This window comes from Sulfurivermis sp., from assembly GCF_059410345.1.
In genome coordinates this window covers 172,353-365,874 of sequence record NZ_JBLJDO010000001.1, presented here as the reverse complement: position 1 = coordinate 365,874, position 193,522 = coordinate 172,353, and the positions used below count along the sequence as shown (strand labels likewise).

General features: G+C 63.4%; 188 protein-coding genes and 3 tRNA genes (1 of these 191 running past the window's edge). 69 read left to right on the top strand and 122 right to left on the bottom strand.

The genetic code is table 11. The annotated features are described in order from the left end of the window. Positions 1–83 precede the first annotated feature (83 nt). Both ACMV8A_RS01730 and ACMV8A_RS01725 read right to left on the bottom strand, forming a co-directional pair. Positions 84–1,169 (bottom strand): ShlB/FhaC/HecB family hemolysin secretion/activation protein, encoded by a 1,086-nt coding sequence (locus ACMV8A_RS01730; RefSeq protein WP_495323989.1) that lies wholly within the window; start codon positions 1,167–1,169, stop codon positions 84–86. Positions 1,170–1,265: 96 nt separating this feature from the next. Continuing rightward, entirely contained in the window at positions 1,266–1,895 is a 630-nt protein-coding gene (locus tag ACMV8A_RS01725) for a hypothetical protein (RefSeq protein WP_495323988.1), read from the bottom strand. A gap of 192 nt (positions 1,896–2,087) precedes the next feature. Between ACMV8A_RS01725 and ACMV8A_RS01720 the strand changes: the two genes are divergently transcribed. The 3 genes from ACMV8A_RS01720 (at position 2,088) to infA (ending at position 3,535) form a co-directional block, all read left to right on the top strand. Then, positions 2,088–2,843, top strand: a complete 756-nt coding sequence (locus ACMV8A_RS01720; RefSeq protein WP_495323987.1) for an arginyltransferase — start codon at positions 2,088–2,090, stop codon at positions 2,841–2,843. 53 nt (positions 2,844–2,896) lie between these two features. Beyond that, on the top strand, positions 2,897–3,130 hold the full coding sequence (locus ACMV8A_RS01715) for a hypothetical protein (RefSeq protein ID WP_495323986.1): 234 nt from the start codon (positions 2,897–2,899) through the stop codon (positions 3,128–3,130). Positions 3,131–3,316: 186 nt separating this feature from the next. Beyond that, positions 3,317–3,535: a translation initiation factor IF-1 gene (gene infA / locus ACMV8A_RS01710; protein WP_495323985.1), complete on the top strand. Its 219-nt coding sequence runs from the start codon at positions 3,317–3,319 to the stop codon at positions 3,533–3,535. A gap of 231 nt (positions 3,536–3,766) precedes the next feature. Here infA and clpA read toward each other — a convergent pair whose 3' ends face one another. The 4 genes from clpA to ACMV8A_RS01690 form a co-directional block, all read right to left on the bottom strand. Then, complete coding sequence (gene clpA, locus ACMV8A_RS01705) at positions 3,767–6,031, bottom strand: ATP-dependent Clp protease ATP-binding subunit ClpA (protein WP_495323984.1); 2,265 nt, start codon at positions 6,029–6,031, stop codon at positions 3,767–3,769. A gap of 20 nt (positions 6,032–6,051) precedes the next feature. After that, positions 6,052–6,375, bottom strand: a complete 324-nt coding sequence (clpS, locus tag ACMV8A_RS01700) for an ATP-dependent Clp protease adapter ClpS (protein WP_495323983.1) — start codon at positions 6,373–6,375, stop codon at positions 6,052–6,054. 238 nt (positions 6,376–6,613) lie between these two features. After that, positions 6,614–7,870, bottom strand: a complete 1,257-nt coding sequence (gene icd / locus ACMV8A_RS01695; RefSeq protein WP_495323982.1) for an NADP-dependent isocitrate dehydrogenase — start codon at positions 7,868–7,870, stop codon at positions 6,614–6,616. Between the two features lie 75 nt (positions 7,871–7,945). After that, positions 7,946–10,810, bottom strand: coding sequence for a putative bifunctional diguanylate cyclase/phosphodiesterase (locus ACMV8A_RS01690; protein ID WP_495323981.1), 2,865 nt, complete (start codon positions 10,808–10,810; stop codon positions 7,946–7,948). A gap of 103 nt (positions 10,811–10,913) precedes the next feature. Here ACMV8A_RS01690 and ACMV8A_RS01685 point away from each other — a divergent pair, with 103 nt between their 5' ends. The 6 genes from ACMV8A_RS01685 (at position 10,914) to ACMV8A_RS01660 (ending at position 15,619) form a co-directional block, all read left to right on the top strand. Beyond that, on the top strand, positions 10,914–11,585 hold the full coding sequence (locus ACMV8A_RS01685; protein WP_495323980.1) for a pseudouridine synthase: 672 nt from the start codon (positions 10,914–10,916) through the stop codon (positions 11,583–11,585). Beyond that, positions 11,485–11,934: an NUDIX hydrolase gene (locus ACMV8A_RS01680; RefSeq protein ID WP_495323979.1), complete on the top strand. Its 450-nt coding sequence runs from the start codon at positions 11,485–11,487 to the stop codon at positions 11,932–11,934. Before ACMV8A_RS01685 ends, ACMV8A_RS01680 begins: the two co-directional genes overlap by 101 nt. Before the next feature lie 26 nt (positions 11,935–11,960). Continuing rightward, entirely contained in the window at positions 11,961–13,034 is a 1,074-nt protein-coding gene (gene mnmA / locus ACMV8A_RS01675; RefSeq protein ID WP_495324004.1) for a tRNA 2-thiouridine(34) synthase MnmA, read from the top strand. A gap of 4 nt (positions 13,035–13,038) precedes the next feature. Beyond that, the gene (gene hflD, locus ACMV8A_RS01670) at positions 13,039–13,668 is read left to right on the top strand and encodes a high frequency lysogenization protein HflD (RefSeq protein WP_495323978.1); all 630 of its coding nucleotides are present in this window, start codon (positions 13,039–13,041) and stop codon (positions 13,666–13,668) included. Between the two features lie 75 nt (positions 13,669–13,743). Continuing rightward, positions 13,744–15,012 carry an RsmB/NOP family class I SAM-dependent RNA methyltransferase gene (locus ACMV8A_RS01665; protein WP_495323977.1) on the top strand — a complete coding sequence of 423 codons (1,269 nt, stop codon included), beginning with the start codon at positions 13,744–13,746 and terminating at the stop codon, positions 15,010–15,012. A 160-nt stretch (positions 15,013–15,172) separates the two neighbouring features. After that, complete coding sequence (locus tag ACMV8A_RS01660; RefSeq protein ID WP_495323976.1) at positions 15,173–15,619, top strand: CZB domain-containing protein; 447 nt, start codon at positions 15,173–15,175, stop codon at positions 15,617–15,619. A 56-nt stretch (positions 15,620–15,675) separates the two neighbouring features. On the opposite strand, the gene ACMV8A_RS01655 is transcribed toward ACMV8A_RS01660, so the two are convergent. From ACMV8A_RS01655 to ACMV8A_RS01645, 3 genes are all read right to left on the bottom strand, one after another. Continuing rightward, entirely contained in the window at positions 15,676–16,047 is a 372-nt protein-coding gene (locus tag ACMV8A_RS01655) for a TusE/DsrC/DsvC family sulfur relay protein (RefSeq protein ID WP_495323975.1), read from the bottom strand. Positions 16,048–16,123: 76 nt separating this feature from the next. Next, positions 16,124–17,401 (bottom strand): nucleoside recognition domain-containing protein, encoded by a 1,278-nt coding sequence (locus ACMV8A_RS01650; protein WP_495323974.1) that lies wholly within the window; start codon positions 17,399–17,401, stop codon positions 16,124–16,126. Between the two features lie 133 nt (positions 17,402–17,534). Beyond that, positions 17,535–20,213 (bottom strand): bifunctional acetate--CoA ligase family protein/GNAT family N-acetyltransferase, encoded by a 2,679-nt coding sequence (locus ACMV8A_RS01645; RefSeq protein WP_495323973.1) that lies wholly within the window; start codon positions 20,211–20,213, stop codon positions 17,535–17,537. A gap of 149 nt (positions 20,214–20,362) precedes the next feature. Between ACMV8A_RS01645 and ACMV8A_RS01640 the strand changes: the two genes are divergently transcribed. The 3 genes from ACMV8A_RS01640 (at position 20,363) to ACMV8A_RS01630 (ending at position 25,990) form a co-directional block, all read left to right on the top strand. Beyond that, positions 20,363–21,295, top strand: coding sequence for a histone deacetylase family protein (locus ACMV8A_RS01640; RefSeq protein WP_495324003.1), 933 nt, complete (start codon positions 20,363–20,365; stop codon positions 21,293–21,295). Positions 21,296–21,383: 88 nt separating this feature from the next. Further along, positions 21,384–24,983 carry a pyruvate:ferredoxin (flavodoxin) oxidoreductase gene (gene nifJ, locus ACMV8A_RS01635; protein WP_495323972.1) on the top strand — a complete coding sequence of 1,200 codons (3,600 nt, stop codon included), beginning with the start codon at positions 21,384–21,386 and terminating at the stop codon, positions 24,981–24,983. A gap of 2 nt (positions 24,984–24,985) precedes the next feature. Beyond that, positions 24,986–25,990 (top strand): dihydroorotate dehydrogenase-like protein, encoded by a 1,005-nt coding sequence (locus ACMV8A_RS01630; RefSeq protein ID WP_495323971.1) that lies wholly within the window; start codon positions 24,986–24,988, stop codon positions 25,988–25,990. Between the two features lie 98 nt (positions 25,991–26,088). Here the strand turns inward: ACMV8A_RS01630 and ACMV8A_RS01625 are convergent, their stop codons facing one another. The 3 genes from ACMV8A_RS01625 to ACMV8A_RS01615 are packed head-to-tail and all read right to left on the bottom strand — an operon-like array spanning position 26,089 to position 28,354. Continuing rightward, positions 26,089–26,742, bottom strand: coding sequence for a hypothetical protein (locus ACMV8A_RS01625; RefSeq protein WP_495323970.1), 654 nt, complete (start codon positions 26,740–26,742; stop codon positions 26,089–26,091). Between the two features lie 41 nt (positions 26,743–26,783). Then, positions 26,784–27,536 carry a ceramidase domain-containing protein gene (locus ACMV8A_RS01620; RefSeq protein WP_495323969.1) on the bottom strand — a complete coding sequence of 251 codons (753 nt, stop codon included), beginning with the start codon at positions 27,534–27,536 and terminating at the stop codon, positions 26,784–26,786. Next, positions 27,533–28,354, bottom strand: coding sequence for an alpha/beta hydrolase (locus ACMV8A_RS01615; RefSeq protein WP_495323968.1), 822 nt, complete (start codon positions 28,352–28,354; stop codon positions 27,533–27,535). The genes ACMV8A_RS01620 and ACMV8A_RS01615 overlap by 4 nt, the downstream gene beginning before the upstream one ends. Positions 28,355–29,228: 874 nt before the next feature. Between ACMV8A_RS01615 and ACMV8A_RS01610 the strand changes: the two genes are divergently transcribed. Then, a complete protein-coding gene (locus tag ACMV8A_RS01610; RefSeq protein ID WP_495323967.1) occupies positions 29,229–30,920 on the top strand; it encodes an FG-GAP repeat protein in 1,692 nt (563 codons plus the stop codon). Between the two features lie 147 nt (positions 30,921–31,067). Here the strand turns inward: ACMV8A_RS01610 and ACMV8A_RS01605 are convergent, their stop codons facing one another. Then, complete coding sequence (locus ACMV8A_RS01605) at positions 31,068–31,628, bottom strand: DNA-primase RepB domain-containing protein (protein WP_495323966.1); 561 nt, start codon at positions 31,626–31,628, stop codon at positions 31,068–31,070. Between the two features lie 145 nt (positions 31,629–31,773). Then, on the bottom strand, positions 31,774–33,114 hold the full coding sequence (gene pabB, locus ACMV8A_RS01600; RefSeq protein WP_495323965.1) for an aminodeoxychorismate synthase component I: 1,341 nt from the start codon (positions 33,112–33,114) through the stop codon (positions 31,774–31,776). 264 nt (positions 33,115–33,378) lie between these two features. Between pabB and ACMV8A_RS01595 the strand changes: the two genes are divergently transcribed. The 21 genes from ACMV8A_RS01595 (at position 33,379) to ACMV8A_RS01495 (ending at position 52,742) form a co-directional block, all read left to right on the top strand. Next, positions 33,379–33,813, top strand: coding sequence for a c-type cytochrome (locus ACMV8A_RS01595; RefSeq protein ID WP_495323964.1), 435 nt, complete (start codon positions 33,379–33,381; stop codon positions 33,811–33,813). 15 nt (positions 33,814–33,828) lie between these two features. Then, positions 33,829–35,211, top strand: coding sequence for a cbb3-type cytochrome c oxidase subunit I (locus tag ACMV8A_RS01590; protein WP_495323963.1), 1,383 nt, complete (start codon positions 33,829–33,831; stop codon positions 35,209–35,211). Positions 35,212–35,313: 102 nt separating this feature from the next. Continuing rightward, entirely contained in the window at positions 35,314–35,892 is a 579-nt protein-coding gene (locus tag ACMV8A_RS01585; RefSeq protein WP_495323962.1) for a cytochrome c oxidase subunit 3 family protein, read from the top strand. Between the two features lie 4 nt (positions 35,893–35,896). After that, positions 35,897–36,169 (top strand): cytochrome C oxidase subunit IV family protein, encoded by a 273-nt coding sequence (locus ACMV8A_RS01580; protein ID WP_495323961.1) that lies wholly within the window; start codon positions 35,897–35,899, stop codon positions 36,167–36,169. Positions 36,170–36,190: 21 nt separating this feature from the next. Further along, positions 36,191–37,003: a CbbQ/NirQ/NorQ/GpvN family protein gene (locus ACMV8A_RS01575; protein WP_495323960.1), complete on the top strand. Its 813-nt coding sequence runs from the start codon at positions 36,191–36,193 to the stop codon at positions 37,001–37,003. A 5-nt stretch (positions 37,004–37,008) separates the two neighbouring features. Continuing rightward, a complete protein-coding gene (locus ACMV8A_RS01570) occupies positions 37,009–37,410 on the top strand; it encodes a hypothetical protein (RefSeq protein WP_495323959.1) in 402 nt (133 codons plus the stop codon). Beyond that, positions 37,403–38,374, top strand: a complete 972-nt coding sequence (locus ACMV8A_RS01565; protein WP_495323958.1) for a 4Fe-4S binding protein — start codon at positions 37,403–37,405, stop codon at positions 38,372–38,374. The genes ACMV8A_RS01570 and ACMV8A_RS01565 overlap by 8 nt, the downstream gene beginning before the upstream one ends. 16 nt (positions 38,375–38,390) lie before the next feature. Then, positions 38,391–40,220 carry a nitric oxide reductase activation protein NorD gene (locus ACMV8A_RS01560; RefSeq protein ID WP_495323957.1) on the top strand — a complete coding sequence of 610 codons (1,830 nt, stop codon included), beginning with the start codon at positions 38,391–38,393 and terminating at the stop codon, positions 40,218–40,220. A gap of 168 nt (positions 40,221–40,388) precedes the next feature. Beyond that, a complete protein-coding gene (locus ACMV8A_RS01555) occupies positions 40,389–41,600 on the top strand; it encodes an NnrS family protein (RefSeq protein WP_495323956.1) in 1,212 nt (403 codons plus the stop codon). 203 nt (positions 41,601–41,803) lie between these two features. Further along, positions 41,804–42,448: a helix-turn-helix domain-containing protein gene (locus ACMV8A_RS01550; RefSeq protein ID WP_495323955.1), complete on the top strand. Its 645-nt coding sequence runs from the start codon at positions 41,804–41,806 to the stop codon at positions 42,446–42,448. A gap of 213 nt (positions 42,449–42,661) precedes the next feature. Then, positions 42,662–44,311: a cytochrome D1 domain-containing protein gene (locus tag ACMV8A_RS01545; protein WP_495323954.1), complete on the top strand. Its 1,650-nt coding sequence runs from the start codon at positions 42,662–42,664 to the stop codon at positions 44,309–44,311. An 87-nt stretch (positions 44,312–44,398) separates the two neighbouring features. After that, complete coding sequence (locus tag ACMV8A_RS01540) at positions 44,399–46,111, top strand: NapC/NirT family cytochrome c (protein WP_495323953.1); 1,713 nt, start codon at positions 44,399–44,401, stop codon at positions 46,109–46,111. A 115-nt stretch (positions 46,112–46,226) separates the two neighbouring features. After that, on the top strand, positions 46,227–46,559 hold the full coding sequence (locus tag ACMV8A_RS01535) for a cupredoxin domain-containing protein (RefSeq protein WP_495323952.1): 333 nt from the start codon (positions 46,227–46,229) through the stop codon (positions 46,557–46,559). Then, positions 46,556–46,900: a c-type cytochrome gene (locus ACMV8A_RS01530; RefSeq protein ID WP_495323951.1), complete on the top strand. Its 345-nt coding sequence runs from the start codon at positions 46,556–46,558 to the stop codon at positions 46,898–46,900. Before ACMV8A_RS01535 ends, ACMV8A_RS01530 begins: the two co-directional genes overlap by 4 nt. After that, positions 46,890–48,062 carry a cytochrome D1 domain-containing protein gene (locus ACMV8A_RS01525; protein ID WP_495323950.1) on the top strand — a complete coding sequence of 391 codons (1,173 nt, stop codon included), beginning with the start codon at positions 46,890–46,892 and terminating at the stop codon, positions 48,060–48,062. Before ACMV8A_RS01530 ends, ACMV8A_RS01525 begins: the two co-directional genes overlap by 11 nt. Positions 48,063–48,071: 9 nt before the next feature. After that, the gene (locus tag ACMV8A_RS01520) at positions 48,072–48,554 is read left to right on the top strand and encodes an Lrp/AsnC family transcriptional regulator (protein ID WP_495323949.1); all 483 of its coding nucleotides are present in this window, start codon (positions 48,072–48,074) and stop codon (positions 48,552–48,554) included. Then, on the top strand, positions 48,551–49,078 hold the full coding sequence (gene ahbB / locus ACMV8A_RS01515) for a siroheme decarboxylase subunit beta (protein WP_495323948.1): 528 nt from the start codon (positions 48,551–48,553) through the stop codon (positions 49,076–49,078). Before ACMV8A_RS01520 ends, ahbB (ACMV8A_RS01515) begins: the two co-directional genes overlap by 4 nt. After that, a complete protein-coding gene (locus ACMV8A_RS01510) occupies positions 49,078–49,521 on the top strand; it encodes an Lrp/AsnC family transcriptional regulator (RefSeq protein WP_495323947.1) in 444 nt (147 codons plus the stop codon). Before ahbB (ACMV8A_RS01515) ends, ACMV8A_RS01510 begins: the two co-directional genes overlap by 1 nt. Next, positions 49,518–50,027, top strand: a complete 510-nt coding sequence (gene ahbB / locus ACMV8A_RS01505) for a siroheme decarboxylase subunit beta (RefSeq protein WP_495323946.1) — start codon at positions 49,518–49,520, stop codon at positions 50,025–50,027. The genes ACMV8A_RS01510 and ahbB (ACMV8A_RS01505) overlap by 4 nt, the downstream gene beginning before the upstream one ends. Before the next feature lie 4 nt (positions 50,028–50,031). Then, a complete protein-coding gene (gene nirJ, locus ACMV8A_RS01500) occupies positions 50,032–51,204 on the top strand; it encodes a heme d1 biosynthesis radical SAM protein NirJ (protein ID WP_495323945.1) in 1,173 nt (390 codons plus the stop codon). Continuing rightward, positions 51,201–52,742 carry a cytochrome D1 domain-containing protein gene (locus ACMV8A_RS01495; RefSeq protein ID WP_495323944.1) on the top strand — a complete coding sequence of 514 codons (1,542 nt, stop codon included), beginning with the start codon at positions 51,201–51,203 and terminating at the stop codon, positions 52,740–52,742. The genes nirJ and ACMV8A_RS01495 overlap by 4 nt, the downstream gene beginning before the upstream one ends. Positions 52,743–52,792: 50 nt before the next feature. Here ACMV8A_RS01495 and ACMV8A_RS01490 read toward each other — a convergent pair whose 3' ends face one another. After that, a complete protein-coding gene (locus ACMV8A_RS01490) occupies positions 52,793–53,479 on the bottom strand; it encodes a Crp/Fnr family transcriptional regulator (protein WP_495323943.1) in 687 nt (228 codons plus the stop codon). Between the two features lie 117 nt (positions 53,480–53,596). Between ACMV8A_RS01490 and ACMV8A_RS01485 the strand changes: the two genes are divergently transcribed. Continuing rightward, a complete protein-coding gene (locus tag ACMV8A_RS01485) occupies positions 53,597–53,839 on the top strand; it encodes a ubiquitin family protein (protein ID WP_495323942.1) in 243 nt (80 codons plus the stop codon). 312 nt (positions 53,840–54,151) lie between these two features. On the opposite strand, the gene ACMV8A_RS01480 is transcribed toward ACMV8A_RS01485, so the two are convergent. From ACMV8A_RS01480 to ACMV8A_RS01435, 10 genes are all read right to left on the bottom strand, one after another. Beyond that, positions 54,152–54,228 (bottom strand) — tRNA-Pro (locus tag ACMV8A_RS01480). Between the two features lie 82 nt (positions 54,229–54,310). Next, complete coding sequence (locus tag ACMV8A_RS01475) at positions 54,311–54,670, bottom strand: MerR family transcriptional regulator (RefSeq protein ID WP_495323941.1); 360 nt, start codon at positions 54,668–54,670, stop codon at positions 54,311–54,313. Beyond that, a complete protein-coding gene (gene ihfA / locus ACMV8A_RS01470; protein WP_495323940.1) occupies positions 54,648–54,950 on the bottom strand; it encodes an integration host factor subunit alpha in 303 nt (100 codons plus the stop codon). Before ihfA ends, ACMV8A_RS01475 begins: the two co-directional genes overlap by 23 nt. A gap of 12 nt (positions 54,951–54,962) precedes the next feature. After that, on the bottom strand, positions 54,963–57,341 hold the full coding sequence (pheT, locus tag ACMV8A_RS01465; protein ID WP_495323939.1) for a phenylalanine--tRNA ligase subunit beta: 2,379 nt from the start codon (positions 57,339–57,341) through the stop codon (positions 54,963–54,965). Then, complete coding sequence (gene pheS, locus ACMV8A_RS01460) at positions 57,338–58,330, bottom strand: phenylalanine--tRNA ligase subunit alpha (RefSeq protein WP_495324002.1); 993 nt, start codon at positions 58,328–58,330, stop codon at positions 57,338–57,340. The genes pheT and pheS overlap by 4 nt, the downstream gene beginning before the upstream one ends. A gap of 338 nt (positions 58,331–58,668) precedes the next feature. Further along, positions 58,669–59,028, bottom strand: a complete 360-nt coding sequence (gene rplT / locus ACMV8A_RS01455; protein ID WP_495323938.1) for a 50S ribosomal protein L20 — start codon at positions 59,026–59,028, stop codon at positions 58,669–58,671. 17 nt (positions 59,029–59,045) lie between these two features. After that, complete coding sequence (rpmI, locus tag ACMV8A_RS01450) at positions 59,046–59,240, bottom strand: 50S ribosomal protein L35 (RefSeq protein WP_127477109.1); 195 nt, start codon at positions 59,238–59,240, stop codon at positions 59,046–59,048. A gap of 99 nt (positions 59,241–59,339) precedes the next feature. Next, positions 59,340–59,885: a translation initiation factor IF-3 gene (gene infC / locus ACMV8A_RS01445; RefSeq protein ID WP_495324001.1), complete on the bottom strand. Its 546-nt coding sequence runs from the start codon at positions 59,883–59,885 to the stop codon at positions 59,340–59,342. A 3-nt stretch (positions 59,886–59,888) separates the two neighbouring features. Beyond that, positions 59,889–61,814: a threonine--tRNA ligase gene (gene thrS / locus ACMV8A_RS01440; protein WP_495323937.1), complete on the bottom strand. Its 1,926-nt coding sequence runs from the start codon at positions 61,812–61,814 to the stop codon at positions 59,889–59,891. A gap of 135 nt (positions 61,815–61,949) precedes the next feature. After that, the gene (locus ACMV8A_RS01435) at positions 61,950–63,308 is read right to left on the bottom strand and encodes an alpha/beta fold hydrolase (RefSeq protein WP_495323936.1); all 1,359 of its coding nucleotides are present in this window, start codon (positions 63,306–63,308) and stop codon (positions 61,950–61,952) included. Positions 63,309–63,438: 130 nt separating this feature from the next. On the opposite strand from ACMV8A_RS01435, the gene ACMV8A_RS01430 reads away from it, so the two are divergent. Then, positions 63,439–63,837, top strand: a complete 399-nt coding sequence (locus tag ACMV8A_RS01430; protein ID WP_495323935.1) for a hypothetical protein — start codon at positions 63,439–63,441, stop codon at positions 63,835–63,837. A 39-nt stretch (positions 63,838–63,876) separates the two neighbouring features. Here the strand turns inward: ACMV8A_RS01430 and ACMV8A_RS01425 are convergent, their stop codons facing one another. From ACMV8A_RS01425 to ACMV8A_RS01370, 12 genes are read right to left on the bottom strand one after another with little or no spacing between them, the layout of a single operon-like run. Beyond that, positions 63,877–64,617 carry a glycosyltransferase family 2 protein gene (locus tag ACMV8A_RS01425; protein ID WP_495323934.1) on the bottom strand — a complete coding sequence of 247 codons (741 nt, stop codon included), beginning with the start codon at positions 64,615–64,617 and terminating at the stop codon, positions 63,877–63,879. Beyond that, the gene (gene fabG, locus ACMV8A_RS01420) at positions 64,614–65,333 is read right to left on the bottom strand and encodes a 3-oxoacyl-ACP reductase FabG (protein WP_495323933.1); all 720 of its coding nucleotides are present in this window, start codon (positions 65,331–65,333) and stop codon (positions 64,614–64,616) included. The genes ACMV8A_RS01425 and fabG overlap by 4 nt, the downstream gene beginning before the upstream one ends. Continuing rightward, positions 65,330–65,773 (bottom strand): hotdog family protein, encoded by a 444-nt coding sequence (locus ACMV8A_RS01415; RefSeq protein ID WP_495323932.1) that lies wholly within the window; start codon positions 65,771–65,773, stop codon positions 65,330–65,332. Before ACMV8A_RS01415 ends, fabG begins: the two co-directional genes overlap by 4 nt. Next, positions 65,770–66,558 (bottom strand): beta-ketoacyl synthase chain length factor, encoded by a 789-nt coding sequence (locus ACMV8A_RS01410; RefSeq protein ID WP_495323931.1) that lies wholly within the window; start codon positions 66,556–66,558, stop codon positions 65,770–65,772. Before ACMV8A_RS01410 ends, ACMV8A_RS01415 begins: the two co-directional genes overlap by 4 nt. Further along, positions 66,555–67,739 (bottom strand): beta-ketoacyl-[acyl-carrier-protein] synthase family protein, encoded by a 1,185-nt coding sequence (locus ACMV8A_RS01405; RefSeq protein ID WP_495323930.1) that lies wholly within the window; start codon positions 67,737–67,739, stop codon positions 66,555–66,557. Before ACMV8A_RS01405 ends, ACMV8A_RS01410 begins: the two co-directional genes overlap by 4 nt. A 7-nt stretch (positions 67,740–67,746) precedes the next feature. Next, the gene (locus ACMV8A_RS01400; protein ID WP_495323929.1) at positions 67,747–70,011 is read right to left on the bottom strand and encodes an MMPL family transporter; all 2,265 of its coding nucleotides are present in this window, start codon (positions 70,009–70,011) and stop codon (positions 67,747–67,749) included. Then, positions 70,008–70,577: a LolA-related protein gene (locus ACMV8A_RS01395; protein ID WP_495323928.1), complete on the bottom strand. Its 570-nt coding sequence runs from the start codon at positions 70,575–70,577 to the stop codon at positions 70,008–70,010. The genes ACMV8A_RS01400 and ACMV8A_RS01395 overlap by 4 nt, the downstream gene beginning before the upstream one ends. Then, the gene (locus ACMV8A_RS01390; protein ID WP_495323927.1) at positions 70,555–71,451 is read right to left on the bottom strand and encodes a lysophospholipid acyltransferase family protein; all 897 of its coding nucleotides are present in this window, start codon (positions 71,449–71,451) and stop codon (positions 70,555–70,557) included. Before ACMV8A_RS01390 ends, ACMV8A_RS01395 begins: the two co-directional genes overlap by 23 nt. Continuing rightward, a complete protein-coding gene (locus tag ACMV8A_RS01385) occupies positions 71,448–71,747 on the bottom strand; it encodes an ApeI family dehydratase (RefSeq protein ID WP_495323926.1) in 300 nt (99 codons plus the stop codon). The genes ACMV8A_RS01390 and ACMV8A_RS01385 overlap by 4 nt, the downstream gene beginning before the upstream one ends. Further along, positions 71,734–73,065 carry an AMP-binding protein gene (locus tag ACMV8A_RS01380; RefSeq protein ID WP_495324000.1) on the bottom strand — a complete coding sequence of 444 codons (1,332 nt, stop codon included), beginning with the start codon at positions 73,063–73,065 and terminating at the stop codon, positions 71,734–71,736. Before ACMV8A_RS01380 ends, ACMV8A_RS01385 begins: the two co-directional genes overlap by 14 nt. An 8-nt stretch (positions 73,066–73,073) precedes the next feature. Continuing rightward, the gene (locus tag ACMV8A_RS01375; RefSeq protein ID WP_495323925.1) at positions 73,074–73,682 is read right to left on the bottom strand and encodes a COG4648 family protein; all 609 of its coding nucleotides are present in this window, start codon (positions 73,680–73,682) and stop codon (positions 73,074–73,076) included. Positions 73,683–73,684: 2 nt separating this feature from the next. Continuing rightward, the gene (locus tag ACMV8A_RS01370) at positions 73,685–73,954 is read right to left on the bottom strand and encodes a phosphopantetheine-binding protein (RefSeq protein WP_495323924.1); all 270 of its coding nucleotides are present in this window, start codon (positions 73,952–73,954) and stop codon (positions 73,685–73,687) included. 148 nt (positions 73,955–74,102) lie between these two features. Here ACMV8A_RS01370 and ACMV8A_RS01365 point away from each other — a divergent pair, with 148 nt between their 5' ends. Beyond that, complete coding sequence (locus ACMV8A_RS01365) at positions 74,103–75,065, top strand: chorismate transformation FkbO/Hyg5 family protein (RefSeq protein ID WP_495323923.1); 963 nt, start codon at positions 74,103–74,105, stop codon at positions 75,063–75,065. Here ACMV8A_RS01365 and ACMV8A_RS01360 read toward each other — a convergent pair. The 3 genes from ACMV8A_RS01360 to uvrB all read right to left on the bottom strand — a co-directional run bounded on the left by ACMV8A_RS01360 (position 75,058) and on the right by uvrB (position 77,956). Further along, entirely contained in the window at positions 75,058–75,711 is a 654-nt protein-coding gene (locus tag ACMV8A_RS01360) for a YdcF family protein (RefSeq protein ID WP_495323999.1), read from the bottom strand. The two genes, ACMV8A_RS01365 and ACMV8A_RS01360, sit on opposite strands and share 8 nt — an antisense overlap. Positions 75,712–75,769: 58 nt before the next feature. After that, positions 75,770–75,846, bottom strand: a tRNA-Val gene (locus ACMV8A_RS01355). An 82-nt stretch (positions 75,847–75,928) separates the two neighbouring features. Further along, positions 75,929–77,956 carry an excinuclease ABC subunit UvrB gene (gene uvrB / locus ACMV8A_RS01350; RefSeq protein WP_495323922.1) on the bottom strand — a complete coding sequence of 676 codons (2,028 nt, stop codon included), beginning with the start codon at positions 77,954–77,956 and terminating at the stop codon, positions 75,929–75,931. A gap of 83 nt (positions 77,957–78,039) precedes the next feature. Here uvrB and ACMV8A_RS01345 point away from each other — a divergent pair, with 83 nt between their 5' ends. The 3 genes from ACMV8A_RS01345 to ACMV8A_RS01335 all read left to right on the top strand — a co-directional run bounded on the left by ACMV8A_RS01345 (position 78,040) and on the right by ACMV8A_RS01335 (position 80,028). Beyond that, positions 78,040–79,230 carry a pyridoxal phosphate-dependent aminotransferase gene (locus ACMV8A_RS01345; protein WP_495323998.1) on the top strand — a complete coding sequence of 397 codons (1,191 nt, stop codon included), beginning with the start codon at positions 78,040–78,042 and terminating at the stop codon, positions 79,228–79,230. Positions 79,231–79,330: 100 nt separating this feature from the next. Continuing rightward, complete coding sequence (locus tag ACMV8A_RS01340) at positions 79,331–79,903, top strand: GspH/FimT family pseudopilin (protein ID WP_495323921.1); 573 nt, start codon at positions 79,331–79,333, stop codon at positions 79,901–79,903. A gap of 49 nt (positions 79,904–79,952) precedes the next feature. Continuing rightward, a tRNA-Asn gene (locus ACMV8A_RS01335) sits at positions 79,953–80,028 on the top strand. 61 nt (positions 80,029–80,089) lie between these two features. Here ACMV8A_RS01335 and galU read toward each other — a convergent pair. From galU to mtnA, 17 genes are all read right to left on the bottom strand, one after another. Then, complete coding sequence (galU, locus tag ACMV8A_RS01330; RefSeq protein WP_495323920.1) at positions 80,090–80,959, bottom strand: UTP--glucose-1-phosphate uridylyltransferase GalU; 870 nt, start codon at positions 80,957–80,959, stop codon at positions 80,090–80,092. A 111-nt stretch (positions 80,960–81,070) separates the two neighbouring features. Beyond that, positions 81,071–81,340 (bottom strand): ComEA family DNA-binding protein, encoded by a 270-nt coding sequence (locus tag ACMV8A_RS01325; RefSeq protein WP_495323919.1) that lies wholly within the window; start codon positions 81,338–81,340, stop codon positions 81,071–81,073. Positions 81,341–81,482: 142 nt separating this feature from the next. Further along, positions 81,483–82,187: an orotidine-5'-phosphate decarboxylase gene (pyrF, locus tag ACMV8A_RS01320; RefSeq protein ID WP_495323918.1), complete on the bottom strand. Its 705-nt coding sequence runs from the start codon at positions 82,185–82,187 to the stop codon at positions 81,483–81,485. Between the two features lie 16 nt (positions 82,188–82,203). Next, positions 82,204–83,373 (bottom strand): lipopolysaccharide assembly protein LapB, encoded by a 1,170-nt coding sequence (gene lapB, locus ACMV8A_RS01315; protein WP_495323917.1) that lies wholly within the window; start codon positions 83,371–83,373, stop codon positions 82,204–82,206. Positions 83,374–83,380: 7 nt separating this feature from the next. Further along, positions 83,381–83,674 carry a LapA family protein gene (locus tag ACMV8A_RS01310; RefSeq protein WP_495323916.1) on the bottom strand — a complete coding sequence of 98 codons (294 nt, stop codon included), beginning with the start codon at positions 83,672–83,674 and terminating at the stop codon, positions 83,381–83,383. A 159-nt stretch (positions 83,675–83,833) separates the two neighbouring features. Further along, complete coding sequence (locus tag ACMV8A_RS01305; protein ID WP_495323915.1) at positions 83,834–84,130, bottom strand: integration host factor subunit beta; 297 nt, start codon at positions 84,128–84,130, stop codon at positions 83,834–83,836. Positions 84,131–84,185: 55 nt separating this feature from the next. Continuing rightward, a complete protein-coding gene (gene rpsA, locus ACMV8A_RS01300; protein ID WP_495323914.1) occupies positions 84,186–85,862 on the bottom strand; it encodes a 30S ribosomal protein S1 in 1,677 nt (558 codons plus the stop codon). Positions 85,863–85,969: 107 nt separating this feature from the next. Next, positions 85,970–86,659, bottom strand: a complete 690-nt coding sequence (gene cmk / locus ACMV8A_RS01295; protein WP_495323913.1) for a (d)CMP kinase — start codon at positions 86,657–86,659, stop codon at positions 85,970–85,972. Further along, on the bottom strand, positions 86,656–87,984 hold the full coding sequence (gene aroA / locus ACMV8A_RS01290; RefSeq protein ID WP_495323912.1) for a 3-phosphoshikimate 1-carboxyvinyltransferase: 1,329 nt from the start codon (positions 87,982–87,984) through the stop codon (positions 86,656–86,658). The genes cmk and aroA overlap by 4 nt, the downstream gene beginning before the upstream one ends. Positions 87,985–87,999: 15 nt before the next feature. Then, complete coding sequence (locus tag ACMV8A_RS01285; protein WP_495323911.1) at positions 88,000–88,857, bottom strand: prephenate dehydrogenase/arogenate dehydrogenase family protein; 858 nt, start codon at positions 88,855–88,857, stop codon at positions 88,000–88,002. Position 88,858: 1 nt separating this feature from the next. Beyond that, on the bottom strand, positions 88,859–89,875 hold the full coding sequence (gene aroF / locus ACMV8A_RS01280) for a 3-deoxy-7-phosphoheptulonate synthase (protein ID WP_495323910.1): 1,017 nt from the start codon (positions 89,873–89,875) through the stop codon (positions 88,859–88,861). A 32-nt stretch (positions 89,876–89,907) separates the two neighbouring features. Further along, positions 89,908–91,023 (bottom strand): histidinol-phosphate transaminase, encoded by a 1,116-nt coding sequence (gene hisC, locus ACMV8A_RS01275; RefSeq protein ID WP_495323909.1) that lies wholly within the window; start codon positions 91,021–91,023, stop codon positions 89,908–89,910. Between the two features lie 3 nt (positions 91,024–91,026). Further along, the gene (gene pheA, locus ACMV8A_RS01270) at positions 91,027–92,112 is read right to left on the bottom strand and encodes a prephenate dehydratase (RefSeq protein WP_495323908.1); all 1,086 of its coding nucleotides are present in this window, start codon (positions 92,110–92,112) and stop codon (positions 91,027–91,029) included. Between the two features lie 4 nt (positions 92,113–92,116). Next, positions 92,117–93,286, bottom strand: coding sequence for a phosphoglycerate dehydrogenase (locus ACMV8A_RS01265; protein ID WP_495323907.1), 1,170 nt, complete (start codon positions 93,284–93,286; stop codon positions 92,117–92,119). Between the two features lie 96 nt (positions 93,287–93,382). Next, positions 93,383–94,468, bottom strand: coding sequence for a 3-phosphoserine/phosphohydroxythreonine transaminase (gene serC / locus ACMV8A_RS01260; RefSeq protein WP_495323906.1), 1,086 nt, complete (start codon positions 94,466–94,468; stop codon positions 93,383–93,385). 62 nt (positions 94,469–94,530) lie between these two features. Next, positions 94,531–97,104: a DNA gyrase subunit A gene (gyrA, locus tag ACMV8A_RS01255; RefSeq protein WP_495323905.1), complete on the bottom strand. Its 2,574-nt coding sequence runs from the start codon at positions 97,102–97,104 to the stop codon at positions 94,531–94,533. A gap of 236 nt (positions 97,105–97,340) precedes the next feature. Continuing rightward, on the bottom strand, positions 97,341–98,393 hold the full coding sequence (mtnA, locus tag ACMV8A_RS01250) for an S-methyl-5-thioribose-1-phosphate isomerase (protein WP_495323904.1): 1,053 nt from the start codon (positions 98,391–98,393) through the stop codon (positions 97,341–97,343). Positions 98,394–98,566: 173 nt separating this feature from the next. Between mtnA and ACMV8A_RS01245 the strand changes: the two genes are divergently transcribed. Then, a complete protein-coding gene (locus tag ACMV8A_RS01245; protein WP_495323903.1) occupies positions 98,567–99,562 on the top strand; it encodes a porin in 996 nt (331 codons plus the stop codon). Between the two features lie 86 nt (positions 99,563–99,648). On the opposite strand, the gene ACMV8A_RS01240 is transcribed toward ACMV8A_RS01245, so the two are convergent. Next, positions 99,649–102,099 carry a DUF1631 domain-containing protein gene (locus ACMV8A_RS01240; RefSeq protein ID WP_495323902.1) on the bottom strand — a complete coding sequence of 817 codons (2,451 nt, stop codon included), beginning with the start codon at positions 102,097–102,099 and terminating at the stop codon, positions 99,649–99,651. 175 nt (positions 102,100–102,274) lie between these two features. Here ACMV8A_RS01240 and ACMV8A_RS01235 point away from each other — a divergent pair, with 175 nt between their 5' ends. Genes ACMV8A_RS01235 through ACMV8A_RS01220 form a run of 4 tightly spaced genes read left to right on the top strand, consistent with a single transcriptional unit; the run spans position 102,275 to position 106,373 of the window. After that, positions 102,275–103,615 carry a TRZ/ATZ family hydrolase gene (locus tag ACMV8A_RS01235; protein ID WP_495323901.1) on the top strand — a complete coding sequence of 447 codons (1,341 nt, stop codon included), beginning with the start codon at positions 102,275–102,277 and terminating at the stop codon, positions 103,613–103,615. Further along, positions 103,612–104,319, top strand: coding sequence for a bifunctional 2-polyprenyl-6-hydroxyphenol methylase/3-demethylubiquinol 3-O-methyltransferase UbiG (gene ubiG / locus ACMV8A_RS01230; protein WP_495323900.1), 708 nt, complete (start codon positions 103,612–103,614; stop codon positions 104,317–104,319). The genes ACMV8A_RS01235 and ubiG overlap by 4 nt, the downstream gene beginning before the upstream one ends. A 60-nt stretch (positions 104,320–104,379) precedes the next feature. Next, positions 104,380–105,042: a phosphoglycolate phosphatase gene (gene gph, locus ACMV8A_RS01225; RefSeq protein ID WP_495323899.1), complete on the top strand. Its 663-nt coding sequence runs from the start codon at positions 104,380–104,382 to the stop codon at positions 105,040–105,042. A gap of 56 nt (positions 105,043–105,098) precedes the next feature. Beyond that, entirely contained in the window at positions 105,099–106,373 is a 1,275-nt protein-coding gene (locus tag ACMV8A_RS01220; protein WP_495323898.1) for a DNA recombination protein RmuC, read from the top strand. Here the strand turns inward: ACMV8A_RS01220 and ACMV8A_RS01215 are convergent. Continuing rightward, positions 106,370–106,558 (bottom strand): hypothetical protein, encoded by a 189-nt coding sequence (locus tag ACMV8A_RS01215; RefSeq protein ID WP_495323897.1) that lies wholly within the window; start codon positions 106,556–106,558, stop codon positions 106,370–106,372. The two genes, ACMV8A_RS01220 and ACMV8A_RS01215, sit on opposite strands and share 4 nt — an antisense overlap. Positions 106,559–106,584: 26 nt before the next feature. Here ACMV8A_RS01215 and hpnC point away from each other — a divergent pair, with 26 nt between their 5' ends. The 4 genes from hpnC to ACMV8A_RS01195 are packed head-to-tail and all read left to right on the top strand — an operon-like array spanning position 106,585 to position 110,440. Further along, positions 106,585–107,472, top strand: coding sequence for a squalene synthase HpnC (gene hpnC, locus ACMV8A_RS01210; protein WP_495323896.1), 888 nt, complete (start codon positions 106,585–106,587; stop codon positions 107,470–107,472). 35 nt (positions 107,473–107,507) lie between these two features. Then, positions 107,508–108,362, top strand: a complete 855-nt coding sequence (hpnD, locus tag ACMV8A_RS01205) for a presqualene diphosphate synthase HpnD (RefSeq protein ID WP_495323895.1) — start codon at positions 107,508–107,510, stop codon at positions 108,360–108,362. Next, positions 108,362–109,666: a hydroxysqualene dehydroxylase HpnE gene (gene hpnE / locus ACMV8A_RS01200; protein WP_495323894.1), complete on the top strand. Its 1,305-nt coding sequence runs from the start codon at positions 108,362–108,364 to the stop codon at positions 109,664–109,666. The genes hpnD and hpnE overlap by 1 nt, the downstream gene beginning before the upstream one ends. A gap of 33 nt (positions 109,667–109,699) precedes the next feature. Then, complete coding sequence (locus ACMV8A_RS01195) at positions 109,700–110,440, top strand: YciK family oxidoreductase (RefSeq protein ID WP_495323893.1); 741 nt, start codon at positions 109,700–109,702, stop codon at positions 110,438–110,440. A 79-nt stretch (positions 110,441–110,519) separates the two neighbouring features. Here the strand turns inward: ACMV8A_RS01195 and ACMV8A_RS01190 are convergent, their stop codons facing one another. Next, positions 110,520–111,566 (bottom strand): thioredoxin family protein, encoded by a 1,047-nt coding sequence (locus ACMV8A_RS01190; protein WP_495323892.1) that lies wholly within the window; start codon positions 111,564–111,566, stop codon positions 110,520–110,522. A gap of 241 nt (positions 111,567–111,807) precedes the next feature. Between ACMV8A_RS01190 and ACMV8A_RS01185 the strand changes: the two genes are divergently transcribed. Continuing rightward, positions 111,808–112,704 (top strand): GGDEF domain-containing protein, encoded by an 897-nt coding sequence (locus ACMV8A_RS01185; protein ID WP_495323891.1) that lies wholly within the window; start codon positions 111,808–111,810, stop codon positions 112,702–112,704. Here ACMV8A_RS01185 and ACMV8A_RS01180 read toward each other — a convergent pair whose 3' ends face one another. The 9 genes from ACMV8A_RS01180 to ACMV8A_RS01140 form a co-directional block, all read right to left on the bottom strand. Further along, positions 112,705–113,184, bottom strand: coding sequence for a nucleoside deaminase (locus ACMV8A_RS01180; RefSeq protein ID WP_495323890.1), 480 nt, complete (start codon positions 113,182–113,184; stop codon positions 112,705–112,707). Positions 113,185–113,193: 9 nt separating this feature from the next. Continuing rightward, positions 113,194–113,844 carry an endonuclease III domain-containing protein gene (locus tag ACMV8A_RS01175; RefSeq protein WP_495323889.1) on the bottom strand — a complete coding sequence of 217 codons (651 nt, stop codon included), beginning with the start codon at positions 113,842–113,844 and terminating at the stop codon, positions 113,194–113,196. Beyond that, complete coding sequence (gene rluB, locus ACMV8A_RS01170; RefSeq protein WP_495323888.1) at positions 113,841–114,968, bottom strand: 23S rRNA pseudouridine(2605) synthase RluB; 1,128 nt, start codon at positions 114,966–114,968, stop codon at positions 113,841–113,843. The genes ACMV8A_RS01175 and rluB overlap by 4 nt, the downstream gene beginning before the upstream one ends. Before the next feature lie 8 nt (positions 114,969–114,976). Then, positions 114,977–115,621 (bottom strand): SMC-Scp complex subunit ScpB, encoded by a 645-nt coding sequence (gene scpB, locus ACMV8A_RS01165; protein WP_495323887.1) that lies wholly within the window; start codon positions 115,619–115,621, stop codon positions 114,977–114,979. 174 nt (positions 115,622–115,795) lie between these two features. After that, the gene (locus ACMV8A_RS01160; protein ID WP_495323997.1) at positions 115,796–116,575 is read right to left on the bottom strand and encodes a segregation and condensation protein A; all 780 of its coding nucleotides are present in this window, start codon (positions 116,573–116,575) and stop codon (positions 115,796–115,798) included. Between the two features lie 67 nt (positions 116,576–116,642). Next, positions 116,643–117,860, bottom strand: a complete 1,218-nt coding sequence (locus ACMV8A_RS01155) for a tryptophan--tRNA ligase (protein ID WP_495323886.1) — start codon at positions 117,858–117,860, stop codon at positions 116,643–116,645. A 10-nt stretch (positions 117,861–117,870) separates the two neighbouring features. Beyond that, positions 117,871–118,560, bottom strand: coding sequence for a site-2 protease family protein (locus ACMV8A_RS01150; RefSeq protein ID WP_495323885.1), 690 nt, complete (start codon positions 118,558–118,560; stop codon positions 117,871–117,873). Between the two features lie 32 nt (positions 118,561–118,592). Next, complete coding sequence (locus ACMV8A_RS01145; protein WP_495323884.1) at positions 118,593–119,216, bottom strand: L-threonylcarbamoyladenylate synthase; 624 nt, start codon at positions 119,214–119,216, stop codon at positions 118,593–118,595. Positions 119,217–119,234: 18 nt separating this feature from the next. Further along, on the bottom strand, positions 119,235–120,083 hold the full coding sequence (locus ACMV8A_RS01140; protein WP_495323883.1) for a PHP domain-containing protein: 849 nt from the start codon (positions 120,081–120,083) through the stop codon (positions 119,235–119,237). Between the two features lie 112 nt (positions 120,084–120,195). On the opposite strand from ACMV8A_RS01140, the gene ACMV8A_RS01135 reads away from it, so the two are divergent. The 5 genes from ACMV8A_RS01135 (at position 120,196) to ACMV8A_RS01115 (ending at position 124,298) form a co-directional block, all read left to right on the top strand. Beyond that, positions 120,196–120,747, top strand: coding sequence for a septation protein A (locus ACMV8A_RS01135; RefSeq protein WP_495323882.1), 552 nt, complete (start codon positions 120,196–120,198; stop codon positions 120,745–120,747). Then, positions 120,747–121,046 (top strand): YciI family protein, encoded by a 300-nt coding sequence (locus ACMV8A_RS01130; protein ID WP_495323881.1) that lies wholly within the window; start codon positions 120,747–120,749, stop codon positions 121,044–121,046. Before ACMV8A_RS01135 ends, ACMV8A_RS01130 begins: the two co-directional genes overlap by 1 nt. Then, on the top strand, positions 121,043–121,309 hold the full coding sequence (locus ACMV8A_RS01125) for a BolA family protein (protein ID WP_495323880.1): 267 nt from the start codon (positions 121,043–121,045) through the stop codon (positions 121,307–121,309). The genes ACMV8A_RS01130 and ACMV8A_RS01125 overlap by 4 nt, the downstream gene beginning before the upstream one ends. 14 nt (positions 121,310–121,323) lie before the next feature. Then, the gene (locus ACMV8A_RS01120) at positions 121,324–122,118 is read left to right on the top strand and encodes a peptidylprolyl isomerase (RefSeq protein WP_495323879.1); all 795 of its coding nucleotides are present in this window, start codon (positions 121,324–121,326) and stop codon (positions 122,116–122,118) included. A gap of 263 nt (positions 122,119–122,381) precedes the next feature. After that, positions 122,382–124,298, top strand: coding sequence for a methyl-accepting chemotaxis protein (locus tag ACMV8A_RS01115; protein WP_495323878.1), 1,917 nt, complete (start codon positions 122,382–122,384; stop codon positions 124,296–124,298). Positions 124,299–124,342: 44 nt separating this feature from the next. Here ACMV8A_RS01115 and rfbB read toward each other — a convergent pair whose 3' ends face one another. From rfbB to smc, 7 genes are read right to left on the bottom strand one after another with little or no spacing between them, the layout of a single operon-like run. Further along, entirely contained in the window at positions 124,343–125,428 is a 1,086-nt protein-coding gene (rfbB, locus tag ACMV8A_RS01110) for a dTDP-glucose 4,6-dehydratase (RefSeq protein WP_495323877.1), read from the bottom strand. Beyond that, on the bottom strand, positions 125,421–126,287 hold the full coding sequence (gene rfbD, locus ACMV8A_RS01105; protein WP_495323876.1) for a dTDP-4-dehydrorhamnose reductase: 867 nt from the start codon (positions 126,285–126,287) through the stop codon (positions 125,421–125,423). Before rfbD ends, rfbB begins: the two co-directional genes overlap by 8 nt. Further along, a complete protein-coding gene (rfbC, locus tag ACMV8A_RS01100; RefSeq protein WP_495323875.1) occupies positions 126,284–126,832 on the bottom strand; it encodes a dTDP-4-dehydrorhamnose 3,5-epimerase in 549 nt (182 codons plus the stop codon). The genes rfbD and rfbC overlap by 4 nt, the downstream gene beginning before the upstream one ends. Continuing rightward, positions 126,832–127,713 carry a glucose-1-phosphate thymidylyltransferase RfbA gene (gene rfbA / locus ACMV8A_RS01095; RefSeq protein ID WP_495323874.1) on the bottom strand — a complete coding sequence of 294 codons (882 nt, stop codon included), beginning with the start codon at positions 127,711–127,713 and terminating at the stop codon, positions 126,832–126,834. Before rfbA ends, rfbC begins: the two co-directional genes overlap by 1 nt. Beyond that, a complete protein-coding gene (ligA, locus tag ACMV8A_RS01090) occupies positions 127,710–129,728 on the bottom strand; it encodes an NAD-dependent DNA ligase LigA (RefSeq protein WP_495323873.1) in 2,019 nt (672 codons plus the stop codon). The genes rfbA and ligA overlap by 4 nt, the downstream gene beginning before the upstream one ends. 2 nt (positions 129,729–129,730) lie before the next feature. Then, positions 129,731–130,471 (bottom strand): cell division protein ZipA, encoded by a 741-nt coding sequence (gene zipA, locus ACMV8A_RS01085; RefSeq protein ID WP_495323872.1) that lies wholly within the window; start codon positions 130,469–130,471, stop codon positions 129,731–129,733. A gap of 6 nt (positions 130,472–130,477) precedes the next feature. Continuing rightward, positions 130,478–133,975: a chromosome segregation protein SMC gene (gene smc, locus ACMV8A_RS01080; protein WP_495323871.1), complete on the bottom strand. Its 3,498-nt coding sequence runs from the start codon at positions 133,973–133,975 to the stop codon at positions 130,478–130,480. Positions 133,976–134,325: 350 nt separating this feature from the next. Here smc and queF point away from each other — a divergent pair, with 350 nt between their 5' ends. Continuing rightward, entirely contained in the window at positions 134,326–134,715 is a 390-nt protein-coding gene (queF, locus tag ACMV8A_RS01075; protein ID WP_495323870.1) for a preQ(1) synthase, read from the top strand. Here queF and ACMV8A_RS01070 read toward each other — a convergent pair. After that, positions 134,712–135,251 (bottom strand): hypothetical protein, encoded by a 540-nt coding sequence (locus ACMV8A_RS01070; protein ID WP_495323869.1) that lies wholly within the window; start codon positions 135,249–135,251, stop codon positions 134,712–134,714. The genes queF and ACMV8A_RS01070 overlap by 4 nt on opposite strands. A gap of 47 nt (positions 135,252–135,298) precedes the next feature. Here ACMV8A_RS01070 and ACMV8A_RS01065 point away from each other — a divergent pair, with 47 nt between their 5' ends. The 4 genes from ACMV8A_RS01065 (at position 135,299) to ACMV8A_RS01050 (ending at position 138,388) form a co-directional block, all read left to right on the top strand. Further along, positions 135,299–136,606: an FGGY-family carbohydrate kinase gene (locus ACMV8A_RS01065; protein WP_495323868.1), complete on the top strand. Its 1,308-nt coding sequence runs from the start codon at positions 135,299–135,301 to the stop codon at positions 136,604–136,606. Continuing rightward, positions 136,606–137,355 (top strand): sulfate transporter CysZ, encoded by a 750-nt coding sequence (gene cysZ, locus ACMV8A_RS01060; RefSeq protein WP_495323867.1) that lies wholly within the window; start codon positions 136,606–136,608, stop codon positions 137,353–137,355. Before ACMV8A_RS01065 ends, cysZ begins: the two co-directional genes overlap by 1 nt. A 190-nt stretch (positions 137,356–137,545) precedes the next feature. Then, entirely contained in the window at positions 137,546–138,070 is a 525-nt protein-coding gene (locus tag ACMV8A_RS01055) for a hypothetical protein (RefSeq protein WP_495323866.1), read from the top strand. A gap of 153 nt (positions 138,071–138,223) precedes the next feature. Next, the gene (locus tag ACMV8A_RS01050; RefSeq protein ID WP_495323865.1) at positions 138,224–138,388 is read left to right on the top strand and encodes a hypothetical protein; all 165 of its coding nucleotides are present in this window, start codon (positions 138,224–138,226) and stop codon (positions 138,386–138,388) included. Here ACMV8A_RS01050 and ACMV8A_RS01045 read toward each other — a convergent pair. Both ACMV8A_RS01045 and cysS read right to left on the bottom strand, forming a co-directional pair. After that, positions 138,382–140,415, bottom strand: coding sequence for a hybrid sensor histidine kinase/response regulator (locus ACMV8A_RS01045; protein ID WP_495323864.1), 2,034 nt, complete (start codon positions 140,413–140,415; stop codon positions 138,382–138,384). The genes ACMV8A_RS01050 and ACMV8A_RS01045 overlap by 7 nt on opposite strands. A 94-nt stretch (positions 140,416–140,509) precedes the next feature. Then, a complete protein-coding gene (gene cysS, locus ACMV8A_RS01040) occupies positions 140,510–141,913 on the bottom strand; it encodes a cysteine--tRNA ligase (protein WP_495323863.1) in 1,404 nt (467 codons plus the stop codon). A gap of 163 nt (positions 141,914–142,076) precedes the next feature. Between cysS and ACMV8A_RS01035 the strand changes: the two genes are divergently transcribed. The 3 genes from ACMV8A_RS01035 to ACMV8A_RS01025 are packed head-to-tail and all read left to right on the top strand — an operon-like array spanning position 142,077 to position 143,901. After that, positions 142,077–142,667, top strand: a complete 591-nt coding sequence (locus ACMV8A_RS01035; protein WP_495323862.1) for a peptidylprolyl isomerase — start codon at positions 142,077–142,079, stop codon at positions 142,665–142,667. Positions 142,668–142,679: 12 nt separating this feature from the next. After that, positions 142,680–143,174 (top strand): peptidylprolyl isomerase, encoded by a 495-nt coding sequence (locus tag ACMV8A_RS01030; protein ID WP_495323861.1) that lies wholly within the window; start codon positions 142,680–142,682, stop codon positions 143,172–143,174. A gap of 4 nt (positions 143,175–143,178) precedes the next feature. Continuing rightward, positions 143,179–143,901, top strand: coding sequence for a UDP-2,3-diacylglucosamine diphosphatase (locus ACMV8A_RS01025; RefSeq protein WP_495323860.1), 723 nt, complete (start codon positions 143,179–143,181; stop codon positions 143,899–143,901). Positions 143,902–143,957: 56 nt separating this feature from the next. Here the strand turns inward: ACMV8A_RS01025 and ACMV8A_RS01020 are convergent, their stop codons facing one another. The 20 genes from ACMV8A_RS01020 to leuC form a co-directional block, all read right to left on the bottom strand. Next, positions 143,958–144,653 carry a hypothetical protein gene (locus ACMV8A_RS01020; protein ID WP_495323859.1) on the bottom strand — a complete coding sequence of 232 codons (696 nt, stop codon included), beginning with the start codon at positions 144,651–144,653 and terminating at the stop codon, positions 143,958–143,960. 8 nt (positions 144,654–144,661) lie between these two features. Beyond that, positions 144,662–145,465: a ferritin-like domain-containing protein gene (locus ACMV8A_RS01015; RefSeq protein WP_495323858.1), complete on the bottom strand. Its 804-nt coding sequence runs from the start codon at positions 145,463–145,465 to the stop codon at positions 144,662–144,664. A gap of 34 nt (positions 145,466–145,499) precedes the next feature. Beyond that, positions 145,500–146,729: a glycerate kinase type-2 family protein gene (locus ACMV8A_RS01010; protein WP_495323857.1), complete on the bottom strand. Its 1,230-nt coding sequence runs from the start codon at positions 146,727–146,729 to the stop codon at positions 145,500–145,502. A gap of 61 nt (positions 146,730–146,790) precedes the next feature. After that, positions 146,791–147,084, bottom strand: a complete 294-nt coding sequence (locus tag ACMV8A_RS01005; RefSeq protein ID WP_495323856.1) for an RNA recognition motif domain-containing protein — start codon at positions 147,082–147,084, stop codon at positions 146,791–146,793. Positions 147,085–147,257: 173 nt separating this feature from the next. Then, complete coding sequence (locus ACMV8A_RS01000; RefSeq protein ID WP_495323855.1) at positions 147,258–148,448, bottom strand: O-succinylhomoserine sulfhydrylase; 1,191 nt, start codon at positions 148,446–148,448, stop codon at positions 147,258–147,260. Between the two features lie 171 nt (positions 148,449–148,619). Next, a complete protein-coding gene (purF, locus tag ACMV8A_RS00995; RefSeq protein WP_495323854.1) occupies positions 148,620–150,134 on the bottom strand; it encodes an amidophosphoribosyltransferase in 1,515 nt (504 codons plus the stop codon). 39 nt (positions 150,135–150,173) lie between these two features. After that, positions 150,174–150,662, bottom strand: coding sequence for a CvpA family protein (locus ACMV8A_RS00990; RefSeq protein ID WP_495323853.1), 489 nt, complete (start codon positions 150,660–150,662; stop codon positions 150,174–150,176). Positions 150,663–150,738: 76 nt separating this feature from the next. Further along, a complete protein-coding gene (locus ACMV8A_RS00985; protein ID WP_495323852.1) occupies positions 150,739–151,338 on the bottom strand; it encodes an SPOR domain-containing protein in 600 nt (199 codons plus the stop codon). A 45-nt stretch (positions 151,339–151,383) separates the two neighbouring features. Continuing rightward, entirely contained in the window at positions 151,384–152,649 is a 1,266-nt protein-coding gene (gene folC, locus ACMV8A_RS00980) for a bifunctional tetrahydrofolate synthase/dihydrofolate synthase (protein ID WP_495323851.1), read from the bottom strand. A 60-nt stretch (positions 152,650–152,709) separates the two neighbouring features. After that, positions 152,710–153,576, bottom strand: a complete 867-nt coding sequence (gene accD / locus ACMV8A_RS00975; protein ID WP_495323850.1) for an acetyl-CoA carboxylase, carboxyltransferase subunit beta — start codon at positions 153,574–153,576, stop codon at positions 152,710–152,712. 30 nt (positions 153,577–153,606) lie between these two features. Further along, positions 153,607–154,416, bottom strand: a complete 810-nt coding sequence (gene trpA / locus ACMV8A_RS00970) for a tryptophan synthase subunit alpha (protein ID WP_495323849.1) — start codon at positions 154,414–154,416, stop codon at positions 153,607–153,609. Beyond that, entirely contained in the window at positions 154,413–155,621 is a 1,209-nt protein-coding gene (gene trpB / locus ACMV8A_RS00965; protein ID WP_495323996.1) for a tryptophan synthase subunit beta, read from the bottom strand. Before trpB ends, trpA begins: the two co-directional genes overlap by 4 nt. Before the next feature lie 4 nt (positions 155,622–155,625). After that, positions 155,626–156,252, bottom strand: coding sequence for a phosphoribosylanthranilate isomerase (locus tag ACMV8A_RS00960; protein WP_495323848.1), 627 nt, complete (start codon positions 156,250–156,252; stop codon positions 155,626–155,628). Positions 156,253–156,265: 13 nt separating this feature from the next. Further along, complete coding sequence (truA, locus tag ACMV8A_RS00955; protein WP_495323847.1) at positions 156,266–157,048, bottom strand: tRNA pseudouridine(38-40) synthase TruA; 783 nt, start codon at positions 157,046–157,048, stop codon at positions 156,266–156,268. A gap of 102 nt (positions 157,049–157,150) precedes the next feature. Further along, positions 157,151–159,766: a motility hub landmark protein FimV gene (locus ACMV8A_RS00950; protein WP_495323846.1), complete on the bottom strand. Its 2,616-nt coding sequence runs from the start codon at positions 159,764–159,766 to the stop codon at positions 157,151–157,153. 119 nt (positions 159,767–159,885) lie between these two features. Further along, a complete protein-coding gene (locus ACMV8A_RS00945; RefSeq protein WP_495323845.1) occupies positions 159,886–160,893 on the bottom strand; it encodes an aspartate-semialdehyde dehydrogenase in 1,008 nt (335 codons plus the stop codon). Positions 160,894–160,966: 73 nt separating this feature from the next. Continuing rightward, on the bottom strand, positions 160,967–162,079 hold the full coding sequence (asd, locus tag ACMV8A_RS00940; RefSeq protein WP_495323844.1) for an aspartate-semialdehyde dehydrogenase: 1,113 nt from the start codon (positions 162,077–162,079) through the stop codon (positions 160,967–160,969). Between the two features lie 60 nt (positions 162,080–162,139). Next, the gene (gene leuB / locus ACMV8A_RS00935) at positions 162,140–163,207 is read right to left on the bottom strand and encodes a 3-isopropylmalate dehydrogenase (protein ID WP_495323843.1); all 1,068 of its coding nucleotides are present in this window, start codon (positions 163,205–163,207) and stop codon (positions 162,140–162,142) included. Positions 163,208–163,240: 33 nt separating this feature from the next. After that, the gene (gene leuD, locus ACMV8A_RS00930) at positions 163,241–163,879 is read right to left on the bottom strand and encodes a 3-isopropylmalate dehydratase small subunit (RefSeq protein WP_495323995.1); all 639 of its coding nucleotides are present in this window, start codon (positions 163,877–163,879) and stop codon (positions 163,241–163,243) included. 2 nt (positions 163,880–163,881) lie between these two features. Then, on the bottom strand, positions 163,882–165,285 hold the full coding sequence (gene leuC, locus ACMV8A_RS00925; protein ID WP_495323842.1) for a 3-isopropylmalate dehydratase large subunit: 1,404 nt from the start codon (positions 165,283–165,285) through the stop codon (positions 163,882–163,884). A gap of 89 nt (positions 165,286–165,374) precedes the next feature. Here leuC and ACMV8A_RS00920 point away from each other — a divergent pair, with 89 nt between their 5' ends. Both ACMV8A_RS00920 and ACMV8A_RS00915 read left to right on the top strand, forming a co-directional pair. Next, positions 165,375–166,250 (top strand): LysR family transcriptional regulator, encoded by an 876-nt coding sequence (locus tag ACMV8A_RS00920; RefSeq protein WP_495323841.1) that lies wholly within the window; start codon positions 165,375–165,377, stop codon positions 166,248–166,250. Continuing rightward, the gene (locus ACMV8A_RS00915; RefSeq protein WP_495323840.1) at positions 166,247–166,753 is read left to right on the top strand and encodes a hypothetical protein; all 507 of its coding nucleotides are present in this window, start codon (positions 166,247–166,249) and stop codon (positions 166,751–166,753) included. The genes ACMV8A_RS00920 and ACMV8A_RS00915 overlap by 4 nt, the downstream gene beginning before the upstream one ends. Before the next feature lie 7 nt (positions 166,754–166,760). On the opposite strand, the gene ACMV8A_RS00910 is transcribed toward ACMV8A_RS00915, so the two are convergent. The 10 genes from ACMV8A_RS00910 to amrS all read right to left on the bottom strand — a co-directional run bounded on the left by ACMV8A_RS00910 (position 166,761) and on the right by amrS (position 176,243). Then, positions 166,761–167,885, bottom strand: a complete 1,125-nt coding sequence (locus ACMV8A_RS00910; protein ID WP_495323839.1) for an MFS transporter — start codon at positions 167,883–167,885, stop codon at positions 166,761–166,763. Between the two features lie 84 nt (positions 167,886–167,969). Beyond that, the gene (locus ACMV8A_RS00905) at positions 167,970–168,641 is read right to left on the bottom strand and encodes a Fe2+-dependent dioxygenase (RefSeq protein ID WP_495323838.1); all 672 of its coding nucleotides are present in this window, start codon (positions 168,639–168,641) and stop codon (positions 167,970–167,972) included. Between the two features lie 33 nt (positions 168,642–168,674). Further along, a complete protein-coding gene (gene aroC / locus ACMV8A_RS00900; protein WP_495323837.1) occupies positions 168,675–169,772 on the bottom strand; it encodes a chorismate synthase in 1,098 nt (365 codons plus the stop codon). Positions 169,773–169,817: 45 nt separating this feature from the next. After that, entirely contained in the window at positions 169,818–170,915 is a 1,098-nt protein-coding gene (locus ACMV8A_RS00895; RefSeq protein WP_495323836.1) for a DUF1207 domain-containing protein, read from the bottom strand. Between the two features lies 1 nt (position 170,916). Further along, entirely contained in the window at positions 170,917–172,320 is a 1,404-nt protein-coding gene (gene hemN / locus ACMV8A_RS00890; RefSeq protein ID WP_495323835.1) for an oxygen-independent coproporphyrinogen III oxidase, read from the bottom strand. 28 nt (positions 172,321–172,348) lie between these two features. Then, positions 172,349–172,669: a hypothetical protein gene (locus tag ACMV8A_RS00885; RefSeq protein WP_495323834.1), complete on the bottom strand. Its 321-nt coding sequence runs from the start codon at positions 172,667–172,669 to the stop codon at positions 172,349–172,351. A gap of 94 nt (positions 172,670–172,763) precedes the next feature. Beyond that, positions 172,764–173,687, bottom strand: a complete 924-nt coding sequence (prmB, locus tag ACMV8A_RS00880; RefSeq protein WP_495323833.1) for a 50S ribosomal protein L3 N(5)-glutamine methyltransferase — start codon at positions 173,685–173,687, stop codon at positions 172,764–172,766. 3 nt (positions 173,688–173,690) lie between these two features. Then, positions 173,691–174,239: a molybdopterin adenylyltransferase gene (gene mog / locus ACMV8A_RS00875; protein ID WP_495323832.1), complete on the bottom strand. Its 549-nt coding sequence runs from the start codon at positions 174,237–174,239 to the stop codon at positions 173,691–173,693. A gap of 95 nt (positions 174,240–174,334) precedes the next feature. Beyond that, entirely contained in the window at positions 174,335–175,057 is a 723-nt protein-coding gene (locus ACMV8A_RS00870) for a DUF481 domain-containing protein (protein ID WP_495323831.1), read from the bottom strand. Between the two features lie 70 nt (positions 175,058–175,127). Then, complete coding sequence (gene amrS, locus ACMV8A_RS00865; RefSeq protein ID WP_495323830.1) at positions 175,128–176,243, bottom strand: AmmeMemoRadiSam system radical SAM enzyme; 1,116 nt, start codon at positions 176,241–176,243, stop codon at positions 175,128–175,130. 79 nt (positions 176,244–176,322) lie between these two features. Here amrS and amrB point away from each other — a divergent pair, with 79 nt between their 5' ends. Then, positions 176,323–177,120, top strand: a complete 798-nt coding sequence (gene amrB, locus ACMV8A_RS00860) for an AmmeMemoRadiSam system protein B (RefSeq protein ID WP_495323829.1) — start codon at positions 176,323–176,325, stop codon at positions 177,118–177,120. After that, complete coding sequence (gene amrA / locus ACMV8A_RS00855; protein ID WP_495323828.1) at positions 177,117–177,692, top strand: AmmeMemoRadiSam system protein A; 576 nt, start codon at positions 177,117–177,119, stop codon at positions 177,690–177,692. Before amrB ends, amrA begins: the two co-directional genes overlap by 4 nt. Before the next feature lie 263 nt (positions 177,693–177,955). On the opposite strand, the gene ACMV8A_RS00850 is transcribed toward amrA, so the two are convergent. From ACMV8A_RS00850 to ACMV8A_RS00840, 3 genes are all read right to left on the bottom strand, one after another. Next, positions 177,956–179,797, bottom strand: a complete 1,842-nt coding sequence (locus ACMV8A_RS00850) for an FG-GAP repeat protein (protein WP_495323827.1) — start codon at positions 179,795–179,797, stop codon at positions 177,956–177,958. A 212-nt stretch (positions 179,798–180,009) separates the two neighbouring features. Beyond that, positions 180,010–183,207, bottom strand: a complete 3,198-nt coding sequence (locus ACMV8A_RS00845) for an AfsR/SARP family transcriptional regulator (protein WP_495323826.1) — start codon at positions 183,205–183,207, stop codon at positions 180,010–180,012. Further along, the gene (locus tag ACMV8A_RS00840) at positions 183,183–184,055 is read right to left on the bottom strand and encodes a pentapeptide repeat-containing protein (RefSeq protein WP_495323825.1); all 873 of its coding nucleotides are present in this window, start codon (positions 184,053–184,055) and stop codon (positions 183,183–183,185) included. Before ACMV8A_RS00840 ends, ACMV8A_RS00845 begins: the two co-directional genes overlap by 25 nt. A 95-nt stretch (positions 184,056–184,150) precedes the next feature. Between ACMV8A_RS00840 and fliK the strand changes: the two genes are divergently transcribed. Further along, complete coding sequence (fliK, locus tag ACMV8A_RS00835) at positions 184,151–185,431, top strand: flagellar hook-length control protein FliK (protein ID WP_495323824.1); 1,281 nt, start codon at positions 184,151–184,153, stop codon at positions 185,429–185,431. Continuing rightward, the gene (locus ACMV8A_RS00830; RefSeq protein ID WP_495323823.1) at positions 185,428–185,724 is read left to right on the top strand and encodes an EscU/YscU/HrcU family type III secretion system export apparatus switch protein; all 297 of its coding nucleotides are present in this window, start codon (positions 185,428–185,430) and stop codon (positions 185,722–185,724) included. Before fliK ends, ACMV8A_RS00830 begins: the two co-directional genes overlap by 4 nt. Before the next feature lie 39 nt (positions 185,725–185,763). Here the strand turns inward: ACMV8A_RS00830 and ACMV8A_RS00825 are convergent, their stop codons facing one another. The 10 genes from ACMV8A_RS00825 to ACMV8A_RS00780 form a co-directional block, all read right to left on the bottom strand. Further along, positions 185,764–186,153, bottom strand: coding sequence for a DUF2802 domain-containing protein (locus ACMV8A_RS00825; protein WP_495323822.1), 390 nt, complete (start codon positions 186,151–186,153; stop codon positions 185,764–185,766). A gap of 197 nt (positions 186,154–186,350) precedes the next feature. Continuing rightward, positions 186,351–186,563: a hypothetical protein gene (locus tag ACMV8A_RS00820; RefSeq protein WP_495323821.1), complete on the bottom strand. Its 213-nt coding sequence runs from the start codon at positions 186,561–186,563 to the stop codon at positions 186,351–186,353. A gap of 8 nt (positions 186,564–186,571) precedes the next feature. Then, on the bottom strand, positions 186,572–187,033 hold the full coding sequence (locus ACMV8A_RS00815) for a chemotaxis protein CheW (protein ID WP_495323820.1): 462 nt from the start codon (positions 187,031–187,033) through the stop codon (positions 186,572–186,574). Further along, entirely contained in the window at positions 187,026–187,685 is a 660-nt protein-coding gene (locus ACMV8A_RS00810) for a chemotaxis protein CheW (protein ID WP_495323819.1), read from the bottom strand. Before ACMV8A_RS00810 ends, ACMV8A_RS00815 begins: the two co-directional genes overlap by 8 nt. 2 nt (positions 187,686–187,687) lie before the next feature. Then, entirely contained in the window at positions 187,688–188,470 is a 783-nt protein-coding gene (locus ACMV8A_RS00805) for a ParA family protein (RefSeq protein WP_495323818.1), read from the bottom strand. Then, the gene (motD, locus tag ACMV8A_RS00800) at positions 188,467–189,276 is read right to left on the bottom strand and encodes a flagellar motor protein MotD (protein WP_495323817.1); all 810 of its coding nucleotides are present in this window, start codon (positions 189,274–189,276) and stop codon (positions 188,467–188,469) included. The genes ACMV8A_RS00805 and motD overlap by 4 nt, the downstream gene beginning before the upstream one ends. 8 nt (positions 189,277–189,284) lie before the next feature. Then, on the bottom strand, positions 189,285–190,025 hold the full coding sequence (locus tag ACMV8A_RS00795) for a flagellar motor protein (RefSeq protein ID WP_495323816.1): 741 nt from the start codon (positions 190,023–190,025) through the stop codon (positions 189,285–189,287). Position 190,026: 1 nt separating this feature from the next. Beyond that, positions 190,027–191,115 (bottom strand): protein-glutamate methylesterase/protein-glutamine glutaminase, encoded by a 1,089-nt coding sequence (locus ACMV8A_RS00790; RefSeq protein WP_495323815.1) that lies wholly within the window; start codon positions 191,113–191,115, stop codon positions 190,027–190,029. 32 nt (positions 191,116–191,147) lie between these two features. Then, entirely contained in the window at positions 191,148–193,304 is a 2,157-nt protein-coding gene (locus tag ACMV8A_RS00785) for a chemotaxis protein CheA (RefSeq protein WP_495323814.1), read from the bottom strand. Positions 193,305–193,316: 12 nt separating this feature from the next. Next, positions 193,317–193,522 carry the end of a protein phosphatase CheZ gene (locus ACMV8A_RS00780; RefSeq protein ID WP_495323994.1) on the bottom strand. The gene runs 538 nt beyond the window's last position, so the window shows 206 of its 744 coding nt (coding positions 539–744); the start codon falls outside the window, past its right edge; its stop codon occupies positions 193,317–193,319.

Sequence of the window (193,522 nt, the reverse complement as noted above, 5' to 3'; positions counted from 1 at the left end):
CCTGATCACGGACCAGCCGAACCGCCCCCAATTTGAATTCCCGACTAAATTGCCTTCTTGCCATTTCTTACCTCCAGGTTTCATCATGCCACCTTAACTAGGTGTACGTGAAACCTGGGGCAGGCCAATGCAGAAATTTCGGCAGACGTCACTTCGCGCCGCTGTACCGCCACCTCCGTATCGTCGATATAGCTCCGGTTGCGGCGCTTGACAACGCGAAATTGCAGTGTTGTCTTGCTCACTTGATCGCGTTCAACCATGCGACCGACCTTGAGTTCCGCGCTCTGAATGGTGCCGCTCGATACAAACGACTGCGTGAGCCCCTGAATGGTCTGGTGGTAATAGTTGGCGCTGCTCGAACCAGCTACCGTCCAGTACCCCCAAGGGACGGAGTACAAGATACTGTCGCCGCGGGTACCGCGCTCCTCTCCTTTCTGCTCCAGATCGCCATTGATACTGACGCTGAACGTATCGTTCAGCCCCAGGGGATTATCCAGGTACGCCGCCATCGAGCTTTGCAGCTTGCCGGTAGACTTGGCACCGGCATCATCAACAGACAGCATGACGCGCCATGGCGTCGCTCGCGTAATGTCAATGACGATATCCGACTCGCCCTGTCGAGCGCCCGGGACAACCTTGAAACTCACATCCTGCGACGGAACCCGCTTAAGTTGTTCCAGGCCCTGTTCGATATCGCGCAAGTTCAGCAGGTCTCCCGGGCGCACGGGAAATGCCGCCTTCCACGTCCGTCCGGGAACCTCTGAGGAGAACCGAATCTCGCGCACAACGCCTGGAACCAGCAAGAACTCCACTCTGCCTGCGGAAATATCCTGTTCCGGCAGCAGAACCCTGGTGGTGATATAACCCTTCTCGATAAACTTCCCCGCCAGCCCTTTGAGTATCAGGTTCAGCCCTTCGACGCCGACGCATTGGCCGGCGAACTGGTCGAAATATCCTTGTGCCCAAGGAAACGCATCAAGCCTTGCGCCGGCAAGACGGATATCCTGCACGGTAAAGCATGGCGTCTCTTCCGGCAGAACGAAGGCTGCGCGTGGCTCCACGTCAGCGCGCAGCCGGACATCCGGTGCCTGTTGACGCCGCACTCGCTCTTCAGCCTCTTCCCGGGAGCGCAGCCGCAGTTCCTCGGCTTCCAGCGTCGTCTGAGCCATCGCAATACCTGCGGGCAAAAACATCGCAACCAATATCAATAGCGCTCCCCACGACCCGGAGCTCGCCCCCCGTGTAAACCTCATCCGGCTGGACATTTATTTCGTCGTGTCTTTTCTTTCAAACAAATCCGCGACCAGCTGCCGGGCGGTTTTCCTGCCGGCCTCCTCCATACCGCTCAAATACCCGCTTTTGCTGTTCTCATAACGCGTTTTCTGCAAAAAGACATTGTCCTGGTTGCGATAGACGTAGGCCCGCACCCCAAACGATCCAGTCGTCGCCCGTCCACCGGTCCGCGACTGCTCGAAGTATGTCCAATGGGCAACCACAATCCGGTATTCATCCGCTGGCTCGGCAGGCAACGCGCTCGGAGCAAGATCACTGCGTTGTTGTTCTCCCCGTACAAATTGGCCTTTGGCAACTGTCACGACCTTCAAGCCAAGACGTTGCGCGGCCCGATGCATTTCCCTGTTAAAGCCATCGCACATGACGTCTGATGCACGGTCGAAATCGGAATGAAGAATGACGGCACTGCTCGAACACTGCGCCGTATCGACATAGATGGTCGACAGTGGTTTGCCGTCGTCCAGTAACTGGAAGTGACTCTCGTCAGATAGATCCGGATCGGGAGTTGTGGCACACGCGCTTAAAAATATGCCGATCAGCACTGAGGCAATGATCGCCGCCAAAGGACCACAATAATGGCCGTCGCGGCCAACAAGTTTCATTGTCATCCTGTCCCTGTTGAAGTCCCGGTCCTTGCCTACACCCAAACCTTAGTCCTATGGTATGGTTTATTGGCCCATTGGTGTCGGTGACTGCTTATTATGCTGCCCGACAAAACCTTTCTTTTACTGTGGCAATATACACTTCGGAACACTCGTGCGACAACTGGCCGTCCATTACCGAGCAATGCCGAAATGACCAGTCCCCACGCCTTTTCCGTGCTGCCCGCCGACCTGGTGTTCTACGCCAGCCCGCCGCACCAGTGCAGCTACCTGGCCGAGCGCGAGGCGATCACGCTGTTTGCCGATCCGCACGCGCCGATGACGCCGGCGCTGTACAGCGTGCTGGCGGAACTGGGGTTCCGCCGCAGCGGCAACTACGTCTACCGGCCGCGCTGCCCGACCTGCGATGCCTGCCGCCCGGCACGCATCCCGGTCGGCGCCTTTACCCCGGATCGCAGCCAGCGCCGCGCCTGGCAGCGCAACCGCGACCTCGCCGTATCGGTGCTGCCGGCCGAATACCACGAGGAGCATTACCAGCTCTATCGTAAATACATTCACAGCCGCCACGCCGACGGCGGCATGGACGTGGACGACCCGGCCCGCTATCTGGAATTCCTCGGCAGTCGCTGGATGGACACCCGCTTCGTGGAGTTCCGCCATCAGGGGCGCCTGCTGATGGTGGCGGTCATCGACCTGATGAGCGATGGCCTGTCTGCCGTCTACACCTTTTTCGACCCCGACGAGGCCAGCCGCGGCCTCGGCACCTATGCCGTGATGTGGCAGGTGGAAGAAACCCGCTGGCGCAATCTGCCCTATGTCTACCTGGGCTATTGGATCGAAGAATCCCCCCGCATGGCCTACAAGAAACGATTTCGTCCCCTGGAGGTCTACAAGGGTGGCGGCTGGCATGAATTGGTAACGAACCTGTCATCGCAGGAGAACAAATAGCCGCTATACTCACAAATAGCACGGTCATTCCCCGACCTTGCAGAGGAGGCAGCATGCTGAGCTTCGTCTATCAGCTGGCCCACACCTTCGAGCGGGAACACGGCTATCGGCCCAACCTGCTCTACCTGAATCACCGTCACTACCACGCCCTGGAAGCCGATCTCCCCGCCGACGCCGCACAAGGCACCCTGCGCGAGCGCCTGGGGATGGAGATCGTGCTGACCAACGAGGTGATTCACCCGCACGTCGCCTGGACCCGGCTGGCCTGGCAACGGGCCGCGAGCTGAGCGCAGGCCGCCACTCCTCCCCGGCGCGGGGGCCGGCAGGGGCATATTCTTCCCCAACCGACCATAAAGCTTTGCCTTGCAACGCAAAATAAGGCAAACTTGCGGGCTTATCACAGGCCTGTGGTCTCTCTATTCTGTTAACCACACGCCAGGCATCCCTTTCGAGCGAGGCGCAAGCAACACCGTATGGCGAAGGAAGAAGGCATTGAAATGGAAGGCACGGTCATCGAGACCCTGCCCAACACCATGTTCCGCGTAGAGCTGGAGAACGGCCACATCGTTACCGCCCATATCTCCGGCAAGATGCGCAAGCACTACATCCGCATCCTCACCGGCGACAAGGTCACCGTCCAGGTCACCCCCTACGACCTGAGCAAGGGCCGCATCACCTTCCGCGCCCGTTAAGCGCTGCCGTCCAAACACAAACGCCCGGTCTCTTGCGAGGCCGGGCGTTTTTTATTGCCGCAACGGGGGCCGACTTAGGGAAGGTCTGAATAAGTCCATCCTGGACTTCTCAGCCCACGCGAATCGAAAAATGTGATTTTCGATTCGCTCCATGTTCCAACGATTTATCATCGTTGGAACATGGCAGCACCTCCCTGTGCCGCGGAAGCTCTGAACTTATTCAGAGCTTCCTTAGTCGATCAGCGCCGCCTCCTTCTTGCTTTCGAACTCGAAGGTCAACTCGTCGCCCTGCTCGCTCACTAGGACGTGACCACCGCCTTCCAGCTTGCCGAACAGCAACTCTTCCGCCATCGGCTTCTTCAGCTTTTCCTTGATGACGCGGGCCATGGGGCGGGCGCCCATCTGCGGGTCGTAGCCGTTCTTGGCCAGCCAGCGACGGGCGGCGGCATCCACTTCCAGCGTCACCCCCTTCTGCTCCAGCTGGGTCTCCAGTTCCATGATGAACTTGTCGACCACGTGCTTGATGTTCTCCTCGTCCAGCGGCTTGAACTGGATCACCGCATCGAGACGGTTGCGGAATTCGGGGGTGAACATCTTCTTGATCACCTCCATGCCGTCGCTGCTGTGGTCCTGCTCGGCAAAGCCGATGGAACGGCGGCTGGTCTGCTCCGCACCGGCATTGGTGGTCATCACCAGGATGACGTTGCGGAAGTCGGCCTTGCGCCCGTTGTTGTCGGTCAGCGTGCCGTGGTCCATCACCTGCAGCAGCAGGTTGAACACGTCCGGATGGGCCTTTTCGATCTCGTCCAGCAGCAGCACCGCGTGCGGGTGTTTGGTGATAGCCTCGGTGAGCAGACCGCCCTGGTCGAAGCCGACATAGCCCGGCGGCGCACCGATGAGGCGCGAAACCGTGTGGCGCTCCATGTACTCGGACATGTCGAAGCGGATCAACTCGATGCCGAGGATACTGGCCAGCTGGCGCGTCACCTCGGTCTTGCCCACGCCGGTGGGACCGGCGAACAGGAAGGAGCCGATGGGCTTCTGCTCGGCACCGAGACCGGAGCGGGCCATCTTGATGGCCGAGGACAGGGTGGTGATCGCCTCGTCCTGGCCGTAGATCATCAGCTTGAGGTCGCGTTCCAGATTCTTCAGGCCCTCGCGGTCCGAGGCCGACACGCTCTTGGGCGGAATGCGGGCAATCTTCGCCACCACCGCCTCGATATCCTTCACGCCCAGGGTCTTCTTGCGCTTGGACACCGGCTGCATGCGCTGGTTGGCACCGGCCTCGTCGATGACGTCGATGGCCTTGTCGGGCAGGTGGCGATCATTGATATAGCGTGCCGCCAGTTCAGCCGCGGCGCGTAGTCCCGCCTTGGTGTACTTGACGTCGTGATGCTCCTCGAAGCGGCTCTTCAGCCCTTCCAGGATCTGCACCGTCTCCTCCACCGTCGGCTCGGGCACGTCGATCTTCTGGAAGCGGCGCGCCAGGGCGCGGTCCTTTTCGAAGATGCCGCGGTATTCCTGATAGGTGGTGGAGCCGATGCACTTGAGATCGCCGTTGGCCAGCACCGGCTTGATCAGGTTGGAGGCATCCATGGCGCCACCCGATGCCGCGCCGGCACCGATGATGGTGTGGATCTCGTCGATGAACAGAATGGCACCGTGTTCCTTCTTGAGCTGCGCCAACACCGCCTTGAGGCGCTTCTCGAAGTCGCCGCGGTACTTGGTACCGGCCAGCAATGCACCCAAGTCGAGGGAATACACCGTGCTGTGTGCCAGCACCTCGGGCACCTCACCGTCGACGATTTTCTTCGCCAGCCCTTCAGCCAGCGCGGTCTTGCCCACACCGGCCTCGCCGACGAACAGCGGGTTGTTCTTGCGGCGGCGGCACAGCACCTGAATGGTGCGTTCGATTTCCGCGGCACGGCCAATGAGCGGATCAATCTTGCCCTGGCGCGCCAGCGCATTGAGGTTGGAGGCGTAGGCCTCCAGCGGCTTCTGCGCCGTGTCGGCGCCCCCCTCTTCCTCACTGGAACGGGCCGGCTCCTCATCCCCCTCGCCGCTCAACTTGGAGATGCCGTGGGAGATGTAGTTGACGATGTCGAGGCGGGTGATGTTCTGCTGATTGAGGAAATACACCGCCTGCGATTCCTGTTCGCTGAACATGGCCACCAGCACGTTGGCGCCATTGGCCTCCTTGCGCTCCGATGCCTGCACATGGAACACCGCGCGCTGCAACACGCGCTGAAAGCCGAGGGTGGGCTGAATCTCGCGCTCACTGTCCGGCGCGAGCAGAGGCACGGTGTCGTCGATGAAGCCGACCAGGTCGTTATGGAGCTGCTGCATATTGGCCCCGCAGGCCTTGAGCGCCGCCGACGAGGTGGGTTCGTCGAGCAGGGCCAGCAGCAGGTGCTCCACCGTCATGAATTCATGACGCTGCTCACGGGCCGCCTTAAAGGCCTGATTGAGGGTGTACTCCAGTTCTTTCGTCAGCATGGTCAGCCTCTCTTTAAGACCTACTCGGCCTCCATGGCGCACATCAACGGGTGCTGATGCTTACGGGAATAGCTGTTGACCTGCTGCACCTTGGTCTCGGCGACATCCCGGCTGTACACACCAGCCACCCCCTTGCCTTCAGTATGGACCGCCAACATGATTCGTGTGGCCGCCGGGCGGTCCTTGTTGAAAAAAATTTCCAGTATGTGCACGACGAACTCCATCGGTGTGTAGTCGTCGTTCAGCAGCACCACCTTGTACATGGGTGGGCGCTTGAGCTGCGGGCGATCCTCTTCTACCGCCAAATCGCGGTGGTCACCGTGTTGATGATCGCTTTCTGCCATGGTTCCTTACCTGTTACCTACGGTTACTAACATAAAGTCTTGGGGGTGCTTTTCCAAGCGTTGCCATTGTAACAAGTTGGGTGCATGCTGCTGTTAGAGTTGGCCGGGCAGGGAAAATTCCACGCGGGCAGTGTGGGGAAAGCCTGGAATCCTGTGCGCTGCGCGGCGACCCACCGCGCCACAAAAGAAAACGGGGCAGGCACTTTGCGGCGCCTGCCCCGTTTTTTGTGACCGCCACTTACATCTGATCGATCATCGCATCGCCAAACGCCGAGCAGGACAGTTCCCTGGCGCCGTCCATCAGACGGGCGAAATCGTAGGTCACGGTCCGGGCGCTGATGGCGCCGGCCAGTCCCTTGACGATGAGATCGGCGGCCTCCAGCCAGCCCAGGTGGCGCAGCATCATTTCGGCGGAGAGGATGATGGAACCGGGGTTCACCTTATCCTGACCGGCATACTTGGGTGCCGTGCCGTGGGTGGCCTCGAACATGGCCACCGAGTCGGACAGATTGGCGCCCGGGGCGATACCGATGCCGCCCACCTGCGCCGCTAGGGCGTCGGAGATGTAGTCGCCGTTGAGGTTCAGGGTGGCAATCACGCTGTACTCGGCCGGGCGCAGCAGGATCTGCTGCAGGAAGGCGTCGGCGATGACGTCCTTGATGACAATGTCCTTGCCGGTCTTGGGGTTCTTCATCACCATCCAGGGGCCACCGTCCAGCAGCTGGGCGCCGAACTCCTGCTGGGCCAGCTCGTAGCCCCAGCTCTTGAAGGCGCCTTCGGTGAATTTCATGATGTTGCCCTTGTGCACCAGGGTCACCGAGTCGCGCCCGTTGTCGATGGCGTACTGGATGGCCTTGCGCACCAGGCGCTTGGTGCCTTCGCTGGACACCGGCTTGATGCCGATACCGGAGGTGGCCGGGAAGCGGATCTTCTTCACGCCCATCTCCTTCTGCAGAAAATCGATGACCTTCTGCGCCTCGGGCGTGCCGGCGGCCCATTCGATGCCGGCATAGATGTCCTCGGAGTTCTCGCGGAAGATGACCATGTCGGTCTTTTCCGGCTCCTTCACCGGGCTGGGGCAGCCGGCGTAGTAGCGTACCGGACGCAGGCAGACATACAGATCCAGTTCCTGACGCAGGGTCACATTGAGGGAGCGGATGCCGCCACCTACCGGGGTGGTCAGCGGGCCCTTGATGGACACCACGAAGTCCCGCACCGCCTCCATGGTTTCCGCCGGCAGCCACACGTCGGAGCCATACACCTTGTTGGCCTTCTCGCCGGCATAGACCTCCATCCAGGCGATGGAGCGCTGGCCGCCATAGGCCTTGGCCACCGCCGCATCCACCACCTTGCGCATCACCGGGGTGATGTCGACGCCGGTGCCATCGCCCTCGATGAAGGGGATGATCGGACGGGCCGGCACATTGAGGGAAAAATCGGGGTTGACGGTGATTTTCGTGCCGTCGGCGGGCACCTGGATCTTGTCGTAGGCCATGACTGCTCCGTGGGATAGCGGGAAAAATTGAGGCCGGATTCTACCACCCGCGACAGGGGAGTGTCAGTTGGCAGTTCAGACGTCCGCCGGGGCATCGACCAGGCGCGGCTTGCCGGTGAGGTAGCCCTGGGCAAAATCGACGCCGATCTCGCCCAGCAGGCGCAATACCTCGTCGTTATCCACGTACTCGGCCACGGTACGCTTGCCCATGGCGTGGGCGATTTCGTTCATGGACTTCACCATCGCCAGCTGTACGCTGTCCTTGGCGATATCGCGCACGAAGGAACCGTCGATCTTGACGTAGTCCACCGGCAGATCCTTCAGGTAGGCAAAGGAACTGTAGCCGACGCCAAAATCATCCAGCGCCGTGGCACAGCCCAGGCCGCGCAGACTGGCAAGAAAATCCACCGCCGCCGTGAGGTCGGCCATGGCGATGGTTTCCGTGATTTCGAAGGTCAGGCGCTGGGCATCCACCCCATGCTGAGCCAGCCCCTCGGTAATCAGGTGCAATACCTCGGCATCACCGATGGCCATGGCCGACAGGTTGACCGACAGGCGTGCGGCAGGCTCGACCACACCGTCCGCCAGCAGGCGGATGGCATTGCGCACCACCCAACGATCGATATCCAGGATCAGGCCGAAGCGCTCGGCCGAGGGCATAAAGCCCGACGGCATAATGATCTCATCGCCCTCGCCGCGCATGCGCAACAACAATTCGTAACTGACGATGGAACGGTGCGGAATGGTGACGATGGGTTGCAGGGCGAATACGAAGCCATCCTGCTCGATGGCCTGCTTGATGCTGCGCGCCCAGCCCATGTCGGCAAACATGGTGTCCATATTGGCCCGATCGTCGGCCTGATAGACATGCACACAATTGCGCCCGGCCCGCTTGGCCATGTGACAGGCAATGTCGGCGCGCGCCATCAGATCCTCGCGCGAGGTGACATCATGCTCAAACATGGACAATCCGATGGAACAACCGATATCCACCACCCGTCCTTCATGACGGAAGGTGTAGTCGGCCATCAGCTGCCGGTAGCTCTCTGCGGTGAATTTCGCCTGCTCCAGATCAACGTCGTAGAGCAATACGGCAAACTCATCGCCGCCGAGACGAGCGATCATGTCGCTCTTGCGGCTGCGCTTGGTGATCAGTCCAGCCACTTCGATCAGCACCCGGTCACCGGCCAGATGCCCCAGGGTATCGTTGACGAATTTGAAGTTATCCAGGTCGATATACAACAGGGCACAATTCAACCCGGACTGGCGCATGGAACGCTGCATCACCCGTTCCAGCTCATCGGTGAAATATTGACGGTTGTACAGGCCGGTCAGCGAATCATGCTCAGCCAGATGACGCAGGTGATCCAACATGGCCTTGCGTTCGCTGATATCCGACACGATGGCGGTAAAGTAACGGCGCCCATCCAGCATCATCTCGCCCACCTTGATGGACATGGGGAAGATGGTACCGTCCTTGCGCTGGGCGTTGACATTCATTTCATTGCCGATGATACGCTGCTCACCGGTCTCGATGTATCGGCGGATGTAGTTGTCGTGCTCCTCGCGCATGGGGTGCGGCATCAGCAGGTTGACCTTCTGCCCAATCACCTCCTCCGCCTGATAGCGGAACAGTGATTCGGCGGCGGCGTTGAAGGTTTCGATGATGCCGTCTTCGTTGATGGTGACGATGCCGTCGCTGGCATTGTCGAGGATCGACGCCAGGCGCATCTCGCGCCCATGGACCTGATTCTGCATATCACGGAAGGCGTGCAGCAGTGACTCGGTTTCGTAGGCGGAGGTCTTCAGCAGCGGCGTATAGGCCTCGCCCTTGCCCAGGGCCCGCAAGGCGAGGATGACCTGATCGATGGGGCGACGGATGGTGAACTCATAGGCGAGATAGGCCATACCCAGCAACACCACGACCACGCCGGCGATACGCCACAGGAAAGCGGTTAGCTCTTCGGCCAGTCGCAGCGACCCCATGACGCCCTGCGAGCCCATTTCTCCCAGCCGAGCCTCGACAGCACTGAAACCCCGCCGCACTTCGGCCAGCAACGGTTGGATGCTGTTGCGCAGCTCTGCAATATCACCGCGCCACCCGCCCGACTGATAGATCTCCACTACCGCGCCAAACTGCTGCTCATAGGCGTCGATGATTCCGCTCATGGTGTGCAACGAGTCCTGCAATATGGGCATCTGCGCGGCTTGCGCCTGCCGCCGCAGCACAGCCAGTTGACGCCGGATTTCGTTCACGTATTCGGCACGGGCGCTGAGTTGCTGCAACATGCCCGCCTCTGCCGAGCCGAACACACCGGAACGGTTGGCGATGTACATGCGCACCGCGCTGATCTGCTGTGACCACAGGTAACGCACATCCTGCAGGCGGCGCTGCATGTCCCGCGCAAAGGCGCCACCGGCCTCCATCTCCAGCCCGAGCACAGCCTCTTCCAGGGAGGCGATGAACTCGATGTTCAGCGGATACAGCTTGTCGGTGATGATCGGCGAGGCGGGGAAACGTTTATTGAGCGTGCCGATGATATCGAGCAGGTCCTGTACCTCGCGGTCCAGCAGGCCGAGCGTGGTGACCAGGGTCTCAAAGCTGTGGCGTACGTCGCGATCGTCCGCCAGCACACTGGACTCTTGCAGCAGGGCGCTGCGCTGACTTATCTCATGCAGCAGAAGTTCCACGCCGGCACGCGCCGTATCGTCCTGCAACACGGCATAACGATACAGCCCGCCCTCCATGGAATAGACGGTATTCTTCAACTCGGCAAACCCGGCGGTAAACGCCTGCTGGCGCACCACCCCCTCCTGGGAGCGGGCAACGGCGTCGCGCACGCGGCCCTCGGTGTGCAGCACGGCACCGAGCAGCAATGTGGTCAACACCAGCGACAGGGCAATGATTCGCCGGCGTATACTCCGCAAGCCGTACGACATTATGTTTTTCTTATGTTTTGTGGGGATGATGTGGTATTGAAAACCCGTCAACGGTACCATAGCCACCGCCGCACACGCCACGCACCCGACTTCAGCCCGCTACGTGACCACCGTCGTCCTGTTCAACAAGCCCTACGGCGTCCTGCCCCAGTTCACGGATACGGAAGGCCGCCCCACCCTGGCCGCCTACCTGACGCAGCCCGGCATACGCCCGGCAGGGCGGCTGGACATGGACAGCGAAGGGCTGTTGCTGCTCACCGATGACGGCAGGCTGCAGCACCGTATCAGCCATCCCCGCCATAAATTGCCAAAAATCTATTGGGTGCAGGTGGAAGGGGGGCCGGACGAGGCGGCGCTGGAGCGGCTGCGCCGCGGTGTGCAGCTCAACGACGGCCCCACCGCACCGGCTGAAGCACGGTTGCTGGCGGAACCGCAACTGTGGCCGCGCGACCCACCCATCCGCTATCGTGCCGCCATCCCGACACGCTGGATCGAGCTGGTGATCAGCGAGGGGCGCAACCGCCAGGTGCGGCGCATGACCGCCGCCGTGGGTTACCCCACCCTGCGCCTGGTGCGCTGGGCCATCGGCCCGTGGACCCTGCAGGGCCTGGCACCGGGGCAGTGGCGCGAACTGGCCCCCGACGAATACGCAAATCTGTTGAAGGAAGAAAACCATGGACATCTGGAAACCCCACGTCACCGTGGCCAGCGTGCTGGAGCAGGACGGAAAGTTCCTCCTGGTGGAGGAAGAGGCCGACGGCCGCGTGGTGTATAACCAGCCCGCCGGCCATCTGGAGGAGGATGAAAGTCCGATCACCGGCGCGGCGCGCGAAACACGGGAAGAAACCGGCTACGACTTCGTGCCCGAGGCGGTGCTGGGAGTGTACCGCTGGCGCAAGCCCGACAGCGACATCACCTATCTGCGCTTCGCCTTCACCGGCCGCATCACCGGCCACGACCCCGCGCGCCCGCTCGACACCGGCATCCTGCGTGCGGTGTGGTTCAGCCGCGACCAAGTGGCGGCGCTGGGCAGCGCCCTGCGCAGTCCGCTGGTGCTGCGCTGCATCGACGACTACCTCGCCGGCAAGCGCTACCCGCTGGCACTGCTGACGGAGATGGCGTGAGCCGCCAGCCCTACGTCATCGTCGGCATGTCCGGCGGCGTCGACTCTTCCGTCGCCGCCCTGCTGCTGCAACAGCAGGGCTATCGCGTCGAAGGCCTGTTCATGAAGAACTGGGAGGAGGACGACGATGCCGAATACTGCGCCGCTGCGGTCGATCTGGCCGATGCGCGGGCGGTGTGCGCGCGGCTCGGTATCCCTCTGCACACCATCAACTTCTCCGCCGAATACTGGGAGCGCGTATTCAGCCACTTCCTGGCCGAATACAGCGCCGGGCGCACACCCAATCCGGACATCCTGTGCAACAAGGAGATCAAGTTCCGCGCCTTTCTCGACCATGCGCTGCACTTGGGCGCGGACGCCATCGCCACCGGCCACTATGCCCGCGTCGATGCAGAAAACGGCATCTACCGCCTGCGCAAGGGACTCGACCCGGACAAGGACCAGAGCTATTTCCTCTACACCCTGCAACAGGAACAGCTGTCGCGCGCCCTGTTTCCGGTGGGCGAGCTGCACAAGAGCGCGGTACGTCGGCTGGCGCAGGACCATGGCCTCGTCACCCACGACAAGAAGGACAGCACCGGCATCTGTTTCATCGGTGAGCGCCGCTTCAAAGATTTCCTGGCCCGCTACCTGCCGGCCCGTCCCGGCGAGATGCGCACCCCGGCCGGTGAGCCGGTCGGCCGCCACGACGGCCTGATGTACTACACCCTGGGACAGCGCCAGGGGCTCGGCATTGGGGGCCGCAAGGAACATACCGAGGCACCCTGGTACGTGGTGGGCAAGGATGTGGAGCACAACGTGCTGCTGGTGGACCAGGGCCACGACCATCCGCGGCTGTTCAGCCGCGCCCTGGAGGCGGGCCAGCTGCATTGGGTCGCCGGGTCGCCGCCGCCCCTGCCCCACGCCTGCCTCGCCAAGGTGCGCTACCGCCAGGGCGATCAACCCTGTACCATCACGGCCCTGAGCGCCGAACGTTGCCAGGTGGGCTTCGAGCAGGCCCAACGCGCCGTCACCCCGGGGCAGTCCGTGGTGTTTTACGATGGCGACATCTGCCTCGGCGGCGGCATCATTGAACAGACTACGCCTGCATTTCCGGATTGAGCCCATGAGCAAGACCATCACCGACCGTACCCTGGCCCTGGCCGGCCTATTCCAGGCCGTTTCCCTGGTGGCGCAGACCGCGCGCCGCGGCATGGTGGAGCAGGCGCCGTTCGAGGCGTCGATCCGCAGCCTGTTCGTGCTCGATGCCGATACCACCATCGACATCTACGGCGATTTGTCCGCCCTGCGCCACGGCCTGCAGGTATTGCAACGCCAGCTCGGCGGCAAAGCCGAAGCCCGTGATCTGGAACTGACCCGCTACGCCGTGGCCCTGCTCGCCCTGGAGCGCAAGCTGTCCGCGCGCAAGGACCTGCTCGCCACCATCACCGAGGGGTTGCAGAAGGCCGAGCGGCAACGCGATCACTTTCACACCACCCACGACAGCGTCATCGCTGCCCTGGCCGATATCTACGCCAACACCATCAGCACCCTGCAACCGCGCATCATGGTCACCGGCGAACACGGTCACCTGCAGAATCCGGATACCGCCAACCGCGTGCGCGCCCTGTTGCTGGCGGGCATGCGCGCCGCCGTGCTGTGGACCCAGAGTGGTGGCGGCCGCCTGCAATTGCTCTTCAAGCGCAAGGCCTTTCTCGCCGAGGCCCAGCGTCTGCTGGCGCAGACGACCCATTGATTATCCCTGTAGGAGGCTCTGCCGCGATTGACGTAATCGCGGCAAAGCAGCTCCTACGTGTATTCGGTACCCATCATGAACCACGACAGCCTGCTCAAACATTCTTCCGCCCTGCTCGCCTCCATCATCAATGGCAACTCGGCGGCAGACAAGGCGATGGAGCGCTACTTCCGCGAACACCGCGAGCTGGGCGTGCGCGACCGCGGCGCGGTGGCGGAGACCGTGTATGCCTGCCTGCGCCGCCTGGCCCTGCTGCGCCATGCCGCCGGCAGCGAAGCCCCGGCCTCCGCCCTGGTCGCCACCTATCTGCTGACCCAGGGCTGGAGCGCCCGCGCGCTGGAGCAGGCCAAGTACCCGGAGCGCCCCGGATTTGAAGCGCGTGCCCTGACGGAGCGCGTCCGCGCCCTGGCCAGCGCCGATCTGCCGCTGGAGGTACGCGCCAACCTGCCCCTCTGGCTGACCGAACGGCTGGTGGCCCAACTGGGCGAAGACGAAATGCTGCGTCTGGCCGAGGCCCTGAATCAGCCGGCACCGCTGGACCTGCGCGTCAATACCCTGAAGGCCGATCGGGCCGAGGTGCAGGCCAAACTGGCCGCGGAAGGCCACGCCCTGGAACCGACGCCCTATTCCCCGCTGGGCCTGCGCCGCGCCGACCGCGCCCCGTTGTTCAAGAGCCCCACCTTTCAGGACGGACTGTTCGAGGTGCAGGATGAGGGGAGCCAACTGCTCGGCCTGGTGCTGGAACCGAAGCGGCGCGAGATGGTGGTGGACTACTGCGCCGGCGCCGGCGGCAAGACACTGGAGCTGGGCGCCCTGATGGCCAATACCGGCACCCTCTACGCCTTCGACATCATGGCCAAGCGTCTGGAAAAGCTGAAGCCGCGCCTGGCCCGCGCCGGCCTCGACAATGTACGCACCGTGGTGATCTCCGCGGAACGGGACGACCGCGTGCGCCGTCTCGCCGGCAAGGCCGATCGCGTCCTGGTGGATGCGCCGTGCAGCGGCAGCGGCACCGTGCGCCGCAACCCGGACATCAAGTGGCGCCCACTCGATCTGGATGCCATCACCGCCACCCAGCGCCGCATCCTCGACACCGCCGCCACCCTGGTCAAACCGGCCGGCCGCCTGGTCTACGCCACCTGCAGCCTGCTGCGCGAGGAAAACGAGGATGTGGTGGCAGCCTTTCTTGCCGCCCACAGCGACTTTGCCTTGGTGCCAGTCGCTGAAATATTGGCCCGCCGCAACATCCCGCTGCACGACATGGGCGACATGCTGCGCCTGTGGCCCCATCGGCATAACACCGACGGCTTCTTTGCCGCCGTACTCGAACGCAAGACAGCCTGAGACTGGGCCGCGGCAGGGACGTCGCCGGCGTCATATCTTCGTCACACTTCGACGTTATTCTCCGCGCTCGCCTATCCGCCATCGCCGCCGTTTTGTCTGCGATCTTCCGCTGCGATACCACGGCCGATGCGGGATCAACCAACGGAGTCGTTCAAGGACGATGGACAAGAAACAAGTCATCTCCCATCTGCGCGCCGCGAAGTCGGCCCACATCAAATGGCGCTCCTACGCCCAGGCTCTCGTCGCCGGACTGCCCGTCAACGAAGACCAGGTTCCGGTGATCCACACCGACTGCGCCTTCGGCAAGTGGTATTACGGCTCCGGTCAGAAGCTGTCCTCACTGACCAGCTACCCTGCCATCGAGGCGCCGCATGAAGCCCTGCATGGGATCTACATGCAAATCTTCAAGCTGCTGTTTGAAACCGAGGAGGTGGGTTTCTTCCAGAAGCTGATCGGCACCGGCAGGCGGCGCGACGATCGCCGCGAACAACTCAATGCGCTGCTCGCCAGCCTGATCGAAATGTCCAAAACCCTCCTCGCCGCTATCGAACTGCTGGAGCAGGAAGTGATGCAGATGGATGAACAGGACGTGGCGGAACTGATCTGACAGCGCAAGCCCGCCTCCGCCGGCATGGGGCATGTATTGCGGCAGAGCCGCCTATGTCACTCGACGTAACCGAACGACGCATCAGCACTGTACGGCGGCAACGGCAAGCCGGCAATGCGCGACCCCTGCACCACCGGGCCACGGGGAAACAGCGTATACAGCCAGCGTCGTCCGCCGTGATCCCTGAAGGCGTGATCCAGCGCGGCCGTCAGCACCCGCCCGCTCTCGGCGCGGCCGTTGCGGCGGTAGTGCTCGCGTAGAAACCGCACCACGTTCCAATGTTCCTCGGTGAGCGTGATGCCCTCCGCCCGCGCCAACTGCTCCGCCTCTTCCTCGTTCCAGGGCGGCAGATCCAGCATGTGCCCCGCAGGGTCCAGGCCGGCTTCGCCACTACTGTGGATGTACTTGTTGATGTCGACGTTGCTCATGGCACACCTCCCGCAGGATCGGTAATAGCCTAGCGATTCAGTCAGTCACCACAAGTATAGTCCAGGCCCCAGGGACCTAGAGCAGGAAATAGGTGCAGGCAAACACGGCGGCGAACACCGCCACCACGTCGGCGGTCAGCGCCGCCAGCAGGGCGTGACGGATGCGGCGGACCTGTACCGCGCCGAAGTACACCGCCAGCACATAGAAGGTGGTTTCCGTGGAGCCCTGTAGCGTACTCACCAGGTAGCCGGTATAGCTGTCGGGTCCGATGGCCGGGTCGTTGATGATCGAGGCCAGCACGCCGTAGGCGCCAGAGCCGGACAGTGGCCGCAACAGGGCCATGGGCAGGGCCTCCGCCGGCAGGCCGACGGCGCCGGTCCAGGGCGCCAGCAGGCCGATGGCCGCCTCCAGCGCACCGCTGGCACGCAGCATCGCCACCGCCACCAGGATCGCCACCAGATAGGGGATGATGCGCAGCGCCACCTGGAAACCGTCCTTCGCTCCCTCCACGAACACCTCGTAGATACGTACCCGCCGCAACAGACCGAAGGTGAGGAAGCCCACCATCAGGCCGGGCAGGATCCACGGCGCAATGGCGCGGCCATACAGCACGCTGAGCGGTATCAGCGCCAGCAAGGCACCCATGGCCAGCAGGGATACCCACAGCGGATAGGCCTGCCCGGCCTCCGCCGGCAGCGCCTCCTCCACGGGCAGCTCGACCGCTTCCGGTGTCGTCACGGCGACAGGCTCCAGGGGAAAAAAACGCCGGTAGGCAAAGGCAGCGGTGATGGCAGCGGCCGTGGCGCAGAAGGTGGCGAACAAGGTGGTGGGCAGGATGCCGGCCGGGTCGGCCGAACCGGCTGCGGCGCGCAGGGCGATGACGCCGGTGGGCAACAGGGTCACGCTGGAGGTGTTGATGGCGAGAAACAGCACCATCGCATCGGTGGCCGTGCCGGGACGCCGGTTGAGCCGTTCCAGCTCCTGCATGGCGCGAATGCCGAAGGGCGTGGCGGCATTGCCCAGCCCCAGGGCATTGGCGGACAGATTCAGGATCATCGCCCCCATGGCCGGATGCTCCGCCGGCACCGAGGGAAACAGCCGCACCATCAGCGGACGGATCAGCCGCGCGATGATCACCAGCAGCCCGCCCGCCTCGGCCACCTTCATCAGGCCGAGGAACAGCGTCATCACACCGACCAGGCCCAGGGCCAGTTCCACCGAACCGGCGGCCGACTCCACCATCGCCTTGGACAGCGTATCCATCGGCGCCGTGCCGTCGCCGCCCCAGAGCAACTGATGCCAGGCGGCGGTGGCGAACGCGGTCGCGACGAGGAAGAAGAAGACGAAGTTCATCGGAGAGTGGTGGCTAGTGGCTGCTTATCGTTCCCACGCAGAGCGCGGGAACGATAACACACGTGCGCGTCGCACAACTCCTGCCCCAGCCCCTAGATCCCAGCCCCTAGATCCCAGCCCCTGGCGCCTGCCTTCAAAGCTCCTTGCACACATACTTGATGGCCGGGTCTTCCACGCTGGTGCTGACCGAGAAGCCCAGGGCGCGCACGAAGGACAGCATGTCATGGTTGCTGGCCAACACCTCACCCTCCATCAGGCGCAGGCCGCGCAGGCGTGCAGTTTCGATCAGCGCATCCATCAGGCGATGGGCGATCCCCTTGCGCTGCCAGGCATCCGCGACCACCACGGCGAACTCACAGGTGGTGCGATCCGGATTGGTGACATAGCGACAGACACCGATCTCTTCCTCGCCGCCGTCCTTCTCCACCACCGCGATGAAGGCCATCTCGCGGTCGTAGTCGATTTGGGTAAAGCGGGCCAGCATGGCCGGCGTCAGCTCATCGATGGACTGCATGAAGCGGAAGTACTTGGTCTGCTCGGACAGCTTGCGCACGAACTCCTGCTCGATCTCCGCGTCCTCCGGCCGGATCGGCCGGATCACCAGGTCGGTGCCATCGGGCAACTGCCAGCGGCTGACCAACTGATTCGGGTACGGGTAGATCGCCATGTGGTCGTAGCGCTCATGGGTGGCGGAGTGGTAATCCACCACCACGCGCGCGTCCACGGCAATGGCGCCGGTCTCGTCGACGATGAGCGGATTGATGTCCAGTTCCTTCACCCAGGGCAGTTCGCAGGCGATCTCGGAGACGCGCAGCAGCACGTTCTCCAGCGCCAGCATGTCCGCCGCCGGCATGTGGCGGAAGGCCGCCAGCATCTTCGCCACCTTGGTGCGTTGGATCAGGTCCTTGGCCAGGAAACGGTTGAGCGGCGGCAGCATCACCGCACGGTCGCCCATCACCTCCACGGTGATGCCGCCGGCGCCGAAGGTGATCACCGGACCGAACACCGCATCGGTGGAGATGCCCACCAGCAGTTCACGGCCGTGGGGCCGCTGCAGCATCGGCTCGATGGTGACGCCATCGAGGCGCGCCTCGGGCCGGTTGCGGCGTACGGCGGTGACGATGTCGTTATAGGCACTGCGCACCCCCTGCGCCGTATTGATACCCAGGCGCACGCCGCCGGAATCGGACTTGTGGGTGATGTCCGGCGAATTGATCTTCATGGCCACCGGCAGGCCCATGGAGGCCGCCTGTACCAGGGCCTCGTTGGGCGAACGCACCACCACTGCCCGCGCCGACGGGATGTGGAAGCAGCCAAGAATGGCCTTGGACTCGCTCTCCGACAGCACCTTGCGTCCTTCGGACAAGGCGCCTTCGATGATCAGACGCGCGCCCTCCACGTCCGGCGGCACGCTCTGCCAGATCGGTCCCGGCGCCTGCAGCAGCAGTTGCTGGTTGCGGTAGTAGGCGGTGAGCGAGGCGAAGGCCTCCACCGCCGCCTCCGGGGTATGGAAGATGGGCAGGCCGGCCTGCACCAGGGTCTGGCGCCCCTCGGCCACCTGGGTCTGGCCCATCCAGGAACACAGCACCGGCTTGTTGTGTTTGCGCGCAACCTCACCGACCGCCGTGGCCACCTCGTTGGGAGCGGTCATGGCCTGCGGCGTCAGGATCACCAGCAGACCGTCCACACCGGGGTCGGCCAGGCAGGCATCCACCGCGGCGGAATAGCGCTCGGCGGTGGCATCACCGATGACATCCACCGGATTGCCGTGGGACCAGGTGGGCGGCAATGCCGCGTTGAGCCGCGCCAGGGTGGTCTCCGTCAGTTCGGCCAGGGGGATACCGAGGTCGGCGGCGCGGTCCGAGGCCATCACACCGGGGCCACCGCCATTGGTGAGGATGCACAGGCGCTCGCCCTTGGCGCGGAACCCCGCGTCCAGGGTGCTGGCGTTGGAGAACAGATGGCCGATGCGCATGCCGCGCACCGCGCCGGCGCGACGCAGCGCCGCATCGAACACATCGTCGGCGCCGGCCAGGGCGCCGGTATGGGACATGGCCGCCTTGGAACCAATGGCGTGGCGTCCCACCTTGAGCGCCAGCACCGGCTTGACGCGCGAGGCGGCGCGCACCGCGCTCATGAAGGTGCGTGAATTGTGGATGCCCTCGATGTAGAGCAGGATGCTGTCGGTCTTGGGGTCGTTGACCAGATAGTCGAGCACATCGCCGAAATCGAGGTCGGCGGAGATGCCGGTGGACACCACCGCGGAGAAGCCGATGCCGTTGGGCGCCGCCCAGTCGAGGATGGCGGTGCAGATGGCGCCGGACTGCGACACCAGGGCCACATTGCCGGGCTTGGCGCCCCCCTTGTTGAAGGTGACGTCGAGGCCGATGTCTGGCCGCATGATGCCGAGACAGTTGGGGCCGATGAAGCGAATGCCATAGCGGCGCGCATTCTCCAGCACCGCCTTCTCCAGCTTCATGCCCTGCGGACCCACCTCGCGGAAACCGGCGGAGATGATCACCGCGGCCTTGACGCCATGCTGGCCACAATCCTCGATGATGGCGGGAATGGTGTGTGCCGGGGTGGTGATCACGGCCAGGTCTATGGTCTTGCCCAACGCCTCCAGCGAGGGGTAGGCCTTCTGCCCCTGCACCACATCGCGCTTGGGGTTGATGGGATAGACCTCACCCTTGAAACCGCTCTCCAGCATGTTCTTGAACACCAGCGCCCCCACGGCATCGGGGCGATCGCTGGCGCCGAAAATAACCACGGATTTGGGTTCAAACAGCCGTTTCAGAAAATGTTGTCCCATGACAATCCCCGCTATCTCTCCATCGAACGAGTCAGCCGTCATTTAACCACAGTTGATCGCCACAAATCTGCCTCGACGGCATCGAATTCCAGTGTAGCCAGACACCGAAACCGGTGATACCTTGAACCGCATACCCACATCCGGCCAGCCTGATGCGCACTGCCTACATTTCCCACCGCGACTGTCTGTTACACAACATGGGCGACTTTCATCCGGAGAGCCCGGAGCGCCTGCATGCCATCGAGGATCGGCTGGTGGCGGCGCAGTTGATGCCGCTGCTGCGCCACTACGACGCGCCGCGCGCCGAACGCGCGCAATTGTTGCGCGTGCATGACGCCGCCTACGTGGACGATTTGTATGCTCGCGCCCCACGACCAGGCCAGGCGCCGGTGATGCTGGACCCGGACACCTGGCTCGCCCCGCACACCCTGGAGGCCGCCCTGCATGCCGCCGGCGCCGCCGTCCTCGGCGTCGACCTGGTGATGCGCGGCGAAATGGAAACCGCCTTCTGCGCCATCCGACCGCCCGGCCACCACGCCGAACGCCACCGCGCCATGGGCTTCTGCTTCTTCAACAACGCCGCCGTCGGCGCCGCCCACGCCCTGGAGCAGCATGGCCTGGAGCGCGTCGCCATCCTCGACTTCGATGCCCACCATGGTAACGGCATCGAAGACATCTTCAAGGATGAGCCGCGCGTGCTGTACTGCTCCAGTTTCCAGCACCCCTTCTATCCCGCCACACCGCTGGCCGAACGCCCCAACCTGATCCACAGCAAGCTGCGCGATGGCGCCTACAGCGAGGAGTTCCAACAGGCCGTCACCGAACAGTGGCTGCCCGCGCTGGAACGCTTCAAACCGCAGCTGATCCTGGTCTCCGCCGGCTTCGACGCCCACTTCGAGGACGACATGTCCGGACTCAATTTCCTCGACACCGACTACGCCTGGGTCACCGAACGCATCATGGAGGTGGCCGCCGTTCACTGTGCCAACCGCGTCGTCTCCATGTTGGAAGGCGGCTATGTGATGAACGCACTCGGTCGCAGCGCTGCGGCGCATATCAAGGTGTTGATGGGAGTGCATTGAACGATTGCGGCACGCCGATGCCGCCAGACTAGGCTATGCTTGGACGCAGGGCCGGACACAACGGCCTGCACGACAACGGGAGGATACGATGCAGCGCAGGGTCACCATCGACGGCAACGAAGCGGCCGCCACCATTGCCCACCTCACCAACGAAGTCATCGCCATCTATCCCATCACCCCCGCCTCGCCCATGGGCGAGCATGCCGACGAGTGGTCGGCGCAGGGGCGCAAGAATCTGTGGGGCACGGTCCCCACCGTCATCGAGATGCAGAGCGAGGGCGGCGCCGCCGGCGCACTGCACGGCGCATTGCAGGCCGGTGCCCTGTGCACCACCTTCACCGCCTCGCAGGGCCTGCTGTTGATGATCCCCAATATGTACAAGATCGCCGGCGAGCTGACGCCGATGGTGCTGCATGTGGCGGCGCGTTCGCTGGCGGCACAGGCGCTGTCCATCTTCTGCGATCACTCCGATGTGATGGCCACGCGCGGCACCGGCTTCGCCATGCTGTGTTCCAACTCCGTGCAGGAGGCCCTGGACATGGCCCTGATTGCCCAGGCGGCGACGCTGGAGGCGCGCGTGCCGATCCTGCACTTCTTCGACGGCTTCCGCACCTCGCACGAGGTGGCCAAGGTCGAGGCCATCGACCGCAGCGTGGTACGCGCCATGATCAGCGATGAGCTGGTGCAGGCCCACCGCGCCCGCGCCCTCAACCCAGAGCATCCGGTGCTGCGCGGCAGTTCGCAGAACCCGGATGTCTATTTCCAGGGCCGCGAGAGCGTCAATGGCTGGTATCAGCAGATGCCGGTGATCGTGCAGGCGGTGATGAATCGATTCGCCGAGCTTACTGGTCGACGTTATCACCTGTTCGACTACGTCGGTGCCGCCGATGCCGAACGGGTGATCGTGCTGATGGGTTCTGGCGCCGAGGCGGCGCACGAAACCGTCGACCACCTGCTGGCCCGCGGCGAGAAGGTCGGCCTGCTCAAGGTGCGCCTGTACCGTCCCTTCGATCCCACGGCCCTGCTCGCCGCCCTGCCTGCCAGCGTACGGCGCATCGCCGTGCTCGATCGCACCAAGGAACCCGGCGCCGATGGCGAACCGTTGTATAAGGACGTGCTCACTGCCGTGGCGCAATCCTACGCCGCCGGACAGTCACGTTTCGCCACCCTGCCGCGCATCGTCGGCGGTCGCTACGGTCTGTCCTCCAAGGAGTTCACACCCGGCATGATCAAGGCGGTGTTCGACGAATTGCAGAAGGATCAGCCGCGCAACGGCTTCACCGTCGGCATCCGCGACGACCTCACCCACACCAGTCTGGACTGGGATGCGAATTTCCGCACCGATGCCGCGCGCGCGGTGAACTGCGCCCTGTTCTACGGCCTCGGCTCCGACGGCACGGTGAGCGCCAACAAGAACACCATCAAGATCATCGGCGAGGCCACCGAACTGCACGCCCAGGGCTACTTCGTCTACGACTCCAAGAAGTCCGGCGCCATCACCGTCTCGCACCTGCGCTTCGGCAGGCAGCCGATCCGCTCCAGCTATTTGATCGGCGACGACGAAGCGCAGTTCATCGGCTGCCACCAGACCGTGTTCCTGGAACGCTACGACATGCTGGACAAGGCCGCGCCCAATGCCGTGTTCCTGCTCAACACCAGCGCCGCGCCGGGCGCGGCCTGGAATACCCTGCCACGGCGGATGCAGCAACAGATCATCGACAAGAACATCCGCTTCTATGTCATCGACGCCTACAAGGTGGCGCAGGAATCGGGCATGCAGCGCCGCATCAACACCATCATGCAGACCTGCCACTTCGCCATCTCCGGCCTGCTGCCGCGCGAGGAGGCCATCAAGGCCATCAAGCAGGCGGTGGACAAGACTTATGGCAAGAAGGGGCAGAAGATCGTCGAACTCAATTACCGCGCCATCGACGCCGCCCTGGCCAACCTGCACGAAGTGACCGTGCCGAGCAAGGTCACTTCTCTATTCGAACGCCCGCCGGTGGTGGCGGCCAACGCGCCGGAATTCGTGCAGAAAGTCACCGCCATGATGATGGCCGGGCGCGGCGACGAGCTGCCGGTCTCCGCCATCTCCGCCGATGGCACCTGGCCCACCGCCACCACGCGCTGGGAAAAGCGGAACATCGCGCTGGAGATCCCGGTGTGGGACGAGAAGCTGTGCATCGCCTGCGGCAAGTGTCCCTTCGTCTGCCCGCACAGTGCCATCCGCAGCAAGCTGTTCGACCCTGCCCACGCCAAGGACGCGCCACCCTCCTTCAAGCATCAACCTCTCAAGGGCAAGGAGTTCCCGGAGGGTGCGCACATCGTCTATCAGGTGGCGCCGGAGGACTGCACCGGCTGCGGCCTGTGCGTGGACATCTGTCCGGTGAAGGACAAGGAAAATCCCGGTCGCCGCGCCCTCAACATGGCACCGCAACCGCCTCTGCGCGAGCAGGAGCGCGTCAATTTCGAATATTTCCTCCAGCTGCCCGAATTTGATCGGCGTGAGGTGCGCAACACGGTGATGAAGAGCGCCATGCTGCTGCAACCGCTGTTCGAGTTCTCCGGCGCCTGCTCGGGCTGCGGCGAGACACCCTACCTGCGCCTTGCCTCACAGCTGTTTGGTGATCGCATGCTGGTGGCCAACGCCACCGGCTGTTCCTCCATCTATGGCGGCAACCTGCCCACCACGCCCTGGGCGCAGGACGCCAACGGCCGCGGCCCGGCCTGGAGCAACTCGCTGTTCGAGGACAATGCCGAGTTCGGCCTCGGCATGCGCGTGGCCATCGACAAGCAGCGCGACTACGCACAGGAATTGCTCAAGGCTCTGGCCGCCCACATCGGCGAGGAACTGGTGACAGGTCTACTCAATGCACAGCAGAACGACGAGGCCGGCATCCACGCGCAGCGCCAACGCGTCGCGGCCCTGCGCGAACGCCTGTCGAAGATCGATCGTCCCGACGCGCGCCAGCTGGACGCCCTGGCCGACAGCCTGGTGAAGAAGAGCGTGTGGATCGTCGGCGGTGACGGCTGGGCCTACGACATCGGCTTCGGCGGCCTCGACCATGTGCTCGCCTCCGGCCGCGACGTCAACATCCTGGTGCTGGACACGGAGGTGTATTCCAACACCGGCGGGCAGACCTCCAAGGCCACGCCGCGCGGCGCGGTGGCGAAATTCTCCGCCGGTGGCAAACCGACGGCGAAGAAGGATCTGGCGATGATCGCCATGGCCTACGGCGATGTGTACGTGGCGCAGGTGGCCTATGGCGCCAAGGACGTGCAGACGCTGAAGGCCTTCCTCGAAGCGGAATCCTGGCCCGGCGTGTCCATCATCATCGCCTACAGCCCCTGCACTGCCTGGGGTACCGACATGATCCACAACCACGCCATGCAGGATCGCGCCGTGCGCAGCGGCCATTGGCCGCTGTTCCGCTACGACCCGCGCCGCATCCCGCAGCAGGAGAACCCGCTGCAACTGGACTCCAAGGAACCGTCCATCGCCTACCGTGAATTCGTCAGCCAGGAGACGCGCTTCAGCATGCTGTGGCGCAGCCACCCAGAGGCGGCGGAACAGTTCCTCGGCCAGGCGCAGAAGCACGCCCTCAGCAACTTCCAGCACTACCGCCAACTGGCGGAACTGAGCTACGCCAAACCGGGTGAAATCCAGCCCGACAAGGCGAAGGAGTGATCATGGACCTGCGCACCACCTATCTCGGCCTGGAACTGAAGAACCCGCTGGTGCCCTCCGCCTCGCCCCTGTCGCGCAGTCTCGATGCGGCGAAGCGGCTGGAGGATGCCGGTGCCGCGGCGCTGGTGATGTATTCGCTGTTCGAGGAGGAACTGCTACATGACCAGACGGTGATGGATGACTACCTGCACAACCAGAGCCTGGGTCACGCCGAGGCCAGCAGCTTCCTGCCGCTGCACGGCGACATGCCGTCCAAGCGCGAACGCTATCTGGAACAGTTGCAACATCTGAAACGCAGCCTCGACATACCCGTCATCGCCAGCCTGAACGGCGTCACCCCCGGCGGCTGGATCGACTATGGCACTGCATTGCAACAGGCCGGCGCCGACGCGCTGGAGCTGAATGTGTATTACGTCGCCGGCGACCTCGACATCAGCGGCGCCGAGGTGGAACAACGCTACATCGATCTGCTCGGCGAGCTGCGCCGCCACGTCACCATCCCCATCGCCATGAAGCTGTCGCCGCAATTCAGCTCGGTCGCCAACATGGTGCGCCGGCTGGAACAGGCGGGCGCTGCCGGCGTCAGCCTGTTCAACCGCTTCTATCAACCGGATATCGACATCGACAGTCTGCGCGTCGCGCCGCAACTGCACCTGTCCACCTCCGCCGAGGCCCTGCTCGCCATGCGCTGGATAGCGATCCTGCACGGCCGCGTCAAACTCACCCTCGCCGCCACCGGCGGTGTGCACGACCACAGTGACGCGCTGAAGATGCTGCTCGCCGGCGCCGACGTGGTGCACCTGTGCAGCACCCTATTGCTGCACGGCCCGCGCCGCCTCGCCCATATCCTGCGCGGCATGGAGCAATGGCTGGAGGAGAGTCCGTACGAATCGCTGGAACAGATGAAGGGGGTCTTGAGCCAGCGCCACGCCGGCGACGCCTCGGCCTACGCCCGCGCCAACTATCTACAACTACTGGACAGCTATCTGCCTGGCGTAAGCATTTGACCTGAAAACACCCTCCCCACGCCGTGGGGAGGTTTGGGGAGGTCCGCAGCGGCGTTACCGATGTTTTCGCACGCCCCGGCAGCACCGCCCGGCATGATTCAGAACCTGCGCGCGAACCGCACCGACACACCGCTGCGCCCGCCGCTCTCCCACACCACGCCGATGGTGCCGCCCGGGTCCACATGCAGGTCCACGCCGACCCAGCTGGTGGTCTTGTTCTTCACCTCGATGCTGCGCGTATAGGTCAGAGTGCCGCTGGCGATCTCGTCGCCGCTCAGGCTGCCATGACGCGCACCGCCATGCAGATCGACCCGGCCCAGGTGTGCCACCAGACCCGCCGCCACCCCGCCGTCATACCAGGTGATCTCCGTGCGCTGCCCGCCGCCGCTGCCGGAAACAGACTGCACGCCATAATCGCCCTGCACCCAGGCATCGAGCGGACCACTGCGCAGGGGCCAGAACCGCACCGCCACCGCGCCGTAGTGTCCCGCCAGACTCATACCCTGGGTGGCCGGATTACCGGTCTGCGTCAGACTGGCATGCCCCAGGTCCAGGCTGGCATCCAGTTGTGGGCCGTAGATGCCCGTGATGGTCAACCCGAGACGGCTGACGCTGGTATCGATATCCACCCCGGCGCTGCGCAGCGTCATGTCGCTGCGTTGGCCATACAGCGCCAAATGCAACGGCTCCGCATGGAGCGGCAGGCTCACCACCAGAACAGATAGCGCGACTGAGAGAAAGAGGATACGCATGACGATTTCGCCACCTGGCGCAGTCAAACCTGACACCGAGTTTACACCCTGCGGCGCAGACGCAGCATGCGCACCACCAGATACACCGCCAGCGCCGCCAGCACATGCTTCACCGTATGCCCGCTCACCCCGAGTCCCCAGGCATAGATGACACGGTCGAACAGCTCCGCACCCAACGCGAGGGCATACAGAAAAACCCCGGCCAGCAGATAGGCGCCGTGACTGTAGCGGGCCGGCAGCAGCAACAGGATCAACACCGCCAGCAAGGCGCCGCCCTGAAAGGCGACATAAGGCAAGATGTTCTCCCGGCCGAGAACCGCGCTGTACCGCCACCACAGCACGGTTCCCATCCCCGCCACAACCAGCAGCGCCAGCGACCACAGGCCGACGCGGGCGCTCCAGCGCTCGGCAATCAGCGCCGCGATCAGGGCGGCGAAGGCCACGCTCATCGGCAGGCGGTCCCAGAACAGGCGGTGGTTGTCCGGCGCCAGGTGATAATAGGCCGAGCCGATGCCCGTCGCCGCCAGGGCGAGAAACAACACGCCATAGGGCAGACGCTCCGCCCGAACGCCCGCTGTTCGCGCCACGGCACGCCAGCCAAGGACAGCCACCAGCAGAAACGCCGCGTTGGAAATCACGTTGAGAACATTCGGCAGCCCAAGCCAGGCGCGGCCGTCGGCGAAGCGGTGATACTCCTGCGGCTGGGCCAACGGCGGCAACCACAACAGAAGTACCGTCAGCACCGCGACCAGCACCAACGACAATACGCCGACATGGAACCGCGACAGGCTCATGGCGCCACCAGGTGCGCGGAGAGAAAGGCATCCAAGCCCTGCACATAGGCCCCGCCACTCAGCAGAAACCCAGTGTTGTGATCGCCGCGCAGTTCCAGCAACGTCTTGGGTGGGTGCGCCGCGTGATACAGCGCCAGGCCGTGGTGATAGGGAATGATTTCGTCCTGCGGGCTGTGCACCACCAGCACCGGACAGTGCACCGCGGCAAGAGAGGCCCGGGTGTTGTACTGCAATCGGGCAAGCCGGCGGGCCGGCAACCACCAATACAATTCCGCCGCCAGCTCCGGCACCGAAATGAAGGCCGACTCCAGGATCAGCGCCCCCGGCCGCTCCCGTGCGGCCAGCCAGGCAGCCAGCGCCGCGCCGAGCGAGCGGCCGAACAGCACGATGCGCTCCGGCGCCTCGCCGCGCACGCTGACCAGATGGTCCCAGGCGGCCAGCGCATCCTGCTGCGTCCCCTCCTCGCTCGGCCTGCCCTCGCTTTGGCCATAACCGCGGTAATCGAAGATCAGGACATTGAGCCCCAGGCGGTGAAAGATATGCAGCGAGTCCAGCCGGTGCGAGATATTGCCGGCGTTGCCGTGAAAGAACAGCAGCGTCCCGCGCGCCTCACGCGCCGGCAAATACCAGCCGTGCAAAGCCACCCCATCGGCTGTCTGCAACCAAACCTCTTCATGGGGAAGGCCGATATCCGCCGGACTGGCCACCAGTTCGCGGCCCGGTATGCCCGGCAGGTATAAAAGACTCTCCTGGCCGAGATAAAGCACCAGCAGCAAGGCCGCATATACACCGGCGACGGTTATTAAAGCATTGCCCATGGGCCTGTATTTACGTGACATACCGGCAGCATAGCCGACGGCTGCGCGGATGCATCTATAAGACGGGGGGAATCATCAGATTACGCATTGAATCGCCAGCACCGTTCGAAACCACATGGTCATGGTATAAATGGCGGTTACCCCTCCGGACATATCCGTACGTGCAGAATTGCCGCATACGGCTCCTGCCTCGGGTCATGACGCGAAACGCTCCGACGGGTAAGAATGCACCGGTCACGGATAGAGCAAATACCTTTTTGTCAGACAGCTAAGGAAGGTCTGAATAAGTCCATCCTGGTCTTCTCAGCCCACGAGAATTAAAAGTGTGATTTTCGGTTCGCTTCATGTTCCAACGACATATGGTCGTTGGAACATGGTGGCACATCCCTGTACCGCGGAAGCTCTGAACTTATTCAGAGCTTCCCTAAAACGCTTACCCGTCATCCCCTTCTTTTGGCTTCGGCGGTTCAGACTGGCAAACCATGCCTGGCACACTGCCCAGGCATCGTAAGCCCGATACAACGCAACACTGCCGTGCAGGGCATGCCGGACACCGCTACCGCTCTATCCGACCTAGGGAACCGGAGAAAGCCCCTGTTGACCCAAGAAATATCTTGACAAAAAACACTAAATCAGGCTTATACCGATGCCGACCCGCACGTTGAGCCCGCGACGTGAGCCCATCTCCTGAAACCAGAAAAAGCCATAAGGAAGGACGCAAATGGCACTACCTGCACGACACTCCAACAATCAACAAATGCCTTTCGGCCCATGGATAAAATCTTACCGCATCGCTTGGTTGGCGCTATTTGTATCAAGTCTGGTGGCTTGTAGTGGCGGTGGCGGCGCAACAGTCGCCGCGCCAGCTGCGCCGGTGCTGAACCTAACACCAACGGCGATCAAGACCTTCCGTTTCAGCTGGACGGATATCTCCGCCGAGACCGAATACCGCCTACTGGAGAACCCAGACGGGTCCTCCGGCTACACCCCGGTGGCCACGATGGCGGCGGATACCACCGGCCATGACCTTGAGGTATTCCTGCCCGGACGCATCAACGCCAGCTACGTCCTGCAGGACTGTAACAGCGGGGGGTGCAGCGATTCCAGCCCTGTATTCGTCAGCGACACCCTGGCCGCGGCGGCGGGTTACGTCAAGGCCTCCAACACCGGAGCTGACGACCGGTTCGGCTCGAGCGTCGCACTGGCGGCCGACGGCAATACCCTGGCGGTGGGGGCCCCTTATGAGGACAGCAACGCCACCGGCATCGATGGCGAGCAGGACAACAACAGTGCCTCGGGCAGCGGCGCGGTCTACGTTTTTACCCGCAGCGGCGCTGTCTGGTCGCAGCAGGCCTACGTCAAGGCCTCCAACACCGGGGCGAACGATCTGTTCGGCTGGAGTGTCGCACTGGCGGCCGATGGTAATACCCTGGCAGTCAGCGCGTATGGTGAGAGCAGCAACGCCACCGGCATCGATGGCGAGCAGGACAACAACAGTGCCTCGAACAGCGGCGCGGTCTACGTTTTTACCCGCAGCGGCGCTGTCTGGTCGCAGCAGGCCTACGTCAAGGCCTCCAACGCCGAAGCGGGCGACCTGTTCGGCTGGAGTGTCGCACTGGCGGCCGACGGCAATACCCTGGCGGTGGGCGCACGTAGTGAGGACAGCAACGCCACCGGCATCGATGGCGAGCAGGACAACAACAGTGCCTCGGGCAGCGGCGCGGTCTACGTTTTCACCCGCAGCGGCGCTGTCTGGTCGCAGCAGGCCTACGTCAAGGCCTCCAACACCGGGGCGAACGACCTGTTCGGCTGGAGTGTCGCACTGGCGGCCGACGGCAATACCCTGGCGGTGGGCGCACGTAGTGAGGACAGCAACGCCACCGGCATCGATGGCGAGCAGGGCGACAACAGTGCCACGGACAGCGGCGCGGTCTACGTTTTCACCCGCAGCGGCGCTGTCTGGTCGCAGCAGGCCTACGTCAAGGCCTCCAACACCGGGGCAAACGACCTGTTCGGCTCGAGTATCGCACTGGCGGCCGACGGCAATACCCTCGCGGTGAGCGCGCCTAGTGAGGACAGCAACGCCACCGGCATCGATGGCGAGCAGGGCGACAACAGTGCCTCGGGCAGCGGCGCAGTCTACGTTTTCACCCGCAGCGGCGCTGTCTGGTCGCAGCAGGCCTACGTCAAGGCATCCAACACCGAAGCATACGACGAGTTCGGCTGGAGTGTCGCACTGGCGGCCGATGGTAATACCCTGGCAGTCAGCGCGTATGGTGAGAGCAGCAACGCCACCGGCATCGATGGCGAGCAGGGCGACAACAGTGCCTCGGGCAGCGGCGCAGTCTACGTTTTCACCCGCAGCGGCGCTGTCTGGTCGCAGCAGGCCTACGTCAAGGCATCCAACACCGAAGCATACGACGAGTTCGGCTGGAGTGTCGCACTGGCGGCCGACGGTAACACCCTGGCAGTCAGCGCGTATGGCGAGGACAGTAATGCCACCGGCATCGACGGCGAGCAGGACAACAACAGTGCCTCGGGCAGCGGCGCGGTCTACCTCTATTGACCTGCTCCGGAATCACCGGGGTCAAGCAATCAATGGAGTCCGTTGACTATCAATCCCTAGATTCAGAGGAGATATGGCATCGTAGACCCGATATGGCGCAGCAGTATCGGTGCATGTAAGTTCGGGGGCCCCATTAGCAACCCCCGGTCAGCAGGAAACGACGCAGTATTTCGACAACAACTCCGGCGCCGCGCTGTAGACCTTGCCGCTGTCTTCCACCAGATAGGCCTCCTGTTCCTCGCCCTGGAGCCAGGCGGGGATGAGGAAATTGGCCAGGTAGCCGTAGCTGTCCCAGTGGGTGTTGGAGGCGTCGGCGCCGGCGCGCTCGGCCAGGCATTTGGCGACTTTTTCGCTGGTGGCCTGATCCAGTTTGCGGTCGTGCTTGAGCCAGGCCTGGAACAGGTCCTTGCCATATTGCACGACGACGGCCGGTTCGAAGCCTTCCACTTTCAGTTTGTTGAGGCGGGCGGTATTGAGTCCGCTGAGGAGGGTCATGCCGTGTTCGCCGTGGGGGCGGATCAGTACGGACTGGCCGGCGCGGTTTTGTTCGCGCAACAGGTCGACGAGGCCCCAGAGCTGGGTGAGATAGAGACCGTCGTGGGTCAGGGTGGAGCCGCCCTTCTTGCGGGTGGCGATGTCGAAGCGGGCGATGTCCATGGCGATGATCTGCCGTTCGATGACGTCCTGCTGGTGAATGATTCCGCTCATGGTTGTCCCCGACACACAGATTGTTGTTATGGCGTGCTGAGTTTAGCCTCGATGGATGATTTGATCCGCACCCCTGCTCCCGGCTGAATGGCATTAACGCGAAAATCCACCGCCGGATCAAGCCCCCTTTGACCTGCCTGAATACTCAAGCTTTGCGCCGATGCCGCTCCAGCACGCGCAGCAACGCGGCGGCCTTGTCCAGACTTTCCTGATATTCCTCGGCAGCAGTGGAGTCGGCGACGATGCCGCCGCCGGCGGCAAAGCAGACTTGACCGGCGCTGTGCACCAGGGTGCGGATGGCGATATTGGTGTCCATATTGCCGTCGAAACCGATGTAGCCGATGGCGCCGCAGTAGACGCCGCGGCGATGAGGCTCCAGTTCTTCGATGATCTCCATGGCGCGCTGCTTGGGGGCGCCGGTGATGGAGCCGCCGGGGAAGCAGCCGCGCAACAGGTCGAAGGCGTCATGTCCGGCCGCCAGTTCGCCGCTGACGGTGCTCACCAGATGATGCACGGTGGCGAAGCTTTGCACCTCGAACAGGTGCGGCACCTGCACGCTGCCGGGGACGCAGGTCTTGCCCAGGTCATTGCGCAGCAGGTCGACGATCATCAGGTTCTCGGCGCGATCCTTGGCGCTGTGACGCAACGCCTCGACCTGGGCGTGATCCTCCACCGGATCGGCCTTGCGCGGCCGCGTGCCCTTGATGGGCTTGGTCTCCACCCGACGGCCGTGCAGTTGCAGGAAACGCTCGGGGGAGGCGCTCATCACCTGGCCGAAGGGAAAATGGAGCCAGGCCGCAAAGGGGGCGGGATTTTCCCGCCGCAGGGTGGCATAGAGGGCGAAGGCATCGCCCTGCGCCGCGGCGCAGAAGCGCTGCGCCAGATTGACCTGATAACAGTCGCCCTCGCGCAGATAGTGCTGCACACGGGCAAAGGCCTCACCATATTCTGCCTCGCTCATGTCACTGGCCGGTGCCGTAGCCAATTCAAACACGCCCGGCGCGGCCGGCGACGCCGTCAGGGCCTGCCACTGTCGCAATGCAGCCTCGTCGCCCGTCAGCCAGCAGCGCCGCTCCTGGTGGTCCACCACCACCGCCCAGGTGTAGATGCCCACCGCCATCTCGGGCAAGGCCACATCGTCCTGCGCGCGTTGCGGCAACTCAGCGATGCGCCGCGCCAGGTCATAGCCGAAATAGCCCACCGCGCCGCCGCCGAAGGGCGGCATCGCATCCTGCACCCCATGACGAGCCATTTCACGGCGCAGCAGCCGCAGCGGGTCATCGTCGTTTACCTCACAGACGCCCTGCCTACACAACGTGGTCTGCGCGCCCCGCGTGACCAGCGTGGCCACCGGCGCTGCCACGATGATGTCGTAGCGATCGCGCCCGGCGCTGTCCAGCCACTGCGCCCAGGGATGGGCGGCAAGGGGGCGAAACAGTTGCTGGGTGTCGGCGTGATAGGGCAGCGGATGACAGGTGGGTGTCACGGTGGCGGGCGTCTTCGCATCGATTACGGATGAGTATCTTAGTGGATTCTGATTGGCCTTTGAAAAAGGCCGGAAATACAGTCGCCTATAGCATTACTGTCATGCCACCTCAGAGGTATATGCCCCCTTCCGGCAAGCTTCTATAACCCATCTTGATGTAAATCAAGGTAGGGAAGTCAGTTATTTAACTATAACGTCAACCGGCCATAGCAGTCTCGTGGCGTCAAGCGGTAACAACAAACCGGCGGCCAAGGAGGAATCAGAATGAGTGAAACCTTTACAAAAAGCATGGCCAGAAACATCTACCTGGGGGGTAGCGTATTTTTCATCCTCCTGTTTCTGGCCTTGTCGTTCGACACACTAGGGGCGCTGCCCAAGCGTGATAATCGCCAGAACATCACGCCGCAGGTGGCATTGGGCAAGAAGGTATGGGAGGAAAACAATTGTCTGGGGTGCCATACCCTGCTGGGTGAAGGTGCGTATTTCGCGCCGGAACTGGCCAATGTCTACACCCGTTTCGGCGGTAGCAAGGAAGCCATCATCGGCTTCATCAAGAGCCGCCCGGTGGAAGGCATTCCGGGCCGTCGCAGCATGCCGCAGTTCAATCTCTCCGACGAAGAGTTGGAGGCCGTGGCTGAATTCCTGAAATACACATCAGAAATCAACAGCGCCAACTGGCCGCCAAACATCCAGGGTTAAGGGGGAGACGACGTCATGCAATATTCATCTCAAGCTGTTGCCAAGCCCTATTTCATCGCCGCCATCGGCCTGTTCATAGGGCAGATACTGTTCGGCCTGATCCTGGGCACGCAGTATGTCATCGGCGATTTCCTGTTCCCGGAAATCCCCTTCAACGTCGCCCGCATGGTCCACACCAACCTGCTGATCGTCTGGTTGCTGTTCGGTTTCATGGGTGCGGCCTACTACCTGGTGCCTGAAGAGGCAGAACGGGAGTTGTTCAGCCCCAAGCTGGCCATCGCCATGTTCTGGATCTTCCTGGTGGCGGGTGCGTTGACCATCGTCGGTTACCTGATGGTGCCGTATGCCACCTTGGCCGCGATGACCGGCAATGATCTGCTGCCGACCATGGGACGCGAGTTCCTGGAACAGCCGACCATTACCAAGATCGGTATTGTGGTGGTGGCCCTGGCCTTCCTCTACAACATCGGCATGACCATCATCACCGGCCGCAAGACCGTGGTGAACATCGTGCTGCTGACTGGTCTCACCGGCCTGGCCGTACTGTTCCTGTTCTCCTTCTACAACCCGACCAATCTGGTGCTCGACAAGATGTTCTGGTGGTGGGTTGTGCACCTGTGGGTGGAAGGCGTCTGGGAACTGATCATGGGCGCCATTCTCGCCTTCGTGCTGATTCGCCTCACCGGCGTTGACCGCGAAGTCATCGAGAAGTGGCTGTACGTGATCATCGCCATGGCCCTGATCACCGGCATCATCGGCACGGGTCATCACTACTACTGGATCGGCACCCCGGAATACTGGCAGTGGTGGGGTTCCATCTTCTCTGCCCTGGAGCCGATCCCGTTCTTCATGATGACCGTGTTTGCCTTCACCATGGTGAACCGCCGTCGCAAGGAGCACCCGAACAAGGCGGCCACCCTGTGGGCGCTGGGCTGCGCGGTGATGGCGTTCCTCGGTGCTGGCGTGTGGGGCTTCCTGCACACCCTGGCTCCGGTGAACTTCTACACCCACGGCTCACAGATCACGGCGGCTCACGGTCACATGGCGTTCTACGGCGCCTACGTGCTGATCGTAATCACCATGATCTCCTACGCCTGGCCGCACCTGCAGCACAATGCACCGGCTGCCAACGGCCGTGCCCAGCTGTATGAAATGTGGTCGTTCTGGCTGATGACCGTTTCCATCGTGTTCATCACCCTGTTCCTGACCGGTGCCGGCATCCTGCAGGTCTATCTGCAGCGTGTCAGCGACACCCCGCTGCCGTTCATGGTGGTGCAGGACAAGATTGCCCTGTTCTACTGGCTGCGCCTGTGGAGCGGTGTGATCTTCTTCATCGGTCTGTGCCTGTACGTATACAGCTTCTTCGTGAAGGAAAAGAAATCTCTGGCCTCCTCATAGTGGAGCTCTTGTGGGGGGCGCTCGCGCCCCCCTTTTTTTATCCCGTCCATTTTGGTGCCTGAGGCACCGCCCTGCTCACACGACATGGCGCTCGAACTCACAATGGACACTCCAGCAGAACACGATACCGGCGCCCTGCCCGGTGACTTTGCCATCTGGATATTCATCTTCGCCGAGCTGCTGGTATTTGGCGTGTTCTTTCTCGCCTATGCCTTCGCCCGCGCCAATAACGTCGAACTATTCAACGAATCCCAACTCCAGCTCGATCGTATCGCTGGCGCCGCCAATACCATCGTGCTGCTGACCAGCAGTTATTTCGTGGTGCGCGCCGTCGCCGCCATTCGCCTGGATGATCCCCGGCGCTGCGGCCACTGGCTGCTGGCCGCCATCGCCATGGGCGGTATATTCCTGGTCATCAAGATGTTCGAGTTTGGCGCGAAGTTCGCCGCCGGCATCTCGCTCAGCACCAATACGTTCTTCATGTTTTATCTGTCGCTCACCTTCTTCCACTTCATGCATGTGATACTCGGCATGGTGATCCTCGCCGCCGTGCTGTTCAAGGCGCGCAGCGGCGGCTACAGCGCGAGTAATCACGTGGGTGTCGAGACCGGGGCCTCCTACTGGCACATGGTGGATCTGGTGTGGCTGATCCTGTTCCCGCTGGTCTATGTTATTCACTAGAACCATGACGACGACACCACGCATCCGCCCCTGCACCGCCATCTGGCTGTTGCTGCTTGCGCTGACCGGGCTGACCTGGTTCATCGGCCAGGCCGGCGTCACGGGCCTGGGCATCGTGGCCTTCGTGCTCATAACCACACTGTTCAAGAGTCAAATGGTGGTGGACTATTTCATGGGGCTGCGCCATGTGCGCCCGTTCTGGCGCGGCCTGCTGTTTGGCTATCTGGTCGTGGTCTGCGGCCTGATTGGCGTGGCGTACTACATCAGCCTGACATAACGATACCGGGAGGAGACCCGTATGACCGCTTCCGCACTGCACCGCGAGGCCGCCGACAGCGAACTGCCGTTCTACCAGCCACAGGGCAACGAGGTGGCACTATTCGAGTATGCCTACCACAACCAGTTGCCAGTGCTGATCAAAGGGCCGACCGGCTGCGGCAAGACGCGCTTCATCTCCTATATGGCGGCGCGTCTCGGTCGCCCGGTGCACACGGTGTCCTGTCACGATGACCTCACCGCCGCCGATCTGGTCGGTCGCCATCTCATCGGCGATGGCGCCACCTACTGGCAGGATGGCCCGCTGACCCGCGCCGTGCGCGAAGGCGCCATCTGTTACCTGGACGAAGTGGTGGAGGCGCGCAAGGACACCACCGTGGTGTTGCATCCCCTGTCTGATGATCGCCGCGTCCTGCCCATCGAGCGGACCGGAGAACTGTTGCAGGCACCGCCGGAGTTCATGCTGGTTGTCTCCTACAATCCCGGCTACCAACACCTGCTCAAGGGCATGAAACCCAGCACGCGCCAGCGCTTCGTCGCCCTGCGCTTCGACTATCCCGATACCAAGACCGAGCAGGAAATCCTCATGGGCGAAACCGGCATCGACGCCAATCTGGCTGCGCGGCTGGTGAACCTGGCACAGTCGTTGCGCAAGCTGCAGGATCACGATCTGGAGGAAGGCGCCTCCACCCGTCTGCTGGTCTATACCGCCACCCTCATCAAGAACGGTTGCGAGCCCCTGGCCGCCTGCCGCGCCGCTCTGGCCGAGCCGCTGAGCGACGATTTGGAGACCGTGCAGGCCTTGATGGAGGTGGCGGAGGCCAGTTTCGGCTGAACATCATGAACAGCACCCCCCAGGCAGATGCGGCGCCGCCCGGCCAGGGTATCGCCGTGATGGCCGAGAGTCTCTATCTCGCCAACCTGCTGCTGTTGCCCGGTGTCTGCTTTCTCGCCCTGCTCTGGCTCTATTTCCGTCATCACCGCACCAGCCCCGCCCTCGCCCGCTGCCATCTGCGCCAAACCGTCGCGGCCAGTCTGTGGGCCGGTGTGATCCTGCTCTGTGTCAACGCCCTGATACTTATCGGCGGAGGCTGGCAATCGGCCCATGTGTGGATGTATGTGATCATCTATTTCACCGCCGGACACAGCACGCTGATCCTGCTCGGCATGATGGGCCTGGCCAAGGCCATGGCCGGCAAGCAGTGGCGCTATCCCCTGTTTGGGGTGCGTTGCGATGCATAAGCTGCAATCGCTGCGCCTGTGGGCGCGCATCGCCTTCTTCGCCCTGTTCGTGCTGGCGCCGCCGCTCGACATCTTCCGCCTTGACCTCAAACTGGGGCATTTCATTCTGTTCGGTCAATACTGGACGCTGGGACTGGATCCGTTCCTGCGCGGCGAGACGGGAACCGGTCATGCCGTCGCCAACCTGCTGCTGCGCGGCTTTCTGCCCATCGCCCTGATCATCGGCACCGGGGTATGGGTGTCCTGGAAATATGGCCGCCTCTACTGTGGCTGGCTGTGCCCGCACTTCTCCGTAGTGGAAGCCATCAATGCGCTGATGCGCCGCGCCTTCGGCCGACCCACCCTGTGGGAACGGCATGAGCTGCCTGAAGAGCTGCCCGATGGCCGTCGTCTGCCGCTCAATCCCGCCTACTGGCTGGCGGTGGGCCTCGCCGTAGTCGGCTTCGCCTTCCTGTGGGCACTGTCCCTGCTCACCTACCTGTGGCCACCGTTCGAGGTCTACGCCAATCTGTGGCGCGGCGAGCTGACCCGCTTTCAGTTCATCTTTCTTACCGCCGCGACCATCGTATTCATGATCGAGTTTCTGCTGGCACGCCACCTGTTCTGCCGTTTCGGCTGTGCCGTGGGTCTGTTCCAGAGTCTGGCCTGGATGGGTAACAAGCGCGCCATGGTGGTCGGCTTCGAGCGTGACCGGGTCGATGCCTGCATCGACTGCAATGCTGCCTGCGACAACGCCTGCCCCATGCGCCTCAAGCCACGATCCACCAAACGCCATATGTTTACCTGCACTCAATGCGCCCGCTGCCTGCAGGCCTGCGATCAGGTGCAGACAGACAATCCGCAGGGGCCACTGTTGAAATGGGTGAGTGACGAGAACGCACTGGATGTATCGGCGCGTGACTTTGGCAAACATCTGTCAGGTGATGCCAAGCATCACGATACGGGCCCGCACGACAAACCTTGAGCATCGAGCGCATCCTATGGAAGAACTCGTCGGCAAACTGTGGCACAAGCTCATCTCCCGCGCGGCGGATCAAAGCCACGCGGAGGCGGCGGTTACCCTGGACGAAATGCGCACCACGGTGGGCGTGCTGTTTCGCGCCCTCGGTGGCGACGGCGGACTGCGCGTGGAGACGGCCACAGCAACCGAGCACGGTGCGCGCCGCCGCTGGTTGCAGCGAATCGCCGGCAGCGGCAGCAACGTTGAACTGGCCTGGCGTGATGGCGAAACCTTGCGCCTGCCGGGCCAGGTGGCACTGTTCGCCGAACGCAGCCTCAACCGTGATCTCTATCTATGGCTGGCGACACTGGCCGCCTGCGCCGACGATGAGCGCAACCTGCCGCGCCCCTGGCTGGCGCGCAACCAGGTACTGACCATGCGGGTTCTGAACCGCTATCCCGGCATGAAGCCACGCTACGCCCGGCTGTGTGCGGCACAACTGGCGTTACGCCCCACCACGACGGAACTGAGCGCCGATGAGACCGCGCAGGAGCTGGCGATTCAGCAGGCGCTGCGCGACCCCGGTAGTGTGGCGACACTGCCGCCGGCACGCCGCGCCCCGCAACCGGTCTATCTGTGGCTGCACCCCTCGCCTCCGCTGCAACACGCCGTCGGCGGCAATCAGGACGACGATGCCGATGAAGGCGACGGCAAGACCCGCGACGGTGAAACGCGCAAACGCCACGGCGAACGCGTGGATGCCACGGAACGCGAGGCGGGCATGATCGCGTTACGTATGGAAAATATCCTCACCTGGGGCGAATTCGTCAACGTCAACCGGGAAACGGAGGAGGATGAGGACGGCGCCAGTGTGGCCGCCGAGATGGAAACATTGAGTATTACCCGCAACAAGCGCACCGTGGCCAGCCGACTGCGTTTCGACCTGGACCTGCCCTCCAGTGAATACGATGACCATCAACTCGAAGGCGACATCCTGTTGCCCGAATGGGACTACCGTCGCCGCGAGCTGCGCCGCGACTATTGCCGTTTGCAACCCATGCTGGCACGCGATGCAACGACGCAGGACCTACCCCCACACCTGCGCCGCACCGCCCATCACCTGCGCCGCCAGTTCGAGGCGCTGACGCAAAACCGCACCTGGCTGCGCGCCCAGCCGGATGGCAGTGAGATGGACCTATCGGCCTGGCTGGACTATGCCGTCGCCCGTCACAGCGGACATCCCATCCACGAACAGGGACTATATCGTGATTTCCGCAACAACCAGCGTGACCTGGCCTGCCTGTTACTCGCCGACCTGTCCCTGTCCACCGACGCGGCGGTCAACAACGAACAAAAGATCATCGATGTCATCCGCGACAGCCTGTTTCTGTTCGCCGAGGCGCTATCGGCCGCCGGGGATCGTTTCGCCATGTACGGCTTTTCCTCGCGCCGGCGTGAGCATGTGCGCTTCCATACCCTCAAGGCCTTCGATGAACGCTATGACGGTGCCATACGCGGGCGCATCCAGGCCATCCGTCCCGGCTATTACACCCGTATGGGGGCTGCGCTGCGCCAGGCCAGTCGATTGCTGGAAACACAGCATGCCGGGCGCCAATTGCTGCTGCTGCTCACCGACGGCAAACCCAATGACCTCGACCATTATGAGGGCCGTTATGGCATCGAAGATACACGCCAGGCCTTGCACGAGGCGCGCCAGCAGGGCTTACACCCCTTCTGCGTCACCATCGATCAGAAGGCCGGAGATTACCTGCCCCACCTGTTTGGCCCCGGCAACTACGTGGTCATCCGCCGGCCGGATGAACTGCCGCAGCAGCTACCGCTGCTCTATGCACGACTGACCGGCAACTAGCCAGTACACATGAGCAAATAAGCACATTCACCGACATTGATGTCCTTGGCGCGCCATTACCTATCGATAATTGCTTTTTCTCCTCCAGGCATCAGGGTTTGACCTATGTCAAAGCCCGTGCAACCGAGGCCTGCTAAAAAATGACGACCGATTTGATTGGGAATCACCATGGCAGGCACCTTCTGGAAGACCTTTAGCGCCGCACCACACCGGATGATGATGTTTGGCGGCGCCGTGCAACTCGTCGCCGTGTTGCTGTACTGGGGTATTGAACTGACCGGACGCTACACCGGCGCGTGGAATGCGCCGGCGACGACGATACCCGGCATCTTCGCCCACGCCTTTTTGATGCTTTACACCCTGTTCCCATTTTTTATCTTCGGTTTCCTGATGACCACCTATCCGCGCTGGATGAGTGGCGAACCAATTCCTGTCTCCCGCTATCAAACGGCATTTCTGCTGCTGGCTGGCGGCGTCGTGCTGTTCTATTGCGGCCTGTTTTCATTCCGCACGCTTGCCATCGCCGGCAGTGTATTGCTGCTGGCCGGATTTGTCGTCGCGCTGTATTCCCTATGGCAGGTCTATCGCCACGCACCAGCCAAAGACAAGTTCTATGAGACATGCCTCAACGTCGCCCTTATCGGCGGCGCAATGGGCGTAATGTCCTATCTGATCTGGCTGGTCAGCGGTAATGGATTTTGGCTGCAGCTATCCATGCAGGCTGGGCTGTGGTGGTTTCTTCTCCCCATCGCCGTGACCGTCGCCCACCGCATGCTGCCCTTCTTCAGCGTCAGCGTGCTGCGCGACTATCAGATCTATCAGCCCAGGATAACCCTGCTACCGATGCTGGCACTGCTCGCGCTGCACGGCCTGCTGGAGAGCTTCATGCTGACACGCTGGCTATGGGCCGTAGACATCCCCCTGCTGCTGCTGGCCATCCTGCATAGCGTCAAGTGGCAGTTACGCCGTTCATTCGAGGTACGCCTGCTCGCCATCCTGCATGTGGCCTATGCCTGGCTGTCCATCGCGCTGATCCTCTATGTAATCAACAGTCTGGCATTATTTTTCAAATTCGGGCCCGTGCTGGGCCGCGCGCCCTTGCACGCCATCGCCATCGGATTTCTGTTATCCATCACGCTGGCCATGGCCAGTCGCGTCACGCTGGGCCACTCCGGCCGTGAACTGAAGGCCGATACCACTACCTGGGTATTGTTCTGGGGACTGTCTGGTGTCGCAATATTGCGAATTGTCGCCGAACTGCCCCTCGGCCCCCACTTCAACCTGTTGGCGGCACTCGCCTGGCTGATCATCGCCACGCTGTGGTCCGTCAAATATGCCGTTATCTACCTGCGTCCACGGCTGGACGGAAAACCGGGCTGACCTGCATGAGCGATCATCACAGCACCAGCAAAGCCACCGCGCCCCACCTCCTTCACCCCGTGAGGAACACCACCATGCACACCAAAGAGCGAGATAACTGCTGTCCCACACCGCGCGGCTCCTCGCGCCGCAAGAACAATGTGGTCGAATGTGAATCCTGTGGGCTATACGGGATGTGCCAGGTCGCGGGGCTCGATGCACCGGTGCCTGATCTCATTGATGAAATCGTTGGGCGGCGCGAGCCTGTTGGCGTCGGCGCCACGCTGATCAATGCCGGCACCCCCTTCGGTGAAATCTATGCCGTCAAATCCGGCTCGTTCAAAACCTATGTCACCATGGCCAACGGTGAACAGCAGATCATCGACTTTTACTTTCCCGGCGAACTGATGGGATTGGAGGGGCTGAGTGAAGGCGTCTATCCCCACTCGGTCGAGGCCCTGGAGTCGGGCAGTGTCTGCCGGCTCGATTTCTCCAAGCTGGAGCTGTTGGGTGAGCGCCTTGGTGAGTTTCAGCAACAACTGATCGTCGCCCTGAGCCGGCGTGCGCGCCAGGATCAATGGGTTCCCCTGTTGATGGGGGCGCAAAACGCAGAACAGCGCACTGCCACTTTCCTGCTCAGCCTGTCATCCCGTTTTGCCGAGCACGAACTACCCAGCCTGCGCTTCAAGCTACCCATGTCGCGCCATGACATCGCCAACTATCTGGGCCTGGCCGTGGAAACCGTCAGCCGCATGTTTCAGCGTTTCCAGTCCATGGAACTGCTGGAGGTGCATGGCCGTCATGTGGAGTTGCGCGACATTGACGCAATTCGCGTTATCGCCGGGCTCAACAACATCAACGCAACGTGATGTATGTGCAAAATCCGCATATTAATTGCGCAATGTCATGATTATTTCCCCGTCCTGTGCTAGTCATATCAAGGAGTTTGCAGGCAATAAAATTTTTTATTGATCCAATTGATACACATCAAGGCTGTAGGTCTTTTAGCTGAGTAAAAAAGTCACAGAACAAACGAGGACTTTTTGTCACGGACTTTCCACAACCCGCAGGGGGCAACAACCATGTCAAGGAAACTGAAGCTAAGCAAGACCTACTCAGCCGTACTTTCCGCACTGATTGTCGGCAGTACCGCCACATTCAGTGGCCAGGCCGCTGCACAGGCGCCCACCATGGCAGAGGCCGATTTCGAACGCGCCAAGCTGCTGTACTTCCAGCAGTGCGCCGGCTGTCACGGCGTGCTTCGCAAGGGTGCCACCGGCAAGAACCTCGAACCGAAGGAAACGCAGAAGCTGGGACAGCAGCGCCTGGAACGTATCATCGCCTTCGGTACCGAAGGTGGCATGAACAACTTCGATGGCATCATGACCAAAGAAGAAATCAAACTGATGGCGACCTACATCCAGATGGAGCCGCCGATTCCGCCCGAAATGTCGCTGGCCGAGATGAAAAAGCGCACCAAGGTCCATGTCCCCCTCAAGGACTATCCGACCAAACCGCTGCACGGCCGCAACTGGGAAAACTTCTTCGTCGTCATCGAGCGTGACGTCGGCAAGGTGGCCGTCATCGACGGCGACAAGCATGAGGTCGTGACCCACATCCCCACCGGCTATGCCGTACACGTGTTGAAAGCCCTGGAAAAGAACAAGGTCGTCAAACCGGATAATCCGAAGGATATTGGCCGTTTCTGGTACACCATGGGCCGCGACGGCAAGGTCACCAAGATCGACCTGTGGCAGACCCCGGACAAGATGTTGGTAGCCGAAACCCAGATCGCCTATGACGCCCGCGACATCGCCGTTTCCGGTGATGGCAAGTACGTCGTCGGTGGCGGCTACTGGCCGCCGCACTTCGTCATCATGGATGCCAAGACCCTGGATCCGCTCAAGGTCGTCTCCGCCCGCGGTGTCAACGTTGACGGCCAGTACGTCAACGAATCCCGCGTCGCCGCCATCTATGACACCCCACTGGCGCCCACCTGGCTCATCAACATGAAGGAGCTGGGCCAGACCTGGCAGGTGGACTATAGCGATATCAACAACCTGCGCATCGAGCAGATCGATAACGCCAAGTTCCTGCATGACGGCTTCTTCGACCCGACCGGCCGCTACTTCCAGATCGCGGCCAACGCCTCCGACAAGATGGTGGTCATCGACACCAAGACCCGCAAGCTGGAGGCGATGATCGATGTGGACAAGCGTCCGCATCCGGGTCCCGGCGCCAACTGGATCGATCCCAAGTGTGGGCCGGTCGGCGGCACCCCGCACCTCGGTGTCGGCAAGCTGACCGTGTGGGGCAATGATCCGGCCAAGAACAAGGACAAGGCGTGGAAGATCTGCTACGAAACGCCAACCGACGGTCCGGGCCTGTTCGTGCGTACCCACCCGAAGAGCGACTACGTGTGGGTTGATCAGACCCTGCATCCGGAGCCGGAAGTACAGCAGTCGGTCAAGGTCATCGACAAGAAGACCGGCAAGGTCGCCAAGACCATCCGTCTGACCAACATTGAAGGCTACGTCGCGGTGCACTTCGAGTTCAACGCCGACGGCAGCGAAGTGTGGGCCTCGGTATGGAACCGCAAGGACTCCAAGACCGACAACGGCGAGATCGTGGTGTTCGATGCCAAGACCCTGCAGGAGAAGAAGAGGATCAAGGGCCTCTACGCACCGACCGGCAAGTTCAACGTGCACAACCGCAGCAACCATGTGACCTGATGGTGTAAGCGTTAGGAAGGCGGGATGAGAAATCATCCCGCCTTTTTTCTGCCGCGAATCTGTGCCTACGTCCGGGGGAAGTCGAAAATGGACAACTTAAAGCAAAAAAATCCCTTCTTTGCGCGCAAAGTGCTGTTCGGTGCAACCATCGGCGCGGCACTGTTCTTCATGGTGGTCGGCGTCATCTTCTGGGGCGGCTTCAATACCATGATGGAAGCTACCAACACCATGACCTTCTGCATCTCCTGCCATGAGATGGAGCAGAACGTCTACCAGGAATATACGCATACCGTGCACTACACCAATCGCAGCGGCGTACGTGCCACCTGCTCCGACTGCCATGTCCCCGACCCCTGGGTGCACAAGGTGGTACGTAAGATCCAGGCCAGCAATGAGGTGCTGCACAAGGTACTAGGCACCATTGATACGCCGGAAAAATTCGATCAGCATCGCCTGCGCCTGGCGCGCAACGTCTGGAAGGCGATGAAAGATACCGATTCCCGTGAGTGCCGTAACTGTCATGACTGGGATTCCATGAATCCCGAAAACCAGAAACAGCGCTCCGCCAAGCAGCATGTCTTTGCCATGGAACAGGGCCAAACCTGCATCGACTGTCACAAAGGCATTGCGCACAAGAAGACGCATGACCTGCTGAGCGATGAAGAGGTTGAAATACTGGAAAAATCCAACCCAGCCTACAAGCGTGAGCTGCCGCCGCAATGGGCTGCCTACCGCGCCAAGATGGAGGCACCGGCCGCCCCGGCTGCCGCCGCGCCGGCACCGACCCCCGCTCCGGTCGCGGCGGCCCCGGTACCCGCAGCGGAACCCGTGGCAGCAGCCGCCGCCGCACCCGCAGCCAAGCCGGCTGCCGCTCCCGCTGCCAAGGCATCGGCCGGCATCAAGGTTGACTGGAGCAAGGCATCCAACCGCCAGGTGATGCTGTTCTATCCGGGGCAGACCTCCATGGAATGGGCGCTGACCGGCAGCCAGCACGGCGGTGCGCGCGTCTACAGCCGGGCCGGCGATCGCTGCTTCGCCTGTCATGAGGGTGAGCAGGAGGCCATGGGCAAGAAGATGGTGAATGGCGAAAAGGCGGAAGACCATCCCATCCCCGGCAAGCGCCCCGGCGTGCCCGTACAGATTCAGGCCACCCACGACGGCGAGTACCTGTACATGCGCTTCACCTGGCCCGACACCGCCCATGTGCCGGTGTCCTTTGTCGACGGCGGCAAGATGGACAAGGACAACCCGACCAAGCTGGCCCTGATGATCGCCACCGACGAAGTGAAGGAAGCGGGCCAATCCGGCTGCTGGGGAACCTGCCATCACGATGCCAACGGCATGCCCGATGCTCCGGCCGGACAGAATGTCACCAAATACATCGCCGAGAGCCGTACCGAGATTTCCGCCCGCAGCTCACCGCTGGGCGGCTGGGACAAGCGCAAGAGTGACGGCGACATTGCGGCGGAGTTGAAGGCCGGCCACTTCATGGATCTGTTGCGCTACAAAGCCGGCAGCGGCAAGGCGGAAGACGGTTACATCCTGGCTGATCGCGTCATGAACGGTGGTCAGGGCGTAGAGTTCGTCGGTGAAAAGCAGGGTGGCAACTGGGTGGTGAGCATGAAGCGCAAGCTCTCCTCCACCACTCCGGGCGATCTCAGTCTGAGCGCCGGCCAGCTCTACAACATCGGCTTCGCCATCCATGATGATTACACCAGCGGACGCTTCCATCATGTGTCGCTGGGCTACAAACTGGGCCTCGACAATGCCGAGGCGGAGATCAATGCCACACGGCAGTAATGCCGCTAAAATTGATTTCCATCAAGGTGGCGCATGACTGCGGGGAGCATTCTGCTGTCATGTGAATAAAACGCCGGGTTGCCATGACGGCAACCCGGCCAGAGAGGTAGTAGTCATGTGTCGACTGACTTCCTTGAGCCTTACCCTGATCCTGCTACTGGCCAATACTAGCGCCACGGCTGATGAGCGCGTGGTGACCATAGAAATCCTCGCCTACAAGTTCATCCCCGAAGAAGTCACCATCAAGCGCGGCTCCACGGTGCGCTGGATCAATATGGAAAAGCGCCAGTTCCATAATGTGTGGTTCCGCGAGGCCGGCGAGGAGCCCGGCGAATACCTCTTTCCCGAAGACACCTACGAACGCAAATTCGATACCGTGGGCGACTTCCCCTATGTCTGCCAGCCGCACATGGACCACATGCGCGGGCTGATCCGGGTGGTGGAATGATGCGGCCGGCGCCCTACCTGGCCCTGTTGTGTGCCGTGCTGCTGCTCGGCGGAGCGGCCCCATCCCTGGCGAGCGCGGAGATCTCCGGCGTGCGCCAACACGAGTTGCTGCACCTGCTGCGCCACGATTGCGGCTCCTGCCACGGCATGACGCTGAAGGGCGGCCTGGGTCCTGCGTTGCTGCCCGAGAACCTTGCCGGCAAACCGGCCACCACCCTTGAGGCCACCGTGTTGTACGGCCGTGCCGGCACCCCCATGCCACCGTGGCACGGACTGCTCAGCGAAGAGGAAGTGGCCTGGCTGATCGCCCTGCTGATGAAAGGAGTTCCTGATGCACCGTAATCTGCTCGTCCTGCTGCTGCCGCTCCTGTTGTCGATGGGAGGCTGCGCCACGTCGCTGCGCGGTACCGGTGACCTGGGCCTCATCATCGAGCGTGCCGACGGCAGTGTGCTCATCGTGGAGAGCAGCCAGCGCACGACGCTGGCACGCATCGAGGGGCTGGGTGATCTGTCCCACGCCTCGGTGGTGTATTCGCGGGACGAGCGCTACGCCTACGTCTTCGGCCGTGACGGCGCTCTTACCAAGGTGGACATGCTGCGCCAGCGCATCGCCGGCCGCGTCATGCAGTCGGGCAACAGCATCGGTGGCGCCATTTCCCAGGACGGCCGCCTGGTTGCCGTCGCCAACTACCAGCCCGGCGGCGTCAAGGTGTTCGACGCCGACACGCTGGAACTGCTGGCCGACATCCCCGCCGCCTACGGCGACGGCAAGTTTTCCAAGGTGGTCGGCCTGGAGGATTCCACCGACAACCGCTTCGCCTTCAGCCTGTATGACGCCGGTGAGATCTGGATCGTCGATTTGCGTGATGCGCGCCATCCGGTGATAGAAAAATTCCGCGACATCGGCCGTCTCCCCTACGACGCCCTGGTCAGCATGGATGGCCGCCACTACATCGCCGGCCTGTTCGGCGAGGATGGTCTCGCCCTGCTCGACCTGTGGCATCCCGAGCGCGGCGTGCAGCGCATCCTCAACAATTACGGTCGCGGCGAGCAGCCGCTGCCGGTATACAAAATGCCGCACCTGGAAGGCTGGGCCCTGAGCGAAGAGCATGCCTACCTGCCGGCCATCGGCCGCCACGAACTGCTCATCGTGGATCGCCGTACCTGGCAGGAGGCCGGTCGCGTTCCTCTGCACGGCCAGCCGGTGTTCGCCATGGCTCGTCCCGACGGGCGCCAGATTTGGATCAATTTCGCCCATCCCCACAACGACACCGTGCAGGTCGTCGACACCGTCAAACAACAGGTCATTGCCACGCTGACACCGGGCAAGGCCGTGCTGCACATGGAATTCACGCCGCGCGGTGAACACATCTGGCTGTCGGTACGCGACGAGGATCGGGTCGACGTGTACGACACCACCGCCTTGCAACGCATCGGCAGCCTGCCGGCGCGCAAGCCCAGTGGCATCTTCTTCACTGCCCGCGCCCATCGTATCGGCCTGTAGGAGAACGACATGCACCGCAGCCGTCGCAGCGAAGCACTGGAACTGGGCACCCTGGAGCGGCGCCTGCTCAATGATTTCCAGCACCACCTGCCGCTCTCGCCCACACCCTACGCCGATATCGCAGCGCAGCTCGGCACCACTGAAGAGGCCGTGTTGAGCGCGTTGCAGGAATTGCAAGGCGCTGGCGCCGTGAGCCGGGTAGGCGCCGTGTTCCGCACCCACCGCGTCGGCGCCAGCACCCTGGCCGCCATGGCGGTCCCACCGGAGCGGCTGGAAGAAGTGGCTGCACTGGTGAGCGGATACGACGCGGTCAACCACAATTACGAACGGGAGCACCGCATCAACCTGTGGTTCGTCGCCACCGCCGCCAACGACACGCAGTTGATGCAGGTGCTGCGCGACATCGAACAGCGCAGCGGCATTGCCGTCATGGCCCTGCCCATGCTGGAAGATTTTCACATCGACCTGGGGTTCGAGCTGAAATGGACATGAACGTACTGCCGCGCATGCATCCCGACCACCTGACCGCGGCCGATCACCGCCTGGTCGCCGCCATTCAGCATGGCCTGCCGCTGGTTTCACACCCCTATGCCGAATTGGGCCGGCAGTGCGGCCTCAGCGAGGGCGAGGTCATCAACCGCCTCGCCGCCCTGCTGGCCGACGGCACCATCAAGCGCCTGGGGGTCGTGGTGCGCCACCGCGAACTGGGCTATCGCGCCAATGCCATGGTGGTGTGGGATATTCCCGATGAACAGGTCAGCGAACTGGGGCACTGCATCGGTCGCTTTGATTTCGTCACCCTGTGCTACCGTCGCCCGCGCCGCCTGCCGGCCTGGCCGTACAATTTGTTCTGCATGATCCACGGTCAGGATCGCGACGCGGTGCTGGAGCGGGTGCGGCACATCGAGCAGCATTGCCAGCTGACCGAGGTGCCGCATGAAGTGCTGTTCAGCCGCCGCCGCTTCAAACAGCGCGGCGCGATCTACGCCCCGGCACCGGCAGGAAATGCTCCGTAATGGACGCCATCGATCGCGCCATCATCAACGCGCTGCAGGATGGCTTCCCCATCTGTGACCGCCCCTATGCCGCTGCCGCAGCACAGCTCGGCATCGGCGAGGAGGAATTGCTGCAGCGGCTGACCTCCTTGCGCGAGCAAAAGACCATCAGCCGCTTCGGCCCGCTGTTCCATGCCGAACGCCTCGGCGGGGCACTCAGCCTGGTCGCCATGCGCATCCCGCCGCAGGAGATGGAACGCGTCGCCGCCCTGGTCAACGCCCACCCCGAGGTGGCGCATAATTACGAGCGCGCCCACGAATTCAACATGTGGTTCGTGCTGGCCACGGAAACCATGGATGAGCTACAGGACACGCTGCGCGCCATCGAGGCGGAGAGCGGCTATCCGGTCTACAACATGCCAAAACTGGAAGAGTATTACCTCAACCTGAGATTTGCGGTATGAGCAGCGCCACTGTCATCGCCTTGCCCGACGCCACCGACCGTGCGCTTATTGTCGCCACCCAGTCGGGGTTGCCATTGACACCGCAGCCCTATCACGTGCTGGCCGAGCAGCTCGGCATCAGTGCCGACGAGGTGATGGAGCGGCTGCGCCGCATGCAGGCCAACGGCATCATCCGCCGCATCGGTCTGGTGCCCAATCATTATGCCCTGGGCTACACCTTCAACGGCATGACCGTCTGGGATGTGCCGGATGAGCGCATCCATATCCTGGGGCCCAGGCTCGGCGCCCTGCCCTTCGTCAGCCATTGCTACCGCCGTCCACGCTACCAGCCTGACTGGCCCTACAATCTGTTTGCCATGGTGCATGGTCGCAGCCGCGATGAAACCGACGCCCAGGTGGAAGAAATCGCCCGTCTGCTGGGCCCCGACGATCGTGGCCATACCGTGCTGTACAGCACACGCATCCTGAAGAAGACCGGGCTGCGACTCGGCGCACGCGGAGAATGACGCCATGTTCCGACTCTCGCAGTTCATGGATCACCTCCTGCATCCCGCGCCCATCACCCCGGCGCGCAAACCCGCCGGGCCGGTGGTGATCTGGAATCTGGTCCGCCGCTGCAACCTGACCTGCAAACATTGCTACGCCACCTCGGCCGACAAGGACTTTGCCGGCGAGTTATCCACCACCGAGGTGTACAGCGTACTGGATGACCTCAAGGGCTTTCATGTCCCGGTGCTGATCCTTTCCGGCGGCGAACCGCTGTTACGGCCCGATATTTTCGATATCTCACAACGCGCCAAGGCGATGGGCTTTTATGTCGGCCTCTCCACCAACGGCACCCTCATCGACGAAGGCAATATCGCCGCCATCGCCGCCGCCGGCTACAACTATGTGGGCATCAGTCTCGATGGTATCGAGGCCACCCATGATCGCTTCCGCCGCCTCGACGGTGCCTTTGCCCGCTCCCTGCACGGCATCCGCCTGTGCCGCGAGCACGGTATCAAAGTGGGCCTGCGCTTCACCCTGACCCAGGACAACGCAGCCGAACTGCCGCAACTGCTGGAGCTGATGGAAACGGAGGGGATCGACAAATTCTATTTGTCGCACCTCAACTACGCCGGGCGCGGCAACCGCAACCGCCGCGATGATGTTTACCACCGCGCCACCCGCGCCGCCATGGACCTGCTGTTCGAGCGCTGCATGAGCGAACAGCAGCGCGGCATATACCGCGAATACGTCACCGGCAACAACGACGCCGACGGCGTCTACTTCCTGATGTGGGTCCGCGAACATTTCCCCGAACGGGCAACGGAGATGGAACTGCGCCTGACCCAGTGGGGCGGCAACTCATCCGGCATCAACATCGCCAACATCGACAATCTCGGCAACGTCCACCCCGATACCATGTGGTGGCATCACACCCTGGGGAATGTGCGTGAGCGTCCCTTTTCGGCGATTTGGCAGGATATCAGTGACCCGCTGATGGCCGGTCTCAAGCAGCAGCCGCGCCCGGTACAAGGCCGCTGTGCGGCGTGCCGCCATCTGAGTATCTGCAACGGCAACACGCGGGTACGCGCCCAGCAGACCAGCGGCAATCCGTGGGCGGAAGATCCCGGCTGTTACCTGGAGGATGATGAAGTCCTCGTTACTGCGGTGGCTGCACAGCGAAAGGTCGGCTCATGAAACACCTGCTCCCCCTGGGACTGCTGCTCATCTCCTGCGGCCTCCTGGCCCAGCCCCGCCCCACATTACAACTGTACGGCGAGCACTGCGCCAGCTGCCACGGCGGCGAACGCCTCGGCGGTATCGGCCCGGCCCTGCTGCCGCAGAATCTGAGCCGCGTGCGCAAGGCCGAGGCGATGGATGTCATCGCCCATGGCCGCCCTGCTACACAGATGATCGGCTACGGTCACCTCCTGTCGGAGGCTGAAATCAAAAACCTGGCGGAATTCATCTACACCGAGCCGCCCACCATGCCGCGCTGGGGCATGGAGGAAATCAATGCCAGCCTCCTGCAACATGCCCAGGGAAAAGACCTGCCCGATACGCCGCGTTATCAGGCCAATATGCAGAACCTGTTCCTGGTGGTGGAACTGGGTGATCATCACATCACCCTGCTGGACGGTGACAAGTTCCAGGCCATCCACCGCTTCCCCACCCGCTACGCCCTGCACGGCGGTCCCAAGTATTCTCCGGATGGCCGGTTCGTCTACCTCAGCTCGCGCGATGGATGGGTGAGCAAATACGACCTCTACAACCTGACCCTCATCAACGAAGTGCGCGCCGGCATCAACAGCCGCAACATCGCCGTTTCCGCCGACGGCCGCTATGTGATGGTGGCCAATTATCTGCCACACAGCCTGGTACTGCTGGACGCAGAGACACTACAACCGCTGAAGCTGTGGCAGACCACCGGCAGGGATGGCACCAGCTCACGGGTCAGCGCGGTCTACACCGCACCGCCGCGCCAGAGCTTCATCGCCGCGCTGAAAGACATTCCCGAGGTATGGGAGATCAACTACGCCGACCGGCCGCCGCCGGGCTTCGGCAGCTGGGTGCACGACTTCCACAAGGAACAGAGCGACGAGGTGGTACGCTCCTTCCCGCTGCGGCGCATGTCCACCCACGGCTATCTGGACGACTTCTTCTTCGACCACGAATACGAGCACCTCATCGGTGCATCGCGTGACGGTGGCGGCCAAGTGCTGGACCTGCATCTTGGGCGCAAGATCGCCGACCTCGATCTGCCCGGCATGCCGCATCTCGGTTCCGGCATTACCTTCGAGCACCAGGGGAGAGAAGTGCTGGCCACGCCCAACATCAAGGAGGGCGTGGTCAGCATCATCGACCTAAAAAGCTGGCAGACCGTCAAACGCATCGATACCCTCGGCCCCGGCTTCTTCATGCGCAGCCACGACAACAGCCGTTACGCCTGGGTGGACGTGTTCAGCGGTCCGCACAAAGACGCCATGCATGTCATCGACAAACAGAGTCTGGAGATCGTAAAAACCCTGCGCCCGGCACCGGGCCAGACTGCCGCCCACGTCGAATTCACCAACGACGGTCGCTATGCCCTGGTCAGTATCTGGGAGATGGACGGCGCACTGGTGATCTACGACGCCGCCACGCTGGAGGAGGTGAAACGCCTGCCCATGAAGAAACCGTCAGGCAAGTACAACGTGCACAACAAGACCACCTACAGCCGCGGTACCAGCCGGTAACAAAAGATAGACATGCAGGATCGATAAGCGAGGCGCGTCCACCGCGTGGCTTACTCGCAATAGGCGCGCAGCTTCTGCAGGTCGTGGATGTGGACGCTCAGGCCCTTGACGCTGATCAGCCCCTGATCGCTGAGCGAGTGCAGAATGCGGGACAAGGTCTCCGGCTGCACCGACAGGCGTGAGGCGATGATGTTCTTGGCCGCCGGCAGAGACACCTCGGCTTCCGTCTCCGCATCCTTGGGCGCCTGTCCCACCAGATAATTGACCAGACGCAGTGTGGCATTCTGCAAAGTCAGCGCATCGATCTCATTGAGGCGGTGATGTAGCCGCACGCTCATATCGGCCAACACACGGAAACAGGTATCCACCGAACCGCGCAATACACTGAGGAAATTGCGGCTGTTAATCGCGTAAAGTTCCGCCGACACCAGCGCCTGCGCACTCACTGGAAAGCGCTGGCCGTCCATGAACATCACGGCCTCGGCGAAACACTGGCCGGGGCGAATGATCTCGATTACCTTCTCATTGCCGGTAGGCGAAAGCCGGTACAACTTCACCTGGCCACTGCGCAGCATGAAAAAACGATCCGCCGGCTGACCTTGTGTAAACAGATGCTCCCCTTCAGCCAAATGCACCAGCTGAATGCCATCTTTAATCTTCGCCAGCTCCGCATCGTTCAAGCCATTGAACAGTGCATGAGAGCGCAGTTCCTGATCTGCAATGATTGCCTGGTCCATGCGTCAATTATGCTAACTGCGACCTCTGGATGCAATGCCTGATTAAAGAGCTAAGGAAGCTCTGAATAAGTGCGGTTCCACCGCGGCACCTTTGACGACTGACGGAGCACTACCACCATGGAACAGAACCAAGATCGCTGCTGGATACTGGAACCCGATGAAGTCCTGCACTACATGGAGTCTGCCGCGGCAGCCGAACGCCTGTTCGGCACACCTATCGTGCTCACCCAGCCCATCCCCCATGACCTCATGGGCAACCTGCTGATCGCCGAGATCTATCTGTCGGACGGCATGGCCGGTTTGGAGTCCGTCTTGGGGATCATCAGTACAGAATTGAAAGCTCGCCTCGGTTCACATTAGTGCCGTTAGATCATGGCGATGACTCAGGCTGGTGTTTCCGAAGTAATCCGTAATACGGATCAGACCTGAGACGCGCTGCTTTCGGAATAGTAGAAAGAAAGCAGTTTGCAAAACAACACCGTGAGTTGTGTTGCGGAAAATACAGGTATCGGTCGGGGCGAGAGGATTTGACCGTTGTGCCGGGAGCACAATGGGACAGCCGCAGGCTGCCCGCAGGGCGCAGGCCAGGGATGGACTGCGTCAACCACAATCACGTTGTGGGCGGAGGTTTGCGAAACGATACAGTGAGTTGTGTTGCGGAAAATACAGGATTGGTCGGGGCGAGAGGATTTGAACCTCCGACCACTTGCACCCCATGCAAGTGCGCTACCAGGCTGCGCTACGCCCCGATTGGGATAAAACCGAAACTACAGAAGACCCGCCGAGCGGAAGGCGCAAATCATACACCAGTGCGCAATGGATAGGAACGGGTCAGCGCTTGAGTATCGCCAGAATTTGTTCGAGCTCTTCGCGCAGCGCATGCAGAACATGCGGCTCTACGGCGACCCCCGGCTCAGGCGTCGCTTCCTGCTCCAGACGCTGACGGGCACCGCCGATGGTGAAGCCCTGCTCATAGAGCAGGCCGCGGATCTGGCGGATCATGATGACATCATGGCGCTGATAATAGCGGCGGTTGCCGCGGCGCTTGACCGGCTTCAATTGGGGAAATTCCTGCTCCCAATAGCGCAGGACGTGCGGCTTGACGTCGCACAGTTCGCTGACCTCACCAATGGTGAAGTAGCGTTTGCCCGGAATGGGCGGCAGCTCGTTATTGTTGCTGGGTTCCAGCATAAGCCTCAACCCTCGCCTTCAGTTTTTGTCCCGGACGGAAAGTAACCACACGGCGGGCGGTGATGGGAATCTCCTCACCGGTCTTGGGGTTACGTCCCGGGCGCTGTTTCTTGTCGCGCAAGTCAAAATTGCCGAAGCCGGACAGTTTCACCTGATCGCCGTTCTGCAACGCGCCACGGATCTCCTCGAAGAAAATCTCCACGAGTTCCTTGGCCTCACGTTTGTTCAGCCCAAGCTCCTCGTACAGGCGTTCGGCGATTTCTGCTTTGGTCAACGCCATTTCCCGCTAACCTCAATCTCTCAGGGTTGCACCCAGTTCGGCCTTGAGCGCCGCCAGAATGGCCTCCAGCGCCGCATCCACCTCGAAGTCTGTAAGGGTGCGCGAATCGTGCTGCAAGGTCAAGCCCAAAGCGAGACTTTTCCGACCCGAATCAATGCCTTTGCCCGTATATAAGTCAAACAACTTTAACTCCCGCATGGAAGCCGGTGCCGCTTGGCGAATTGCCGCCATAACCGCATCAACAGGCACCGAATTGTCGACAACAACAGCAATATCACGCCGAACTGCGGGAAAACGGGAAAGTTCCTGGAAGCGGGGCAAGCGGCCTTGCAGCAGCGGTTCCAATGCCAGTTCGAACACCAACGCGGTACTGGCCAAGCCCAGCTTGTCGACTACGACCGGATGCAAAGCACCTATCCACCCCAAATTGACGCCATTTGCCTCGATATGCGCCGACTGCCCGGGATGCAGAGCAGGATGGGGAGCAGCGACAAAACGTGCCACTCCATCCAGGCCGGACAGGGCCAGCAAAGCCTCCACATCGGCCTTGAGATCGAAGAAATCGACCGGGCGCGCCGCCTCACCCCACTGTTCAGGCTGGGCGTCGCCATAGACCAGGCCGGCAATGACCCGCTCCTGGCGCAGGCCGGAGGCCTCGGGCAGGAAGCGCAGCCCGGACTCGAACAGACGCACCCGCCCCTGCTGGCGATTGGCGTTGTAGACCAAGGCCTGCACCAGTCCCGCCCACAGCGTGGTGCGCATCACCGCCATTTCGGCGGAGATGGGATTGGCCAGCGCCAGCGGTTCCAGCATCGGATCGAGTAACTTTTGCAGTTCCGGCGCCACGAAACTGTAGGTCACCGCCTCCTGATAGCCACGCGTCACCAGTAGACGACGCAGCTGGGCCAGCTCCGCCTGCCCCTCGGCCACCGCCCCCATTTGCAGGGCAGCCACCGGACGGCGGCTGGGCAGCTGATGGTAGCCATGGATGCGCACCAGTTCCTCAATGAGGTCCTCCTCGATGGCAATATCGAAACGCCAGGCCGGCGGCGTGACGCGCCAGTTCTCACCGACACTCTCCACCTTGAGGCCGAGGCGGGTGAGGATATCGCTTACCTCGGCCGCCGGGAGTTCGAATCCGAGCACGCGCTTGATCCGTGCCTGACGCAGGGCAATAGGTTCACGTCGCGGCAGATATTGCTCCTGCATCACCTCGATCACCGGCCCGGGGATACCGCCGGCGATTTGCACGAACAGCGCCGTGGCACGTTCCAGGGCATCGCGCTGCAATGCCGGTGACACGCCGCGCTCGAAACGGTGGGAGGAATCGGTGTGCAGACCGTAGCGGCGGGCACGCCCGGCCACGGCCTCTGGGGAGAAAAAGGCGCTCTCCAGGAAGATATCCACGGTGCCCTCACCCACCGACGTCGATGCACCGCCCATCACACCGGCCAGGGCCTGCGCACCGCTGCCGTCGGCAATCACCAGGGTCTCGCCGTCCAGTTCCACCGTGCTGCCGTTGAGCAGCCTGAGGGTTTCGCCCGGCCGGGCACGACGCACCTCGATACCGCCCTTGAGCTTGGCCAGGTCAAAGGCGTGCATGGGCTGGCCCAGTTCGAGCAGCAGATAGTTGGTGATATCCACCGCAGCGCCGAGGCTGCGCACATCGCTGCGGCGCAGGAGCTCCACCATCCAAGTGGGCGTTGCGGCCTGCGGGTTGATGCCGCGTATGACGCGCCCCACATAACGCGGGCAATCCGCCGGCGCCGTCACATTGACCGGGAAGGTATCGGCGCAGGCCGCGGCCACCGCCTCGATGCGCGGTGCCTTGACTGCGCAACGATTGACCACGCCCACCTCACGCGCGACACCGGCGATGGACAGGCAATCGCCGCGGTTCGGTGTCAACCCCAGTTCGAAGGTGACGTCGTCCAGTTGCAGATAATCGCGCAGGTCACGCCCCACCGGCGCATCCAGCGGCAGCTCCAGCAGCCCCTCCGAGACTTCCGCCAGCCCCAGCTCCTTGGCCGAACACAGCATGCCGAAGGACTCCACGCCGCGCAGCTTGGACTTCTTGATCTTGAAATCACCGGGCAGCACCGCGCCGATGGTGGCCGTCGGCACACGCAGGCCCGCACGCACATTGGCCGCGCCGCACACGATGTTGAGCGGCTCGCCGCTGCCGACGTTCACCTGGCATACGCGCAGCTTGTCGGCATCCGGGTGCGGCTCCACCCGCAACACCTCGCCCACCACCACGCCACTGAAGTCCTCGGCCACCGGCGCCATGGCGTCCACTTCGAGACCCGCCATGGTGAGCTGGGACGACAGGGTGTCCTTGTCCACCGCGGGATTCACCCACTCCCGCAACCACTGTTCGCTGAATTTCATCGGAACTGCTCCAGAAAGCGCAGGTCGTTCTCGAAGAACAGACGCAGGTCATTGACGCCATAGCGCAGCATGGCGAGGCGTTCCACACCCATGCCGAAGGCAAAACCGGTGTAGCGCTCACTATCGATGCCCACCGCCTTGAACACGTTGGGATGCACCATGCCGCAACCGCCCACCTCCAGCCAACCGGTGTGCTTGCACGAGCGACAGCCGCTGCCGCCGCACATCACGCACTGCACGTCCACCTCGGCGGACGGCTCGGTGAAAGGAAAGTAGGACGGGCGGAAGCGCACCTTGAAATCGCCCTCGAAGAAGTTGCGCAGGAAGTCGTCGAGGATGCCCTTGAGGTCGGCAAAGGTCACCTGCTCATCCACCAGCAGCCCCTCCACCTGATGGAACATGGGCGAATGGGTCTGATCATAGTCGCAGCGATACACACGCCCCGGCGCGATGACGCGCAGCGGCGGCTGCTGCTTTTCCATGGCACGGATCTGCACCGGCGAGGTGTGCGTGCGCAGCAAGGTGCGTGCGTCGAAATAAAAGGTATCGTGCATGGCACGCGCCGGGTGTGAAGCCGGAATATTCAGGGCTTCGAAGTTGTGGAAATCGTCTTCCACTTCCGGCCCTTCTGCCACCGTGAAGCCAAGCTGCGTGAACAGCGCTTCGATGCGCGAAAGCACGCGCGTCACCGGATGCAGGCCGCCGCTGCGCTGACCGCGACCAGGCAGGGTCACATCCACCGCCTCAGCGGCAAGCCTGGTATCGAGGGCGGCATTTTGCAGATGCTCCTTGCGCGCCTCGATGGCCTGCTGCACCTGCTCCTTCGCGGCATTGATCAGTGCACCGACCTTGGGCCGCTCATCCGCCGCCAGTTGGCCGAGCTGCTTCATGCGCTCGGTGAGCACACCCTTTTTGCCCAGATAATGCACGCGCACCTGATCGAGCGCGGCCAGATCGGCGGCGGCTGTTACCGCTGCGCACGCCTGCATCACCTGTTGCTGGAGTTCGTCCTGCACGATCATCACCCCGTCTGCGGCCTGCGACCGCGTGTCGGTTGGAATTCCTTAAGTTCTATGGAAGGTCTGAATAAGTCCATCCTGGACTTCTCAGCCCACGCGAATCGAAAAGTGTGATTTTCGATTCGCTTCCTGTTCCAACGACTTATGGTCGTTGGAACATGGCGGCACATCCCTGTGCCGCGGAAGCTCTGAACTTAATTCAGAGCTTCCCTAGTTCTAAAACGAAAAGGGGAAGGCCACCGGCCTTCCCCCTTCTCATGCAGCGGTTTACCTGATAACCGGTATCGCACCGGCCTAGGGCGAAACGCTTATGCTGCCAGGCTGGCCTTGGCCTTCTCCGCCAAAACGGCAAAGCCGTTCTTGTCGAAAATGGCGATGTCGGACAGCACCTTGCGGTCGATCTCGATACCGGCCTTCTTCAGGCCGTTGATCATACGGCTGTAGGACAGGCCGCACTCGCGGGCTGCCGCGTTGATACGGGCGATCCACAGGGTACGGAACTGACGCTTCTTCTGGCGACGGTCGCGATAGGCATACTGACCGGCCTTGGTGACCGCCTGCTTGGCAACGCGGTACACATTGCGACGCATGCCATAGTAACCCTTGGCCTTGGCCAGGACCTTCTTGTGACGCGCACGCGCCACTACACCACGTTTTACTCTTGCCATTTATCCTTACCTCACACTTAGGCGTAGGGCATCAAACGGGACACCATACGGGTGTCGACCGCTGCAACCATTGCGTCGTCACGCAGCTGACGCTTGCGCTTGGTGGTCTTCTTGGTAAGGATGTGGCGCTTGAACGCCTGGCCACGCTTGAAACCGCCGGCGGTGGCCTTGAAACGCTTGGCCGCCCCGCGCTTAGTCTTCATCTTGGGCATTACACTAACTCCGCATTTATCGGTTAATAATCAAGTGCACATTTTCACACTGGCAGCCGCGCAAGACTGACAGTAGCGCACCCCGCAGGCCACAACGGCCTACTTTTTCTTCTTGGGGACGATAACCATGACCATCTGACGACCTTCCAGACGCGGGAACTGTTCTACCGTTCCCACCTCGGCAAGGTCTGCCTCGATGCGCTTGAGCAACTTCAACCCAAGCTCTTGGTGGGCCATCTCACGACCGCGGAACCGCAGCGTGATCTTGGCCCTATCCCCGTCTTCCAGGAAACGTACCAGGTTGCGCAGTTTTACCTGGTAGTCACCCTCTTCCGTCCCTGGTCGGAACTTGATCTCCTTGATCTGAATCTGCTTCTGCTTTTTGCGGGCGGCATGTTTCTTTTTGTTTTCTTCAAAAAGATATTTGCCGTAATCCATGATGCGGCAGACCGGTGGTTTGGCGTCGGCCGCCACTTCCACCAAGTCCAACTCCGCCTCTTCCGCAATCCGCAACGCCTCAGCGATGGAAACGACGCCTACTTGCTCGCCTTCCGTACCGATGAGACGTACCTCGGGAACAGTGATCTCTTCGTTTAAACGGGCGCCTCCCTCAGTGGAACGCGCCGGACCTGTTCTGGTGTTGATGCTCTATTCCTCCAAAAAAGCGCGGCCGCGGCTCGCGATCTCGGCGGTCAGTCGCTCGACAAACGCTTCCAGCGTCATACTGCCGAGGTCCTCACCACCGCGCGTGCGCACGGCCACTGCCTGTTGTTCCACCTCGCGGTCGCCGATGACCAGCAGATACGGCACCCGCTGCAGGGTATGTTCGCGGATTTTAAAGCCTATTTTCTCATTTCTCAAGTCGGACTTGACGCGGAAGCCGCGGGCGGCCAAGGTCCGCTCTACCTGTTGGACGTAATCGGCCTGCCGATCGGTGATGTTCAGTACCGCCACCTGCTGGGGCGCCAACCACAGCGGGAAGGCGCCGGCGTAGTGTTCGATGAGGATGCCGATGAAACGTTCCAGGGAGCCGAGGATGGCGCGGTGCAACATCACCGGCACCTGCTTGCTGCCGTCCTCGGCGATGAAATGGGCATCCAGCCGGCCCGGCATGGAGAAATCGGCCTGAATGGTGCCGCACTGCCAGACGCGCCCCAGGCAGTCCTTGAGGGAGAACTCGATCTTCGGGCCGTAGAAGGCGCCCTCGCCCGGCTGCAGATCCCAGGCCAGCCCCTTGGCGTTAAGTGCTTGTTCCAGCGCGTGTTCTGCCTTATCCCAGACCTCGTCCGACCCCACCCGTTGCTCCGGCCGGGTGGACAGCTTGATGATCACCTCGTTGAAGCCGAAATCCGCATAGACCTTGAACAACAGGTCGATGAAGGCCGACACCTCTTCCTGCAGCTGATCCTCGCTGCAGAAGATATGGGCGTCGTCCTGGGTGAAGTTTCTCACCCGCATGATGCCGTGCAGGGTGCCCGAGGGCTCGTTGCGGTGGCAGGAACCGAACTCGGCCAGACGCAGCGGCAGGTCGCGGTAGCTCTTCAGGCCCTGGTTGAAGATCTGGATGTGGCCCGGGCAGTTCATCGGCTTGACCGCGTAGTCGCGGTTCTCCGAGTGGGTGGTAAACATGGAATCGCCAAACTTGTCCCAGTGGCCCGAGCGTTCCCACAGGCTGCGATCCACGACCTGGGGCGTGCGCACCTCCTGGTAACCGTTGTCACGGAATACCTGGCGCATGTATTGCTCCACCGCCTGCCACAGGGTCCAGCCGGGGGCGTGCCAGAACACCATGCCCGGAGCCTCCTCCTGGGTGTGGAACAGGTCGAGCTGGCGGCCGATCTTGCGATGATCGCGCTTTTCCGCCTCTTCCAGCCGGTGCAGGTACTCCTTGAGCGCCTTCTTGTCGCCCCAGGCCGTGCCATAGATGCGGGTCAGCATCTCGTTGCGGGAATCTCCGCGCCAGTAGGCACCGGCCACCTTCATCAGCTTGAAGGCCTGCAACTTGCCAGTGGACGGCACATGGGGACCGCGGCACAGGTCGATGAAATCGCCCTGCCTGTAGAGGGAGATATTCTCGCCATGGGGGATGTCGGCAATGATTTCGGCCTTGTAGGCCTCACCCATGCTGCGGAAAAACTCGATGGCCTCCTCGCGCGGCATCACCGAGCGCTCGACCCTGTAGTCCTCGGCAGCGATCTTCTCCATCTCGGCCTCAATCTTCTCCAAGTCTTCCGTGGTGAAGGGGCGCTCATAGGCGAAGTCATAGTAGAAGCCGTTGTCGATCACCGGACCGATGGTGACCTGGGCCGAGGGAAACAGGCGCTTCACCGCCTGGGCCAGCAGGTGGGCGGTGGAGTGGCGGATGATATCGACACCCTCTTCGTCACGGGCGGTGACGATGGCCAGCTGCACGTCGTGGTCCAGGGTGTGGGAGGTATCGACCAGTTGGCCATCTACCTTGCCGGCCAAGGCAGCCTTGGCCAGGCCGGGGCCGATGGCGGCGGCCACATCCAGCACGGTCACGGGGTGGTCGAAGGGGCGCTGACTGCCGTCGGGAAGGGTGATCGTGGGCATTGAATCGCTCCAGTGGCGGCCTATACGAGGGGCCGCGTGTCAGGTGGCATCAGGGGATGCCGGCATGGGTGACGCCCGCAGGCGCCGCAAGGGGCGTCATTCTAACGGATTGATTTGCGGATACAAGCGGCAATGTCACAGGCGCGACTGCGGCGTCAGCGCCAGGTAGCCGTGCAGGTCGCCCTGATGGTGGGGGCTGCTGGCCCGGCACAGGGAAAACACCGCCTTGGAGTTGCTCACCGCAGTCACCGCCGCCTCGCTCGCCTGAATATCGACGGCGGCCAGATCCAGCCGGCTGCGGGCCGTACGCAGGGCCACCTCGCCCTCCAGCCGTACCACGGTCATCTTCACATCCGAACCGATCACATCCACCGCCAGCTCGCCACCGCCGATGTGGCTGTGCTCGACATTGACCCGTGACTCGAAGACATACAGCTCGCCGATATGGGCGTTCTCGATATGCACATCGCCGCAACCGTGCAATTCGATACGGCGGTAGCGCCCCTCAAAGCGCACATTGCGCTGCCGTTCGCACCGGCCGATGCGCTCACCGTCCCCCGCCACCTCGCGCGCTACCGGCGGCGGCGGTAGGTCACCCGACAGAAAGCCCAACAGATGCTGATTGAACAATTGCGGCTGTGCGCTCATCGGCACATGTCCGGCACCGTCGATGATCTCCAGCCAGGCGCGCGGCAGGCGGCGCAGCAGCACCTCGGCGGTACGCAGTGGCGCAGTCCGATCCTCACTGCCCCACAACACCAGCACCGGCGCCGTCACCCGCGGCAGCAGGGGGGCAAAATCAGCATCCAGCAAGGCCATGGCGGCGATGCGCCGCTCCGCGCCATCTCCCTCGCCATAGGGGGTGTCCAACATGTCCTCGCTGTCGAAGGGAAAGCGTTCCATGCCTTCGAGAAACTTGCCGGCAAAACTCTGCAACAGCTCCGACGACCAGCGTGGCTCCGCGCTGCGCCCGTGCAGCCAGTTGCCCACCAGGAATTTGTTGTAGGCCAACCGGTGCAGAATACCGGCCACGTCCGCCACCACCAACCGGCGCACGGCATCGGGATGAAGGGCGGCATAATTCAAGGCCACCGCACCGCCCAGCGAATGTCCGATCAGCAGTATCGGGAGACGGGCACGCAACCCCACCAGATGATGCAGTACCGCCGCGTAGTTTTCGGGGGTGTAGTGCTTGCTGCCCCCATCGGAATCGCCGAACCCCGGTAGATCCAGCGCCAGCACATGGTAGCGTTCGGCCAGCAGCGGGATCTGCGCCGCCCAGTCGTCGGCACTGCCGCCGATGCCATGGACCAGCACCACGGTCTGCGCCGCCCCGCCATTGCTTTCGTGGAAACAGACCCGGCCCTCGAACACCGGTTCGCTCACGCAGACCCGTGGCAACTGCGCCCAGGCCACGCCCGCCGGCCACCCCACCAGCAGCACAAACACCAGCAACATCCTGTCGTACATGTGTCCCCCATTGGGTTTATGCATGACCATTGCTACCATGTGATTTCCGTTCGCCGCCGCGAGCGGGTTCACAGATACCCGATAACGCTTGGCACAGCCATGCAGGGAATGCAACCGCCGTGTTGCTCAACCAATAATCAACAAGGAGAGAAGAATGAAGAAACTGTTTGCCATCGCGCTGCTTGCCGGTCTGTCCCTGGCCATTGCCACCGGCTGCCGCACCTCGACCCCGGTCTATAATGTCCAGGACGCCACCGTGGTCACCAACAGCGACAAGCCCGCTACCACTGATGACGTGAAAAAGGCCATCCTGCGCGCCGGCACCGCCCTGGGCTGGAACATGAAGGAAGAAAAGGCCGGCCATATCATCGGCACCATCAACCTGCGCAAGCACATGGCCCAGGTGGACATCAAATACAACGCCAAGAGCTACAGCATCACCTACCGCAACAGCGAAAATCTCAACTACGACGGCACCAACATCCATGGCAACTACAACGGTTGGGTGCAGCGTCTGCAGCAGAATATCCAGTCACAGCTGAACATGCTGTAATGGCCCAGCGGTGCACGCTCAGCAGAGCGTGCACCGCCTTCAATTTTCGATCCGCGCCGGTTCCCGCCATATACGCCACAACCCCTGCGGATACATGCCGCGGGCGAACAGCTTGCCCGCCACCATCAGCACGATACGCGTGATATCGGCCACCGGCCGGAAATGGCTCGGACGCGCGCCGGCGTGATACACCGTGTCGATGGGCACTGCAACACAGTCGAACCCGTTCCGTACCGCATCGATCAGGATTTCGCTCTCGAATACGAAGCCGCCGCGCTTGCGCAGGCGCGGCACATAGCCGTGCAGCAGTTCGGCCGGATAGAGGCGGAAACCCGACTGGCTATCGACGATGGAGCGGCCCGCCGCCCAGGAAATCCAGAAATCGGCCACACCATTGGCGATGCGTCGTGCGCGCGGCGCACTGTCGCGATCGCGCAACCGCGCCGCGATCACCACCGCCTGCGGCAGGCGTTCCGCCACGGATAGCAGACGCGGAATGTCCTCCGGCGCGTGCTGACCATCGCCGTCGATGGAGATCACCGCCGTAGCACCCTGCGACAGCGCATGCTGCATGCCGCGCCACAGGCTGGCCGCCTTGCCACTGTTCCGTTCATTGCGCAGCACGGTGACGCCGAGACCATCGAGCTGCGCCACGGTGTCATCGGTGGAACCGTCGTCCACCACGATCGCCGGGCCGTGCACCAGTGCCCGCTGTGCCACCGCACGGATGGTGGCCGCCTCGTTGTAGGCGGGAATCACGATCGTTGCAGCCACACTCATGCCATCGCCCCGTTGATGCCGATGATCTGGGCCGAGATATAGCCGGCACGCTCCGAGGCGAGAAAGGCCACCAGATCGGCGACTTCCTCCGGCTGTCCGGCACGTTTCATCGGCACCAGGGTCTTGATGGCATCCTTGTCGAACACCTGTTCGGTCATGCGTCCGGCAATGATCCCCGGCGCCACCACATTGACGGTGACACCGCGCGAGGCCAGTTCCAGCGCCAGTGACTTGCTGGCGCCGTGCAGACCGGCCTTGGCGGCGGCGTAGTTGGCCTGGCCGCGGTTGCCCATCACACCGGCGATGGACGACAAACTGATGATGCGTCCCCAGCGTGTCGCCATCATCGGCAGTAGCAGTGGTTGGGTGACGTTGTAAAAGCCGTTGAGCGACACGTCGATCACCCGCCGCCACTGCTCTGCCGACATGCCGGCCAGCGGTGCGTCATCGTGCAGACCGGCGTTGTTGATCACGATCTGGATCGGTGCGCGCTCGGCCTCGGCGGCGAGGATCTCCCGGCATTGCGCCCCATCGGTGACGTCGAACACCAGAACGGAGGCCTGACCGCCGGCCGCGATGATTTCGTCGCAGACCGCCTCGGCGCGCTGCGGCTGGCTGTTGGCATGTACCAGCACCTCCATGCCCTCCGCCGCCAGGCGACGGCAAATGGCGGCGCCGATGTCGCCGCTGCCGCCGGTCACCAGCGCACGCTTCATGCCGTTCTCCCGCTCATGTCTGCCACCGTCACCCGCGCCTCCACCAGCATACGTCCCGCACTACTGATCTCGACGCGGTACATCAGATTGCCACCCTCCGCCATCAGGCGCACCGCGGCGACTTGCAACGGACCATCGACCTCGTCCAGTCGCGCCGCGTGCAGGCACACATCGCGCAGTGCCGCCAGATAACCGGCGGGCAAGTGCACACCAGCACGTTGCGCCAGCAGCCCGCCATGCACCGCCATGGCCTGGGCGCCGTACTCCACACCGTGCACTGCGGCCAAACCATGCTCGGTGCGCAACGGATTGTCCATGCGGCGATGACTCAGGCTGCTGCACACGATGCGCTCGTCATCCCATTGTTCGACGCGATCGAGCAGACACATGCTGCCGGCGTGGGGGATCAGGGCGCAAAGATCCTCGCCCTCCACACTCATGCGCCGATCCCGATCTGCAAGGTAAGGTGCTCATGGCAAGGCAGGCGCAGCGTGGCGAAGTCGCCGCGTGCCAAGACCTGCAGCAGCGGCAGGGCCGCGGCAGCAGGATTGTGTGCACGCAGCGCGGCAAACTCCGCCGACAACGGCGGCTGCACCGCACTGCCGGGCCGCACTTCAAGGTCCAGCCGCGCGATACCGGCACCTTCATCCGCCGTGAGCACCAGGGCGACACCACACGCCGCATCCACATAACCACGACCGGCCAGGGCCGGCGGCAGCGGATAATCGTAAGCCAACAACAACACCGGCACCTGCTCCAGCACGGCCACACTCGCCGCCTCCAGCAGACCGGCGGCAAAGGTGGCCGCGCCCGCCGCCAGGCTGGTGGAAAACTGGCGCGAACCGGCGGCGATGGCCCAGTAGCCGGCCGGGGCGTTGTGCACCGAGTTGTGAAAATGGGTGGGCGACACGGGATGACCCGGCAGGGTCAGCGCGGTGCAAATACGATCCACGATCTCGCCATCGCCCTCGGACGAGGCGAATACCGAGGCAAGATCACTCATGCCGTAACGACTACGCGCCAGCGCATCCTCCGCCGTCTGCAGCGCCAGTTTGATCAACGCCGTGGTGCGGCGCCGTTCGTTGGGCGGCAACAGATTGGGCTTGAAGGCCGGCAAGGCGCCGGCGTCCAGCGCTACCTCGCCGCGCAACACCGGCCGCGCCGCCTCCCAGCCGGGCATGCCGGCAGCGACCAGACCGATGCTCTCCACGTTCACGCGCATCATGCCGGCTGTCCCAGGATCAGGGCGCAGTTGCTGCCGCCGAAGCCGAAGGAATTGGTCATGGCCTTCTGCACCGGCCGCCGCGCCGTCGCGCGCACGATGGGGGCAGACAATTCAGGGTCGAGTTGCACGGTATTGAGACTGCCGGGCACCAGACCCTCCTCGATGGCGAGGGCACAGAACAGGGCCTCGGTGATGCCGGCCGCACCCAGGGTATGTCCGGTCCAGCCCTTGGTGGAGCTGCACGCCACGCTGCCATTGAACAGCCGCGTCACCGCGCGATCCTCGGCGCGGTCGTTGGACGGCGTGGCGGTACCGTGCAGGTTGATGTAATCGATCTGCTGCGGCGCGAGTCCGGCGCAGTGCAGCGCCGCTTGCATCGCCAGCAGAGCCCCCTCGCCTTCGGGATGTGGCGTGGACATGTGGTAGGCATCACTGCTCTCGCCGTACCCGAGCAGGCGCACCCCCGTCCCCTCCCGCTCCAGCAGGGCAAACCCCGCGGCCTCGCCGATGTTGATACCGTCGCGCGCCGCATCCCACGGACGACAGGGCCGGCGCGACACCAGTTCCAGGGAGTTGAAGCCATACAGTGTGGTAAGACACAGGCTGTCCACGCCGCCCACCACGGCGGCATCGCACCAGCCGGCGCGGATGTGACGGCTGGCGGCAGCAAACACCTTGGCGCTGGAGGAACAGGCCGTGGAGATCACCTGCGCTGGGCCTTCCAGACCGAGGTAATGGCGGGTGAAATCGGCCACGGAAAAGGTGTTGTGGGTGTGGCGGTAATCAAAATTGCGCGGCAGCGGCCCATCGCTGGCGCCCCGCTGCCGATAGGCCTGCTCGGTGGCCTCGATGCCGGAGGTGCTGGTACCGAGAAACACGCCGATGCGCGCCGCACCATACCGTGCGCGCGCCGCCGTCACCGCCGTGGCGAAATCGTCTGTCTCCAGTCCGAGCAACGCCAGGCGGTTGTTGCGGCAATCAAACGGCATCAGGGCCGCAGGCAACATGACATCCTCGATGCCATCGACGCGCCCGATCCAGGTCTCCATATCCGCACCGTCGTAATCACAGGGGCGCAGACCACTGTGCCCCTGCAACAGGGCATCCAATGCCGCACCACGGCCCTGCCCAAGGGCGCTGACCGTACTGTAGGCCGTAAGGACCAAGGGTTCGAAGGGCATGGGTTTCCTATGTATTTCTCACAAAACGGGCGAATCCGTAACTGAGCACCACCCCGAGGGCAACCGTACTGCCGATGGCATGCAGCACCGGGATCTGTGAGAACGCGAGGATACCAAACACGCTGGCGGTGGAGATAGCGCACACGGTCACCGCGTGGCCGGTGCGGGCGTATTCTTCCGTCCCGGCGCGACGCGCAAAGAACAGGCCGTAATCGATGCCCAGACCCAGCACCAGCAACAGGGCCACCAGATGAAACAGCGACAGCGACGCACCCAAGGCATGCAGCACGGCCACGGTCAGCAACAGCGCCGCCAGCACCGGCACCACCACGCGCACCAGCCGTGCCGCGTCACGCAGGCCCGCACCGAGCAGCAGCAGGATCAGCGCGCCGCCGGCGAGCAGATAGCCGCCTGCCCCACGCAGAAAGCCATCCACCATCCGATCCGTCGCCAGGCGCAGGTTGAGATACTGCACCGACGGAGCCACCCGCGCAGCCCAGTGCAGCAACGCCGCCTCGTCCTGAACCGCATACAACGGCACCAGGCCAAGCCAGCCGTCGCCGTGCGGTCGCAACAGCGCGCCCAGTCGCCTGCCCGCCAGGGTATCGGCAATATCGGGGGGCGTCAGCGGCGCCAGGGTACGACTGCGCTCCACATCGCGCAGGAAGGGATCGAACAAACCGGCGCGGAACGGCAACCCTTGCCGCGCCGCTTCCACCGCCGCCGCCAGCACAGCCGCTTCCGGCAAGGCCGCGGCACGCGCTGCCTGGCGCGTGGCGGCAGGCAGATACTGTGACGGCAGGCGGTAGCCACCGATGATGCCGTCGGCACGCAACCCCTCCAGCGCGGCGGCCAGCGCCTCGCTGCGCTGCAACACCTCGTCGGCACTGCGCCCCTGCAACAGCAACAACCGGCTCACATCCGGCGCGCCCACCGCCTGGCGCAGGCGCTGATCCAGCGTGCGCCAGGCCGGCGGCACCGGACTCAGGGCGGACAGCTCGGTCTCCAATACTGGTCGTGGTGTCAGCAACAGATACGCCAACGCCGGCACCATCAGCAACGGCAGCGCCCACAGGCCGCGTCCGGCGCCACCGGCGGCCAGCGGCAGCAGACGTATCGCCGGCGCCGTCGGCAACAGCAGGGGCAAAATCCAGCGCACGGTGAGCGCCGCGGCCACCAGGCCGCTCACCGTAAACACCGCCAGTTGCGCCAGACCGGCAAAGGGACTGGCCGCCATGGCCAGATAACCGACGGCGCTGCTCGCCACACCAAGACGCAGCGTCGGCCAGATACGTTGCAGGGTCCGGCCTGGTGTTTCATCGCCACGCAGATGGGAAAACAGATGTAGCGGGTAGTCGATGGCCACGCCGAGCAGGGTGATGCCGAAGGCCAGGGTAATGCCATGCAGGCTGCCGAACAGCAGCGCTGTAATAGACACCGCGGCGACAATGCCAGCGGCAAGCGGCACGGCGCTCAACAACAGCAGGCGCGGGCTGCGATAGGCGATGAGCAGAATCGCCAGCAGCACCAGAGTAGCCAGCGCGCTCAGCCACTGCACCTCGCTGCGGATGATGTCGCGCGTGGCCGCGGCAATGATGCCGGGGCCGCTGAGTTCAACGCTCAGCCCCGCCTCCACCGCGGCGAGGATCGCCGCGCGCGCCGCCTCCTGCGCGTCGAGGTCGAAACCGCCGGCACGGGTCTCCAGCAGCAGCAGCGCCTGCCGCCCCGCCGCATCGAACCACACACCATGATGCAACGGCGGCGTATTGCCCTCCTCCCAGCCCATCAGCACTCGGCGGAACACCGCCTGCGGATCAGCCGGCAGGCGTGCCTTGTCCAGCGGCGGCAACGGCGCCGACAGCTCGCGCAGGCGCGCCTCCAACTCCATGCGCAGGCCGTCGGCAGCAAAGGCCTCGGGCGGCAGCGATGCCAACAGATAGCGATGGGCGAACCAGCGTTCCTGCTCATCCGCCGGCAGCGCCGACGGGCCGTTGGCGACACGCAGAAAACGTGTATCGCCACGCAGGCGATCCGCCAGCATCCTGCTGGCGGCGGCCAGCCGTGCCGAGTCCTCGCTGCCGCCGAGAGCGACGATGATCAGGCGCGCCGCCGGTCCCTCGCGCAACGCATCCAGCAGCAGGGCCTGCTCCAGCCCCTCGCCGCGAGGCAGGAACGCTGCCATGTCGCTCACCACGCTGACACGCGTGAGACTGTAGAACGCGCCGGCAGCAAGCAGCACGAGCCACAACCACAAGGGCCGGCGCGCCGTCATCGGTCGCCCTTCAGTTCGGTGACGGTGACATCGCCACCGGCCTCCCGGGTTTCGATGCGTCGCAGCGTCGCGCCGCCACCACTCAATTCAATGGACTGGATCACGCTGGCCACGCTGGCGTCACGCGGCCGCAGGTGCAGGCGCCAGGCAGGCTCGCCACCCTGGAATTCAACGATGAAATAGCGTTGCAGGCGCGGCAGATCGCCGGCCAGGGTGGCGCGCAGGGATTCGGCAAAGGCGCGCAGCGCCGGATGCATGTCGAGCGGGATCTCGCGGCCGGCCCCGTTGCCTTCGATACGCACCGCCGCGCCGGTGATGACATAACTCTCGCCGCTGCCCTGCACGCTGCGCCGCAACCAGTCGGGTGACCGGAACTCCAGCTCACCGGTGGTGACGAGCGGCACATCGAGATAGGCCAGGCGGCGCGTCTCGCTGTAGGCGATGCGCTCCGGCACGGCGCGGGCCAGCGCAGCCAGCAGGTGCGCGGCATCCCACTGCGCCGCCGCAGGCAGCGGCAACAGTGCCGCCAGCACAAGAAATATCTTAACTCTGGCGCCAGAAGTCATAGAAGTTGAACCAGTTGTAGGGCGCACTGTGTACGTAATGCTCCAGCCGTGCCGCATAGGCCTGGGTCCACGCGCCCAGCGCCGCCTCACGCTCGCGCCGGTTTTGCGGCAGCGGTGCCTCGAAACGCTCGAAGTGCAGATCATAGCGGTTGCCGCCAAGGTACAGACCGAACACCAGGATCACCGGCACGTGCAGCACCGAGGCCAGCTGCGCCGCACCCACGGGAAACGGCGCCTCGCCGCCGAGAAAGCGGCACGGCACGGTCTTGCCGCCGTCGCCCACCCGATCACCCAGCAGGCCCACCATCTCGCCCCGCGCCACCACCTCCTGCACCTGCAACAGGGTGTCGATGCCGCCCAAAGGAATCACGGTGTCGAGCAACGACGGGTTCAAGGTGTGCAGCAACGCCGTGATGAAACCATTATGGTCGGGAAACATCAGTATCTTGATGGACAAGTGACGCTGATCCACACCGAGCGCACGCAGGGCATCGAAGCTACCCACATGGGCGCTGAGCAGCAGACAACCCTGGCCACTGTCGGCCTGCGCCTCAATCACCTCGGCGCCGTGTACGCGCACATCGAAACGCGCGAACTGACCGCTGAGAAAAAATACCCGATCGAGGATGGTGGCGGAAAAGCAGTGGATATGGCGCAACCGCTCGGCCAGGGTCGGCGGGCGGCCAAACACGCGGACAAGATATTGGCGTGATGCCTCGCGCGCAGCGCGGCCATTGAGAAAGAAATACAGCGTGATGGGATACAGCAGCAGACGTGCCGCGGTACGACCAAGACGCAGCGCAATCCACAGGATCAGGCGCAGCGCCCAGGGAGAGCCGCGTTCACGCTGCGCCTGCCAGTGGGCCGCTGTCATACGGACGCCGTTTGCAACAGACCAGAGGCGATCAGGCGCCCACCACGCACACACTCAAAGCGCCAGCGCCCGGGCCGGTCGCTGCGCAGGTGAATGGTGAACGGCTGTGCCGGCAATAATGGCTCGATGAATTTCACCTGCGGCAACAGGTCCACTGTCGCAACAATACCGGCGCGGTTGGCGACGCGCAACACCTGCTCCAGCAACACCACACCGGGCACCACGGGTTGTCCGGGGAAGTGTCCCGGCAGGGATGGATGCATGGCATCAATGATGCAGTCTTCAGTGTAATCCATCACCGCTCCTCAACCGCTCCAACAGGGCGAGCAACTCACCGCGCGGCAGCTTGCCGGTGTCGTTGCGCGGCAGGCGCGCCACGCGGTACAACGGCCGCGGCAGAAACACCTCATCCATGCACGGCCGCAAGGCATCGAGCAGCGCCTGCTCGGACAAGTCCGGTGCCACCACCAGCGCGCACAAGCGTCCGCCGCGCTCGCTCTCCGCATCGAGCAGCAACAACGCCGCATCCAGTACACCGGGGATAGCGAGCAGGCGCTGGTTGAGATCGCCCAGCGAGGCGCGCTTGCCGCCGATGTTCACCATGTCGCTGTCACGACCGAGCAGGACAAAACCGTCCACCTGCTCTTCGATGACATCATTCAGCGGCGTAGCCTCGCGCAAGAAATCCGCCACCGCCGTGCAGCGTCCATCCGTGCAGTGCAGCTGCACGCCGTCATAGGGACGCCAACATGGCCCATCCACTGTGCGCCGGCTGGCGATGGCGCCGGTCTCGGTGCAGCCGTAGATCTCACGCACCTCGCAGGCGAAGGCCTGTTCCGCCGCCGCCGCCAGTTCGGCAGACAGGGGCGCGGTGGCGCTGATGATCAGAGCGGTGGTGGGCCAGCGCAGTCCCGCCGCCACACAGGCACGCAGGTGTACCGGCGTGGTGATCAGCACGCGCGGCCCTGCCACCTCCTCCAGCGCCTGACACAGATCAGCCGGAAAGAACGGCCGTCCGCCGTGCACGGCCAGCCCACTCAACAGCGGATACAGAATGGTGGATTCGAGGCCGTACATATGCTGTGGCGGCACCGTGGCGACGAGGGTGCCGCCGGCGTAGCGCGCGAGCGCAAAACGCTCGCGCGCCCGCGCCACTCCACGCACCAAATCCCCCCAATACTTGCGATGGGGACGCGGCGTGCCGGTGCTGCCCGAGGTAAAGATGATAGCCGCCAGTTGTTCCGCCGGAATCACCGGCACCGGGATCGCGTCCTGTAGCGGCAGGCTCAGATCCACGACATGTTGCGCCACGGCCAGATCGGCCTGCGGCTGCTCCACCAGGCAGTAACTGCCGGGAAAGGCCGTCGCTACCTCCTCCACTACCCGCGGGGCACGATTGGGCGGCAACAGATTCACCTGCCCACGGAGCAGCAAGGCGGCAAAGGCCAGCAGAAACAGGTAACGGTCCTCGCACAGATTCACCGCATGACCTGCCGCCGGCAACGTCGCGGCCAATGCCGCAGCCTGCGCCAGAAACTCCGCGCAAGGGATCGGCCGCCCGTGATGCCAGGCGATGATGTCCTGCGGCGTATGCAGCGTCAGCGGCAACAGCATCACGTCCCTCACGGGCGCCAGCTCCTGGGATCGAGACGCGCCATTGCCAGCAGGAAGTCCACAAAACTGCGCCGCGGCAGTTGCGGCAGACAGCGCCGACGCAACGCAAACTCGGCACCGAAAAACAACAGGATCAGGCCATAGCCCCACAGATTGGTGAACAGCGACCACATCTCGCGTGTGCCGCAGCAGGCCAGCCACAGGCTGGTCATCCCCAGCAGAGACAGAAACACCGCCCAAGCGGCGGTCACCCAGCGGGTATACCGCAAGGCCGCCACATCCAGTTCGCCGTCGAGCAGAGAGGCGATGCGCGTGACCAGCGGCCGCCGGCCCGGCAGCAGGCTCAGGGCAAACAGCATCGCCAAACCAAAATAAATCAATAACGGCGGCCACAGCAGCAGCGCAAAGCGATCGGCCAACACCAGTGCCGCCAGCAACACCAGTGCCGCCGCGACGATTGCCGGCCATAAGCGAAAACCGTCCTGCCGTGCACCGGCCAGCATACCGGCAATGAGCGCCAATACGAGCACGGCCGGGCCATAGTCGGCAAAGATCACGCCGTAGTGCACGGCAACGGGATAGGCAATCAGCAACAGCACGGAGGCGCGCCGCGCCACACTCATTTCACGCGATGGGCAGCGATGTGCGCGGCAAGGGCGCGCAGAGAGGAGAAGATGCGCGCGTTGTTTTCGTCATCGGAACGGAGTTGAAAGCCATACTGCCGGGAGATGGCCAGCGCCAGTTCCAGCGCATCGATGGAGTCCAGTCCCAGCCCCTCGCGGAACAACGGCGCCTCTGCCTCGATATCGGCAGCCGCGATATCCTCCAGATTGAGGGTATCGATAATCAGTTGCCCCACTTCGAGCTCCAACGGGGTCAGCTCGGACATACGCACCATCCTTCCTGTTGCATTCCTGAAATTAGAGGGCCGCGCCGGCCAATAGCCTGGAGCACGGTCGGGGAATTATATATACTCCCGCCCCGAACTCAATCGGCGCCCGCTGCGCCGCCAGTCCCAGCGCAGGCCTCCCCTACTGATGTCAGCACCGCGCGTACACTACGACACCGCCCCCGCTGCCGACACCTTTGCGGTGGTGCGCTACGGCAGCACCCATAGTGACATCACCTTACACGATGGCCGGATCTGCATCGATGTCGCGATGCCGGTGCTGGGACACAGTGGCGGCTGCCTCGAGCTGTGGTCATCCTCCAGTGCCTTGCAGCACGAAACCGCCGGTCCGGTGCATCTGGTGCATGATGAGGTATTTCTGTTCGGCGCCATGCGCCTGGAGGATGCCCTCCCCCTGGAGCAGGCCAGCCACGAGGGTTATCAAGCCCTGCTCGATCTACTGGCGGCGCGGGGCTTTCCGGCCCCCCTGCGCATGTGGAACTACCTGCCGCGCATCGTCGGGCATGACACCGGCGGCGAGCGCTACCAGTTGTTCTGCAGCGGCCGCCATGCCGCCTTCAACACTACCCCCGGCTACGAGGCCCGGCTGCCCGCCGCCAGTGCGCTGGGCAGTCATGGTCCTGGTTTGGTGGTGTATTTTCTGGCCGCCCGGGAACCGGGTATCCAGGTGGAGAACCCGCAGCAGGTCAGCGCCTTCCGCTATCCACGCCGCTATGGCCCACGCAGTCCGTCCTTCTCCCGCGCCGTAATCAACCCCTGGGCGGATGCCACCCACTTCTATCTGTCCGGCACCGCCAGTGTGCGCGGCCACGCCAGCGTGCATCGTGACGACAGCGCCGCCCAGTTACAACTCACCCTGGACAACATCGAGCGCCTGCTGGCCCACGGCCTCACCCTGCACCCGGCGGCCCCCACGCGACTCGAAGCCTTGCAGTTGCTCAAGGTCTACATACGGCGCGCTGCAGACTATCCCTACATCCGGGCCGAACTGGAGCGACGCTTGGGAACGCAACACGCCGTGCTGTACCTCCAGGCCGACGTCTGCCGCAGTGAATTGCTGGTCGAAATCGAAGGCATCGCCGTCAGCTGATGCGTGCCTCACTGGCACGATCGCGCACCAGGCGTGCCCAGTGGCGGCCGGTCAGATACCAGTGCACATAAAAGGCCTCCAACAGCAGCCGTCCGATCACCGCCACCGACCATTGCCAGCGCGCTTCGGCCGCACACAGGGCATGCGACATCCCCAGACCTTCGGCCATCACGCCTAGGCGCTCCAGGTGATAACGGTTGGAAACGATGGTCACCGTAGCGGTGCTGCCGAGCAGATCGCGGGCATGGCGCAGGTTTTCCAGGGTATGCCGCGAGCGCTCTTCCAGGTGCAGGGCGGTCGACGGCACGCCACGCGCCACCAGATACTCCGCCCCCCTCGCCGCCTCGCTCACCGTACTACGGCCCGTCACCCCACCCAGCAGTACCAAGGTTCCGGCCCCTGCGCCATGTAGCGCCAGGGCGCGCTCCAGACGTTGACGAAAATCGGCACCGACCGCGCCGTCCTGCAGGCGCACGCCGGGCACCAACACCGATGCCAGCGCAATCGTCTGGCAGGGCGCAGTACGGCCGGTGATCAGAACACGACGCAGGACCCACAACAGGGAAAGACCGCCGCTGCCCAGGATCAGCAGCGTAGAGATGAACAGCATTTTGAAACCGTCGGCGCCGACGGCGGCAGCGGACATACGCACGACGTACCCCGGAAACGCAAAGCCCCGCTATAGCGGGGCCCTGGAGTATATATGGTAGGCGTGATTGGACTCGAACCAACGACCCCCACCATGTCAAGGTGGTGCTCTAACCAGCTGAGCTACACGCCTGTCGTCAGAAGCGCGCCATTATACCGGTTCATGCCGCACAGTCAAATGCAGGATAAGCAACTGATTTGACAGCAGTAATCCATCAGTCTGCCGCCGGCTCACCCAAACCCATGTTGTGTTCCTGCATCAAGCGGATCTGATCGCGCAGCTTCGCCGCCTCCTCGAATTCCAGGTTGCGAGCGTGCTGGTACATCTGCTCTTCCAGCTTTTTGATCCGTTTGGCCAGTTCCGCCGCGGGCAGGGCGGCATACTCCATGACCTCCTCCGCCACCTTGGCGTAACGGGACGGTGTACCGGGCACACCGGGATAACCCGACTCCAGGATGTCACGCACCGCCTTCTTTATGCTGCGTGGGGTGATGCCGTGCGCACTGTTGAAATCCATCTGTTTCTGCCGGCGCCGTGCGGTTTCCTCCATCGCACGTTGCATGGACCCGGTAATGCGATCGGCGTAAAGAATGGCGCGACCGTTGAGATGGCGCGCGGCACGGCCAATGGTCTGGATCAGCGAGGTTTCGGAGCGCAGGAAGCCCTCCTTGTCAGCATCGAGGATCGCCACCAGGGAAACCTCGGGCATATCCAGACCCTCACGCAACAGGTTGATGCCCACCAGCACGTCGAAGGCGCCAAGGCGCAGGTCGCGAATGATCTCCATGCGCTCGACGGTGTCGATGTCCGAATGCATGTAACGCACACGCACATCGTGCTCGGCCAGATAATCGGTGAGGTCCTCGGCCATTTTCTTGGTCAGGGTGGTGACCAGCACGCGCTCCTCCACTGCCACCCGCTTGCCGATCTCCGACAGCAGGTCGTCCACCTGGGTGGTGGCCGGGCGCACTTCCACGTCCGGGTCCACCAGGCCGGTGGGGCGCACCACCTGCTCCACCACCTCACCAGAGTGTTCCAGCTCATATTTCGCCGGTGTAGCGGAGACGAAGATGGCCTGCGGCGACAGCCGTTCCCACTCTTCGAACTTGAGCGGCCGGTTGTCCAGCGCCGAGGGCAGGCGGAAGCCGTAATTGACCAGGTTTTCCTTACGCGAGCGATCGCCACGGTACATGGCACCGATCTGCGGCACAGTGACGTGTGATTCGTCGATGACCAAAAGGGCGTCCTGTGGCAGATAGTCGAACAAGGTCGGCGGCGGCTCGCCCGGCGCCCGTCCGGACAGGTGGCGCGAATAGTTCTCGATGCCGGAGCAATAACCTAGTTCCAGCATCATCTCGATGTCGAAACGGGTGCGCTGCTCCAGCCGCTGCTCCTCCACCAGCTTGTTGGCAGCGTGCAGTTCCTCCAGCCGTTCCTTCAGCTCCACCTTGATCGCCTCCACCGCCTCCAGCACCTTCTCGCGCGGGGTGACGTAGTGCGTCTTGGGATAGATGGTGACGCGCGGCACCTTGCGCAGCATCTCACCGGTGAGGGGGTCGAAGAAACTGAGCGACTCCACCTCCTCATCGAACAACTCCACCCGCACTGCCTCGCTGTCGGAGTCGGCGGGGAAAATATCGATCACTTCGCCACGCACCCGGTAGGTGCCGCGACGCAGCTCGATGTCGTTGCGGGTGTATTGCAGTTCGGCCAGGCGGCGCAGGATGGCGCGCTGATCGATGATGTCGCCGCGCACCAGATGCAGCAGCATGTGCATATAGGAGTCCGGGTCACCCAGACCGTAGATAGCGGAGACGGTGGCGACGATGATGGTATCTGGCCGTTCCAGGATGGCTTTGGTGGCCGACAGACGCATCTGCTCGATATGGTCGTTGATGGAGGCGTCCTTCTCGATGAAGGTGTCCGTGGAGGGGACATAGGCCTCCGGTTGGTAGTAGTCGTAGTAGGAAACGAAATACTCCACCGCGTTGTGGGGAAAGAACTCCTTCATCTCACCGTACAACTGGGCCGCCAGGGTCTTGTTGTGGGCCATGATCAGCGTCGGCCGCTGCACCTGCTGGATGACGTTGGCGATGGTGTAGGTCTTGCCGGAACCGGTAACGCCAAGCAGGGTCATGCCGGCCTCGCCGGCCTGCAGCCCCTCGACCAGGCGTCGGATGGCCTCCGGCTGGTCGCCGGCCGGGGCATAAGGGGCCTGTAACTGGAAATTTCTCTTCGTCATCGGGGGGTTGGGGGATTCAGCAACGGCCGCGGTTCAGCTATATTAGCGCGGTTTTATTCCCAACTTTTGTGTCGAGGAAAATGGTGGAGATCCAATTGTCCAAGCGCGTTCAGAGCATCAAGCCTTCCCCCACCCTGGCGGTCACCGCGCGCGCCCAGGAACTGAAGGCGCAGGGCAAGGACATCATCGGCCTCGGCGCCGGCGAACCGGATTTCGACACCCCTGACCACATCAAGCAGGCGGCCATCGAGGCCATCAACAAAGGCTTCACCAAGTATACCGCCGTGGACGGCACGCCGGGACTGAAAAAGGCCATCATCGCCAAGTTCGCCCGCGACAATGGCCTGACCTATAGCCCCAAGCAGATCCTGGTCTCCTGCGGCGGCAAACAGAGCTTCTACAACCTGGCCCAGGCCCTGCTGGATGCGGGCGACGAGGTCATCATCCCCGCCCCCTACTGGGTGTCCTACCCGGACATGGTGCTGCTGGCCGAGGGCGTGCCGGTGATCATCGAGGCGGGTCTGGAACAGGGCTTCAAGATCAGCCCGGCCCAGCTGGAGGCCGCCATCACCCCGCGTACCCGCCTGGTGGTGCTGAACAGCCCATCCAATCCCACCGGTGTCGCCTACAGCAAGGCAGAACTGGCCGCCCTGGGCGAGGTACTGCGCCGTCATCCCCAGGTGCTGATCGCCTCGGACGACATGTACGAGCACATCCTGTGGAGCGACGAGCCCTTCGCCAACATCCTCAATGCCTGCCCGGATCTGTACGCACGCACCATCGTCCTCAACGGCGTATCCAAGGCCTATTCCATGACCGGCTGGCGCATCGGCTATGCCGCCGGCCCGGACAAGCTCATCGAGGCGATGAAGAATATCCAGTCCCAGAGCACCTCCAACCCCACCTCCATCTCCCAAGTGGCGGCGGAAGTGGCCCTGAACGGTGATCAGACCTGCATCCAGACCATGCTCAAGGCCTTCAAGGAGCGCCACGACTTCGTGGTGGCCGGCCTGAACCGTATCAAGGGCGTCAACTGCCTGCCCTCCCAGGGCGCGTTCTATTCCTTCATGGACATGCGCGACATCATCGCTGGGCATGCCGAGATCAATAACGATATCGAGCTGGGTGAGTACATCCTGAATCGGACCGGGGTGGCCCTCGTTCCCGGTTCCGCCTTCGGCAGCGAGGGTTACATGCGCCTGTCCTTTGCCACCTCGCTGGACAACCTGCGTAATGCCCTGCAGCGCCTCAGCGATCTCTTCGGCCAAAAATAGGAAAAATCCGACAACGGATTAGTCAAGCGCTGACAGGCTGGCCCTTTAACTAAAATCCCAGTCATCATATGGTTATACCCGACATGGATGTGGGTATGACATGGACGTCATCTTCTCCTCCGCCCGGGCCGTCCACCGACCGCCGCAGGGCTACACACTCACCGAGCTCGTCAGCACGCTCGCTATCGCCGGCATAGTAATGGCCCTGGCGCTCCCCTCCTTTGCGACCCTGCTGCAGAACAACCGTCTCACCACCTCGGTCAACACCCTGGCCAGCAATCTGAATTACGCCCGTAGCGAGGCGATCACACGCAACCAACGCATCATCGTCTGCAAGGGCACGGTGGAAAAGGGCTGCGACAAGCACGTGGAGTGGCACGACGGCTGGATTATTTTTGCCGATCTCAATGGCGACAAAATCCTAAATGGGGAAGACGAGGTGCTGTGGACACAGGCCGCGCTGTCCCCCACGCAGACACTGACCTGGAGTGCGTTCCCCAGTGCCAACTATGCCATCTACTATCCCAACGGCACCGCCAGCAGCAATGGAACCTTCATCCTCTGTGACGAACGGGGTGCAGCGGCGGCCAAGGCCTTGATCGTTGCCAAGACTGGCCGTCTCCGTGTCTCTGACAAATCAGCACAAGGGAATGCCCTGCAATGCCCGCCTTGAAGTATTGACCTCGCGGGGGCGGATAAGTAGTATATGCGCCTCTATCGATTCCCCCGTAGATCAGTCGGTAGATCAGCGGACTGTTAATCCGTGTGTCGTTGGTTCGAGTCCAACCGGGGGAGCCAATTCCTGCCTTTATCAACAGTCAAGCCACGCGGCGCCACTGTTGTCCAAAAATACGAAAACTCAGCAGAAATTCTTCTTCAAATAGCTGCGGAACTCGTCGCTGAGTTCCGGGTGCTTCAACGCATACTCCACTGTAGCCTCCAGATAGCCCAGTTTGCTACCGCAATCATAGCGGCGCCCGCTGAAACGGTAGGCCAGCACCTGTTCCTCTTTCAACAGGGCGGCTATGGCATCCGTCAATTGTATTTCCCCGCCAGCGCCACGCCCCGTGGTTTCCAACAATTCGAAGATGCGTGAAGTAAGGATATAACGGCCCACCACTGCAAGCGTCGACGGTGCATCCGCAGGCTTCGGCTTTTCCACGATGCGCTCGACCCGCGACAGGCGCTCATCCATAGTCGCCGCCTTGACGATGCCATACTTGTCCGTATCCTCTGCTGCCACCTCTTCAACACCAAGCAGGCTGCATTGATGTTGTGCATACAACTGCGCCATTTGCGCCATTGCACCACCGCCATGGCCATCAATGAGGTCATCGGCCAAAATCACGGCAAACGGTTCGTCTTTAATCAGCGGCTTGGCACACAATACCGCGTGCCCCAAACCCAACGCCTCTGGCTGACGCACATAGGCGCACGACACGCCCGTGGGTAAAACATTGCGTACCAGTTCCAGAAGCTCCCATTTCTGCTTCTTTTCCAGTTCCGCTTCCATTTCATAGTTCTTATCGAAGTGATCTTCAATGGCGCGTTTGGCGCTGCTGGTGACGAAGATCATTTCGCTAATGCCGGCCGCAATCGCCTCCTCCACCGCATACTGAATCAGCGGTTTGTCGACGATGGGAAGCATCTCCTTGGGGTTGGCCTTGGTGGCCGGCAGAAAGCGGGTGCCCATACCGGCGACGGGAAACACTGCCTTGGTGATCTTCACAGTTACGTCCTGAGATAGGGATTGGCGCAGCTATTGTGAAATAAATGCCGCTAAAACAAAAGAAAGCGCCCGCGACGCGGGCGCTGAAAAGAGGAGAAATTCACAATTTATCTAACGTTTTCCAACAGAAAGGTTGGCGCGGTTCTCTTCCACGACTTTGGCGCCGACACCAGGCACCTTGGCCAGATCATCCACCGTTTTGAACGGACCATGCTCTTTGCGGTAGGCCACGATTGCCTCGGCACGCTTGACGCCGACGCCCTTGATGCCTTGGGCCAATACCGTTGCATCGGCGCTATTGATGTCGACCGGGGCCGCCTGGGTGATGGCAGAGAGGCCAAGAAGTAGAGCAGAGAAACAACCCATAACGAACTTGCGCATGATTTCACTCCATGTGATTGCTGACAGTCCCTCACCGCACACCGGCGGTGTGCGGTGCGTATGCCAAGTTAGTGGCGTGAAATCCTCAGCGCAAGGCCTGCTCCATCAGAATACCCTGAATACCATGTAGGAATATTCAGCACTAATCTGCCAGTTCGGCCTCGATAGCCGCCAGCGCGGCCATAGGGTCATCAGCTGCGGTAATCGGCCGGCCAATCACCAGATAATCGGACCCCAGGCGCACAGCATCCGCGGGCGTCGTGATACGGGTCTGGTCCCCTTTGGCTGACCATGCCGGTCGGATACCTGGGGTCACGAGGCGAAAGGCGTCGCCGGTCTGCGAGCGCAGCATCGACACCTCCTGCGGTGAACAGACCACGCCATCCATCCCGGAACGCTGCGCCAATGCAGCCAGACGGGCCACATTGTCGGCAGGCATGCCAGGCAAACCAATCTCGTGAATATCCTGCTCACCCATGCTGGTGAGCACCGTCACCGCGATGAGCAGCGGCGGCTGAGCGGCTTTATCCATTGCCTCGCGCGCCGCAAGCATCATACGAGCGCCACCGAGTGCATGGACATTGACCATCCAGACACCAAGATCGGCGGCCGCGCTGCACGCACCGGCCACGGTATTCGGAATATCATGAAATTTCAGATCGAGGAAAACTTCATAGCCCTTGTTACGCAGCGTCTCCACCAACTGCGGGCCGCCCCGCGTAAACAATTCTTTTCCCACCTTGAGGCGGCAGCGTGAAGGGTCCAGGCGTTCTACCATATCCAGCGCCCGTCGCGGCTCCGCATAGTCAAGCGCGATGATGATACGTGGACCCAAACTCTTCGCCATGCTCACTCCAGACATCTTATTCGCCCTCAATGCCGTGTATCGGCTTGGTGGTATTCCATTGCTTGCAGCTAGGACACTGCCAGCTCAACGTCTTGCCGCTATAGCCGCAGTGGCTGCAACAATATACCGGCTTGCTCTCCAGCAGCTTATCCGTCAAATCCTTCAACACCAGCAAATCGTCACGCGCCTGCCCCTCGCTGGATTGCAGCTTCAGGTCGATCAAGCGCTCCATGCCCCGAATGGATGGATGCCCACGCATGTGATTGACCACAAATACCGTTGCTTCCGCCGCGCCTTGCTGCTGACGGATCAGATCCGCCAAGGCCAGCATGATTGAGATACCTCCATGACGGGAAAGTATCTCGCGCAAATAAGCAATCATCTCACCGTCGCGTCCCTGTTGCCCGAAAGCCTCTTGCAGAGGCGCCAGCACTTCCGGCAAATAGGCCGGGTCCTGTTGCTCCACCCGGCGGAAGATGCGCACGGCAGACTTATGCTCCCCTGCCTCCAGTTCAATACGTCCCTCCAGCAGGGTCGCACGGACACAGTCACGATCTTCAACCAGCGCTCGACGCACCAGTCGCAGCGCATCGCTGCGCTCCCCCAGCATCAGTGCCTGTTCCGCCTGTTCACAAAAAAATTGCGCGATGATGGGACTGATCCCTTCATTCCCCATACCTTGCAGGCGCTGCCCAATGGCAATAGCCTTATGCCACTCCTTTTCCTGCTGGTAGATATCCAGTAATTGTCGCAATGCTTGCTGACGATATGCCGTACTCTCAGCCACCAACTCCTGAAAAAGATTCTCTGCACGGTCGAGCAGCCCGGCGCGCATGTAGTCAGTGCCCAGTTCAAACAAGGCTTGATCGCGCTGCTGACGATTGAGCGTGGGGCGCGCGATTAAATTCTGGTGGATGCGGATGGCGCGATCCACTTCACCCCGCCGACGGAACAGATTACCGACCGCAAAATGGGTGTCCACCGTATCGCTGTCCACTTCCAGCATGTGGATGAAGACCTCGATGGCCTTGTCCTGCTGCTCATTGAGCAGGAAGTTGAGTCCCTTGAAATAATCGGATGAAAGGCGTGAGAACTGTCGTCCGCCATCCCGCGTGTCACGCCGTCCCAATAGCCAGCCTGATAGTGCGGCCACCGGCAACAACAGGAACAGGAGCTCAACGCCCATAGGGAGATCAGTGTTTATCGCGCAGCGGCAGATGCCGCAGATTGCGGATCTCCTGCTCGCAGGTATTCAGTTTGCGTTGCAAGCGCGCCACCTTGCGGCGCTGGCTGAACACCAGCAGCAGGCTGGTACCTACGCCCAGCACGGCACCGACAGCAAGAGAGATAACAACAATCATGGACAGCGGCCCGGTGATGGAGCCGAAATAATAATTCAGCGTAACAGGATCGGCATTGTGGACGGCGAAACTGATGCCGAGGGCGAGCAATAGCAGGAAAAGTATGAGGAGTAATAGGCGTTTCATGTCGATCCCGTCAGCGGGGCAGTCCCCCAATCGTATCCCAAGGTTTACGCCTAACGCGTTGCTACAGGATATTACCAGGCTCGACGAATTACAAAGTGCGTGCCGCGATGGCGGGCAGTCCCTTGGGACTGAGTTACGGCATAGCCACGACCTGGCGAATCATTCGGTCAGCGCCATACCCTGATCAACACGTTCACGCAGTTCCTTGCCGGGTTTGAAGTGCGGCACATACTTGGCACCGAGCTGCACGGAGTCACCGGTCTTGGGATTGCGTCCAACGCGGGGGGGGCGGTAGTGCAGGGAAAAGCTGCCAAATCCACGAATCTCGATGCGCTCACCGCTGGCCAGTACCTGCGCCATGTGTTCCAGAATGGTTTTCACCGCCAACTCGACATCTTTGGAATTGAGCTGGGGCTGCTTGCGCGCCAGGATCTCGATCAGTTCCGACTTGGTCATGGAGGTCCCCAAAGTAAGGGAAGGCCCGCCGCGGGCGGGCCTTCCAGTTCACTGCTTAGTCGTTCTTGTTTTCCATCTGCTCCTTCAGCAGGTCACCCAGGGTCGGGTTGGCAGCTGCTGCGGCGCGGTTGTAGTCCTGCATGGCCTCCGCCTCCTCTTCGCTGTCCTTCGCCTTGACGGACAGGGTGATGGTGCGGTTCTTGCGGTCGACGCCCATGAACTTGGCCTCAACCTCATCGCCGGCCTTCAGCAGGCTACGGGCATCTTCGACACGGTCGCGGGAGAGTTCGGAGGCACGCAGATAGCCTTCGACCCCCTCTTCCAGGTCGATGATGGCGCCCTTGGCATCCACTTCGCGCACGATACCCTTGACGACGCTGCCCTTGCGATGTTCGGCCACGTAGTTGGAGAACGGATCCTTCTCCATCTGTTTGATACCGAGGGAGATGCGCTCACGCTCCGGATCGATGGCCAGGATCACGGCTTCGACCTCGTCGCCCTTGGCATAATTGCGTACTGCCTCTTCACCCGGCACATTCCAGGCGATGTCGGACAGGTGGATCAGACCGTCGATACCGCCGTCCAGGCCAATGAAGATGCCGAAATCGGTGATGGACTTGATCTTGCCGGAAACCTTGTCGCCCTTGTTGTGGGTACTGGAGAAGGCATCCCACGGATTTTCCTGGCACTGCTTCATGCCGAGGGAAATGCGACGGCGCTCGGCGTCGATGTCCAGCACCATGACCTCCACTTCGTCGCCCATCTGCACAACCTTGGACGGGTGGATGTTCTTGTTGGTCCAGTCCATCTCGGAAACATGCACCAGACCTTCCACACCCTCTTCGATCTCGACGAAGCAACCGTAGTCGGTCAGGTTGGTCACCTTGCCGAACATGCGGGTGCCCACCGGGTAACGGCGGGTGATGTCTTCCCACGGATCCTCGCCCAGCTGCTTGAGGCCCAGGGAAACACGGGTACGCTCGCGATCGAATTTGAGTACCTTGACATCGATTTCGTCGCCGACGTTAACCACCTCGGAAGGATGCTTGACGCGCTTCCAGGCCATGTCGGTGATGTGCAGCAGACCGTCGATACCACCGAGGTCGACGAAGGCGCCGTAGTCGGTGAGGTTCTTGACGATACCCTTGACCACCTGGCCTTCTTGCAGGCCTTCCAGCAGGGCTTCGCGTTCTTCGCTGCCCTCGGACTCCACCACGGCACGGCGGGAGACGACGACATTGTTACGCTTGCGATCGAGCTTGATGACCTTGAATTCCAGGTCCTTCCCTTCCAGGTAGGAGGGATCGCGCACCGGGCGCACATCCACCAGGGAACCAGGCAGGAAGGCGCGAATATCCTTGAGGTCGACGGTGAAGCCGCCCTTGACCTTGTCGACGATGCGGCCGACCACGGTCTCGCCTGCTTCGGAAGCGCGCTCCAGGCGGGTCCAGGACTCGGAACGCTTGGCCTTTTCACGGGACAGGCGGGTGGCGCCGAAACCGTCTTCCACCATTTCCAGGGCAACGTCCACCTCGTCGCCGACCTTCACCTCGATCTCACCGTTCTCATTGAGGAACTGCTCGACGGGGATCACGCCTTCGGACTTGAGACCGGCGTTGATGACGACAACGTCGTTGCCAACCTGGACTACCTTGCCGGTAAGGATGGCGCCGGGGCGCATCTGGGAACCGACAAGACTCTGTTCAAACAATTCTGCAAAGCTTTCGCTCATCACTCACGTAACCCTTGCCGTTCATCGAACGACGTATGTAGAACCGCATTACTGCCGCGGGTTGAAGTTAAAAAACAAACCGCCATCACCCGATGTGACGGCAGCCCCTACTGCACACCCAGCCGCGACCGGCATTGCGCCAGCACCGCCGCCAGAACCTCTGAGATGCCGAGCATCGATGTATCGATCACCACCGCATCGTCCGCCGGCTTGAGCGGCGATACGCTGCGATTACGATCTCTCTCGTCGCGCTCGGCGATCTCGACGAAAAGACTGTGTAGGTTAGCATCTAACCCCTTTTCCTTCAACTGGTTATAGCGCCTTTGCGCTCGCACCTCGGCGCTGGCGGTGAGAAATATCTTGAGCGGAGCGTCGGGAAACACCGTGGTCCCCATATCGCGGCCGTCGGCCACCAGGCCCGGGGCCCGACGGAAGGCGCGCTGCCGCTCCAGCAAGGCCGCACGCACGGCCGGCACGGCAGCCACCTTGGACGCATCATTGCCCGCCTGCTCGGTGCGAATATCCCGGCTAACCTCTTGTCCTGAAAGGAATATTTGCAAGTCGCCGGCGACCTGTGGGCGGAACTCCACCGGCAACTCACGCGCCACCCGGGCGAGGCCCGCCTCATCATCAAAACTCACCCTTTGCCGCCGCGCCGCCAGGGCGGTGAGGCGATAGAGGGCGCCGCTGTCGAGGAAATGCCAACCAAAACGCTGGGTCAGCAGCTGGCTGATGGTGCCCTTGCCGACCCCGCTGGGGCCGTCGACGGTAATGACCGGGACACCGGCCGCCATCATGCGGTCTCGGCCGTGAGGGTGAGGCCAGCCCGGTTGGCCAGCGCCACAAAGCCGGGGAAGGAGGTGTTGACGTTGGCGCAGTCGGTGATGGTGATGGGGCCGGAGGCCGCCAAGGCCGCCATGGCGAAGGACATGGCGATACGGTGGTCACCGTGGCTGTCCACCTGGCCGCTGCCGATACGGCCACCACGGATCACCATGCCATCCGGGGTGGGCCGGGCATCGACACCCAGCGCCACCAGACCATCGGCCATCACCTGGATGCGGTCGGACTCCTTCACACGCAGTTCCTCGGCGCCGGTGAGCACGGTTTCGCCCTCGGCACAGGCCGCGGCGATGAACAGCGCCGGGAATTCATCGATGGCCAGCGGTACCTGTTCCTCGGGGATGCGGATGCCCTTCAGCTTGCTGGCGCGCACACGGATGTCGGCCACCGGCTCGCCGCCCGCCTCGCGTTCGTTGATGAGTTCCAGGTCGGCCCCCATCAGACGCAGGATGTTGATTACACCGATGCGAGTGGGATTGATACCCACATGTTCCAGCACGATATCGGAGCCGGCGGCGATGGCCGCCCCCACCATGAAAAAGGTGGCCGAGGAAATATCGGCCGGCACATCGATGCGGGTCGCCTTCAGCACGCCGCCACCCTGCACACACACGGTGCTGCCACGGCGCTCCACCGCATAACCGAAGCCGGTCAGCATGCGCTCGGTGTGGTCGCGGGTCGGCGCCGGCTCGGTGACGCAGGTCTTGCCGTGTGCATACAGCCCGGCCAGCAACAGGCAGGATTTCACCTGGGCGCTGGCCATCGGCATGACGTAATCAATGCCCTTGAGCGGCTGGCCACCCTTCACCCGCAGCGGCGGCGTGCCCTTGTCAGTGGTTTCCACCACCGCGCCCATCAGGCGCAGGGGATCGGTGACGCGCTTCATTGGCCGCTTGGACAGCGAGGCATCGCCGCTCATCTCCACATCAAACTTCTGCCCGGCCATCAGGCCGGAGAGCAGACGCATGGAGGTACCGGAGTTGCCCAGATAGAGCGGTTTGCCCGGCGCCTTGAGGCCGTGCAATCCAACACCGTGCACGGTGACGCAACCACCATGCGGCCCCTCGATCTGCACGCCCATGGCGCGGAAGGCCTCCAGGGTGGCGATGTTATCCTCGCCCTCCAGGAAGCCGCTCACCTCGGTCACACCCTCGGCCAGGGAACCGAGCATGATGGAGCGGTGGGAAATGGATTTGTCGCCGGGCACGCGGACGCGGCCCTGCAATTTGCCGCCGGCGGCGGCACGGAAAATGACATTGGGTTCGTTGCTATTGGACATGATGTGATTTCAGGATTATTGCTTGAATTCGTCGCGCGCCTTCTTGGCGCGACCAAAGGTGTGCAGCAATGCCGCGCCGTCGCCACGCTCGATCGCACCGCGCACCGCGGCCAGGTCGGAGGCATAACGGTCCAATACCTTGAGAATGGCGTCGCGGTTGGCCAGACAGATATCGTGCCACATGCGCGGGTCACTGCTAGCGATACGGGTGAAATCGCGGAAACCGCCGGCGGCGAAGCGGAATATCTCCGTGTGCTCTTCCATACGCGCCAGGGTATCGACCAGGGTATAGGCCAGCACGTGGGGCAGATGGCTGGTGGCCGCCAGCACCTCGTCATGATGCTGCACCTCCATCGCCACCACCTCGGCCCCCGCCGCCTGCCACATGGCACGCACCACGGCCACGGCGGCGGCATCGGTGTGCGCCAGCGGCGTCAGGATCACGCGCCGCTTGTGGTACAGCTCCGCGAAGGAGGCCGCCACACCGCTGCGCTCGGTGCCGGCGATGGGGTGCCCGGGCACGAAGCGCGCCGGCACTGAACCAAAGACCCGCTTCACCGCCGCCACCACCGAGCCCTTGGTGCTGCCCACATCGGTGACGATGGTATCGACACCGAGGTGCGGTGCCATGGCATGCAACACGCCCTCCATCGCCCCCACCGGCACCGCCAGCACGACCACGTCGGCGCCGTGAAGCGCTGCGGCCAAATCAGTCTCCGCCCGATCGATGACCCCCAACTCCAGGGCCAGCTGCAGCTGGGCGGCATCACGGCCATGGCCGATCACCTCGCCCACGGCACTGGCGGCCTTCAGCGCCCGCGCCAGCGAGCCGCCGATGAGGCCGACACCAACAATGCAGAGCCGTGAGATCAACTCAGAGCTCGCGACCGATGGCCTGGGCAATGCCCTTCAACGACACCATCAGATCGGCTAGTTCCTGCGGATTGAGCGCCTGGTCGGCATCGCACCATGCCTCGCACGGGTTGGGATGCATCTCCACCAACAGGCCATCGGCGCCGGCCGCCACCGCGGCACGTGCCAGGGCCGGCACCATCCAGGCCTTGCCGCCGGCATGACTGGGATCGATGATCACCGGTAGATGGGTCTCCTTCTTCAGCACCGGAATGGCGGTGACGTCGAGCATGTTGCGGTAGTAGGTCTCGAAACTGCGCACGCCGCGCTCGCAGAAGATGATATCGTGGTTACCGCCGGCAGCGATGTACTCCGCCGCCATCAGCCACTCGGAAATAGTCGCCGCCATGCCGCGCTTGAGGATCACCGGCTTGTGCAGACGGCCCACCTCCTTCAGCAGATCGAAGTTCTGCATGTTGCGGGTACCGATTTGAATCACGTCGACGTCGTACTGCATGAAGGCGTCGATCTGGCGCACGTCCATCAGTTCGGTAACGATGGGCAGCTTGTACTTGTCGGCAGCCTTGCGGAACATCTCAAGACCTTCGACGCCGGCGCCCTGGAAGGTGTACGGGCTGGTGCGCGGCTTGAAGGCACCACCACGCATCAGGCGACAGCCGGCCGCTGCCACATACTTGGCCGCCTCGTCCATCTGCGGTTGGGTTTCCACCGAGCACGGCCCGCCGATGACCTGAATCTGCTTGCCGCCCAGCTTGATACCCTTGATATCGATGACGGTGTCTTCCTGATGATAGGAGCGGGCCACGATCTTATAGGGCTTCATCACGCGGATGACCTGCTCCACGCCCGGCAGGGCCTGCAGCAGCTCCTTGTCGATTTTGCTCTCATCGCCGATAGCACCGATGACGGTACGCTCCACGCCGCGGGAGACATTGCTGCCCAGCCCCCAGCTCTTGAGCCGCTGCACCACGGCATCGATCTGCGCGTCGGCAACCTCGTTGTTCATGATGATGATCATGGCTGTGTCACTCTCTTAACAAAAAAATAGGTTTAACGCCCCAGCACCTTGCCCAGGGCGGTGAGGAAGCGTTCGTTCTCTTCAGGTAAACCCACGGTAACGCGCAGGTGGTTCGGCATGCCGTAGTTGGCCACCGGGCGTACGATGACGCCCTCGCGCAGCAGCGCATCATACAACGGCGCCGCGGTCCGGCCAGTATCAACACTGATAAAATTGCCGACGGAAGGGATATGACGCAGATCAAGAGAACGGAATCCTGCGGTCAGCTGGGCCATGCCGGCGGCATTGAGTTCCAGAGTCTGCTGTAGATGCTCACCATCGTCCAGCGCAGCCGTCGCCGCCGCCAGCCCCAGGCTGTTGACGTTGAACGGCGGCCGTACCCGGTTCATGAGGTCTGCCACCTGCGGGTGGCAGACACCGTAACCGATGCGCAACCCGGCCAAGCCGTAGCACTTGGAAAAGGTACGGGCGACGATGAGGTTCGGATAGCGGCCAACCCAGGCAATGGCATCGGGATAGTCCGCCGCCCCCATCGCCGGATGGCTGGCATACTCGAAATAGGCCTCATCCACCAGCACCAACACATGCTCCGGCAGGCCGGCGATAAAGGCCTCCAGTTCCACCGCCGGCAACCAGGTGCCGGTAGGGTTGTTGGGGTTGGCGATGAAGATCAGGCGCGTGCGCTCGCTGACCGCGGCGCGCATGGCCACCAGGTCATGCCCCCAATCCTTGGCCGGCACCACCACTGCCTTGGCACCGGCCGCCTGGGTCAGGATTGGGTACACGGCAAAGGCATGCTCGGAGAACATCACCTCATCCTGCGGGGTGACGAAGGCGCGCACGGCAAAATCCAACACATCACTGGATCCGTTGCCGAGGATCAGCTGCTCCATGGTCACACCCAGCTTCGCCGCCAGCTGCTCCTTGAGGATAAAGCCATTGCCGTCGGGATAGAGCCAGACATCCTCCAGCGCGGCTCGCGCCGCCGACAGTGCGAGCGGGCTGGGGCCGAGTGGGTTTTCATTGGAAGCCAGCTTAATGATGTTGCTCACCCCCAATTCGCGCTCCAACTCCTCGATGGGTTTGCCGGGCTGATAGGGCTTGAGCTGCCGCACGCCGGGTGCGGCGAGATGCAGAAAGTCGCTCATGACTTAAAGGACCGCCTTGGGATAGGAGCCGAGGATTTTGAACAGTGAGGCTTCTGCCTCCAACTCATGCAGCGCCGCCGCGACCTTGACATCCAGGGCATGGCCCTCGATATCGAGGAAAAACACGTACTCCCACATACCCTGGCGCGAGGGGCGTGATTCGATGCGGGTCATGGACACGCCGCTCTGCGCCAGCGGCGCCAGCAGATGGTACAGCGCACCCGGTTTGTTGCGGGTGGCCACCAGCAAGGAGGTCTTGTCGCTGCCGGAAGGCGGCACGGTCTTGCGGCCGATGACCAGGAAACGGGTGGTATTGTTGGGCTGATCCTCGATATTGCGCGCCAGGATGGACAGTCCATACAACTCGGCGGCCACCTCGCCGGCAATGGCGGCAGCGCCCTCCTCGGCCGCTGCACGTCGTGCTGCCTCGGCATTGCTGCTCAAGTCGATACGCTCGATACCGGACAGGTGGCCGTCCAGCCACTCACGGCACTGCGCCAGGGACTGGCTGTGCGAGTAGATGCGGCGCACCTCAGCCAGACCGCCCATACGGCCCATCAGGTGCTGATGGATACGCAGCTCCACCTCGCCACAAATCTTGAGCGACGAATTGATCAAGGTGTCCAGGGTGTGACTGACGATGCCACCGGTGGAGTTTTCCACCGGCACCACACCGTAATCGGCGCTGCCCGCTTCCACTTCACGGAATACCTCATCGATGGCCGCCAGGGGCAGGGTCTGCACCGAATGACCGAAATGCTTCAGCGCGGCCGCCTGGGTGAAGGTCCCCTCGGGGCCGAGAAAGGCGATACGCATGGGACGTTCCAGCGCCAGGCAGGCGGACATGATCTCGCGGAACAGCCGCGCCATCTCTTCGCCGGACAGCGGGCCCTGATTGCGCTCCAGCACCATGCGCAACACCTGCGCCTCGCGCTCGGGGCGATAGAACACGGCCTCCTCGCCCTCGGCGGCGATCTTGACCCGCGCCACCTCCTGCGCCAGGGAGGCGCGCTCGTTGATCAACGCCTGGACCTGCTGGTCCAGGGCATCGATACGCTGGCGGATGGACTGCAACCGTTCTTCGTTCATGAGCTTATTCGATGACACGCACTGCCAGCACGCCATTGATGGCGGCGATTTCCTGCACTACGTTTTCCGGCACCGGACGATCCACATCCACTACGGTATAGGCCAGTTCGCCGCGCGACTTGTTCAACATGTCGATGATATTCAGACCAGCCTTACCCAGATCACTGGATATCTGACTCAGCATGTTGGGCACATTGGAGTTCACCACGGTCAGGCGGTAGGTGCCTTCGCTGCGGCTCATCACCACCTCGGGGAAGTTCACCGAGTTCACCACGTTGCCGTTTTCCAGATAATCACGCACCTGCTCCGCCACCATCACTGCACAATTATCCTCAGCCTCCTGGGTGGATGCGCCCAGGTGTGGCAGTGTGATGACACGCGGATGCTGTTTGAGCAGGTTGGTGGGAAAATCGCACACATAACCGTAGACCTTGCCACTGTCGACGGCTGCCACCACTGCCTCATCGTCCACGATCCCCTTGCGGGCGAAGTTGAGGATCACCAGTCCTTTCTTTGCGCTGCGCAGGCGCTCGGCATTGAGCATGTTGCGCGTGGCGTCGATGAGCGGCACATGGAAGGTGATGAAATCCACCTTGCCCACCATCTCATCGAAACTCGCCGCCTTCTGCACGCTGGAGGAGAGGCGCCACGCGCCTTCCACGGTAATGCCCGGATCGAAGCCGATGACTTTCATGCCCAAAGCGATGGCCGCATTGGCCACCTCGCGACCGATGGCACCGAGTCCCACCACACCCAAGGTACGGCCGGGCAATTCGAAACCGGCATAGTTTTTCTTGCCCGCTTCGGTCTGCTTATCGATGGAGGCGTCGTCGCCCTCCAGATGGCGGGAAAAATCCCAAGCGGCGCAGATGTTGCGGCAGGCGATGAGCATGCTGGCAATGACCAGTTCCTTCACTGCATTGGCATTGGCGCCCGGCGCATTGAACACCGGTATGCCGCGCGCGCTCATCTTGTCCACCGGGATATTGTTTACCCCGGCACCGGCGCGCCCCACCGCCTTGAGCGACGCGGGAATATCCATGTCATGCATCTTGTGCGAACGCACCAGGATGGCATCGGGATGCTGGATCTCCGAGGCAATCTCGTAACCATCGCGCGGCAGCCTTTCCAGACCGACCACCGAGATGTTGTTCAGCGTCAGAATCTTGTACATGCCTACCCCCCAGAAAAACCAAATCTGCCTCAAAGACACAGAGAAACGTCGCATCTATTCCTCTGCGCCTCCGCGTCTCCGCGGCGGATTGACTCATCAACCGTTGCGCTTGGCGAAATCGGCCATGAATTCCACCAGGGTATCGATGCCCTGCTCCGGCATGGCGTTGTAGATGCTGGCGCGCATGCCGCCTACCGAGCGGTGCCCCTTGAGGGTGGTCAGGCCGGCCTTCTTGGCCTCCTTCAGAAACACCTCGTCCAGTTCTTCCTTCGGCAGGGTGAACGGCACGTTCATCCAGGACCGGCAGTGCTTGGCTACCGGGTTTTTGTAGAAACCGCCGGAACCGTCGATGGCGGCATACAGCTTCTCCGCCTTGCGCCGATTGATCTTCGCCATACCCTCCAGGCCGCCGATGCCCTTGAGCCATTCGAACACCAGTCCGGCCACATACCAGGAATAGGTGGGCGGAGTGTTGTACATGGACTCGTTTTCGGCATGGGTCTTGTAGTCCAGCATGGTGGCGACACTGGCCGGGGCCTTGCCGATGAGGTCGTCGCGGATGATGACGATGGTGAGGCCCGCCGGACCGATATTCTTCTGTGCACCGGCGTAGATCACGCCAAATTTACTGACATCGATCGGCCGGCTCAGGATGGTCGAAGACATATCCGCCACCAGCGGTACACTGCCAGTCTGCGGGATGTAGTCGAACTCGACGCCGCGGATGGTTTCGTTGGGGCAGTAATGCACATAAGCGGCATCGGCCGAGAGCTTCAGTTCGCCCTGGGTCGGCACGGTGGTGTAATTGCTGGCGGAGGTGTCGGCAGCGGCATTCACGGTGCAGAACTTCTTCGCCTCGGAGATGGCCTTCTTCGACCAGTCGCCCGTGTTGATGTAGTCGGCACCCTTCTTGTCACCCAGCAGGTTCATCGGCAACATGGCGAACTGCTGCGAGGCACCGCCTTGCAGGAACAGAACCTTGTAGTTGGCCGGGATGTTCATCAGCTCGCGCAGGTCAGCCTCGGCCTTGGCGGCGATGGACATGTATTCCTTGCCGCGATGGCTCATTTCCATCACCGACATGCCGCTACCGTTCCAGTCCAGCATTTCGTCCCGCGCCCGCTCGATCACTGCCTGCGGCAGCATCGCTGGTCCTGCACTGAAATTGAATACACGCGCCATCGCTAATCCCCTTATCTCAAGAAAAAAGCATTAACCACGGAGGAAACGGGGTAAATACGGGACTACTCCTGCTCCCCGTGTTCTCCGTCATTCTCTTCTTCTTCCGAATCATCACCGCTCTCGGCGATACGCTCCAACGCCACCAGCTTCTCACCCTCGCCCAGACGGATCAGGGTCACACCCTGGGTGTTGCGGCCCAGCACCGACACTTCGGCGACGCGGGTACGCACCAATGTGCCGCCATCGGTGACCAGCATGATTTCATCCGTGTCGCCCACCAGCACAGCGCCAACCACCGCGCCATTGCGCGCACTGGTCTGAATGGAGATGACACCCTGGCCGCCGCGGCCATGCACCGGATACTCGCTGATGGGAGTGCGTTTGCCGTAGCCGTTCTCGGTAGCGGTGAGCACATCACCCCCGGCGGCGACGATGAGCGACACCACCTTCTGGCCATCCTGCAGCCGGATACCGCGCACACCACGCGCCACGCGGCCCATGGAGCGTACGTCGTCTTCGTTGAAGCGGATTACCTTGCCGGCGTCGGTGAATAACAGGATGTCGCGTGTACCGTCGGTGAGGTCCACACCCACCAGCTGATCGTTGTCCACCAGTTCCACGGCAATGATGCCGTTGCTGCGGATATTGGCGTAATCGGTCAGCGGCGTCTTCTTCACCGTACCGCCGGCGGTGGCCATGAAGATGTACTGGCCCTCCTCGAAGGTACGGATCGGCAGGATAGCGTTGATGCGCTCATTCTCTTCCAGCGGCAGCAGATTGACGATGGGCTTGCCACGCGCGCCGTGACCGGCCTGCGGCAACTCGTACACCTTCTTCCAGTAGACGCGGCCGCGGCTGGAGAAGCACAGAATGGTGTCGTGGGTGTTGGCGATGAACAGCTTGTCGATGAAGTCTTCTTCCTTTACCGAGGCGGCGGCGCGGCCACGGCCACCGCGGCGCTGGGCGCGGTAGTCGGCCACTGGCTGCGCCTTGACGTAGCCTTCGTGGGACAGGGTCACCACTACATCCTCCTCGCTGATCAGATCCTCCAGCGACAGGTCTTCCTGGCTGGCGCGGATCTCGGTGCGACGGGCATCGGCGTACTGGTCGCGTACCTGTACCAGTTCCTCGCGGATCACCTCCATCAGGCGGTTGGGATCGCGCAGGATGTGCAACAGACCCTCGATGGTCTCCAGCAACGCGCGGTATTCCTCGATGATTTTGTCCTGTTCCAGCCCGGTGAGGCGGTGCAGACGCAGATCGAGGATCGCTTGGGCCTGAGCCTCGGACAGGCGGTAGCCGTCCGGCATCAAGCCAAACTCTTTGGCGAGCCCCTCGGGGCGCGAGGCCTCGGCGCCGGCGCGCGCCAGCATATCGGTGACCACACCCGGCGCCCACACCTGGGCCAACAGACCGGCCTTGGCCTCCGCCGGGTTGGGCGAGCGCTTGATCAGCTCGATGATGGGGTCGATGTTGGCCAGGGCGACCGCCAGACCTTCCAAGACATGGGCACGCTCGCGCGCCTTGCGCAGATCGAAGATGGTGCGCCGCGTCACCACTTCGCGGCGGTGACGCACAAAGGCCTCCAGCATCTGCTTGAGGTTGAGCAGGCGTGGCTGGCCGTCGAGCAGGGCCACCATATTGATGCCGAACACGCTCTGCATGGATGTGTGCTGGTACAGATTATTGAGCAACACCTCGGGCTGCTCGCCGCGCTTCAGCTCGATGACCATGCGCATGCCGTCCTTGTCGGACTCATCGCGCAGTTCGGAGATGCCCTCGATCTTCTTTTCCTTTACCAGCTCGGCGATCTTTTCCAGCAAGCGCGCCTTGTTGACCTGATAGGGCAGCTCGGTCACCACGATGCGCAGGCGGCCGTTGTCCATCTCCTCGATCTCGGTGCGGGCACGCACGTAGATACGGCCACGGCCCGTGTGGTAGGCCTCATGGATACCGCGCGCGCCGTTGATGATGCCAGCGGTGGGGAAATCGGGACCGGGAATGTGTTGCATCAGGTCGCCGATGGTGCTGGCCGGGTTATCAATCAGCGCCAGACAGCCGTTGACCACCTCGGTGAGGTTGTGCGGCGGAATATTGGTGGCCATGCCCACCGCAATACCGGCGGAGCCGTTGACCAGCAGATTGGGGAAACGCGCCGGCAGCACGTCCGGCTCCAGTTCGGAACCGTCGTAGTTGGGGACGAAGTCGACGGTTTCCTTTTCGATGTCGGCCAGCAGCTCGTGGGCGATGCGCGCCATGCGCACCTCGGTATAACGCATGGCGGCGGCGGAGTCGCCGTCCACCGAACCGAAGTTGCCCTGGCCATCCACCAGCATGTAGCGCAGCGAGAAAGGCTGCGCCATGCGCACGATGGTGTCGTACACCGCCGAATCGCCGTGCGGATGATACTTACCGATGACGTCGCCGACCACACGGGCCGATTTCTTGTAGGGCTTGTTCCAGTCGTTGCCCAGCTCGCGCATGGCGTGCAGCACGCGACGGTGCACCGGCTTGAGACCGTCGCGCACGTCGGGCAGCGCACGGCCCACGATCACGCTCATGGCGTAATCGAGATAGGACTGCTTCATCTCCTCCTCGATGTTGACCGGGAGGACTTCTTTTGCGAATTCAGCCATCGGGAAATCGTGTCCTTTCTACCCTCGGGCGCCGGGGGCAACGGGGGGCTGCGGAATGGTGTTGCAACCCATTGATTGCAAATGAGGAATCACCGTGACGGCGTTGCCTCACCCACCATTCCGCCCCAGGCGCGGATTAAACGGGTGGATCATACCATAAGCCTCCCCCAGCGGATGGCCCTAAAACGCGCCCACGGCCTCTTTGCGGGGCGCTGGAGGGAGGTGGCGACGCCGAATCAGCTGTTTTTCATCATCGCCACCATTTTTTCGGCCGTCGGATTCAACACCACCCCCCGCTCCGTGACGATGGCGTCGATCAGGCTGGCGGGGGTCACGTCAAAGGCCGGGTTCCAGCCCTCCGCCCCCTGCGCGGCTACCCGCTGCCCGGCCAGGGACAGGACCTCGTCGGGGGAACGGCTTTCGATGGGGATCAGATCGCCGCTGGCTAGGGACATGTCCACCGTGGAGGTGGGCGCCACCACCATGAACTTCACCCCGTGGTAGCGGGCATTGACCGCGGCGCTGTAGGTGCCGATCTTGTTGGCCACGTCGCCGTTGGCGGCGATGCGGTCGGAACCGACGATGACCCACTGCACCCGGCCCTGCTTCATCAGGTGGGCGGCGGCGCCGTCGGCCAACAGGGTCACCGGGATCCGGTCCTGCACCAGCTCCCAGGCGGTGAGACGCGCCCCCTGCAACCAGGGCCGGGTCTCGTCGGCATAGACATGGGCGATGCGGCCAGCCGTATAGGCGCTGCGGATGACACCGAGGGCGGTGCCGTAACCACCGGTGGCGAGGGAGCCGGTGTTGCAGTGGGTCAACACTGCCCCGCCCTTACCTTCGATCAGGGCCGCCCCCAACTCGCCCATACGGTAGTTAGCGGCGATGTCCTCCTCGTGGATGGCACGTGCCTCGGCCAGCAGGGCGGCCTCGGGATCGCCCTCGCCGAGACCGGCGATGAGCCGTTCCATGCGCTCCAGCGCCCAGAACAGGTTCACCGCCGTGGGACGGGCGGCGGCCAGACGGGTTATGTCTTCCCTTATATAAGTGCGCCAGGCAGCCCCGTCCCTACGAAAACGATTGCGTCCCGCCAACACCACGCCGTAGGCGGCCGTGACACCAATGGCCGGGGCGCCGCGTACCACCATGTCGCGGATCGCCTGCGCCACGGCGGCCGGATCGTCATAGGAGAGATAGACATGCTGCTGCGGCAGGATGCGCTGGTCCAGCAGTTGCAGCCGGTCGTCCTGCCACAGCACGGCGCGGATGGTGTCGTGTATCGTGCTCATGATGCTCGTCACTTGGGAAGAAAGCGCCCGATCCTACCGTATTTTTTCTGCGCCCGCCTGTAACAAAACCTTCCGCCAACCGTAACAAAACCGTCAGCCCGAGGTAACACAGGCTGGAGATACTGCGCGCGCTTTTTAGCGCTAATCAGTTCCTCAACCTTGGGAGATACACAATGCAGAAGTCTGTACAGTACAGCCTGATCGCCACCGCCATCGCCACCGCCCTGGGCATTGCCGGCACCGCCGCCGCCGAGACCACCGTGTATGGCAAGATCCACGTCTCCGCCGGTTCCCTATCGTCCGAAGAGACCACCGACGTCAAGACCAGCGCCACCACCATCGCCAGCCACGCCTCGCGCATCGGCTTCAAGGCGGACAAGAAGCTGGAGAACGGCATGGCCGTGGTCGGCCAGGTGGAATGGCAAATCGATACGGTCGGCGACAAGACCAAGTCCTCCGATGATCTGATCACTGCCCGCAACACCTATGTCGGTCTGAAGGGTGGTTTCGGTGAGGTACGCGTCGGTATCCACGACACTCCGCACAAGCTGTCCACCGCCAAGCTGGACCCGCTGTCCGATACCTATGCCGACTACAACAACGTCGTAACCATCGACAAGCGCCTTGAAAACTCGCTGATGTATTTGAACAAGTTCGGCCCCGTCAGCATCGGCCTGGCTTACGGCGCAGGTGAAGAAAAGACCACTGCGGGCAAAAATACAAAGAGCGTTACCTCGGCGATGATCGCCTACGAGACCGGTCCGCTGTATCTGACTGCCGCGGTGGAAAATTATGCCGACATGGCCACCAACGACAAAGAAGCGTCCAACAAGTTTGGTGCCGGCTACACCTTTGGCCCAGTGACACTGGGCGTGGTGTATGAGACTGAAGTTCGCAAAAACGCCAAGGACGACACTGCCACCTACGGCAGCCTGCAATGGAAGGCCACCGACGCCGGCACCATCAAGGCCGCTTACGGCAAGCTCGATCTGGGTGACAGCACCAAGAAAGACCCCACCTTCTACGCCGTGGCCTATGACCACAAGCTGGACAAGGATGCCAATGTCTACGTGCTGTATACCAGCGGCAAGGACGGTGGTCTGGCCAATACCGGTAAGCTGAAGGGTGACGCCACCGCCGCCGTGGTCGGTATGGAGTTCAAGTTCTAAGGACGGTTCCCCGGCAGGGACGCCTTCTCTCCTGATGGTATTGAAGGGGCGCAGCCATGCGCCCCTTTTTTTGACCGCCTTTATGACTACAGGGCATTATCAGGCTGTGCGGCCTGGCTGGAGACCTTGTCGCGATATTTCTTCAAGGCCCCCATGACGGAATCGAGCGCGCGGTCCATCAAGGGTACCTCTTCCACCATCAGCGCCTGCCCGTTGGCGAGGTCGGTGACCAGCTGCCGCAGGTTGGTATCGCGCACCACCTTGAAGAAGCGATCGACAAAAACGTACTCCCCCATCAGGTCACTTTTCCAGGCCAGCTTGCCACGCCGTACGTTGCCTTCCTCATCGAGAAAACCAAGCCAGGCCCCGACCTCCAGCTCGCGCACCATGGCGGCGTAACCGGTGTACTCCATACCCCAGCGCATGTCTTCGTCGCTACCCTCATTGTCCGCGGCCAGCACGATTTCCTCATCGAAAACCGCATCCAGATCAGCCGCCAGCGAGCCAGGAGCCGACTCATCCCCCGAGTCAGACACGGGCAAACTGCCAGCCTGGGCCGCCGTGTCCGGCAGCGGCAAATCATGCAGCATGGCATCCAGCTCCGCGGCGGACAAAATCCGGCCGGCCGCGGCCCGTGCTGGTGCCGGGGCTGGCGCCGGCATGGGCACCACGCGCGCCTGCGGTGCTGTCTGCTTGGCGGCTTCTTTGGGCCGCAGGCAATCCAGGTGACAAGCCTCCAGCTCACGGAACAGGAGTTCTCGCTCTTCCGCCTCCATCCCGGCCACGACAGCGCTGCCGCGTAATTCCGCCAACAGCGTCGGGATCATCCTGACCAGGGCAGTACGTTCTTCCGCCGCGGTCTTGGGTTGGATACTGCCTACCAGCGTGGCCGCCAGCGCCGCCGACTTTTCCCACTCTTCACTCTTGGTGCCGACGCGGAGATACAGCTCGGCCAAATGATCCTTCCACGCCCCGCCCAGCAGGGAACGCACCACCCCCGGCATCACAGATACCTTGAGGAGCGGCTCAATCACCTCGGCGGCGGTAACGCGTGATTGCTCCAGGCAGAGCTGCATCCGCTCCAGCAACTCGCGCTCCTGTGCCTGAAACTGGTACAGGTCTTCCAGCAGTTCTCCGAAGATCGACAGGTCATCCTCAAACTCCTGCAGAATGCGCCCGACGATATACTCGATCTTTCCGTAGACAGGCGTGACGGTGACCTCGGCAATCTCCTCCAGGCCGATACCCGCACGCGCCAGCTCATTGAGCAACTGGCGTGCTGGATGGCTCTTCTTGCCGAAGAACTCACGGTCCAGCAACGCCACCTTCAACATGGGGATCTGCAGGCGTGCAATAAGCCCCTTGATGGCCTCCGGCAGTTCCGGATCATCGAGGATGAAATCGAACATCATCCCGACCACGTCGATGACATCGGCATGGGTCTGGCTGAGCTCCCGCTCGGCGGCCTCACCCTGCTGGCCGAAATGCAGCATGAGTTGGCTGCGCAGATTCAGCGGCGCCTCGCCAAGAACCAGCGCCTCGCCGGAGAAGTTCTGTTGCATGGAGGACAGGGTGGCCAGCATCTCGTCGGCGGACAACGGTACCGCCATAACTGAGGCCTGCGGTACGGCCCCCACCGCACCGCCCGTCACGCCACGCTGGGCGGCAAGCAGCTGTTGCAGCAACTCGAAAGTTTCCACCTGCTGGGCGAGGAGCTCCTCGGGCAGGGAGCCGCTCAGCTCCCGCAACCCCGCCGCGGCATGCTCGGCCCTGGTTTCGGCGTCAACCGGCGCGCTTACACCACGGCGGGCCTGCCGCCCCGGCACCTGTACGATACCCGAGGGCTGCGGACGCCCTTTCAGATGCGGCAGCAAGCCACCGCGGGCCAGTACATAATTGGCCGCCTCGTAAACCGGGGCCAGGTTCTGGATGACATGCTTGTCGAACAACTTGTAGATGAGCAGTTTGACCTTGAGATCCATCTCCACCGCGCCGACGGCGACACGGAAGGCCTCGCACAGCACGGCAGGGCCAAATGGATTATTGGAGTCGTCCAGGGCCGCGGTAGGAATAGCGGCGCCAAGGCGCTGCGTCAGGCAGTACAGGGGGTCGGCGTGAAGCTCGCCTGCCTTGTCGATCATGTTGCGGACGGCAATGGACTCCTCCAGCTCATCATCGTTGATGAGCGCCAGCTCCAGCGAAGCCGGCTCCACCGAGGGCGCCCGACCACTCTGCACGGTATCCATGAACTCCTTGTGATAGCGCGCGGCGAATTTGTCCAGCATCGTGCCCTTGCGCAAGCGGATCTCACGCATGGCGTCGAAATAGAGGGTCTGCAGGGTGTTGTTGTCAGCCTTGTCGGCCAACTCGAACAATGCATCATCGATCTTGCTGAACAGGCCGGACAGCAGGGGTTCCAGCTGCTTTTCGGCATTGAGTTTGGCGGTACGCACCAACTCCGGCAGGGCAATTCCCTTGGCTCCTGTCGCGTCGGTGCGTGCATTGAAGGGGAGCACATTCAGTGGATTGCTCATCATGCACCTCTGGACGGGTAAACCTGAAAATCCTCATTGGCTGAAAGTATTGAACAGACGGCGCCATCCAACCGTGATGCACAAGGCAGTTTCCGGGTGACCTGGTTCACATTTCCGGCACATACCTCCGGCGGGTCAATGACTTGTAAGCCCGACTGACGCCCTGTATCTTTCGCCCATGCAAAGTATCGACACCCTCCTCCACGCCCGCTGGGTGATCCCGGTCGAACCGGACCAGGTGGTGCTGGACCACCACAGCATCGCCATCACCGATGGCCGCATTACCGATCTGCTGCCCAGGAGCGAGGCAAAACTGCGCTACCATGCCGATATTGAACTGGAACTGCCCGACCATGCCCTGATCCCGGGACTCATCAACAGCCATACCCACGCCGCCATGAACCTGATGCGCGGCCTGGCCGACGACCTGCCGCTGATGACCTGGCTGAACGACCACATCTGGCCTACCGAGGCGCGCTGGATCAGCGAGGAGTTCATCCACGACGGCACCCAGCTGGCCATGGCCGAGATGCTGCGCGGCGGCGTCACCTGCTTCAACGACATGTACTTCCACCCCGATGTCACCGCCCGCTGCGCGGCCCAGGTGGGCATGCGCGCCGTGGTCGGCCTCATCGTCATCGACTTTCCCTCGGCCTGGGCCCAGAACGCCGACGAGTACCTGCGCAAGGGCATCGAACTGCACGACCGCTACCATAGCCATCCGCTGATCAGTACCGCCTTCGCTCCTCATGCCCCCTATACGGTGAGCAATGCCGCTCTGGAAAAGGTGGTGGTCTATGCCGAGGAACTGGATATCCCCATCCACATGCACATCCATGAAACGGCGGACGAAGTGGCGCAGGCGGTGGCAGCGAGCGGCCAGCGGCCCCTGGCGCGCCTCGACAGCCTGGGCCTGCTCTCACCGCGGCTGCTGGCGGTGCACATGACCCAACTCACCGACGCGGAAATAGCGCGCTGTGCCGAGGTTGGGCTGCACGTGGTGCACTGCCCGGAATCCAATCTCAAACTGGCCAGCGGCTTCTGTCCGGTACACAAGCTGCGCCAGGCCGGCGTCAATGTCGCCCTGGGCACCGATGGCGCGGCCAGCAACAATGACCTCGACGTCATCAGCGAGGCCCGCACCGCCGCCCTGCTCGCCAAGGGGGTGGCCGGTGACGCCCGCGCCGTACCTGCCGCCGATGCGCTGTACATGGCCACCCTGGGCGGCGCCCGCGCCCTCGGGCTGGAGCAGGAAACCGGTTCCCTCAGCGTGGGCAAGCAGGCCGATATCACGGCCATCAATCTCGGCGACGTGGAAACCCAACCGCTGTATCATCCCTTGTCCAAATTGATCTACTCCATCAGCCGCGACAAGGTCACCGATGTCTGGGTGGCCGGCCGTCACCTGCTCAAGGGCCGCCAACTCACCACGCTGGATATGGCGGCGGCCCTGGCCCGCGCGCGTCACTGGCGCGAAAATATTCACGACAAAGATGTACACGCCAAGGAGCACTCATGAGCGCCACGACCCACAACGTCGACCACGCCGAAGTCGGCAAATTCGAGGCCATGGCCTCGCGCTGGTGGGATCCGGACAGCGAATTCAAGCCGCTGCACGACATCAATCCGCTGCGCCTGGATTATATTGACCAACGCGCCGGTCTCGCCGGCAAGACCGTGCTCGATATCGGCTGCGGCGGTGGCATCCTGGCCGAGAGCATGGCTGCACGCGGCGCCAAGGTGCTGGGCATCGATATGGGTGAAGCGCCGCTGGAGGTGGCCCAGTTGCACAAGCTGGAGTCTGGTGTCGAGGTGGACTATCGCCGCACCACCGCCGAACAGCTGGCTGCGGAAATGCCCGGCCGGTTCGATGTCGTCACCTGCATGGAGATGCTGGAGCATGTACCGAACCCGGCCTCGGTGATTGCCGCCTGCGCCACATTGGTCAAACCCGGCGGCCAAGTGTTTTTCTCCACCATCAACCGCAACCCCAAGGCCTACCTGTTTGCGGTCATCGGTGCCGAATACGTCCTGCGCCTGCTGCCCAGGGGTACCCACGACTTCGCCAAGTTCATCCGCCCCTCCGAACTGGAGAGCGGCATCCGCCAGGCCGGGCTGCAACTGAAGGATCTCACCGGCATGAGCTACAACCCGTTCACCCGTACTTACTCCCTGGGGCGGGATATGGACGTGAATTATCTGGCGTATTGTGTAAAGGAGTAATTTCGCGTTTCGAAAACCGAAATCCACGCTATCCGAAACACGAAACTCAAAACCGCATTGATGTCCCTCCGCACCATCCTCTTCGATCTCGACGGCACCCTGGCCGACACGGCGCCGGACCTGGCCTATGCCCTCAACCGCACGCTGGAGCACGCCGGGCGCGCGCCGCTGCCGTACGATATCGTTCGCCCGGTGGTCTCCCACGGTGGCACCGCACTGTTGCAGTTGGGCTTCGGCACGGACCTGCCTGCAGAAGAGTTCGATCGCCTGCGCGACCACTTCCTCGACATCTACCGCAACAACATCACCCGTGGCACACGCCTGTTTCCCGGCACGGCAGAACTGCTGGATGCCATCGAGGGACGTGGCCTCAACTGGGGCGTGGTGACCAACAAGCCAGCCTGGCTTACCGACCCGCTGATGGCCGAATTGGGCTTGAGTCAGCGCGCGGCCACCATCATCAGCGGCGACACCCTGCCGGAACGCAAGCCGCACCCCGCCCCCATGCTGCTCGCCTGCCGCGAGGCCGGCAGCGAAGCCGCTGAATGCCTGTATCTCGGCGATGCGGAGCGCGACATTGCCGCCGGGCGCAATGCCGGCATGCACACGCTGATCGCCCTCTACGGTTATATCGGGAGTACCGATCAGCCACACGACTGGGGAGCGGATGGGATGATCGAGGCGCCGCTGGACTTACTGCGCTGGGTCGCTGATACGGTGTAGATGGCAGCAATGCCGTTATACTAAGCGGCATCCCCTATCCTGGAACACGCCACACCGTGACCGATACCTATCTGATACTGCTGATACTGGCGACGGCCCTGGCAGCACTGATCAGTGCCATTGTGACCTTCCTGACCCTCAACCGCCGCGCCGTACTGTTGCGCGAGGAAAATGCCCGCCTGCAGGCTGAGCTGGATGCGGAGCGCCGCGCCGCCATTGAAAAGAGCGTGGCGCTGGAACAGGTGCGGGAAAATCTGGCCGGCACCTTCAGCACCATGGCGAGTGAAGCGCTCAAGCACAACAGCGGCGAATTCCTGCGCCTGGCCCAGGAAAACCTCAAACAGTTCCATATCCAGGCCCAGGGCGAACTGGCACAACGGGAAAAGGCGGTGGAAAACCTGGTTCGGCCGATCCGCGAGGCGCTGGAAAAAACCGAAAAGCAGATCCAGGAGGTAGAGAAATCCCGTGCCGAAGCCTACGGCTCGCTGACCAAACACCTGGAGTCCATGGCCGAGGCGCACCGTTCGTTACAGGGCGAAACGCGCAACCTGGTGCAGGCGCTGCGCCGCCCCGAGGTACGCGGCCAATGGGGCGAAATGACTCTCAAGCGCCTGGCCGAGCTGGCCGGCATGGTGGAACACTGCGACTTCTTCGAACAGGAGCAGGTACGCACCGAGGAAGGCAACCTGCGCCCGGACATGATTGTGCGCATGCCCGACGGCCGCGACATCATCGTCGACGCCAAAACGCCGCTGGACGCCTACCTCTCCGCGATTGAAGCGGGCGACGACGAAACACGGCGCCGCGAACTGGAGCGCCACGCCCGCAAGGTGCGCGAGCGCGTGCGCGAACTGTCGGCCAAGGCTTACTGGCAGCAGTTCAAGAACACGCCGGACTTCGTGGTGCTGTTCATTCCCGGCGAGCAGTTTCTCTCCGCCGCCCTGGAACTGGATCGCAGGCTGCTGGAGGATGCCTTGGCCGACAAAGTCATCCTGGCCACCCCCACCAGCTTCGTTGCCTTGTTGCGCGCGGTGGGTTACGGCTGGCGCCAGCAGGCGCTGGCGGAAAATGCCGAAAAAATCCGCACCCTGGGCGAGGAGTTGTACGGCCGTGTCGCCACCTTTACCGAACACCTGGGCCGACTTGGCAAGAGTCTAGAAAGCAGCGTCAGCCACTTCAACAAGACCGTGGGCACCTTCGACGCCCGCGTGCTACCCAGCGTGCGACGCTTTACGGAAATGGGTATCAGCGCCAAGAAGGAGTTGAGCGACGTGGCGCAAATCGAAGTGGCGGCCAGGGACGTGGCCGCCGGCGAGGATGAGAAAGCCTAGTCGAGCTTCTTCTTGATGGCTTCCTTCGATTCCCGATAGATATCCTTGGCCGTATCCGCCGCCTTGTCGCGGAGGCTCTTCTCCTCGAAGGGATTACTGAGCAGCGGCTTGTCGCGCGCAATATTGATGCCAAACCACACACCGGCCAACAGCACGATGATGATCAGAAACAGCAGCTTCTTCATGGCCCTACTCCATTCTCCGACATTAAATGTCTGCTGACGTTACCGCGCCGTGCACCTTGCCGCAAGCCTACGCCTACTGCGAACAGATGGCGCGGTCCCACTACGAAAATTTTCCCGTTGCCTCACGCCTGCTGCCAGCCCGCCTGCGCCGTCCCATCGCCGTCATCTACGCCTTCGCCCGCAGCGCCGATGACTTTGCCGACGAAGGCGACCTGCCGGCTGCGCAGCGCCTGGCCCGGCTCGATGCCTACAGGAGCGAACTGGACGCCCTGGCCCGCAGCGAGAACGGCACCCATCCCATCTTCATCGCCCTGGCCGATGTCATCGCCCGACATGACCTGCCATTGCCGCTGTTTCACGACCTGCTTTCCGCCTTCCGCCAGGATGTCACGCAGGGGACGTATGCCGATTTCGATGCCGTTCTTGATTACTGCCGGCGTTCCGCCAATCCGGTAGGCCGCCTGCTATTGCATCTGAACGGCGCCGCCAGTGTGGAAAACCTGGCCCTGTCGGATCACGTATGCAGCTCCCTGCAATTGATCAACTTCTATCAGGATCTGACCCAGGACTATGACGAAATGGGTCGTATCTATATTCCGCAGGACGAAATGCGACAGTACGGCGTCCGCTCGGATCATTTCCGTGACCGCCGTAACGACGCCGCACTGCGGGAGCTGCTGCGGCTGCAATACCGCCGCAGCCGGGAAATGATGTATGCCGGCATGCCCCTGGGCCGGCACCTGCGCGGCCGCTTCGGCTGGGAGATACGCCTCATCATCGCCGGTGGCCTGCGCATCCTGGAGCGGCTGGAAGCCAACCTGGATATGGCACCATTCTCCCGCCCGCGCCTGCGGCGACGTGACTGGCCTGTGATACTGTGGCGCAGTCTATTCGCCGCAGGACGTAAGACGTAAGGCGTTAGACAGAAGCCAACTCGAAACTGAACCGTATGACGCCCGAACAATATTGTGAGAAAAAGGCCGCCCGCAGCGGCTCGAGTTTCTACTACAGCTTTCTGTTCCTGCCGACGGAGCAGCGCCGCGCCATCATGGCGCTGTATGCATTCTGCCGCGAAGTGGACGATGTGGTAGACGAGTGCAGCGATACCGTAGTGGCCGAGGCCAAGCTGAACGGGTGGCGGGAAGAGATTGCCCGCCTCTACGCCGGCGAACCGCAACATCCGGTGACGCAGGCGTTGCAGCCGGCCGTTGCCCGCTACAGCCTGCCGCAGGAACAATTGCAGGAAATCATCGACGGTATGGCCATGGACCTGACGCAGACGCGCTACGCGTCATTCAAGGAGTTGTCGCTCTACTGCTACCGCGTCGCCGGCGTGGTGGGACTGATGGCTGCCGCCATCTTCGGCTATGAGGATCGCCGTACGCTGAAATACGCCCATGACCTCGGCATGGCCTTTCAGCTCACCAATATCCTGCGTGACGTCGGTGAGGACGCCGCCCGTGGCCGCATCTATCTGCCGACCGACGAGCTGGCACGCTTCGGCGTCAGCGAGGACGACATCATGGCGCGGCGCATGACCGGCGGCATGCGTGCCCTGCTGCAATTCCAGGCCGAGCGCGCCCATAGCTACTACGATAAGGCCTTCGCCCACCTGCCGAGCAAGGATCGCTACCGCCAGCGCAGCGGGCTGATCATGGCCGCCATTTATCTCTCCACCCTAGACGCCATCGCTCAACAGGGTTATCCGGTACTGCACCAGCGCGTGCGGCTGCCGGCTTGGCGCAAGCTGTGGATCGCCTGGCGCACGGCGCGCGGCGAGTCGCGGCGACACCACAAGAAATAATGAAACCGGTTATCGTGGTGGGCGGCGGCTGGGCGGGGCTTGCCGCGGCCGTTGAACTGAGCGCCGCCGGCATCCCGGTGCAGGTGCTGGAATCGGCACCGCAACTGGGCGGCCGTGCCCGTTCCGTGCCGCTGGATGCTCAGACCGTCGACAACGGGCAACACCTGCTCATCGGCGCCTATCACGAGACACTGCGTCTGTTGCAGCAGGTCGGCGTCAACACCACGACGGCACTGTTGCGCGAGCCCCTGCGGCTGACCGTGCAACGAGACCATGTGCGGTTGCAACTCGCCGCACCACCACTGCCCGCGCCGCTGCACCTGGCATGGGCATTGTTGCGCGCCGCCGGTCTGCACGCGGGGGAACGACACGCCGCACTGGCCTTTTGCCTGCATGCCTGGCACCAGAAATTTCACGTCACACCGGATATCAGCGTCGCCCAACTGTTGGCGGGACAACCGGCCAGCCTGGTACGCGCGCTATGGGAACCGCTGTGCCTCGCCACCCTCAATACTCCAATCCAGCAGGCCTCGGCCCAGGTGTTTTTGCGCGTGCTGCGCGATGCCTTTACACAACGGCGGCACGATGCCGATCTGCTGCATCCGCGCCACGACCTCGCCCGGCTGTTGCCGCAACCGGCGCAGCGCTATATCGAGAACCATGGCGGCACCGTCACAACACGCTGCCGTGTAAGCGCCCTCCTATTGGATGGCACCGAACACACCGTTGCAGCACATGGCACCAGTTTGCCGGCCAGTCATATCATACTGGCCACGGCGCCCTGGCATGCGGCGCCCCTGCTCGCGGCGCATCCGCCCTTGCAGTCTCTGGCCCAGCAGTTGCTCACCCTGGGCAGTGCCCCCATCACGACCGTCTACCTGGCCTATCCGGCCGGCACCACGCTCGGCAGCGCCATGCTCGGCTTTGAACATGGGATGCCCCACTGGCTCATCGACCGTGGCATTGCCTGCGGCCAGCACGGCCTGATGGCTGCCGTGATCAGCGGCCCCGGCGCGCACATGGCCATGGCAGCGACGGAATTGGGGGAGCAGGTAGCCGCCGCGATCGCCCGACACTTTCCCCACTGGCCCGACCCGCAACAGATACATACGCTGCGGGAAAAGCGCGCTACCTTCCTGTGCGACGTGGGCAGCAACGCCCGCCGTCCCACCAACGCCACCCCTATGCCTGGCCTGTGGCTCGCCGGCGACTACACTGATACCGGCTACCCTGCCACTCTCGAAGGTGCCATGCGCAGTGGGGTACAATGCGCACGCCGCATCATCGCCATGCAAACCCGGTGATAACGTCCAAACAACGCGCCGAAAGGAACCACGATGCACAACTACAAACCCGTCCCCGACCTGCTCAAGGACCGCGTCATCCTGGTCACCGGCGCCGGCGACGGCATCGGCGCTGCTGCGGCCAAGTCCTTTGCCGCCCACGGTGCCACCGTGATTCTGCTCGGCCGCAGCACACGCAAGCTGGAAAAGGTGTACGACACCATCGAGCAGAGTGGCGCCCCGCAACCGGCACTGGTGCCGATGAACCTGGAAAAGGCCGTACCCGAGCAATACCTGGAACTGGCCGCCATGCTGGAGAAGGAGTTCGGCCGCCTCGATGGCCTGCTGCACAACGCAGCCCTGCTTGGCACCCTGACGCCGCTGGAGCAGTACGACATCAAGCAATGGGCGCAACTGATGCAGGTAAACCTGCACGCGCCCTATCTGCTGACCCGCGCCCTGCTGCCGCTGCTGAAGAACTCCAAGGATGCCTCGGTGCTGTTCACCAGCAGCGCGGTCGGCCGCAAGGGACGCGCCTACTGGGGCGCCTATGGCATCACCAAGGCGGCCTGCGAAAACATGATGGAGATCTGGGCCGACGAACTGGAGACCAACACCCCAATCCGCGTCAACAGCATCGATCCAGGTGCCGTGCGCACCTCCATGCGCGCCAAGGCCTACCCCGGCGAAGATCCCAACTCACTGCCGCGGCCGGAAGAAATTCTCTCCGTTTACCTCTACCTGATGGGGCCCGATAGCCGCGGCACCACCGGGCAGCGGACCAACGCGCAATAGAATCGCGGCAGGAGCCGAGTCCTCTCGGCGAACCGGCGCCCGGGTCAGGCACCGGTTGCGCCCAGCCCCTACGCCAGCATTACTCCATCAAATCCACCACCACGCCCTGCTCGCGCAGGTGGTCGGCACGCTCCTGAATATAGCGTTGCAGATTGGGTTGCTTGCGGTAGGCGCCGCTGGCGATGTACTCCATCACAGACTGCACATGGAAAGTGCGCAGATAAGCCTCACTGCGGAACACCTCGTTCCCCCGCTCATCGAAGAATACCAGTGAGGGTGTGTACTGGATATTCAGCTTCTTCGCCCAGTCCGCCGCCGTGGTGCGACTACCGTCCGGCGCCACCAGTGCTGTTTTGCTCCACATGTCGAGCTGTACCGCATCGAAGCGCTGCAACAACTCGCGCGACTCGGGCCGCACCATGATATCGCGATGGAATTCGGCACAGGCGTCACAGCCGGCCTGCTCGAACAGCACCAGCAGGGGACGCTGTGCAGCTATGCGATTGCGCGCCAGCCCATAGGGCGGTTTGAGGAACAGCGGATTGGCCTGCATCGGTGCGGCCGCTCGGCTGCCTGCGCGTTGGGCGGCGTAATCGCGGAAGGCCAAACCATCGTTCTCACGCCGCGCTCCGTAGTCCAGAGCAATCTCGAACCGGTCCGGGGCGTAGTAGCCGTTCAGCCGTAGCAAGGGCATACCCTTGTCATCGAGAAACACCATGGTCGGTGTGTACATCACCTTGAGTTGCTCGGCAAATTCCTTTTCCGTCATCACCGCACCGTCCACGGCGGTGACCTCCCGGTCGCCCCACATATTGATGGCGATGACGTCGTACAGACGCTGCGTCTTGGCGGCACCCGCTGCCGTACCGAAGTTGTCGTCCAGCAGCTTTTTGCAGTAGGGGCAACCGTCCTGATAGAAATAGAGCAACACGCGCTTGCCGGCCGCCCTGGCCTCGGCGACGTCATCGGCCAGTTCCATGAAGGAGTTTTTGAACCACGCCGGTTTGTCGTGGTAGCCGGGATTTACCCCGCCCTCGAGCACATTGCCGTCACCGGGCGTCGCCGCCACCGCACTCCCCAGCCAGGTGAACCCCAGCAGCCATATCCCCAGAGCCGTTCCACGCATCGCATCTCCTCCTCGTTATTTTGGTGTTGTACCGCTTTTTTGACTTGACGCCGGCGGACGGGTTCAGCGCCCGCCGAACCCTGCCCTGGCGGCAAAAAATCGCCGCCGCAACGCGCCGGATATTTGACTAGCACTCACAACACAATATGTATTTAATTGTTTTTATTATGTTTTACAAGTTTGGCACAGAAATCGCTAAGACAGAGCCAAGAACACCTGCTTCCGCACAAGGAACAAAATCATGGCACTGCACGGCTCGCTCAACACTGACAGCAAACCGACCCTGGCCCCGGTGGTCAGCCTGGCGCGCGGCGTCGAGGCACCGGATACCCTGCGCCTCACCACGGCGCTGCAAACCACCCTCGACCTAGAACAGTTGCTGCGCATCTTCTCCGACACGGTACAGGAAACCATCTCCCATCAGGGACTGACCTACCGTAACGACGAGCGCCGCTTCGTCGTCGCCGTCGGCCACACCGGCCGCCATCATTGCAGCTACCGCCTCAACCTGCTCGGCACTGAGCTGGGTGAGGTCGCCATCAGCCGCAACAAGCGCTTCTCGGAACAGGACCTGGCACAGATCGAATACCTGCTCTGCACCCTGGTCTATCCGCTGCGCAACGCCCTGCACTACCGCGACGCCATTGCCGCCGCCCACCGTGACCCGCTGACCGGTATCGGCAACCGTGCCGCCCTGGAAAACAGCCTGGCGCGCGAGGTTTCCCTGGCCCAACGCCATCAGCAGCCGCTGGCGCTGATGGTCATCGACATCGATTGGTTCAAGAAGGTCAATGATCGTCACGGCCATGCCATTGGTGATGCCGTGCTGCGCTCGGTAGCCCGCGTCATAGCTGCAGAGTTGCGCGGGGATGACCTGTTATTCCGTTTCGGCGGCGAAGAATTCGTCGTATTGCTGCGCGGTACACGGCCGGAAGGCGCCCGGGTTGTCGCAGAGCGTATCCGTAGCACCGTGGAATCCGCCACCTGCGCCTGCGAAGGCAAGGACATCCAGGTCACCGTCAGTATCGGCATCGCCAGTTTGGGCGATGAGAACGGTGACCATCTGTTCGACCGCGCCGACCATGCCCTCTATGAGGCCAAGCAGCAGGGCCGCAACCGCGTGGTCGCAGCAGAGTAATCAGTAATCCACCCGATCGGCCTTCGCCGCCCAGGCGGCGAAGGCATCCCCCGCCTCCTCCGGCAACAGCCGGAGCAACGGCAGCCGCCGCCGTTCCGGCAACAGGCAGACCTCCTGATAGATGATCGCATCGTCGAAACCGGCGGCCGCGGCATCGTCGCGCGTGGCGGCATAATAGATGCGCTCCAGCCGCGCCCAATAGGCCGCTGCGAGGCACATCGGACACGGCTCGCAGTTCACGTACAACTCGCACCCCTCCAGGCTGAAACTGCCCAGGGTACGGCAGGCGGCACGGATCGCCACCACTTCCGCATGGGCGGTGGGGTCATTGTCCGGGGTCACCCGATTGTTGCCACGGCCGATGACGACACCATTGCGCACCACCACGGCCCCGAACGGGCCGCCGCCGTCGCGCACCGACTGCGCCGCCAGGGCCAGGGCCTCGCGCATGAAGTGTTGCTGTTGTTCCGCCTCGCTCATCGCCACACCTCATTCCGCCGGATAGGGACAACGCCGCCGCAGGCAGCAGGCTGCACACAGGGGTTTGCTGCGGCACACCTGTTTGGCATGGGCCACGATCAGGGCATGGTACTCATTGAACAACGCAACCTTGCCCGCGCTGCGCCCCAATCCCTGCTCGAAATAATGCCGCAATTCCTCGTAGCTTTCCTCCCCCGTCACCAGTTGCAAACGGGAAAACAGCCGCCGGGTGTAGGCGTCGATGACGAACACCGGGCGCTCAAAGGCATACAGCAGGATGTCGTCGGCGGTTTCCGGGCCGATGCCGTTCACACCGAGCAAGGCCTTGCGCAGGGTAGGTGTATCCCGTTTGCGCAGTGGCGCCAGACCGCCGGCGGCCAGATACCAGGCACAGAAATTCTTCAGCCGGCGCGCCTTGATGTTGAAGTAACCGGAGGGTTTGAGCCATACCGCCAGGGTGGCGGCATGGGTATGGAGGATGGCGGCGGGATCGAGGGCCTGGTGGGCCTTGAGATTGTCGATGGCCTTTTCGACGTTGCTCCAGGCGGTATTCTGAGTCAGCACCGCACCGACCATCACCTCAAACGGGGTATCGCCAGGCCACCAGTGCTGCGGCCCGTAGGTGCGGTACAGCGCGGCATAGACCTGGCGCAGCGTCATCCGCGCCGTTTGGGAGCAGCCGGTTTGCGACGGGCCGGGGCACGGCGCGTCCCCGGCTCAGTCTCAGTACCGCGACTGCGCGGCGATGGACGCTCCTCGCTCTCCACATGCGGCTTGCGGCCAGCCGGGCGCCGGCCCGACTCGGATCCTGGTTCCGCACGCGGTTTGCGCGCCGCCGGGCGGCCACGGCCCGGACGCTCCTCACTCTCGCCACGCCCCTTGCGCACAGTCGCCGGCGGATGCGGCGAGGTGGTCCACTCATCCACCTCGGCACGCGGCTTGCGCGCAACCGGTCGCTCGGTGCCTGCACTACGGCCCTGACGCGATGCCTTGCGGGCCGCAGCGGCGGCCACTGTTTGTTTCAGCGCCGCGGTCTTGCTCGGCGGCTTGGCCAGACCGACCAGGGCCAGCAACGCCTGCAAGGCCTCGCCCTCCAGTTCTTCATAACGGCCGGGCCGCAGGCGACGCCCCAGTTGCACCGGGCCATAACGCACGCGAATCAGACGGCTGACAGTGACCCCCTGGCTTTCCCACAGGCGGCGCACCTCGCGGTTGCGGCCCTCGTGCAAGGTGACGTGATACCAGTGATTGGCGCCATCGCCACCGGCGTCATACAGATTGTCGAAATGCGCCGGGCCATCTTCCAGCATCACGCCATCGCGCAGCTTCTGGATCACCTCGGGACTGACCTCGCCGAACACGCGCACCGCATATTCGCGCTCGACGGTACTGGATGGATGCATCAGCCGGTTGGCCAGTTCACCGTCGGTGGTGAGCAGGATCACGCCGGTGGTATTGACGTCGAGACGCCCCACCGCCACCCAGCGGCCGTTGCGCACCGGCGGCATCTTCTCGAAGATGGTGGGACGCTTCTCCGGATCGGAGCGCGTACACACCTCGCCCAACGGCTTGTGATACACCAGCACGCGCCGCTCCGGCCCCTGCATCGCCGCCTGGCCGATGATGTGGCCATCGACACGCACCACATCGCCCGGGCCGACCCGATCGCCCAGCGTCGCCACCTTGCCGTTGACCGAGACGCGACCGTCGCTGATCCATTGCTCCAGTTCGCGGCGCGAACCCAGGCCGACGCGCGCCAGCACCTTTTGCAGTTTTTCGTTCATCGCAGGATTCAGGCATCCGTAGGCTCGAAGGCGGGATCATAGGCCGGCACCGTTGCGCCTGCCGTAGCCTCCGTCTCTGTCCCTTCGCCGCCCGGTTCGCGCAGGTCCAACTCCTCATTGATCTTGTCGATATCCATCAGCTCGGCGAGCGGTGGCAATTCGTCCAGGCTCTTCAGGTTGAAGTAATTGAGGAAATGGCGCGTGGTGGCGAACATCGCCGGCCGGCCCGGCACGTCGCGGTGACCGACGATGCGGATCCAGTCGCGCTCCTGCAAGGTCTTGATGATGTTGCTGCTCACGGTAACGCCACGGATATCTTCGATCTCGGCGCGGGTGATGGGCTGACGATAGGCAATCAGGGCCAGTGTCTCCAGGGTGGCGCGGGTGTAACGCTGCGGCTTTTCCTCCCACAGGCGCGACACCCAGGGGGATACCTCCTGGCGCGCCTGAAAGCGGAAACCGCTGGCCACCTCCTTCAGCTCGACACCGCGGCCGGCGTAATCCTGCTGCAATTGCAGCAGAACCTGGTGCAGCGTATCGCGCGAGGGCTGCTGCTCCTCGTCGAACAGGGTCTGCAGGCGCTCGGCATTGAGCGGCTCGCTGGCGGCAAACAGCGCCGCCTCGATGATGTTGCGCAATTGTTCCGGGTTCATCGTGTCTATCCTGACTGTTTAGGAAGGTCTGAGAAGTCCATCCTGGATTTCTCAGACCACGCGAATCGAAAAGTATGATTTTCGATTCGCTTCATTTTCCAACGACTTATCGTCTTTGAAAAATGGCAACACATCCCTGTGCCGCGGAAGCTCTGAACTGATTCAGAGCTTCCTTTACTGTTCGCTCGCCGCCACGACCTTGACGTGGATCGGGCCGAAGGGTTCGGTCTGGATCAGTTCCACCAGCGACTGCTTGATCAGCTCGAGGATCGCCAGCAACGTGACCACCACGCCGCGCTTGCCTTCATCGATGCGGAACAGGGTAGTGAATTCAGTAAAGTGATTGGTGCTCAGTGCGTCCAACACCTGCGACATGCGTTCGCGCACCGACAGCGGCTCCCGGCTGACATGGTGATGGGCAAACATCTCGGCGCGCTTCATCACATCGGCGATGGCCAGCAGCAACTCCTTCAGGTCCACATCGGGGTGGGTACGCGCCACCTCGCGGTGCGGCACCTCCACCAGCACCGGGAAGGTGTCGCGATCGACGCGCGGCAGCTCGTCGATGTCCTCGGCAGCCTTCTTGTAGCGTTCGTACTCTTGCAAACGGCGCACCAGTTCGGCACGCGGGTCTTCCTCATCCTCAGCGGCACCGGCCGGCCGCGGCAGCAGCATGCGCGACTTGATCTCCGCCAGCATGGCGGCCATCACCAGATATTCCGCCGCCAGTTCCAGGTTCACCGACTTCATCAGCTCCACGTATTCGATGTATTGGAGAGTGATCTCGGCGATGGGAATGTCGAGGATGTCCAGGTTCTGCCGACGGATCAGGTACAGCAGCAGATCGAGCGGCCCCTCGAAGGCCTCGAGGAACACCTCCAACGCCTGCGGCGGGATGTAGAGGTCTTTGGGCAGCTCGGTGATGGGCGAGCCTTGCACGATGGCAAAAGGCATCTCCTCCTGCCGCGGACTCTCCGTCTTGGCCGCTTCGACTGTTTCGGTTTCGCTCACATCGCGTCCCTTAGCGGTAACTGAGGCCCATGGCCTGGCGCACTTCGTCCAGTGTGGCGCGCGCCACACTGCGCGCCGCCTCGCTGCCTTCGGCCAGGATGTTACGCACCCGATCCGGGTCATTGCCGAACTCGGCAATGCGCGCCTGGATCGGGCGCAATTCATTCAGCACGGCATCCACCACCGGCTGCTTGCAGTCCAGGCAACCGATACCGGCACTGGTGCACCCCTCCACCACCCAGCTCTTCACCGCGTCGTCAGAATAGACCTGGTGCAGCTGCCACACCGGACACTTGTTGGGATCACCGGCATCAGTGCGGCGTACACGCGCCGGGTCAGTGGGCATGGTGCGCAGCTTCTGCTCCACCTGCTTGGGATCGTCGCGCAAGGCGATGGTGTTGTTGTAGGACTTGGACATCTTCTGCCCGTCCAGGCCCGGCATCTTGGAGGCCGGCGTGAGCAGCGCCTGCGGCTCGGGCAGGATGGTGCGGCCGGCGCCGTCCAGATAGCCGAACAGACGCTCGCGATCGGCCAGGGTGATGTTCTGCTGTGACTCCAGCAGGGCGCGGCCGGTGGCCAGGGCCTCCGTGTCACCCTGTTCAGTGTAGCGCTTGCGCAGATCGTGATAGAGCTTGGCGTTCTTCTTGCCCATCTTCTTCGCCGCCGCCTCGGCCTTGGCCTCGAAGTCTGGCTCACGACCGTAGATGTGGTTGAAGCGACGTGCCACCTCGCGGGTGATCTCCACGTGGGCCACCTGGTCCTCCCCCACCGGCACCAGGCCGGCGCGGTAGATCAGGATGTCGGCGCTCTGCAGCAGCGGATAGCCGAGGAAGCCGTAGGTGGCGAGGTCCTTTTCCTTCAATTTTTCCTGCTGGTCCTTGTAGGTCGGCACGCGCTCCAGCCAGCCCAGCGGGGTGATCATCGACAACAGCAGATGCAGTTCGGCGTGCTCCGGCACGCGCGACTGGATGAAGATCTTGGCCGAGCCGGGATTGACGCCGGCGGCGAGCCAGTCCACCGCCATCTCCCACACGCTGGCATTGATGCCTGAGGTGTCCTCGTAGGAGGTGGTGAGGGCGTGCCAGTCGGCGACGAAGAAGAAGCAGTCGTATTCGTGCTGCAACTTGATCCAGTTCTTCAGCACCCCGTGGTAATGGCCCAGGTGGAGCCGGCCGGTGGGGCGCATGCCGGACAGGACGCGCTGGTGGGAAGAGACGACGGAATTCAACTGAAACTCCCTAGAGGTTCATCAATACGGAAAGCAAGCCTATATAAAGCTCGCCGGACAGGCCAGAGACCCCGGACATGGCCCACAGCATCAGCTCGATGGCCGGCCACAGGATCTTGCCCAGCAGGCCGGTGAACAGCAGCGCCAACAGGATGGGAAAACCGTAGGGTTCGATGCGCGACACGCGCCAGGACAGCGGTCCCGGCAACAGTCCCACCAGCACCCGGCCGCCGTCCAGCGGCGGCAGCGGCAGCAGGTTCAGCACCAGCAGGATGGTGTTGATGAAGATGCCGGCCACGCCGGTGTACACCAGATACAGCCCCGCCCCCGCACCCAGCTCCAGGCCGAGGCGGATCACCAGCGCCCAGAACAGGGCCATCACCAAGTTGGACAGCGGCCCGGCGACGGCCACCAGGGCCATGTCGCGCTTGGGATGGCGCAGGTTTTCGTAGGTGATGGGCACCGGCTTGGCCCAGCCGAACAGAAAACCGCCCAGCATCAGCAGCAGCCCCGGCACCAGCACCGTGCCCAGCGGGTCGATGTGCTTGATCGGATTGAGGCTGAGGCGGCCCAGCATCATGGCCGTGGGGTCGCCCAGGCGCAGCGCCATCCAGCCGTGGGCGGTTTCGTGCACGGTAATGGCAAACAGCACCGGCAGGGCCCAGACCACCACCCGTTGCAGAAGATTCAATTCGTCCATCGGCGGAGTATACCTTGATCCCCGGGGCAGCCTCAGCCTTCGATGCGGCTGGCGTCGCCCTTGCCCTGGCGCACCACCACCGGCACGCCATCCACCAGGTCGATGACCGTAGTGGGCTCCAGGTCACCGTAGCCGCCGTCGATGATCAGGTCCACCTGGCGCTCCAACTGGCCACGGAACTCATAGGGGTCGTTCTGCGGCAGCTCATCCCCGGGCAGGATCAGGGTGGTGCTCATCAAGGGCTCACCCAGTTCGGCCAGCAGGGCCTGGGCGATGGCGTTGTCCGGCACGCGGATGCCGATGGTCTTGCGCTTGGGGTGCTGCAGGCGGCGCGGCACCTCGCGCGTGGCGTCCAGAATGAAGGTGTAAGGCCCCGGCGTCAGCAGCTTGAGCAGGCGGTAGGTGCTGTTGTCCACCTTGGCATAGGTGGCGATCTCCGACAGGTCGCGGCACACCAGGGTGAAGTTGTGGCGCTCGTCCAGGCGGCGGATCTGGCGGATACGCTCGAGGGCATCCTTGTCACCGATGAGGCAACCCAGGGCGTACCCGGAGTCGGTGGGATAGACAATGACGGCTCCGCCGCGCAGCAGGTCCACCGCCTGGCGGATCAGGCGCGGCTGGGGGGTTTCGGCGTGGATTTGGAAAAACTGGCTCATGGCGAATTCGGCAATGACTCAGGCGGCGCCGCGCGTCGCGTCCCAGCGCTGCCACACCGGCGTCAGCCCCTCAGGCAGGGGCGACAGGCGGCCCAGTTCCACCCAAGGGTTTTCCGGACCGTGGAAATCGGAGCCGGCGGAGGCCAGCAGACCCAGGGCACGGGCATGGCGCGCCATGGCGAGCACGTCGTCCGGGGTGTGGCTGCCGGAGATCACCTCCATCGCCTCGCCGCCGCACTCCATGAACTCGCCCAGCAGACGGCGCAGCTTGGCGGAGGTGAGTTCATAGCGCGCCGGATGGGCCATCACCGCCACCCCGCCGGCGGCACGAATCCAGCCCACCGCCTCCTCCAGCGCCGCCCATTGCCCCGGCACATGGCCCGGCTTGTTGCGCTTGAGATAGTGTTTGAAGATGTCGCGCACGTCCTTGCCGCAGCCGCGGCTGACCAGGTAATGGGCGAAATGGGTACGGCTGATGATGCGGCCACGGCTGAGGGCCGCCGCGCCCTCATAGGCGCCATCGATGCCGCGCGCGGCCAGGCGCCGCCCCATCTCCTCGGCGCGCCAGCCGCGGAACTCGCGCAGCCGCGCCAGTCCGGCCTGCAGTTCCGGCGCCTCGGCATCGATGGCCAGACCGACGATGTGCACCGTCATCCCCTGCCAGGTCACCGACACCTCCACCCCCGGCAGCAGTTCGATGCCGCAGGTCGCTGCCGCGGCCTGGGCCTCGGCACAACCGGCGGTATCGTCATGATCGGTCAGGGCAAGCACGCCCACCCCGGCGGCGACGGCGCGCTGCACCAGTTCGGTCGGGCTCAGGGTACCGTCGGAAACCCAGCTGTGGCTGTGGAGGTCGTGGCAGGACATAGGGGCGCCATTCTACCCCAAGGCTCCGCCGGGATGTTGGTCATGCTTCTGCCCCGGCCGATGTGCTAAAGTGGGGCGCAATAGTCAGATACCCCGGTACTTGCCAGCCTTCATGAAACTGCTGTTCGATCTGTTCCCCGTCCTGCTGTTTTTCCTGGCCTACAAACTGCACGACATCTACGTGGCGACCGCCGTGGCCATCGTCGCCTCATTTGTCCAGGTCGGCTGGTTCTGGTGGCGCCAGCGCCGCTTCGAGACCATGCACCTGGTGACCCTCGGCCTCATCGCCGTGCTGGGCGGGGCCACACTATGGCTGCACAACGAAGATTTCATCAAGTGGAAGCCCTCGGTAGTCAACTGGCTGTTCGGCGCCGCCTTCCTCGGCAGCCAGTTCATCGGCCGCAAGACCCTGGTGGAACGCATGATGGGCGCCGCCATCACCTTGCCCGCCGCCATCTGGCAACGCCTCAATCTGGCCTGGGCCGCCTTTTTTCTCGCCCTTGGCGCCGCCAATCTGTACGTGGTGTATCACTTCGACACCGACACCTGGGTCAACTTCAAGCTGTTCGGCATGATGGGCCTGACCCTGGCCTTCATGGTGGCGCAGGCCTTCTATCTGGCGCGCCACGTCAAGACGGAACCGAACGGACAGGGTAACGACTAATGTTCTACGCCATCCTCAGCAAGGACGTGGCCGACAGCCTGCCGCGTCGCCAGAAAGCACGCCCCGATCATCTCAAGCGTCTGGAACAGCTCAAGGCCGAGGGCCGCCTGTTGCTGGCTGGCCCGCACCCGGCCATCGACAGTGCAGACCCCGGCCCGGCCGGCTTCAGCGGCAGCCTGGTGGTGGCGGAGTTTCCCACGCTGGAGGCGGCGCAGGCCTGGGCCGATGCCGACCCCTATGTGGCCGCCGGGGTGTATGCGGAGGTCAGCGTGAAACCCTTCAGAAAGGTATTGCCATGAACCGCGTGGATGCGATCCGTGAACGTCTCATCGCCAGCCTGGCGCCGCAGGCGCTGGAGATCATCGACGACAGCCAGAAGCATGCCGGCCATGCCAGCGCGGGCGGCGGCGGCCATTTCCGCGTCCACATCGTCGCCGAGGCCTTCCGTGGTCAGGGCACCGTGCAGCGTCACCGCATGGTCTATGCCGCCCTGGCCGAACTGATGCAGCAAAACGAAGTGCATGCCCTCAGCATCGAGGCACGCACCCCTGATGAAACCTGACCTAAGGAACCCCCATGAAACTGCAATGGAAAATACTCACCGCCTCCGCCCTGTGCCTGGCGCTGGCCGTCCCCGTTTTCGCCGCCCCCACCGACGTGGTGGCCACGGTCAATGGCCGCACCATCCAGCAAAAGGATGTCGACGGTTACATCCGTGACTTCAACCTCAGCCCGGAACAGGCCCAGCGCCGCGACCTGATCATCAACGAGCTGGTGTCCCGCGAACTGGTATACCAGGACGCCCTCAAGCAGAAGCTGGACAAGCGCGCCGATGTGATCGCCGAGTTGGAGCAGGTACGGGTGAAGATTCTGCTCAACGCCGCGGTACGCGAGGCCATGAAGGCCAACCCGGTGAGCGAAGAGGAAATGAAAAAGGAATATCAGGCGCAGTTGCCCAAGATGCAGCAGCAGGAGTTCAAGGCACGCCACATCCTGGTGCAGACCGAGGCCGAGGCCAAGGCGCTGATCACCGCGCTGGATCGCGGCGCCGATTTCTCCACCCTGGCCAACGAAAAGTCCCTCGACTCCTCCGCCCAGGACGGCGGCGACCTGGGCTGGTTCCCCGCCGGCCAGATGGTGGAACCCTTTGCAGTGGCCGTCAGCGGCATGAAGAAGGGCAGCTACAGCAAGGCCCCGGTACAGACCCAGTTCGGCTGGCACATCATCGCCCTCGACGACACCCGCCAGGGCCAGGCCCCGGACTACGAGGCCATCAAGCCGCAGCTGCAGAACTTCCTGCAGCAGCGCCACATCGCGGCCTATCTGGACAAGCTGCGCAGCGGCGCCAAGGTCGAAATCAAGGCCAAGTAAGCGCCACAACACAGGGCGAGCGACAGCACCCTTCTGCTGTCGCTCGCCACTTCCCCTCCATGCGCCGTCCCCCTCATCGGCAGCGCCGCATAATGATAGTTGACCGTCCGCCTCGGGCGCACGGCTGACTAAGCATTTTCCATACCTGTCTCCGTGTGATTTCGCGCACATTGGTAGGCGCCTGGCTTACACTATCCGTAGACCCTTCCGTCCGAGGAGTACGGAGGGCACTTACTCAGCGCATAGTTCATGGAGAAAAAACAATGCTGAATAACTTACGCATCGGTACGCGTATACAACTGGGCTCGACTCTGGTGCTGGTTCTGGCCCTTGCCGTCATCATTCCTGTCGTCCTCGGCAAGATTAACGATCTCATCAGCGGCAACGAGCAGCGCTCACTCAGCCGTCATTATCAGACCATGATGAACCAGATCGCCGCCGAGGGCCGCCTGGCGGAAACTCTGGCCGTGCTGCTGGCCCAGGTACCCGACTTCCAGCAGGCCATGGCCAACGGTCAGCGCGAGCGGCTGGGTGAAATGCTGCTGCCGGCCTTTGCGGAGCTGAAGAAAAATTACGCCGTTGAACAAATGCAATACCACACCCCGCCGGCCACCGCGTACTTCCGCGTACACATGCCGGGCAAGTTTGGCGATGATCTGTCCTCGTTCCGCCACACCGTGGTGCAGACCAACCTGGAGCGCAAACCGGTGGCGGGTCTGGAGAGCGGCGTCGCCGGCCTCGGCATCCGCGGCGTCGTCCCGGTATTTCATAACGGCAAGCACATCGGCTCGGTAGAGACCGGCATGTCTTTCGGTAAACCGTTCTTCGATCAATTCAAGGCGACCTATAACGTCGACATCATCTTCCGCATCCGCCAGCCGGACGGCAGCTTCAAGGCCTTCGCCAGTACGCTAGACGAGAACGCCAAGCTGTTCGACGAGGGTGAGTTGCGACTGGCCTTCGACGGCAAGCCCCAGATCCGGCGTATAGCCCTGGGTGACAAGCCCATGTCCATCTATGCCAACACGGTGCTGGACTACTCCGGCAAACCCATCGGCGTGGTGGAACTGGCGGCCGATCGGAGCATCTTCGTCGCCGCCATCAACGATGCACGCAATACCACCCTGCTGATCGGTGCCATCGCCCTGGCCTTGGGCCTGTTGCTGTCCTGGCTGGTGGCGCGCACCATCACGCGCCCGCTGTGTGTCACCGTCGCCACCCTGCAGAGCATCGCCGAAGGCGAAGGTGATCTGACCCAACGCCTGGACGCCAGCGGCAAGGACGAGCTGGCCCGCCTGGCCGATGCCTTCAACCGCTTCACGGCCAAGATCCAGCAACTGGTGCAGCAGGTGGCGAACGCCACCGCACAGCTGCATGCGGGCGCCGACCGCATGAATGCGATCACCACCGAAACGGATCGCGGCATCAAGGAACAGCAGTCGGAAACCGATCAGGTGGCCACCGCCATCAACGAAATGGCTGCCACGGTGCAAGAGGTGGCGCGCAGCGCCACTGCTGCCGCGGAATCCGCCTCCACCGCCGACAAGCAGGCCGCCCAGGGCCAACAGGAGGTAGGCCAAACCATCCGCGCCATCAACACCCTGGCCGGTGAAGTGGAACAGGCCGCCAGTGCCATGCAGCAACTGGAAGCGGACAGCCGCAACATCGGTGCCGTGCTCGACGTCATCCGCGGCGTGGCCGAACAGACCAACCTGCTGGCCCTCAACGCTGCCATCGAAGCGGCACGCGCCGGTGAACAGGGCCGCGGCTTTGCCGTGGTGGCCGACGAGGTGCGCGTGCTGGCACAACGCACGCAGAAGTCGACTCAGGAGATCGAGTCGATGATCGGGCAGTTGCAGGAAGCGGCAGTCTCCACCGCCCGCACCATGGAAAAGGGCCGTGCTCGTGCGCAGGAGACGGTGAACCAGGCGCGCAGCGCTGGCGAGGCACTGGATGCCATTGCCGGTGCCGTCGGCGTGATCTCCGACATGAACACCCAAATCGCCAGCGCAGTAGAAGAACAGAGTGCGGTGGCCGAGGAGCTGAACAAGAACATCAGCAACATCAGCCGCATCGCCGAGATGTCGGCCGAAGGCTCACATCAGACAGCGGCTGCCTGCGGCGACATACGCCGGCTCGCCGACGAGTTGGGCGCACTGGTGGGAAGATTCAAGGTCTAGATGAACTCACAGGTGACAAGAAATGGACTTCTTGTCACCTGTCATCAAGCGGCACGATAGCTGCCGTCCATGATCCCCCGCCACCACATCTCGTTATCCAGATACCAGGCCAGCGTCTTGCGGATGCCACTTTCGAAGGTCTCTTGCGGCACATAACCCAGTTCGCGCCGCGCCTTGTCCGCATTGATGGCATAACGCCGATCATGCCCCGGGCGATCGGTGACGTAGGTAATCAACTGCTCGGTGGCCCTACCCTGCGCTGCCGGTGCCTGTGGAAAACGGCGGGCCAATTCAGCGTCCGCGGCAAAGCGCTCATCCAGCAGGCGGCACAGCAACTGCACGATGTCGATGTTGTGCCACTCGTTATTGCCGCCGATGTTATAGGTCTCGCCACGCCGCCCCTTGTCCATCACCAACTCGATACCACGGCAGTGATCCTCCACATACAGCCAGTCGCGCACATTGCGGCCGTCGCCGTACAGCGGCAAGGGCTTGCCTTGTAACGCATTGACCAGCATCAGTGGAACCAGCTTCTCGGGAAACTGATAGGGACCATAGTTGTTCGAGCAGTTGCTGGTGGTCACCGGCATGCCGTAGGTGTGGTGATAGGCACGCACCAGATGATCCGAGGCGGCCTTGGAGGCGGCATAGGGCGAGTTGGGCGCGTAGGCGGTCTCTTCGGTGAAGGCCGGCGCTTGCGGGGTGAGCGAGCCATACACTTCGTCGGTGGATACATGGTGGAACAGCACGTGGCCGGGCCAGCTGCCCGTCGCCTCAAACCATGCCGCCTTGGCGGCCTTGAGCAGGACATGGGTGCCGACCACGTTGGTTTCGATAAAGGCATCGGGACCGGTGATGGAACGATCCACATGGGATTCGGCGGCGAAATGCACCACCGTATCGATACCCTCCTCGCGCAGCACACGCTCCACCAATGCCCGATCACAGATATTGCCATGCACGAAACGATAATTGGTGTGCGCGGCCGCAGCCGGCAGACTGGCGGGATTACCGGCGTAGGTGAGCGCATCCAGCACCACCACCCGATCAGCCGGGTGCCGTTTCAGCCAGTAGTGCACGAAATTGACGCCGATAAAGCCGGCGCCGCCGGTGACCAACAACTTACGCATTCTTCAGTTCCTTCAGCATCAGCCGCAGCGCCGCGCGCCAGTGCATACCGGCCATCTCGAAATCCCGTCGTGCATCGGCACTGTCCAACACGCTATAGGCGGGGCGGCGCGCCGGCGTCGGGTACTCTTCGCTGCGCAGCGGGCGAACGGGGATCGCCTTCGTCAGCAGGCCCAGTGTCAAGGCTTCCTCCTGGATCGCCACGGCGAAGTCGTACCAGGACGCCACCCCCAGATCGGCCCAGTGATACAGGCCGTGGAGTTGGGGCCGTTGCGCTGCGGTCCACAGCGCGGCAGCGAGACTGCCAACCCAGGTGGGGCTACCCACCTGATCGGCCACCACGCCCAGTTCATCGCGCTCGCGCATCAGGCGCAGCATGGTCAACACAAAGTTGTTGCCCTGCGCCGCATACAGCCATGACGTACGCACGATGAGCGCCTGGCTGGCGACGGACAGCACCGCCTCCTCGCCCGCCCGTTTGCTGGCACCGTAAACACCCAACGGATGGCAGGCATCCAGCGGCCGGTAGGGACGCGAGGCGCTGCCGTCGAATACGTAGTCGGTGGAGATGTGGAGCAGGCGCGCACCGCACTGCGTCGCCGCCAGCGCCAGGTGCGCCGGGCCATTGCCGTTCACCGCATGGGCGTGTTGCGGTTCCTGTTCCGCCCGATCCACCGCGGTATAGGCCGCGGCATTGATGATCACATCCGGCCTGACCTCCCGCACCACCCGCGACACTTCCTCCAGGTCACTCACATCCAGCTGTGCCGAGGTGCACGCATCCAGCACCACGCCTGCCGGTGCGGTCGCACACAACATGCGCCCCAGTTGGCCGCCTGCACCGGTGAGCAACACCTTCATGGGTAACACTCCGCCGTACGGAACGGTGCACCGGCCGCATCCTTGGCGGACACCAGTGGCGGCGCGGCACCGGACAGAGGCCACTCGATGGCCAGGTCCGCATCGTCCCAGCGCACGCACCGCTCGTGTTCGGGCGCATACAGTGCGGTGCACTTGTAGACGAAATCGGCGCTGTCACTGAGCACATAAAAGCCGTGCGCAAAGCCGGGGGGCACCCACATCTGGCGTTTGTTCTCGGCCGACAGGATTTCACCCACCCACTGACCGAAGGTAGGCGAGGAGCGTCGCATGTCCACGGCGACATCGAACACGGCCCCCTGCACCACACGCACCAACTTTCCCTGCGCCTGCTGAATCTGATAATGCAGACCGCGCAGCGTGCCCTTGAGCGAGCGGCTGTGATTGTCCTGCACGAAATCGACATCAATGCCCGCGGCGGTGAAGCGTGCGCGGTGATAGGTCTCCATGAAGAAGCCGCGCTCGTCGCCGAAGACCTGCGGCTCGACGACAATCACCTCGGGGATGGTGGTGGGAACAAAGCGCATCAGAAGATCCGCTCCTGCACGATCTGGCGCAAATAATCACCGTAGCCGTTGTTGCGATACTGCGTCGCCAGCCGCAACACCTGCTCGGCATCGATGTAACCCATGCGCCAGGCGATCTCTTCCGGACAGGCGATCTTGAGCCCCTGGCGCTCCTCGATGGTCTGGATGAACAGACTGGCCTGCAACAGGGATTCGTGGGTGCCGCTGTCGAGCCAAGCGGCGCCGCGTCCCATCACCTCCACCTGCAGGGAACCCTGTTCCAGGTAGCGGCGGTTGACATCGGTGATCTCCAGTTCCCCGCGCGGAGAAGGTTTTAGATCACGGGCGATATCGATGACCTGCTGGTCGTAGAAATACAGGCCGGTGACGGCATAGTTGGAGCGCGGCTGCGCCGGTTTCTCCTCGATAGAGATGGCGCGGCCCTCGGCATCAAATTCCACCACACCATAGGCGCGGGCATTCTTCACCCGGTAGGCGAACACCGTCGCCCCTTCCGCGCGCTCACCGGCACGCTGCAAGTCCTCGGTCAGTTCGTGGCCATAGAAGATGTTGTCGCCCAGGATCAGGGCGGAGGGATTATTGCCGACGAAGTCACGCCCGATGATGAACGCCTGGGCCAGCCCCTCCGGCTTCGCTTGTTCGGCGTAGGAAAAACTGACGCCCCACTGGCTACCGTCGCCGAGCAGCTCGCGAAAGCGCGGCAGGTCGTGTGGTGTCGAGATAACCAGAATGTCGCGGATACCGGCCAGCAGCAGGGTACTCACCGGATAGTAGATCATCGGCTTGTCATACACCGGCAGTAGCTGCTTGCTCACCGTCAGGGTCAGCGGGTAGAGCCGTGTGCCGGAACCACCGGCGAGGATGATGCCCTTGCGCTTCATGACGTCTCCAGCAATTTCATCAAGGCCGCCTCATCCAGCACTGGCACACCCAGTTCCTCGGCCTTGGCCAGCTTGGAACCGGCCTCGGCGCCGGCGACGACGTAATTGGTCTTCTTCGATACGCTGCCCGCCACCTTGGCGCCCAGCGCCTGCAAGCGTTCCTTGGCCTGGTCGCGCGACATAGATTCCAGCGTGCCGGTGAGTACGAAGGTCTTGCCAGCCAGTGGCTGCGCGCCGCGCTCCACCGTCACCTCGGGCCAGTGCACGCCGGCCTGGCGCAGCTTATCGATGACCTCGCGGTTATGACTCTGGCGGAAGAAGGTGAGGATGCTCTCCGCCACTACCGGCCCGACATCGGGCACCTGCTGCAAGGCGGCCATATCCGCCGCCAGCAGATTTTCCAGCGTGCCGAAATGTTGCGCCAAGGTCTGCGCAGTGGCCTCACCCACATCGCGGATCCCCAGGGCAAACAGGAAGCGCGCCAGCGTGGTGCTCTTGCTTTGCTCCAGCGCCGCCACCCGATTGGCAGCGGATTTTTCGCCCATACGCTCCAGGGCGGCAAGCTGCTCCTGGCTCAGGGCATACAGATCGGCCGCATCGCGGATCAACCCCTGGTCCACCAGCTGCTCCACCAGTTTGTCGCCCAGCCCTTCGATATCCATGGCACGACGCCCGGCGAAGTGCTTGATGGCCTCCTTGCGCTGCGCCGGGCAATACAGGCCACCGCTGCAACGGGCATCGGCCTCGTCCTCCGGCCGCTCCACCTCGGCACCGCACACAGGACAGCGTGGCGGATAGTGCACGGTTCGCGCATCGGCCGGACGACGTGACAGCACCACCCCGGCCACCTCGGGGATCACATCGCCGGCGCGGCGCACGATCACCGTATCGCCAATGCGCACGTCCTTGCGGTCGATTTCATCCTGATTGTGCAGGGTGGCATTGCTCACCGTGACGCCGCCGACGAATACCGGCGCCAGCTTGGCCACCGGCGTGAGCTTGCCGGTGCGCCCTACTTGCCACTCCACGTCGAGCAGCGTGGTCATTTCTTCCTGTGCCGGGAACTTGTGGGCGATGGCCCAGCGCGGGGCACGAGCGACAAAACCCAGAGTCTGCTGCTGGTCGTAGCGGTTGACCTTGTATACGACGCCGTCGATCTCGAACGGCAGCGCATCGCGCCGTGCGCCGATGCGGCGGTAGTATTCCAGACAACCTTCCGCCCCACGCACCAGCGCCACTTCGGCCGGCACACTGAAACCCAGGGTCTTGAGCCATTGCAACACATCGTAGTGGCACGAAGGCAGCGCTGCGCCCTCGACCTTGCCGACGCCGTAACAGAACATGCGCAGCGGCCGCTGTGCGGTAATGCGCGGATCGAGCTGGCGCAGCGAGCCGGCGGCGGCATTGCGCGGATTGACGAAAGTCTTTTCGCCCTGCTCCACCTGACGGCGGTTCAATGCGGCAAAACCGGCCTTGGGTAGATACACCTCGCCGCGCACTTCCAGCAGCGGCGGAAAATCGTTGCCGCGCAGGCGCAGCGGCACATTGGGAATGGTGCGCACATTCTGCGTCACATCCTCGCCGGTAACGCCATCACCACGGGTTGCGGCGCGAACAAGCACACCATCGTGGTATAGCAAGCTGATGGCAAGACCATCCAGTTTGAGTTCGGCAGAGTACTCCACCTCGGTGACATCCAACCCCTCGCGGGCGCGGCGGTCGAACTCGCGTACTTCCTCCTCGGAGAAGGCGTTGCCCAAGGACAACATGGGTAACTCGTGGCGCACCTCGCCGAAGGCCTTGAGTGGCGCGGCACCGACGCGCTGGGTGGGCGAATCCGGGGTGATCAGCGCGGGATACTGCGCCTCCAGCCCCTGCAACTCCCGCACCAGGCGATCATATTCGGCGTCCGGGATCTCCGGCGCGTCGAGCACGTAGTAGAGGTAGTTGTGATGTTCGATGGCAGCGCGCAGCTCGGCGGCGCGCTGCTGTACGGCGGCGGGAATGGCGTTCATGTTCAGGCAGCGCGGAAACGCGCCGCCTGTGCGCGCATCTGCGCCAGGGCGGCATCGGTCAGCAGGTTGCGGGCCTGATCGCCGATGCGTCCTTCCTGCGCCGCCGCGATGGCCTGTGCCGTTGCGTACATATCCTCAAAGGCGGCGCGGCCGGCCTCGGGGCCGGGTAGGCGCATGAACAGGGCCAGACCCGGGGTGCGCAGTTCATGCAGGGTTTCCAGATCGAAGTAGCCCGGCTCGATGATGCTCACCACGCTGAACACCGGCTCGCCGCTGGCGCTGTCGATACGATGAAATATCTGCATGTCACCGTAACGCAGCCCCAACTGCTCGAACAGATCGGACAGGGTCGGGCCGGTGAACATATCGCCTTCCTGAGCGATGACGCTCAGCACCAGCAGTTGTTCCGCCGGCTGCGGCGCGTCATCGTCTGCGGCGGAGGTCGTAAGCGGTTCCAGCGCGTCATCCGCCGCCACGGCAGCCTTGGCCTCGCGGCCATTGATGCCGGCGAATTCACGCAGGTGGGTGTCATCCACCGGCACACCACGCACGGCGTGCCGCAACAGCGGGATGACATCCCAATCATCATCATCGGCCACCGCCTCAGCGTACTCCTCGCCGCTCAGCGGTGCATCGATGATGTCATCCCGCATGGCACGACGACGGCGCCAGCGATCCCATAGATAGATGGCGATGACGATGGCAACGCCAATCAGCAGCAGACTCAAACGGAAGGCATCCATAACGGGTTATACCGCCGCCAGTTCCACCGCCTCGTCCACGTCCACCGCCACCATGCGCGACACACCGGGCTCGTGCATGGTCACGCCGGTAAGGTGGGTGGCCAGCTCCATGGTCGCCTTGTTGTGGGTGATGAAGATGAACTGCACCCGCTGTGACATTTCCTTCACCATGTTGCAGAAGCGGCCCACGTTGGCCTCATCCAGCGGCGCATCCACTTCGTCGAGCATGCAGAACGGCGACGGATTGAGATCAAAAATGGCGAATACCAGGGCCACGGCCGTCAGCGCCTTTTCACCGCCGGACAGCAGATGGATGGTGCTGTTGCGCTTGCCAGGCGGGCGTGCCATGACGGTAACGCCGGTATCGAGCAGGTCCTCGCCGGTGAGCTCCAGGTAGGCATGGCCCCCGCCGAACAGACGCGGGAATTTTTCCTGGAATCCCTTGTTGACCTTGTCGAAGGTTTCCTTGAAGCGGGTGCGCGTCTCGCGGTCGATCTTGCGGATGGCGTTTTCCAGCGTCTCCAGCGCCTCGGCCAGATCCTTGTTCTGGGCGTCGAGATAATTCTTGCGCTCGGACTGCTGTTCGTACTCCTCTATGGCCGCCAGGTTGATGGGCCCCAGGCGCTGGATCTTCTGCCCCAGCTCGTCCAGCTGCTGTTCCCAGCCCTGCTCCTCGGCCTGTTCCGGCATCTCGCCCAGCAGCGTCTCCAGCTCGAAGCCGGCCTCGGTGACCGCCTCGTGCAGGGTCTGGCGCCGTACCTTCAACTCCTGGCCGTGCATGCGCAGGCGCTCCAGGGCGGAACGCACCTCCTGCACCTGGCGCTCGGTGGCCAGGCGCTCGTGCTCCAGACGGCGCAATTCGTGATCGATGTTCTCCACCCGCTTTCGCGCCTCGGCCAGCTGCTTCTCCACCTCCATGCGACGGTTGAGATGCGCGGCCAACTCCTCGCCCATGGCCCGGATCGGCGCATCCCCCTCGCCCAGTACCAGGCGCAGTTCCTCGCGCCGTTCGGCCAACATGGCAAGCTGGTTTTCCATGCGCTCCAAGGCCTGTTCGGTACTGGCGCGCTCGGTGCGCATGCCCTGCAATTTGAGCGCCAGGCCGTGCGCCGCCTCACGTGCAGTGCGCGACTGTTCGCGCGCCTGATCCAGCGCGGCGCGGCGCTCCTCGCGCTCCCGGCCCAGTTCCTCACGGCGGATGGCATTGTCTTCCATCAGCGCCAGGGCCTGATGCAGGCGGCTGCGCGCCTGCTCCATCTCGGCCTCGGCCTCCTGCTGCTGGCGCTGCAATTCCTGCGCTTCCGTCTGCAGGCGTTCGTGGCGCTGGCGGATCTGCTCCAGCCGCGCCTGCTTGCCGGACAACTGGGCCTTTTGCTCGGCAGAGCGGCGGTTGGCCTCGTTCAGCTGGCGCTGCAAGGCCTCGCGTTCTTCCTCCAGCCGGCGCAGCTGCTCACGGCCGTCCACCAGGTTCTGCTCGGCCGCGCCCACCTGCTGATCCAGCTGCGCCAACAGCGCATTCAGTTCGCGCAGTTCCTGTTCGCGCTGCAATACGCCCGCATGCTCGTCGGCCTCGCGCGCCACGCGCAACCAGCTCGACCCCAGCCACAGGCCATCGCGGGTGATCACCGATTCATGGGCCGCAAGACGCGGACGCAGGGCCAGGGCCTCGGCCAGGCTGTCTGCCGCATGGATATCACCGAGCAGGCCGGCCAGACTCCACGGCGCCTGCACCTTGCTCGCCAGCGTACCGCTGCCCGCGGCACCGGCGGCCTTGGTATCGAACAGGGTGAGATGCCCTTGCTCCAGCCCCTGCAGCACCTCGGCCAGCGGGTCGATGCCATCCACGCACACCGCCTCCAGGCTGGCGCCGAGCACGGTTTCCACCGCCCGCTCCCAGCCGTGCTCCACCGTGAGTCCCTGCGCCAGACGTTGCGCACCGGCCAGTCCCTGCCGTTCCAGCCAGGCGGTGACGGCGCCCTGGCGCTTGCCCAGCGCCGCCTGCTGCAAGGCCTCCAACGAAGCGTGGCGGCCGCGGCGGCTGTGTAGTTCGGCGCGCAGCCGATCCAGCTCGGCGGAGGTTTGGTTGTTCTGCTCGCGCTGGACGCCGATGCGGTTCAGGCAATCGCTCACCTGCTCCTGCAGTCCCGCGGCCCGCATCTCGTCTTCTGCCTGCTGCTCGCGCAGCATGGCGACCTCGTCCTCCAGGGCGTCGGTGGAGAGCATCTTCTGCTCTTCCTCCAGGCGTTGCAGGCGCTGGCGCTGCTGATTGGCCTGCTGCTCCAGATGCTGCAGGCGTGCGCGCTCCACCTGGGCCGTCTGCGACGACTCGGCGGCCTGGTGATTGAATTCGTCCCACTGCCCCTGCCAGGCGTGCATGCCCTCCTCCGCCGCGGCCAGGGCGGCGGTGGCGAGTTGCTCTTCCTGCTGGGTGGTGGCCAGCGCCGGCTCCTGTTCATTCAGGGCGGCGGCCAGTTCATCGATCTTGCGCCGGTCCGACTCCATGTGGGACTGCGCCTCATTCCACGAACGCTCCACCTGATTGAGGTCCTGCTGCTGCTGCTGGCGACGCTCGCGGGCGTGCTGGATGGACTGCTCCAGGCGGGCGATGTCGGCGCCTACGCTATAGAAGGTGCTCTGTACGCCGTTGAAGGTATCGGTGGCCTCCACATGCTCTTCGCGCAGACGCTCGATGCTGGCCTCGGCATTGCGCTGGCGTGCCAGCTGCGCCTCCAGGCCGGTCTCCTGCTCGCTGATCTGCCCTTCGATGCGGCGCGCCTCACTGTCGAGACCGCGCCAGCGCAGGGCCTGCAGCTGGCCCTTGACCAGACGCTCCTCCTGCTTCAGTTCCTTGTAGCGCTCGGCGGTGCGGGCCTGGCGCTGCAGATGGGCGAGCTGCTTGTCCAGCTCCTCGCGCAGGTCGTTGAGACGGTCGAGGTTTTCGCGCGTGTGCTTCATGCGCGTCTCGGTTTCGCGCCGGCGCTCCTTGTACTTGGAGATGCCCGCCGCCTCTTCCAGGAAGATACGCAGATCTTCCGGCTTGGCCTCGATGAGGCGGGAGATGGTGCCCTGTTCGATGATGGCGTAGCTGCGTGGGCCAAGGCCGGTACCGAGGAAGATGTCGGTGATGTCGCGACGGCGGCAACGACTGCCGTTGAGGTGATAGATGGACTGACCGTCACGGGTCACGGTGCGGCTGATGGAGATTTCGCCGTATTGCGCGTACTGGCCGCCGAGCTGACCGTCGCTGTTGTCGAACACCAGTTCGATGGTGGCCTGCCCCACCGGCTTGCGCGAGGTGGAGCCGTTGAAGATGACGTCCGCCATGGAGTCACCGCGCAGGTGCTTGGCGGAGCTTTCGCCCATCACCCAGCGCACGGCATCGATGACGTTGGACTTGCCGCAACCGTTGGGACCGACCACGCCGACCAGATTGCTGGGCAGGGGAATGGTGGTGGGGTCGACAAAGGACTTGAAGCCGGATAGTTTGATCTTGCTCAGGCGCATAATTATTGGGTCTGTGTCAGCCTAACCAACTGGAAAGCAAGGAAAACAATAAGATGGAAGGTAAGGTAGGGCGTCAGCGCCCGGGGCCTCCCTGCCACATGCGGAATGCGAGACGATTGCGCATGCCATTCCGGTCATTTTTCGCAGCCCGGTTGTTTCATGAATTGGCGCGATCATCGCGCCGCAGATTTGATTTCACAAGGGATTTTTCGAAGGAGCGGCGTATCGGTGATTACGGCCGACTGAGAAAAATACTTTGTAAAATCAAAGATCAAGCGAGGGCGCGTGCAATTCATGGAGCATCCGGGCTAGAATCGCCGGCCCGCAAAGCTACCATGAAAGCCACCGCCATGCCTACCCAACCGAGCAAGGACCTGGAAACCTTCGATAACCCGATGCCGGGCCGGGATTATACCATCCGCATCGAGATTCCCGAGTTCACCTGCCTGTGCCCCAAGACCGGCCAGCCCGACTTCGCCACCTTGTACCTGGACTACGTGCCGGCGCAGAAGTGCGTGGAGCTGAAGTCCCTCAAGATGTATGTCTGGTCGTTCCGCGAGGAAGGCGCCTTCCACGAGGCGGTGACCAATCGCATCCTCGACGACCTGGTGCGCGCCACCCAGCCGCGCTTCATGCGCCTGACCGGCAAATTCAACGTGCGCGGCGGCATCTACACCACCGTGGTGGTGGAGCACCGCGCCGCCGACTGGAACCCGCCCCAGCCGGTGCACCTGCCCTAAGGCCGCTCGATCGCCGCCACCTCGCCCAGCGCGGCGTGAATCTCCACCAGGCTGGGCAGTTGCGCCCGACCGGGCAGTTCGAAGCCGCCGTGGCAGGTGAGGCGCATCACCTGGGGTTGCCGTGCCGACTCCAGACGATGGTGCAGATAGCGGTTCACCATGCCGGGGCTGTCGTCATCGCCGGCCAGGCGCAGGGCGGCATAGACGTAGGCGCGGCGCTGCACCACAAAATCCTCCCCCACACTCACCGCCGTGACGGTGAAGCGATCCGCCACGATGCGCGCCGTGCCGTCACTCACCGCCCGCTGCTCGAAGTTGCAGTGGGGCCGGTAGGGATTGAGGCGATGCTTTTCCACCACCGCCCCCCCTTGCAGGAACACGCGCGCGTGCCCCTCGGGGATGGCCAGTTCCTGTCGCAACACCACGACCGCGCCCACGGGCAGGCGATAGACGGGTGAGCCTTCGTCGACCGGCGCGGCGGCACAACCCGCCAGCCCCAACACCGCCGATACCAATAGCCATCTGATGCGTGTCATGATGCCGCTCCTATGAAAGGGACTGATTCAAGCATAGGCCGCTCCCGATGACGCGGAACGAACACACACTGGCTGTCGGCATCGATTTCGGCACCTCCGGCTGCCGCGCCATCGCCATCGACGCCTCCGGCGCGGTGCAGGCCGAGGTCAGCCAGCCCCTGCCGGCCCCGCAGCGCCGCGGCGCCGAGGTGGAACAGGACCCGGCACTGTGGGCTGCAGCCCTCGACACCCTGCTGGCACAACTGGTCGCCACCGTACCTGCGGCGGCCATCCAGGCCATCGCCGTGGACGCCACCTCGGGCACCGTGCTGCTGGCCGACGCCGCCGGGACGCCGCTGGGCCTGGCCCTGATGTACAACGACGGCCGTGCCACGGCCGAGGCCGCCGCCATCGCCCGTATCGCGCCGCGCGAGTCCGCCGCCCACGGCACCGCCTCGGGCCTGGCCAAACTGCTCTGGCTGCTCCAGCAACCCGGTGCGGAACGGGCGGCCCATCTCCTCTCCCAGGCCGACTACCTCAATGGACTGCTCGGCGGCCGTTGGGATATCAGCGACGCCAACAACTGTCTCAAGAGCGGCTATGACGCCGTACAGAAATGCTGGCCGGACTGGCTGGGGCAGCTCGGTGTGCCGCGACACCTGCTGCCGCAGGTGGTGGCGCCCGGCATGCCCATCGGCCCCATCGCCCCGGCACTGGCACGGCGCCACGGCTTGCGGCCCGACACCCTGCTCGCCACCGGCACCACCGACAGTACCGCCGCCTTCCTCGCCACCGGCGCGGCACAACCGGGGGAGGCCGTCACCTCGCTGGGGTCGACCCTGGTGCTGAAGGTCATCAGCGAACGCCCTGTCCATGCGCCGGAATACGGCATTTACAGCCAGCCCCTGGATGACTTCTGGCTGGTGGGCGGCGGCTCCAACAGCGGCGGTGCTGTGTTGCGCCAGTTTTTCAGCGACGCCGAGATGGCCGCGCTGACACCGCGCCTGCGCCCGGAGCGGCCCACTGGGCTCGATTATTACCCGCTGCCGGCGCCGGGCGAGCGATTTCCCGTCAACGAGCCGGCCCTGCCGCCGCGCCTCGCGCCACGACCGGACGATGAAGCGGTGTTTTTTCAGGGACTGCTGGAGGGCATCGCCCGCATCGAACTGCAGGGCTACCAACGGCTGGCGGAACTGGGTGCGCCGTGGCCCCGCAGCGTGCGCACGGTGGGCGGCGGCGCACGCAACCCGGCGTGGACTACCATCCGCCACGACCTGCTCCAGCTCCCCATGCTGGAGCCGCTGCACACGCAGGCTGCCTATGGCACCACCCTGCTCGCGCGCCGGGCGCTTGCGGCAAACCAGGAGAAATGCTGATGGAACCGCTGCACCAGCTCCTGTCCGGCTTCGGCTACCTGCTGGCCGGTTTCCGCCTGCTGCTGCGCCCGGCCCTGTGGCCCTATGTGCTGCTGCCACTGGGCATCAATGTGCTGGTATTCGGCCTGCTGCTGTGGCTGGCCGCCGGCCAATTTGGCGCCCTGGTGGACAGCCTGCTGCCCACTCTGCCCGAATGGCTGGCGTGGCTCGCCTGGTTGCTGTGGCTGGTATTCGGGCTGGTGGCGGCGATCATCGTGTTCTTTACCTTCACCCTTATCGCCAATTTCATTGCTGCGCCGTTCAACGGTCTGCTCGCCGAAGCTGTCGAGCGGCTGTTGACCGGCGCAGTGCCGCCCGGTGGCGGCAGCCTGCGCCAGGCGCTGCGCGAGGCGCCGCAGGCCCTGCTGGACGAGTTGCGCAAGCTGGGCTACTTCCTGCTCTGGGCCATTCCCCTCGGCCTGTTGTTCGTGGTGCCGCTGCTGAACCTTGCCGCGCCGCTGTTATGGGCGCTGGTCTCCGCCTGGATGTTGGCGCTGCAATATCTGGACTATCCCCTCGGCAACCATGGTCTGCGCTTTGCCACCCAGCGTCTATGCCTGCGCGGCCAACCGCTGCTCGGCCTCGGCTTCGGCAGCGCGGTGCTGTTCGCCACCCTGATCCCGCTGGTCAATCTGCTCGTCATGCCCGCTGCAGTGGCCGGCGCCACCCAACTGTGGGTAGAGCGGCTGCGAAGAAACGGTGTCTGCTGAGAGCGCCGCGGGATCATGGCAGATTTTTTGCCATAAGCCCTATTTTTTCGCTGCATTCCAGACCGAGCAAAGGTTTGCGGAACTTATTGTGCAACCCGGCTTCTCTATGGCGTGTCGTGATCCCGCACGCCAGCCGAGCGGACACATAACGCCACCCACGCCGCACTGCAATCATCCAAGGAGAAATAGAATGTATTTCATCAAACACACGCTTGCTGTCTGCGCCACCGTCTTCGCGTTGAGCGGCTGCGGCGAGGGTGCTCATCAACATTCCACGCCAGTCGGCCACGATGCACAACACCCGACCACCCACAACCACGATGACCATGCCCACCACGATGCTCAGCAGATGCTGCGGCTGGACAATGGTCAGAAATGGGCGACGGATGAGGCGCTGCGCCATGCCATGCGCGGTATCCATGATCTGCTGCGGCCACACCTGGCTCGCCAGAGTGATGCCAACGATTTCGCGCAGCTCGCGCAGGGCGTGCGGGACAACATCGATTACATGGTGCAAAACTGCAAACTGGAGCCGGAGGCCGATGCCGTGCTGCACATCATTCTGGGCGAGATGTTCGAAGGGATGGCGCTGCTCGAAGGCGAACAGGGCGACGACCTGCGCCACCAGGGCATCGAACGCATCGCCCATGCCTTGCATCAGTACGCGGAGTATTTCCAACACCCGGACTTCGAGGCCGTTCCGGCTCCACACTGACGTTCAGCCGGCAGCGGAGCATGAGGCCGCTCGAATAGCACATCTTTCCGCCGCGGCGCCTGACCAGTCCGGCACGGACTGGTCAGGCGCCCTAAATAATCCGCACTGCCCGCCGATAATACAAGCAACGGTAGCGGACAGGAGACAGCCATCATGTCCTACGAAGATTATGTGCGGCAGCTGGATGAGGCAGGATTCGGTGACGAGCGCCTGGAGCGGCTATGGCGGCAGGAGGCGGTCAACCATGGGCGCCTGCATGTGGAGGATGAGGCCACCATGCGGCTGCTGGCGGCCGCCGGTCAGGGCGGCAGTTACTGATCTCTTTTACGGTGCGCCAGCAGGCGCACCAGTTCCTGATTCATTCGTGCCATGTCCAATGGCTTTTCCACAACGGCATTCATGCCGGCAGCCAAGAAGCGCTCCACATCCTCCTGCATGACGTGAGCCGTGAGGGCGATGATGGGGATTTGCGCCTTGCGCCGATCCGGTAGCTGGCGTATCCGCTGCGCCGCCTCGATGCCATCCATTTCCGGCATCTGCACATCCATCAGTACCACGTCGAAATCATCGCTGTGCAGGGCCTCCAGCGCTTCGCGGCCGTTGGCCGCAAAGCTGACGCGACACCCCTGCTGTCGCAGCAAGCCCGCCGCCACCTTGCGGTTGATCTCCTGATCCTCGGCCAGCAAGACATGCAGCCGTGCACTATGCAACGGCGGCACCGCCGGTGCCGGTGCGTCACTCCCCAGGCGCAGGGGCAACACCACGCGGAAGGTGCTGCCTGCCCCCGGCCGGCTTTCCAGCGCAATGTTGCCGCCCATGGCCTCGGTCAGGTGCTTGCAGATGGCCAACCCCAGCCCGGTGCCACCGAAACGCCGCGTGATGGAACTGTCGGCCTGCTCAAAGGCACGGAACAGGCGCAGCTGCATCTCCGGTGCGATGCCGATTCCCGTATCGGACACGGCGAACTCCAGGCGCACCGCATCACCCTCCAGCGCCAGGCAGCGTACCAGCAGCACCACGCGTCCGGCGCTGGTGAACTTGATGGCGTTGTTGAGCAGGTTGAGCAATATCTGATGCAAACGATTGACGTCGCCATGCAGGCGATGCGGCACGTCATCGGCCACCTCGGTGATGAATTGCAGCTGTTTGGCCGCAGCCTGCGGCGCCAGCAAGACAAACAGTCCATCCACCAGACGGTGCAGCTCGAAATCCGCCGGCTCCAGCTCCAGTTTGCCGGCCTCGATGCGCGACAGGTCCAGCACATCACCCAGCAGGTTGTTCAACACCCGGCCGGAGCTGGCGATGGCCTCGACACACTCCTGCTGCTGCGTATCCAGTGTGCTGTGTTCCAGCAGGCGCGCCATACCGAGGATGCCATTGAGCGGTGTGCGGATTTCGTGGCTCATGGTGGCGAGAAAGGTGCTCTTGGCCCGATTGGCGTGTTCCGCCTCATCCCTGGCCAGGCGCAGGCGATAACGATCGCGCAGCAGGGTGTAGACCAGTGTCCCCATCAGCATGGCCAGCAGCAGGCCACCGAGTAGCATCACCGGCGTATAGACCAGTGGCAGCTCCCAACCGTCGCGCGGCATCGCCGCCAGCTGCCAGTAGCCCTCCGGCAACGTGACCTCCAGCAGCACCGGGTTGCGCCCGAAGATGGCAGCATCACCCAGAAAAACCTCTCCCGCCTCACCCAGGCCATCCTTGCCGCGCAGAGCGAACACCAGCCAGGATGTCGTCTCCAGCAGACCCGCGTCGCGCAGCAAGGTATCGCTGTCGATGACGATACTGGCCATGCCCCAGTAGGCACCGCTGCCGGAACGGCCATCGGGCGGCGTCAGGAAGATCGGTGTGCGATTGATGAATCCCCGTCCGCCCTGCACCAGATCCACCGGGCCGGCCAGCACCGTGCGGCGGCTCTCCATGGCGCGCAATACGGCGGGGCGCTGCGCGACATTGTCGAGATAGCGCATGCCGAGGGCAGCCTCATTACCGGCCAGGGGATACATGTGGGAGATGACATTGTCGCGGGCCAGGCCGATGTTGCGAATATGGCGGCTGTGGCTCATCAGCTCACGCGCCAGGTCATTGAACTCATCGGTGCCGATATCCCCACGTGCGGCGACGTGCGCCACCAGCCCACGGGTGAGAAACAGGGTGGAGTTGACGATGCCCTCCAGGCGGGCACGCACGGTGCTGAGCTGGGACACCGCCTGCACGCGGCGCTCTTCGCGCACCTTGTCCTCCTCCAGCTGCACCACCCACAGCGTCACCGCCAACAGCGCGGCAGCGACAGTGCCGCCGGCAAGCAGGAAAAACAGATGCGGGGCCAGGGGGAAACGATCCATGTCGCAGTGTGCCTAGCAGGCTGTCAGTGGCCGCGGCCGAGGATCAGAGCAGCCGCTGCGCTCTATTCCATGAACAGAATACATACGTACCTGCTCAGGCCCGCCGCCAGGTGGTGCCGCCGGCGCCGTCCTCCAGTACCACGCCCTGCGCCTTCAGCTCATCGCGGATGCGATCGGAGGCGGCCCAGTCCTTGTTCTTGCGCGCGGTCAGGCGCTCGGCGATGAGGCGCTCGATCTCCGCATCGGCCAGCCCCTCACCGCTGCCGCCCTGCAGGAAGGCCTGTGGCTCGCGCTGCAACAGGCCGAGCAAACCGGCCAGGTGCTTGAGCAATGCACCATATCGGGCGGCGGCGGCCTCATCGCTGCCACGCAGGCGGTTGACCTCGCGCGTCAGGTCGAACAGCACCGCCATGGCCTCCGGCGTAGCGAAGTCGTCGTCCATCGCCGCATAGAAGCGGGCGGCATAGTCCCCCAGCGACTCATCCGCCTGCGGTAGCTGCAGGCCGCGCAACGCGGTGTACAGGCCGGTGAGGGCAGCCTTGGCGCCGTCCAGATGCTGATCGGAGTAATTGAGCGGGCTGCGGTAATGACTGGCGAGGATGAAATAGCGCACCACTTCCGGGTCGTATTTTTTGAGTACGTCGCGGATGGTGAAAAAGTTGCCCAGCGACTTGGACATCTTTTCGTTGTCCACCCGCACGAAACCGTTGTGGATCCAGTAATTGACATACTGGCAGCCGCAGGCCGCCTCGGACTGGGCGATCTCGTTTTCGTGGTGCGGGAACTGCAGGTCGAGGCCGCCGCCGTGGATGTCGAAGTGATGGCCCAGCGCCTGGGTGGACATGGCGGAACACTCGATGTGCCAGCCGGGGCGGCCCGCGCCCCAGGGCGAATCCCAGTACGGCTCGCCCGGCTTGGCCGCCTTCCACAGTACGAAGTCCAGCGGATCGTCCTTGGCCTCGTCCACCGCCACGCGCTCGCCGGCGCGCAGGTCTTCCACATTCTTGCCGGACAGCTGGCCGTAGTGCTCGAACTTGCTGACGTCGTAGTACACGTCGCCGTTGCTGGCAGGATAGGCATAGCCCTTGTCCACCAGCGTCTGAATCATGGCGAGGATCTCCTGGATATGCAGCGTGGCGCGCGGTTCGATATCCGGCCGCTGCACGCCGAGGGCGTCGGCGTCCTCATTCATGAATGCGATGAAACGTTCGGTCAGCGCGGTGTACGGCTCGCCGTTGTCGTTGGCGCGCTTGATGATCTTGTCGTCGATGTCGGTGATGTTGCGCACATAGGTGAGGTGCTCGGCGCCGTAGATCTTGCGCAGGTAGCGGCTGATCACGTCGAACACCACCAGCACCCGGGCATGGCCGATATGGCAGTAGTCATACACCGTCATGCCGCACACATACATGCGCACCCGCTTGGGGTCGATGGGCTGGAACGGTTCCTTGCGCTTGGTGAGGTTATTGTGGATGTGCAGGTTGTGCTGGTAGCTCATTGTTTGATTGTCCACCGCGGCCGGTCGGGAGTTGGAGTGGGCGTGGGCGTGGCGTGCATGATATCAGCCCGTCGGGGCGGGCAGAAGGCGGCCGGCCGCCTTCTGCCGGCAGGCCGGGGCTGTTATCATTGCGCCTCATTCAGGATTCAGGGAGTCTCCGCCTATGCACCGCCTCACCGTTCTCCTCCTCACCCTGTTGCTCGGCCTGAGCACCACGGCCTGGGCCGATACCGACACCCCGCGGGTACGCCTGGTCACCAACAAGGGCGGCATCGTGCTGCAACTGGACCGCGCCAAGGCGCCCAAGACGGTGGAAAACTTCCTGCGCTACGTACAGGACGGTCACTACAACGGCACCATCTTCCACCGCGTCATCGACGGCTTCATGATCCAGGGCGGCGGCTTCACCAGCGACTTCGCCCAGAAGCCGACCCGGGCGCCGATCATGAACGAGGCCGACAACGGCCTGCGCAACACCGTCGGCACCATCGCCATGGCGCGCACCGGCGACCCGCACTCCGCCACCGCTCAGTTCTTCATCAACGTCAACAACAACGACTTCCTCGACTTCCGCGAGAAGACGCCGCGCGCCTGGGGTTATGCCGTGTTCGGCCGGGTGGTGAGCGGCATGGACGTGGTCAAGGCGATCAAGGAAACCCGCACCGGTGCCGGCGGCATGTTCCCCAAGGACGTGCCGCAGGAAACCATCATCATTCAACAGGCCGTCGTCATTACCGACGACAAGACCCCGTAATCAGGAGCCCCCATGATCAAGATGCACACCACCTACGGCATCATCGGTCTCGAACTCGATGCCGCCAAGGCCCCCAATACCGCCGCCAACTTCGAACGCTATGTGCGCGAAGGCTTCTACGATGGCACCATCTTCCATCGCGTCATCGACGGCTTCATGATCCAGGGCGGCGGCCTGACCAGCAACATGGTCAACAAGCCGACCCATGAGCCGATCAAGAACGAGGCCGACAACGGCCTGAAAAACGACCGCGGCACCATCGCCATGGCGCGCACCGGCGACCCGCACTCTGCCACCGCACAGTTCTTCATCAACGTGAAGGACAACAGCTTCCTCAATCACCGCTCCCCCACCCCGGACGGCTGGGGCTATTGCGTGTTCGGCAAGGTGGTGGAAGGCATGGACGTGGTGGACCGCATCAAGGGCGTCACCACCACCAACGCCGGCTTCCACCAGGACGTGCCGGCCGAGCCCATCGTCATCGAGAAGGTCGAGATCGTCGACTGATTCCATGGCGACGCTGTTCGTCTCCGACCTGCACCTGCAGGGCGACCGCGCCCCGGCCGACGGCCTGTTCCGCCGCTTCCTCGGCGCGCAGGCCGTCAGCGCCGAGGCGCTGTATATCCTGGGCGATCTGTTCGAGGCCTGGCTGGGCGACGACCTGGTGCAACCCGAGCAGCAGGGCGTCGTCGACGCCCTGCGCACCCTCACCGACAGCGGCGTGCCGGTGTACCTGATGCACGGCAACCGCGACTTTCTGCTCGGCGCAGAATTTTCCCGTCGCACCGGCTGCACCCTGCTGTCCGATCCGACCGTCATCGATCTCTACGGCACCCCCACCCTGCTGATGCACGGCGACCTGCTGTGCAGCGACGACCTGCCCTACCAGCAGATGCGCCGCCAGCTGCGCGACCCGCAGTGGATCAGCACATTTCTCGCCAAACCGCCCGCGGAGCGCATCGCCTTCGCCCGCCAACTGCGCGACACCAGCAAAGAAGAAATCGGCCGCAAGGCCGAGTACGTGATGGACGTGAATACTGAAACGGTAGCGGCCTATCTGCAGCAATACCGGGTGAGCCGGCTGATCCACGGCCACACCCATCGCCCGGACCGCCACCCCTTGCCGGGCGGCGGCGAACGCCTGGTGCTGGGTGCCTGGGAAACGCATGGCAGCGTGCTGTGCTGCGATGCGGCGGGCTGCCGGCCGGAAGAATACAGCTGGCCGGCGGAATAAGCGCAGCACCTACGTGCGTTACAGACCACGCCTCCACACTCCCGCCACCTTCACCCTCACCGGCTGAGGGAAAAATGCTGATAGCCCTTGGGTAGTTTGAACAGCGCCGCCTCGGCCGGATACTCGCTGCTGTAATCCAGCAGCACCTGTCCCTTGCCCTGCGTGTCGTGCTCCTGGATGGGCAGGCCGAACTGCAATGACCAGTGTGGGGCATAGGTGTTGAGGGCCAGGTCGCAGGGATCCTGCATGTCGGCCGGCACATCGGTGAGGATGCGCGCGTTTTCCCCCGCCAGCACGCTGCGGAAGGCGCTGAGCGCCGCCACCACATCCGGCAGCAAACCGTCGACGGCCACCACCTCGTAGCACAGCTCGCCATTGACGCTGAGGCGGTATTGCTGCGGCGTCTTGCCGGCAACGGCGGGCAAGGACTCCTCCGCCACCACCCGCGAGTGCGTCCGGTTCAGGGGTATGGGCGCCTCGACATCCACCGGCCGCGCATGGATCTCCAGCACGGTACGATCGGTGTGGGTCACGCTGTAGATGATGTTCTGCTTGCGGTCGAACAGCACAAAGCTGCTGTCGACATCACCGTCGTCCATGCGCAGATGACGCGGCGTAACGATGAGGCGCGAGCTGTAGGGCTCGAACCCCGCCTCCATCACCTGGTACATGACCATGGTCGCGTCCTGCGCCCAGGCCGCGCCACACATCAACCACAAGCAGCCGAACAGCCAGCCCCGCAACCGCATCATTGTTCTCCTCATCCCACGCCCTGCAAATAGGCCAGTTCGGCCTCGGAAAATCCGGCGCGGCGCCGCGCCTCCAGATGAAACGGTCCCCGCGGAGGGACCTTCATGTATTCGTCGAGCAGGCGGCGATAGGTCGCCTCCATATCCAGCCCGCGCTCGGCGCAGAGATGGCGGAACCAGCGGTCACCGATGGCCACATGGCCGATCTCGTCGCGCAGAATGATATCGAGCAGGGCGCAGCCCTCTGCGTCGCCCACCGCACGCAGCTTGTCCTGGATGCCGGGATTCACATCCAGCCCGCGCGCCTCCAGGCAACGCGGCACCAGGGCCATGCGCACCAGCGGATCGTGCGCCGTCTTCAGCGCCATCTCCCACAGGCCGTTGTGGCCGGGCCAGTCACCATAGTCGGCGTCCAGGGTGTTGAGGTGGGCGCGCAGCAGTTCGAAGTGCGAGGCCTCTTCCTCGGCCACGCGGATCCAGTCGTCGTAGAAGGCCGCCGGCATGGCGCGAAAACGATACACCGCATCCCAGGCCAGGTTGATGGCGTTGAACTCGATGTGGGTCAGGGCATGGAACAGGATGGCACGCCCCTCGCGGCTGTCGGGACGACGCCGTGGCAATTCGCGTGGCAGCACCAGGCGCAGACGGGCGGGACGGCCGGGGACGGCGATGGTGGCGGCAGGCGTGGTGGCTTCCCGCGTCAGCCGCCCTGCGCGCCAGGCCTGCGCCGTGGCACGGGTCAGCGCGATCTTGTCCGCGGCGTCACAGGCCCGCAGACACCCCAGGGCGGCATCAAACAGCTTGGTCTCGTTCATGGCGCGCCATTCTAGCCCGAACGGCTTGCGCGCTTCACGCCGGCTTCAGCGCCAACACCAAGTCCATCACATTGCTGCCCGTGGGACCGGTTTGCAACAGATCCCCGCTGGCCTCCAGAAAACGGCCCGCATCGGCGCGCACCAGGCACTCGCGCGCATCGAAACACTCCAGTTCGCCGCGGGCGAGGGTGCCCCCATCCACCAGGGCGCCGGCATCCTCGCCAGGGCCATCGCTACCGTCGGTACCCGCCGCCAGCAGAACCACGGCGGAACCCGCCAGCCGCTGCGCCGCGGCCAGGGCCAGGGTCTGGCAACGCCCGCCGCGCCCCGGTTGCGGCGGCAGGCGCACCGTGGTTTCGCCGCCCCACACATACAGGCCGGGCGGCCCAGCGAGCACCTGCTGCGCCAGGGCATGCCCGACACCGGCGGCCTCACCCTGAATGACGTCCTGATGGTGATAGACCGCCAGCCCGTGCGCCGCGCCGGCCAGCCCTGCGGCCAGGCGCGCATCGCGGTTGCTGCACAGAACTTCGGTCTGGATGGCGGCAAAGTCATCGGCAGACGGCAGCGGCGGCGGCGTGGCGACCTGCGCCGCCAGCCAGGGAGGCAGCGCCACCCGTTCTTCGCCGGTCAGCGCCGCTTCCTGCGCGGGCACCAGCAGGCCGGAACCGATGATGGAAGGATCGTCGCCGGGCACATCGGAAATGAGCAGATTGAGCACCGGATGGCCGGCCACATACCGGGCCAGCCGCCCGCCCTTGATGCAGGACAGGGAGCGACGGACGCGGTTGATACGCACGATATCCCAGCCGCTGCCCAGCAACCAATCGTTGGCGGCCTGCAGCTGCGCGGCATCAAGTCCGGGCGGCAACACCTCCACCAGTGCCGAGGTGCCGCCGGAGATGAGAAACAACAGGGGCGCGTCGGCGGGTGTTGTGGCGATGAAATCGAGCAGCGCCTGGCCGGCGGCAAGGCTGGCGGCGCCGGGCAGGGGATGATCCGCCTCCAGCACGCGCAGGCGCGGCCCCGCCGCGGCGTCGGCATAGCCATGGCGGGTGATCACCAGCCCGGCCGCAAGACCCTCGCCCAATGCATCCACCGCCCCCTGCATCATGGCCGCGGCCGCCTTACCGATGGCCACCGCATACACCGGTCCGGCGGCGGTATAGGGGGACAGGCGCGCGCGCACCGCAGTGCGGCCATCCACCGCCTGCAACGCGGCGGCGTAGACATCGAGCAACAGGCGGCGGGGTTCGGTATTCATCACGACAATGCTATCCCGCCGGCACCGCAGCGGGGCCGGTCGCCGGCAACAGAGGGAAATCTCAGGCGGTGCGGTAAGGAGAGCGGCGGCGCATGCCGCCACCCGCGCGCGGCGTCCGCTCCTTGGCCTCGTTCACACGCAGGCCGCGGCCACCAAAGTCCTTGCCGTCCAGATCGCGGATGGCCTCGTCGGCCCCGGCGCCCATCTCCACAAAGGCGAAGCCACGGAAGCGGCCGGTATCGCGGTCATTGACGAATTTCACCGAGGTCACCTCACCGAAGGTCGCAAACAGGTCGCGCAGCTGATCCTCGGTGGCGCTGAACGGCAGGTTGCCCACGTAAATGGTCTTGCCCATGCTCCTCTCCTCCCGCCTCACCAGGCACGGTATTGTCGTTATGGCCGTACCGCTCCGGGTACGGCTGCATCGAGCTTACGCCAGATGCCGGCAGCGGTTCAACGCGTGCGGAGAGCGGCCTGGAATGCCAGGACATATGTCATGTACTGCGACATTCCGGCAGGGTGCATGACTCAAATCAGGGCCAGGCCGCGCGCCAGATCCGCCTTGATGTCGTCCACCTCTTCCAGTCCCACGGAGATGCGGATCAGTCCTTCGCCGATACCCGCCTCCGCCTTCTGCTCCAACGACAGGCGGCCGTGAGTGGTGGTGGCCGGATGGGTGATGGTGCTCTTGGCATCGCCCAGATTGGCGGTGATGGACAACATGCGGGTGGCGTCGATCACCCCCCAGGCCTGCTCGCGCCCACCCTGCACCTCGAAGGCGACGATGCCGCCATAGCCCTTCTGCTGGCGCGTCGCCAGTGCATGCTGCGGATGGGAGGCCAGACCGGGATAGTAGACGCGCGCCACCTGCGGCTGCTGCTCCAGCCACTGCGCCAGCGCCAACGCGTTGGCGCTGTGCGCCAGCATGCGCAGCTTGAGCGTCTCCAGCCCCTTCAAAAACACCCAGGCATTGAACGGGCTCATGGTGGGACCGGCAGTGCGCAGAAAACCGTACACCTCCTTGCCCACCAGTTCCTCGCTCCCCACCACGGCGCCGCCCAGACAGCGGCCCTGGCCGTCGATGTACTTGGTGGCGGAATGGATCACGATGTCGGCGCCAAGCTCCAGCGGCCGCTGCAACGCGGGAGTGCAGAAACAATTGTCCACGGCGAGCAGACAACCGTGGCGATGGGCGATGTCGGCCAGGGCGCGGATGTCGGCGATCTCGGTCAACGGATTGGACGGCGTCTCCACGAACAGCAGGCGCGTGTGGGGACGGATCGCCGCCTCCCACGCCGCCAGATCGGTGAGTGGCACATAGCTGGTCTGCACGCCGAAACGCCCCATGAAGCTGTCGAACAGCACCACGGTGGAACCGAAGATGGCGCGCGAGGAGACGATGTGATCGCCAGCCTTCAGCACGCCCATGCAGGTGGACAGGATCGCCGCCATGCCCGAGCTGGTGGCGACGCAGCGTTCGCCCCCCTCCAGCGCGGCCAGACGCTGCTCGAAGGTGCGTACGGTGGGATTGGTGAAACGCGAATAGATGTTGCCTGCCTCGGTGCCGCCGAAACGCGCCGCGGCCTGGGCCGCGCTGTCGAAGCGAAAACTGGAGGTGGGGAAGATTGCCTCGCTGTGCTCGCCCTCGGCGGTACGTACCTGCCCGGCGCGCACCGCCAGTGTGTCAAAACCCCACTCATCGAAATCCTGCTGATCCATCTTGCACCTTCCACCGTCTGAATCTGTCGTGCGGCGGGCACAAAAAAACCCGCCGGCTTGGAGCCAAAGCGGGTTTTTCGCCCTCACTTTAGCCGTATTTATTGAGCGCCCGCAAGCTGAGTCAAATCGGCGCTGAAGATGGAGATTAGGTAATCATCGACGTACTGTCAATCAGTCGTTGTTATGCACCTCGATGATCGCGCTCACCTCGCGCTCGCGCTGCTCCTTGGAGGCATCGCAACGCGCCTGCTCCAGGGCGGCCAGATACTCTGGCGTGACGTCGCCGGTGATGTACTTACCGTCGAACACCGAGGCCTCGAACTGGGTGACTGCCTTGTTCTTCTTGTGCAGCACCGCATCGACCAGATCGTCGAGGTCCTGATACACCAGCCAGTCGGCACCGATGACCTGGGCGATCTGCTGCTCGTCGCGGCCATAGCCGATCAGTTCTGCCGAGGTGGGCATGTCGATGCCGTAGACGTTGGGGAAGCGCACCGGGGGTGCCGCCGAGGCGAAATACACCTTGTTGGCGCCGGCGTCGCGCGCCATCTGGATGATCTCCTTGGAGGTGGTGCCACGCACGATGGAGTCGTCCACCAGCAGCACGTTTTTGCCCTTGAACTCCAGGGAGATGGCATTGAGCTTCTGGCGTACCGATTTCTTGCGCTGCTTCTGCCCCGGCATGATGAAGGTACGGCCGATGTAGCGGTTCTTGATGAAACCCTCGCGGTACAGCACCCCCAGTTCGTAGGACAGTTGCAGCGCCGAGGTGCGGCTGGTGTCGGGGATCGGGATCACCACGTCGATATCGTGATCGGGGAACACGCGCTTGATCTTGTGCGCCAGTTTCTCGCCCATGCGCAGGCGTGCCTTATACACCGAGATGCCGTCGATAATGGAGTCGGGGCGGGCAAAATACACATACTCGAAGATGCAAGGCGAATACACCGGCGCATCGGCACACTGGCGTGCGTGGAAGCTGCCGTCCTCGCCAATGAACACCGCCTCGCCGGGCATGACGTCGCGCACGCGGTCAAAGCCGAGGGCGTCGATGGCGACGCTCTCCGAGGCCACTACGTACTCATCGCCGTCGCCGGTGGTGCGCTTGCCGATGAACAGCGGGCGGATGGCATAGGGGTCGCGGAAGGCGACGATGCCGTAGCCGATGATCATGGCCACCGCCGCATACCCGCCTTTCACCCGCGTATGCACCCGCGCCACGGCATCGAAAACATCATCGGGCAGGATGCGCAGCTTGCCCTGACGCTGCAATTCGTGGGCAAAGACGTTGAGCAGGATCTCCGAGTCGGAGGTGGTGTTGATGTGACGCAGGTCGTCGCGGAACACCTCTTCCTTCAGCCTGTCGGCATTGGTGAGGTTGCCGTTGTGGGCCAGGGCGATGCCGAAGGGCGAGTTGACGTAGAACGGCTGGGCCTCGGCGGAGGAAGAGCAGCCGGCGGTGGGGTAACGCACGTGACCGATGCCCATATTGCCCGGCAGCTTGAGCATGTGGCGGTTCTCGAACACGTCGCGCACCAGGCCATTGTCCTTGCGCAGATACAACCGACCGTTGTCGCAGGTCATGATGCCGGCGGCGTCCTGGCCGCGATGCTGCAACACGGTCAGGCCATCATAGATGGCCTGATTGACCGGGCTTCTGCCCACCATGCCGATAATACCGCACATCGCAACTACCTCTGTTTCAACACGGACACCGGGGCGTCCTCAGTAACGAATGTTCTTGGCAACTTCCGGCGGCAGCCAGGCGCGCGTCCACACCGCCAGGTCCTGGAAATAGTGCATCAGCGCCGACTGCTTCCACCACGGGTCACGCGGCACGCTGGTCAATCCCGCCAGCAGCACCAGCACTGTCACCAGCACGATGCCGCGCGCCAGGCCGAAGACGATGCCGATAACGCGATCGGTGCCGGACAGGCCGGTTTTCTTGATCAGCTGCACCGCCAGATAATTGATGAAGGCAGCCACCAGCAGGGTGAGGAAAAACAGTATGGCAAAGGCGACGATAAGGCGCAGCGAGGGGGTTTCGATGTGCGAGCGCAGCAGGCGTTCCAGGTTGTCACTGAACATCAGTGCCACCCACACCGCCAACACCCAGCCGGCCAGGGACAGCGCCTCGCGCGTGAAGCCGCGCCACAGGCTGATGAGGACGGAAACCCCGAGGATGCCGAGAATGACGAAGTCGACCCAGTTCATTAGGTAGGGACTGGAGGTATCTGCCGGAAAGGGCGCGATTCTAGCAGAGCGCCCGCAACAGCAAAAGGAATGTCTGTCAGGGATGCGGGACCACGATGCCGCGCTGGTCGATCTTGGCCAGCTTGGCCTGGATCGCCTCGGCATCGGAGCGAGACAGCACCGGACCGACGCGCACGCGGTAGGACGTCCCGCTGGCCAGCTTCACCTGCTCCACATAGGCCGGATATCCTTTGCCACGCAGACTGTCACGCAGGCGGCTGGCATTGGCCTGTTCGGAGAAGCTGCCCACCTGCACCGCCCAGCTTTCGGCGCCTGCCGGTTTGGTAGCGGTGGCCACCTCGGCCGGCTTGACCGGCTGTACCGGAGCAACGGGCCTGGGCTGCTGAGCCGGTGCCGGCGTTACGACCGGGGCCGGGACCGGCTCGGGCGCAACGGGTGGCGCCGGCTCGGGCGGCAACTCCCGTTCCACCACCACCGGTGCATAGGCGGGCGGCGGCGGCACCTGCAACGGGATGTCCACCATCCCGACGCGGCTATCCGGTGGTTCCGGGACGTTACTGCCGAACATCGGGATGCCGGAGCGCTTGTCGCCCTCCAGCAGCATGGGCACGAAGATCACCGCCAGCGCCACCAGCACGATGGCACCCACCAGACGCTTTTTCAGCTGCTCGTTCAAGGTCAGTCTCCGTACTACGCCCAGTTCCAGGGGAATCGGTCCCGATTATACGGGCCGGGCCAGAGCCTCCGCCACCGTGTAGAACGACCCAAATACCACGATGCGATCACCTGCCTTCGCCTCGCCTTGCGCCTGCGCCAGGGCCGCCGGCACATCGGCGCAGGCGGTGATACACGCTTCCGCGACACCCGCCGCCCCGAGGGCCTGGACCAATTGGGCCGTGGCGGCGCCACGCGGCACCGCCAGCGCGCCGGCATACCAATGGTCGACGCTCTCCCGCAGCCGGCCCAGGGCGCCGGCCATGTCCTTGTCCGCCAGCATGCCCACCACCGCCAGGGTACGGCCGGCACAGGGCATGGCCGCCAGGTTGGCCGCCAGCTCCCCGGCCGCCTGCGGGTTATGCGCCACGTCGAGGATGCGAGTGACTTCTCCCGGCTGTACCTGAAACCGCCCCGGCAGTTGCACCGCCAGCAGGCCGGCGCGGATCTGTGCCTGGTCCAGCGGCAGACGCTCGGAAACGGCTTCCAGCGCCATCAGCACGCCGGCGGCATTCTGGAGCTGGGAACGGCCGCGCAGGGCCGGCAGCGGCAGGGCGCGGCGCTCGTGTCCCCCACCCCACCAACGCCAGCCCTCCGCCACGGCCTCGGCGCCGAAATCCTGGCCGTAGCGATACAGCCGCGTCCCCAGGCTGGCGGCATGATTCAACAGGGACTGGGGGGCATCGGGGCTGCCGTAGATGGCCGGGCGCCCGCTGCGATAGATGCCCGCCTTCTCGAAGCCGATGGCCTCGCGCGTGCCGCCCAACCACTGGGCATGATCGATGTCCACGGTGGTGACCAGGGCGACATCGGCATCCAGCACATTGACCGCATCGAGCCGCCCCCCCATGCCCACCTCCAGGATCGCCACGTCCACCAGGCTGCGCCAGAAGATATCCAGCGCGGCCAGGGTGCCGAACTCGAAATAGGTCAGCGAGATGTCGCCGCGCGCCTGATCGATACGCTCGAAGGCCTCGCACAGGGCGGTATCGTTCACCGCCCTGCCATCGAGGCGGACGCGCTCGTTGTAGCGCAGCAGATGGGGCGAGGTATAGGCGCCGACACGATAGCCACCGGCGCGCAGGATGGCCTCCAGCATCGCCACCGTGGAGCCCTTGCCATTGGTGCCACCGACGGTGACCACCGCAAAGGGCGGTGGCGCGGGATGCAGGCGACGCAACACCATTGCCACCCGCTCCAGCCCAAGATCGATTTCACTGGGATGCAGGGTTTCCTGCCAGGCGAGCCAATCGGCTAAGGAAGGGAAACGCATGGTGGATTTCGAGTTGCGGGCTTCGCGTTCGTACCTCAAACACGAAGCCCGTAACTGAATTTACGGCGCGGGCTGATGCGTCAGCTTGGCCAGCAGCCCGGCGATGCGATCGCGCATCTCGCGGCGATCGACGATGAGGTCGATGGCGCCCTTCTCCAGCAGGAATTCGCTGCGCTGGAAGCCTTCCGGCAAGGTCTCGCGCACGGTCTGCTCGATGACGCGCGGACCGGCAAAGCCGATCAGCGCCTTGGGCTCGCCGATATGGATGTCACCCAGCATGGCGAAGCTGGCGGAGACACCACCCATGGTCGGGTCGGTGAGCACGGAGATGAACGGCAAGCCGCGCTCCGACAGTTTGGTCAGCGCAGCCGAGGTCTTGGCCATCTGCATCAAGGAGAACAGCGCCTCCTGCATGCGCGCCCCGCCGGAGGCGGAGAACGACACCAGCGGAATCTTGTGTTCGATGGCGGTATTCACCGCGCGCACGAACTTCTCGCCCACCACCGAACCCATGGAACCGCCCATGAAACTGAACTCGAAGGCGGCGGTGACCAGCGGTACACCCTTGACCTGCCCCATCATCACCACCAGGGCGTCGTTTTCCTCGGTGGCCTTCTGCGCGGCCAGCAGACGATCCTTGTAGCGTTTGCTGTCCTTGAATCGGAGGGTATCCACCGGCTGCAGATTGCCGGCGATCTCGACACGCGGCTCCGGGTCGAGGAAGGTTTCCAGGCGACGGCGCGCTCCGATGCGCATGTGGTAGCTGCACTTGGGGCAGACATCCAGATTGCGCTCCAGCTCGGCGCGGTACAGGACGGCGTTGCAGTCGGGGCACTTGGCCCACAGGCCTTCCGGCACCGAGCGGCGCTGCGTGGCCGTGCCTTCGGTGCGGATGGTGGAAGGGAGAAATTTTTGTAACCAGCTCATGGTGGAGAGTCCTTCGCTGCCGCCGGAGGGTTATCGGGCGCCGTCGAGGGCGCGGCGCAATTCACCGATAAGGCCGGCGGTCTGGGCCAATAGTGTATCAGGATCGTCACGCAGTTCCTCGATGCGGCGCACCAGGGCGGAGCCGACGATGACCGCGTCGGCCACCTGGGCTACTGCCCGCGCCGACTCCGCGTCCTTGATGCCGAAGCCGACACCCACCGGCAGTCCGGTATGGGCGCGGATGCGCTCCACCTGGGCGCGTACGCCGTCCATGTCGAGGTGCGCGGCACCGGTGACGCCCTTCACCGAAACGTAGTAGACAAAGCCGCTGGCCGCCCGGCAGATGGTGACGATGCGGTCATCGGCGGTGGTGGGCGCCAGCAGGAAGATGGGGTCGATGGCGTGGGGCTTGAGCGCCGCCAGCAGGTCATCCGCCTCCTCCGGCGGGATGTCCACCGTGAGCAGACCGTCCACACCGGCGTCCGCGGCGGCGGCGGCAAAGGCGGTGTAGCCCATGGCCTCCACCGGATTGAGATAGCCCATCAGCACCACGGGCGTGCCGGCATCCTTCTCGCGGAAGGCGCGCACCATCTCCAGCACATTGCGCAGGCTGACGTGGTGTTCCAGGGCACGCTCGCTGGCGCGCTGGATCACCGGGCCATCGGCCATGGGGTCGGAGAACGGCACGCCCAGCTCGATGACGTCGGCACCGGCCGCCACCAGGGCGTGCATCAGCGGCACGGTGATCTCCGGGCGCGGGTCGCCGGCGGTGATGAAGGGAATCAGCGCCTTGCGACCGGCGGCCTTCAATTGGGCAAACCTCTGCTGCAACCGGCTCATACCTTGATCCCCTCCAGCGCCGCCACTGTATGAATGTCCTTGTCGCCGCGGCCGGACAGGTTGACGATGATGATCTGGTCCTTGCCCAGCGTGGGCGCCAGCTTGCTGGCATAGGCCAGGGCATGACTGGACTCCAGCGCCGGCATGATGCCCTCGGTACGGGTCAGGTCGTGGAAGGCGGCCAGCGCCTCCTCGTCGGTGGCGTACACATACTCGGCGCGGCCGTTGTCCTTGAGCCAGGAGTGCTCGGGGCCGACGCCGGGGTAGTCGAGGCCAGCGGAAACCGAGTGCGACTCGATGATCTGGCCGTCCTCGTCTTCCATCAGGTAGGTGCGATTGCCGTGCAGCACACCGGGTCGGCCGGTGGCAAAACGTGCCGCATGGCGGCCGCTCTGGATGCCCTCGCCGCCCGCCTCCACGCCGTACAGCTTGACCGCCGCGTCGGGCAGGAAGGGATAGAACAGACCCATGGCATTGGAGCCGCCGCCGACGCAGGCCACCAGGGCATCGGGCAGACGGCCTTCCTGCGCCAGGCACTGCTCACGCGCCTCGCGGCCGATGATGGACTGGAAGTTGCGCACCATGGCCGGATAGGGGTGGGGCCCCGCCACGGTGCCGATGATGTAGAAGGTATCGTCGATATTGGTGACCCAGTCGCGCATCGCCTCGTTGAGCGCATCCTTCAGGGTCTTGGAGCCGGAGGACACCGGCACCACCTCGGCGCCCAGCAGGCGCATGCGGAACACATTGATCTTCTGCCGTTCCACGTCGGTGGCGCCCATGTACACCACGCACTTGAGGCCGAGGCGCGCCGCCACGGTGGCAGTGGCCACGCCATGCTGGCCGGCCCCGGTCTCGGCAATGATGCGGGTCTTGCCCATGCGCTTGGCGAGCAGGGCCTGGCCGATAGTGTTGTTGATCTTGTGCGCGCCGGTGTGATTGAGGTCTTCGCGCTTCAGATAAACCTTCGCCCCGCCCAGTTTCTGCGTCCAGCGCTCGGCCAGATACAGCGGCGAGGGACGGCCGACGAACTGCTTGAGGTCGTAGTCGAATTCGGCGAGAAAATCGGTGTCGTCCTTGTAGCGCTCATAGGCGAGGCGCAGCTCTTCCAGCGGCCCCATCAGGGTCTCGGCCACGAAGCGGCCGCCATAGGGGCCGAAATGGCCGCGCGCATCGGGCAACTGCTGCAGCTCGGCACCGCTCATGGGCTCATCGGTCTTGGACACTCTCTACACCTCGCATAAATGCCGCCATCTTGGCGGCACTCTTGATTCCCTTGGCCTGTTCCACCCCGCCGCTCACGTCGACCCCATAGGGACGGGAGATACGGATGGCCTCGACCACATTGTCCGGCGTCAGGCCGCCGGCCAGGATGATGGGTTTGTTCAGGTCCTGCGGCACACGCCGCCAATCGAAGGCCTGACCGGTACCACCGGCCTCGCCCGGCACATAGGTATCCAGCAGCAGACCCTGGGCCGAGGCATAACGCTGCGCCTCGGCGGCCACGTCAAGGCCGTCGCGCATGCGCAGGGCCTTGAGATAGGGCCGGCCGAAGGCGGCACAATAGGCCGGCGCTTCATCACCGTGAAACTGCAGCACATCGAGAGGAACGGCCTGCAACACCGCCAGCACCTCGGCCGCCGGGGCGTCGACAAACAGGCCCACCACGCTGACGAAGGGCGGCAGGGCCGCGCACAGCGCCCGCGCCTGGGCCACGCTGACCGCGCGCGGGCTGGGGGCATAGAACACCAGGCCGATGGCATCGGCACCGAGGCGCGCCGCCTCGATGCCGTCTGCCGGGCGGGTAATGCCGCAGATTTTTACTCGTGTACGCATGAAGGGGCGCAGATTACCAAACCAGCGCAGGGGGCGGAAGCTGCGGGATCCCGAACTCCGCCGGATAATCGATGCGCACCAGATACAGCCCCCAGGGCTGTGCCGTCACGCCACCAGCGCTGCGATCGCGGGATTCCAGCACCTCGCGACTCCACTCCAGCGGCCGCTCGCCGGCGCCAATGGCCATCAGCACCCCGGCGATGTTGCGCACCATGTGATGCAGGAAGCCGTTGGCCTCGATATCCAGCAGGATCAGTTCACCCTGGCGTTGCACGTCCAGGCGATACAGGGTGCGCACCGGGCTGCGCGCCTGACAGGCCACCGCGCGGTAGGAGGAAAAATCGTGCTCGCCCAGCAGAGGCAGCGCTGCCTCCGCCATGCGCTCGGCATCCAGCGGGCGGTAGTCGAAACACACCCGGCGCGACAGCAGCGCCGGCCGGTAGGTCCGATTGAGGATGGCGTAGCGGTAGGCGCGGCGACGGGCGGAAAAGCGGGCGTGAAAGTCATCGGCCACCGGCTGCGCCCAGCGCAGGGCGATGTCCGGCGGCAGATGGGAGTTGCCACCCATCACCCAGGCATGCATCGGGCGCACCGCCTCGGTGTCGAAGTGGATCACCTGGCCGCTGGCATGCACCCCGGCGTCGGTGCGCCCGCCGCAGATCACCTGCACCGGATGAGCAGCGATGCGCGACAGCGCCGCCTCCACCCGCGCCTGCACGGTGTTGGGGTCATGGCTCTGCGCCTGCCAGCCGCCGTAGCGGCTGCCGTCATATTCAATGCCTGCGGCGATACGCATGGGAAGGTTACAAGCTGCGAGTAAAAGCGGTTGCTGCCGCTAAAAAAACAAACGTCCCCGGCGGTGGCCCGGCCGGGGACGTTCATTGTACTGTGTTGGCGGTCAGGAAAGTTGCTTCAGCAACTCCTGCGCCTGGGCCTTCTGCTTGTCGTCACCCTCGGCCAGCACCTCGTTCAGAATACTGCGGGCGCTGTCCGGCTCACCCATGTCCACATAGGCCTTGGCCAGGTCCAGCTTGGTGCCGACGGCATCGAGGTCACCCAGGTCCAGGTCACCCAAATCCCCCAGGTCGCCGAGATCTCCCAGGTCGGCAGCCGCCGCGGGGGCTTCCGCAGACTCCGCCCCCATATCCAGGTTCAGATCACCCAGTTCGAAGTCGAGGGCACTCGCCTGCGGCTGTGCCGGAGCAGCAGGGGCCGCCTCCAGCGCCGGGGCCTCGGCAGCTGGCTCACCGAAGTTGAAGTCGCCCAGGTCGAATTCCAGAGCGGGCTCTTCTTTTGCCTCCGGCGCAGCGGCAGCCGGCGCCGGCTGCGGCGCGGGTTCCGCCTCTTCCAGACCGCTCAGGTCGAACACCACATCCGCCGGCTCTTCACGAACCTCCTTCTTGGCGACCATGGCCGGGGCCGGCGCTGCGGCAGCGCCCTCGTCCAGGTCGGAGAAATCAACGCCCAGGTCCAGATTGAAGGCGGCGCCGCTTCCCCCCTCGGAGGACTCCATGTCTTCCGCCAGCGCATCCAGATCGAGACCGATATCCAGCACATCGCCGGCGGCACCGTGACCGCCCAGCTCCAGGCCGGCACCAGCCTCCGGCGCGGCGCTGAACATCGGGTTGTCCGGGCACAACTCGTGGCCCATGACCAGCACCTTGCCCCACAGCGGGCCGGTGCCTTCCAGGGCGCTGAACAGCTCATCGGCCAGCGGCTCGAAGGCCGCGCGGTCCTTGGTGGAGTAATACACTTCCAGCAGCTTGACCTTGACGTCGTGGCGCTCCGGATGATTCTTCAGCGCCTCCTTCAACAGCTCCTCGGCCTGCTGGTAACGCCCGTAGGCCATGTAGACATCGGCCTCGGTGAGCGGGTCCACCTCCGCATCACCGCCCTGCATGCTGTTCATGCCGCTGACGGCCAGGTCACTGAACAGGGAGCTCTCCTCCGAGGGTGCACCCGCCGTGGTCTTGGAGTTGAGCAGCGAGGTGCCGCCCGCGGTAAGAATGCTTTCACTGAAGCCGGGACCACCGGCACGACGCCGCTTGATGAACAGGCCCACCAACACCAGCAGGGCCAGCACCACGGCGCCAACGCCACCCAGCATCAAGGGATCGGCCAGCATCTCATCCACGAAGCTGGGGGGTTCCACCACCGGCGGCGGCGCCGCCGGACGCGGCTTGGGCGCAGCCACCGGCGCCGCAGGCTTGGCCTCCTCCGCTGCCGGCGCGGGCTCAGCAGCGGCCTTCTCTTCCTCCGCCGGGGCGGCCTCTTCCACCTCAGCAGCCACCTCGGGCGGCGCCGGCCTGGCTACCGGTGCCGGTTCTGCAACCGGGGCCACGGGGGCAACCACCGCCGCCGGAGGCTGCGTTGCCACCGGCGCCTTGTCACCCATCTGCTGCTGCAAGGCAGCCAGATCGGAATCCTTCAGTGACAGCAGGCGTTGCATGGCGGACAGTTGCCCCTCCAGCTCCTGCATGCGCTTGCGCAACTGCTCATTGTCCTGCAGGTGGGCCTCGGCAGTCTCCTGGGCCAGCAACAACTGCTTGCGCAATTCAACCGCCGCAGCGGCGTCAGCCGCCGTGCCGGCCGCCGCCGTATCGGTTCCTTCCGGCGCCACCAGCTTGAGCCGCGGCTCCACCGGCGCAGCAACGGCGCGGGCCGCCTGCGGCGTGGTGGCAACCACCGGACGATCGGCCGCCACGGCCCCGGCCTGCTTGAGATGATCCTGCCAGGCACGGTTTTGCGCGCTGATGGCACGTACCGCATCGGCATGGCTCATGGCGGTGATCAGTGCCGGGTCATCGATGCGCAGCACGTAACCCATCTTGAGCCGGTTGACGTTGTTATCGTAGAAGGCCTCGGGATTGGCCTTGAGCAGCGCCATCATCATTTGCTGGGTGCTGACCGAGCTGTTGGGACGCATGCGGTTGGCGATGGCCCACAGGGTCTCATCGGCCTTGACCGGACCATAGTTCAGTCCACCGGAGGAGCTCACCACCGGTGCGCGAGGCGCCGCTGCCGGGGCCGCGCCGCTCACCACGGTGGGGGCACGGGGAGCGGCGGCCGGGGCCGTGGTGGCGACGACCGGCGCCTGAACGGCAGCGGGTTCTTCCTCGCCCATGCCGGGCGGGTCGATGAGGACGGTGTATTCGCGCAACAGACGGCCGGAGCGCCAACTGGTCTCTACCAGGAAACTGAGGAAGGGCTCGCGGATGGGTTCGGTGGAGGTGATCTTGATGAGGTGGCGATCGCCACGCTTTTCGACGTTGAAGCGCAGGAACATCAGCGCCGCCGGCCGATCCAGGCCGACCCGGGCAAAGGTCTCGTAGGAGGCAAGACCTACCTTGAGGGACTCCGCCTCTTCCGCGGAGACGGATAACAGTTCGATTTCCGCATTGAACGGCTGGTTGAGGGCGGAACGTAGCTTGATGTCCCCCATCCCCAAGGCAAAGGCCGCTGACGGCAAAACGAACAATAGCGACAGCAACGTGTAGGCCAGCTTTCGCACCATCCTCACTCCCTAGTTATCCCCCGGGACCGGCGTCCACGTGGCGGGCTTTTAGTATTCCTGAACGGGCAGTTGAGACGTGTTCCTCTCAACAAGCTTTATGTATCGGCAGTAACTTTAACTCACATATAGCCTTTTACCAAGAGCTGAGCGATTTGAATACAGTTTAATGCGCCCCCTTTGCGCACATTATCCCCCACCAACCACATATCCACAGCATTTTGGTGGGAAATATCCTGCCGTATCCGGCCCACAAACACGGCATCCTCGCCCGAGGCCTCGGTCACCGGGGTGGGCAGATCTTCGCCCGCATCCACCCCCGGCGCATTTTGTAACAGTTCCCGCACCTGAGCGGCTGTGATCCTGTCGCGGGTTTCAATGTGCAGCGCCATGGCGTGGCCGTAGAACACCGGCACGCGCACCGTGGTGGGATTCACGCCGATGGCCGCGTCGCCGAGGATCTTGCGCGTCTCCCACACCATCTTCATCTCTTCGCGGGTGTAGCCGTTGTCTTCCAGCGGCCCGATGTGCGGCAGGATGTTGAAGGCGATTTGCCTGGAAAAAACCGGGGTTTCGATACTGCGCATATTGAGCAGGTCGGCAGTCTGCCGACCCAGTTCCTCCAGTCCGGCACGGCCAACGCCAGACACGGCCTGATAGGTGACGACGTTGATGCGCGTGATGCCGACGGCATCGTAAATCGGCTTGAGCGCGGTGAGCATCAGCACCGTGCAGGCATTGGGGTTGGCGATGATGCGCCGCGCCGGCCAGCCGGCCAGGGCGGCGGGATTCACCTCAGCCACCACCAGGGGTACGTCCGGCTCCATGCGGAACAGACCGCTGTCGTCGATGACCACGCAGCCGGCAGCGGTAGCCCGGGGGACGTAGGCGGCGGAAATTTCGGTATCGGCGCAGAAAAAGACCAGTTGCGCCTGGGAAAAATCGAAACGGGCCACATCACCCACGCGCAGGTGGCTGCCCTTGAACTCCACCCGGCCGCCGGCCTCGTCGGCACTGTCCAGCGGATAGAGCTTGCCGAGCGGGAAATCCCGCTCGGCCAGGAGACTCACCAGCGTCTCCCCGACCAGGGTGGAGACTCCGACCACGGCAACATCAAGCAATTTATTCATAGATCAAACGAACCACGGAGGGCACGGAGCAATACCTCTCCTACTCCGCGTCCTCCGTGGTTAATTGGCCGCATCAGGCTTCCAGCAGGATACGCAGCATGCGGCGCAGCGGCTCGGCGGCGCCCCACAGCAGCTGGTCGCCGACGGTGAAGGCGGAGAGATATTCCTTGCCCATGTTCAGCTTGCGCATACGGCCCACCGGTACGGTGAGAGTGCCGGTGACGGCGGCTGGGGTCAGCTGCTCCATGGTGATCTGGCGATCGTTGGGCACCACCTTCACCCAGTCATTGTGGGCAGCGATGATGCCGTGGATCTCGTCCAGCGGCACGTCCTTGGTCATCTTGATGGTCAGCGCCTGGCTGTGGCAGCGCATGGCGCCGATGCGCACGCACAGGCCATCGATGGGGATCTGCCTGTCGGAACGGCCGAGGATCTTGTTGCACTCCACCTGCGCCTTCCACTCCTCCTTGGATTGTCCGGACTCCAGCTGCACGTCGATCCAGGGGATCAGGTTGCCGGCCAGGGGCACCGGCCACACTTCCAGCGGGTAACGATCGGAGCGGATGAAATCGGCCACCTTGCGATCGATCTCCAGAATGGCCGAGGCAGGATCGTCCAGCAGTGACTTCACCTCGTTGTTGATGGCCCCCATCTGCTGGATCAACTCACGCATGTTGCGCGCGCCGGCGCCAGAGGCCGCCTGGTAGGTCTGCGGGGCGATCCACTCCACCAGCCCCTTATCGAACAGCCCGCCGATGGCCATCAACATCAGGGACACGGTGCAGTTGCCGCCGACGTAAGTCTTGATGCCTTTGCTCAGACCATTCTTGATCACGTCTCTATTGACCGGGTCGAGGATGATGATGGCATCATCCTTCATGCGCAGGGTGGAGGCGGCATCGATCCAGTAGCCCTTCCAGCCGGCGGCCATCAGCTTGGGATAGACCTCCTTGGTGTAGTCGCCACCCTGGCAGGTGATGATCACGTCCATCGCCTTCAGTTCATCGATGCTGTTGGCATCCTTCAGCGGCGGCACGTCCTTGCCGATATCGGGACCCTTGCCGCCCACGTTGGAGGTGGTGAAGAACACCGGATCGATGAGGTCGAAATCCTTCTCCTCGCGCATGCGCCCCATCAGCACCGAACCGACCATACCGCGCCAACCCACCAGACCTACCCGCTTCATAGCCATTTCCAGACCCGCCTCTCGCTGTATTGTTGCTGCCGCCTGCGCGGCCGATGAACCTTATGCCTTGAGCGCGGCGACCACCGCGTCGCCCATTTCGCTGCATGACACCTTTTTGGTGCCCGCCGTGTAGATGTCGGCGGTGCGTATCCCGTCTGCCAGCACCTTGCGCACTGCCGCCTCGATGCGCTTGGCATTGGCCTCGTCGCCGAAGGTGTAGCGCAGCATCATAGCGGCCGACAGGATGGTGGCCAAGGGATTGGCCACGTTCTTGCCGGCGATGTCGGGTGCCGAACCGTGGATCGGTTCGTACATGCCCTTGTTGTTCTCGTCCAGCGAGGCCGAGGGCAGCATGCCGATGGAGCCGGACAGCATGGAGGCCTGATCGGACAGGATGTCGCCGAAGATGTTGCCGGTCACGATGACGTCGAACTGCTTGGGCCACTTCACCAACTGCATCGCCGCGTTGTCCACGTACATGTGGGACAGCTCGACCTCTGGATACTCCTTGCTGACCTCCAGCACCACCTCTTTCCACAACTCCGAGCATTCCAGCACGTTGGCCTTCTCCACCGAACACAGCTTCTTGCCGCGTTTCATGGCGATATCGAAGGCCACACGCGCCACGCGGCGTACCTCGGACTCGGAGTAGATCATGGTGTTGAAACCGACGCGCTCGCCGTTACGCACTTCGATGCCACGCGGCTGGCCGAAATATACATCGCCGGTGAGCTCACGCACGATCATGATATCCAATCCAGACACCACTTCGGGCTTGAGCGAGGAGGAGTCGGCCAATTCCGGATAGAGCAGTGCTGGGCGCAGATTGGCGAACAGGTTGAGTTCCTTGCGAATACGCAACAATCCCCGCTCGGGGCGCAGCGGACGATCCAGCTTGTCGTACTGCGGGCCCCCGACGGCGCCGAGCAGTACCGCATCGGCGGCGCGGGCCAGCTTGAGCGTGGCCTCCGGCAACGGATCGCCAGCCGTATCATAGCCAGCACCACCGATAGCGGCCTCTTCCATCTCGAGGTTCAACTCCGGCATCGCCTGGAGCACCTTCACCGCCTGCGCCACGATCTCCGGGCCGATACCGTCACCGGGCAGAACTGCAATCTTCTTGGTCATATCTCTGTGTCCTGAATGCTGTAATTCGATTGTTCAGCCAAACAGCCAGGGTGCTTCCTGGCGGCGGCGTTCTTCGTAGGCCTTGATGGCATCCACGTGCTGCAGGGTCAGGCCGATGTCGTCCAGACCATTGAGCAGGCAGTGCTTGCGGAAGGCATCGACCTCGAACGGGATCACCTCGCCGCTCGGCGTGGTGATGGTCTGTGCCGATAGATCCACGCTGAGCTGATAACCTTCAGTCGCCGCCGTTTCCTGAAATAGACGGTCGACAATCGCCGCATCCAACCTGATCGGCAGCAGGCCGTTCTTGAAGCAGTTGTTGAAGAAGATGTCGGCGAAGCTCGGCGCAATGATCACGCGAAAGCCGTAATCTTCCAGCGCCCAGGGCGCGTGTTCGCGCGAGGAACCGCAGCCGAAGTTATCGCGCGCCAGCAGGATCTGCGCCCCCCGATAGCGCGGCTGGTTCAACACGAAATCCGGATTGAGCGGGCGTTGGGAATTGTCCATGCCCGGCTCGCCGTGATCGAGGTAGCGCCACTCGTCGAACAGGTTGGGGCCGAAGCCGCTGCGCTTGATCGACTTCAAAAATTGCTTGGGGATGATGGCGTCGGTGTCCACATTGGGACGATCCAGCGGCGCCACGATACCGGTGACCTTGATCAGTTTTTCCATCATCAGAACTCCCGCACATCGACGAAGTGGCCGGCGATCGCCGCCGCCGCCGCCATGGCCGGGCTGACCAGATGGGTACGCCCGCCCTGCCCCTGCCGTCCTTCAAAGTTGCGGTTGGAGGTGGAGGCGCAGCGCTCGCCCGGCTCCAACCGATCGGCATTCATCGCCAGGCACATGGAGCACCCCGGCTCACGCCACTCGAAGCCGGCATCACGGAATATCGTGTCCAGCCCTTCCTGCTCGGCCTGGCGCTTGACCAGGCCGGAGCCCGGCACCACCAGTACCTGCTTGACGCTGGCGGCCTTCTTGCGCCCCTTGATCACCGCCGCGGCGGCGCGCATGTCCTCGATGCGCGCGTTGGTGCAGGAACCGATGAACACCACATCCACCGGAATCGCAGTGATCGGGGTGTTGGCCTCCAGGCCCATGTACTTGAGCGCGGCGCGCATGCCGTTGGCCTTGACCGGGTCCTTCTCCTGCGCCGGATCCGGTACCTTGCCGTCCACCGCCACCACCATCTCCGGCGAAGTGCCCCAGGTGACCTGCGGTTTGATCTTGCTGGCGTCGAGCCGCACGATGCGGTCGAAATCCGCATCGAAGTCGGAGTGCAGCCCAAACCAGGCGGCCACCGCCTTGTCCCACAGGTCGCCCTTGGGGGCATAGGGCTTGCCGTACAGATAGTCGATGGTGGTCTCGTCCACCGCCACCATGCCGGCGCGGGCGCCGGCCTCGATGGCCATGTTGCACACCGTCATGCGCCCTTCCATGGACAGGGCGCGGATCGCCTCGCCACCGAACTCGATGGCGTAGCCGGTGCCGCCGGCGGTGCCGATCTCGCCGATGATGGCGAGTACGATGTCCTTGGCGGTGACGCCAGGACCGACGTGGCCGTCCACCGACACCAACATGTTCTTGGACTTCTTCTGCACCAGGCACTGGGTGGCGAGCACGTGCTCCACCTCGGAGGTGCCGATGCCGTGGGCCAGCGCACCGAAGGCGCCGTGGGTAGAGGTATGGGAGTCGCCACACACCACGGTCATGCCGGGCAGGGTGCCGCCCTCCTCCGGGCCGACCACATGCACGATGCCCTGGCGCACGTCGCCCATGGGGAAATAGGTCAGGCCAAACTCGCGCACATTGGCATCCAGTGTCTCCACCTGGACACGGGCGATGGGATCGGTAATGCCCTTGCTGCGGTCATCGGTGGGTACGTTGTGATCCGGCGTGGCCAGCACCGTGTCCTTGCGCCACGGCTTGCGCCCGGCGATACGCAGGCCCTCGAAGGCCTGCGGCGAGGTCACTTCGTGTACCAGGTGACGGTCGATATACAGCAGACAGGTGCCGTCGTCGTCGCAACGCACCACGTGGGCATCCCACAATTTGTCGTACAGCGTCTTTCCAGCCATTCCATACTCCTCTTGCGATGGAGGCATGCTACGCCTAGTCTATACATGAATCCAATTTATTAAATTCATATAGTCGATTCCAAATAGTAATGGATATCAGCGCCCTGCAAGCCTTCCTGGCCGTCGCCGACAGCGCCTCCTTCTCCCTGGCGGCGGAGCGGCTGTTCCTCACCCAGCCGGCGGTGAGCAAACGCATCGCCGTGCTGGAGACGGAGCTGGGCACGGCGTTATTCGACCGCATCGGCCGCCAGGTCGGCCTGACCGAGGCGGGCCGGGCGCTGCTGCCGCGGGCACGGCGCATCGTCGATGAGCTGGAGGACAGCCGCCGCGCCATCGCCAACCTGTCCGGCAAGATCGAAGGGCGGTTGTCCTTCGGCACCAGCCACCACATCGGCCTGCACCGCCTGCCGCCGGTGCTGCGCGCCTATCACCAGCGCTACCCGCAGGTGGCACTGGACATCCAGTTCATGGATTCGGAACAGGCCTGCCAGGCGGTACTGCGCGGTGAGCTGGAACTGGCTGTGGTAACCCTGCCCACGGTAATGCTGCCCAACCTGGAAACCCATACCGTCTGGCACGACCGCCTGGCCGTGGTGGTGGCTGCAGGTCATGCCCTCAGTGAGAAGACCCGCCCCACCCTGCGCGACCTCGCCCAATGGCAAGCCATCATGCCGGCCCACGGCACCTATACGCGCGAGATCGTCGAGGCCGCCTTCAGCCGCGAGGGCCTGACGCCGCAGGTCAGCATGTCCACCAATTACCTGGAGACGATCAAAATGTTGGTTTCCGTCGGCCTGGGCTGGAGTGTGTTGCCGCAGACCATGCTGGATGGGCAGGTGGCGGCATTGAAGCTGCCCGCCCTCAAGCTGGAACGCCGCCTGGGTCTGGTCACCCACACCAATCGCAGCCTGTCCAACGCCGCGCGCGCCCTGCAGCAACTGCTGCTGGAGGAGCCCGCATCATGAGCCTGTTGGGGCTGTGGCACGGCGATCCGCTGGGCACGCCAGCGGCACAAACACTGCTCGCGCGTGCACAGCAGCGGCAGCGCCGCGGCCACCGCCAGCGTCGCTGCCGCAGCTGCGTGTTGCAGGAGTTGATTGCCCGTTACTGGCTGGGTGAGGAGATCGGGCCACTGTATCGCCACGCCCTGCCGTTGCTGCAAGGCAGCGCCCATGGCCGCGCCCTGCTGGAGATCATCACCGGCCAACTGTTGCTGAGCCGGCGTCTGAACGGCGCACGGCAACATCTGGAAGAAGGCTTTCATCGCGCCAGCCGCTTGTTCACCCCGTCCGACTATCTGGCCGTACTCAAGCGCCAGCAACAGCTGTCATACCTACCACTCGGCGATACAGCCCTGCCGGCGGCACCATTGTCCGAGTTGCTGACGACGGCGCAGGTGATCGAGCGCATGGCGGGCAGCAGCAGACGCTCGCGGGGAAAACACGACCCGACGGATCTGTATGGATAAGCCGCGCCTACTCTTTGAGCCAGCGCCAACCGATCACCAGCGCCAACGCACTCAAGCCCGCCGCAATCACGAAAGCCGCCTCGGCCCCCAGCGACTCCCACACCGCACCACTGTAATAGCTGCCGAGCGCACCACCGGCGCCGAAGGACAACGAGGCATACAGGGCCTGGCCGCGGCCTTGCAGGCGACCGGGGAAGTATTTGTGGAACAGCGCAATGGCGGTGGCGTGATAGACGCCGAAGCTCGCCGCATGCAGAGTCTGCGCCGCCAGCACGATGGGCAACGACTGCGGATAGTGGCCGATGAGCAGCCAGCGCAGGGTGGTCAGCAGCAGACTGGCGAGCAGCAGACTGCGCAGACCGTAGTGCGCCACCAGACGCGGCATGATCAAAAATATCCCCACCTCCGCCACCACACCCAGCGCCCATAACTGGCCGATGGCGCTGCGCGTATAGCCGTGACCCTCCATGTACAGGGTGTAGAAGGTGTAATACGGGCCATGACTGGCCTGCATCAGGAAGCACACCGCCAGCAGCGCCAGCACCGGCGGCTTGAGCAGCACACGGCGCAGCGACTCGGCATGCACGGGATGCGGCGCACCGTCCTGACACGGTGCCAGCAGGCTGGCGAGCAGGATACCGACAAACAGCACCAGCATCACGCCCGGCACGATACCGGCATCGAACATGTCCAGCAGCGGCCCCATGCCGGCGACGGTGGCAATGAAACCGATGGAGCCCCACAGACGGATGGAACTGTAGCGATGCTGCTGCTCGCCCAGATGGCTCAGGGTGTTGGCCTCGAACTGCGGCAGCACGGCATTCCAGAAGAAGCTGAACAGCACCATCACCAGGGCCGTCGGCCAATAGCCGTCGACGAAGAAGATGGCGGTGAAGGTGATGAGCGCCAGCAGGGCGCCGGCACGCACCACGCCCAGGCGCAGCCCGGTGTGATCGGCAATCCAGCCCCAGATGTTGGGCGAGACGATCTTGGTGGCCATCAACAGCGCCATCAACTCGCCGATCTCGCCCGCACCAAAGCCCTGGTGCTTGAGATACAGGCTCCAGTAGGGCACCAGCACGCCGAGGCTGGCGAAGTGGAACAGATAGAAGGTGGAAAGGCGCCAGTACATCAAGGAAGTTTCGAGTTTCGTGCGTAAGTAGGTGCGTATCAGGTGGAGTTCCGGAACCCGGAACACGAAACTCGCAACTGCCTTTTAGGTTTCAGCCCACATGCGTACCAGATTGATATAGGCGTGGTCGACGGCGTCGGTTTCCGGGGCGCCAGCATTCTCGGCCAGCAGCGTGTTGCGGGCGCCGGCGAGCTCGAACAGGATTTCACGCTGCGCGGGGTCACGCACCATGCTCTGAATCCAGCCAATGGAGACCAGGCGCACACCGCGCGTCACCTCGGCTACCTTATGCAGGGTGCCGGAAGGATAGATCACCGCATCCCCCGCCTTGAGCTTGACCTGCTTCTCGCCGAAGGAGGTGCGCACCACCAGCTCGCCGCCATCGTATTCGTCGGGTTCGCTGAGGAACAGGGTGAAGGATACATCGGTGCGATAGTGCTGCCCCTGTCCCATCACCGGATCATCCACATGCCAGCCATAGGTCATGCCCGGCGTGTAGCGGGCAAAGATCGGCGTACCCAACTTGAGCGGCAGCGCAGCGGTACGAAAGGTCTCGCTGCGGTACAGCGCGGTGACCACGATCTGCGCCAGCGCATCGCGCTGCGGCTGCTCGCGGTCCAGTTCGGTGTTGTGCTTGACCCGCTCCGCCGCCCTGCCCGCCGTCAGCTTGCCATCGACGAAGGCCGACTGATCCAGCACGCGACGCACCGCTTCCAGCTCATTGGGCAACAGGACTTCAGGAATGTGCAGCAGCATGTCAGACTCCGGGAAAAACCTGCAGCGAGTGTTTTAGCCGGCGCTGGCCGGGATAATCGGCGTGGCCGAATGCACCTCGCCGTTCTGGCCGCGTTGGCGCAGGAAGTGATCCATCAGCACAATGGCCATCATCGCCTCGGCGATGGGCGTGGCGCGGATACCGACGCAGGGGTCATGGCGCCCGGTGGTCACCACCTCCACCGGCTCGCCACGCAGGTTCACGCTGCGGCCGGGGATGCGCATGCTGGAGGTCGGTTTCAGGGCAATGGAAGCAATGATGTCCTGACCGCTGGAGATGCCGCCGAGGATGCCGCCGGCGTTGTTGGACAGAAATCCCGCGGGAGTGATCTCGTCACGGTGTGCGGTGCCCTTCTGCTCCACGCAGGCAAACCCCGCGCCGATCTCCACCCCTTTCACCGCGTTGATCGACATCAGGGCGTGAGCCAGGTCGGCATCGAGGCGATCGAAGATCGGCTCGCCCAGACCGGGCGGCACACCGGTGGCCACCACATTGATGCGCGCCCCCACCGAGTTGCCCTCCTTGCGCAGGGCATCCATGTACTCCTCCAACTGTGCAACCTTCGATGCATCCGGGAAGAAGAAGGCATTCTGCTCCACCGCGGCCCAGTCGAATTGTTCGGCCTTGATGGGACCGAGCTGCATCATGTAGCCGCGGATCTCGATGCCGTGGCGGTGCAGGTACTTCTTGGCGATGGCGCCAGCGGCGACGCGCATCGCCGTCTCACGCGCCGAAGAGCGGCCGCCGCCGCGATAATCGCGCAGGCCGTATTTCTGCTGATAGGTGTAGTCGGCGTGGCCGGGGCGGAACTTCTCGGCAATATCCGAGTAGTCCTTGGAGCGCTGATCGGTGTTCTCGATGAGCAGGCCGATGGGGGTGCCGGTGGTACGCCCCTCGAACACACCGGACAGGATGCGCACCGCATCCTCTTCGCGGCGCTGGGTGGTGTGGCGCGAGGTGCCCGGCTTGCGCCGGTCCAGGTCGTGCTGCAGGTCCGCCTCGGACAGTTCGAGGCCAGGGGGACAGCCGTCGACGATGGCGCCCAGCGCCGCGCCGTGACTCTCGCCGAAGGTGGTGACGGTAAACAATTTGCCGATGCTATTGCCTGACATAGTGGCACCTATTCTAACGGTTAACGCAGCAATCGTCCTGCGGTTTCAAAAACCAAGATAGAGTCCGATACCGTAATACGTGATGTAATCGGCATAGAACTGGCCGTGGGGCGCATGGCCGCGGTAGCCCTCCAGCATCAGCCGCACCCGGCGCTGCCCCGGCTGATAGGCGCCGAACTCCAGACCGATCTTGAGACTGCTATCGGGGCTGAAATCGTGCTCCTCCCAGGCCTTGACGTCCAGGCCGCCGACCCAGTGCCCGGCATTCCAAACTGGACGGGTGGTACGGAACTCCAGGCCGCCATGCAGCCCGGCAGGTTTGAGATCGGCGGGCTCGCGGTGAAACAGGTATTCGCCACCGAAATACACGCGCCACACCTCGCGCTGCTCCGACAGCAGAAACTCCACCGATTCAAAGCTCAGGTTGATGCGTTCAGGACTCGCGCGCAGGAGAAACTCATCGCCCAGGTGGGAGCTTTGATGATAGATGCGCAGCCGCGCCGAGGTGGTGCCGTTGCGCCAGGTGATCGGCACACCGATGGTGTAATCGGCGTTGATCAGGTCGGCCGAAGGCGCATCGAGATTGAATTGCGCGAACAAGGCACCGGCCACGCCCACCTGCAGGCCATCACCGGGTCGCTGGCCGGATTGGCGATAGAAACCGAAGGTTTCACCGTAGCCCACCGCGGCGGCATGAGCGCCGGCAATCGGTGTGTCGTAGTAGCGGTAACTGGTGAAAAACTGCGGCTGCTTGGGGTCGGCCAGCAGGGGAAGAAACAGATCGCCCACCGGGAACGGCACCGAGCCGGGGGCCAGACCGAGAAAGCTGTACAGCGGACGGCGCGGCTCGGCCTCTGCGGCCGCCCCCACTGCCACGTTGATACCTTTCAGTCCGTCAATCTGGGGCAGCGCCTGGGCGAGGACAACGCGGCGCGCCAGATCATCGTCCGGCAAGGTGACCGTTGCCACACCATCACGCACCGCCAAGACGAAGCTGCCCCGCTGCCAACCCAGGTCGCGCTCGAGAAAATAACTGAGCTGACCGGCCAGATAGGCATCCTGCTCCGCCGGCGACGGTGCCGCCACGAGTACGCTGCTGTAGCACAGCAGCGCCCATAGCAGCCGCCGCGCATCCCCGCCCACGTCAGATCACTTTGGAGAAACGCTGCCCGGCCTTCTCGCGCAGATAACGGTCGAAGGTCATGCAGATGTTGCGGATCAGCAGCTTGCCCGCGGGCAGCACCTGGATGTGGCCGGCATCGACGGTGAGCAGGCCGTCGGCCTGCATCGCCGTCAGTTCCTTCAGTTCGGTGGCAAAGTAATCGTCGAAGTCGATAGCGAACTGTGCGCCGACCTTGGCCTTGTCCAGATGGAAGTGGCAAATGAGTTCCGTGATCACCGCGCGGCGCAGCACATCGTCGGCATTCAGCTCCACACCGCGGAATACCGGCAGGCGGCCGTTGTCGATGGCCTCGTAATAGGCCTCCAGTTCCTTCAGGTTCTGGGCGTAGCAGTGCCCCACCTGGCCGATGGAGGTGCTGCCCAGACCCACCAGGTCGCAATCGGCGTGGGTGGAATAGCCCTGGAAGTTGCGGTACAGGGTACCGCTGCGCTGCGCCACGGCCAGTTCGTCATTGGGCTTGGCGAAATGATCCATGCCGATGTAGACGTAACCGGCGGCGGTCAGCTTCTCGATGGTCATCTGCAGGATGTTGAGCTTTTCCTGCGGCGCCGGCAGTTCCTCGGGATTGATGCGGCGCTGCGGCTTGAACAGCTCGGGCAGATGGGCGTAGTTGAACACCGACAGCCGATCCGGTGATATCTCCAGCACCTTGTCCAGGGTGGCGGAGAAACTGACCACACTCTGGAATGGCAGGCCGTAGATGAGATCGATGCTGAGCGACTTGAAACCCTCGCGCCGCGCCGCACCCAGGGCGGCCATGGTCTCCTGCTCCGACTGCAGGCGGTTCACCGCCTTTTGCACGCGCGGGTCGAAGTCCTGCACGCCCAGACTCATGCGATTGAAACCCAGCTGGCGTAGCAGGGCGATGGTGTCCACCTTCACCTCGCGCGGGTCGATCTCGATGGAATACTCGCCGCTGTCGTCGTTGCGCAGGTTGAAACATTCACGTGTCTTGTCCATCAGTGCGGTCATTTCGCTGTGACTGATGAAGGTCGGCGTGCCACCGCCCCAATGCAGCTGATCCACGGTGCGGTTCTTGTCGAACAGCGCGCCCTGCAACTCCAGCTCGCGGTGCAGCCGCTCCAGATAGGGTGCAGCGCGGGTACGATCCTTGGTGACCACTTTATTGCAGCCGCAGTAGAAACATACCGTGTCGCAGAACGGGATATGAAAATACAGCGACAGCGGGTTGCCACGCTGATTGCTCTGCTCGGCGTAACGGCGGTAGTCGTCAGCGCCGAAACCGCTGTGGAATTGCACCGCCGTGGGGTAGGAGGTGTAGCGCGGCCCGGACTTGTCGTAGCGCTTGATCAACTCCGGGTCGAAGACGATCTGCTGGTTGCTGCTGTCGTGTTGCGTGCTCATGCCACTCCTCCACACCGGTGTTCGGTGCTCATTCGCTTTCGGTGTCGAGACCTTCTTTATGTGTCTTGTTGATCATCGCCAGCAGATCGGCGAAGGGGATGCGGCTGCGAAAACGATTGACCATCTCCATGAACGGCAGGTCGGTCCGGCCGAACTCGTAGCTGCCGTCGGCCATGGAGCGGCGCAGATCCTTCAGCATCTGCTCCAACGTATTCAGATAGGGTGGTACGGCACCCATTTCCTCAGCGTCGTATTCATAGCTGGAACGCAACTCGTCCACCTCGATGATGGCGCTGTCCACCATCTTCACGTACTGCTCTGCCGTCTTCGGCCGCAAGCTCAATGCCATAAAACTCTCCCAGAAAAACACACGAACCACGGAGGGCTCGGAGAATACGGAGCCAGCGCATGACTTGTTCCGTGTTCTCCGTGAATAAAATAGTTCACCGCACCAAACGGAACAGGCTGCGGTACTCGCGCACCTGCTCGGCGGTGAGCAGGAAAACACCGTGACCACCGCGCTCGAACTCCAGCCAGGTGAACGGCACCTCGGGCAGGCGTTCGGCCAGGGCGTGCCAGCTGTTGCCCACCTCGACGATGAGGATGCCGTCGCGGGTCAGGTGCAGCGAGGCCTCCTGCAAAATGCGCAATACCAGGTCGAGACCGTCGTCGCCCGCCGCCAGCGCCAGCCGTGGCTCGTGGCGGTACTCCGGCGGCAGCGCCGCCATGTCCTCGGCATCCACGTAGGGCGGATTGCTGACGATGATGTCGTACTTGCGCCCGCCCAGGTTCTGGAACAGGTCCGACTGCACCGCGTGTACCCGCTCCTGCATGGCATGCTTCTCGATGTTCAGCGCCGTCACCGCCAGGGCATCCTCGGAGATATCCACCGCATCCACCTGCACATGGGGCAGATATTCGGCACAGGCGATGGCGATGCAGCCACCGCCGGTGCACAAATCCAGCACCCTTGCCACCTGGTTTGGTTCGATCCACGGCTGGAAGCCCTGCTCAATCAGCTCTGCGATGGGCGAACGCGGGATCAGCACACGCTGGTCCACGTAGAACGACAGGCCGGCAAACCACGCCTCATGGGTCAGGTAGGGGGCTGGCAGGCGCGCATCGATGCGCGTGAGGAGAATCTCCAGTATCCCTTTCTTTTCCAGTTCAGTCAGGCGGGTATCCAGATAGGGCTCCGCGATATCGGGCGGCAGGTGCAGGGTATGCAGCACCAGATAGGCCGCCTCGTCCAGCGCATTGTCGGTACCGTGGCCAAAATGCAGATCGGCCGCAGCGAAGCGGCTCGTCCCCCAGCGGATAAAATCACGCACGGTCTGCAATTTATCCAATGCGTCTTTGCGGTCCATGACTTAATCCTGCGGTTTCTTGGCGTGTTTGGGGCGAAAGGCCGTCACGATCTCCGGCTTCGTTTCCAGGTACGGTCCTTCGATGAGGTCGATGCAGTACGGCACGGCGGGGAATACCGCCTCCAGACAATCCTTGATGGCCGACGGCTTGCCCGGCAGGTTGATGAGCAGGGAACGGCCGCGAGTACCGGCAATCTGGCGCGACAGGATGGCGGTAGGCACGAACTTGAGCGACACGGCGCGCATCTGCTCGCCGAAGCCGTCGAGGAGCTTTTCGCAGACGGCGGCGGTCGCCTCGGGGGTGATGTCGCGCGGTGCCGGTCCGGTGCCGCCGGTGGTCACCACCAGGCAGCAGCCCTGCTCGTCGCACAGCTCGCGCAGCACCGCCTCCACCTGCGGCTGCTCGTCCGGCACCAGTCGCGCCACCCCTTCCCACGGGGTGGCCAGGGCCTGCTCCAGCCAGTCGCGGATGGCGGGACCGCCCAGGTCCTCGTATTCGCCGCGGCTGGCGCGGTCGGAGACGGTGACGATACCGATACGTACGTTCTGCATGGTTTTCGGACTGATAGGGTCGGGCCGGCTATTGTAACCGCATCCGCGCCACTTGGGGTCCCGTCGAGGGCAGAGGCAAGCCCGCTCCGGGGGTGTCAGAAATCGTATACCAGGGTCACCGCACTGATGGTATCGGTATGCTCGACGCCGGCGGGCACGTCGCTGTTGTGCTTCACCGTAAGCGACAGCTTCAGGGCGAACTGGCTGTTGATCCGCACACTGAGGCCGGATACCGACTCGGTGTAGGTATTGCTCTCACCGCTCTCCACCAGCAGGTCCTCGGTGAAGCGGGCAGTGGGGCTGACATCCCACGCCAGCCTGGCGGCACCGCGCAGGATCCCCTCGTCGCGTTGCCGGCCGCCGGTTTCCCGGCTGTGGCGACCACCGGCACCGATTTCCAGGTCCAGCTTCACACGGGCAGCATCCACCAGGCGGTGGCCATAACCAACGGCCTCGGACAACTGGTAGTCGTAACCGCTGAAGCGATCGTCCTCGTAGCGCACGGTGACGAACACATAGTCGGCGGAGGTAAAGCGGTAGTCGCTCTTGCCGCTGACCAAATAGCGCTCGGCGGTAACGGCACCACCGTCCGAGGTGCGCAGGCCCTCCACGCGTCCTTCGTTGCGCCAGGGGCCACTCAGGTAACGCAACCTGACCTTGGCGTTGACACTACGGGTATTGGTGTTGCCGCTGGTGGTGACCATGCCCAGCTCGGCCTCGCCACCAAACCCATCGGCCTCCTCCGCCGCCACTGCCCCCAGCCAACACCCCATTGCCAGCGCCGCACCGGGCGCCCATACCGGAATAAAGTTTCGCATAACCCGGTCAGGCTACCGGCCGTGGCCGCTCAGTTCAACCCGGAATTTCCCGTGGATATACCTCCGGCGCTCAGGCGGGCGCATAGTCGCGCAGCCGCACCGGCAGACGTTTGCCGCCCCAGTCGCCGGGCCGCGCCTCGAACACGCCGGCGCAGGCGGTGCCGCAGGAGCGGCACTTGCCGGCGGCATCCAGCTGCCAGGCGGTGATGTTGTAGCCGTCGCGGCCGATGAGCCTGCTGCCGCAGTGGTGACAATACGTGCCCTGCCCCTCCGGGTCGTGCACGTTGCCGGTAAAGGCATAGCGCACGCCATTGTCCATGGCGATGCGCCGCGCCATGGTCAGGGTCGCCGGCGGGGTCGGCGGCCGGTCCAGCATCTTCCAGTCGGGGTGAAAGGCAGTGAAGTGCATGGGCACGTCCGGCCCCAGCTCCTTGACCACCCACTGGCTCATCGCCGCGATCTCTTCCGCCGAATCATTGAGGCCGGGGATCAGCAGCGTGGTCAGCTCCAGCCATACCTTGGTTTCGTGCTTGAGGTACAGCAAGGTGTCGAGGATCGGTTGCAGGTGACCACCGGTGATCTTGTGGTAGAACTCGTCGGTAAAGGCCTTCAGGTCGACGTTGGCCGCGTCCATGTAGTGATAGAACTCGCGCCGCGGCTCGGCACAGACGTAGCCGGAGGTCACCGCCACCGACAGAATGCCGTGCTTGCGGCATTCCTTGGCCACGTCGATGGCGTACTCGTGGAAGATGATGGGATCGTTGTAGGTGTAGGCCACGCTGCGACAGCCGAGATCGGCGGCGGCGCGGGCGATCACCTCGGGCGTGGCCTGATCGAGCAGGGTGTCCAGCTCGCGCGACTTGCTGATGTCCCAGTTCTGGCAAAACTTGCAGGCCAGGTTGCAACCGGCGGTACCGAAGGACAGCACCGGCGTGCCGGGCAGGAAATGGTTGAGCGGTTTCTTTTCGATGGGGTCGACGCAGAAGCCGCTGGAGCGGCCCCAGGTGGCCAACACGATCTTGCCGCCCAGATTGCCGCGCACGAAACACAAGCCGCGCTGGTTTTCCTTCAGCTTGCAATAGCGCGGACACAGGTCGCACTGCACACGGCCATCGTCCAGCGCATGCCAGTATCGGGTGTCGACGATGCTGGACGGCTCGACGCCCTCGAAGTTGGTTGTTTCCATGATGGCTCTCCACCGTGAACCCGCGTCACTGGGGCGCTATAGTTTCTATCCATAGAAGATAGAGGATGAGGAGTCCGTCATGCCGAAGATCCGTCCACCCGCCGTCGCCGGCCTGTTCTACCCGGCCGACCCGCTCCAGTTGCGTCGGATGGTGCAGGGATTCCTGCACGAGGCGGAGCGCGGTGACGGCGCGCCGCCCAAGGCCATCATCGCCCCCCATGCCGGCTATATCTATTCCGGGCCGGTGGCGGCCAGCGCCTACGCCCGCCTTGCCGCGCTGCGCGGCAGCGTGCGCCGCGTGGTGTTGCTGGGCCCCTCACACCGCGTCGGCTTTCTGGGCCTGGCCAGCAGCAGCGCCGACTGTTTCCGCACCCCGCTGGGCGACATACCGCTGGATCGCGCCGCCATCGACGACCTCGCTGCCCTGCCCCAGGTGCATGCCCTGGACGAGGCCCACAGCATGGAACACAGTCTGGAGGTGCACCTGCCCTTTCTGCAGGAAGTGCTGGGCGAATTCGCCTTGGTGCCATTGGTGGTGGGCGATGCGACGGCGCAGGAGGTGGAAGCGGTATTGGAACGGCTGTGGGGTGGTCCGGAGACCCTGATCGTGATCAGCTCGGACCTGTCGCACTACCACGACTATGCCACCGCCCAGGCCATGGACCGCACTACCGCCCGGGCCATCGAGGAATTGCGCTACCAGGACCTGCGTAGTGAGGGCGCCTGCGGCCGCAACCCGGTGCGCGGCCTGCTGCTCGCCGCCCGGCGGCTGGGTCTCAAGGCCAACACTGTCGACCTGCGCAACTCCGGCGACACCGCCGGCCCGCGCGACTCGGTGGTCGGCTACGGCGCCTGGCTGTTCCGCGAGGCCGCATGATCAGCGCCAGCGGTCGACAGACACTGCTGCAAGTCGCCCGTGACTCCATCCGTCACGGCCTCGACCATGGCCGGCCGCTGACGGTGCACGCCGCCGACTACCCGGAAGAGCTGCGCCCGCTGCATGCCAGCTTCGTCACCCTGCACCGCCACGGCGAACTGCGCGGCTGCATCGGCATCCTCGAAGCCCACCAACCTCTGGTGGAGGACGTCGCCTACCATGCCTGGGCCGCCGCCTTCGAAGACCCGCGCTTCGCGCCGCTGGCCGAGTGGGAACTGGAGGGACTGGACATCCACATCTCCATCCTGAGTCCGCCGCAACCGCTGCAGTTCGAGAACGAGGCCGATCTGCTGCGCCAGATCCGCCCCGGCAGCGACGGCCTCATCCTGCGCGACCGCGGCCACCGCGGCACCTTCCTGCCCAGCGTCTGGGAATCCCTGCCGCACCCCCGCGACTTCTGGCAACACCTCAAGCGCAAGGCCGGCCTGCCGCCGGACTGGTGGTCGGACACCCTGCAGGTGGAGCGCTATACCACGGAGAGTTTCGGGGATAACCAGGGGAGGTCTGAATAAGCCCATCCGAACGTTTCAGAACAGGCCCATCGAAAAGCGTGATTTTCGGTTTGCTTCATTCCCCAGTGGCATGTCGTCACTGAGGGGCGACACATCCCTGTGCCATGGAAGCACCGCACTTGTTCGGTGCTTCTCCCTGCAACAACGCCGCATTCGGAGCCCGCCAGCGCGGCGATGGCCCCAGCCTTCCTGGAACCGGGCGGCGGATAATCCGCCGCCCACCGCCGTGTACCCGACCACGCGCGGAATGGGTACACCGTTCATCAATAGAGGTAGACCGCGCCAGCACCGTCGGCCGCGTTGTTCGCCTGTGCCGTGGCGCAGGCGCTGTCGCCGCTGGCGCAGACGCCGGTGGCGTTGCTGGCCTCGTTTCTGGCCGCAACCGCCAGCGCAGTGCCGTCGCCGGAGAGGGCGACGGCGAAACCGAACCAGTCGTTCGACCCAGTGTTGGAGGCCTTGACGTAGGCCCGTTGCGACCAGCTGCCCGCACTGCGGGTGAAGACATAGACCGCACCGGAGTTGGCTGCCGTGTTGATGGCTTGATCGCCGTCGATGCCGGTGGCGTTGCTGTCCTCGCTGTAGGCCCCGACTGCCAGGGTATCGCCATCGGCGGAGAGGGCAAGGACGCCGCCGAACACGTCGTCCGCCCCGGCATTGGAGGCCTTGACGTAGGCCTGCTGCGACCAGGAGCCCGCACTACGGGTGAAGACATAGGCCGCGCCGGAGTTGGACGCCGACTCGTTGAACTGTTCGCCGCCGATGCCGGTGGCGTTGCTGTCTTCCCATTGGGCCCCGACTGCCAGGGTGCTGCCGTCGGCGGAGAGGGCCAGGGCGCGGCCGAACCAGTCGTCCGCCCCGGTATTGGAGGCCTTGACGTAGGCCTGCTGCGACCAGTTCACCCCGCTGCGGGTGAAGACATAGACCGCGCCGGAGCTGAGTTTGGAGTTGTCGGTCTGAATGCCGTCAATGCCGGTGGCGGCACTGTCCTCGTTGTGGGCCCCGACCGCCAGGGTAGTGCCATCGGCGGAGAGGGCGACGGCGTAACCGAACCAGTCGTTCGCCCCAGTGTTGGAGGCCTTGACGTAGGCCTGCTGCGACCAGGCGCCCGCACTGCGGGTGAAGACATAGACCGCGCCGGAGTTGGACGCCGTGTTGCTGGCCTGATCACCATCGACGCCGATGGCGGCGCTGTCCTCGCTGTAGGCCCCGACTGCCAGGGTATCGCCGTCGGCGGAGAGGGCGACGGCGTAGCCGAACGCGTCGTCCGCCCCGGTATTGGAGGCCTTGACGTAGGCCTGCTGCGACCAGGTGCCCGCACTGCGGGTGAAGACGTAGACCGCGCCGGCGGAGAGGGCTGAATTGTCGGCCTCATCGCCGTCGATGCCGATGTCGGCGCTGTCCTCGTTGTAGGCCCCGACTGCCAGGGTGTCGCCGTCGGCGGAGAGGGCCAGGGCGTAGCCGAACCAGTCGCCTGCGTCGGTGTTGGAGGCCTTGACGTAGGCCTGCTGCGACCAGGTGCCGGCGCTGCGGGTAAAGACATAGACGGCGCCGGAGGCGGATGCCGAGTCGTCGGCCTCGTCGCCGTCGATGTCGGTGGCGGCGCTGTCCTCGGTGAAGGCCCCGACCGCCAGGGTGGTGCCATCGGCGGAAAGTGCGACGGCGCCGCCGAATTGGTCCTGCTCCCCGGCATTGGACGCCTTCACATAGCCGATGGCAGGTACCAGCTGTGCGGCGAGGAAGATCGCCGCAGAGTCGGTGCAGCCGGCGCTGTTGCAGGCGCTGACGATGTAGCTGGCGTTCACGCGCCGGTAAAGGGCGATGGCGTGATCGACACTGGTGGCGCTGATATCGCTGCCCACCTGGCTGTAGCCGGAGGCGCCATCGGGATTTTCCAGCAGCTGGTAATGGGTGGCGCCGGCAACCGCGTCCCAGGAGAACTGCAGCTGCTTGATGCCATAGCCGAGGGTGACCTCGGGGGCGGACGGGGTCACGCCACCATCGCCACCCCCGCCCCCGCCCCCGCCGCAGGCGGCGAGGCCGAGAAGCGTGACTACCAACCCGGCGAATACCGCCCCGTGCCGCACTACCCTGATGAATGCGCCCATGACTTCCCCCTGTTCCCTGATTTGGTTTGGCTATCCGCCCTGTACGAGGGGCGGTTGCTAACACCTTACAGGCGGGGGACTCACCGATGGCTCACGGATGGGGTAAGAGGAACATTTTAGGAGCCGGTATCACGGGGCGGATGATCACCGGCACATCGCAGAGCGAGCCTGCGTTTGTACCCAGACAGCACAATCCTGTGGGCAGTTCATCCTCAGGCAACAGGGTCGAACAGCGCGCGGGTGGCCTCTGCTGGCGCCACCCCCAGTGTCTGCTGCATCGCCCGATCCAGCTGGGCGTAGGCCCGGCGTGCCTCGTCCCTTCGGCCCAGTTGCAGGCAATAGCGCATGTACTGGCGACATGGCTCCTCGGCGAGCTCATCCAGTTCGCAGGCGTGACGATAGCGATCAAGCGCCATTTCGATCTGACCCGCACTTTCATACAGGACGCGCAACTTTTCGAGCGCTACCAGATAACGCCGCCACAACCGCTCCCGGGTCGGGGCCACCTGGTTGACGTACCGATCGCCGGCCAGGAGGTGGCCGCGGTAAAGGTCCAGTGCGCGCTCCAGGGCGCGGCGGCCCTCCTCCGGCCGCCCCTGCTGCATGGCGCGCAATCCGGCCTCAACACCTGCGGTGAAGGCGTGGCTATCGACCCAGCACAGGGAGGGATTTAGTCTGATCCAGCCATTGCGTATCAGGATCGCCTCATCGCTCCCCACCATTTTCCGTGCGCGGTGCAGCGCCATTTCCAGCGCATGATGCGCCTTGTCACCCTCGCTCCCCGGCCACAGCAAGTCCGCCACCACGCTGACGGAGAGACCATCGGCACCGGACGCGGCGAGCAGTTTGAGCAGGGCCAGCGGTTTCTGACCCGGTTTCTTTCCGCTATCGAGTGGCTGGCCGTCAAGATTGACCTCGAACGGCCCCAGCGTGTCGATACGGATCGGCCATGGCCACGCCGCGGGGGCAGCACCCGGATCGACAGGGGTGAGTTTCAGGCGACGCACCACCTCGATGACATGATCACACTCAATCCCCTCACGCAGCGCCAAGTCGGCAAGGGTAGACATCATCGGTGCATACCACCACCACAGCGTGAGGTAGTAACCTCCCGCCTTGCCGATACGAAACGCCTCGCGCAGCGCCTCCGCTGCCGCCATGCACTCACCTCTTTTATGATGCACGTAGGCGAGAGTGAGCAACGTGCTGTGGCGCATGGCAAATGCCTGGAATTTCTTGGCCGTGCTATCGGCCTGCACAGCATAGGCAAGTGCCGTGTCGAGCTCGCCGTGCTCCGCACAGATTATCGCGGCGCCGTAGTAGGCAACATTCGACGGGAATTCATAACCCGTCTGCCCATACAGATGGAGCGCCTGGCGGATATCTTCCCTTGCCTCGCCGGTCGCCCCGAACACCAGGCGATCCCAGGCGCGAACGTAATAATAAAAGGCCAGCCCCTGCTTTCTTTCCGCGCAGACACATTGACGCATTCGTTCCAGGAAAAAAGCCGAGGCGCTGCGCTCCTGGAGCAGGACGGCGCAATGCACACCCAGACCGCAGAGTATTTCATCCCACACGTGGACACCCGTTTGATCCGCCAATGCCAAGGCAGAACGGACCTCCTCCAGGAGGACGCTCATGTCGGGAGCCCGGTGCAACTCCAAGGCGGCCCGGACATAGAGCGTAGCCAGCCGCAAGATGGGCGGCAGCTCGGCCCGCTCCGCGTCCCGCAGAGAGATATCTATGGCGGTCGTGTCGAGCTCGAGGGGCTGTACCCACGCCAGATAGTTGGTGCAATAGATCAGTGCGCTCAGCCGCGGGGGGACATCCTCCACCGAAGCCAACGCGCGTATCGCGCGACCAGCCCAGGCGCGCATGCTTCTCGGATCGCCGCCGCGCATGGTGAGGGCAGCCGTCATCGTCGAGGAAACCTGCAGATCGAGTGTCGGATCGGCAATGATCAGCGGCTCATGGGCGATGTTGTCTAGCCACGCAATCCAGGGATCGATCTGGGTAAAGTTATCCCACGCGTGAAAGACGGTTTCCACCAAGGCACTCCAGCAGCGGAGCATGCCCGGCAGATCGCCGGCCTCCCTGAAGAGGTCAAATGCCCTGGAAAAATGGTCGCGCGCTGCAGCCGGGTCGAAGGGCTGCAGCGCGATGCCGCGCCAGAAGTTGGCAAAGGAAGAGCCGTTGATCAGCTCCCCGGGAAGGGAGGCCAACAGATCAAGCAGTGTCTGATTGCGTCCCTGATTGATGAAGGTGGAGGCATTCGCCAACAGGAGTTCGAGGGCAGAGACAAACGCGCCGACTTCGACCAGTAACGGGGCCGCGGCATCCAGCGCACCAGACTCCGACAACACGGTCGCGCTAACATATTTGATGTCTCTCATCTCGGCGGCAGAGAAAACCGCCGGGCACTGCTGCACAAGAAAATTACGGAACAGGGGATGATAACGATAGACGGCTCCGCCCCCGGAAAGCCGTTCTGTGAACAGGTTGTGGCGGCAGAGATCCGAAAGAATGCGGCCTGCCCGGACCTCGCCACTGAGCCGCTCCGCGGCCGCTACCGAAACAGTCGGCAGGAAGGCGGTTTTCAGCAACAACGTGCGCACTTCCTGCGGCAGGCGCACGAATATCTCATGGGAGAAAAAGTCGAACAGTGCCTGTGGCGAGTCGTGGTCCGCCAGTACGTCATCACCCCCGCGGCGGCGCTGTTCCAACATCAGCACCAAGGCGGCCATCCACCCGTCAGACCGCTCATGAAGACGGCGCACCTCGGCAATCACCTGCCCATGCTGCGCACCGATGAGTTCGGCCTCGGCGGGCGACACCTTCATTTCCTCCCAACCCACTGCGCCAAGACGGCCATTGATCTGCAGTGATGCAAATGCCCCCGGAATCTCATGGCGGCTGGTGAAGATCAGTTTTACTCCGGGGGGAAGACAGCCGACGCCCTGGGCGAGCAGCGACCAGAGGTAGGCATCATCGGGGACTGCCTCGCAGTTGTCGAACACGACAACAACAGACTCTTTCAGGCGGCGACCGACCTCTTCAAAATAGCGCTGACTAAAAATCGGTTCGCTGTGTAGATATTCGGCGGTCAACAGGGGCATGGGCTTTCGATGGCGAGGAGCTGCTGCCGCAACGGCCTGCCCGAGATAATGGAAGAAGTTCGACGGTTCGCAGTCCTGGGCATCCATCCGAAACCAGAGGCAGTTCAACCCTCTTTCCCGTAGATAACTGCTCACCAGCACCGTCTTCCCCGCCCCTCCCGGAGACGAAATCCAAACCAGGGGAGTATGGGTAAAAGCCTCATCAAGCCGCCGAAACAACCGCTCGCGCGCAACGGCGCCATCGGTCTTGGGCCTGGTGAGTTTTGCTATCACTGCACCTTCGCCGGCACACATTCCCCCACCGAGCCCGGCATGCACACCACGCCACCGCCCCACACCGCGTAGTCGAGCCTGGCGCCGCTGAGCACGACGCTGCCGAGGTCCACCGTACTGAGATCGGCATAGGACAGATCGGCGTTCTCCAGATTGGCATGGCTCAAATCGGTGTTGCGCAGGGTGGCGCCCTTGAGGTTGGCCTGGCGCAGGTTGGCGCCGCGCAGGTTGGCAAGGGTCAGGTTGGCATAGGAGACATCGGCGCCGGCCAGGTTGGCGGCACGCAACACGGTACCGGTGAGGTTGGCGTTGCGCAGGGTGGCGCCGGCGAGATCGGCATTGGGATACTGGCGCCCTTCCAGGCGACAGTTGCTCCAGTTGATGCCGGCGGCAGGGGGCGCCTCGCATTGCGGGTCACTGGGCTTGGGGCCGGACGGCACCAGGAAGGGGATCGCCACCAGGACCACGAGTATGACCGCAACCACCAGGTAATCACGGCGGCTGATCAAAGAGCTGGGGCGACTGTCCGCATCGCGCGACGGGTGGCTGAACACCATGGCGCTGTTGCTGCGCCGCTCGCCGTCTTGCGGCGGTGTCCCCTTCACCTCACGGCGCTCGTCCGCCCAGCGCCGTGCGGCAGCCAGGTGCTGTTGCGCCTCCTCGTCGCCGGGATTGGCGCGGGCAATGTGGATCACATCGGGGACCAAGCCGGGGACATCAACAATACGCAGCCACTCCTGCCGGTCATGGCTGACCTCGTCGCGCTCACTGATGCGCTCGAGCAGGATATAGCGGGAAATCAATCCGGCCGGAAATGGCCCCTTGATCTCCTTGCCGCGCCGCACATACCAGTTCTGCGTTTCCTTCATGGCCCGAGCATACCCTTGTTGTTGTCGTGAACCGCCGTCATGGCAATGACTTATACTGCATCATAGTAACCCGACACAGGTCTGCTGACATCCCCATGCACATCGGCCATCCCGGCACCGGAACCACGCTCACCCTCGCCCTGACCGGCACGACGGCGGCCAGCCCGCAATGGCAGGCGGGGCAGGTACTGGACGCCCGGGTAATCGACGCGCAGCGCGACGGTACCCTGCTGCTGCAACTGGAGGGTCAGGGCAAACCGGTTCAGGCGCGCAGCCCGCTCCCCCTTGCCGTCGGCCAACAGGTAAAACTGGAGGTGGCGCTTGAGGCGGATCGGGTCGTACTGCGCCTGCTGGACAAGCCGGCCGAACAACCCGCACTGCAACAGGCCTGGCGCACGGCCCTGCCGCACCAACTGCCGCTGGCGACCGTCTTGCAACATATCGCCCGTCTGATGCAGCTGCCGTCGGTACCCGGCAGCGGCACAACGGCCACGGCAAACGCCGCTGCCCCGCCCCCGTTGCCCCCCGCCACTACGGCTCCGTCTCTGCCTGTGTCTTTGCCAGATTTACGCGCTGGCGAGATCACTTCGCGGCCGCAGCCTGCATCCACTGCCTCACCGGCAACGCCCGCCGCGGCCACACCGACCGCAGACAAGCTGCAAAGCCTGGCGCTGGAACTATTAAACCGCCTGCCCGAACCACAACGACTCGGCACTGCCGAAGGTCTGCGCCAGGCGGTGCTCAACTCCGGTCTGTTTCTGGAGGCACGGCTGGCCCGCGGCGATACCACCGCCCTGCAGGAGGATTTTCGTGCCGGGCTGCTGCGCCTGCTCCATGCGGTCAAGGAACAGGCCGCGGCACCGGCAGCCGCCACAGCGCGCGGCGGCAACCTGCCCGCCCTCATGTTGTCCGCCGCCATGCTGGGCGAGTTGTCACAGCAAATCGAAGGTGCCCTGGCGCGGGTCAAGGTACAGCAACTCCACACCTTGGGCGCGCAGACCGGTGCGGACCCGGCGTGGCTGCTGGAGCTGCCGCTGCGCAGCGGCACCGAACAGGATATTCTGCGCCTGCGTATCCAGCGCGAGGGAAACCAGCGGGACGGCAGTGGCGCGCCGGGCTGGTCGGTACGCCTGCATTTCGACAGCGCCCAGCATGGCGCCGTCGACAGCGTCGTCACCCTGCTGGGCGGCAAGGTCGGCGTCAGTTTCTGGGCTGAACAGCCGCAAACGGCCGAACGCTTACAGCTGCGGCTGGAGGAATTGCGCGGCCAACTGCACACCGCCGGCCTGGAAGTGGAACATTTGCGCAGCACCGTCGGTCGTGCCGCAACGGAAGAGGCCCCCGTACCCAGCGGCCTGGTGAATCTCAGCGTATGACCCGACGCCACCCGCCGCCGAAGAATGCCGTCGCCCTGCACTATGACGGCAAACGCGCACCGCGCATCAGCGCCAAGGGGCGCGGTGCCGTCGCCGAGGAGATCATAGAACTGGCACGGCAACACGGCGTGCCATTGCATGAAGATCGGGAACTGGTGGGACTGTTGGCGCAGTTGGAACTAAACGATGAGATACCACGGGAGCTGTATCTGGCCGTGGCGGAGGTCATCGCCTTTGCCTATATGGTGACGGAGAAATTCCCGCCGGGCTGGGGGCCGCAGGGAAAATTGTAGGAGCCCACTGTGCGGGCGAAGCAGCGCTCGGCCCCTGCCCTATTCTTTGCCGAGTCGATGCATCATCGCCACCAGCTCGGCCTCGCCACGGGACAGGCCGCAGACGTCGATGAGGTCATCCACATTGGCGCCCTTGTGCGCCATCTTGATGGCCTGCGAATAGGCCCGCGCCTCGGGGTCTTCCTGGTTGAGCTGCTCCTGACGCAAGCCCAGCGCCTCCTGCCGTTCGGACACCTGGCGCAGACGCCGTTCCATTTGATTGACCCGATCCCCCATGCCTACCGCCGCATTGCACAGGGCGCGCAGGTCATTTTGCAGGCTGCTCAACGCTGCATCCTGCCGCGCCGCGGTACGGCGCAGTGCGACGAGACCGGCCACGACCAGCACAGCCACTACCACCACCACAGCCACCTGCCAGAGATTCTCCATTGCGCAATGCCCTCAGACGCCACTGGGTGAAAGTTTCAGTTCAGGAAGCTCTGAATAAACTCAGAGCTTCCGCGGCACAGGGATGTGCCGCCATTTTCCAACGACGATATGTCGTTGGAAAATGAAGCGAATCGAAAATCACGTTTTTCGATTCGCGTGGGCTGAGAAGTCCAGGATGGACTTATTCAGACCTTCCTTCAGACATACACATCGATATGCGGCGGGCCATCGTCCTGGTCGTCGTCAGCGGGTGGTGCCTCGTCGTGCGGTTCATCGTCGGCCTGCGGTGGCGTGTCTTCCTCCTGCTCCGCCGGCGGCTTGCGCTGCCGATCGCGCTCCTCGGGCGGAACGCGGTGTGGCCGGATCGAAGGCCCCGGCGATGGCGGCGTAACAGGTCCGATCTCGGCCATGGCCAGCGTCAGCCATCACCCTCGGCGCTGAGCAGCTTGTTCAGGTCCACCAGTATCAGCAGACCGTCGTCGAGGTTGCTCACCCCTTGAATGAATTTCGCGCTCTCGTCATTGCCGACGTTGGGCGCCGTTTCGATGGAGGATGCGCGCAGGTCGACCACCTCGGCCACGCTGTCCACCATCATGCCCACCACTTCATCGCCAGCCTCGAGGATGACGATGCGGCTGGCCTCATCGATGGCCTTCGGCATCAAGCCAAAACGCTTGCGCGTGTCGATCACCGTGACCACATTGCCGCGCAGATTGATGATACCGAGTACAAACCCAGGGGCACCCGGCACCGGGGCGATTTCAGTGTTGCGCAACACCTCCCGCACCCGCATCACGTCGATACCGTATTTCTCCGCGTCGAGGCGGAAGGTCACCCATTCCGTGATCGGGTCGTTACCGCTCTGCACCTTCTTACTCATCTTGTTCCCCCTCATCCCGCGTTGCGGCATCCGGTGTATCTTCCATCCCGCTGGCCAGCACGTCGGCAAACACCGGCGGGTCCAGCAAGGCACACATATGTTCGATCACAGTGCCGGCCAGCCAGCGGCGCTTGGTACGACTGGTGCGCCAACGCACCTCATCGGGCCGTAATGTCACCACCTGCGCCAGTTCGTCGCAGGCCAGCCCCCAATTGCCGTCGGCAATGAACACCACATGGCGCAGGCGCTCCTGCCACGGCAACAAGCCGGCCAGCCGATCCTGTGGCATCACCAGTTGTGCCGTGTCGACCACCGGGACGTTGCGCTCGCGATATTGCATCAGGCCCAGATACCAGGGCAGGTGTCCCGGCAGTGGCGTGACCTTGCCGTCCTGCCATTCCTGCACCCCGGACAACTCTACCAGCGGCACGGCCAGGCTGAGACCGCCGACCTTGAACAACAGGGCCTGGAAGGTAGCCTCTCCCCAGGCCGGCGGTCCCTCGCTGCGCTGCAGCGTGACGACGGGGCTCGGTGCCTCCGTGACGACCGTTTCCAGATCCAGCTCCGGTGGTGCTTCGCGCAGCAACGCCTCGAAATAGACGCTGAGCGCATCCTTCTCTGCCACCAATGCCTGCAACTTGTCCTGTTCCATATTCACAGTCCGCCCGGCGCCTGCAGGTTGTTGCCCAGCAAGGTGCCCAGCAATGCCGTATAGGCAATGACCCCACGCGCATGGGGATTGAGATAGGACAGCGGCATGCCTTCGCGGCTGGCCTCACGAAACTGGGTGTCCACCGGAATAACCGATCGCCACAACACATCGGCGTAGTTGTTGCGCAGGTTCTGCAAAGTCTCCAGCGAGGCGCGTGTGCGCCGATCGAACATGGTGGGCACGATGATGTAGTTGAGCGGCCGCTTGCGCGCCTTGGTCACCATCATCAAGGTGCGCATCATACGCTCCAGTCCCTTGAGGGCGAGAAACTCAGTCTGCACCGGCACCAGCAGGTGACTGCTGGCTGCGAGCGCATTGATCATCAATACGCCGAGCACCGGCGGGCAATCGATCAACACGTAATCAAAGCGGTTGGCCAATTGTACCAAGGCACGACCGATGACCAGGCCCATACCTTCCTTGGCGCCGAGCTGGCGATCGAGCGTGGCCAGCGCCGTGGAGGCAGGCAACAATGACAGGCGCTCAAAGCGCGTGTCGCGCACGATATCAGCCACCGGCTGGTGGCTGTCCTCCTGAAACAGCGAGTAGACGCTATGCTCGATACTGTCTGGGTCGTACCCAAAATAGCTGGTGAGCGAACCGTGCGGGTCGAGGTCGACCATCAGAGTATTGTGACCGCGTGATGCCAACAATCCGGCCAGCGTCACCGCGGTGGTTGTCTTGCCCACGCCGCCTTTCTGATTGGCAACTGACCAAACTTTCATGAGTCACCTGCCGGTCGGTTACGTTGGATGTCGAGGGCGCGGCGCGCCTTTTCATCAGCCAGTATCACCAGCACCACACGACGATTCTTGCGCCGGCCTTCCGGTGTCGCATTCTCGGCGATGGGGCGGTACTCGCCGTAACCGATGGCGGCCATGCGATCGGGCTGCACCCCCTTGTCCATGAACAGATGCACCACACTGGCGGCACGATGTGCCGATAGCTCCCAATTGGAGGGGAAGCCGGCGGTGGCGATGGGCACGTTGTCGGTGAAACCTTCCACTTGGATGTAGTTGGGGTATTTTTTGAGGATATCTGCCAGCTGACCCAGCACTGGCATGGCGTCATCTTCCAGACGTGCGCTGCCGCTGTCGAACAGGATACTGGTGTTGATTTCGATCTCGACCCACAGTTCGTTGCGCGAAACGTTGATCAGATCCTTTTGGATCAACGGCGCCATGGCTCGCTCGAAATCGGTGGCAATCTGGCCCAGCTCGTTGGACTGTGCCATTTGCGCCAGTTGCTCGATGACGCCGGGCGATACCGCGGCAGATGCCTTTTCCGGTTTGATGGGCGAGGGGTCGCCGCTGACACCCTCCTCGCCCACCTGGATCGGCTGCAAGGTCTTGGGTGGCGTATTGAAGGCGGCCACCATGGTATCGGACAGCACGCGGTACTTGCCCTCGTTGATGGACGAAATGGAGTACATCACCACAAAAAAGGCAAACAGCAGGGTGATGAAATCCGCATAGGAGATCAGCCAGCGCTCCAGGTTTTCGTGCTCTTCCGGGCGTTTTCTGCGCGCCATGCCCGCTCCTAATGCAGATAGCCCTGCAGCTTGGTCTGGATGTTGCGCGGATTCTCGCCCTCGGCGATGGAGACGATGCCTTCGATGATCATCAGACGGAACTGGGTCTGGCCGTGAATGATGCTCTTCAGCTTGTTGGCAATGGGTATCAGCAACAGGTTAGCAGCGCCCACACCGTAGATGGTGGCGACGAAGGCCACCGCGATGCCATGACCGAGCTGGCTCGGATCAGCCAGATTGTTCATCACCTGAATCAGCCCCATCACCGCACCGATGATGCCAATGGTTGGGGTGTAGCCGCCCATACTGGCGTAGATGTTGGCTGCCTGTATGTCGTGGTGCTCCTTGGCATCCACTTCAACCTCGAGTATGCCGCGCATTACCTCCGGCTCGGAGCCGTCCACCAGCAGTTGCAAGCCCTTGCGTGCAAAGGCATCGGGCTCGGTCTCGGAGATTGCCTCCAGGCCGAGCAGGCCTTCCTTGCGCGCGATATTGCTCCAGGCGATCAGTTTTTCGATGGCCTCGTCAGCCGCCAACGTGGGTGGGCGGAAGATCCAGCCCAGGATACGTATCGAACGCATGAAGGTGGGCATGGGAGCTTGCAACATGATGGCCCCCATGCTGCCACCCAAGACGATCACCGCCGCCGGCCCGTTGAGCAGTGCGCTGGCCTGGCCACCTTCCATGTACTGGCCCAGCAGCAGCGCACCGACACCGAAAATCAGACCGACTAGGGTGAGGATATCCATGTCACACTCTCTGGCTTAACGCCGTCCCGATTTCGGACAGCGGCAGCACAGCGTCGGCCAGTCCCGCATCCACTACCGCGGCCGGCATGCCGTACACCACGCAACTGGCCTCGTCCTGTGCCCACACGTTGGAACCGCCCTGCTTGAGCAGGCGCGCCCCTTCGCGGCCGTCGGCCCCCATGCCGGTGAGCACCACCGCCAGCACCTGGCCGGGGAAGATGCGCGCCACCGAGCTAAAGGTGACGTCCACCGACGGTTTGTAGTTCTGTCCCGGGTCACTCTCGGTGATACGCACCAGGGTGCGTCCGGCGCGCTGCTCCAGCACCATCTGCTTGCCGCCCGGCGCCAGTAACGCCAGACCGGGTTTGAGTTCATCGCCGTCCTGCGCCTCGCGCACCTCGATAGCGCACTGTTGATTGAGGCGCTGGGCGAAGGCCGGCGTAAAGCTGCCGGGCATGTGCTGGATCAGCACCAGCGGCAAGGGGAAATTGCCCGGCAGCTTGGTCAGCACCTGTTGCAGCGCCACCGGCCCGCCGGTAGAGGTACCGATGGCCACCAAGCGATATTGGCCGCGCCGCGCTGCCGGCATGGCAGTGGGGAGCGGGCGTGCCGCCGCGACAGGAGCCGTCGCCGGACGTGCTGCCGCAGTACCGGGCGTGGTGGTCACGGGACGCGTGGGACGCGCCGCCCGCTTATTGCTGCCGATGGAATACACGCGCTCACACAGCAGGCGCTTGGCCTCCTCCTGATCGCGCGAGATGTCTTCGAATTTTTTCGGCAGGTAATCCACCGCCCCGGCATCGAGGGCATCCAGCGTCGCCTTGGCACCGTCGGTGGTGAGCGAGGAGAACATCAGGATCGGCGTCGGCGTCGCTGTCATGATGCGGCGCGTGGCGGCGATGCCGTCCATCACCGGCATTTCGATGTCCATGGTGATCACATCGGGGCGCAATTTGGCGGTCTGCTCCACGGCCTGGGCACCGTCATTCGCGGTCCCCACCACCTCCAGACGCGGGTCGGCGTTCAGCATTTCCGTCAGGCGGCGACGGAAGAACCCGGAATCATCGACTATCAAGACCCGTACGGGCATCCACAACTCTCCTCAACTCATCGCGATCACAATCACGCCTGGCGCCGACCATAGGCCTTCATCAAACCAGGCACGTCCAAAATAAGGGCAATCTTTCCATCGCCGGTGATGGTGGCGCCGGCCAGGCCGGGCGTACCGTGCAGCATGCTGCCCAAGGGCTTGATCACCACCTCTTCCTGGCCGATGAGATAGTCCACCACAAAGCCCACCAGCTGAGTGCCGATATGCACCACAACCACATGACCCGTTTCCGGCAAGGGCACACCACGGCAGCCTGCCACCATCCAGCGTGTCAGGTAATACAGTGGCAGAGCCTTGCCGCGCACCATCACCACCAACTGGCCATCGACCACGTTGGTCTTGGTAAGGTCCAAATGGAAGATTTCATTGACACTTACCAGCGGCAGGGCAAAAGTCTGCTCGCGCAGCTTGATCATCAGCGTCGGCATGATGGCCAGGGTCAGCGGCACCTTGATGGACAGGCGCGTGCCCTTGCCCTTCTCGGAATGGATATCGACGCTACCGTTGAGCTGGGCGATACGCGTCTTCACCACATCCATGCCCACACCGCGGCCGGAGACATCGGAGATCTCCGTCTTGGTCGAGAAGCCGGCGGCGAAGATCAGATTGAAGGCCTCCTTGTCATCGAGACGGGCCGCGGCATCGGCGTCCATCATGCCCTTCTCCACTGCCTTGCGGCGCAACACCTCCGGGTCCATGCCGGCACCGTCATCATCGATGATCAGCAGGATGTGATCGCCCTCCTGCTCGGCGGCGAGCAGCAGGGTACCGACACGTGGCTTACCGGCCTTCTCGCGCACCTCCGGCATCTCGATGCCGTGATCCACCGCGTTGCGCACCAGATGCACCATGGGATCGGCCAGGGCCTCGACCAGGTTCTTGTCCAGGTCGGTCTCCTCGCCCTGCATCACCAGATTGACTTCTTTTTTCAGGTTACGCGCCAGGTCGCGCACCACGCGCGGGAAACGACCGAACACCTTCTTGATTGGCTGCATGCGCGTCTTCATCACCGAGGTCTGCAGATCACCGGTGACCACATCGAGATTGGCCACTGCCTTGATCATCTCCTCGCGCGCCTGGTTGATGTCGCTGACATGGGCCAGGGTGGCAATGCGATTGCGCACCAGCACCAGCTCACCGACCATATTCATGATGTCGTCCAGGCGCTTGGTATCCACACGCACGGTGGTTTCCGCCTGCGCCGCGGCGGCCTTGTCGCCTGCCGGTTCAGCTGCCGCCGGGGCAGCGGGAGCGGCGCGGGCCGGTGCTGCAGCGGCCGGGGACGGCATTGAGGTCGCGGGCGCCGGCGCCGCGGCCGCAGGTGCCGCCGCCGGGGCCGGGGCCTTGAACTTGCCCTTGCCATGCAGTTCATCCAGCAGGTTTTCGAACTCTTCTTCGGTGATTTCGTCGCTGGCTGCGGCAGGGGCTGCGGCGGCCGGTGCCTCGACCGCAGGAACTTGGAACTTGCCCTTGCCGTGCAATTGGTCCAGCAGGGCCTCGAACTCCTCCTCGGTAATATCGTCGCTGGAAGGGGCTGCCGCCGTCTCTGCGGCTGCCACAGACGGCGCAGCGGCCGGGTTTTCCAGGGCGTCGAGCAGGGCCTCGAACTCCTCATCGGTAATGTCGCCCATCTCCCCTTCCACCATGGAAGCCACCGGGGTCGGTGCGGCCACTGCCGCTGCCGGGGCGGAGGCAGGCGCGGGAGTGGGGGCAGCCACTACCGGAACCGGTGGCGCCACGGGTGCGGGCGCGGGAGCCGCAGCCGCCGCGGGCGGCTCCTCACCATGGGCCAGCGCCTCCAATCCCCGCAACAGTTCTGCCGGGGCAGGATCGGGCTCCACTGCAGAGCGCAGTTGGTCGAACTGGGCATTGAGTACGTCGAGCACCGGCAGCACGGTGTCCATCAGCTGCGGCGTCACCTGCTTCTGACCATTGCGCAACAGGTTGAACACATCCTCCGAACGGTGGCAGACATCCACCATGTTGTTCAGACCGAGGAACCCTGCGCCCCCCTTGATGGTGTGAAAGCCGCGAAACACGGCATTGAGCAGGTCGTGATCGTCCGGGCTGCGCTCCAGCTCCACCAGTTGCTCGTTGAGCTGCTCCAGGATCTCGCCGGCTTCGACCATGAAGTCCTGCAGGATCTCATCATCCGCGTTCAGTGCCATCTGCGTGCTCCGTTAAAAGCCTAGGCTGGACAACAGATCGTCCACTTCGTCCTGGCCGGTGACCGTGCCGGTATCCACGCCCGGCACCGGTGGGCCACTGGCGGCGATACGGTCCTCTTTCTTGTCCTCCTGACGTTCAGCCACCATGCCCTGACCAGAGATACGGATCAGCTCCACCAAATTACTTTCTACCTCGTCCACCAGTTGCACCACGCGGT

What these genes read in the sequence shown, in the direction of transcription:
- ACMV8A_RS01145 (WP_495323884.1), bottom strand. Translation starts at nt 119,216, where the DNA reads ATGAGCCAGTTTTTCCAAATCCACGCCGAAACCCCCCAGCCGCGCCTG.
- infA (WP_495323985.1), top strand. Translation starts at nt 3,317, where the DNA reads ATGGCGAAGGAAGAAGGCATTGAAATGGAAGGCACGGTCATCGAGACC.
- ACMV8A_RS01050 (WP_495323865.1), top strand. Translation starts at nt 138,224, where the DNA reads ATGTCCTACGAAGATTATGTGCGGCAGCTGGATGAGGCAGGATTCGGT.
- ACMV8A_RS00825 (WP_495323822.1), bottom strand. Translation starts at nt 186,153, where the DNA reads ATGGAGAATCTCTGGCAGGTGGCTGTGGTGGTGGTAGTGGCTGTGCTG.
- ACMV8A_RS01385 (WP_495323926.1), bottom strand. Translation starts at nt 71,747, where the DNA reads ATGGATTACACTGAAGACTGCATCATTGATGCCATGCATCCATCCCTG.
- ACMV8A_RS01605 (WP_495323966.1), bottom strand. Translation starts at nt 31,628, where the DNA reads ATGAGCGGAATCATTCACCAGCAGGACGTCATCGAACGGCAGATCATC.
- ACMV8A_RS01025 (WP_495323860.1), top strand. Translation starts at nt 143,179, where the DNA reads ATGGCGACGCTGTTCGTCTCCGACCTGCACCTGCAGGGCGACCGCGCC.
- zipA (WP_495323872.1), bottom strand. Translation starts at nt 130,471, where the DNA reads ATGGATGCCTTCCGTTTGAGTCTGCTGCTGATTGGCGTTGCCATCGTC.
- ACMV8A_RS01195 (WP_495323893.1), top strand. Translation starts at nt 109,700, where the DNA reads ATGCACAACTACAAACCCGTCCCCGACCTGCTCAAGGACCGCGTCATC.
- ACMV8A_RS01485 (WP_495323942.1), top strand. Translation starts at nt 53,597, where the DNA reads ATGGAACAGAACCAAGATCGCTGCTGGATACTGGAACCCGATGAAGTC.
- purF (WP_495323854.1), bottom strand. Translation starts at nt 150,134, where the DNA reads ATGTGCGGTATTATCGGCATGGTGGGCAGAAGCCCGGTCAATCAGGCC.
- ACMV8A_RS01625 (WP_495323970.1), bottom strand. Translation starts at nt 26,742, where the DNA reads ATGCGTATCCTCTTTCTCTCAGTCGCGCTATCTGTTCTGGTGGTGAGC.
- scpB (WP_495323887.1), bottom strand. Translation starts at nt 115,621, where the DNA reads ATGAACCCGGAACAATTGCGCAACATCATCGAGGCGGCGCTGTTTGCC.
- ACMV8A_RS01630 (WP_495323971.1), top strand. Translation starts at nt 24,986, where the DNA reads ATGGACCTGCGCACCACCTATCTCGGCCTGGAACTGAAGAACCCGCTG.
- ACMV8A_RS01615 (WP_495323968.1), bottom strand. Translation starts at nt 28,354, where the DNA reads ATGGGCAATGCTTTAATAACCGTCGCCGGTGTATATGCGGCCTTGCTG.
- folC (WP_495323851.1), bottom strand. Translation starts at nt 152,649, where the DNA reads ATGCGTTTCCCTTCCTTAGCCGATTGGCTCGCCTGGCAGGAAACCCTG.
- ACMV8A_RS01305 (WP_495323915.1), bottom strand. Translation starts at nt 84,130, where the DNA reads ATGACCAAGTCGGAACTGATCGAGATCCTGGCGCGCAAGCAGCCCCAG.
- ACMV8A_RS01715 (WP_495323986.1), top strand. Translation starts at nt 2,897, where the DNA reads ATGCTGAGCTTCGTCTATCAGCTGGCCCACACCTTCGAGCGGGAACAC.
- rplT (WP_495323938.1), bottom strand. Translation starts at nt 59,028, where the DNA reads ATGGCAAGAGTAAAACGTGGTGTAGTGGCGCGTGCGCGTCACAAGAAG.
- ACMV8A_RS01655 (WP_495323975.1), bottom strand. Translation starts at nt 16,047, where the DNA reads ATGAGCAACGTCGACATCAACAAGTACATCCACAGTAGTGGCGAAGCC.
- ACMV8A_RS01395 (WP_495323928.1), bottom strand. Translation starts at nt 70,577, where the DNA reads ATGACTTCTGGCGCCAGAGTTAAGATATTTCTTGTGCTGGCGGCACTG.
- ACMV8A_RS00885 (WP_495323834.1), bottom strand. Translation starts at nt 172,669, where the DNA reads ATGGCATTGAGCTTGCGGCCGAAGACGGCAGAGCAGTACGTGAAGATG.
- ACMV8A_RS00820 (WP_495323821.1), bottom strand. Translation starts at nt 186,563, where the DNA reads ATGGCCGAGATCGGACCTGTTACGCCGCCATCGCCGGGGCCTTCGATC.
- ACMV8A_RS01235 (WP_495323901.1), top strand. Translation starts at nt 102,275, where the DNA reads ATGCAAAGTATCGACACCCTCCTCCACGCCCGCTGGGTGATCCCGGTC.
- smc (WP_495323871.1), bottom strand. Translation starts at nt 133,975, where the DNA reads ATGCGCCTGAGCAAGATCAAACTATCCGGCTTCAAGTCCTTTGTCGAC.
- ACMV8A_RS01020 (WP_495323859.1), bottom strand. Translation starts at nt 144,653, where the DNA reads ATGATGCGGTTGCGGGGCTGGCTGTTCGGCTGCTTGTGGTTGATGTGT.
- ACMV8A_RS01325 (WP_495323919.1), bottom strand. Translation starts at nt 81,340, where the DNA reads ATGCGCAAGTTCGTTATGGGTTGTTTCTCTGCTCTACTTCTTGGCCTC.
- rluB (WP_495323888.1), bottom strand. Translation starts at nt 114,968, where the DNA reads ATGAACGAAAAACTGCAAAAGGTGCTGGCGCGCGTCGGCCTGGGTTCG.
- trpA (WP_495323849.1), bottom strand. Translation starts at nt 154,416, where the DNA reads ATGAGCCGGTTGCAGCAGAGGTTTGCCCAATTGAAGGCCGCCGGTCGC.
- thrS (WP_495323937.1), bottom strand. Translation starts at nt 61,814, where the DNA reads ATGCCCACGATCACCCTTCCCGACGGCAGTCAGCGCCCCTTCGACCAC.
- ACMV8A_RS01125 (WP_495323880.1), top strand. Translation starts at nt 121,043, where the DNA reads ATGAACCGCGTGGATGCGATCCGTGAACGTCTCATCGCCAGCCTGGCG.
- ACMV8A_RS01400 (WP_495323929.1), bottom strand. Translation starts at nt 70,011, where the DNA reads ATGACGGCGCGCCGGCCCTTGTGGTTGTGGCTCGTGCTGCTTGCTGCC.
- hemN (WP_495323835.1), bottom strand. Translation starts at nt 172,320, where the DNA reads ATGAGCACGCAACACGACAGCAGCAACCAGCAGATCGTCTTCGACCCG.
- amrA (WP_495323828.1), top strand. Translation starts at nt 177,117, where the DNA reads ATGATCAGCGCCAGCGGTCGACAGACACTGCTGCAAGTCGCCCGTGAC.
- ACMV8A_RS01000 (WP_495323855.1), bottom strand. Translation starts at nt 148,448, where the DNA reads ATGGATCAGCAGGATTTCGATGAGTGGGGTTTTGACACACTGGCGGTG.
- trpB (WP_495323996.1), bottom strand. Translation starts at nt 155,621, where the DNA reads ATGAGCGGTGCCGAGCTGCAGCAGTTGCCCGATGCGCGCGGCCATTTC.
- ACMV8A_RS00795 (WP_495323816.1), bottom strand. Translation starts at nt 190,025, where the DNA reads ATGGATATCCTCACCCTAGTCGGTCTGATTTTCGGTGTCGGTGCGCTG.
- pheT (WP_495323939.1), bottom strand. Translation starts at nt 57,341, where the DNA reads ATGAAATTCAGCGAACAGTGGTTGCGGGAGTGGGTGAATCCCGCGGTG.
- ACMV8A_RS00845 (WP_495323826.1), bottom strand. Translation starts at nt 183,207, where the DNA reads ATGTGTGCCGGCGAAGGTGCAGTGATAGCAAAACTCACCAGGCCCAAG.
- ACMV8A_RS01340 (WP_495323921.1), top strand. Translation starts at nt 79,331, where the DNA reads ATGGACGTCATCTTCTCCTCCGCCCGGGCCGTCCACCGACCGCCGCAG.
- ACMV8A_RS00990 (WP_495323853.1), bottom strand. Translation starts at nt 150,662, where the DNA reads ATGAACTGGGTCGACTTCGTCATTCTCGGCATCCTCGGGGTTTCCGTC.
- pyrF (WP_495323918.1), bottom strand. Translation starts at nt 82,187, where the DNA reads ATGGCGAAGAGTTTGGGTCCACGTATCATCATCGCGCTTGACTATGCG.
- ACMV8A_RS01585 (WP_495323962.1), top strand. Translation starts at nt 35,314, where the DNA reads ATGGACACTCCAGCAGAACACGATACCGGCGCCCTGCCCGGTGACTTT.
- gyrA (WP_495323905.1), bottom strand. Translation starts at nt 97,104, where the DNA reads ATGGCTGAATTCGCAAAAGAAGTCCTCCCGGTCAACATCGAGGAGGAG.
- leuD (WP_495323995.1), bottom strand. Translation starts at nt 163,879, where the DNA reads ATGGAAAAACTGATCAAGGTCACCGGTATCGTGGCGCCGCTGGATCGT.
- leuC (WP_495323842.1), bottom strand. Translation starts at nt 165,285, where the DNA reads ATGGCTGGAAAGACGCTGTACGACAAATTGTGGGATGCCCACGTGGTG.
- ACMV8A_RS01310 (WP_495323916.1), bottom strand. Translation starts at nt 83,674, where the DNA reads ATGAAACGCCTATTACTCCTCATACTTTTCCTGCTATTGCTCGCCCTC.
- aroF (WP_495323910.1), bottom strand. Translation starts at nt 89,875, where the DNA reads ATGATCATCATCATGAACAACGAGGTTGCCGACGCGCAGATCGATGCC.
- ACMV8A_RS01540 (WP_495323953.1), top strand. Translation starts at nt 44,399, where the DNA reads ATGGACAACTTAAAGCAAAAAAATCCCTTCTTTGCGCGCAAAGTGCTG.
- truA (WP_495323847.1), bottom strand. Translation starts at nt 157,048, where the DNA reads ATGCGTATCGCCGCAGGCATTGAATATGACGGCAGCCGCTACGGCGGC.
- ACMV8A_RS00815 (WP_495323820.1), bottom strand. Translation starts at nt 187,033, where the DNA reads ATGAGTAAGAAGGTGCAGAGCGGTAACGACCCGATCACGGAATGGGTG.
- ACMV8A_RS01580 (WP_495323961.1), top strand. Translation starts at nt 35,897, where the DNA reads ATGACGACGACACCACGCATCCGCCCCTGCACCGCCATCTGGCTGTTG.
- ACMV8A_RS00870 (WP_495323831.1), bottom strand. Translation starts at nt 175,057, where the DNA reads ATGCGAAACTTTATTCCGGTATGGGCGCCCGGTGCGGCGCTGGCAATG.
- rfbA (WP_495323874.1), bottom strand. Translation starts at nt 127,713, where the DNA reads ATGAAGCGCAAGGGCATCATCCTCGCCGGTGGTTCCGGCACACGGCTC.
- cmk (WP_495323913.1), bottom strand. Translation starts at nt 86,659, where the DNA reads ATGATGGCGGCCGGTGTCCCGGTCATTACCGTCGACGGCCCCAGCGGG.
- ACMV8A_RS01370 (WP_495323924.1), bottom strand. Translation starts at nt 73,954, where the DNA reads ATGTCCGAGCTGACCCCGTTGGAGCTCGAAGTGGGGCAACTGATTATC.
- ACMV8A_RS01680 (WP_495323979.1), top strand. Translation starts at nt 11,485, where the DNA reads ATGGACATCTGGAAACCCCACGTCACCGTGGCCAGCGTGCTGGAGCAG.
- ACMV8A_RS01360 (WP_495323999.1), bottom strand. Translation starts at nt 75,711, where the DNA reads ATGTCCGCTGCCGCCGTCGGCGCCGACGGTTTCAAAATGCTGTTCATC.
- ACMV8A_RS01240 (WP_495323902.1), bottom strand. Translation starts at nt 102,099, where the DNA reads ATGATGAGCAATCCACTGAATGTGCTCCCCTTCAATGCACGCACCGAC.
- ligA (WP_495323873.1), bottom strand. Translation starts at nt 129,728, where the DNA reads ATGAACGCCATTCCCGCCGCCGTACAGCAGCGCGCCGCCGAGCTGCGC.
- ACMV8A_RS00790 (WP_495323815.1), bottom strand. Translation starts at nt 191,115, where the DNA reads ATGCCCGTACGGGTCTTGATAGTCGATGATTCCGGGTTCTTCCGTCGC.
- amrS (WP_495323830.1), bottom strand. Translation starts at nt 176,243, where the DNA reads ATGGAAACAACCAACTTCGAGGGCGTCGAGCCGTCCAGCATCGTCGAC.
- ACMV8A_RS01495 (WP_495323944.1), top strand. Translation starts at nt 51,201, where the DNA reads ATGAAACACCTGCTCCCCCTGGGACTGCTGCTCATCTCCTGCGGCCTC.
- ACMV8A_RS00850 (WP_495323827.1), bottom strand. Translation starts at nt 179,797, where the DNA reads ATGGGCGCATTCATCAGGGTAGTGCGGCACGGGGCGGTATTCGCCGGG.
- clpS (WP_495323983.1), bottom strand. Translation starts at nt 6,375, where the DNA reads ATGGCAGAAAGCGATCATCAACACGGTGACCACCGCGATTTGGCGGTA.
- icd (WP_495323982.1), bottom strand. Translation starts at nt 7,870, where the DNA reads ATGGCCTACGACAAGATCCAGGTGCCCGCCGACGGCACGAAAATCACC.
- ACMV8A_RS01035 (WP_495323862.1), top strand. Translation starts at nt 142,077, where the DNA reads ATGCACCGCCTCACCGTTCTCCTCCTCACCCTGTTGCTCGGCCTGAGC.
- ACMV8A_RS01140 (WP_495323883.1), bottom strand. Translation starts at nt 120,083, where the DNA reads ATGTCCTGCCACGACCTCCACAGCCACAGCTGGGTTTCCGACGGTACC.
- ACMV8A_RS01555 (WP_495323956.1), top strand. Translation starts at nt 40,389, where the DNA reads ATGGCAGGCACCTTCTGGAAGACCTTTAGCGCCGCACCACACCGGATG.
- queF (WP_495323870.1), top strand. Translation starts at nt 134,326, where the DNA reads ATGCCTACCCAACCGAGCAAGGACCTGGAAACCTTCGATAACCCGATG.
- ACMV8A_RS01490 (WP_495323943.1), bottom strand. Translation starts at nt 53,479, where the DNA reads ATGGACCAGGCAATCATTGCAGATCAGGAACTGCGCTCTCATGCACTG.
- ACMV8A_RS01185 (WP_495323891.1), top strand. Translation starts at nt 111,808, where the DNA reads ATGGCACTGCACGGCTCGCTCAACACTGACAGCAAACCGACCCTGGCC.
- ACMV8A_RS00915 (WP_495323840.1), top strand. Translation starts at nt 166,247, where the DNA reads ATGAGCCTGTTGGGGCTGTGGCACGGCGATCCGCTGGGCACGCCAGCG.
- ACMV8A_RS01595 (WP_495323964.1), top strand. Translation starts at nt 33,379, where the DNA reads ATGAGTGAAACCTTTACAAAAAGCATGGCCAGAAACATCTACCTGGGG.
- ACMV8A_RS01620 (WP_495323969.1), bottom strand. Translation starts at nt 27,536, where the DNA reads ATGAGCCTGTCGCGGTTCCATGTCGGCGTATTGTCGTTGGTGCTGGTC.
- mog (WP_495323832.1), bottom strand. Translation starts at nt 174,239, where the DNA reads ATGCAGAACGTACGTATCGGTATCGTCACCGTCTCCGACCGCGCCAGC.
- ACMV8A_RS01690 (WP_495323981.1), bottom strand. Translation starts at nt 10,810, where the DNA reads ATGTCGTACGGCTTGCGGAGTATACGCCGGCGAATCATTGCCCTGTCG.
- ACMV8A_RS01545 (WP_495323954.1), top strand. Translation starts at nt 42,662, where the DNA reads ATGTCAAGGAAACTGAAGCTAAGCAAGACCTACTCAGCCGTACTTTCC.
- rpsA (WP_495323914.1), bottom strand. Translation starts at nt 85,862, where the DNA reads ATGAGCGAAAGCTTTGCAGAATTGTTTGAACAGAGTCTTGTCGGTTCC.
- ACMV8A_RS01190 (WP_495323892.1), bottom strand. Translation starts at nt 111,566, where the DNA reads ATGCGTGGAACGGCTCTGGGGATATGGCTGCTGGGGTTCACCTGGCTG.
- fliK (WP_495323824.1), top strand. Translation starts at nt 184,151, where the DNA reads ATGCACATCGGCCATCCCGGCACCGGAACCACGCTCACCCTCGCCCTG.
- cysZ (WP_495323867.1), top strand. Translation starts at nt 136,606, where the DNA reads ATGGAACCGCTGCACCAGCTCCTGTCCGGCTTCGGCTACCTGCTGGCC.
- ACMV8A_RS01120 (WP_495323879.1), top strand. Translation starts at nt 121,324, where the DNA reads ATGAAACTGCAATGGAAAATACTCACCGCCTCCGCCCTGTGCCTGGCG.
- ACMV8A_RS01005 (WP_495323856.1), bottom strand. Translation starts at nt 147,084, where the DNA reads ATGGGCAAGACCATTTACGTGGGCAACCTGCCGTTCAGCGCCACCGAG.
- ACMV8A_RS01365 (WP_495323923.1), top strand. Translation starts at nt 74,103, where the DNA reads ATGTCAGCACCGCGCGTACACTACGACACCGCCCCCGCTGCCGACACC.
- ACMV8A_RS01475 (WP_495323941.1), bottom strand. Translation starts at nt 54,670, where the DNA reads ATGCTGGAACCCAGCAACAATAACGAGCTGCCGCCCATTCCGGGCAAA.
- asd (WP_495323844.1), bottom strand. Translation starts at nt 162,079, where the DNA reads ATGAAGCGGGTAGGTCTGGTGGGTTGGCGCGGTATGGTCGGTTCGGTG.
- ACMV8A_RS01130 (WP_495323881.1), top strand. Translation starts at nt 120,747, where the DNA reads ATGTTCTACGCCATCCTCAGCAAGGACGTGGCCGACAGCCTGCCGCGT.
- ACMV8A_RS01055 (WP_495323866.1), top strand. Translation starts at nt 137,546, where the DNA reads ATGTATTTCATCAAACACACGCTTGCTGTCTGCGCCACCGTCTTCGCG.
- ACMV8A_RS01010 (WP_495323857.1), bottom strand. Translation starts at nt 146,729, where the DNA reads ATGAATACCGAACCCCGCCGCCTGTTGCTCGATGTCTACGCCGCCGCG.
- ACMV8A_RS01590 (WP_495323963.1), top strand. Translation starts at nt 33,829, where the DNA reads ATGCAATATTCATCTCAAGCTGTTGCCAAGCCCTATTTCATCGCCGCC.
- ACMV8A_RS01135 (WP_495323882.1), top strand. Translation starts at nt 120,196, where the DNA reads ATGAAACTGCTGTTCGATCTGTTCCCCGTCCTGCTGTTTTTCCTGGCC.
- ACMV8A_RS00830 (WP_495323823.1), top strand. Translation starts at nt 185,428, where the DNA reads ATGACCCGACGCCACCCGCCGCCGAAGAATGCCGTCGCCCTGCACTAT.
- hflD (WP_495323978.1), top strand. Translation starts at nt 13,039, where the DNA reads ATGAGCAAGACCATCACCGACCGTACCCTGGCCCTGGCCGGCCTATTC.
- ACMV8A_RS01265 (WP_495323907.1), bottom strand. Translation starts at nt 93,286, where the DNA reads ATGTACAAGATTCTGACGCTGAACAACATCTCGGTGGTCGGTCTGGAA.
- ACMV8A_RS01160 (WP_495323997.1), bottom strand. Translation starts at nt 116,575, where the DNA reads ATGCCTTTTGCCATCGTGCAAGGCTCGCCCATCACCGAGCTGCCCAAA.
- ACMV8A_RS01065 (WP_495323868.1), top strand. Translation starts at nt 135,299, where the DNA reads ATGACGCGGAACGAACACACACTGGCTGTCGGCATCGATTTCGGCACC.
- pheA (WP_495323908.1), bottom strand. Translation starts at nt 92,112, where the DNA reads ATGAACGAAGAACGGTTGCAGTCCATCCGCCAGCGTATCGATGCCCTG.
- aroA (WP_495323912.1), bottom strand. Translation starts at nt 87,984, where the DNA reads ATGTCCAATAGCAACGAACCCAATGTCATTTTCCGTGCCGCCGCCGGC.
- lapB (WP_495323917.1), bottom strand. Translation starts at nt 83,373, where the DNA reads ATGGGCGTTGAGCTCCTGTTCCTGTTGTTGCCGGTGGCCGCACTATCA.
- hpnD (WP_495323895.1), top strand. Translation starts at nt 107,508, where the DNA reads ATGACGCCCGAACAATATTGTGAGAAAAAGGCCGCCCGCAGCGGCTCG.
- ACMV8A_RS01150 (WP_495323885.1), bottom strand. Translation starts at nt 118,560, where the DNA reads ATGGACGAATTGAATCTTCTGCAACGGGTGGTGGTCTGGGCCCTGCCG.
- ACMV8A_RS00950 (WP_495323846.1), bottom strand. Translation starts at nt 159,766, where the DNA reads ATGGTGCGAAAGCTGGCCTACACGTTGCTGTCGCTATTGTTCGTTTTG.
- nifJ (WP_495323972.1), top strand. Translation starts at nt 21,384, where the DNA reads ATGCAGCGCAGGGTCACCATCGACGGCAACGAAGCGGCCGCCACCATT.
- ahbB (WP_495323946.1), top strand. Translation starts at nt 49,518, where the DNA reads ATGAGCAGCGCCACTGTCATCGCCTTGCCCGACGCCACCGACCGTGCG.
- ACMV8A_RS01180 (WP_495323890.1), bottom strand. Translation starts at nt 113,184, where the DNA reads ATGAGCGAGGCGGAACAACAGCAACACTTCATGCGCGAGGCCCTGGCC.
- ACMV8A_RS01650 (WP_495323974.1), bottom strand. Translation starts at nt 17,401, where the DNA reads ATGAACTTCGTCTTCTTCTTCCTCGTCGCGACCGCGTTCGCCACCGCC.
- ACMV8A_RS01525 (WP_495323950.1), top strand. Translation starts at nt 46,890, where the DNA reads ATGCACCGTAATCTGCTCGTCCTGCTGCTGCCGCTCCTGTTGTCGATG.
- ACMV8A_RS01575 (WP_495323960.1), top strand. Translation starts at nt 36,191, where the DNA reads ATGACCGCTTCCGCACTGCACCGCGAGGCCGCCGACAGCGAACTGCCG.
- leuB (WP_495323843.1), bottom strand. Translation starts at nt 163,207, where the DNA reads ATGACCAAGAAGATTGCAGTTCTGCCCGGTGACGGTATCGGCCCGGAG.
- ACMV8A_RS00920 (WP_495323841.1), top strand. Translation starts at nt 165,375, where the DNA reads ATGGATATCAGCGCCCTGCAAGCCTTCCTGGCCGTCGCCGACAGCGCC.
- ACMV8A_RS01720 (WP_495323987.1), top strand. Translation starts at nt 2,088, where the DNA reads ATGACCAGTCCCCACGCCTTTTCCGTGCTGCCCGCCGACCTGGTGTTC.
- nirJ (WP_495323945.1), top strand. Translation starts at nt 50,032, where the DNA reads ATGTTCCGACTCTCGCAGTTCATGGATCACCTCCTGCATCCCGCGCCC.
- ubiG (WP_495323900.1), top strand. Translation starts at nt 103,612, where the DNA reads ATGAGCGCCACGACCCACAACGTCGACCACGCCGAAGTCGGCAAATTC.
- ACMV8A_RS01430 (WP_495323935.1), top strand. Translation starts at nt 63,439, where the DNA reads ATGAAGAAACTGTTTGCCATCGCGCTGCTTGCCGGTCTGTCCCTGGCC.
- ACMV8A_RS00785 (WP_495323814.1), bottom strand. Translation starts at nt 193,304, where the DNA reads ATGGCACTGAACGCGGATGATGAGATCCTGCAGGACTTCATGGTCGAA.
- accD (WP_495323850.1), bottom strand. Translation starts at nt 153,576, where the DNA reads ATGAGCTGGTTACAAAAATTTCTCCCTTCCACCATCCGCACCGAAGGC.
- ACMV8A_RS01030 (WP_495323861.1), top strand. Translation starts at nt 142,680, where the DNA reads ATGATCAAGATGCACACCACCTACGGCATCATCGGTCTCGAACTCGAT.
- ACMV8A_RS01665 (WP_495323977.1), top strand. Translation starts at nt 13,744, where the DNA reads ATGAACCACGACAGCCTGCTCAAACATTCTTCCGCCCTGCTCGCCTCC.
- ACMV8A_RS01560 (WP_495323957.1), top strand. Translation starts at nt 38,391, where the DNA reads ATGGAAGAACTCGTCGGCAAACTGTGGCACAAGCTCATCTCCCGCGCG.
- aroC (WP_495323837.1), bottom strand. Translation starts at nt 169,772, where the DNA reads ATGTCAGGCAATAGCATCGGCAAATTGTTTACCGTCACCACCTTCGGC.
- hpnE (WP_495323894.1), top strand. Translation starts at nt 108,362, where the DNA reads ATGAAACCGGTTATCGTGGTGGGCGGCGGCTGGGCGGGGCTTGCCGCG.
- ACMV8A_RS01070 (WP_495323869.1), bottom strand. Translation starts at nt 135,251, where the DNA reads ATGACACGCATCAGATGGCTATTGGTATCGGCGGTGTTGGGGCTGGCG.
- ACMV8A_RS01645 (WP_495323973.1), bottom strand. Translation starts at nt 20,213, where the DNA reads ATGGGACAACATTTTCTGAAACGGCTGTTTGAACCCAAATCCGTGGTT.
- ACMV8A_RS01405 (WP_495323930.1), bottom strand. Translation starts at nt 67,739, where the DNA reads ATGCCCTTCGAACCCTTGGTCCTTACGGCCTACAGTACGGTCAGCGCC.
- ACMV8A_RS00805 (WP_495323818.1), bottom strand. Translation starts at nt 188,470, where the DNA reads ATGAAAGTTTGGTCAGTTGCCAATCAGAAAGGCGGCGTGGGCAAGACA.
- ACMV8A_RS00945 (WP_495323845.1), bottom strand. Translation starts at nt 160,893, where the DNA reads ATGAATAAATTGCTTGATGTTGCCGTGGTCGGAGTCTCCACCCTGGTC.
- serC (WP_495323906.1), bottom strand. Translation starts at nt 94,468, where the DNA reads ATGGCGCGTGTATTCAATTTCAGTGCAGGACCAGCGATGCTGCCGCAG.
- ACMV8A_RS01725 (WP_495323988.1), bottom strand. Translation starts at nt 1,895, where the DNA reads ATGAAACTTGTTGGCCGCGACGGCCATTATTGTGGTCCTTTGGCGGCG.
- ACMV8A_RS01425 (WP_495323934.1), bottom strand. Translation starts at nt 64,617, where the DNA reads ATGAGTGTGGCTGCAACGATCGTGATTCCCGCCTACAACGAGGCGGCC.
- ACMV8A_RS00910 (WP_495323839.1), bottom strand. Translation starts at nt 167,885, where the DNA reads ATGTACTGGCGCCTTTCCACCTTCTATCTGTTCCACTTCGCCAGCCTC.
- prmB (WP_495323833.1), bottom strand. Translation starts at nt 173,687, where the DNA reads ATGGACCGCAAAGACGCATTGGATAAATTGCAGACCGTGCGTGATTTT.
- rfbC (WP_495323875.1), bottom strand. Translation starts at nt 126,832, where the DNA reads ATGCGCTTTGTTCCCACCACCATCCCCGAGGTGATTGTCGTCGAGCCG.
- mtnA (WP_495323904.1), bottom strand. Translation starts at nt 98,393, where the DNA reads ATGAGCACGATACACGACACCATCCGCGCCGTGCTGTGGCAGGACGAC.
- gph (WP_495323899.1), top strand. Translation starts at nt 104,380, where the DNA reads ATGTCCCTCCGCACCATCCTCTTCGATCTCGACGGCACCCTGGCCGAC.
- ACMV8A_RS01530 (WP_495323951.1), top strand. Translation starts at nt 46,556, where the DNA reads ATGATGCGGCCGGCGCCCTACCTGGCCCTGTTGTGTGCCGTGCTGCTG.
- fabG (WP_495323933.1), bottom strand. Translation starts at nt 65,333, where the DNA reads ATGAAGCGTGCGCTGGTGACCGGCGGCAGCGGCGACATCGGCGCCGCC.
- ACMV8A_RS01535 (WP_495323952.1), top strand. Translation starts at nt 46,227, where the DNA reads ATGTGTCGACTGACTTCCTTGAGCCTTACCCTGATCCTGCTACTGGCC.
- ACMV8A_RS01570 (WP_495323959.1), top strand. Translation starts at nt 37,009, where the DNA reads ATGAACAGCACCCCCCAGGCAGATGCGGCGCCGCCCGGCCAGGGTATC.
- ACMV8A_RS01565 (WP_495323958.1), top strand. Translation starts at nt 37,403, where the DNA reads ATGCATAAGCTGCAATCGCTGCGCCTGTGGGCGCGCATCGCCTTCTTC.
- ACMV8A_RS00810 (WP_495323819.1), bottom strand. Translation starts at nt 187,685, where the DNA reads ATGGAACAGGACAAGTTGCAGGCATTGGTGGCAGAGAAGGATGCGCTC.
- rfbD (WP_495323876.1), bottom strand. Translation starts at nt 126,287, where the DNA reads ATGAAGGTGTTGCTCACCGGTGCAGGCGGCCAACTGGGGCGCATGTTG.
- cysS (WP_495323863.1), bottom strand. Translation starts at nt 141,913, where the DNA reads ATGAGCTACCAGCACAACCTGCACATCCACAATAACCTCACCAAGCGC.
- ACMV8A_RS01510 (WP_495323947.1), top strand. Translation starts at nt 49,078, where the DNA reads ATGGACGCCATCGATCGCGCCATCATCAACGCGCTGCAGGATGGCTTC.
- hpnC (WP_495323896.1), top strand. Translation starts at nt 106,585, where the DNA reads ATGTCTGCTGACGTTACCGCGCCGTGCACCTTGCCGCAAGCCTACGCC.
- ACMV8A_RS01660 (WP_495323976.1), top strand. Translation starts at nt 15,173, where the DNA reads ATGGACAAGAAACAAGTCATCTCCCATCTGCGCGCCGCGAAGTCGGCC.
- ACMV8A_RS01390 (WP_495323927.1), bottom strand. Translation starts at nt 71,451, where the DNA reads ATGACAGCGGCCCACTGGCAGGCGCAGCGTGAACGCGGCTCTCCCTGG.
- ACMV8A_RS01730 (WP_495323989.1), bottom strand. Translation starts at nt 1,169, where the DNA reads ATGGCTCAGACGACGCTGGAAGCCGAGGAACTGCGGCTGCGCTCCCGG.
- rfbB (WP_495323877.1), bottom strand. Translation starts at nt 125,428, where the DNA reads ATGCGTAAGTTGTTGGTCACCGGCGGCGCCGGCTTTATCGGCGTCAAT.
- ACMV8A_RS01520 (WP_495323949.1), top strand. Translation starts at nt 48,072, where the DNA reads ATGCACCGCAGCCGTCGCAGCGAAGCACTGGAACTGGGCACCCTGGAG.
- ACMV8A_RS00840 (WP_495323825.1), bottom strand. Translation starts at nt 184,055, where the DNA reads ATGAAGGAAACGCAGAACTGGTATGTGCGGCGCGGCAAGGAGATCAAG.
- amrB (WP_495323829.1), top strand. Translation starts at nt 176,323, where the DNA reads ATGCCGAAGATCCGTCCACCCGCCGTCGCCGGCCTGTTCTACCCGGCC.
- ACMV8A_RS01015 (WP_495323858.1), bottom strand. Translation starts at nt 145,465, where the DNA reads ATGAACGAGACCAAGCTGTTTGATGCCGCCCTGGGGTGTCTGCGGGCC.
- ACMV8A_RS01045 (WP_495323864.1), bottom strand. Translation starts at nt 140,415, where the DNA reads ATGGATCGTTTCCCCCTGGCCCCGCATCTGTTTTTCCTGCTTGCCGGC.
- ACMV8A_RS01435 (WP_495323936.1), bottom strand. Translation starts at nt 63,308, where the DNA reads ATGCATAAACCCAATGGGGGACACATGTACGACAGGATGTTGCTGGTG.
- ACMV8A_RS00960 (WP_495323848.1), bottom strand. Translation starts at nt 156,252, where the DNA reads ATGCGTACACGAGTAAAAATCTGCGGCATTACCCGCCCGGCAGACGGC.
- hisC (WP_495323909.1), bottom strand. Translation starts at nt 91,023, where the DNA reads ATGAGCGACTTTCTGCATCTCGCCGCACCCGGCGTGCGGCAGCTCAAG.
- ACMV8A_RS01380 (WP_495324000.1), bottom strand. Translation starts at nt 73,065, where the DNA reads ATGCTGTTGCCGCTGACGCTGCATACGCCGCAGGACATCATCGCCTGG.
- ihfA (WP_495323940.1), bottom strand. Translation starts at nt 54,950, where the DNA reads ATGGCGTTGACCAAAGCAGAAATCGCCGAACGCCTGTACGAGGAGCTT.
- uvrB (WP_495323922.1), bottom strand. Translation starts at nt 77,956, where the DNA reads ATGACGAAGAGAAATTTCCAGTTACAGGCCCCTTATGCCCCGGCCGGC.
- rpmI (WP_127477109.1), bottom strand. Translation starts at nt 59,240, where the DNA reads ATGCCCAAGATGAAGACTAAGCGCGGGGCGGCCAAGCGTTTCAAGGCC.
- pheS (WP_495324002.1), bottom strand. Translation starts at nt 58,330, where the DNA reads ATGCAGGCGTGCGCAGCGGTAACAGCCGCCGCCGATCTGGCCGCGCTC.
- ACMV8A_RS01415 (WP_495323932.1), bottom strand. Translation starts at nt 65,773, where the DNA reads ATGAGTGTGGAGGGCGAGGATCTTTGCGCCCTGATCCCCCACGCCGGC.
- ACMV8A_RS01115 (WP_495323878.1), top strand. Translation starts at nt 122,382, where the DNA reads ATGCTGAATAACTTACGCATCGGTACGCGTATACAACTGGGCTCGACT.
- ACMV8A_RS00905 (WP_495323838.1), bottom strand. Translation starts at nt 168,641, where the DNA reads ATGCTGCTGCACATTCCTGAAGTCCTGTTGCCCAATGAGCTGGAAGCG.
- motD (WP_495323817.1), bottom strand. Translation starts at nt 189,276, where the DNA reads ATGGCGCGCAGAAAACGCCCGGAAGAGCACGAAAACCTGGAGCGCTGG.
- ACMV8A_RS01410 (WP_495323931.1), bottom strand. Translation starts at nt 66,558, where the DNA reads ATGATGCGCGTGAACGTGGAGAGCATCGGTCTGGTCGCTGCCGGCATG.
- mnmA (WP_495324004.1), top strand. Translation starts at nt 11,961, where the DNA reads ATGTCCGGCGGCGTCGACTCTTCCGTCGCCGCCCTGCTGCTGCAACAG.
- ahbB (WP_495323948.1), top strand. Translation starts at nt 48,551, where the DNA reads ATGAACGTACTGCCGCGCATGCATCCCGACCACCTGACCGCGGCCGAT.
- clpA (WP_495323984.1), bottom strand. Translation starts at nt 6,031, where the DNA reads ATGCTGACGAAAGAACTGGAGTACACCCTCAATCAGGCCTTTAAGGCG.
- ACMV8A_RS01175 (WP_495323889.1), bottom strand. Translation starts at nt 113,844, where the DNA reads ATGACGCTGCGCCAGGTCTATGCCGCGCTGTACCGCACCTACGGGCCG.
- ACMV8A_RS01245 (WP_495323903.1), top strand. Translation starts at nt 98,567, where the DNA reads ATGCAGAAGTCTGTACAGTACAGCCTGATCGCCACCGCCATCGCCACC.
- ACMV8A_RS01215 (WP_495323897.1), bottom strand. Translation starts at nt 106,558, where the DNA reads ATGAAGAAGCTGCTGTTTCTGATCATCATCGTGCTGTTGGCCGGTGTG.